236 protein-coding genes, 3 tRNA genes and 1 riboswitch (1 of these 240 cut by a window edge) are annotated in these 224,120 nt (G+C 63.7%); of the genes, 147 read left to right on the top strand and 92 right to left on the bottom strand.

Translation table 11 applies throughout. The annotated features are described in order from the left end of the window. Positions 1–118: 118 nt before the first annotated feature. The 20 genes from CK224_RS20805 to CK224_RS20720 all read left to right on the top strand — a co-directional run bounded on the left by CK224_RS20805 (position 119) and on the right by CK224_RS20720 (position 11,020). Positions 119–370 carry a hypothetical protein gene (locus CK224_RS20805; protein WP_067328661.1) on the top strand — a complete coding sequence of 84 codons (252 nt, stop codon included), beginning with the start codon at positions 119–121 and terminating at the stop codon, positions 368–370. 129 nt (positions 371–499) lie between these two features. Beyond that, positions 500–868, top strand: a complete 369-nt coding sequence (locus tag CK224_RS20800; protein WP_141245840.1) for a hypothetical protein — start codon at positions 500–502, stop codon at positions 866–868. Further along, on the top strand, positions 868–1,122 hold the full coding sequence (locus tag CK224_RS20795; protein ID WP_095783031.1) for a hypothetical protein: 255 nt from the start codon (positions 868–870) through the stop codon (positions 1,120–1,122). Before CK224_RS20800 ends, CK224_RS20795 begins: the two co-directional genes overlap by 1 nt. Then, positions 1,109–1,843 (top strand): DNA N-6-adenine-methyltransferase, encoded by a 735-nt coding sequence (locus CK224_RS20790; protein WP_095783030.1) that lies wholly within the window; start codon positions 1,109–1,111, stop codon positions 1,841–1,843. Before CK224_RS20795 ends, CK224_RS20790 begins: the two co-directional genes overlap by 14 nt. Continuing rightward, positions 1,843–2,343, top strand: coding sequence for a hypothetical protein (locus tag CK224_RS20785; protein ID WP_095783029.1), 501 nt, complete (start codon positions 1,843–1,845; stop codon positions 2,341–2,343). The genes CK224_RS20790 and CK224_RS20785 overlap by 1 nt, the downstream gene beginning before the upstream one ends. A gap of 88 nt (positions 2,344–2,431) precedes the next feature. Next, entirely contained in the window at positions 2,432–3,199 is a 768-nt protein-coding gene (locus CK224_RS20780; protein ID WP_141245839.1) for a hypothetical protein, read from the top strand. 12 nt (positions 3,200–3,211) lie between these two features. Further along, entirely contained in the window at positions 3,212–3,367 is a 156-nt protein-coding gene (locus tag CK224_RS31390) for a hypothetical protein (RefSeq protein ID WP_176477971.1), read from the top strand. Positions 3,368–3,721: 354 nt separating this feature from the next. Continuing rightward, positions 3,722–3,862, top strand: coding sequence for a hypothetical protein (locus CK224_RS31385; protein WP_156751143.1), 141 nt, complete (start codon positions 3,722–3,724; stop codon positions 3,860–3,862). Further along, entirely contained in the window at positions 3,859–5,424 is a 1,566-nt protein-coding gene (locus CK224_RS20775) for a DUF4942 domain-containing protein (RefSeq protein ID WP_095783027.1), read from the top strand. The genes CK224_RS31385 and CK224_RS20775 overlap by 4 nt, the downstream gene beginning before the upstream one ends. 65 nt (positions 5,425–5,489) lie before the next feature. Continuing rightward, entirely contained in the window at positions 5,490–5,846 is a 357-nt protein-coding gene (locus CK224_RS20770) for a hypothetical protein (protein WP_095783026.1), read from the top strand. Continuing rightward, positions 5,831–6,280, top strand: coding sequence for a hypothetical protein (locus CK224_RS20765; RefSeq protein ID WP_095783025.1), 450 nt, complete (start codon positions 5,831–5,833; stop codon positions 6,278–6,280). The genes CK224_RS20770 and CK224_RS20765 overlap by 16 nt, the downstream gene beginning before the upstream one ends. Before the next feature lie 107 nt (positions 6,281–6,387). Continuing rightward, the gene (locus CK224_RS20760; protein WP_095783024.1) at positions 6,388–6,984 is read left to right on the top strand and encodes a hypothetical protein; all 597 of its coding nucleotides are present in this window, start codon (positions 6,388–6,390) and stop codon (positions 6,982–6,984) included. 293 nt (positions 6,985–7,277) lie between these two features. Next, positions 7,278–7,880, top strand: a complete 603-nt coding sequence (locus CK224_RS20755; RefSeq protein ID WP_095783023.1) for a DUF6011 domain-containing protein — start codon at positions 7,278–7,280, stop codon at positions 7,878–7,880. 45 nt (positions 7,881–7,925) lie between these two features. Continuing rightward, positions 7,926–8,426, top strand: coding sequence for a hypothetical protein (locus CK224_RS20750; RefSeq protein WP_095783022.1), 501 nt, complete (start codon positions 7,926–7,928; stop codon positions 8,424–8,426). Further along, complete coding sequence (locus tag CK224_RS20745) at positions 8,426–8,953, top strand: hypothetical protein (RefSeq protein WP_095783021.1); 528 nt, start codon at positions 8,426–8,428, stop codon at positions 8,951–8,953. The genes CK224_RS20750 and CK224_RS20745 overlap by 1 nt, the downstream gene beginning before the upstream one ends. A gap of 11 nt (positions 8,954–8,964) precedes the next feature. After that, a complete protein-coding gene (locus CK224_RS20740) occupies positions 8,965–9,228 on the top strand; it encodes a hypothetical protein (protein ID WP_095783020.1) in 264 nt (87 codons plus the stop codon). Next, on the top strand, positions 9,225–9,467 hold the full coding sequence (locus tag CK224_RS20735; RefSeq protein WP_095783019.1) for a hypothetical protein: 243 nt from the start codon (positions 9,225–9,227) through the stop codon (positions 9,465–9,467). The genes CK224_RS20740 and CK224_RS20735 overlap by 4 nt, the downstream gene beginning before the upstream one ends. Continuing rightward, positions 9,460–9,789, top strand: a complete 330-nt coding sequence (locus CK224_RS20730; RefSeq protein WP_095783018.1) for a hypothetical protein — start codon at positions 9,460–9,462, stop codon at positions 9,787–9,789. Before CK224_RS20735 ends, CK224_RS20730 begins: the two co-directional genes overlap by 8 nt. Positions 9,790–9,867: 78 nt before the next feature. Beyond that, a complete protein-coding gene (locus CK224_RS20725) occupies positions 9,868–10,107 on the top strand; it encodes a hypothetical protein (protein WP_095783017.1) in 240 nt (79 codons plus the stop codon). Positions 10,108–10,168: 61 nt separating this feature from the next. Then, complete coding sequence (locus CK224_RS20720) at positions 10,169–11,020, top strand: ParB/RepB/Spo0J family partition protein (protein ID WP_095783016.1); 852 nt, start codon at positions 10,169–10,171, stop codon at positions 11,018–11,020. Positions 11,021–11,399: 379 nt separating this feature from the next. On the opposite strand, the gene CK224_RS20710 is transcribed toward CK224_RS20720, so the two are convergent. Then, a complete protein-coding gene (locus CK224_RS20710; RefSeq protein WP_067328628.1) occupies positions 11,400–11,675 on the bottom strand; it encodes a hypothetical protein in 276 nt (91 codons plus the stop codon). Further along, positions 11,672–12,028: a hypothetical protein gene (locus tag CK224_RS31975; protein WP_245426046.1), complete on the bottom strand. Its 357-nt coding sequence runs from the start codon at positions 12,026–12,028 to the stop codon at positions 11,672–11,674. The genes CK224_RS20710 and CK224_RS31975 overlap by 4 nt, the downstream gene beginning before the upstream one ends. Positions 12,029–12,096: 68 nt before the next feature. Here CK224_RS31975 and CK224_RS31970 point away from each other — a divergent pair, with 68 nt between their 5' ends. Continuing rightward, positions 12,097–12,420, top strand: coding sequence for a hypothetical protein (locus CK224_RS31970; protein ID WP_245426043.1), 324 nt, complete (start codon positions 12,097–12,099; stop codon positions 12,418–12,420). Here the strand turns inward: CK224_RS31970 and CK224_RS20700 are convergent. From CK224_RS20700 to CK224_RS30850, 9 genes are all read right to left on the bottom strand, one after another. Further along, positions 12,357–12,821 (bottom strand): hypothetical protein, encoded by a 465-nt coding sequence (locus tag CK224_RS20700; RefSeq protein ID WP_141245838.1) that lies wholly within the window; start codon positions 12,819–12,821, stop codon positions 12,357–12,359. The two genes, CK224_RS31970 and CK224_RS20700, sit on opposite strands and share 64 nt — an antisense overlap. A gap of 14 nt (positions 12,822–12,835) precedes the next feature. Continuing rightward, positions 12,836–13,921: an SAM-dependent methyltransferase gene (locus CK224_RS20695; RefSeq protein WP_095783014.1), complete on the bottom strand. Its 1,086-nt coding sequence runs from the start codon at positions 13,919–13,921 to the stop codon at positions 12,836–12,838. Between the two features lie 3 nt (positions 13,922–13,924). After that, positions 13,925–14,275 (bottom strand): hypothetical protein, encoded by a 351-nt coding sequence (locus tag CK224_RS20690; protein WP_095783013.1) that lies wholly within the window; start codon positions 14,273–14,275, stop codon positions 13,925–13,927. Positions 14,276–14,365: 90 nt separating this feature from the next. Beyond that, the gene (locus CK224_RS20685; RefSeq protein WP_095783012.1) at positions 14,366–14,674 is read right to left on the bottom strand and encodes a hypothetical protein; all 309 of its coding nucleotides are present in this window, start codon (positions 14,672–14,674) and stop codon (positions 14,366–14,368) included. Beyond that, entirely contained in the window at positions 14,674–15,099 is a 426-nt protein-coding gene (locus CK224_RS20680) for a hypothetical protein (protein ID WP_095783011.1), read from the bottom strand. The genes CK224_RS20685 and CK224_RS20680 overlap by 1 nt, the downstream gene beginning before the upstream one ends. Beyond that, on the bottom strand, positions 15,089–15,793 hold the full coding sequence (locus tag CK224_RS20675; RefSeq protein WP_095783010.1) for a hypothetical protein: 705 nt from the start codon (positions 15,791–15,793) through the stop codon (positions 15,089–15,091). Before CK224_RS20675 ends, CK224_RS20680 begins: the two co-directional genes overlap by 11 nt. Continuing rightward, on the bottom strand, positions 15,790–16,725 hold the full coding sequence (locus CK224_RS20670; RefSeq protein ID WP_095783009.1) for a helix-turn-helix domain-containing protein: 936 nt from the start codon (positions 16,723–16,725) through the stop codon (positions 15,790–15,792). Before CK224_RS20670 ends, CK224_RS20675 begins: the two co-directional genes overlap by 4 nt. 80 nt (positions 16,726–16,805) lie before the next feature. Further along, positions 16,806–17,015 carry a hypothetical protein gene (locus CK224_RS30855; protein WP_141245837.1) on the bottom strand — a complete coding sequence of 70 codons (210 nt, stop codon included), beginning with the start codon at positions 17,013–17,015 and terminating at the stop codon, positions 16,806–16,808. 95 nt (positions 17,016–17,110) lie between these two features. After that, the gene (locus CK224_RS30850; protein ID WP_141245836.1) at positions 17,111–17,662 is read right to left on the bottom strand and encodes a hypothetical protein; all 552 of its coding nucleotides are present in this window, start codon (positions 17,660–17,662) and stop codon (positions 17,111–17,113) included. Between the two features lie 76 nt (positions 17,663–17,738). Between CK224_RS30850 and CK224_RS20655 the strand changes: the two genes are divergently transcribed. The 23 genes from CK224_RS20655 (at position 17,739) to CK224_RS20550 (ending at position 30,489) form a co-directional block, all read left to right on the top strand. Then, positions 17,739–18,566, top strand: coding sequence for an XRE family transcriptional regulator (locus tag CK224_RS20655; RefSeq protein WP_141245835.1), 828 nt, complete (start codon positions 17,739–17,741; stop codon positions 18,564–18,566). 359 nt (positions 18,567–18,925) lie between these two features. Then, a complete protein-coding gene (locus tag CK224_RS20650; protein ID WP_176477970.1) occupies positions 18,926–20,011 on the top strand; it encodes a hypothetical protein in 1,086 nt (361 codons plus the stop codon). Next, complete coding sequence (locus CK224_RS20645; RefSeq protein WP_095783005.1) at positions 20,008–20,319, top strand: hypothetical protein; 312 nt, start codon at positions 20,008–20,010, stop codon at positions 20,317–20,319. The genes CK224_RS20650 and CK224_RS20645 overlap by 4 nt, the downstream gene beginning before the upstream one ends. Positions 20,320–20,321: 2 nt before the next feature. Next, a complete protein-coding gene (locus tag CK224_RS20640) occupies positions 20,322–20,507 on the top strand; it encodes a hypothetical protein (protein WP_095783004.1) in 186 nt (61 codons plus the stop codon). Next, positions 20,504–21,610, top strand: coding sequence for a hypothetical protein (locus tag CK224_RS20635; RefSeq protein ID WP_095783003.1), 1,107 nt, complete (start codon positions 20,504–20,506; stop codon positions 21,608–21,610). The genes CK224_RS20640 and CK224_RS20635 overlap by 4 nt, the downstream gene beginning before the upstream one ends. A 2-nt stretch (positions 21,611–21,612) precedes the next feature. After that, positions 21,613–22,023 carry a hypothetical protein gene (locus CK224_RS20630; protein ID WP_095783002.1) on the top strand — a complete coding sequence of 137 codons (411 nt, stop codon included), beginning with the start codon at positions 21,613–21,615 and terminating at the stop codon, positions 22,021–22,023. Between the two features lie 80 nt (positions 22,024–22,103). Further along, positions 22,104–22,274, top strand: a complete 171-nt coding sequence (locus CK224_RS31380; RefSeq protein WP_176477969.1) for a hypothetical protein — start codon at positions 22,104–22,106, stop codon at positions 22,272–22,274. Further along, a complete protein-coding gene (locus tag CK224_RS20620) occupies positions 22,274–22,603 on the top strand; it encodes a hypothetical protein (RefSeq protein WP_095783000.1) in 330 nt (109 codons plus the stop codon). The genes CK224_RS31380 and CK224_RS20620 overlap by 1 nt, the downstream gene beginning before the upstream one ends. Before the next feature lies 1 nt (position 22,604). Then, positions 22,605–23,672, top strand: coding sequence for a DUF5131 family protein (locus CK224_RS20615; protein WP_095782999.1), 1,068 nt, complete (start codon positions 22,605–22,607; stop codon positions 23,670–23,672). Further along, positions 23,669–23,872 carry a hypothetical protein gene (locus CK224_RS20610; protein ID WP_095782998.1) on the top strand — a complete coding sequence of 68 codons (204 nt, stop codon included), beginning with the start codon at positions 23,669–23,671 and terminating at the stop codon, positions 23,870–23,872. Before CK224_RS20615 ends, CK224_RS20610 begins: the two co-directional genes overlap by 4 nt. Next, the gene (locus CK224_RS20605) at positions 23,869–24,159 is read left to right on the top strand and encodes a hypothetical protein (protein WP_095782997.1); all 291 of its coding nucleotides are present in this window, start codon (positions 23,869–23,871) and stop codon (positions 24,157–24,159) included. The genes CK224_RS20610 and CK224_RS20605 overlap by 4 nt, the downstream gene beginning before the upstream one ends. Next, on the top strand, positions 24,156–24,395 hold the full coding sequence (locus tag CK224_RS20600; protein WP_067328594.1) for a hypothetical protein: 240 nt from the start codon (positions 24,156–24,158) through the stop codon (positions 24,393–24,395). Before CK224_RS20605 ends, CK224_RS20600 begins: the two co-directional genes overlap by 4 nt. After that, entirely contained in the window at positions 24,395–24,610 is a 216-nt protein-coding gene (locus CK224_RS20595; RefSeq protein ID WP_095782996.1) for a hypothetical protein, read from the top strand. The genes CK224_RS20600 and CK224_RS20595 overlap by 1 nt, the downstream gene beginning before the upstream one ends. Further along, positions 24,610–24,789 carry a hypothetical protein gene (locus CK224_RS20590; protein ID WP_095782995.1) on the top strand — a complete coding sequence of 60 codons (180 nt, stop codon included), beginning with the start codon at positions 24,610–24,612 and terminating at the stop codon, positions 24,787–24,789. The genes CK224_RS20595 and CK224_RS20590 overlap by 1 nt, the downstream gene beginning before the upstream one ends. Next, positions 24,789–25,181 (top strand): hypothetical protein, encoded by a 393-nt coding sequence (locus CK224_RS20585; protein WP_095782994.1) that lies wholly within the window; start codon positions 24,789–24,791, stop codon positions 25,179–25,181. Before CK224_RS20590 ends, CK224_RS20585 begins: the two co-directional genes overlap by 1 nt. Continuing rightward, complete coding sequence (locus CK224_RS20580; RefSeq protein ID WP_176477968.1) at positions 25,181–25,687, top strand: hypothetical protein; 507 nt, start codon at positions 25,181–25,183, stop codon at positions 25,685–25,687. Before CK224_RS20585 ends, CK224_RS20580 begins: the two co-directional genes overlap by 1 nt. A 407-nt stretch (positions 25,688–26,094) precedes the next feature. After that, the gene (locus CK224_RS20575) at positions 26,095–26,910 is read left to right on the top strand and encodes a glycosyltransferase family 25 protein (RefSeq protein WP_095782993.1); all 816 of its coding nucleotides are present in this window, start codon (positions 26,095–26,097) and stop codon (positions 26,908–26,910) included. Between the two features lie 221 nt (positions 26,911–27,131). Then, a complete protein-coding gene (locus tag CK224_RS20570) occupies positions 27,132–27,572 on the top strand; it encodes a MucR family transcriptional regulator (RefSeq protein ID WP_095782992.1) in 441 nt (146 codons plus the stop codon). Between the two features lie 7 nt (positions 27,573–27,579). Next, positions 27,580–27,747 (top strand): hypothetical protein, encoded by a 168-nt coding sequence (locus CK224_RS31375; protein ID WP_176477967.1) that lies wholly within the window; start codon positions 27,580–27,582, stop codon positions 27,745–27,747. Next, positions 27,731–27,991 (top strand): hypothetical protein, encoded by a 261-nt coding sequence (locus CK224_RS20565; protein WP_095782991.1) that lies wholly within the window; start codon positions 27,731–27,733, stop codon positions 27,989–27,991. The genes CK224_RS31375 and CK224_RS20565 overlap by 17 nt, the downstream gene beginning before the upstream one ends. Next, a complete protein-coding gene (locus CK224_RS20560) occupies positions 27,988–28,242 on the top strand; it encodes a hypothetical protein (protein ID WP_141245834.1) in 255 nt (84 codons plus the stop codon). Before CK224_RS20565 ends, CK224_RS20560 begins: the two co-directional genes overlap by 4 nt. Further along, positions 28,239–29,126 carry a DNA adenine methylase gene (locus tag CK224_RS20555; protein ID WP_095782989.1) on the top strand — a complete coding sequence of 296 codons (888 nt, stop codon included), beginning with the start codon at positions 28,239–28,241 and terminating at the stop codon, positions 29,124–29,126. The genes CK224_RS20560 and CK224_RS20555 overlap by 4 nt, the downstream gene beginning before the upstream one ends. A 199-nt stretch (positions 29,127–29,325) precedes the next feature. Beyond that, positions 29,326–30,489: a tyrosine-type recombinase/integrase gene (locus tag CK224_RS20550; protein ID WP_095782988.1), complete on the top strand. Its 1,164-nt coding sequence runs from the start codon at positions 29,326–29,328 to the stop codon at positions 30,487–30,489. Positions 30,490–30,537: 48 nt separating this feature from the next. Here CK224_RS20550 and CK224_RS31370 read toward each other — a convergent pair. After that, positions 30,538–30,635, bottom strand: a tRNA-Thr gene (locus CK224_RS31370). Positions 30,636–30,861: 226 nt separating this feature from the next. Here CK224_RS31370 and CK224_RS31365 point away from each other — a divergent pair. The 10 genes from CK224_RS31365 (at position 30,862) to CK224_RS20495 (ending at position 36,737) form a co-directional block, all read left to right on the top strand. After that, positions 30,862–31,038 (top strand): hypothetical protein, encoded by a 177-nt coding sequence (locus CK224_RS31365; RefSeq protein ID WP_095782987.1) that lies wholly within the window; start codon positions 30,862–30,864, stop codon positions 31,036–31,038. A 142-nt stretch (positions 31,039–31,180) separates the two neighbouring features. Further along, complete coding sequence (murA, locus tag CK224_RS20535) at positions 31,181–32,473, top strand: UDP-N-acetylglucosamine 1-carboxyvinyltransferase (RefSeq protein WP_095782986.1); 1,293 nt, start codon at positions 31,181–31,183, stop codon at positions 32,471–32,473. Between the two features lie 78 nt (positions 32,474–32,551). Next, positions 32,552–32,983 (top strand): DUF2948 family protein, encoded by a 432-nt coding sequence (locus tag CK224_RS20530; protein WP_095782985.1) that lies wholly within the window; start codon positions 32,552–32,554, stop codon positions 32,981–32,983. 9 nt (positions 32,984–32,992) lie between these two features. Beyond that, positions 32,993–34,285, top strand: a complete 1,293-nt coding sequence (gene hisD / locus CK224_RS20525) for a histidinol dehydrogenase (protein ID WP_095782984.1) — start codon at positions 32,993–32,995, stop codon at positions 34,283–34,285. A gap of 2 nt (positions 34,286–34,287) precedes the next feature. Beyond that, positions 34,288–34,773, top strand: coding sequence for a UPF0262 family protein (locus CK224_RS20520; RefSeq protein ID WP_066993793.1), 486 nt, complete (start codon positions 34,288–34,290; stop codon positions 34,771–34,773). Further along, complete coding sequence (locus CK224_RS20515) at positions 34,761–35,225, top strand: low molecular weight phosphatase family protein (protein WP_095782983.1); 465 nt, start codon at positions 34,761–34,763, stop codon at positions 35,223–35,225. Before CK224_RS20520 ends, CK224_RS20515 begins: the two co-directional genes overlap by 13 nt. A 196-nt stretch (positions 35,226–35,421) precedes the next feature. Further along, positions 35,422–35,640, top strand: a complete 219-nt coding sequence (gene infA, locus CK224_RS20510; protein WP_006200926.1) for a translation initiation factor IF-1 — start codon at positions 35,422–35,424, stop codon at positions 35,638–35,640. Between the two features lie 19 nt (positions 35,641–35,659). Then, positions 35,660–36,286: a Maf-like protein gene (locus CK224_RS20505; RefSeq protein ID WP_066993800.1), complete on the top strand. Its 627-nt coding sequence runs from the start codon at positions 35,660–35,662 to the stop codon at positions 36,284–36,286. Next, positions 36,283–36,504 carry a DNA gyrase inhibitor YacG gene (gene yacG / locus CK224_RS20500; protein WP_095782982.1) on the top strand — a complete coding sequence of 74 codons (222 nt, stop codon included), beginning with the start codon at positions 36,283–36,285 and terminating at the stop codon, positions 36,502–36,504. Before CK224_RS20505 ends, yacG begins: the two co-directional genes overlap by 4 nt. Before the next feature lie 157 nt (positions 36,505–36,661). Continuing rightward, a tRNA-Phe gene (locus CK224_RS20495) sits at positions 36,662–36,737 on the top strand. 144 nt (positions 36,738–36,881) lie between these two features. Here CK224_RS20495 and CK224_RS20490 read toward each other — a convergent pair. Together CK224_RS20490 and CK224_RS20485 are read right to left on the bottom strand one after the other, a co-directional pair. Further along, entirely contained in the window at positions 36,882–37,088 is a 207-nt protein-coding gene (locus CK224_RS20490; protein WP_095777391.1) for a hypothetical protein, read from the bottom strand. A gap of 393 nt (positions 37,089–37,481) precedes the next feature. Beyond that, the gene (locus tag CK224_RS20485) at positions 37,482–38,363 is read right to left on the bottom strand and encodes a hypothetical protein (RefSeq protein ID WP_095782981.1); all 882 of its coding nucleotides are present in this window, start codon (positions 38,361–38,363) and stop codon (positions 37,482–37,484) included. A gap of 153 nt (positions 38,364–38,516) precedes the next feature. On the opposite strand from CK224_RS20485, the gene CK224_RS20480 reads away from it, so the two are divergent. Beyond that, positions 38,517–38,726: a hypothetical protein gene (locus CK224_RS20480; RefSeq protein ID WP_066993812.1), complete on the top strand. Its 210-nt coding sequence runs from the start codon at positions 38,517–38,519 to the stop codon at positions 38,724–38,726. 58 nt (positions 38,727–38,784) lie between these two features. After that, positions 38,785–39,573 carry an exodeoxyribonuclease III gene (gene xth / locus CK224_RS20475; RefSeq protein WP_095782980.1) on the top strand — a complete coding sequence of 263 codons (789 nt, stop codon included), beginning with the start codon at positions 38,785–38,787 and terminating at the stop codon, positions 39,571–39,573. A 28-nt stretch (positions 39,574–39,601) separates the two neighbouring features. Here xth and CK224_RS20470 read toward each other — a convergent pair whose 3' ends face one another. Together CK224_RS20470 and CK224_RS20465 are read right to left on the bottom strand one after the other, a co-directional pair. After that, on the bottom strand, positions 39,602–39,889 hold the full coding sequence (locus CK224_RS20470) for a hypothetical protein (RefSeq protein WP_066993818.1): 288 nt from the start codon (positions 39,887–39,889) through the stop codon (positions 39,602–39,604). Next, entirely contained in the window at positions 39,870–40,220 is a 351-nt protein-coding gene (locus tag CK224_RS20465; protein ID WP_095777394.1) for a DUF768 domain-containing protein, read from the bottom strand. The genes CK224_RS20470 and CK224_RS20465 overlap by 20 nt, the downstream gene beginning before the upstream one ends. Positions 40,221–40,587: 367 nt before the next feature. Between CK224_RS20465 and CK224_RS20455 the strand changes: the two genes are divergently transcribed. The 12 genes from CK224_RS20455 to CK224_RS20400 all read left to right on the top strand — a co-directional run bounded on the left by CK224_RS20455 (position 40,588) and on the right by CK224_RS20400 (position 52,182). Then, positions 40,588–41,838, top strand: coding sequence for a phospholipase D-like domain-containing protein (locus tag CK224_RS20455; protein ID WP_245322485.1), 1,251 nt, complete (start codon positions 40,588–40,590; stop codon positions 41,836–41,838). A 241-nt stretch (positions 41,839–42,079) separates the two neighbouring features. After that, positions 42,080–42,484 carry a DUF982 domain-containing protein gene (locus CK224_RS20450; RefSeq protein WP_095782978.1) on the top strand — a complete coding sequence of 135 codons (405 nt, stop codon included), beginning with the start codon at positions 42,080–42,082 and terminating at the stop codon, positions 42,482–42,484. 463 nt (positions 42,485–42,947) lie between these two features. Beyond that, a complete protein-coding gene (locus tag CK224_RS20445; protein ID WP_067329090.1) occupies positions 42,948–43,730 on the top strand; it encodes a heme-binding protein in 783 nt (260 codons plus the stop codon). A gap of 125 nt (positions 43,731–43,855) precedes the next feature. Then, on the top strand, positions 43,856–45,607 hold the full coding sequence (locus CK224_RS20440; RefSeq protein ID WP_348628402.1) for a methanol/ethanol family PQQ-dependent dehydrogenase: 1,752 nt from the start codon (positions 43,856–43,858) through the stop codon (positions 45,605–45,607). 49 nt (positions 45,608–45,656) lie between these two features. Beyond that, positions 45,657–46,457, top strand: a complete 801-nt coding sequence (locus CK224_RS20435; RefSeq protein ID WP_280952269.1) for a substrate-binding domain-containing protein — start codon at positions 45,657–45,659, stop codon at positions 46,455–46,457. Beyond that, positions 46,454–46,987 carry a c-type cytochrome gene (locus CK224_RS20430; RefSeq protein WP_066993828.1) on the top strand — a complete coding sequence of 178 codons (534 nt, stop codon included), beginning with the start codon at positions 46,454–46,456 and terminating at the stop codon, positions 46,985–46,987. The genes CK224_RS20435 and CK224_RS20430 overlap by 4 nt, the downstream gene beginning before the upstream one ends. Continuing rightward, on the top strand, positions 46,984–47,997 hold the full coding sequence (coxB, locus tag CK224_RS20425; RefSeq protein WP_245426035.1) for a cytochrome c oxidase subunit II: 1,014 nt from the start codon (positions 46,984–46,986) through the stop codon (positions 47,995–47,997). Before CK224_RS20430 ends, coxB begins: the two co-directional genes overlap by 4 nt. Then, the gene (gene ctaD, locus CK224_RS20420) at positions 47,994–49,970 is read left to right on the top strand and encodes a cytochrome c oxidase subunit I (RefSeq protein ID WP_095782975.1); all 1,977 of its coding nucleotides are present in this window, start codon (positions 47,994–47,996) and stop codon (positions 49,968–49,970) included. Before coxB ends, ctaD begins: the two co-directional genes overlap by 4 nt. Further along, positions 49,967–50,572, top strand: coding sequence for a cytochrome c oxidase subunit 3 (locus CK224_RS20415; protein WP_095782974.1), 606 nt, complete (start codon positions 49,967–49,969; stop codon positions 50,570–50,572). Before ctaD ends, CK224_RS20415 begins: the two co-directional genes overlap by 4 nt. Next, a complete protein-coding gene (locus tag CK224_RS20410) occupies positions 50,572–50,913 on the top strand; it encodes a hypothetical protein (protein ID WP_095782973.1) in 342 nt (113 codons plus the stop codon). The genes CK224_RS20415 and CK224_RS20410 overlap by 1 nt, the downstream gene beginning before the upstream one ends. Continuing rightward, the gene (locus tag CK224_RS20405; RefSeq protein ID WP_095782972.1) at positions 50,910–51,788 is read left to right on the top strand and encodes a cytochrome c oxidase assembly protein; all 879 of its coding nucleotides are present in this window, start codon (positions 50,910–50,912) and stop codon (positions 51,786–51,788) included. The genes CK224_RS20410 and CK224_RS20405 overlap by 4 nt, the downstream gene beginning before the upstream one ends. Then, positions 51,769–52,182, top strand: coding sequence for a cytochrome c (locus CK224_RS20400; protein ID WP_095782971.1), 414 nt, complete (start codon positions 51,769–51,771; stop codon positions 52,180–52,182). Before CK224_RS20405 ends, CK224_RS20400 begins: the two co-directional genes overlap by 20 nt. Before the next feature lie 30 nt (positions 52,183–52,212). Here CK224_RS20400 and CK224_RS20395 read toward each other — a convergent pair whose 3' ends face one another. Continuing rightward, the gene (locus CK224_RS20395) at positions 52,213–53,130 is read right to left on the bottom strand and encodes a hypothetical protein (RefSeq protein ID WP_095782970.1); all 918 of its coding nucleotides are present in this window, start codon (positions 53,128–53,130) and stop codon (positions 52,213–52,215) included. Positions 53,131–53,455: 325 nt separating this feature from the next. Between CK224_RS20395 and CK224_RS20390 the strand changes: the two genes are divergently transcribed. Together CK224_RS20390 and glf are read left to right on the top strand one after the other, a co-directional pair. Next, the gene (locus CK224_RS20390) at positions 53,456–54,628 is read left to right on the top strand and encodes a glycosyltransferase (protein ID WP_095782969.1); all 1,173 of its coding nucleotides are present in this window, start codon (positions 53,456–53,458) and stop codon (positions 54,626–54,628) included. A gap of 2 nt (positions 54,629–54,630) precedes the next feature. Next, positions 54,631–55,767, top strand: coding sequence for a UDP-galactopyranose mutase (gene glf / locus CK224_RS20385; RefSeq protein WP_066993849.1), 1,137 nt, complete (start codon positions 54,631–54,633; stop codon positions 55,765–55,767). Positions 55,768–55,776: 9 nt separating this feature from the next. On the opposite strand, the gene CK224_RS20380 is transcribed toward glf, so the two are convergent. From CK224_RS20380 to ftsZ, 4 genes are all read right to left on the bottom strand, one after another. After that, positions 55,777–56,955, bottom strand: a complete 1,179-nt coding sequence (locus CK224_RS20380) for a beta-glucosidase (protein ID WP_095782968.1) — start codon at positions 56,953–56,955, stop codon at positions 55,777–55,779. A 97-nt stretch (positions 56,956–57,052) separates the two neighbouring features. Then, on the bottom strand, positions 57,053–57,883 hold the full coding sequence (locus tag CK224_RS20375; protein WP_066993852.1) for an SIR2 family protein: 831 nt from the start codon (positions 57,881–57,883) through the stop codon (positions 57,053–57,055). A gap of 191 nt (positions 57,884–58,074) precedes the next feature. Continuing rightward, positions 58,075–59,535 carry a hypothetical protein gene (locus CK224_RS20370; RefSeq protein WP_210199664.1) on the bottom strand — a complete coding sequence of 487 codons (1,461 nt, stop codon included), beginning with the start codon at positions 59,533–59,535 and terminating at the stop codon, positions 58,075–58,077. 290 nt (positions 59,536–59,825) lie between these two features. Then, complete coding sequence (gene ftsZ, locus CK224_RS20365; protein ID WP_095782967.1) at positions 59,826–60,818, bottom strand: cell division protein FtsZ; 993 nt, start codon at positions 60,816–60,818, stop codon at positions 59,826–59,828. A gap of 435 nt (positions 60,819–61,253) precedes the next feature. On the opposite strand from ftsZ, the gene CK224_RS20360 reads away from it, so the two are divergent. The 9 genes from CK224_RS20360 (at position 61,254) to pqqE (ending at position 68,924) form a co-directional block, all read left to right on the top strand. Further along, positions 61,254–62,501 (top strand): ABC transporter substrate-binding protein, encoded by a 1,248-nt coding sequence (locus tag CK224_RS20360; RefSeq protein ID WP_095782966.1) that lies wholly within the window; start codon positions 61,254–61,256, stop codon positions 62,499–62,501. 19 nt (positions 62,502–62,520) lie between these two features. Then, entirely contained in the window at positions 62,521–63,492 is a 972-nt protein-coding gene (locus tag CK224_RS20355; RefSeq protein WP_095782965.1) for a YVTN family beta-propeller repeat protein, read from the top strand. An 80-nt stretch (positions 63,493–63,572) separates the two neighbouring features. Next, on the top strand, positions 63,573–64,361 hold the full coding sequence (locus CK224_RS20350) for an ATP-binding cassette domain-containing protein (RefSeq protein ID WP_095782964.1): 789 nt from the start codon (positions 63,573–63,575) through the stop codon (positions 64,359–64,361). 11 nt (positions 64,362–64,372) lie between these two features. Beyond that, the gene (locus CK224_RS20345) at positions 64,373–65,233 is read left to right on the top strand and encodes an ABC transporter permease (RefSeq protein WP_176477981.1); all 861 of its coding nucleotides are present in this window, start codon (positions 64,373–64,375) and stop codon (positions 65,231–65,233) included. Then, the gene (locus CK224_RS20340) at positions 65,233–65,457 is read left to right on the top strand and encodes a hypothetical protein (RefSeq protein WP_095782962.1); all 225 of its coding nucleotides are present in this window, start codon (positions 65,233–65,235) and stop codon (positions 65,455–65,457) included. The genes CK224_RS20345 and CK224_RS20340 overlap by 1 nt, the downstream gene beginning before the upstream one ends. Positions 65,458–65,819: 362 nt before the next feature. Then, positions 65,820–66,758 carry a pyrroloquinoline quinone biosynthesis protein PqqB gene (gene pqqB, locus CK224_RS20335; RefSeq protein ID WP_095783129.1) on the top strand — a complete coding sequence of 313 codons (939 nt, stop codon included), beginning with the start codon at positions 65,820–65,822 and terminating at the stop codon, positions 66,756–66,758. After that, complete coding sequence (pqqC, locus tag CK224_RS20330; RefSeq protein ID WP_095782961.1) at positions 66,755–67,513, top strand: pyrroloquinoline-quinone synthase PqqC; 759 nt, start codon at positions 66,755–66,757, stop codon at positions 67,511–67,513. Before pqqB ends, pqqC begins: the two co-directional genes overlap by 4 nt. Beyond that, positions 67,510–67,806: a pyrroloquinoline quinone biosynthesis peptide chaperone PqqD gene (gene pqqD / locus CK224_RS20325; RefSeq protein ID WP_066993870.1), complete on the top strand. Its 297-nt coding sequence runs from the start codon at positions 67,510–67,512 to the stop codon at positions 67,804–67,806. Before pqqC ends, pqqD begins: the two co-directional genes overlap by 4 nt. Continuing rightward, the gene (pqqE, locus tag CK224_RS20320) at positions 67,803–68,924 is read left to right on the top strand and encodes a pyrroloquinoline quinone biosynthesis protein PqqE (protein WP_095782960.1); all 1,122 of its coding nucleotides are present in this window, start codon (positions 67,803–67,805) and stop codon (positions 68,922–68,924) included. The genes pqqD and pqqE overlap by 4 nt, the downstream gene beginning before the upstream one ends. A 101-nt stretch (positions 68,925–69,025) precedes the next feature. Here pqqE and CK224_RS20315 read toward each other — a convergent pair whose 3' ends face one another. Then, a complete protein-coding gene (locus CK224_RS20315) occupies positions 69,026–69,703 on the bottom strand; it encodes a GntR family transcriptional regulator (RefSeq protein ID WP_095777416.1) in 678 nt (225 codons plus the stop codon). 135 nt (positions 69,704–69,838) lie between these two features. Here CK224_RS20315 and CK224_RS20310 point away from each other — a divergent pair, with 135 nt between their 5' ends. The 8 genes from CK224_RS20310 (at position 69,839) to CK224_RS20275 (ending at position 78,609) form a co-directional block, all read left to right on the top strand. After that, positions 69,839–70,426 carry an amino acid synthesis family protein gene (locus CK224_RS20310; protein WP_095777417.1) on the top strand — a complete coding sequence of 196 codons (588 nt, stop codon included), beginning with the start codon at positions 69,839–69,841 and terminating at the stop codon, positions 70,424–70,426. Beyond that, positions 70,419–72,212 (top strand): alpha/beta fold hydrolase, encoded by a 1,794-nt coding sequence (locus tag CK224_RS32370; protein ID WP_095782959.1) that lies wholly within the window; start codon positions 70,419–70,421, stop codon positions 72,210–72,212. Before CK224_RS20310 ends, CK224_RS32370 begins: the two co-directional genes overlap by 8 nt. After that, on the top strand, positions 72,209–73,246 hold the full coding sequence (locus tag CK224_RS20300; RefSeq protein ID WP_095782958.1) for an LLM class flavin-dependent oxidoreductase: 1,038 nt from the start codon (positions 72,209–72,211) through the stop codon (positions 73,244–73,246). The genes CK224_RS32370 and CK224_RS20300 overlap by 4 nt, the downstream gene beginning before the upstream one ends. Before the next feature lie 22 nt (positions 73,247–73,268). Beyond that, complete coding sequence (locus tag CK224_RS20295; protein WP_095782957.1) at positions 73,269–74,741, top strand: aldehyde dehydrogenase; 1,473 nt, start codon at positions 73,269–73,271, stop codon at positions 74,739–74,741. 65 nt (positions 74,742–74,806) lie between these two features. Continuing rightward, a complete protein-coding gene (locus CK224_RS20290) occupies positions 74,807–75,811 on the top strand; it encodes an ABC transporter substrate-binding protein (RefSeq protein WP_066993890.1) in 1,005 nt (334 codons plus the stop codon). Positions 75,812–75,870: 59 nt separating this feature from the next. Beyond that, entirely contained in the window at positions 75,871–76,731 is an 861-nt protein-coding gene (locus tag CK224_RS20285) for an ABC transporter permease (RefSeq protein WP_095777421.1), read from the top strand. A 1-nt stretch (position 76,732) separates the two neighbouring features. Next, positions 76,733–77,533, top strand: a complete 801-nt coding sequence (locus CK224_RS20280; protein ID WP_095777422.1) for an ABC transporter permease — start codon at positions 76,733–76,735, stop codon at positions 77,531–77,533. After that, positions 77,530–78,609 carry an ABC transporter ATP-binding protein gene (locus tag CK224_RS20275; RefSeq protein ID WP_095782956.1) on the top strand — a complete coding sequence of 360 codons (1,080 nt, stop codon included), beginning with the start codon at positions 77,530–77,532 and terminating at the stop codon, positions 78,607–78,609. Before CK224_RS20280 ends, CK224_RS20275 begins: the two co-directional genes overlap by 4 nt. 446 nt (positions 78,610–79,055) lie before the next feature. Here CK224_RS20275 and CK224_RS31360 read toward each other — a convergent pair whose 3' ends face one another. Beyond that, positions 79,056–79,316 (bottom strand): FAD-binding oxidoreductase, encoded by a 261-nt coding sequence (locus tag CK224_RS31360; RefSeq protein WP_095782955.1) that lies wholly within the window; start codon positions 79,314–79,316, stop codon positions 79,056–79,058. A 299-nt stretch (positions 79,317–79,615) separates the two neighbouring features. Between CK224_RS31360 and CK224_RS20265 the strand changes: the two genes are divergently transcribed. Then, positions 79,616–80,515, top strand: a complete 900-nt coding sequence (locus CK224_RS20265; RefSeq protein WP_095782954.1) for a dihydrodipicolinate synthase family protein — start codon at positions 79,616–79,618, stop codon at positions 80,513–80,515. A 46-nt stretch (positions 80,516–80,561) separates the two neighbouring features. On the opposite strand, the gene CK224_RS20260 is transcribed toward CK224_RS20265, so the two are convergent. The 5 genes from CK224_RS20260 to CK224_RS20240 all read right to left on the bottom strand — a co-directional run bounded on the left by CK224_RS20260 (position 80,562) and on the right by CK224_RS20240 (position 86,206). Beyond that, entirely contained in the window at positions 80,562–81,194 is a 633-nt protein-coding gene (locus CK224_RS20260; RefSeq protein WP_348628401.1) for a TetR/AcrR family transcriptional regulator, read from the bottom strand. A gap of 82 nt (positions 81,195–81,276) precedes the next feature. Next, on the bottom strand, positions 81,277–81,801 hold the full coding sequence (locus CK224_RS20255) for a hypothetical protein (RefSeq protein ID WP_095782952.1): 525 nt from the start codon (positions 81,799–81,801) through the stop codon (positions 81,277–81,279). Next, positions 81,794–84,673: a sarcosine oxidase subunit alpha family protein gene (locus tag CK224_RS20250; RefSeq protein ID WP_095782951.1), complete on the bottom strand. Its 2,880-nt coding sequence runs from the start codon at positions 84,671–84,673 to the stop codon at positions 81,794–81,796. The genes CK224_RS20255 and CK224_RS20250 overlap by 8 nt, the downstream gene beginning before the upstream one ends. Then, positions 84,670–84,939 (bottom strand): sarcosine oxidase subunit delta, encoded by a 270-nt coding sequence (locus tag CK224_RS20245; protein ID WP_095782950.1) that lies wholly within the window; start codon positions 84,937–84,939, stop codon positions 84,670–84,672. Before CK224_RS20245 ends, CK224_RS20250 begins: the two co-directional genes overlap by 4 nt. A 13-nt stretch (positions 84,940–84,952) precedes the next feature. Next, a complete protein-coding gene (locus CK224_RS20240; RefSeq protein ID WP_095782949.1) occupies positions 84,953–86,206 on the bottom strand; it encodes a sarcosine oxidase subunit beta family protein in 1,254 nt (417 codons plus the stop codon). Between the two features lie 358 nt (positions 86,207–86,564). Here CK224_RS20240 and CK224_RS20235 point away from each other — a divergent pair, with 358 nt between their 5' ends. The 3 genes from CK224_RS20235 (at position 86,565) to CK224_RS20225 (ending at position 88,564) form a co-directional block, all read left to right on the top strand. After that, on the top strand, positions 86,565–87,005 hold the full coding sequence (locus CK224_RS20235) for a hypothetical protein (RefSeq protein ID WP_066993921.1): 441 nt from the start codon (positions 86,565–86,567) through the stop codon (positions 87,003–87,005). A gap of 108 nt (positions 87,006–87,113) precedes the next feature. Then, positions 87,114–87,599: a hypothetical protein gene (locus CK224_RS20230; RefSeq protein WP_245426033.1), complete on the top strand. Its 486-nt coding sequence runs from the start codon at positions 87,114–87,116 to the stop codon at positions 87,597–87,599. Between the two features lie 200 nt (positions 87,600–87,799). Next, positions 87,800–88,564, top strand: coding sequence for a pseudouridine synthase (locus CK224_RS20225; protein ID WP_095782948.1), 765 nt, complete (start codon positions 87,800–87,802; stop codon positions 88,562–88,564). Between the two features lie 12 nt (positions 88,565–88,576). On the opposite strand, the gene CK224_RS20220 is transcribed toward CK224_RS20225, so the two are convergent. Then, positions 88,577–89,158, bottom strand: a complete 582-nt coding sequence (locus CK224_RS20220; protein ID WP_095782947.1) for a histidine phosphatase family protein — start codon at positions 89,156–89,158, stop codon at positions 88,577–88,579. A gap of 196 nt (positions 89,159–89,354) precedes the next feature. After that, positions 89,355–90,689 (bottom strand): dicarboxylate/amino acid:cation symporter, encoded by a 1,335-nt coding sequence (locus CK224_RS20215; protein WP_067322894.1) that lies wholly within the window; start codon positions 90,687–90,689, stop codon positions 89,355–89,357. Between the two features lie 234 nt (positions 90,690–90,923). Between CK224_RS20215 and CK224_RS20210 the strand changes: the two genes are divergently transcribed. The 3 genes from CK224_RS20210 (at position 90,924) to CK224_RS20200 (ending at position 94,641) form a co-directional block, all read left to right on the top strand. Then, complete coding sequence (locus CK224_RS20210) at positions 90,924–92,789, top strand: ATP-binding protein (protein WP_095783127.1); 1,866 nt, start codon at positions 90,924–90,926, stop codon at positions 92,787–92,789. Further along, complete coding sequence (locus tag CK224_RS20205; RefSeq protein WP_095782946.1) at positions 92,786–94,174, top strand: sigma-54 dependent transcriptional regulator; 1,389 nt, start codon at positions 92,786–92,788, stop codon at positions 94,172–94,174. The genes CK224_RS20210 and CK224_RS20205 overlap by 4 nt, the downstream gene beginning before the upstream one ends. A gap of 119 nt (positions 94,175–94,293) precedes the next feature. Further along, the gene (locus CK224_RS20200; RefSeq protein ID WP_067322821.1) at positions 94,294–94,641 is read left to right on the top strand and encodes a hypothetical protein; all 348 of its coding nucleotides are present in this window, start codon (positions 94,294–94,296) and stop codon (positions 94,639–94,641) included. Here the strand turns inward: CK224_RS20200 and ggt are convergent, their stop codons facing one another. The 3 genes from ggt to CK224_RS20185 all read right to left on the bottom strand — a co-directional run bounded on the left by ggt (position 94,642) and on the right by CK224_RS20185 (position 100,161). Then, positions 94,642–96,381, bottom strand: coding sequence for a gamma-glutamyltransferase (ggt, locus tag CK224_RS20195; RefSeq protein WP_095782945.1), 1,740 nt, complete (start codon positions 96,379–96,381; stop codon positions 94,642–94,644). A 226-nt stretch (positions 96,382–96,607) separates the two neighbouring features. Continuing rightward, positions 96,608–97,900, bottom strand: a complete 1,293-nt coding sequence (rhaI, locus tag CK224_RS20190; RefSeq protein WP_095782944.1) for an L-rhamnose catabolism isomerase — start codon at positions 97,898–97,900, stop codon at positions 96,608–96,610. 158 nt (positions 97,901–98,058) lie between these two features. Next, positions 98,059–100,161, bottom strand: coding sequence for a bifunctional rhamnulose-1-phosphate aldolase/short-chain dehydrogenase (locus tag CK224_RS20185; protein ID WP_095782943.1), 2,103 nt, complete (start codon positions 100,159–100,161; stop codon positions 98,059–98,061). A 186-nt stretch (positions 100,162–100,347) separates the two neighbouring features. On the opposite strand from CK224_RS20185, the gene CK224_RS20180 reads away from it, so the two are divergent. The 7 genes from CK224_RS20180 (at position 100,348) to CK224_RS20150 (ending at position 107,531) form a co-directional block, all read left to right on the top strand. Further along, a complete protein-coding gene (locus CK224_RS20180; RefSeq protein WP_095777439.1) occupies positions 100,348–101,157 on the top strand; it encodes a DeoR/GlpR family DNA-binding transcription regulator in 810 nt (269 codons plus the stop codon). A gap of 55 nt (positions 101,158–101,212) precedes the next feature. Then, positions 101,213–102,208, top strand: a complete 996-nt coding sequence (gene rhaS, locus CK224_RS20175) for a rhamnose ABC transporter substrate-binding protein (protein WP_095782942.1) — start codon at positions 101,213–101,215, stop codon at positions 102,206–102,208. A gap of 119 nt (positions 102,209–102,327) precedes the next feature. After that, on the top strand, positions 102,328–103,884 hold the full coding sequence (locus CK224_RS20170; protein ID WP_245426030.1) for a sugar ABC transporter ATP-binding protein: 1,557 nt from the start codon (positions 102,328–102,330) through the stop codon (positions 103,882–103,884). Then, the gene (locus CK224_RS20165; protein WP_095782940.1) at positions 103,881–104,858 is read left to right on the top strand and encodes an ABC transporter permease; all 978 of its coding nucleotides are present in this window, start codon (positions 103,881–103,883) and stop codon (positions 104,856–104,858) included. The genes CK224_RS20170 and CK224_RS20165 overlap by 4 nt, the downstream gene beginning before the upstream one ends. Beyond that, positions 104,855–105,856: an ABC transporter permease gene (locus CK224_RS20160; RefSeq protein WP_095782939.1), complete on the top strand. Its 1,002-nt coding sequence runs from the start codon at positions 104,855–104,857 to the stop codon at positions 105,854–105,856. Before CK224_RS20165 ends, CK224_RS20160 begins: the two co-directional genes overlap by 4 nt. Then, positions 105,856–106,170, top strand: a complete 315-nt coding sequence (rhaM, locus tag CK224_RS20155; protein WP_206520505.1) for an L-rhamnose mutarotase — start codon at positions 105,856–105,858, stop codon at positions 106,168–106,170. The genes CK224_RS20160 and rhaM overlap by 1 nt, the downstream gene beginning before the upstream one ends. Continuing rightward, entirely contained in the window at positions 106,167–107,531 is a 1,365-nt protein-coding gene (locus CK224_RS20150; RefSeq protein ID WP_095782938.1) for an FGGY-family carbohydrate kinase, read from the top strand. Before rhaM ends, CK224_RS20150 begins: the two co-directional genes overlap by 4 nt. Before the next feature lie 85 nt (positions 107,532–107,616). Here the strand turns inward: CK224_RS20150 and CK224_RS20145 are convergent, their stop codons facing one another. Further along, positions 107,617–108,873 carry a D-amino acid dehydrogenase gene (locus tag CK224_RS20145; RefSeq protein ID WP_095782937.1) on the bottom strand — a complete coding sequence of 419 codons (1,257 nt, stop codon included), beginning with the start codon at positions 108,871–108,873 and terminating at the stop codon, positions 107,617–107,619. A gap of 181 nt (positions 108,874–109,054) precedes the next feature. Next, entirely contained in the window at positions 109,055–110,050 is a 996-nt protein-coding gene (gene galE / locus CK224_RS20140) for a UDP-glucose 4-epimerase GalE (protein ID WP_095777447.1), read from the bottom strand. Positions 110,051–110,331: 281 nt separating this feature from the next. Here galE and hemA point away from each other — a divergent pair, with 281 nt between their 5' ends. Next, complete coding sequence (hemA, locus tag CK224_RS20135) at positions 110,332–111,609, top strand: 5-aminolevulinate synthase (protein WP_095782936.1); 1,278 nt, start codon at positions 110,332–110,334, stop codon at positions 111,607–111,609. A gap of 11 nt (positions 111,610–111,620) precedes the next feature. Here the strand turns inward: hemA and CK224_RS20130 are convergent, their stop codons facing one another. Together CK224_RS20130 and mscL are read right to left on the bottom strand one after the other, a co-directional pair. After that, positions 111,621–112,787, bottom strand: coding sequence for a pyridoxal phosphate-dependent aminotransferase (locus tag CK224_RS20130; protein ID WP_095782935.1), 1,167 nt, complete (start codon positions 112,785–112,787; stop codon positions 111,621–111,623). A 104-nt stretch (positions 112,788–112,891) separates the two neighbouring features. After that, complete coding sequence (gene mscL / locus CK224_RS20125; RefSeq protein ID WP_095777596.1) at positions 112,892–113,314, bottom strand: large conductance mechanosensitive channel protein MscL; 423 nt, start codon at positions 113,312–113,314, stop codon at positions 112,892–112,894. Between the two features lie 250 nt (positions 113,315–113,564). Between mscL and CK224_RS20120 the strand changes: the two genes are divergently transcribed. Next, positions 113,565–117,050 (top strand): PAS domain-containing hybrid sensor histidine kinase/response regulator, encoded by a 3,486-nt coding sequence (locus tag CK224_RS20120; RefSeq protein WP_095782934.1) that lies wholly within the window; start codon positions 113,565–113,567, stop codon positions 117,048–117,050. On the opposite strand, the gene CK224_RS20115 is transcribed toward CK224_RS20120, so the two are convergent. Beyond that, the gene (locus CK224_RS20115) at positions 117,051–117,710 is read right to left on the bottom strand and encodes a response regulator transcription factor (RefSeq protein ID WP_066996819.1); all 660 of its coding nucleotides are present in this window, start codon (positions 117,708–117,710) and stop codon (positions 117,051–117,053) included. It abuts the gene before it with no gap. A 121-nt stretch (positions 117,711–117,831) separates the two neighbouring features. Next, positions 117,832–118,269: a hypothetical protein gene (locus CK224_RS20110; protein ID WP_066996874.1), complete on the bottom strand. Its 438-nt coding sequence runs from the start codon at positions 118,267–118,269 to the stop codon at positions 117,832–117,834. 110 nt (positions 118,270–118,379) lie between these two features. Between CK224_RS20110 and CK224_RS20105 the strand changes: the two genes are divergently transcribed. Both CK224_RS20105 and CK224_RS20100 read left to right on the top strand, forming a co-directional pair. Then, positions 118,380–118,727: a DUF952 domain-containing protein gene (locus CK224_RS20105; protein WP_095783126.1), complete on the top strand. Its 348-nt coding sequence runs from the start codon at positions 118,380–118,382 to the stop codon at positions 118,725–118,727. Beyond that, positions 118,724–119,803, top strand: a complete 1,080-nt coding sequence (locus CK224_RS20100; RefSeq protein ID WP_095782933.1) for a quinone-dependent dihydroorotate dehydrogenase — start codon at positions 118,724–118,726, stop codon at positions 119,801–119,803. The genes CK224_RS20105 and CK224_RS20100 overlap by 4 nt, the downstream gene beginning before the upstream one ends. Here the strand turns inward: CK224_RS20100 and CK224_RS20095 are convergent. After that, positions 119,796–121,136, bottom strand: a complete 1,341-nt coding sequence (locus CK224_RS20095; RefSeq protein ID WP_176477965.1) for an MATE family efflux transporter — start codon at positions 121,134–121,136, stop codon at positions 119,796–119,798. The genes CK224_RS20100 and CK224_RS20095 overlap by 8 nt on opposite strands. 123 nt (positions 121,137–121,259) lie before the next feature. Here CK224_RS20095 and CK224_RS20090 point away from each other — a divergent pair, with 123 nt between their 5' ends. Then, on the top strand, positions 121,260–122,198 hold the full coding sequence (locus CK224_RS20090; RefSeq protein ID WP_095782932.1) for a histone deacetylase: 939 nt from the start codon (positions 121,260–121,262) through the stop codon (positions 122,196–122,198). On the opposite strand, the gene CK224_RS20085 is transcribed toward CK224_RS20090, so the two are convergent. The 3 genes from CK224_RS20085 to CK224_RS20075 all read right to left on the bottom strand — a co-directional run bounded on the left by CK224_RS20085 (position 122,173) and on the right by CK224_RS20075 (position 124,054). Next, positions 122,173–122,436, bottom strand: coding sequence for a DUF6460 domain-containing protein (locus CK224_RS20085; protein ID WP_095782931.1), 264 nt, complete (start codon positions 122,434–122,436; stop codon positions 122,173–122,175). The genes CK224_RS20090 and CK224_RS20085 overlap by 26 nt on opposite strands. Positions 122,437–122,585: 149 nt before the next feature. Beyond that, positions 122,586–123,341 (bottom strand): glycosyltransferase, encoded by a 756-nt coding sequence (locus tag CK224_RS20080; RefSeq protein WP_095782930.1) that lies wholly within the window; start codon positions 123,339–123,341, stop codon positions 122,586–122,588. Further along, positions 123,320–124,054, bottom strand: coding sequence for a hypothetical protein (locus tag CK224_RS20075; RefSeq protein ID WP_141245832.1), 735 nt, complete (start codon positions 124,052–124,054; stop codon positions 123,320–123,322). Before CK224_RS20075 ends, CK224_RS20080 begins: the two co-directional genes overlap by 22 nt. Positions 124,055–124,446: 392 nt before the next feature. Between CK224_RS20075 and CK224_RS20070 the strand changes: the two genes are divergently transcribed. Further along, positions 124,447–124,520, top strand: a tRNA-Gly gene (locus tag CK224_RS20070). Positions 124,521–124,607: 87 nt separating this feature from the next. On the opposite strand, the gene CK224_RS20065 is transcribed toward CK224_RS20070, so the two are convergent. Then, on the bottom strand, positions 124,608–125,063 hold the full coding sequence (locus CK224_RS20065; protein ID WP_141245831.1) for a hypothetical protein: 456 nt from the start codon (positions 125,061–125,063) through the stop codon (positions 124,608–124,610). A 251-nt stretch (positions 125,064–125,314) separates the two neighbouring features. On the opposite strand from CK224_RS20065, the gene CK224_RS31355 reads away from it, so the two are divergent. Further along, a complete protein-coding gene (locus CK224_RS31355; RefSeq protein WP_170950356.1) occupies positions 125,315–125,770 on the top strand; it encodes a hypothetical protein in 456 nt (151 codons plus the stop codon). A 122-nt stretch (positions 125,771–125,892) separates the two neighbouring features. Here the strand turns inward: CK224_RS31355 and CK224_RS20055 are convergent, their stop codons facing one another. After that, on the bottom strand, positions 125,893–126,882 hold the full coding sequence (locus CK224_RS20055) for a LysR substrate-binding domain-containing protein (RefSeq protein ID WP_095782927.1): 990 nt from the start codon (positions 126,880–126,882) through the stop codon (positions 125,893–125,895). A gap of 293 nt (positions 126,883–127,175) precedes the next feature. Here CK224_RS20055 and chvE point away from each other — a divergent pair, with 293 nt between their 5' ends. From chvE to araD1, 4 genes are all read left to right on the top strand, one after another. After that, on the top strand, positions 127,176–128,246 hold the full coding sequence (gene chvE, locus CK224_RS20050; RefSeq protein ID WP_066996783.1) for a multiple monosaccharide ABC transporter substrate-binding protein: 1,071 nt from the start codon (positions 127,176–127,178) through the stop codon (positions 128,244–128,246). Between the two features lie 188 nt (positions 128,247–128,434). Continuing rightward, positions 128,435–129,970, top strand: a complete 1,536-nt coding sequence (gene mmsA, locus CK224_RS20045) for a multiple monosaccharide ABC transporter ATP-binding protein (protein ID WP_067322747.1) — start codon at positions 128,435–128,437, stop codon at positions 129,968–129,970. Beyond that, complete coding sequence (mmsB, locus tag CK224_RS20040) at positions 129,967–131,259, top strand: multiple monosaccharide ABC transporter permease (RefSeq protein WP_066996778.1); 1,293 nt, start codon at positions 129,967–129,969, stop codon at positions 131,257–131,259. Before mmsA ends, mmsB begins: the two co-directional genes overlap by 4 nt. 208 nt (positions 131,260–131,467) lie before the next feature. Then, a complete protein-coding gene (araD1, locus tag CK224_RS20035; protein WP_095782926.1) occupies positions 131,468–132,457 on the top strand; it encodes an AraD1 family protein in 990 nt (329 codons plus the stop codon). Between the two features lie 49 nt (positions 132,458–132,506). On the opposite strand, the gene CK224_RS20030 is transcribed toward araD1, so the two are convergent. Together CK224_RS20030 and CK224_RS20025 are read right to left on the bottom strand one after the other, a co-directional pair. Further along, positions 132,507–133,274: an ABC transporter substrate-binding protein gene (locus tag CK224_RS20030; RefSeq protein WP_095783124.1), complete on the bottom strand. Its 768-nt coding sequence runs from the start codon at positions 133,272–133,274 to the stop codon at positions 132,507–132,509. Between the two features lie 82 nt (positions 133,275–133,356). Next, positions 133,357–134,451, bottom strand: a complete 1,095-nt coding sequence (locus CK224_RS20025) for a 2'-deoxycytidine 5'-triphosphate deaminase (RefSeq protein ID WP_095782925.1) — start codon at positions 134,449–134,451, stop codon at positions 133,357–133,359. A gap of 135 nt (positions 134,452–134,586) precedes the next feature. Further along, positions 134,587–134,664: riboswitch (SAM riboswitch) on the top strand. Between the two features lie 56 nt (positions 134,665–134,720). On the opposite strand from CK224_RS20025, the gene CK224_RS20020 reads away from it, so the two are divergent. Further along, positions 134,721–135,911 (top strand): O-succinylhomoserine sulfhydrylase, encoded by a 1,191-nt coding sequence (locus CK224_RS20020; RefSeq protein ID WP_095782924.1) that lies wholly within the window; start codon positions 134,721–134,723, stop codon positions 135,909–135,911. A gap of 41 nt (positions 135,912–135,952) precedes the next feature. Here CK224_RS20020 and CK224_RS20015 read toward each other — a convergent pair whose 3' ends face one another. Then, positions 135,953–137,098: a ceramide glucosyltransferase gene (locus tag CK224_RS20015; RefSeq protein WP_095782923.1), complete on the bottom strand. Its 1,146-nt coding sequence runs from the start codon at positions 137,096–137,098 to the stop codon at positions 135,953–135,955. A gap of 220 nt (positions 137,099–137,318) precedes the next feature. On the opposite strand from CK224_RS20015, the gene apaG reads away from it, so the two are divergent. After that, positions 137,319–137,711, top strand: coding sequence for a Co2+/Mg2+ efflux protein ApaG (apaG, locus tag CK224_RS20010; protein WP_066996767.1), 393 nt, complete (start codon positions 137,319–137,321; stop codon positions 137,709–137,711). 52 nt (positions 137,712–137,763) lie between these two features. Here the strand turns inward: apaG and CK224_RS20005 are convergent, their stop codons facing one another. From CK224_RS20005 to CK224_RS19995, 3 genes are all read right to left on the bottom strand, one after another. After that, positions 137,764–138,795: an Hsp33 family molecular chaperone gene (locus tag CK224_RS20005; protein WP_082953802.1), complete on the bottom strand. Its 1,032-nt coding sequence runs from the start codon at positions 138,793–138,795 to the stop codon at positions 137,764–137,766. Positions 138,796–138,903: 108 nt separating this feature from the next. Beyond that, a complete protein-coding gene (gene argF / locus CK224_RS20000; RefSeq protein ID WP_066996763.1) occupies positions 138,904–139,815 on the bottom strand; it encodes an ornithine carbamoyltransferase in 912 nt (303 codons plus the stop codon). Positions 139,816–139,830: 15 nt separating this feature from the next. After that, complete coding sequence (locus tag CK224_RS19995; RefSeq protein WP_095782922.1) at positions 139,831–141,030, bottom strand: aspartate aminotransferase family protein; 1,200 nt, start codon at positions 141,028–141,030, stop codon at positions 139,831–139,833. Between the two features lie 357 nt (positions 141,031–141,387). Here CK224_RS19995 and CK224_RS19985 point away from each other — a divergent pair, with 357 nt between their 5' ends. After that, positions 141,388–141,906, top strand: a complete 519-nt coding sequence (locus tag CK224_RS19985; protein ID WP_095782920.1) for a GcrA family cell cycle regulator — start codon at positions 141,388–141,390, stop codon at positions 141,904–141,906. A 130-nt stretch (positions 141,907–142,036) separates the two neighbouring features. On the opposite strand, the gene CK224_RS19980 is transcribed toward CK224_RS19985, so the two are convergent. The 3 genes from CK224_RS19980 to CK224_RS19970 all read right to left on the bottom strand — a co-directional run bounded on the left by CK224_RS19980 (position 142,037) and on the right by CK224_RS19970 (position 145,267). Then, a complete protein-coding gene (locus tag CK224_RS19980; protein ID WP_095782919.1) occupies positions 142,037–143,047 on the bottom strand; it encodes a magnesium and cobalt transport protein CorA in 1,011 nt (336 codons plus the stop codon). A 120-nt stretch (positions 143,048–143,167) separates the two neighbouring features. Further along, positions 143,168–143,893, bottom strand: coding sequence for a phosphate signaling complex protein PhoU (gene phoU, locus CK224_RS19975; protein WP_095782918.1), 726 nt, complete (start codon positions 143,891–143,893; stop codon positions 143,168–143,170). 108 nt (positions 143,894–144,001) lie between these two features. Further along, positions 144,002–145,267 carry an ATP-binding protein gene (locus CK224_RS19970; RefSeq protein ID WP_095782917.1) on the bottom strand — a complete coding sequence of 422 codons (1,266 nt, stop codon included), beginning with the start codon at positions 145,265–145,267 and terminating at the stop codon, positions 144,002–144,004. 185 nt (positions 145,268–145,452) lie between these two features. Between CK224_RS19970 and ppk2 the strand changes: the two genes are divergently transcribed. Continuing rightward, positions 145,453–146,358: a polyphosphate kinase 2 gene (gene ppk2 / locus CK224_RS19965; RefSeq protein ID WP_095782916.1), complete on the top strand. Its 906-nt coding sequence runs from the start codon at positions 145,453–145,455 to the stop codon at positions 146,356–146,358. Between the two features lie 86 nt (positions 146,359–146,444). Here the strand turns inward: ppk2 and CK224_RS19960 are convergent, their stop codons facing one another. The 3 genes from CK224_RS19960 to CK224_RS19950 form a co-directional block, all read right to left on the bottom strand. After that, entirely contained in the window at positions 146,445–147,191 is a 747-nt protein-coding gene (locus CK224_RS19960) for an enoyl-CoA hydratase-related protein (RefSeq protein ID WP_066996742.1), read from the bottom strand. A 10-nt stretch (positions 147,192–147,201) separates the two neighbouring features. Continuing rightward, positions 147,202–147,840: an acyl-homoserine-lactone synthase gene (locus CK224_RS19955; RefSeq protein ID WP_066996739.1), complete on the bottom strand. Its 639-nt coding sequence runs from the start codon at positions 147,838–147,840 to the stop codon at positions 147,202–147,204. 276 nt (positions 147,841–148,116) lie between these two features. After that, positions 148,117–148,848, bottom strand: a complete 732-nt coding sequence (locus CK224_RS19950) for a LuxR family transcriptional regulator (RefSeq protein ID WP_066996863.1) — start codon at positions 148,846–148,848, stop codon at positions 148,117–148,119. A gap of 240 nt (positions 148,849–149,088) precedes the next feature. Between CK224_RS19950 and CK224_RS19945 the strand changes: the two genes are divergently transcribed. Continuing rightward, a complete protein-coding gene (locus tag CK224_RS19945) occupies positions 149,089–149,940 on the top strand; it encodes a transporter substrate-binding domain-containing protein (RefSeq protein ID WP_245426028.1) in 852 nt (283 codons plus the stop codon). Here CK224_RS19945 and CK224_RS19940 read toward each other — a convergent pair. After that, positions 149,937–150,347 carry a tellurite resistance TerB family protein gene (locus tag CK224_RS19940; RefSeq protein WP_067322705.1) on the bottom strand — a complete coding sequence of 137 codons (411 nt, stop codon included), beginning with the start codon at positions 150,345–150,347 and terminating at the stop codon, positions 149,937–149,939. The two genes, CK224_RS19945 and CK224_RS19940, sit on opposite strands and share 4 nt — an antisense overlap. A 167-nt stretch (positions 150,348–150,514) precedes the next feature. Here CK224_RS19940 and CK224_RS19935 point away from each other — a divergent pair, with 167 nt between their 5' ends. Next, entirely contained in the window at positions 150,515–152,164 is a 1,650-nt protein-coding gene (locus tag CK224_RS19935; protein WP_066996734.1) for a lysine--tRNA ligase, read from the top strand. Here the strand turns inward: CK224_RS19935 and CK224_RS19930 are convergent. After that, the gene (locus CK224_RS19930; protein WP_245426024.1) at positions 152,127–153,011 is read right to left on the bottom strand and encodes a thermonuclease family protein; all 885 of its coding nucleotides are present in this window, start codon (positions 153,009–153,011) and stop codon (positions 152,127–152,129) included. The two genes, CK224_RS19935 and CK224_RS19930, sit on opposite strands and share 38 nt — an antisense overlap. A gap of 10 nt (positions 153,012–153,021) precedes the next feature. Beyond that, positions 153,022–153,663 (bottom strand): helix-turn-helix transcriptional regulator, encoded by a 642-nt coding sequence (locus CK224_RS19925; RefSeq protein WP_066996728.1) that lies wholly within the window; start codon positions 153,661–153,663, stop codon positions 153,022–153,024. Between the two features lie 727 nt (positions 153,664–154,390). On the opposite strand from CK224_RS19925, the gene CK224_RS31955 reads away from it, so the two are divergent. Continuing rightward, positions 154,391–154,537 (top strand): hypothetical protein, encoded by a 147-nt coding sequence (locus CK224_RS31955; protein ID WP_245426021.1) that lies wholly within the window; start codon positions 154,391–154,393, stop codon positions 154,535–154,537. Positions 154,538–154,549: 12 nt separating this feature from the next. On the opposite strand, the gene CK224_RS19915 is transcribed toward CK224_RS31955, so the two are convergent. From CK224_RS19915 to CK224_RS19890, 6 genes are all read right to left on the bottom strand, one after another. Next, complete coding sequence (locus tag CK224_RS19915) at positions 154,550–155,092, bottom strand: thioesterase family protein (RefSeq protein WP_066996722.1); 543 nt, start codon at positions 155,090–155,092, stop codon at positions 154,550–154,552. A gap of 9 nt (positions 155,093–155,101) precedes the next feature. Beyond that, positions 155,102–157,321, bottom strand: a complete 2,220-nt coding sequence (locus tag CK224_RS19910; protein WP_095782914.1) for a 3-hydroxyacyl-CoA dehydrogenase NAD-binding domain-containing protein — start codon at positions 157,319–157,321, stop codon at positions 155,102–155,104. A gap of 14 nt (positions 157,322–157,335) precedes the next feature. After that, positions 157,336–158,544, bottom strand: coding sequence for an acetyl-CoA C-acetyltransferase (locus CK224_RS19905; protein WP_095782913.1), 1,209 nt, complete (start codon positions 158,542–158,544; stop codon positions 157,336–157,338). Positions 158,545–158,577: 33 nt separating this feature from the next. Beyond that, entirely contained in the window at positions 158,578–159,750 is a 1,173-nt protein-coding gene (locus CK224_RS19900) for an acyl-CoA dehydrogenase family protein (protein ID WP_095782912.1), read from the bottom strand. A gap of 51 nt (positions 159,751–159,801) precedes the next feature. After that, positions 159,802–161,598 carry an acyl-CoA dehydrogenase gene (locus CK224_RS19895; protein WP_095777599.1) on the bottom strand — a complete coding sequence of 599 codons (1,797 nt, stop codon included), beginning with the start codon at positions 161,596–161,598 and terminating at the stop codon, positions 159,802–159,804. Positions 161,599–161,826: 228 nt separating this feature from the next. Continuing rightward, positions 161,827–162,288 carry a MerR family DNA-binding transcriptional regulator gene (locus CK224_RS19890; RefSeq protein WP_095782911.1) on the bottom strand — a complete coding sequence of 154 codons (462 nt, stop codon included), beginning with the start codon at positions 162,286–162,288 and terminating at the stop codon, positions 161,827–161,829. Between the two features lie 459 nt (positions 162,289–162,747). Between CK224_RS19890 and CK224_RS19885 the strand changes: the two genes are divergently transcribed. The 4 genes from CK224_RS19885 (at position 162,748) to CK224_RS19870 (ending at position 170,227) form a co-directional block, all read left to right on the top strand. Then, complete coding sequence (locus CK224_RS19885; RefSeq protein ID WP_095782910.1) at positions 162,748–166,902, top strand: peptidoglycan-binding protein; 4,155 nt, start codon at positions 162,748–162,750, stop codon at positions 166,900–166,902. A 190-nt stretch (positions 166,903–167,092) separates the two neighbouring features. Then, entirely contained in the window at positions 167,093–168,010 is a 918-nt protein-coding gene (locus CK224_RS19880) for a sulfite exporter TauE/SafE family protein (RefSeq protein ID WP_066996707.1), read from the top strand. After that, on the top strand, positions 168,010–168,798 hold the full coding sequence (locus CK224_RS19875) for a TIGR02186 family protein (protein ID WP_067322676.1): 789 nt from the start codon (positions 168,010–168,012) through the stop codon (positions 168,796–168,798). Before CK224_RS19880 ends, CK224_RS19875 begins: the two co-directional genes overlap by 1 nt. Positions 168,799–168,970: 172 nt before the next feature. After that, entirely contained in the window at positions 168,971–170,227 is a 1,257-nt protein-coding gene (locus tag CK224_RS19870; protein WP_095782909.1) for an Hsp70 family protein, read from the top strand. A 12-nt stretch (positions 170,228–170,239) separates the two neighbouring features. On the opposite strand, the gene CK224_RS19865 is transcribed toward CK224_RS19870, so the two are convergent. Next, positions 170,240–171,148 (bottom strand): LysR substrate-binding domain-containing protein, encoded by a 909-nt coding sequence (locus tag CK224_RS19865; protein WP_095777474.1) that lies wholly within the window; start codon positions 171,146–171,148, stop codon positions 170,240–170,242. Positions 171,149–171,271: 123 nt separating this feature from the next. Between CK224_RS19865 and CK224_RS31350 the strand changes: the two genes are divergently transcribed. From CK224_RS31350 to CK224_RS19850, 4 genes are read left to right on the top strand one after another with little or no spacing between them, the layout of a single operon-like run. After that, the gene (locus tag CK224_RS31350; protein WP_176477964.1) at positions 171,272–171,427 is read left to right on the top strand and encodes a hypothetical protein; all 156 of its coding nucleotides are present in this window, start codon (positions 171,272–171,274) and stop codon (positions 171,425–171,427) included. Continuing rightward, a complete protein-coding gene (locus tag CK224_RS19860; RefSeq protein ID WP_095782908.1) occupies positions 171,427–174,357 on the top strand; it encodes a molybdopterin oxidoreductase family protein in 2,931 nt (976 codons plus the stop codon). The genes CK224_RS31350 and CK224_RS19860 overlap by 1 nt, the downstream gene beginning before the upstream one ends. After that, complete coding sequence (locus CK224_RS19855) at positions 174,354–175,088, top strand: 4Fe-4S dicluster domain-containing protein (RefSeq protein ID WP_095782907.1); 735 nt, start codon at positions 174,354–174,356, stop codon at positions 175,086–175,088. Before CK224_RS19860 ends, CK224_RS19855 begins: the two co-directional genes overlap by 4 nt. A 13-nt stretch (positions 175,089–175,101) precedes the next feature. Further along, positions 175,102–176,037 (top strand): DmsC/YnfH family molybdoenzyme membrane anchor subunit, encoded by a 936-nt coding sequence (locus tag CK224_RS19850; RefSeq protein WP_095782906.1) that lies wholly within the window; start codon positions 175,102–175,104, stop codon positions 176,035–176,037. A 7-nt stretch (positions 176,038–176,044) separates the two neighbouring features. Here the strand turns inward: CK224_RS19850 and pdeM are convergent, their stop codons facing one another. From pdeM to CK224_RS19825, 5 genes are all read right to left on the bottom strand, one after another. Then, positions 176,045–176,761: a ligase-associated DNA damage response endonuclease PdeM gene (gene pdeM, locus CK224_RS19845; protein ID WP_095782905.1), complete on the bottom strand. Its 717-nt coding sequence runs from the start codon at positions 176,759–176,761 to the stop codon at positions 176,045–176,047. Positions 176,762–176,777: 16 nt separating this feature from the next. Continuing rightward, positions 176,778–179,309 carry a ligase-associated DNA damage response DEXH box helicase gene (locus tag CK224_RS19840; RefSeq protein ID WP_095783122.1) on the bottom strand — a complete coding sequence of 844 codons (2,532 nt, stop codon included), beginning with the start codon at positions 179,307–179,309 and terminating at the stop codon, positions 176,778–176,780. 215 nt (positions 179,310–179,524) lie between these two features. Next, positions 179,525–180,385 carry an NlpC/P60 family protein gene (locus CK224_RS19835; protein ID WP_066996454.1) on the bottom strand — a complete coding sequence of 287 codons (861 nt, stop codon included), beginning with the start codon at positions 180,383–180,385 and terminating at the stop codon, positions 179,525–179,527. Positions 180,386–180,435: 50 nt separating this feature from the next. Further along, complete coding sequence (locus CK224_RS19830; protein WP_066996450.1) at positions 180,436–180,786, bottom strand: MarR family winged helix-turn-helix transcriptional regulator; 351 nt, start codon at positions 180,784–180,786, stop codon at positions 180,436–180,438. 74 nt (positions 180,787–180,860) lie between these two features. Beyond that, complete coding sequence (locus CK224_RS19825; protein WP_095782904.1) at positions 180,861–182,225, bottom strand: leucyl aminopeptidase family protein; 1,365 nt, start codon at positions 182,223–182,225, stop codon at positions 180,861–180,863. 122 nt (positions 182,226–182,347) lie between these two features. Between CK224_RS19825 and CK224_RS19820 the strand changes: the two genes are divergently transcribed. Next, complete coding sequence (locus CK224_RS19820; RefSeq protein ID WP_095783121.1) at positions 182,348–183,175, top strand: tetratricopeptide repeat protein; 828 nt, start codon at positions 182,348–182,350, stop codon at positions 183,173–183,175. Positions 183,176–183,355: 180 nt separating this feature from the next. Here the strand turns inward: CK224_RS19820 and CK224_RS19815 are convergent, their stop codons facing one another. The 9 genes from CK224_RS19815 to CK224_RS19775 form a co-directional block, all read right to left on the bottom strand. Further along, entirely contained in the window at positions 183,356–184,372 is a 1,017-nt protein-coding gene (locus CK224_RS19815; RefSeq protein ID WP_066996444.1) for a type II secretion system F family protein, read from the bottom strand. Positions 184,373–184,385: 13 nt separating this feature from the next. Then, on the bottom strand, positions 184,386–185,399 hold the full coding sequence (locus tag CK224_RS19810; protein ID WP_066996441.1) for a type II secretion system F family protein: 1,014 nt from the start codon (positions 185,397–185,399) through the stop codon (positions 184,386–184,388). A 131-nt stretch (positions 185,400–185,530) separates the two neighbouring features. Continuing rightward, positions 185,531–187,030 carry a CpaF family protein gene (locus CK224_RS19805; protein WP_066996438.1) on the bottom strand — a complete coding sequence of 500 codons (1,500 nt, stop codon included), beginning with the start codon at positions 187,028–187,030 and terminating at the stop codon, positions 185,531–185,533. 30 nt (positions 187,031–187,060) lie between these two features. After that, the gene (locus tag CK224_RS19800) at positions 187,061–188,344 is read right to left on the bottom strand and encodes a CpaE family protein (protein ID WP_170950412.1); all 1,284 of its coding nucleotides are present in this window, start codon (positions 188,342–188,344) and stop codon (positions 187,061–187,063) included. Between the two features lie 31 nt (positions 188,345–188,375). After that, positions 188,376–189,113, bottom strand: a complete 738-nt coding sequence (locus tag CK224_RS19795) for a CpaD family pilus assembly protein (protein WP_066996433.1) — start codon at positions 189,111–189,113, stop codon at positions 188,376–188,378. 14 nt (positions 189,114–189,127) lie between these two features. After that, positions 189,128–190,657 carry a type II and III secretion system protein family protein gene (locus CK224_RS19790; RefSeq protein ID WP_095782903.1) on the bottom strand — a complete coding sequence of 510 codons (1,530 nt, stop codon included), beginning with the start codon at positions 190,655–190,657 and terminating at the stop codon, positions 189,128–189,130. Then, positions 190,654–191,466, bottom strand: a complete 813-nt coding sequence (cpaB, locus tag CK224_RS19785) for a Flp pilus assembly protein CpaB (RefSeq protein ID WP_067324575.1) — start codon at positions 191,464–191,466, stop codon at positions 190,654–190,656. The genes CK224_RS19790 and cpaB overlap by 4 nt, the downstream gene beginning before the upstream one ends. Positions 191,467–191,741: 275 nt before the next feature. Further along, entirely contained in the window at positions 191,742–192,260 is a 519-nt protein-coding gene (locus CK224_RS19780) for a prepilin peptidase (RefSeq protein WP_095777483.1), read from the bottom strand. 170 nt (positions 192,261–192,430) lie between these two features. After that, on the bottom strand, positions 192,431–192,604 hold the full coding sequence (locus CK224_RS19775) for a Flp family type IVb pilin (RefSeq protein ID WP_067324571.1): 174 nt from the start codon (positions 192,602–192,604) through the stop codon (positions 192,431–192,433). A gap of 356 nt (positions 192,605–192,960) precedes the next feature. On the opposite strand from CK224_RS19775, the gene CK224_RS19770 reads away from it, so the two are divergent. The 3 genes from CK224_RS19770 to CK224_RS19760 all read left to right on the top strand — a co-directional run bounded on the left by CK224_RS19770 (position 192,961) and on the right by CK224_RS19760 (position 194,867). Next, complete coding sequence (locus tag CK224_RS19770; RefSeq protein WP_095783120.1) at positions 192,961–193,383, top strand: pilus assembly protein N-terminal domain-containing protein; 423 nt, start codon at positions 192,961–192,963, stop codon at positions 193,381–193,383. Positions 193,384–193,518: 135 nt separating this feature from the next. Continuing rightward, positions 193,519–194,118: a TadE/TadG family type IV pilus assembly protein gene (locus CK224_RS19765; RefSeq protein ID WP_095782902.1), complete on the top strand. Its 600-nt coding sequence runs from the start codon at positions 193,519–193,521 to the stop codon at positions 194,116–194,118. Between the two features lie 128 nt (positions 194,119–194,246). Further along, positions 194,247–194,867: a TadE/TadG family type IV pilus assembly protein gene (locus CK224_RS19760; protein ID WP_095782901.1), complete on the top strand. Its 621-nt coding sequence runs from the start codon at positions 194,247–194,249 to the stop codon at positions 194,865–194,867. Between the two features lie 4 nt (positions 194,868–194,871). Here CK224_RS19760 and CK224_RS19755 read toward each other — a convergent pair whose 3' ends face one another. Further along, the gene (locus CK224_RS19755; protein ID WP_095782900.1) at positions 194,872–195,798 is read right to left on the bottom strand and encodes a PhnD/SsuA/transferrin family substrate-binding protein; all 927 of its coding nucleotides are present in this window, start codon (positions 195,796–195,798) and stop codon (positions 194,872–194,874) included. Between the two features lie 128 nt (positions 195,799–195,926). Between CK224_RS19755 and CK224_RS19750 the strand changes: the two genes are divergently transcribed. From CK224_RS19750 to CK224_RS19700, 11 genes are all read left to right on the top strand, one after another. Beyond that, a complete protein-coding gene (locus CK224_RS19750; RefSeq protein ID WP_095782899.1) occupies positions 195,927–197,174 on the top strand; it encodes a phosphopentomutase in 1,248 nt (415 codons plus the stop codon). Next, entirely contained in the window at positions 197,158–198,048 is an 891-nt protein-coding gene (mutM, locus tag CK224_RS19745; RefSeq protein WP_095782898.1) for a bifunctional DNA-formamidopyrimidine glycosylase/DNA-(apurinic or apyrimidinic site) lyase, read from the top strand. The genes CK224_RS19750 and mutM overlap by 17 nt, the downstream gene beginning before the upstream one ends. A gap of 40 nt (positions 198,049–198,088) precedes the next feature. After that, positions 198,089–198,862, top strand: a complete 774-nt coding sequence (locus tag CK224_RS19740) for an enoyl-CoA hydratase (RefSeq protein WP_095782897.1) — start codon at positions 198,089–198,091, stop codon at positions 198,860–198,862. Positions 198,863–199,107: 245 nt separating this feature from the next. After that, complete coding sequence (gene rpsT, locus CK224_RS19735; protein WP_066996401.1) at positions 199,108–199,374, top strand: 30S ribosomal protein S20; 267 nt, start codon at positions 199,108–199,110, stop codon at positions 199,372–199,374. A 909-nt stretch (positions 199,375–200,283) separates the two neighbouring features. After that, positions 200,284–201,756, top strand: a complete 1,473-nt coding sequence (gene dnaA / locus CK224_RS19730; protein WP_245299622.1) for a chromosomal replication initiator protein DnaA — start codon at positions 200,284–200,286, stop codon at positions 201,754–201,756. A 175-nt stretch (positions 201,757–201,931) separates the two neighbouring features. Next, positions 201,932–203,050 carry a DNA polymerase III subunit beta gene (gene dnaN / locus CK224_RS19725; RefSeq protein WP_066996395.1) on the top strand — a complete coding sequence of 373 codons (1,119 nt, stop codon included), beginning with the start codon at positions 201,932–201,934 and terminating at the stop codon, positions 203,048–203,050. An 87-nt stretch (positions 203,051–203,137) separates the two neighbouring features. Continuing rightward, on the top strand, positions 203,138–204,298 hold the full coding sequence (gene recF, locus CK224_RS19720) for a DNA replication/repair protein RecF (protein WP_095782896.1): 1,161 nt from the start codon (positions 203,138–203,140) through the stop codon (positions 204,296–204,298). 213 nt (positions 204,299–204,511) lie between these two features. Beyond that, positions 204,512–205,267, top strand: coding sequence for a molybdopterin-synthase adenylyltransferase MoeB (locus tag CK224_RS19715; protein ID WP_095783119.1), 756 nt, complete (start codon positions 204,512–204,514; stop codon positions 205,265–205,267). A gap of 4 nt (positions 205,268–205,271) precedes the next feature. Then, positions 205,272–205,760 (top strand): GNAT family N-acetyltransferase, encoded by a 489-nt coding sequence (locus CK224_RS19710; protein WP_095782895.1) that lies wholly within the window; start codon positions 205,272–205,274, stop codon positions 205,758–205,760. Next, complete coding sequence (locus CK224_RS19705) at positions 205,757–207,010, top strand: aconitase X catalytic domain-containing protein (RefSeq protein ID WP_095782894.1); 1,254 nt, start codon at positions 205,757–205,759, stop codon at positions 207,008–207,010. The genes CK224_RS19710 and CK224_RS19705 overlap by 4 nt, the downstream gene beginning before the upstream one ends. Then, a complete protein-coding gene (locus tag CK224_RS19700) occupies positions 207,007–207,420 on the top strand; it encodes a DUF126 domain-containing protein (protein WP_066996383.1) in 414 nt (137 codons plus the stop codon). Before CK224_RS19705 ends, CK224_RS19700 begins: the two co-directional genes overlap by 4 nt. Before the next feature lie 14 nt (positions 207,421–207,434). Here the strand turns inward: CK224_RS19700 and CK224_RS19695 are convergent, their stop codons facing one another. Beyond that, entirely contained in the window at positions 207,435–208,436 is a 1,002-nt protein-coding gene (locus CK224_RS19695; protein ID WP_066996380.1) for a D-glycerate dehydrogenase, read from the bottom strand. A gap of 168 nt (positions 208,437–208,604) precedes the next feature. Here CK224_RS19695 and CK224_RS19690 point away from each other — a divergent pair, with 168 nt between their 5' ends. Continuing rightward, positions 208,605–209,162 carry an SH3 domain-containing protein gene (locus tag CK224_RS19690; protein WP_067324770.1) on the top strand — a complete coding sequence of 186 codons (558 nt, stop codon included), beginning with the start codon at positions 208,605–208,607 and terminating at the stop codon, positions 209,160–209,162. A gap of 124 nt (positions 209,163–209,286) precedes the next feature. Here the strand turns inward: CK224_RS19690 and irrA are convergent, their stop codons facing one another. Then, entirely contained in the window at positions 209,287–209,718 is a 432-nt protein-coding gene (gene irrA / locus CK224_RS19685) for an iron response transcriptional regulator IrrA (RefSeq protein WP_066996377.1), read from the bottom strand. A gap of 241 nt (positions 209,719–209,959) precedes the next feature. Between irrA and fabA the strand changes: the two genes are divergently transcribed. The 4 genes from fabA (at position 209,960) to CK224_RS19665 (ending at position 214,304) form a co-directional block, all read left to right on the top strand. Beyond that, entirely contained in the window at positions 209,960–210,475 is a 516-nt protein-coding gene (fabA, locus tag CK224_RS19680; RefSeq protein WP_027165888.1) for a 3-hydroxyacyl-[acyl-carrier-protein] dehydratase FabA, read from the top strand. Between the two features lie 127 nt (positions 210,476–210,602). Beyond that, on the top strand, positions 210,603–211,823 hold the full coding sequence (gene fabB, locus CK224_RS19675; RefSeq protein ID WP_066996374.1) for a beta-ketoacyl-ACP synthase I: 1,221 nt from the start codon (positions 210,603–210,605) through the stop codon (positions 211,821–211,823). Between the two features lie 12 nt (positions 211,824–211,835). After that, the gene (gene fabI / locus CK224_RS19670) at positions 211,836–212,648 is read left to right on the top strand and encodes an enoyl-ACP reductase FabI (RefSeq protein WP_095782893.1); all 813 of its coding nucleotides are present in this window, start codon (positions 211,836–211,838) and stop codon (positions 212,646–212,648) included. A gap of 102 nt (positions 212,649–212,750) precedes the next feature. Then, positions 212,751–214,304, top strand: coding sequence for a bifunctional diguanylate cyclase/phosphodiesterase (locus tag CK224_RS19665; protein ID WP_095777497.1), 1,554 nt, complete (start codon positions 212,751–212,753; stop codon positions 214,302–214,304). Between the two features lie 71 nt (positions 214,305–214,375). On the opposite strand, the gene CK224_RS19660 is transcribed toward CK224_RS19665, so the two are convergent. The 8 genes from CK224_RS19660 to CK224_RS19625 form a co-directional block, all read right to left on the bottom strand. Then, a complete protein-coding gene (locus CK224_RS19660) occupies positions 214,376–215,386 on the bottom strand; it encodes a class I SAM-dependent methyltransferase (RefSeq protein ID WP_095782892.1) in 1,011 nt (336 codons plus the stop codon). An 81-nt stretch (positions 215,387–215,467) separates the two neighbouring features. Continuing rightward, positions 215,468–217,618, bottom strand: a complete 2,151-nt coding sequence (pnp, locus tag CK224_RS19655; RefSeq protein ID WP_095782891.1) for a polyribonucleotide nucleotidyltransferase — start codon at positions 217,616–217,618, stop codon at positions 215,468–215,470. A gap of 383 nt (positions 217,619–218,001) precedes the next feature. Beyond that, entirely contained in the window at positions 218,002–218,313 is a 312-nt protein-coding gene (rpsO, locus tag CK224_RS19650) for a 30S ribosomal protein S15 (RefSeq protein WP_275955123.1), read from the bottom strand. Positions 218,314–218,460: 147 nt separating this feature from the next. Beyond that, positions 218,461–219,555 (bottom strand): magnesium/cobalt transporter CorA, encoded by a 1,095-nt coding sequence (gene corA / locus CK224_RS19645; RefSeq protein ID WP_095783118.1) that lies wholly within the window; start codon positions 219,553–219,555, stop codon positions 218,461–218,463. A gap of 167 nt (positions 219,556–219,722) precedes the next feature. Continuing rightward, entirely contained in the window at positions 219,723–220,685 is a 963-nt protein-coding gene (gene truB, locus CK224_RS19640) for a tRNA pseudouridine(55) synthase TruB (RefSeq protein WP_095777499.1), read from the bottom strand. Next, the gene (gene rbfA, locus CK224_RS19635) at positions 220,686–221,105 is read right to left on the bottom strand and encodes a 30S ribosome-binding factor RbfA (protein WP_066996355.1); all 420 of its coding nucleotides are present in this window, start codon (positions 221,103–221,105) and stop codon (positions 220,686–220,688) included. It abuts the gene before it with no gap. 127 nt (positions 221,106–221,232) lie between these two features. Beyond that, positions 221,233–223,800, bottom strand: coding sequence for a translation initiation factor IF-2 (infB, locus tag CK224_RS19630; protein ID WP_095782890.1), 2,568 nt, complete (start codon positions 223,798–223,800; stop codon positions 221,233–221,235). After that, positions 223,797–224,120: the end of an RNA-binding protein gene (locus CK224_RS19625; RefSeq protein ID WP_082980511.1), read on the bottom strand. 327 nt of this gene lie beyond the right edge of the window; the window shows 324 of its 651 coding nt (coding positions 328–651); its start codon lies beyond the right edge, outside the window; its stop codon occupies positions 223,797–223,799. Before CK224_RS19625 ends, infB begins: the two co-directional genes overlap by 4 nt.

The raw sequence follows: 224,120 nt of genomic DNA, 5'->3' as shown, positions 1-224,120 counted from the left end.
GCACAACGCCTTGAAACATAACGCCGAGGGCCTCACTTTTTCACTTGCATCGGAGGTGTAACCGAATAAGTTACTTGTAACCAGAACGGTTACTTTCCCTACCACGGATCACCGACCAATGACCCTCAACGACCTCGCGGCCAGCCTTCATCAGAAGTCCGGCTTCGGCGGCGCTCGCCTGGAAGCGATCACCTTCGCCGCTGCCATCGGCTTGGCCCGCTACGCCGGTGCCGAGCACCAGACCTATTTCAAGCGGCGCTTCGCCGAAACCATTGAGAAACTAAGCTCTGACGACGTGCTCGACGTCGTGGGCTTTGTGGCGAAAGAGGCTGGCATTCAGCCCTCGCCGGACGGCTTCAACACCAACTGATTTTTCAGGGACCGGCCGAATCGCGAAGCAATATCAGGCTGCGCGATTTCTGCCTCTCCCCCCGGCTTTTTGTCAAGCGGCGTTCGCAACCATTTTGGCAACAATCCCCTACCACGGAGATCAGAGACCATGGCCAACTACCTATCACCTACCGGAAGCCCGATCACCGGAACATTGGAGCGGCTGACCGGCCGCGCTCACATCAGCGACATCGACCCGGAGACGGGCCAGCCGGAATACGCCGGCGGCACCGAAATCTTCTGGAACGATATCCAGACCGCCAAGCGCAACGGCAAGATCGTCTTCCTCGACGAGGAGGGCGACGAGTGGACGTTCGACCAGCTCACCCGCGAGGACGTGGACGAAGAGGAGGAAGACGCCTGCGACGGACCTGACCCGCGCACTGCTGAATTACAAGAGATCGCAGACGGCGCTTTCGGCGACGGACCCATGGCGCGCGGAGCGGCGCGCGACATGCTCAAGCGGGAGCAGCGCTGATGGCCCGCTATCTAGTCACATGGGAGATCGACTACGAGGGCGAAGGCGATCCCGAAGCGGCCGCACGCTGGGCGTGGGATATCCTGCGCAAGCCGGACTCCACCGCAAGCGTCTTCACGATGATCGATGAAGACGGGAACGAAACCAAGATCGATCTGGCCGAGCTCGACGAGGCGCGGCTGGAGAGTTCCATCAGCAGCGTCGGCGACGTGCTGCGCAGGCTGACCGAGGAGGCGCGCCATGCCCATCGGTAGCCATCAGTCCGCGGCGGCCGGCACCGACGTCTGGCTGACCCCTCCCGCCCTCCTGGCCGCGCTCGGTGGCGCCGAGAGTTTTGACCTCGATCCCTGCGCTCCCCTCGATCGGCCGTGGGACATGGCGCGCCAGCACTACACCATCGCCGACAACGGTCTAGCCCGGCCCTGGCACGGTCGCGTGTGGCTCAACCCGCCATACTCGAACAACGTGATCGGCCGCTGGATGGGCCGTATGGCCGAGCACGCCCATGGAATCGCGCTGATCTTCGCCCGCACCGAAACGCAGGTGTTCCACGAGTGCGTCTGGCGCGCGGCCGATGCGCTGCTGTTCATGGAAGGGCGGCTGCATTTCCACGATGCCGCAGGGACTCGAGCAAAGGCCAATGCCGGCGCGCCGTCGGTGTTCTGCGCCTATGGCGCCGACGATGCTGACCGCCTTGCGGCCAGCGGCATTCCCGGCGCTTTCGTGCCGCTGCGCCTGCGCTCGCTGATCTTCGGCTTTGCCTCCGTCGGCTCGTGGGTCGACGAGGTGTTGAAGGTGATGCAGCGCGCCGGCGCGGCCGTGCGGCTCGACGATCTCTACCGCGCCTTGGCCGAGAATCCGAAGTCCGAACGCAATCCGAACTGGAAGGCGAAGGTCCGCCAGACCCTACAGCGCGGTCCGTTCGAACCGCTAGGCGAGGGCGTCTGGCAGGTGGCCGAGGGGAGGTTGCTCTGATGCGCCACTTCCGGACACGCCGATATGGCCCGTTCGAAGACACGAGGCGAAAGCGGCTCGCCTTGGCCCGAAAGCAGCGCCTTGAGCGAGAGAAACTGCCGCTCTTTTCCGAGATGATCGCAGAGGAGCAGCCAGACGCCGACACCGTTATGGCGCAGCGCGCCGAGCAAGCGGTGATCTGGGAGCAGAATACTCGCGACCGCCGCGCCGCGAACTGGCGTCGTGCAAGGAGCCGGCTTTTCGCCTACGGCGACAACATCCGGAAAATCCTGCGGGCACTCTGGAATAGCGCTCCCTACCCGGGCACGCCGGAATATTTCGCCGACATGCTCCACAGCTACGACGTCGGCCGGCTCGACCCGGAGAACCCGCCATGGGTCTACCGAGGTCCGGGCGTCAAGGGTTTCGACCCTCTCCCCATCATCAACCGATCTCGCGAGCGCATGGGGTTGCCGCCCCTCTCGTCGCTCGCAGAACTTCCGAGGTACGGCAATGGCTAAGACCGCCAAGGCGAAAGCACCAGCCAAGAAGCACGCTTGGCAGATCGAGGCCGAGAAACGCGGTCAGGAGATCGCCGAGAATGTCGCCATGCTGCGCGACGGGTCCGATGAATATCTGGTCGGAATCGCTCGGGAAGCCCTCCACCACTACCACGCCGCGATGATGGCCTGCGACAAGCCCGGCCGCCTTCCCTACGAGCTAGTGATCGAGGCATGTGTCGAGACGCTCTACCGGATTGAGGAATACGGCGGCCGGGAGGAGCGCGCGGACGGTTCCGGCCGTTCCTGGCCCCCGCGCTGCCGCTCCCGCTTCAACTGCTGGAACTCGGCGTCGTCTTGGCTCGGCAAACAACTGGCCGCGCCCGATGGCGAAATCCCGATGCACGGCCAGCCCGGGCGGTTCATGCTGACCATTCACGGTTGCCGCACCGACGTGCGCTACCCGGGCGTCTTCGGCGGCGTCGGCCTCGACGGTCGCGTGATCGACCTCGATCAGCCGTTTTTCAGCGAGACCGGCTACCGATCCTTCACCGGCGGCGGGCTCTCCCGCGAACGCTGGTTCGTCGAGGAGGCAATGACCGTCGACGAGATGCTGACGATCGTGATGGAGCAGAACCTGCTTATCGATCATCACGGCAAGACGGCCGCAAAATGCAAGCTCCACAACCCGCCTTTCGGCCTTGCCTATTGGCAGGGCAACAAGCGGCACGACGCTGACGATAGCCGTCTGCGTGAGGAGCGCCGCAATGATCCCGCCTACCAGCCGGGCGGCTTCATCGCTGCCCTACCCGGTCTCCGTCCCCTCGGGGTCGCTTCCAGACAGGAAGCCTCCGGCCAATTCGCATTCGCCTTTTGAAAGGACCAACCCTTGAAAGACATGACACCCGGCGCACTCGCATACGTCTTGATCCTGGTCATTTCGGCGTTCACCGCCAGTCGCACATTGGGCGTGTTGGTCGCCGTCGGCTGTGTCATCTGGGCGGCCATCGACTACAGCCGCGAAAAGCGTGATCGCGACGGCTAGAGCCGCCTCCCGACAACCGCACTTGGGCGAACACGACTTTTTGTCCGTGGTTGCATTGTAACCAAATTGGTAACAGACTAAGTTACTGTGGTTACAAGGTTTTCCCCTACCACGGTTGAAACGATGCCCTACTGCGACGACTGCCTAACCCCTTTTCCCTTCGACAGCAGTGAAAGCTGCCGCTGCCCTTCCTGCCGCGACCGGCTCGCCGACCTCCAGGCGGCCGAAGCGGACGTGGAAGCTGACGCACCAGCAGAAGGAGGCGCGATGCACTGAGAGAGACAAACGATCCCTTCGATAGGGCGGCGGGAGAGGTCCCGTCGCCCACCAATCCCTACCACAGAGACCAGACCAATGACCAAGCCAGTTGAATACGAGTTCACGCTGCCCGACGGCAGCAAGCGCTACGAGATCGTCATCGAGCGCAAGGACGTCTTCACCTTCCAGAAGATGCACGCCGCCGTGAGCGCCAAGCCGGTTGAGGCGAAGCCATGAACGCGCTGATCCCTCGCAACACGATCGAGCAGATCGTCGCCTATCGCGATGCAGCCGTGGCCGCCTATCATGGCGCATTCGCCTCGATCCAGCAGGCTGATCGGGAATTGAAAAAGGCGGCCGCTCTCTGGAAGGCGGCCGCTGGCGAGCATGCCTGCTCCAGGTACGGCGACCGCGACAACCGCGAGGTGAGGGCTTTTTTCGAGGCCGTCGATTTGCCTGACGCCGAGCAGTGGAAGCGTACCGCCATCCGTCTCATCGACATCTCGTGCTGGCACTATCTGGTGAAGATGACGGACCTTGAAGTCCTCATGGACAAGCAGGCCAAGGACGAGCTGCGCGACACGTTGAGGTGGGTGCCGGAGCGCTATGACCGCGGCGACGGCAAGGAGCTGGTCAACCTCGACGAGCTCATGGGGATTCCCCCGGTCACGGTCGACAACGTGTACGCCACTATCGAGAAGTGGGCCGGCGAATCCGAGATGATCTTCCGGCGCGGCATAGCGACGGCCTTCTCCAAGCTGGATCGCCGGTTCCGGTCTCACGACGGCTTCAAGGTCGGCAGTCGCATGATCCTGACTTATGCCTTCGACCGCGACCACGGCCACGTTTCGTGGGGCGGCACTTGGGACACCGTGCGCGATATCGAACGCACCTTCTCTGTCCTCGACGGCAAGAAGCCGTCCTACAACAGCATCGAGAACGTGGTGCGCGCCGAGCGCAGGGGCTTCCAGCCTCAGCAGTCCGAACATCGCGGCGAGTATTTCAGGATCGTCGCCTACAAGAACGGCAACGCGCATCTCTGGTTCACGCGTGACGACCTGGTGGAAAGGGTCAACAAGATGCTCGCCGAATACTATGGCGAGGTGATCGGCGACGGCCAGACGCGCGAGCAGGACGATCTGTTCCGCAACCGGAAGACCACGCCGGCGAAGAACTTCGGTTTCTTCCCGACGCCCGACGCCGCGGCCGAGGAGTTGCTCAAAGGTATCCCCCTCCTCCAGCCGATCGAGAAGCCGCGCCTACGGATCCTGGAGCCCAGCGCCGGCACCGGCAATCTGGCGCGCCGCTGCCTCACCAGCATCAAGGATTTCGCCGATCACTACGGCTACGGGGACGAGGCCCGTATGGACCGCTGGCGCAAGGAATACCGCTTCGACAACCAGGTCGATTGCGTGGAGCTCCAGCCAGCGCTCGCCGCCGCGCTCGAGGCGCAGGGCACATTCCGCAAGGTGTACGCCGCCGACTTCCTGGCGCTGCGGCCCTCCGTGACGGGAAAATACGATCGCATCATCATGAACCCGCCGTTCGACATGGAACGCGATATCGACCATGTGGTGCACGCCCTCGACTTCCTGGAAGACGGCGGGTGCCTCGCCGCCATCATGTCGGCCGGCACCGAGTTTCGCGAAACTCGCAAGGCCATCGCTTTCCGGGCCTTGATCGAGAGGCTGAACGGCCAGTTCCGCGATCTGCCGCACGGATCCTTCGCCGAGGTCGGGACCTACGTGAACACCGTCACGGTCAAGCTATGGAAGGACGGCCGCAGAAATTACTTTTAGCTTGACCATATTGTAACCAAATTGGTTACATCATAGGATCGTTATCCCTACCACGGAGTCCAAAAGTGTTTCGCCCGTTACCAGAAGACGAGGAGGAGCGGCGGCGCCGGCTCCCCACCATCAGCCAGGCCCTCGAGATGTGGTCGTCCTGGCATAGCGACTGGTCGCCCCTCGGCTGCACCGGGGATTACGCGCTGGACATGCGGCTCGCAGATGCATTCCGCAATCTGCTCTACCGGCCGGAGCTTCGCGACCGGCTTGACTGGATCGAGCGACAGCTACGCGAGCCCCGCCATCGTGCGGCCGACGACCGCTACCAGGCCGAGTTGATCAAGTGGTGGCTCGAATTGTTCGCCAGCGAGACGCTCCCCACCATCAACCAACGCCTCGAGGCACGAGAACTGCAATGCGCTTCATCCTGATCGATTCCACACTCCGGCGCGCCATTGACTACCAGACGCCGCGCCCTCTGGGGCACCAGCTCTTCTGCGAACTTCTTGAGAGCGACAGCCTCGACCGCGTGGAGTTGGCGCCGGGCCTGGACCTCTGGCTCTCAACCGGACCATGGCGAAGGACGTTCCAGTTTTTCCGCTCGGGCGCCGAGTTCGCGGGCAATGGGATCCTGGCAGGACGAACGCTGCTCGACGACGTCAAGAGCTTGCCGCGCGCCATCAGTTTCGAGACGGTGACGGCGTGGGTCAATTATCCCGAAGTGCGCTTCGAGGCGCCACAGCCACGCCGAAAATATCAAAGGCCGACCGGGTTGCCCCTGATCGGCCTTCCTCTCCATCCCTACCACAGGACAGCGCCCGAAGGCGCTGGAGAGAACCCATACCTAATGCAGATGTACCGGTGAGGCAACCTTACCAAAATGGTAACACACAGTGTCATTTTGGTTGCTTGAGAAGTTCACCGGATTTACATTTGGACCTGTCCAAAGCCCTACCACCGAAAGAGACGAAGATGCGCATTTTCACCAGCTCCTGGTTCACCAAGCTGCCGCCCGAAATCCAGAAGATCGGGGTGTCCAGGGGAACGCCGCGAGGATACCCGGCAGGCTATCGCAAGATGCCGGAACTCGCCCCAGGCGAATGGTTCAAGACCGCCAGCGAGCGCGAGTATAAGCAGCTCTACTTCGAAGGACTCGACAGGCTTAATCCTGGCCGGATCGTCGCCAAGATGGAAGACCTCTCGGGCGGCAGGGACGTCGCCCTGCTCTGCTACGAGGCCCCGACCGACAACCAGTATTGCCATCGCGCCTACATCTCGGTCTGGCTGAAAGAAAAGCTCCGGCTCGAAGTGTTCGAACATGGCCTGGAGGCCGAGGGCTGTGGTTGGCACCATCCCAAGCTGCCGGCGCAATACCGCCTGCGTCAGCCACCGCAGCCCCTCCAGGTCGCGCCCTACCTCGGCGCCGAAGCGCCCGACCAGCAGGGCCGCGTCTGGAAGGTGATCGGCGTCAATCCGGAACACGTCGACCAGGCACTCGTGCAATGCGGCGACGACCAGCGCTCGATTTCCGGCGCCGTCCTGGAATCCCGGTTCAAGCCGGTGAACTGACCGCCACCGAAGTCATTGAAATTATTGTTCTTTTTTGCCTGCACCCACTTGTAACCGATTTGGTTACAAGCTAAGTTATTGAAGTAACTTAGAAATTCAGATCGGTGCAGCAGAAAGCCGTTTCCTTTCACCGCTGCAGCCTTCGCCGGAACTCCCCTTTCAGCAACGGGCCGGCGATTGGTGACTTCTCGTCAAACTGACCGGCCGAGTGAAATCGAACCGGGGACGGGCCAGGCCTAGCATAACCGCCGGAGCCGCACCGATCTGGGAAATCCCTACCACGGAGACCAGACATGAACCTCGAAATCGAAGCTCTGCGCCAGTCAGCCCCGAAGCTGCACGGCCGCGACGCGGAGTTCGCCGCATCCCTCCTGCACCAGTATGACAGCCGCTCGAGTCTCTCGGAGCGGCAGTGGCCCTGGGTGGCGACTTTGACCCAGCGCGCACAAGCCGGCGAGCCCGCGGCGCCAAAGGCCAAGGTCGGCTCGATGGATGGCCTGATCGCGCTGTTCGACACGGCGATCGCCAACAAGCTCAAGCATCCGAAGATCCGTTTCGACGTCAACGGCGAGACGGTCGTCCTTGCTCTCGCTGGTGCGCGCTCCGCTCACGCCGGCCAGATCAACGTCTCGTCGCCGGGCTCGTTCGAGAGCCGCGACTGGTACGGCCGCATCGACCGCAAGGGCGAGTTCACCCGCTCGCGTCGGTCGCCCGGTCCCGACGGCTTGGTCTCGGCTCTGACCGCTCTGGCCGAGAACCCTTCGAAGGCCGGCGCCGCCCACGGCAAGCGCACCGGCAACTGCTGTTTCTGCGCGATCGAGCTGACCGACCACCGCTCCATCGATGTAGGCTACGGGCCGGTTTGCGCCAAGCGCTGGGGACTGGCGTGGGGTTGATCCCCGCGCCTTCCTCGAGATCCACCCCTACCACGGAGAATGACCATGACCATCAACGTTACGCCGGCTGAGATGCTGGCGATCTGCAATGCTCTCACCGCCTCGGGCAACCAGGCGCTGTCCGCCCGGCTGGCCGAAGATGCCGAGATGGGCGAGCCGAAGACCGGCTTCGACGAAGCGATCGAGCAGGCGTTGGCGCGCCGATCGCGTGAGACCGCTGACCGCATCCGCGCCGAGCGCCGCATCGCCCGCGCGCTGGTGAAGGCCTGCCTCGACCGGGGCTACCTGATTTCCGTCTACGACAGCGAGGATTGGGTGGTGAGGCGGTCCGACGACAAGGCGGCGATCATGCTGGCGCTGTTCTCGACCGACGAGGACGGCATTCATCTGCGGAGCCCGACCGGCGACAAGCTCGGCTGGTTCCAGCTGATCTATGGCAATTCGGGCTACGATGTCGTGTCCGACCACGCCGACAACGAAATCTGCAATGCGATCTGGGACGAGGTTATTTCGCCCTTGGCCGACAAGATCGAAGGGGAAATGTGATGGACACGATTTACATCAGCATCGCCGCCAAGGGCACGATGGAATCGCTGAACAGCGCCGCGCGAGGCAAGGGCGAAGTCGTGCTTTCGTTCTATGGCCCGAAGGGCGGGTCGCGGGCGTGTGAAACACTCACGCTCGAGTCCGCCGCCACGCTCCGCGACGAGCTCGTCGAAAGGCTCCCGTTCGATCACGCCAGCGACACCGTCGACGCTCTGACTCGGGCCGAGTCGTTCATTTCCGGCTTCGAGAGTGATCCGCTGCAGAAGGGCGTCGGTGACATCCTGGCCAGTTTGCGCGCCGCGATCCCGCGCGAACGGGCGCGGCCGGACATCCTGGCGGCGCTCAAACTCTGCGTCATCCGAGACCCAAGCCTGAAAAGCAATGCGATGGTGGCCGAAGCCATCGCCAAAGCCGAGCCGTCGACGACGGCGGCCGCCACCAATCGTCCCGGCGATCAGGCCGCAATCTATGCCGAAGAGACCGGCATCGACTACGCGACCGCGCTCGTTCGCTGCAACATGGACTGAGGAGAGTAGTCATGACGATCGACATCACCACCACCGTCCATCTGTTCGTGGGCCATGTGAAGAACCCGCTCGACCTCGGCGAGCCGGAGTGGACCGGCACGCTGGGGGAGTTCTGGCAGAGCAACCAGGAAGCCTATCCGACCTGGGGCGACATCCGCCCTCTGCTCGACGAGCTGGACGAGTATCATCATGCCCACATCGGCGGCGGCGCCGCCGGCGACTTCACGATCTGCACGGCCGATTTTCTCGCGGCTTCAAAACGGAGGCTAGGATGATCACCGCCGAAGTCTCGATCTATGTGAGGGTCCTCGATACCCTTGCATTGGCAAATGCAGCCGCAAGGCGCGCGGTCGCCGATGGTTCGCACGACAGCGAGGAAGAGTACCTGGCAGAATTTCCCGTCGAGGACGTCGGCAACCATCTTCGCTCTCTCCTCGACCCGGGACAGTCGCCGGCGGGGGTCGAAATCCTCGACAGCGCATGCGAGGTGCAGGAGGGCCAGGAAAATGGCTGACCTTCGCACCTCCGACGAACTGATAGAAGCAATCAAGTCGCTGGCGCCGGGCTATTACACGGAGCGCGACGGCGGCGATTGGTACTCCCTTACAGCCTACCACGACCGAGTTGCGGAGGACTTCGCCCGGCGCGACGACGCGCGTCGGTGCATCCTCTGGCTCGCTGGTGAGCCGATGCCGGATGGATGGCGCATAACAAGAGTCGGCGGTCTCTCTTGCGATCTCGATTGCGGGCAGGGCTATCGAGCGACGATCTGGACACGATCAGTCGCAAAGGCATTTCCGCAACGCGCTGCAGAACTGGTCAGAAACTTTTCTTAGTAACCCACTTGTAACCAGATCGGTTACAAACTAAGTTCCTGATATTCCTAAGAAATTTCCTACCGCGGAGACCAGACCATGCCTAAGCCCATCGAAATCTACACCACCCTCTACGAGCGTTCCCATGGCCGCAAGCCGAAGGGATATGGCGGCTGGGGCTTCATCATCATCGACGAGAGCTGCGACCGTGAGGTCGAGACCTTCTTCTCTCCCGCCATGAGCTTGTCGGACGCGAAGGTGTGGGCCAGCGCACATGCCCGCGCGAACTTCGCCGAACAGGTAGCGACCGGCTACCTCGGCCTCGAAGTTGCCCCCTGATTACAGCGCCGCCCTGCGGGGCGGCGTTTTGCCCTCAATCCCTACCACGGAGACCAAGACCATGAAGAAGCGTATCCCCCTCAGCCAGGTGATCCCGAACCCCGACCAGCCGCGCAAGCATTTCGACCCGGTGAAGCTTCGCGAGCTGGCGGAATCGATCCGCGAGCGCGGCCTTATCCAGGCCATCACGGTTCGCCCGGTCGACGGCAAGTTCATGATCGTCGGCGGCGAGCGCCGCTGGCGCGCTCACCAGCTGATCGAGGCGGCCGACATTCTCTGCGAGGTCGTGAAGATCAACGACAATGAGATGGCGCTGCAGGCGATCGTGGAAAACCTCGCCCGCGCCGACATCAAGCCGCTGGAGGAAGCGCGGGCGTTTCACGCGATGATCGACCGCGGCTGGACGGTCGAGCAGCTGGCGAAGGACATCGGCGTCCAGCCGACGCGCATCAAGGCCCGCACGGCGCTGCTTAATCTGGACGAGACGATCCAGAAGCTGGTCGATAGCGGTGCCTTCCCGCTCGGCCATGCAAACGACCTCGTCGACCTCCCCACGGCCGATCAGGTCAACATCGTGAAGCTGTTCTCCAGCGGCAAGCTAAAAGACTGGTCGAGCATCAAGGCGGCGGCGCAAGCCGTCCGCGACAGGATCGAGCAGGGCGGCATGTTCGACGACGACAGGCCGGAGCCGTCGAAGGACGATATCGCCGCCATGAGCAGGATGGAGAAGACGGTCGAGCGGATCATCGCCGCGATCGCCGGCGGCTTCAAGGACGGCGAGTGCATCGCCTTGAAGTCGGTCGATCCCACCAAGGCCGACAAATGGGCCGACACGCTGGCGGCGGCGTCGCGCTCCATCCGTTCGATGGAGTCGCAGCTGCGCCAGGCACATGCGCGCTCGATGCTGGTGTAGGAATCCGCACCGCCGGCTGCGGCCGGCGGCTGTGGTAGGGAGGGGCAGCGGATTGGTCTCCGCTGCCCCATTTTTTTCGTCGAGTGTAGAGGCCTCGCCAGCGCGCGTCAGTCGCCGGCCTTCCCTTCGCACGCTCGTTGGTCGCCGCGCTCGTCCTCGGCCGCCTCTGGTGGCACAACGTCCAATCTGGCGAGTTCCTTCGCCCGCACCGTGGCGCAACGTTCGCATTGGCCGGCGCCCGAATTTTCCATGAGCCACCCGGCCGGCGCATCCTGGGAGCCGCAGAGAGATACGGCGAGTCCGAGACCGCGCCGGCGAAAGTAGTGTGTGGTAACGGCCGTTGGCGATTTGAGAGCCCAGCCTTCGCGAAATCCTGACATCAGCGGTGCTCCACCGGAATCATCCGGCCCTTTCGAAAGATGCGTTCGGCCGCGTCGCGGGCGCTGGTGATGGTTGCGCCATCACGGCGCATATGCCCATTGAAGTAGCGCAACAGGCTTTCGGTGACGGCCTTCCATGCCTCCACCTCGGTCGGGAATATCCTCGGCTCGCCGCCGGGGCCAAGCACCGGCTCGGCGCGGCCGTCCTCGGCAAAGCGCAGCATGGCGTGATGACCACCCACGACCGGCGTGGTGAAGCCCGCGAAGTGGTTCATGCGGCAGTCCTTTCGATGATCTCGGGATCGGCTTCCTTGCACTGGCGGGCTCGAAGGAGTCGGCAGATGCCGCGCGTCAGCTCCTTGCCGGTGCAGTGCCACCGCAAGGCCGCGACCATGTCAGTCATGACAGACTGGCGCGTGGCGGAGACACGCAACGAAGAGCAGAGCTGTTGCAGCTCGTCACGCCACAAGAGATCGAGAGCGCTTGCCGGAAGAGGGCGCTCGAACACAGGGTGAGGCAGCGCCCATTTTTCGAGATGATCGTGGTTGGCGGTCGGCAAGGCGCGCCTGCGCTCCGGGTACACCCAGATTTCGCATTTGTGGCTGACCCCCTCGGGCACGTTGCGCATGAAGAATTTCCCGTCGCGCTCCTCGTGGGCCGCCCACTGGTTGGTTCCTGCTCGACCAGGAATTTTTCGTGGATGGCGGCGATGACGTGATGCGCCGCGCCGAACATCGATGCGACCTGTGCCGGCAGGCGGTCGAGCTTGTCCTTGGCCGATTTCACTTCGCAGGCGATGATCTCAGCGCGGTCGACGGCGAGAACGTCGATGCGGTTGGGACCATGCGAGCTGACGTTGATCTCATGGATGATCCTGGCATTGGGGCGGCGCTGGCGGATCTTGGCCACAGCGGCATCTCGGATATCGGCCTCAGCCGAGCTGCGGTAGGCAGGCATCAGTTCACCCACTCCGGCCGGCATTCCAAAATGTGCAGCCGTTTTTTCGTGATGCCAGCGTAGCGCCAGCCCGCTTGATAGAAGCAATGGCCCCATGTCGGTCGTCCTGCGCGCCATGTGGGCTCGACCTCGCGGGGATCGACGAAGGTGAATAGCCGCTCGCCCGGCCAGCGCTGCCAAACGATCGCCATTGCGGCGGCAAGCAGATCGCTTGCGACTTCACCGGTCTCTCGACGGAAGATCGCGCAGTTGACGCCTTGCTGATTATCGAAGCGGTGCCGCTCGCGTCGCCAAGCCGAAACCGCGCCGGCGTCAGCCGTGAGCAGGACGAGCTTTTCGCCCGGGCCGACGAACAACGCCGGCTGCCGCCCGTCGGCGTAGCGATAGCGGGAATAGTGGCGGTCGAAGATGTCGCGCGCAGTGTCGTTGCCGTCGAGCACCTCGATCCAGCCGTCGCCGATCAAGAAGGGTTGGACGTTCACGGCTGATAGTCTTTCCAGTCGACGCGATTGATGACCGTCGGCCCGTCGTAGTCGCCGACAAGGTTCTGTTCCCAGACAAACCAGGCCAGGTTCATGCGGCTCGAGGCTTCGTTGCCGTCCCAGCCGTCGCGATGCATCATCGGCAGGCGCCGCGTGAAGACATGGATGCGCGCCGGCTTGCAGTCGTCCATGGCGTAGTTGCGGTCGGGATCGTCGAAGCCGCAGAGGAAATTCAGGTTGAGCAACAGCGCCATCTTCGGCGGCCGGTACACGCGCAGCGCATGCGCGACGAAAGCATTGAGCACGGCGCCGTAGGGCGGGTTGGTGACGATATCGTCGCAATCGTCGCCTGCCTCGCTGGTGAGGAAGTCCCGGACGTCCTGCAAGACGCCATGGCGATCTGCGGTGCCATAGTCGACGAGATCGGAAAGCACGACGTCGTAGCCGGCCGCCTCCAGCATGCGCGAGATCGCGCCGCGACCGCATGCCGGTTCCTTGATGCGAGGGCCGAAGGTCTCCAGCGCCAGCAGCGTGTGCACCGCTTCCGGGCACGTCTCGTAGAGATTGTTGCCGCGCTCGGCCGCGCTGGCGGTGTCGGTGCCGATCGCCACGCGCAGATTCGCCCGGCTCGGCTCGAGTCCTTCCGCGACGCGCCCGGCGATCACCCGCTCGACAATGCCAGGATCCCGCCGCTCGGCATCCGCCAGCTTGCGAGCGTCGTGGATTTCCTTTCGGGTGAGCCCGGCTTCGGCTGCCGTGAAACCGTTTCCGTCTGGAACGGTTTTCGGCCTGCCGCCCTTCGAGGCCTCCCCTTTTTCCTGGGCGGCAGTCCATTCGGTGGCAATCGTGATCTTCGCGCGCGTTTCGATCAGCAGCGCGTCACCCTGGAGCCGGCGTGCCTTCCGGATCAGATGCTCGCCGGCATGGAAGCGGGTGGCGTAGCTGCCTGCCGCCTTCGCCTGGTCATAGGCGCCAGCGGCCAGCATGCGTGCCGATGCGACGTCGCCGTCGTCGAACAGCATCCGAGCTCGCTCGATGACATGAGCGAGTCCGGAATCGTCGAAGGGGACAACCGCCTCCATGGCTTATGCCATTTCAGACAGCTTGGCCCGGGCCGGATCGAGCACCTCGAGTGTCGTCCTGATCTGGTGGAGATCGGCGTCGGTCTCCTGGTAGCAATTGTCCCGCACCAGCTTCGCCTGGGCGATGACGCGCTCGTACTCGACCGTCGCGGCGGCCTTGGTCGCTTCAAGTTCGGTCTCCTTGGTGCGCAGCCGGTCGATGTGCCGTTTCAGCGACATACCGGTGGTGGCGATCATGTTGCGAACCGAGGGTTTCGGCTGGGAGGGATCTCGGGCCAGTTCCTGGGAGACGGCTTCCGAGAAGTCTTCGTCGACATCCAGCGGCTCGGTGCCGGCGGTTTGTAGAGTGTCCATTTCAGTTGATCCTCAGGTAGATGCCGCGACACGACACACGCGGGATTGCGCGGCCGCGAAGACGACGGATGAAACGGGAAAGGAAGGCGGTCATTGCGCTTGCTCGCCGTATTGTTCGGCGACGATGGCGCCGACGATTTCGTCGACATGGTCGTCGCTCCACCACTTGCCTTTCTTGGCGCCGATCACCTGGCCTTGCGCCGAACGCGGAGTGCCGTAGGCCAGACATTTTCCGAGCCCAACTCGGCGGGCATCAGGAAAGCCGATCATCAACGCTTCCATGGCGAGATGACGAGCGCGCATGCCGAGTCCGCCGGCGCACACCGCAAACGGATCCTCTCGGTGCGGCCGGCAGGCCATGACGATGGCGAGGGCGATCTGGTCGGCCGTCGGGAACATCAGACGATCCCCGCCGCAAAGCGATCGGCCGCGCGCATGGCCTGACCTCTGAGCATCTGCATCATCTCGGACTGCGACCAAACGGGGGACCTAAGGGCTGCGGCCTCGGCCAGGATCACACCGTGAAGAAGGTCGAGACTTGCCCGGTACCAGTGCTGGCCGAGATGGCAGTTAGCGAGATTGCGTTCTGCGCCCAGAACCATGGTGCGGGCCACGGCGAGCCCTGGCGTCCAGACGACGTGCGCGAAATGCAGCCTCTCCCACCGGCCGGGCTGGAGCTGGGGGAGATGCGCTTCGATGTTTTCGGCCGTAGCGAGCCGAAAGACGCCCGGGTCAGTCTCGAAGCCGACGGCGCAGATCGCGGCATGGCCGGCGTTCTTGCGCCGATCGACCAGGTTGCGCGGCATCGCGATGTCAACCGGCATTGTTTTCCTGCTCCTCACGCCGGCGACGTTTCTCCTCGCGCTTGCGTTCCCTTCGAAGCTGGTCGATTTCCCGAACGGTCTTGCGCCGGAAACTGCGGCTGGTGCGAACCAGGCCGAACTCCTTCTCGATGCCGACCAGGATCTGGCCGAGGACCCGGCTCTTGACGTCGTGCAGCGCCTGCCTCGACATGACCTCGACGCGATGCCGGTCCCAGACGCGGGTGCAGAACTCGACGCCGTGGCCGCCGGCATGCGCCAGGAACGTCCGCTTGTAGCGCTGCGCGTCTTGCCCTTGCCGCCCTGCCCGCACGAAGCGGAGAAGGTCCATGATGTCGACCATGCGATCGGCGGCCGACTGGTGAACCACGATGCGAACTTCGGTGCTGTCGTACTGTGGCATCCCGTCGGCCATGCGCGACAGCTCGCGCACATAGGCCTGATGCTCGGTCTCTCGCGACGAGGGCATAGCCGATCCGACCTTGGAGACCATGCGGCGTTCGACGTCGGGCACGTTTCGGGCCGTGTCGACGGCGTCGGCAAACAGTATCCAGAGCAGGTCGCGCGGCGTAGGCAGGCCTCGCTTGTTCTTGGTGAAGAAGATGTCCTCGGCATGCCGCATGTGCTCGATGAAGCGGTCGATCCGCTTCTCCAGCTCTGCGGGCGTATCGAGAAAAAGGCGTTTCATCTTCATCATGCCCGAGCCGCCGAAGCAGTATCCGTTCTGGTTCCAGATGTTGCCAAATTGGTTACACCATTGGCAAGCGAAAGATCGGGTGGCCAGCGTGTCTCTCTCACGATTTTTCGATGACGGATCGACGTCTGCACGCCGGCTTCGCCGTACTTGGCGCGGATCGAGCCCAGCCAATCCCGCCACTCCGGCCGATCCGGTGTGATGACGAAATGCCCGTCCTTGTCGATGTCGGGAGCGCCATCGAACTCGGCGAACCGACGCTCGCTGAGGTATGTCGCAAGCTTCGGCACGCGAACACCGCGCAGGATCATGGCGCGGACGAACAGCGCCATGCATGCCGACGCCTGACCCCGCTCGACGTCGGTCAGACCGCGGTAGGCCCTTAACGCAGTGTCGAGATCGCCTACCTTGTCCGCTGGATAGCCAGAAACCAATTTCCCAAAATCATCTCCAAGACCCCCCCTGGAAGGGGGTGAGGGGGGTAGATTTTGTTCAATAGGTTCTTTGTATGTGTCGGCTTCACCGTTAAGCGGATTTCCAGTTACCGGTTTTTCAGGAAGCGGTGAGGCCGTTTCCGTGTTTTCAGGACGCGGTGCGCCCGCTTCCTGATTTTCAGGACGCGGCAGCGGCAGGCTCTCGGGCACAGCATCATCATGGACGATGTAATTGTAGGCCCCGAAGCGGCCGTCTGAGCTCTTGGTCTGTTCGCGCTTGAGATAGCCGACCTCCTCCAGCTTCTGGAGGATCCGATAGACCTTGTCGCGGCCGATGCCCCCCTGGTTCTGGAGGTTCTTGACCGACACGTTCCAGTCGTGCGGCTTCGCCAGCAAGTAGACCAGCACGCCACGCTCCTCGAACGTCAGCCTGTCGTCACTGGCGACAGCGTTCGGGATGATGGCGTACTGGTCCGCACGCTTGCGGGTAATGATAGTCATGCCGTCGCTCTCTCAACTGCGAGGAGCGGCAATCCTACAAGCTACAAATGGTATTGCCGTTCTATCTGGTAGTTCATTGCCTATCCGATCGACGCCATTACCGCCGACAGGATCTGTTTAGTCATGGTGGGGCCGACGGTTTCTCCCAGATATGCCGCTGCTGCTACAAGATGCACAGTTGCACTTCGCTCGGCGGCAGCCGATCCAATGCTTCTTGCTGTTTGACAAAACCCGGCCATAACTGTCTTTACTTCACCGTTTACCGCCTGCCCGCCGTCAGTCTGCTTCATTTTTATTAAACCTCCTCGGAATGTTTCAACTTGAAACATTGCGTGCGGACCTAAGGCCGAAGTAATTGGCGGAGGAAATCACACCTCCGTCAAAATCAGCCTGTGTTCGAAGCTTTCGCGATGACGGCTACAGGATCGTTAACTGGCTCAACATCGGAGCCAGTCTTTTGGCACAAGCGGTTGTAACGGCCGAGGAGGTCGAAGATGGCTTTGCCGTTCCAGTTGGAAGCCGTGCCATACCAGGCCTCCCTCACCCGCCAGTGGCCGCGCGGGTAGCCCAGCGCGTCACAAGCGGCGTTGATCTGAGCTTTGATGCCCATGCCTGGCTTGATGGTTCCGGCGGCTTTGAACACCACCTGTTGTAGCTCTGCAGCGATGTCCTGCATCGATTCCTCACAAAAAACAGGAGAAGGAACGACGACCCATCGGGATTCTCGGATGCCTTGTCGGACACATCCAACAATTTCCCCGCCATCATCGCTACAACCGCAAGGGGAAAGCCGATGGCCCACGACGATGATTGCTGGAAACCGCTTGGAGTTGCGGCCTGGGAAGTTGTTGAACGCGCCGACCAATTTCGGACGGAACGAGGAACCGTGCTGATCGTATCTCGGGTCAAGCCGGAGTCCGGCGCCGTGCAACGACATCTGCCGCCTCCCTGCCCAACCAGTGGTTTGCGTTCACCTCACCGTCGGACATAACGACGATGCGGTCGAGATATGGTTGCCTGGGCATCCGGCCGGCCTCGTACCGATCGACTGTCAGCCGCGTACAATCGATCATCCGGCCCACGTCGGCAGCGCTCAGATTGCGGTCCAAACGCCATTTCGTCAGTTGATGCAGGTTTTCCATGGCCGGGTTTTGTCACCAATTTGGTTACACGTCAAGGTTTGTAACCAAATTGGCACAGTTTCGCACGAATTCGTTTTGAGCTACCGCATTGATATGGCGAATGGAATTAAGCACTTCCGGGAAAAGGCTGGGATCAGCAAGGCCGAGCTGGCGCGTCGCGTTGGCACCACAAGGCCGCAGATGGGCCGTTTGGAAGAAGAAGACGGCCCCAATGGACGCAAGCTCACCTTGAAGTGGGCAGAGCGAATCGCGCCGCACCTCAACGTGAGGCCGGAAGAGCTTATGTTTCCAGAGCTTGCGGAGGTGGACGTAAGCAAATTCAGCCACGTATTCGAGATTTCCGCCGGGAAGAGCCGCCCGGCAGCGCCAGGACTGGTGATCGATCCAGAGTTTTTGACGCGGATGCTGCCGAACTCGGAGGGCCACAACCTTCGGTTCATGATGGTCGACGCGTACCAGGCCAATGGCATTGTTGCCAAAGGGGATGCGCTTGTGATCGATCTGGACGACAACATCCCCAATCGACCGGGCCTCTTCGCCCTGGAGATCGCAGGCGCGGTGCAATGGCGCTACCTTTCGCCCACGACGACAGGCGCCGTTCAGGTCCACAGCGACAACCCCGCGGCGACCAACGAAACCGTGCAGCCGGCGGACTTGAAGGTCATTGGCCGCGCTCGGCTCAGGATTTCCACACTCTGATCTGCTTTTTTTTGCTCGCAGTGTAACCATTTCGGAAACACCCCTTGCAAAAGATACCAAATCGGTTACGATCCTGATCACGCAGAAGGATCGCTAGACCGATGGCCCAGTTGCCCCTGGTTGTATTTTCCCATCACGCCTCGCGGTCATGTGTTGAGTATCTGCGTGCCCCCGGCCGGGCTGGTGTGACCCCCCGCACCATTCGCCCGCACCAGCTCGGCCGGGTTCTCCCGATCTAAGCAGCACTGCACCCCGCGACCGCTTTGTCGCGCCCATTGTGTTGCCAAAATGGTTTCACGTGTAACACAAAAGGAAACAGACGGATGACGGCGGACCAATACGCATGGTGGCGTCAGGCATTGAAGCTGGCGGGCGGATATCGCGAGCTGACCCACGATCAGCTGCTCCTGCTCGCCCCTTCGGCCGACAGCCCGGAGTCGGGTTTTTTCAGGAACCGTCCGTTCAAGGATGCGCCCCTGGTTCCCGTTGCCATCTGGCGCGACGCGGCGGGCAGTGTCATCTGCCTGCAGGGCGGCAAGGAAGCGGAGGCCGACAAGGTCTGGAACTATGCTTGCCGCAACCCGATCACCGAAGCGCTCTATCATTCCGTGCTGGCCGGCGAGCCTTGGCCAGATGACCCGCCGCCGGTTTCGAAGGAGCACAACCTCCCTGCCAAGACAGGCGACCTGCACAACGACCTGACCCTGGAACTGGCGGCCGAGAAGGAAACGGTCGAGGGCTTCCTGAAAAAGCCGATCAGCACCCAAGAGCAGGCCGATCAGGCGGGCGTCTGGGCAAAGCGGCTCGCCGGCATCGCCAACAAGGCCGACGAACAATTCAACGTCGAGAAGCGCCCTTGGCTCGATGGCGGCAACGCCGTCGATGACAAATGGCGCGATCTGCGCACCGATGCCAAGGACCTCGCCAAGAAGCTGAAAAAGCATGGTGAAGCGTGGCTGAAAGAACTCGACCGCCAGGAGCAGGATCGCCAGCGCAAGGCCCGCGAGGACGCCGATCGCATTCGGCGCGAGGCAGAAGCGGCTGAGCAGCGGGCGGCCGACGCAGCGCGCGCGGTCGAGGAGGAGAAGGCCCGGCGTGAAGCCAGCACCTCCCCCGGCATCGCGTCTTCATTCGCGCAGGAGAGCGAGCAGGAGGCCTTGCAGATCGAAGCCGAGGCGGAGGCCAAGCGGCTGAGCGAGCGTGCGCTGCAAGCTGCACGTGAGGCACAAGCCCGTCCGGTCTTCGCCGGCAGGACCGGCGCCAAGATGTCCCTGCACACCTATTGGGTCGCGAACATCACCGATTACGACGCGCTGGTCATGGCCCTGAAAGACGAGCCGGAGGTGCGGGAGGCGGTCGAGAAGATCGCCGGCCGCATCGCGCGCAACAAAGACGCCGCCCTGCCAGCCGGCATGGAACGGGTTCCAGACAAGAGGGCAGCATGACCCACCAGAAGATCGTCGCCGTGAAATTCGGCGAGAGCGACAAGACTTATGACTATTTCGCAGGCGCATTCGATGTGGCTGTCGGCGCCCGGGTGATGGTGCCGATGCGCGGCCGCGAGACATCGGTCACGGTAGCCGAGATCAAGGATCATTCCGACGTCGCCAAGATCTCGATCGTCGGCATCGACAAGCGCACCGACGAGCAGCGCGCGGCCAAGCATCCGAACGGCCGGCACGTATGGGCGCCAGACGGCACGCTGCTCGACGAGAACGGCAACCGGTCGATCTTCGACGACGTGGACAAATAGCCATGAGCTTGGTCCGCGTTGCCATCGTCATTTTCTGGCTCCCCGTGATGATCAGCGCCGCTTTGAGGCGGCTTTTCCGCGAAGTCCCCACCGCCTTCTGGTTCGCATGGAACGACATGCGCATCGAGCAAAACGAGATGCGCCGGACGTGGCGCGCCAACAGCTTCAACCCCGAGGATCGGAAATGAACGAACGGGCACAGTTACCGGCCCTTATGGTCGGCGGCGCGATCAGCGCCATCATCCCTCAGTCGATCGAGGAAACTTGGCGTCTCGCCACCATGATCGTCGAGGCCGGTCTGGCGCCACAGGCGCTTGTCGGTCGCGAGCCGGCTGAGGATGCCGGCGACGACGCCTGGAAGCGTTGGGGCAAGAAGGGCACCAGCGCCGTGGCCATCGTCATCATGTCCGGCGCGGAGCTCGGCCTGCCGCCCATGGTGGCGCTGCGCAGCTTTACCGTCATCGGCGGCAAGCCGGCGCTTTACGGCGACGGACTGATCAACGTCGTTCGAAAGTCGGGCAGAGCGAAATCGGTCGAGCTGGGCTATCTGCGCGATGCGACGAAAGAGGCGCTCCTCAATCTCGGCCTGCACAAGGATGTGGTTGCCCAGATGAACACCGTCGACGAGCGCACCATCGGCTGGTGCAAGGCGGTGCGCTCCGACACAGGGGAAATGAAGGTCGAGGCCTATTCGGTCGCGGATGCCAAGCAAGCCGGCCTTTGGGACGAACGCCCGACCCGTCGCGGCAAGGTCTGGAAAAACAACCAGCATGTGTGGGACGACGTGCCTAACGATTCCTCCTGGTTCCGCCATCCCAAGCGGATGAAGCAATGGCGCGCTGCTGGTTTCTGTCTGCGCGAGCTATTTGGCGACGTGCTTGGCGGCGTCCGCGACGAGTTCGAGGCCCGCGAGATCGCCGGCGATCTGATTGAGCACGACCAGGACGAACCTGCGCCCAAGGCAAGGCTCACCCCGCCATCGCCGCCACCGGTGCCCAGCCTCGACGCCATCGACCCTATCCCCGACAACGGTTTCGAGAAGGATGTCGAGGGCATGCACGACGGCGCAGAAGCCGCCGAGGAGGAGCAACCAGCGACCTTCGACTACGGCAAGTTCTTCGAGGATTTCCAGATCGCCCTGCAAGGTGCGAAGTCGACCGCGGCCGTGGAGGAAATCTGGACCGAGTTCGACGTCGAGGCTCAATTCCACGACGACGAGAGCAGCCGCCAGCTGGCCGACAAGATCAAGGCGCGGCGGCTCGCTGCGCTCACTCCGCCGAGCGCGGGCTGATCATGGCCGGCCGGATCGCAATCCTTCCCGACCACAGTGCCCAGGTGCTCGGTCCGCCCGAGAACTGGCGGCCGCGCGCGCTGAGCGTCCGCGAGAAGCTTGAGATCGTGGTGCGCCAAGGCGGCAAGGAGCCCAGCGGCGCGCGGCTCAACCCGCTCGACGGTGTTCAGTTCGATCACGATCCGGCGCTGCAGCGACGGCGCTGGGATCCAGAAACGCATGACACCATTCCGCCATCGTGCGCCCTCGACTTCATCGTGGCGCTGAACAAGCCCACGCATGGCGTCAAAACACCGGTCGACCAGCGCGAGATCGCGAAGACCAAGCGACTCGAGGGGCGCACCGGAAAGACCAAGCGGAAAAGGAAGATGCCGAGCCGGCCCTTTCCGAAGCTCCAGCGAGGTTTCCGATGAAGCGCGCCAGCTACACCGAACTCGCTATCACGCCCGGTATGGTCTTCATCGTGGACCGCTGCAGGCCAGACCTGCCTAGCGTGACCAATGATACCGAGCGCGTCGTCGAGCGATGCCTGGCCGCCTATGGCGAGCGCCGCATCATCTACCGCGACAGCGAGGGTGAGTGGGGCGAGCTGCTCCACACCGGCATCCAGTTCCGGGGCTTTGCGCCCTACACCGACCGCACGCCCGACGAGGAGGCAGCATAATGGACGACCCGCAACTGATCGATATCACCGACCCCAATCATGTTGCATCGGTATGGCGATACATCGCCACGATCGAGGTTCTGGAGGCACTCAAGAAGGTGCCCGACTTCCAGCGCGTGCCCGGCTTTAGCCTGGCGCTCGCGCTGGTGGAGAAGGAGGTGGCCGAAGACAAGGCGGAATCGGTCCAGCGCAATCTGCGCGCGGTCGCTGCGACAGGTGTCGACGTCTCCAAGGTCCAGCGGGTCGAACTTGAGATCGGCCCCAACGCATCGCTCCGGCTAAAGGTGGTGATGATGGACCTTGCCGATCTCGCCGGCGGAGGATCCTGACATGGGGGAGATCACCGCGATCAGCTGGGCCGATCACACCTTCAATCCCTGGATCGGCTGCATGAAAGTCTCACCGGCGTGCGACGGCTGCTACGCCGAGGCGCTGATGGACACGCGCTATGGCCGCGTCGAATGGGGTGCGCCCGGCGCCGGTCCCGGCACCCGTGCCCGTACATCGGCAGGCAATTGGCAGCAGCCTGTCAGGTGGAACAAGGCGGCGTTGGCCAAAGGTTCACGTCCATTCGTTTTCTGTTCCAGCCTCGCCGACGTCTTCGACAACCAGGTGCCGCACCAGTGGCGACGAGACCTCTTCGACATCATCCGGTCAACGCCAAGCCTGATCTGGCTCATTCTGACCAAGCGGCCGCAGTTGATCGGTCGCCTTTACGCGGAGGCTCAGCGCATCAACGCCGATGGCACCCGCTGGACATCAGAACTTCCTCGAGATCGGGCGATGTGGCCGCGCAATGCCGCGATCGGCACGACGGTCGAGGATCAGACGCGGGCAATCAACCTCTTTCATCTGGCCTGCGCCGCGCGCGACCTTTCACCGGCATTCACCTTCGCCAGTTTCGAGCCGCTGCTCGGTCCGGTAGACCCGACGCGGATTGTTATCCATGAAGGACCGGCCAGGTTCGACGACTGGCCCGAGGTCAGCACGGGCATCGTCACCTTCAACGCGCTGCTCGGCGCGCCCTCAATCAAGCTGCCGCCGCTCGGCTGGGCCATAACGGGAGGCGAGACAGACCAGGGAAAGCACCGGGCCCGGCCGACGCACCCGATGTGGTTCCAAAGCCTGCGCGATCAATGCGCAAGCGCTGGCATCCCCTACCATCACAAGCAGAACGGCGAGTGGACGCGGCACAGGCCGTCAGCAGGCGGTGACCTTGGCGGCGATGTGCGAGCTGGCCGCGTAGAGATTGTGCACGGTGAGCACCACACCGATGAAGAACTCTGCAAGCGCAGCTTCTTTCCGGGCGATGTCTACATGGCTCGAGTCGGCAAGAGCCGCACCGGCCGCCTCCTCGACGGCGTCGAGCACAACGCCCGGCCGCAGGTGGCGGCATGACCAGCATCCGCGACCTCTCCTACGAGCACCAGATGGTGATCGAGGCAATGAAGAGCCAGCTCATCATCGCCCTGGTCCGCCGGCTCGGCAACAAAGTCGAGATGCCGGTGGCCGAGATCGATTCCACCGGCTCCTCAAATCTCACGATGAAGGCGGTGGACGGCGTGTTCACATTCGAAGTGGTGGACAAGAAGCGATGACACCGGTCCAGCGCGATCTTGCCCGGCACGCCCTCGGTCTCGACGGCCGGCGCAAGGAACCCTACCGCAACTATTTCGTGACCGGCGAAGGCAGCACCGACCACCCGCATTGGCTGGCGATGGTCGAGGCCGGGTACGCGACGCGGCGCTCAGGCTCAATCCTCACCGGCGGCGATGATTTCTTCCGCCTTACGAGGGCCGGCGCCGACCTCGCGCTGGATCCTGGCGAAAGCCTGAACACCGTCGAGTTTTCTCCCGTTCAACCCCAGAAGGACACGACCGCATGACCGACCAAGTAACCGCTCCGCTTCGTCTCTCCGACCTCCAGGCCAGCATCGCTCGTGCCCAGATCGAGGCGAAGATGGATGTGCTCGAGAGGACCAACGAGCGCTTGACGCTTCACCTGCAATCAATCTTCGACGGCATCGGCCGCAACGAGCAGGTCGAGCTGATCTACCCGAACGGCGAGGTGGTGCTCATCACCAAGGCCCGGAAGCGCGACCGCGGCGAAGGCGGCGAGTGATGCCGATCATCTCCGTGTATGTCGACGAGCTGACCGCAGCTCGCATGAAGGCGATTTCGGCCGAGAAGGGCCGGACGGTCGAAGACCTGGCAGAGTGCGCGGTCGCCGAAGCCGCGCTCGACTATTACCGTCTTGCACCGGCCGCCTCGGATCCTGGTCGCGCCGACGGCGGCGCGAACATCATCACCACTCACACCAACATCGCGGGCGCGTGATGAGCACGTTCTTTCTGGCCGTCGGTTTCATCCTCATGATCAGCGCGTGCGCACGGCGCGCCTACCTCGATATCACCGGTCGCTGGGTGCCGATCGAGGGTTATGTCTTCGGAGCGGTGGTCTCATTCATCGGCGCGCTGCTGATCCTGATCGGCATTTTGCTGACGGCGGCGCCGTGATGGAAACTGCAGTTGGACGTGTCCAAACCCAACTTTCGCCCGATGAGGCGCTGACGAAGCTCTATGCTTTGCTGACGGCGAAGAACGCGCCAAAGCCGGGAAGCTTCACCAGCCTGAACGAGGATCAAAAGCGGGAATATTTCCGCCTCTCCCGACGGCGTAGCCGGGCCAGGATGCGCGCCGCTTCCTCGGTCGCTGCCACCGCAGCCAACATCAATCAGGCGTTCGCCGACGCGGCGCTGATGATCCTCGCCACCGACGCGCCCGGCGCCGACCAGGTGCGCAAGGTGCTGCAGACGATCTTTGAGCAGAGGCCGGGTGTTCCGATCTCGGTCGAGAACAAGGCCAAGCAAGGCAAACTGAAACCCAAACTGATCGCGAGGAGTGAGTGATGGAGGACCTTCCGAAGCTGGCTCTGTCGGTGCGCCAGCCATGGGCGCACTGCCTCATGATGGGCTGGAAACCGGTAGAGAACCGATCCTGGCGCGCGGGCAACCCGGGCCTGAAATTTCGCGGCGATTTCGCGATCCACGCCTCGACCGGCATGACGCGCGACGAATACGAGAACTGCGCTGATCTCTGCCGGTCTCTCGGTTTCCCATGCCCCCCGCCGGCCGAGCTGGCGCGCGGCGCGATCGTCGGTGTCGGCACCATCGTCGACATCGTGACTGAGTTGGATGGCCCGTGGTTTTTCGGCCCGAAGGGTCTGATCATTGCCAACGCGCGGCCGGTCGAGTTCATCCCGGTCGGCGGCCAGCTAGGGTTTTTCGACTGGAAGCGCCTCGTCCCATTCGCCCGGAACGGCAAGCCCGTCGTGCCGGCGAAATGGATGCTGGGCCAGGCGTCCGAGATTGACGCGTCGACGCCGCCTCTCCACACGCAAGGATCGCTCTTTTGAGAGCCCATCACTCAGAAGTGAAGCCAACTACGCGAAACGTGCGCAGACAACATGGCTGCGCGCCGATACTCCAACCCTTCTTTGAGAGATGCAGCCGCTCCAGCCATGCCATCGGAACCCATCAGTATCGACCAATTTTGGGACAGGAACCCCTTGGTAACACCGTGGCTTGCGGAGCAGCTCCCACAAAATAGTATGTGGCAAGATGGTTTCGCCACCGTGTTGTTTATATTTATTTATACTTGTATAATTTGTTCGATGTTTTATCTTGTTCAGCCGAAGAACCCGGTAGTTGGTATAATTGGCGTAATGCCGGGATCTTATTTCCTGGCAACCTTTAATAATAGAATGAGACGCGCGCAGCGCAGGTTTTACCAAGCCAAGAAGGCTGCGGCTCAGCATTTGCCATGAAATCCTACATCATCAACCTCGACCGCAGCCCCGACAGGTGGCAGCGGATGAAGGATCGCCTCACCTCGATCGGGGCAGCCTTCGAACGCGTCCCGGCGGTGGACGGGCGGCTACTCACCGATGCCGAAATTTCGGACGTCTACAGGCCCGTCCCCGGGGTCGCCCTGATGACGCCGGAAGAGGTGGGCTGCTTCCTGAGCCATCGCAAATGCTGGGAGCGGATCGCGTCGGGCCAGGACGCTTACGGCTGCGTTTTCGAAGACGACATGTTGATCTCCAAGCGGGCAGGTCTGTTCCTGGTTGAGGAGGCCAGCTGGATTCCTGACGATGCAGACCTCGTCAAGGTCGAAACAGTCGTCGGAACGGTGTGGCTGGACCGCACAATACTTGCGCTGCGCGACGGGTTCGGACTGGCGCGCCTGCGAAGCTTCTCTTTTGGGTCCGGCGGATACATCCTCTCGAAAACTGCGGCCGAGCGCCTTTTGGCGATGACCAGGGTGTTCTCGGATGCGGTCGACCATGTGAAGTTCAATCCCGCCTGTGGGATCGCCGGTAGTCTGAAATCCTATCAGATGATCCCGGCCCTCAGCGTTCAAACGCAGAGCTTCTATCCCAAGGGTTCCCCTTTGATCGAATTGCCGGCGCTCGCCGTGCACAGCGCTCCTCGCTTTCCCGGGAACTTGATGGAGAAGCCCTGGCTGCAGCGAAAGGTATTGCAGGCGCTGCGTCGGCTGGGACACAGGCTGCGCCGGCATTGGCGAACCGAGATCCTGTTTGCCGACCAGCCAGGTGCTTTCTGCACCAAGGCCTAGCGAAAATTAAACGCCTTTTTTGCTTGACTTCATTGTAACCAAAATGGTTACACTAAGCACCGATTTGGTAGCACAGAGAAGCAGCATAAGCAGTTTGCCAGCAATGATGGAAATCGATCTCCTCGAGACGCCGGCACCAATCGGGCACGCGCGCCCGTCACCAGGTCGACCCGAGGCGATCTGACCTCGACGACATAAACCCCCTACCACGGAGAGTGAGCATGGAAGACAAAAACTATATCGAGCTGACGGCCTCGATCGTCTCGGCCTATGTCGGAAACAACCCGGTGCCGGCCGCGCAACTGCCCGACCTGATCGCCAGTGTGAACGCCGCTGTGCGCAAGCTCGACGGCCCGGCGGTCGTCAACGCGACCGCGCCGAAGGAGCCGGCGGTCAACCCCAAGAAGTCGATCCATCCTGATTTCATCATCTGCCTGGAAAACGGGTTGAAGTTCAAATCGCTCAAGCGGCATTTGATGACTGACCACGGCCTAACTCCCGAGGCCTACCGCGCGAAGTGGGGCTTGCCGGCGGATTACCCGATGGTGGCGCCGAACTATTCCGCCACGCGGTCCCGGCTGGCGAAAGCCTCTGGCCTCGGCCGCCATCCCAAGGCGCCGCCGATCCGCACCAAAGCGTCCGCGCGCCGCACCTTCCAGTAGGCGCGCCATGAAAGTCGCCGCCGTGCCTTACCAGGCCGTGCCCGAGCACGTGGTTCACGCGGCGGTGCGCGACGGGGCTGTCGCCGTCATCGAGGCCGGCGACAGCCTGTTCGGCTTCAAGGGAAATTCGCAGACCTGGTTGGTCGAGGAGGCCACCGATGGCGTTCACCGCTGATCAAGTCGAGAACCTGGCCCACAATCAAACGTGCGGCCACCTCCACCTCTTCACCTGCCCCAATCGCGGCGACGGCGAGCACCGGGACGCATATGGCGACACGGGCGCACTGGTGGCGACGGTGCGCGGCTGGATTTGCCCGTTCTGCGACTACACCCAGGATTGGGCGCACCACGGCATGCTGGCCGGCAAGGTACCGAACCCCTTCCCGCTGCCCGGCCTTTCCCATCAAAGGTCGAAATGATGTTCGGCGACCCATGGGCCAGCTACGACGCGTGGAAGACAACACCACCCGATTGGGTGATGGACTATGACACCCGTCGCTATGCCAACGAAACCCGCTGGCGCATGCATCGGGACTTTCGCCGTCATCCGTTCTTCGACGGCGACGAGTCCGAATACGAATACCTCTGCGACGAATGGGACGAGCTGGCGCGCATCGATGCGCACGAGCGCGCGCCCGAGGAAGACGATTTCGAACTGGAGACCGCATGAGCGAAGCACCCACCCGGCCGGTGCTCCGCTGGCACGGCGGCAAGTGGCGTCTCGCGCCATGGATCATCAGTCATTTCCCGAAGCACAAGGCCTATGTCGAAGCCTTTGGCGGCGCGGCCAGTGTGTTGATGCAGAAAGCGCCAGGACCGGCCGAATGCTACAACGACCTGGACGACGCATGCGTGAACGTCTTTCGCGTGCTACGAGATCCTGCGGCGGCCGCGCGCCTGCGCGAACTTCTGGAATTGACGCCGTTTGCTCGGCTCGAGCTGCAGGAGGCCTATACCCCGAGCGAGGATCCCGTCGAGCAGGCCCGACGCACGATCGTCTTGTCATTCCAGGGACACGGCAGCGACGCCGTGACGCGCGGATATACGACTGGCTTCCGCTCGAATCTTTCGAACGGGCGCGCATTGCCGGCGCAGTCGTGGGCATCCTGGACGCAGGCCATCCCTGCCTTCACTGCGCGCTTGGCCGGCGTCGTGATCGAACACACCGACGCGCTCGCCCTCATGCGGCGGCTCGATCGACACTCGACCTTGCACTACGTCGACCCGCCTTATTTGCCCGCCACCCGATCGACGAAATACCTCTCCCGGAACAAGAACGGGTATCGCCACGAACTGACGCACGAGCAGCATCTGGAGCTTCTTGAAGGCTTGCGCCAGCTCGCCGGAATGGTGGTGCTCTCGGGCTACCCCTCGAAGGTCTACGATGATCTGTTGTCCGGCTGGAGGCGCTTCGAGACCGACACCTTGGCCGACGGCGCCCGGGAGCGGACTGAGGTGATCTGGCTCAATCCGGCCTGCGCCGACGCGCTCGACGATGCAGCCGGCCGCCATGCCGGCGGTCACGGCACCCCGTTGTTTTCGGTCGCGCCATGAACGACCAGCCGCCCGAAGTGCTGACCGTGTCGAAGACGCCGGAATACTGGTCGTCGCGTTTTCGCGACAAAGGGTTGCGTATGTCCGCCAGGTCGTTGCGCGAGAAGGCAATCAAGACGGGCCTCTGCTACTTTGTCGACAGGCAGGTGCTGATCTCGCCGCGGCAGATCGATGAGTTGTTTATATGGGGTAATGCGTCATGCCGCTCACGATCTATAAGCGCGGCCGGTTCTGGTGGCTCACCGGAACGGTCCCCACCCAAAAAGGCGAGCAGCGCATACACGAGAGCACTGGCGAAACTGACGAAGCCAAAGCGAACAAGGTCCGCCTGAATCGCGAGCTGCGTGCCCAGGAAGAGATCGACCTCGACCCGAAGGACCGCTTCACCTTTGCCCAAGCCGTTGAGCTCTACCTCGACGCCGGCAAAGACGACCGCTTCATCCGGCCATTGCTGGAGCATTTCAAGGAGACCAGGATCTCCGACATGACGGGCTCGGATGTGCGCGCCGCCGCGAAAGCGATCTATCCGGCAGCGGTCTACACGACCTGGAACCGACAGGTGGTGATCCCGGCCCGCGCCGTCATCAACTTCGCCGCCGACGAGGGCAAATGCCGCGAGGTGCTGATCAAGGGCTTCACGAAGAAGGATCGTGACGTCAAGGTTTCGACCGCGCCGCCCAAGCGCGCCGTCGATCGCTCTTACATCGACGATTTCCGTGAGGCGAGCGACGATCCCCGCCTCAGTGCCTTGATGCTGTTCATATTCCAGACCGGCGCCCGCATCTCGGACGCGATCAAGCTCGAAGACGATTCCCCCGACGTCGACCTGGTGAACAGGAAGGTGATCTTCCGCGACATGAAGAACGGCGAGGATGGTGAGGCGGACCTCACCGTTGAAATGGTCTACGAAATCCAGCAGCTCCGGGAATGGAAGCGGGAAAGGTTGGCGTCATGGGAGGCGCGCACTCCCTGGGGGAAAAATAGGCGAGCTGGCCCGCGCCACAGCGGGCGAGGCGCCAAGAAACCCAATAACCGGCTCTTCGGCTTCATGACCCGCTTTCTGCGCAAGGATATAATGCGTATCTGCGAAAAGGCGGGCATCCCATATCTCGGCACCCATCAACCAGGCCGCCACAGCTTCGCGACCGAGATGATCGTGATGAACGGCGTCGATGTTGCCACCACGGCCCTCAAGGGCCGCTGGAAGACGAAGAAGCTTCTCGTCGAGAACTACACCCACGCCAAGAAGGGCAAGGGCGTCATCGACAAGGTATTCGGAAAGAAGAAGGCTCGACGGCCGGCGAATGGCGACAGTGAGACGAAAAGCGGTGTCGCTTCAAAGAAGCGGTCGACGGCATCGTAACCACACCGAACCATATTGGCACCGAGACCTTACACCAGTCGAAAATGATGGGTCGCGCAACAATTTGAATTTGCTTGGGAAAACTGCGCGGTTACAGTTTGGCCCCTCCCTTACCAAGGGAGTGCTCTACCACTGAGCTACCGCAGCCTGCGATGGCGGCGCTTCTGCCATAACGAACCGGCAAGCGCAAGGCCAAGAAAACCTTAAAACGACGCATGTCGTCGTTGCGAAATCGCTGCGCGGTTTTCCCGCGGCAGGTGTCGAATGCCGCGGCTGTGGAAGCCGCTTGCGGGCAGGCTTCGATGACATGGCGGCGCCACAATGTTAACTATGCGTGAACCACAGCCGGCTATCCGCCGGCGAGGACCGGCGATGAACGACAAGGCAAATCCGCCGAAAAAACGCGATGGCGAGCGCAAGGACCGGCTGGCCGAGGCGCTGCGTGCCAACCTGCAGAAGCGCAAGGCGCAGGCCCGTTCGCGGCGGGATGGCAATCCCGACGATCGGCCGGAAGGATTGCCGACTGCTGGAAAAATGCACAAGGACTAACCGAAATCAGCCACACTGGCCGATCACACTCGGTCCACAGATGGGGAAATCCTATTTCTTGAACCGCACCGGCCGATAGTCTAGAGCCGGACATACTCAACCGATTGAAACCGGCCCGTCCGGGCCGAGGGGACGTTCTTTCATGGATCGCATCAGAATTGTCGGCGGCAATGAGCTTGCCGGAAGCATTCCGATTTCGGGCGCCAAGAACGCGGCGCTGCCGCTGATGATCGCCTCGCTGCTCACCGACGACACGCTGACGCTCGAAAACGTGCCGCATCTGGCCGATGTCGAGCAACTGATCCGCATCCTCGGCAATCACGGCGTCGACTATTCCGTCAACGGCCGGCGCGAGAAGCAGCAGGAGGGCTATTCGCGCACCATCAATTTCTCCGCCCGCAACATCGTCGACACCACCGCGCCCTACGAGCTGGTGTCCAAGATGCGCGCCTCCTTCTGGGTTATCGGCCCGCTGCTTGCCCGCATGGGTGAGGCCAAGGTGTCGCTGCCGGGCGGCTGCGCCATCGGCACGCGCCCGGTCGACCTCTTCCTCGAAGGCCTGCAGGCGCTGGACGCCGAGCTCGACGTCGACAACGGCTATGTCGTCGCCAAAACCAAGAACGGTCGTCTCCACGGCAACCGCTACGTGTTCCCGAAAGTGTCGGTCGGCGCCACCCATGTGCTGATGATGGCGGCCTCACTCGCCAAGGGCGAGACGGTACTCGAAAACGCCGCCCGCGAGCCGGAAATCGTCAATCTCGCCGAATGCCTGATCGCCATGGGCGCCAAGATCCACGGCGCCGGCACCTCCACCATCACCATCGAGGGCGTCGAGGCGCTGTCGGGGGCGCGCGTGCGCGTCATTCCCGATCGCATCGAGACCGGAACCTATGCCATGGCGGTGGCGATGACCGGCGGCGACGTGGTGCTGGAAGGCGCGCGCCCCGACCTGTTGCAGAGCGCGCTCGACGTCATTGCCGAGACCGGCGCCGAGATCACGCCGACCAATGCCGGCATCCGCGTCAAGCGCAACGGCGCCGGCATCGCACCGGTGGATGTGACGACCGCGCCCTTCCCCGCCTTCCCGACCGACCTGCAGGCGCAGTTCATGGGCCTGATGACGATGGCGAAGGGCAAGTCGCGCATCACCGAGACGATCTTCGAGAACCGCTTCATGCATGTGCAGGAGCTTGCCCGCCTCGGCGCCCACATTACGCTGTCCGGCCAGACGGCGATCGTCGACGGCGTCGCCAAGCTGAAGGGCGCGCCGGTCATGGCGACCGACCTGCGCGCCTCGGTGTCGCTGGTCATCGCAGGCCTTGCCGCCGAAGGCGAAACCACCGTCAACCGGGTCTACCACCTCGACCGCGGTTTCGAGCGCCTGGAGGAGAAGCTTTCCGGCTGCGGCGCGGTGATCGAGCGGATTTCGGGCTGACAAAGCGCCTCGGTTGCGCAGAGCGGAAAGACCGCATAACAGAAGATTGACTAATCAACCTTCAGGTGCGCATTCCGCATGGCCCTCAAGCTCATAGCGCTCGACGACCAGGATCTGAGCATCATCTCGGCCCACGTCCAGGACGCCGTGATGAAGGTCTCAGACCTCGAATACCTGCCGGCGGCCAAACGTTTCGTGCTGACCATGAACCGCTTCGTCTGGGAGGCGAGGTCCGGCTTCTTGCGCCAGCACAATGAACGGCGGCAGAGCGTGCTGCATTTCGACCGCGTGCTCGGCGCCAAGACCAGCGGTATCGCCCGCGACAAGCCGGCGGAGGTACTGTCGCTCTTGGCGGTCAGCTTCGTCGCATTCAGCAAGCCGGCCGGCATCATCGAGCTGGTTTTTTCCGGAGGCGGCACGATCATGCTCGACGTCGAGTGCATCGAGGCGCGGCTCGCCGATGTCGGCGGCTCCTGGGAAGCCACCTCGCGCCCGGTTCACAGGACCTGAGCACCGACAATGGCCATCACGCTTAGCCAGACCGACGCCGATTTCGAGCTGCGTTTTTCGGCATTCCTCACCACCAAGCGCGAGGTGTCAGCCGACGTCGAAGCGGTGGTGCGCGACATCGTCGCGCGCGTGCGCGCCGAAGGCGACAAGGCACTCATCGACTACACCCTGAAATTCGACAAGGCCGATCTCAACAGGCTCGGCATCGCCGTTTCCAGGGCCGACATCGAAAAGGCATACGCCGCGGCCGACCCAGCCACAGTCGCGGCGCTCGAATTCGCACGCGACCGCATCCGCTCCCATCACGAGCGGCAGAAGCCGAAGGACGACCGCTACACGGACGCCGCCGGCGTCGAGCTCGGCTCGCGCTGGACCGCGATCGAAGCCGCGGGGCTCTATGTGCCCGGCGGCACGGCGAGCTATCCGAGCTCGGTGCTGATGAATGCCGTGCCGGCCAAGGTCGCCGGAGTCGAGCGCATCGTGATCGTGGTGCCGGCCTCCGGCGGCGTCATCAATCCGCTGGTTCTGGTCGCGGCCGACCTTGCCGGCGTTTCCGAGATCTACCGCGTCGGCGGCGCGCAAGCCGTCGCCGCGCTCGCCTATGGCACCGAGACGATCCGGCCGGTCGCCAAGATCGTCGGGCCGGGCAATGCCTATGTCGCGGCAGCCAAGCGCCAAGTGTTCGGCAGCGTCGGCATCGACATGATCGCCGGGCCGTCGGAAGTGCTGGTCGTCGCAGACGCGGACAACGATCCGGACTGGATCGCCGCCGATCTGCTGGCGCAAGCCGAGCATGACGCGTCGGCGCAGTCGATCCTCATCACCGACAATGCCGAATTCGGCACGGCGGTGGAGCAGGCGGTCGAGCGCCAGTTGAAGAGGCTGCCGCGCGCCGCGACGGCCGCGGCGAGCTGGCGCGATTTCGGCGCCGTGATCCTGGTGCCGACGATCGAGGCTTCGCTGCCGCTGGTCGACCGCATCGCGGCCGAACATGTCGAGCTCGCCTTCGACGACGCCGAAAACTTCCTCGCCGGGATGCGCAATGCCGGCGCCGTCTTCCTCGGCCGCCACACGCCGGAAGTCATCGGCGATTATGTCGGCGGCTCCAACCACGTGCTGCCGACCGCGCGCTCGGCGCGCTTCTCGTCTGGTTTGTCCGTGCTCGATTTCGTCAAGCGCACGTCGATCCTGAAGCTCGGCCCGGAGCAGCTCAAGGCGCTGGCGCCGGCGGCCATCGCGCTCGCCAAGGCGGAAGGGCTCGACGCCCACGCACGATCGGTGGCGATCAGGCTGAACATGTAGCGATGTCCGGCCACCACCAAAACCGCGACAGGCTGATCGACGTCGAGCTCGACGAATCGATCGGGCGTTCGACGCCCGATGTCGAGCATGAGCGGGCCGTGGCGATCTTCGACCTGATCGAGGAAAACAGTTTCCGGCCGGTCAACGACGATGGCGCCGGCCCATACAGGCTGAAGCTGTCGCTGGCCGAGTCGCGCCTGGTGTTCGCCGTCAGCCGCCAGAATGGCGCCGATGTGGTTACCCACATCCTGTCGCTGACGCCGCTTAGGCGTATCGTCAAGGATTACTATCTGATCTGCGAAAGCTATTATGAGGCGATCCGCTCCTCCACGCCCAGCCATATCGAGGCAATCGACATGGGCCGCCGCGGCCTGCACAATGAGGGCTCGCAAACACTGATGGACCGGCTCGCCGGCAAGATCGAGATCGACTTCGACACGGCGCGCCGGTTGTTCACGCTCGTCTGCGTGCTGCACTGGCGGGGGTAGTCCTGGCCGCGCTGCCGCATTCGATTCTTTTTGTGTGCGGCATGAATGCCGTGCGCTCGCCGATGGCCGAGCAACTGGCGCGGCGGATGCTGCCCGCCACCACTTTCGTCGCCTCGGCCGGCGTGCGCAGCGGCGAGCGCGACCCCTTCGTCGATGCCGTGCTTGCCGAAGAGGGTCTCACGCTCGGCGAGCGGCAGCCGAGGACGCTTGACGAGCTGGAAGACGATTATTTCGACCTGATCGTGACGCTGGCGCCGGAAGCGCACCACGCCGCGCTCGAGCTTACCCGCTCGCTCGCCGTCGAGGTCGAGTACTGGCCGATGCCGGACCCGACCGACACCGGCGGCACACGCGAGCATATCATGGCCGCCTATCGCGATGTGCGAGAGCGGCTGAAGACGCGCATAAGCCGGCGTTTCTTGCCTCCGGAAGCAAAAAACGCGACGGATTAAGCATGTTCACAAGCGGGCGATTATCATATAGGTTCCGCCGCAAATTCCGGCTGGAGTCGGACGAGTTCAGGTCTGTTCGACCTGAAATCGTCCGGCTCCAGATCAAGAGTAGAGCATGATGTCGTCCGAAAACCGCTTCACACTTTTCGGCATCATGCTCTAAGCCCCGGAACCGCCATCCAAGCAAAGGTATCGAATGCCGAAGGAAGAAGTCCTCGAATTTCCGGGCGTGGTCACGGAACTGCTGCCCAATGCGATGTTCCGGGTGAAGCTCGAAAACGAGCACGAAATCATCGCCCACACGGCCGGCCGCATGCGCAAGAACCGCATCCGCGTGCTGACCGGCGACAAGGTCCTGGTCGAAATGACGCCTTACGACCTGACCAAGGGCCGCATCACCTACCGCTTCAAGTAACAATTCGGCGCGAACCGCGATGAGCATTCTGCAGAAGCTCGTGCTTGCCTCGGGTTCGCCGCGTCGCATCGAGCTGTTGCAGCAGGCCGGCATCGAACCGGACCGCGTGCTGCCCGCCGATGTCGACGAGACGCCGCTGCGCGCCGAGCATCCGCGCTCGCTGGCGAAGCGCCTTTCCAAGGACAAGGCCGAGAAGGCGTTCGCCTCGCTGAAAAGCGAGGAAGACTATGCGCCGGCCTTCATCCTGGCCGCCGACACGGTGGTGGCGGTGGGACGGCGCATCCTGCCCAAGGCCGAGACGATCGACGACGCGGTGAACTGCCTCGGCCTGCTTTCCGGCCGCTCGCACCGGGTCTATTCCGGCATCTGCCTGATCACGCCGGGCGGCAAGCTCAGGCAGCGGCTGGTGGAGACCAGGGTGCGCTTCAAGCGACTGCCGCGCGAGGAGATCGACGCCTATGTCGCGTCGGGCGAATGGCGCGGCAAGGCCGGCGGCTATGCCGTGCAGGGCCTCGCCGGCTCCTTCGTCGTCAAGCTGGTCGGCTCCTACACCAATGTGGTCGGCCTGCCGCTCTACGAAAGTATCGCACTGCTGTCCGGCGAGGGCTTCAAGCCGCACAAGAACTGGCACGTCGCGCGGCCATGAGCCCGGACGAAAAGGTCACGCCGCTGAGGCCGAAGCGCCCCTGCCCCGAATGCGGCAAGCCTTCGGTGCGGGAGCACTATCCGTTCTGCTCGACACGCTGCAAGGACATCGACCTCAATCGCTGGCTGAAAGGCGCCTACGTCATTCCCGGCCGCGACGACGCAGAGGAAGAAGACGGAGGCCCCAAGCAAGGCCCTTCGTCCACAGACGGGCAGTGAAGGCCCGTAGCAATACGCCGTTTCCCGGCGATTTTTCTTTATCAACACCTAAGCGCTGGACAGGGCGAATTCCCGTGCTATAACCCACGCGCTTTCGAGGGGGGCGCCACCCGGCGCTTCCGTGAAACCCGGCGGACGATCCCGTTAGCCGGCGCAGGCCCAGATAGCTCAGTTGGTAGAGCAGCGGACTGAAAATCCGCGTGTCGGTGGTTCGAATCCGCCTCTGGGCACCATCACCCTCTTCTCCCCACATTCGCTTTGACCGAAGCTTCTACGCTGCAGCAAGCAGCTGGGGTTGGCGATCTTTTTGCTGGCGCAATTTGGCGGGATTGGGAGCGCTGCGCTGGCGCCGTTACGGCTGCACGCTTGCCAGCCGGTTAGCCGTGCCCAGGTTCGCCGAGCTTTTCCAGTCTCGCGGACAGCCGGTCAAGGTCAGTTGTGCCCTGGCCGAAAAGGCTCATGGCCCTCATGGCGACCAACTGGCGGTCTTCCTCGCTCTCAAGTCCATGCCTTGAACAATAGCGATGGACAGCTTTTGAGAGGATTTCAAGTTGGGTGGAATCCAAAACACCATGCAGGGACATGCGTGCCTCCTGGCCAGGGGCGAAAGCACGATACCGCTTTCAAGCGTCCGCTTGCCTCACTACTCGGTACGAACGACAAAGGGGTGATACGCCTCTCCGGCAAGTCGCGCGCTAACAAATGAGGCCGTGATGAAAATCGCGCCTGAGCGGTTACGTCTTCTTGAGAAGGCGCGCCTGCCCAAGACGCGAAGCTGCGTCGATGCCGATCAAGTCGATGAGCTCGCGTGCTTGGCTGCGGGGATGCCGGTCCCGCGTGGCTGAAATCGCACCCGAAATTCCTTTTCGGTCTGCGACATTCCAGCAATCAAAGAGTTCTCAAGATGAAAATCGGGTTCGCGAGCCCCGGCGGCCCGGCTCGCTTGTCATGTGACAGCCATCATGGAGCCAAGAATATCAATCGGCACTTCGCGAACTTTTTCTCCGCTCCAGGCTTTTCGCCTTTCGGCGGGCGATTCTGAGTTCGCCAAGCGTCGGCTGCCACCACCCTCTCGATCGTTCCGCTGACCCGGCAGGACGCCGCGCCGGCCATGTCTTGATCAGTTCAGCCAAGGTCGGCGGCCGCCACCTCGCCCAAACGGCGCCGAAGCCGGTCTCCATCGACTGTGGGTAGAACGGCGCCGGCTCAGAGGGGTGAGCGAGCTCGCCTGAAATCCCGGTGAAGACAACAATGTCATACTGCACCGTCGCCACGGCGCGACCGAGCGGAGGCAGGTCTTCGGCTGGAACCGGATAGCGCCGGCGCCTGCGTTCGGCATGGCGCAGCCTGGCGGCCTTGTGCTCATCGGAGTGTTTACCAGCCTCCCGTCGGCGTTTCCTCTCCTCCGGCTCGGCGCGCTGGGCGGCTCTTTCGATGCTTGGCCAACGGCGCCGCAGCTCCTCATAAGCGCGAAAAGGCACCCGCCAGACCCGCAGTTCGTCGTCCCAACTCGCCCATGGAACCGCTCGCAGTTCCTCCACCACGGTCTTCGAATAAGGCGTGCGAATGCGCAGGTCGTCCGCGACTTCCAGATAGTGGCTCGACAGTGGATCGAAGGCGAAGGCATCCCGCCCCTTACTGTCGTCATGGACTGCGCGAGCCGCCGTCTCCTGCGCCAGCCAGCGCTCGATCCGCCGCGCCGCCGTTTTTCCGGGCACGAACCAGCTCCTGCGCTCGTCGCTCCACCTCGCGCGCGGAAACGCAAGCTGGAACCGCTCAACTGCCGCTCGATCGTACGGGAAGCGCGCTTCGGCACCACGAGGCTTCTGCGGTTCAAAATGGGCTTCGGATTTTTCCATCGGATTGCGCTCGCTAGCTCTGCTCGCAAGGAACGCCGCGCAAGTTCTTTGGGTTCAAGCCACACAGCCGAGACAAGCCGAACTGCTCGAGGAACCGCGAGCGGAAACCTTCCCGGCATTCGACGGTTAATCCGGATCAGGAGAGGTCAGCCCATGGCGAGACGACGTGATGCAGATGAAACAGCGGCGAGCCGGCCCAGAAGGCCACGTTCGCGCCCGCTGAAAGGCGAAGAAACGGAAGTGAACCATATCGTGGAAACGCAAAACATCTCGCCGGCCCAGGCGCGGGAGCTGGTGCGGCGCCACGGAAACGATTGGCGCAAGATCGATGAGGCCGCCAAATCCTACAAGAAAGACAGCTAGTATTCCAAACCAAGTATCGGGGTGACTGCCCGGAGAGATCATCGGCCAAGATAACCGGATGACCAGGATCGCTACTTTCAACGTAAATGGCGTCAATGGGCGATTGCCGGTCCTCCTGAAATGGCTTGGCGAAACCGGCTATGACATCGTCTGCCTGCAGGAGCTCAAGACATCCGATGAGAAGTTCCCTGCCGAGGCGATCCGGCAGGCTGGTTACTGCGCCGTCTGGCATGGGCAGAAATCTTACAACGGCGTAGCGATTCTGGGCCGTGGGAAACAGCCGCAGGAGCGCAGGCGCGGACTGCCAGGCGACCCGGACGATACGCACAGCCGCTACATCGAGGCCGAGGTGGATGGGCTGGTGATCGGCTGCATCTATCTGCCGAACGGCAATCCCGCGCCTGGACCTAAATTCGATTACAAGCTGGCGTGGTTCCAGCGTTTGATCAGCTATTCCCAGACCTTGCTTAAAGAGGAAACGGTCCTGTGCGGCGATTACAACGTGGTGCCAACCCCGATTGATGCGGTGGTGCCGGCGCGCTGGTTGGGCGATGCAGTGTTTTTCCCGCAGAGTCGTGACGCTTACGCCGATTTGCTGAAGATGGGCTGGACGGATGCGGTTCGGCAGATCCATCCCGAGAAGGGGGTCTACACCTACTGGAACTTCTCCTACCGGGGCGGTTATGACCGGAGCTCCGGCCTGCGAATGGACCATCTCCTGATCAGTCCGGCACTTTCAAACCGGCTGCGAGGGGCGGGCGTCGATGCTGCGGTAAGAGCTTTGGAAAGGCCAAGCGATCATGCCCCGGCGTGGATCGAGCTGACCTGGCCTGGAAAGCTCGACTGAGGTTCCGATGGCCTGCCCAGGAGCGGCATCAGCCCGAGCGTATCACGCCGGGCTCATCGGTCTGTTCGTGCGCTTGTCCGACAGCTTGGGGCGCGGCCACAAGGTCCTGGAATCCGATCGTGGCGACCAGATACCCCGCTTCGTCGTAGATTCTCGTAACCCACGATGTCGGGTCGACGCCTTCGACAATCCCATCGAGCATCGCCTCCTTAGCCGCGCGTTTCGCCTCGGCCTTGGCGGCATCCAAATTTTCCATGTCGACCTGGATGGCCGGCTGCGCCGTACTTTCGATGAACTCAAAACGGAACTTCGGCATTGGTTTCTCCATTCGGCGCCGCCGGGAGCGGATCGGGCGGGCTCTCAATCTTGCCGTTGCTGGAAGTTTCGTCTCCGAGCACTGTTTCCGCGATGTATTGCTTGAGATCGCCGACTTCGTCGCCGATATCCTCAGCCAGTATTCCCAGGCCTTCGGCATCGGCGATGCATTGTTCGGCGAGCTTCTCGGCGGCGATTTCGGCCGGGATTGCAGCTGCGGCTTCCGCCTTGTGCTCGTCGATCCATTCCCCGACGAAATGTGCGGTCTTGTTCACGATGATATCCGGTTCCTGAGCGGAAACCGTGTCAGCGTCAGTTGGCTTCGTGTCCATGTCTAAACCCGCCCTCTAGGATCCTTCTTCAACGCCGATTGCCTGCGAAGGATGCAGGCGTTGGTCGAAAGTTGTTATAGCTTCAGGCTTGCACTTCAGACTCCCGGCTCAAGGCTGGAACCTGCGTCAGGATCAACAGTTCTTGAGCATGGCAAATCACCCGATAACGAGTTTCCTCACCTCAATCGGCACTTTAGCGTCCCGTCCCGCCGCATTCCTGGTGCTGCTGGCCTACGCAGCACTGTGTGTCGTTTTCGATCGGCAAAGTCTGAATTGGTATGGGGCGGCCACCCTGGCGCCTCCAGCGGGCGCGTGAAAGGTGATATTTGGTCGGAACCGGCGGAGGCTGCTCAGCAGCCTCAAGTATTTGGCCGTCGCGCTTGTCGCCAGTCTGGTCACGCTGCTCGCGATCAACTTGATCCCCGAGACCCGTGTCATCCGCACCATCGTGCCGCACCGTTTCGATGCGGCAGATCCGCAATTCGCAAGGAGCATGAGCAGCTATTCGCAGGGGCAGATGTTCGAGGCGAACGCCGTGCAGACCCTCGTCAACGGCGACGAGATTTTTCCCGCCATGCTGCAAGCGATCCGTTCGGCCCGAAAGACCATCAACATGGAAACCTACATCTATTGGTCGGGCTCGGTCGGCTACGAGTTCGCCACGTCTTTGGCTGCGAAAGCCCGAGAGGGTGTCGAAGTGCGCGTGCTCGTCGATTGGCTTGGCAGTCTTCCCTTCGATGAGAAGCTGATCCAAATCATGACGAGTGCTGGCGTTCGGTTCGAGCGCTATCGGCCGATCCACTGGTACACGCTCGACCGCGTCAATAACCGAACGCATCGCAAGCTGCTCATTGTGGACGGGCGGGTCGCCTTCACAGGCGGGGTCGGCATCGCGGACAACTGGCTGGGAGATGCGCGCAACCCCAATGAGTGGCGCGACACGCACTACCAGATCGAAGGGCCTGCTGTGCCCGGGTTCCAGGCGGCATTCGCCGAGAACTGGCTGGAAACAGTGGGCGAGACGTTGCAGGGCGAGAACTTCTACCTGCCGCCCGAAGCCGCGGGTGCGCTCCGTGCCCAGCTGATCCTTTCTTCGCAGCCGAACGGCTCCGAAAACATGGAGCTGATGATGCTGGCCGCCATAGCCGCGGCCAAAGACCACCTGCGCATCGGCATGGCCTATTTCGTCCCGGACGACATCGCCCTGCAGCAGATATTGGACGCCAGAAAAAGAGGCGTCGCCGTCGATGTGATCGTTCCCAATTCCCTGACGGATGTTCCGATCGTCCGCAAAGCTTCGCGCTATTTCTGGGGCAAATTGCTCGAGGCCGGGGTGCGGATCTACGAGTTTCAGCCCACGATGTATCACCCCAAACTGCTGATCGTGGACGACGTCTGGGCGAGCTTCGGTTCCACCAACCTGGACCAGCGGTCTTTGCGTTTGAACGATGAGGCCACGCTCAACGTCTATGGCAAGGAATTCGCACGAACGCAGATCGACTTATTCAACGAAGATCTGAAGCGCTCGAGGCAGATCAGCCTTGCCGAATGGAGATCGCGTCCCATGCGCGAAAAGTTCACCGATTGGCTGGCCAGCACGCTCCACGCGCAGCTCTAGTCAGCCCCTGGAGCCGAACGCAAAACACCAGCCGCTGCTTGTCTCTTCGGCCGCCCGTCACCCAGATCGGCGGAGTTGCCAACCCACCCCAGGTGAGCCAGGGTCGGCCGCCACGGGGCGGCTCTTGACGCCGAAAATCGCGCTTCCAATATTTCACCTCAGCGCCGCCGGCACATGCCCAACACCTTGCTGAGCATCTGTTTGGCCTGCCGGCGATTGGCGCATCAAGCGGAGGAAGGTCATGGGCCCAAATGTCTTCGGGGAGCCCGTTGGGCGTGCTTTGATTTCTCGGCAAAGCGACAACTATGGTCACGACCACGGCGCGGCAGAACCAGGCGCAATGAGCACTGATGTGTTCGCTGAACCTGTCCTTGTTGATGACGTGCCATTTGGCGTGAGGAAAATCCGTTGCGCGATGGACGCCATCGAATTCCTGGAGGAGTGGCCGTTCGAGAAGCGGTGCCGCCTGCACGGTTTGGCCAGCGACGCTTGCTGCGCGGCATATGATGGCCGCGGGCCGGTCGCCGCGGCCAGGAAAGTGTTCGTCAGCTGGGCGATCCAGACCGGGATTTGCGCGAGCGCGCCTTGCCTCGAGCTCGACGCCGCCGAGGCAGCGGATCAAGTCACAGGCAGTGGCACGTCCTGATGAGGAAGAACACGCCGACCCCATAGGGAAGCAACAAAAGCAGCAGGGCCAGCCAGTAACCGGGCTGTGCGATCGGCGCGAAATCTGAACGAAGCTGCTCCATTGCCCGTCCAACGCAGGGCGGCACAGCTGGTTCCTCTACTGCACATGTCGCAAGACCAAGCAGCCGCGTACCTCCTGCTGTTGACGGCTGCAGCGATCGAGGAACGCTGGCCGCCTCCCAGGAGCGGTGATGGCACCGCCAGGGCCATGGTGCGGTTGGGCCGGACTTCGATATGGATGCACCTGCCACACGCAATTCTTGCAGTCCCTTTCTGGGCAGCAGGAACAAAGGGGCTCGTTGTCCGTTCGGTTTCGCGCAGCAAGAGCAGGATCAGCTTGCAGAACGGCGAGACCGGAGTTTCTGCCGCCCGGCTTCGGTTGTTGCCTTGTTGCCGCGTTGAACAAGGTGTTCCGAAGCGCCATGCATTACCGCCAGTGTCCGTCGGTCGCTCTTGGCCTCCTGCTATTGGCCATCGCGGTGCTGCCGCACAATCCCGTTTGGGCGCAAGCGCCCTGCCCGGCCGATCACGACAAACTGCTGTCGGTCTTGAAGGCCAATGTCAGGGCGAGTGGCGGGCCGGCAAATGGCGGCTTCGAGACCAATGAATGGGCCGCGATCGTTGCCCGTGACGGTACGGTCTGCGCCGTCGCCTTCAGCGGCCCTACCGTGGACGCGCAATGGCCCGGCGGCCGGCTGGTCGCGGCCGAGAAGGCCAACACGGCCAACGGGCTCAGCCTGGCGAATATGGCCCTGTCGACCGCCAATCTTTATGCCGGGGTGCAACCAGGCGGGCCGCTGTTCGGCCTGCAGGCCACCAACCCCGTCAATCAGGCGGCGGCTTACGCCGGCGACGCCAAGACATTCGGCAGCCCCAATGATCCGCTGATCGGCAAACCGATCGGAGGCGTGGTGGTGTTCGGCGGAGGCCTGGCCCTGTACGACGGCAAGGCGATCGTCGGCGGCCTCGGGGTCAGCGGCGATTCCTCCTGCGCCGACCACAACGTCGCTTGGCGCGTCCGCGCAGCGCTCGGCCTCGACAAGGTTCCGGCAGGCGTCAATCCCAATCGCAAGGACGCCATCATCTATGACCTCGACCCAGGCGGCAAAAGCGCATCCGGCTGGGGTCATCCGCTTTGCGCCGGGCGCGAGGCCGACATAGCGGCGGAACTGGGCGCCAGCGTCGGAGGCTCGGTCCCGAAATGAAGGCAGCGCGACAGCTGACGGCGAGGTGTGCGCAGTCCGGACGCGCTCGCCTCACCCGGGCTGCGCGGCAATATGCGGGATTAAGCATTGTTGGGGCGATGATGCTGGCCTGTCTCCCAGTTCTGATGGCCGCCTCGGAGTCGCCCTCGACGCCTGCGATTTCGCCGCCGGCCTCCGCCGCCCCGCCCGACGACGGCCAATGGACGATGCCAGCCAAGAACTACGCCTCGACCCGCTATAGCGAGCTCGCGGAAATCAATGCAGGCAACGTCAAGAACCTGCAGGTCGCCTTCACCTTCTCGACCGGCGTGAACAAGGGCCAGGAAGCGGCACCGCTGGTGGTCGGCAGCACGATGTATATCGTGACGCCGTTTCCCAACATCGTCTACGCGCTCGACCTCTCCAAACCTGGCGCACCGATCAAGTGGAAATACGAACCCAATCCCGAGCCCGCGGCACAAGGGGTGGCGTGCTGCGACGTCGTCAATCGCGGCGCCGCCTTCGCCGACGGGCGCATCTTCTTCAACACGCTGGACGGCCACACGATAGCGCTCGATGCGAACTCCGGCCAGCCGATCTGGAACATCCATATCGGCAACATCAATGTCGGCGAGACCCTCACCATGGCGCCGCTGGTGGTGAAGGGCAAAGTGCTCGTCGGCAATTCGGGCGGCGAGATGGGCGTACGCGGCTGGGTCAAGGCGCTCGACGCCGGCGATGGCCATGTCGTATGGACGGCTTTCAGCACGGGTCCCGACAAGGAGGTGCTGATCGGCCCGGATTTCAAGCCGCATTACGACATGGACAAGGGCAAGGACCTCGGTGTGACGACATGGCCGCCGGAGGCCTGGAAGATCGGGGGCGGCAATATGTGGGGCTGGATCTCCTATGATCCCGATCTCAATCTGATCTTCCACGGCACCGGCAATCCAGGCCCCTGGAACCCTGACCTGCGCCCCGGCGACAACAAATGGACATCGGGCATTTTTGCCCGCGATCCCGATACCGGAGCGGCTAAATGGTTCTATCAGTGGACGCCGCACGATCTGCACGACTATGACGGCATCAATGAGCAGATCCTGCTCGACATGAACTGGCAGGGCAAGCCGCGCAAGGTGCTGGTCCGGCCGGAGCGCAACGGCTATCTCTACGTCCTTGATCGCACCACCGGCGAGGTCCTGTCCGCAAAACCCTATGGCCCCGTCAACTCCAGCAAGGGTGTGGATCTCAAGACGGGCAGGCTGATGGCAAACCCGGACAAGAAGACCGGGACCGGCAAGGTCGTCCGCGACATCTGCCCGACCGCCTCGGGGCTCAAGGACTGGCAGCCTTCCGCCTTCTCGCCGAAGACGGGCCTGCTCTACATCCCGCACAACAATCTGTGCATGGACGAACAAGGCGTCGAGGTGAACTACATCGCCGGCACACCCTATGTCGGAATGAACGTGCGCATGATCCCGGGCCCCGGCGGCAATCGCGGGGCCCTCACCGCGTGGGATATCGCCGCGGAGAAACCGGCCTGGAGCCTCAAGGAAAACTTCCCGGTATGGAGCGGCGCGGTCGTGACCGCCGGCGATATCGTCTTCTACGGAACCATGGAAGGCTGGTTCAAGGCCGTCAGCGCGAAGACCGGCGAACTGCTTTGGCAGTTCAAGACCTCCTCCGGCATCATCGGCCAGCCGGTGACTTATCGCGGCCCCGACGGGCACCAATATGTCGCGATCCTGTCGGGCGTCGGCGGCTGGGCCGGCGCCATCGTCTCGGGCGATCTCGACCCGCGCGATGCCACTGCTGCGCTCGGTTTCGTCAACGCCATGAAGGACTTGAAAAACGCGACAACGGCGGGAGGCACGCTCTATGTGTTCCGACTGCCTTGATGCATTCAAACTGACGGCGCTGGCGAAAAGATCCTCCCTGCGGGCCCTCGTGGCCGGTCTCGTCGCGTTGGTCTGGCTGGTTCTGGCCGGCGCGACGGATGCGCGGGAACTGCGCGCCTGCGCCGATCCCAACAACATGCCGTTCTCCGACGCCAGCGGCGAAGGCTTCGAGAACAAGATCGCCGAGATCGTTGCGGCCGACCTTGGCGCCAAGCTTACCTACACCTGGTGGGCGCAGCGCCGCGGCTTCGTTCGCAACACGCTGAAAGCCGGGCTTTGCGATCTGGTGCTCGGAACGCCCGCAAATGTCGAAATGCTGCGCACCACCTCGCCCTATTACAGATCCTCCTACGTCTTTGTCGCACGACAGGATGGGCCTGACGTAACGTCCTTTAACGATCCACGGCTGCGCGACATGCGCATCGGCGTTCAGCTCATCGGCGATGACGGCGCCAATTCGCCGCCGGTCCAGGCGCTTGGCCGTCGCGGCATTGTCGGACATCTCGTCGGCTACCCGGTCTACGGAGACTATTCCGCTCCTAACCCTGTGGCGCGCATCGTCGAAGCTGTCGCGAGCGGCGAAGTCGACGTCGCCGTGGTCTGGGGCCCGCTCGCCGGTTACTTCGCTACGAAGCAAAAGGTGCCGCTCCGGATCACGCCGGTCACACCTCGCATCGATGGACCGCAACTGCCGCTGATGTACGACATCTCGATGGGCGTTCGGCGCGAGGACGATCGACTGCGCGGCGATGTGAATAGGGCGCTCGCCAGGCACAAGGCCGAGATCGACGCGGTTCTGACGCAATATGGCGTTCCGCTTCTCGACATCGCCGGGAGCCCAGTGCGATGAGGCTGGGTTTCGCGACGCTGCTGTCCGTGACGCTTGCCTTGGCGGCATGCCAGCGCGAGGAGCGGGACACGCGTCCCCAATCTTCGCTCGGCTCCGGCGGGCAGCCGACGCCCGTGACTACGCTGGAACCTGGCGGCCAAAGGCCCTCCCCCAGCAACAACAAGGCGGCGAGCTTCGAGGCGAACGCCTTTCATCTCAGCGAGGGCAAGCGCCTGTTCGGCTGGTTCAACTGTTCGGGATGCCACGCCAATGGCGGCGGCGGCATGGGCCCGGCGCTGATGGACCAGAAGTGGATCTATGGCAGCTCGATGGAAAGCATTCACGCCACCATCCGCGACGGACGTCCGAACGGGATGCCGAGCTTCCGCAACAAGATCCCCGACGATCAGATCTGGGAACTGGCGGCCTTCGTGCGTTCGCTAAGCGGCAACGCGCCCTCTTCCGCTGCGCCACAGCGAAATGACGACATGATGCCCCATCCGTCGGAAAACCGCATGCCGGATGCCGCCACGCTGGGGAAGTCGCCGTGAAAGGCCTCGCCTCGATGGCGTTTGCCGCGGCAAGCGTCCTTTCTCTCCAGGGATGCGCGGGCTGGCAATCGGCCCTCGACCCGAAAGGCCCCGCGGCGAACGAGTTGGCATGGCTGATCTGGTTCTTCATAGGGCTTTGCTCGGTAGTGTGGGTGCTGGTGATGATCGCTCTCGCCGCACCGCTGTTGATGCGGCCACCCAGGCGCACCGAGCCGCTGATGCTCGACGCCAGCGCCGACCATCGCAAATTGCGCGTTGTGGTCATCGCTGTCGGGCTGACCGCAGCGACGCTGGTCGGGCTGACCCTGCTCAGCTTCTTCGCCAACAGGACGCTTGCGGCAATCGGCTCGAACGCTGCGCTCACCATTCGGGTGACGGGGCACCAGTGGTGGTGGGAGGTGCGCTATGAGGATGCCACGCCGAGCCGCATCCTGACGACGGCGAACGAAATCCACATCCCCGCCGGCGAGCCGGTGCGGCTTCTTCTGACCTCGACCGATGTGATCCATTCCTTCTGGATCCCAAGTCTGGCCGGCAAGCTCGACCTCATCCCCGGTCACATGAACGTGCTGGATATCAAGGCGGACAAGCCCGGAACCTATCGCGGCCAGTGCGCCGAGTTCTGCGGCGCGCAGCATGCGAACATGGGCACCTTCATCATCGCCGAGCCGCGGGCAAAGTTCGACGCCTGGTGGAACGACCAGCTGCAGCCGGCCGCGGCCCCGACGGGCGACGAGGCGAAGGCGGGCGCGGACCTGTTTCTCAAGCGTCCCTGCGTGATGTGCCACAAGATCGGCGGCACGCCCGCGGGCGGAACGGTCGCTCCGGATCTCACCCATATTGCCAGCCGGCAAACGCTTGCCGCGGGAACCTTGACGATGAGCCGCGGCAATCTCGCCGCCTGGATAGCCGATCCGCAAGGCATCAAGCCCGGCTCCCACATGCCGGTGGTCGAGCTCAATGGTGACGAGCTCAACGCGATCGTCGCCTATCTCGAGGGCCTGAAATGAGCAGCGCGGATCTGACCAGCGAACGCGACCTGCCGCCGGAACGCGAGGCGACTGCCAAGGGCGACGTCGCCCCCGAACGTGATGGGCCGCGCGACACCGGCATGGACGATGCCAGCCTTCACCGCTGGCTCGCGCGCACATGGCGGACGCCGCCCGGCATCATCGGCGCGCTGTCCAGCGTCGATCACAAGGTCGTCGCAAGGCGCTATCTGATCACGGCATTCGGGTTTCTGTGCCTGGGCGGGCTGAACGCCGTCGCCATGCGCATCCAGCTTTCGGGACCGCAACGGGGCCTGATCGGGCCGGACCTCTACAACCAGCTGTTCACCATGCATGGCGTAACCATGATGTTCCTGTTTGCCGTGCCCATCGTGCAGGCGACCGGCATCTATCTGGTGCCGCTGATGGTCGGCAGCCGCAACATCGCCTTTCCGCGCCTGAACGCGTTCAGTTACTGGATTTATGTCTCGGGGGGCCTCTTCGCCTGGGTGTCCTTCGCCCTTGCAATGGCGCCGGATGTCGGCTGGTTCGCCTATGTGCCGCTGTCAGGTCCCGAATTCAGTCCCGGCAAGCGCGCCGACGTGTGGGCGCAGATGATCACCTATACCGAGGTCTCATCGCTGGCGGTCGCCGTCGCGACCATCGTCACCGTATTGAAGCAGCGTGCGCCAGGCATGTCGCTGGACAAGATCCCGCTCTATGTCTGGGCGTTGCTGGTGACCTCATTCGTCGTCGTCTTCGCCATGCCGGCGGTGATGATCACCTCGACCTTCCTGATCCTCGACCGGCTGGTCGGAACGCATATTTTCAATCCAGCGGAGGGCGGCGATGCCCTGCTGTTCCAGCACCTGTTCTGGTTCTTCGGTCACCCCGAGGTCTACATCATCTTCCTGCCGGCGACAGGCATGGTCTCCGCGATCATCCCCGCTTTCGCTCGACGGCCGGCATTCGGCCATCTGGGGCTGGTCCTGTCGTTGATCGCGGTCGGCTTCCTGTCGTTCGGTCTCTGGGTCCACCACATGTTCGCGACGGGATTGCCGAAGCTCGGTGCAAGCTTCTTCACGGCATCCAGCATGTTGATCGCCATTCCCAACGGCGTGCAGATCTTTTGCTGGCTAGCGACCTTGTGGGACGGCAGACCGGTGATCCGGACGCCGTTGCTCTTCGTCTTCGGTTTCTTCTTCATCTTCGTCATTGGCGGTCTCACCGGTGTCATGCTGGCCTCGGTGCCGCTCGACCTGCAGGTGCACGACACCTATTTCGTCGTCGCGCATTTCCACTATGTGCTGATCGGCGGCTCGGTTTTCCCACTGCTGGGTGCCGCCTATTTCTGGTTCCCCAAGATCACCGGCCGCATGATGAGCGAGCGCCTCGGACGCTGGCATTTCTGGCTGGCCTTCATCGGCTTCAACGCGGCCTTCTTCCCGATGCACCTTGTCGGCCTGTGGGGCATGCCGCGCAGGGTCTATACCTATCCGGCCGAGCTTGGCTGGGGGAACATCAACCTGTTCATCACCGGCGGCGCGGTGCTCTTCTTCCTGAGCTTCGTGCTGTTCGCCTTCAACCTCGTGCATGGCGCCTTGAAAGGCGCGCCGGCCGGCGACAATCCCTGGGATGCCGGCACGCTGGAATGGGCCACGTCTTCGCCGCCTCCAAGCTATAATTTCGCGCGCATTCCAATCGTCACGAATGTCGAGCCGCTCTGGGCCGAACGCGAGGCCCTTCCCGTCGCCACCGGCCTTCGCGTCGATGTGCGCGAGCTCCTCATCTCGACGGTGGCGGAAGCGCATCCCGATATCCGCGAGAAATCGGCGACGCCGTCGATCTGGCCCCTGTTCGCTGCGATCGCTGTCGGCGGCACCTTTCTGTATTCGATCTTCACGCCCTGGGCGATCGTCTGGGGCGCCGCGCCGATCGCAATCACCCTGATCGGCTGGTTCTGGCCGAAAGATACGCCGGAGGACGAGGAATGAAGCAGCGTCCCGCCGCCGATCTGTCAGGACTGCCAAGCTTCGGGCTTGGTCCGCGCAGCCCGACCTGGTGGGGTACGCTCGGTTTCATGGCGTTGGAAGGAATGGGCTTTGCGCTGGCGGCCGGCGCTTATCTGTATCTGGCGACCTTGTGGCCCAACTGGCGGCTGAGCGCCCCGGAGCCCAACCATTGGCCGGGAACGATCGTGACGCTGCTTCTCATCGTCAGCCTGGTGCCGAACCACCTCCTCAACCGCTACGCCAAGCAATGCGCCATCGGGCCGGTGCGGATCGGCATGGCGGTGATGTCGCTGCTCGGCAGCGTGCCGCTCATCGTGCGCTGGTTCGAGTTTCCGGCCCTGAACATCTATTGGGACACCAACGCTTATGGCTCGATGCTGTGGGTGCTGCTCGGGCTGCACACCATCCATCTGATCACCGACGTCGGCGACACGATCGTTCTGACCGTGCTGATGTTCACGCGCCACGCCTATAGCGGCCGGCGTTTTGGCGACGTCGGCGACAACGTCTTCTACTGGGATTTCGTAGTCTTGACCTGGATCCCGATCTATCTGCTCATCTACTGGGTCCCGAGGCTAGGCTGATGCGCGCGCTGCGTTTGGGAACGTCCTGGGGTGGTCTCGTGTCGGGGCCTCTGGCCTGGGCCATCTCTACGCAGCTGAATTACGCGCTGGTGCCCTGGCAATGTAATCGCCAGGTCCCGGTCGTGCTTCCCGTCGCACTGGTGCTCGCGGTGTTTTCGCTCCTCGGCGGCGTCCTGTCGTGGCAGGCAAAGCGGCAAGGCGGCGCCGCCTTCAAACCGGAGCGTACACGCAGCACCGAGCGATTCATCGCCGATCTCGGCATGCTTTCGGCTTTGCTGTTTGCCCTCGTCATCGTCATCCAGGGCAGCGCCGCGCTCATCCTCGACGAGTGCCTGCGATGAGCTTCGAGGCGTTCTTCTCGACCTCGATCTGCTACGGCGCCGGCGCGCCCGAGGCCGGCTGGACGCTTGCGCTTCCCATCACGCTTCCGCTCGCTGCGCTGGCGCTCATCTATGCGACCGGCGCCAACCGGCTGTGGCGCCGCAGCAGCCGAGGCCGACCAGAGCGGATACGACAAACCTTGCTGTTCGCCGCAGGGTGGTGCGTGCTGACGGGAGCGCTGGTCAGCCCGATCCATGCGCTCGGCGAGCGGATCTTTGCCGCCCACATGATCGAACACGAGCTGCTGATGGCGCTGGCGGCTCCGCTGCTGGTTGCAGCCCGCCCCGGCGCGGCCCTGGTATGGGCATTACCGGGCGCGTTTCGGCAAAGGACGGGAAGGCTCACGCATGGCAAGATGCTGCAGGCGGTCTGGGCCTTCGCCAGCCGCCCTCTCAACGCAACAATCATCCACGCGATCGCCATCTGGATCTGGCACATCCCGTTCCTGTTCGAGGCAGCCCTGCAGCGGGGCGTGCTGCACTATACCCAGCATGCGAGCTTCCTCGGCACTGCCTTGCTGTTCTGGTGGGCGCTTCTGCCCCGTTCCGGTCGGCAGCAGGCCTATGGCAGCGCCGTCATGCATCTCTTCTTCACCTCGATGCACACCGGTCTGCTCGGCGTGCTGCTGCTGTTGTCGCCCAAACTCTGGTATCCGGAAAATGCCGGTGGCGCAGCGCTGTGGGGTTTAAGCCCGATCGAGGACCAGCAGCTTGCGGGTCTGGTGATGTGGGTTCCGGCTGGCCTGATCTATGGCGGAGCCGCCTTGCTGCTCGCCGGCCTCTGGATAAGCAAGAGCGGAACCAGGGAGGCGACGCATGCGCTCCGATCTGGCTAGACTGATCGCCGGCGCCCTCGCCATCGTGGTAGTTGCCGTAGCCGTCGCCGCCGTGGCCTTATGGGCCGACCGGCGTGATCGTGTCCGGCACGAGTCGGATGCGGCAGCCGGCGGCGTGGGCGCGCGCGCCATTCCGATCATGACCGCGAACGGCTGCTCCGGCTGCCATACGATCCCTGGCGTGCCGGGCGCGCAAGGTCAGGTCGGCCCGCGCCTCGACGCCAGCCTCGCCGGCCGGGTCATTATCGGCGGCGTGCTGGCGAACAATCCGGAGAACCTGATCCGCTGGATACGTGGCGCCAGAGAGATTAATCCGCACACCGCCATGCCATCGACGAGGGTCACCGAGCAGCAGGCGCGCGATATCGCGGCCTATCTCTATGCTTTGAAATAATTGAACCCCGCCGCGTCGGAACCCGGGCTGTCACGCAACCTTCGACAGGACGCTGATATCGCATCTGGCGAGGCCATATCGCCAGCGATGGTTCGTCGCCGCGACACGGCTCTGGTAAAAAAGCGTGAGCTGTTCGCCCTCGATCATGACGGTGGAGTGACCGTTTTCTCCTGGCCCGCCTGGATCAAGAACCGGACCTATCGAGACGTAGGGTCCGGTAACCTCGGCGGCGATGGCGAAAAACACGCGTTGTCGGCTTCCTCGCGCTCCCCGCGGAAGGAAGCACGTGGCGTTCAGAAGCACGCGGCCATCGGGGAGCTCGACCAGTTGGGCGCCTTCGATCCCCCACTCGTAGTCGGGATCATCGCGCGTATTGTGGTGTGGGATATCACTATGGTCGAGGATCCTGCCCAGCCGCTTCCAAGGTCCGAACCACGAGTCCGACTGGCTGCGCGCCAGGTAGATGTCGGGTTGCGGCACACGACTGAATTTCGGCATGCCGGAATAGACGATGTAGCGCTTGCCGCCGATGATCGCCGGATGCGGATCATAGATCCCATCTTCGTCCGTGCCAGGGATCGACAGGATTGCCGGGTTGAGCACCACCCAGTTGAAGCCATCATTCGACACCGCGTGCTCACAGCGGCCGCCGGACTTCATGAACTCGGTCTGGATGAACATGTGGAAGACGCCGAGCTCGTAGACAACACCGGGCGCGGCAACGCCCGATCCTGTGACAGGAAGCTCGATGGGCTCGTGCTCCGTCCAGGGACCATGCAGCTCCGGCGCGGTTGCGTGAAGTATCTTCCAGCTCTCGGTTGTTACCGTGCCGCTCGAGCCGAAGACGTGCCAAAGCCTGCCGTCAAAGACGGGGCATGGATCCTTGAGATCATCCACCGCCTGCGGATGGAAGAGCGGGAACACATTCGTCTCGAACTCGATCTTCATCACTTGCCCCAGCAATTGCCGGCCGTTTGAGGCTCGTTTGGCTCCGGTCCAGGCGAATCGTTGGAGCCGTCGAACAGCTTAGCTGCCCATGCTACCGAAATACGGCCACCGAGTGACCGTCCCCAGGAACCTGCGTGCGAATCTTGGCTCCACCTCCCAAAGGGGCAGCAGCACCGCGGCGTGATCCTTCGCCGCTTTAACGGTTCGCGGCTGGAACAAGTTATTCGACGGAAAGTTAGACGGAAAGGTGGATCTCGTCTCCGCTGCCTGCGATTAACAAATGTTAATCGCAATATAATCTCGGCTGCCACTAGGGAAAATTTGTATGGACGCGGCAATAAGAATACCAACTCGCAGAAAAACCACGAAGACGCAAGACTTACTGATATGCTTCTCTCATTTACGATGGAATTTTGTCTATCAGCGTCCACAACATATTCTTACCTTGGCCGCGAAGGAACATGAGATTATCTATTTCGAGGAACCTGTTTTCGAGGAGCGCTCGCATCCCTCGATGCGTTTCTCAGAGGTGGCGCCGGCAATTCGGGTCGCGACTCCTCTGCTTCCAACTGGCACAAGCCCGGCCAGAGCTGATGCCGTGCAGCGCAAATATCTCGACCGGATCATCGCTACGACGCCGCACACTAACCTGACCGCCTGGTACTACACGCCCATGGCCCTACGCTTCAGCGCGCACATCAATTGCGATGTCTGCGTCTATGACTGCATGGACGAACTTTCGGCGTTCAAGAATGCGCCAACCGAGCTGGCCATGATGGAGCGAGCGCTCTTCGGGCGCGCCGACGTGGTCTTCACCGGCGGCTTGAGCCTCTTTGAAGCGAAGCGCTGCCAGCACCGTGCCATCTATCCGTTTCCGAGCAGCATCGACGTCAGCCACTTCCACAAGGCAAGGACACCCGGCAAGGACCCTGCCGATCAATTCGGCATTCCTCATCCACGGGTGGGCTTCGTCGGCGTCATCGACGAGCGCCTCGACATCGATCTCGTGGCCCAGGCCTCCAAGGCGATGCCAGACGTGCATTTCGTCATGCTCGGTCCGGTGGTCAAGATCGACCCGAGCAGCCTGCCGACAGCGGACAATCTGCATTGGCTCGGCGGGAAAGGCTATGCCGACCTTCCAGATTATCTGCGCCACTGGGACGCCGGCTGGATGCCGTTCGCGCTCAACGAGGCCACTCGCTTCATCAGCCCGACAAAAACGCCTGAGTTCCTCGCCGCTGGCCTGCCGGTGGTCTCAACAGCAATCGTCGATGTTGTGCGAACCTACGGCGCAGCCGGGCTCGTCGACATAGTGGACGCCGAGGACGTCGACACCAAGCTGCGATCCGTCCTTACCCAATCGCGCGAGGCGCGGCTTCAGCAGGTCGATGCCTATCTCGCGGACATGTCCTGGAAGCGCACATGGAATGGCATGGCCGCTCACATCAGGAACGCCAGTGCTCGGAAAAAGGTCGTCCCGTTCCGCAGGAGCGCCTGACCATGTTCGACTGGCTGATCGTGGGCGCCGGCTTCGCCGGCAGCGTTCTCGCCGAACGGATTGCCTCGCAGCGGGGAGAAAGCGTTCTCCTCATCGATCGCCGCAATCACATCGGTGGCAACGCCTATGACTGCTACGACGAAGCAGGCATCCTCATCCACCGCTACGGGCCGCACATATTCCATACAAATGCGCGGTCCATCGTGGATTATCTGTCACACTTCACGACATGGCGGCCGTATGAACATCGTGTGCTGGCGGCGGTCGACGGAATGCTTCTCCCGATCCCCATCAATCTCGATACGATCAACCGCCTCTATGGTCTCGATTTGGATCCGGTGGAACTGGAAGACTTCTTCGCGTCTCGCCGCGAGACCATCGAGGAAGTCCACACGGCCGAGGACGTCGTGGTCAGCACTGTCGGACGGGAACTCTATGAGAAATTCTTCCGCGGCTACACCAGGAAGCAATGGGGCGTAGACCCCTCCCAGCTCAGCAAATCGGTAACCGCCCGGGTTCCGACCAGGACCAACCGCGACGACCGCTACTTCGGCGACAGCTTCCAGCACATGCCCGCGAACGGGTACACGCGCATGTTCGAGCGCATGCTCAACCATCCCAATATCAAGATCATGCTGCAGACCGATTATCGTGAGGTCCGGGACCGGATTCCGTTCCGCAAGCTGATCTACACCGGCCCTGTCGACGAATTCTTCGACTGGAGACTTGGCCGCCTGCCGTATCGCTCACTGCGTTTCGAGCACGTGACCGTCGAATGCGAACAGTTCCAGCCGGTCGCTGTGGTCAACTATCCGCAAACGGAGGACTTCACCCGGATCACCGAGTACAAGCACCTGACCGGCCAGAAGAACGCCCGGACAAGCCTCACCTATGAATACCCGACCGACATTGGCGATCCGTATTACCCGGTGCCCCGGCCGGAAAACGAAGCGCTCTACAAGCAATATGAAGCCTTGTCCGCCAGTCGCCCGGATGTCTGGTTTGTCGGACGCCTTGCGACGTACCGCTATTACAATATGGACCAGGTCGTGGGTCAGGCTCTGGCTACTTTCGCCCGCATTCAGAAGACGGTCCCAATTGGAGGCGCCTTGCAGCCGGCAATGGCTGTGCCGGGCTAAAGCCGCTTGCTACTCCGGCATGCAAGGCTGCGTGGATCGAGAATGCTTCTCAAACAGCCTCTGCTGCCTCGCCAGTTCATCGGCCATCGGCTGACGGGTGCGACGCGATCCATCCGCATGGATGACGGAGAAAAGGCCAACTTCGGCGTGGCGTGAATTGTCCCATCCCGGGTAAGCCGTGATCGGATAAAGGCAAATACCCCCGACCGGCGCGCCTTGGTTCATAGCCTCCCGCACCTCGCCGCATACATAGTGAAGCCATGCCGGGCCCCCCGATCCCTCCGCACCTGTCTCTGCAATGTACATCGGCTGTCGGTAGCGTCGGGCGACCTCGACGAGCATTTCCGACAGAGCCCGGTATTCGTGATGCCCCATCGGGATTGTTGGCCCGTGCAGGTACCACTGATTGTGCGGGTAAAAATTCAGACCGATGACATCGATGAGATCTTCGCTGCCGCCAAGCTGCGGCTCGACGCGCCCCATCAGCATGTCGTACGCTTCGAACTGTCCTTGACGGACTTTTTCAGCCGCCCGCATTTCCCCGCGGCTTCGATCGCGCGGCGCGATGTGAATAAGCGGCTCGGCCCAGATGAACCGGCATTCTGGATCCGCTTGGCGCATGGCTCGTATGCCTTGCACGGCAGCCTTGACGAGGTGGCGTTTGAACCAACCCCTTCGCCTTGGGCCGGCCGGTGGAAAATAGCCCACTTCGACTGCCCAGGCGAAGAACGATATCTCGTTGATCGGGCAGACGAGCGCAGGCTTCCCGCTGATGGCCCGATGCAACCGGACAGCTTCCGCTGCGAAATCGGCATAGCGCTCGATCAGTTCCTTCCCGCCCTGGTCAAGATAATCGGGGGTTCCGTAGTGAAAGACATCCCAGATGACCTGAACGCTGGCGACATTTGCCGCTTCGATCATCGGCGCCCAACTCGACCAATCGTACACGCCCGGCGCCTTCTCGATCAGGTGCCAGCGTAGCCCGTCACGAACAGTTCTGAGGCCAAGGTTCGCGCAGCCGCGATAGTCGCGTTCTGCGTGAGAATCATGGCCAGTCGCCCGCACGAGATCGAGACGCACGCCATCCTTTCGCCGGTGCGAGGAGCATTCGAAACCGCCCATGAAAAAACTGTCGAATGTGACCGCGCTGGCAGCCGGATTCACGTTTGGGCTAACGGCTTGCGGCACATTCCTACTCCTTGCATTGGCCGGCACGGTCGACCAACGGCCGAAACCCTCTTTGGGTTGGGCAAATTCTTCGTTCTTGCCGCGTGCTGAACGGCGTTCAGCCCAGCGTGATCTCCTGATCGTTCACAACCTCGGCCAGCCGACTGAGGAAACTCACGAGGCCGACTTCCGGATCGTCGTTGTCGCCTGTGAGCACGGAGATACCCCAACGCCCCAGCACGGCTTCTTCGACAGGGTCCCGGCTCGCCATGAAAATGAATGACGGCGGCCGATCCGCCTCGTAGCCCGATCGGTTCCATGTCTGCCAAAGCCGATGCAACAGCAGCCGGATGTTCAGGTCCGACAAGCTATAGCCGACGAACAGAACCGTGCTGCCGAGCGCATCGGAACGAAATCGCACATCGAGCGGCGAATCGAAGGATAGCCGATCGAGATAGTCCGTTTCCGTAAGGACCAGCGAGGAATCGTCATCGAAGTCGCCGTGGAATTTCACGATGCACGCGACGTCCCGGCGAGCCTTCGAGACATCCCGAGCATTGGCCACCTTCACGTATGCGCGGCCGTGTATCTCAAAGGCGACTTCGAGGTTCCGGTCATAGTTGGTGGTGTAGATCACCGGAAAATCCAGCGCGACGATCAGACGATGCAGTTCGGACTCCCGAATCTTCTCCCTCGTCACGGTCCAGTGCCTGTCCATCCAACTGCGCAACGGCCCGATGCTGCCATGCTTGATCCGGTAATACTCGGCCAGGGTTTGGAAGCGATCACGCGGTCTCGCCCCATCCAGGCCGAGTTCGCTCGCCATGCGTTCAATCAGCTTCTCCCAGGAAGGCAGCCCCACGCTCATCGAAACACCAGCTCCGACAAAGAGCACCGCATTGCGCTCTCGGATGGCTTTTGCGAGTGGAATAATCGGGTCCTCGTTCATTGCCGAAGCTGAGCGGGCTGACGCGGGCGGCGCATGACGCATAACTTCCGAACCCGAAGGTGGATGAAGTGTTCCCCGCTCAGCCGCGAAAATCTAGAAGACCGCCGATACTCCCGGTCGGTCTCGGCAAGGTCTCGGAGCTGCCATCGAGCAAGGCAAAGCAGAGACGGACGGGCTGGCTTCGGTCCCTCTCAGCATCGGCGGATCGCGAGCGCGACATCGGTCGCGAACGGTGGCACCTCCAGCTTCAACCTACCGTCCGCTTGCGCCCGCCATTCCGCCGCTTGCGTGCCGGCCGCAGTATCCCAGCCGACTATGTGGTAGCTAGCCGGAGCCAGCCCAGGCAGGTCGATCATGACGGGCTCGGTTTGCACGTCGGCCTGCAGCATGCCGTTGGGCCCGATCGTTTCGCGGTGCACCAACCAGGCCACCGCCTGGGCATCGTCGCCGCAGGCTACCGCCGCGACATCGGGGCGGGAAACCCGCACCCGGCCGCAGAGATGGACACGTCGGAACCGACTCCAGTCGATCAGCGGCAGGAAACCCGCCAGCGAGCGCTGCGCCCGCCGCATGCCGGGTGTGAGCACATGCGGCGTACGGTTCGGCCAGCGCATGCCGCCACCGGCACCGCCGGCAGCCAGGTGCGCCCATTGCATATGGCGGAAATATTCGTCGTCGAACGGCTCCGGCAGCGTGATCTTCTTGTCCTTGAAGGTATGGATCGGGCCATGTTCGCTGTCGAGGAACGGCCGGCCATCGCGAGTTTCGGCCAGGGCCTCGCCGACGATCCGCCCCAGGCCGAGCGCCGGGGCCACTGTGTCGCGGGGATGATCGATCGTGCCCTCCTCGTAGATGTGGAGGGAGGCGAAGTCGAGATCCGGATGCCGGAAGATGGGTTCGCGGAGCGGCATGTGCGCCCGCCAGCGAAGCTCCGGTCCGAAGAGCGAAACCGTTTGCGGGTGGGAGCGGCCGTAGAGCGAAATCTCCAGCCGGCGAACGAAAGCACCGAGATCGTGGATGAAGTCGCCGAAATCGTCGGCGCTGCCTTCGGCCTGCTCGGGATGGATCTCGTTCCAGAGGTCCCAAGCGAAGAGCGCGCCGCTGCCGCCCCATCTGCGCACCGCGAATTCCAGCCTTGCCTTGATGGCGCGGCGCGTGGCCGTGCAGACCAGAAAGCGCGAGGGCTGATCCAGCACGCCGCCGTTCCTCTGATTATAGGGGTGATGACGCCAGTGCCGCCACTGCCAAAATGTATCGAACGGGGTGAGCAATATTCTCAAACCGTGCTTTTCACAGAGACGAAAAAGATCGTCCCACAGCCGCACCATGGCAGGAACGAAGCGACCGAGCGGCCGCTCGAAGTAGCGGTGGCGGACCTGAGCATATTCCAGCATCAGCCTGAGGCAGGTGACGCCGCTTTGCTTAAGCCAGCGGAGGTGAGCCTCCACGCCGGCTATGTCCTTGCGCCGGAACAGCCCATTTAGCTCAGGCCAGCTTATCGCGTCATTCTGCCCGATCGGCATCCACGGCTCGCCGTCCTCAGTGGCGAAATATGAGCCGGCCACCGTGATCCACTGCAGACCCGCGAACCGGACAGCGAGTAAGCGCTCCGCGTCACTGGTCGTGCTGTCCGTTAATCCCGTGTTGTCCAAGTGGCTTTCCGGTATTCCCCAAGGCACTCCAAACTGTCTCAGGGGAAAAATGTTCACCGGCGCCGGCGCAAAAATCGCAGCCCGCCCGGGCCTCATCGCCGAGAGAATGGCCCGTTACAGAAAACGGCCAGCTGATCTGCTCCAGTTCGTTCGACTGAAAACCCTAGCTACGATCGCTCGCCGCGATCCCGGCCGTAGGGGCCTGGGCAGGCCACCGAAAGCCAACCAAGTCAAGTCATAGCGACGAGCAGAGATTCGCCGCGGGATCTCGCCAACCAGGAAGGCCGGCTTCAGGCGATCCTCTGCTGAAGCTGCGGCATGTCTTCGCTCTTCCGCAGACCCGTTGCGACGACCGACACCCGAAACTTTCCGGCCAACGCCTGGTCGAAGATGGCGCCGACGATAATGTCGGCGTCGGCGTCGACCTCTTCCCGTATCCGTGTCGCGGCTTCGTCGACCTCGAAGAGCGTCATGTCCGTGCCGCCGCAGATCGATACCAGCAAGCCTCTGGCGCCCGTCATGGAAGCCTCATCGAGCAGCGGGTTGGCGATTGCTGCCTCGGCCGCCGTCCTTGCGCGGCCCTCCCCCGAGGCTTCACCGGTTCCCATCATCGCCCGGCCCATGTCCCGCATCACCGACTTCACGTCGGCAAAATCGAGATTGATCAGGCCTTCCTTCACGATGAGATCCGTGATGCAGCCGACACCGGCGTAGAGAACACGGTCCGCCATAGCGAAGGCATCGGCAAATGTCGTCCTGGCGTCGGCGACCCTGAAAAGGTTCTGGTTGGGGATCACGATCACGGTATCGGCGCTTTCGCGAAGGCGGTCTATGCCCTCCTCGGCGGCCTGGGACCTGCGCTTGCCCTCGAACGTGAAAGGCTTGGTAACCACCGCCACCGTCAAAATGCCGGCATCGCGCGCCGCACGCGCAATGACGGGCGCGGCGCCAGTCCCGGTGCCGCCTCCCATGCCCGCCGTGATGAAACACATGTGCGTTCCCGCCAGATGATCCATGATCTCGTCGATGGATTCCTCGGCGGCCGCGCTGCCGACGTGGGGGAGAGATCCGGCGCCCAAGCCCTCGGTCACATGCGCACCCAACTGGATCAGCCGCGGCGACTTTGACATTGTGAGCGCCTGGGCGTCGGTATTGGCGACGACGAACTCGACCCCCTGCAGGCCTTCAGCGATCATGTTGTTGACGGCGTTTCCGCCAGCGCCGCCGACCCCGACAACGGTGATCTTAGGTCTCATCTCCAGGATTTCCGGCTTGGCAGTCATTGTGATCTCTCTACGGGACGCAGTGGCTGCGCCAGAGCAACTAGCAAACGAATCAGATGGTCCCGCCAAGATCAGGGAATCAGAGGACAGGCCTCCCCGCAAGGTCAAGCTGAGGGCATCAAATCGCAAGTTTGCTTCAGGAGCGCCGTAGTCCCGAGCGCAAACCTGCGTGAACCGGTGGGGGGCGGGGGCGACGAAAGACAAATGGTTCAGCCGAAGCAGCCCGCGTCCTCTTCCCTGAGATACGTCCGGGCCGCTTCGGACCGTCGCGCGGCCAGCAGCCCTGAGGACCGCGATCCGTCGCAAACAGAGCCGGAGACGTCCTGCTCACGAGGTTGATAAATCCCGCCGGCTCTCTAAGTTCGCCTTGGGGCACCTTGACTTCGCGCTGGTCCGGCAAACGATCGGACTTAGGCGCAAGAACGGTGATTGTCGATGACAAGCGCGGCGTCGGGCACCTTGGCGGGCCTTTTGTGCTTTCTGTCCCTGACCGCTGCTGCTCCACGGGCGTTCGCCCAGCAACCGACCGTGCAGCCGGCCGGAGCGATCAAGCCGGACGAGAAGATCACCGAAATCAAGCTAGGCTATTTACGGGCCTACGCGCCGCGCCTGACGCTTTCCCTGCTAGACGAGCCGCCGCGTGACGAAGGTGTCGCCGGCGCCAATGTCGCCATCGGCGACAACAACACGACGGGCAGGTTCATCAAGCAGAAATTCAGCCTCGACGTCACCGAGATAAAACCGGAAGCCGACGCGCTTCAGGCATTCAACGCGTTGATTGACAAAGGCGACCGCTATGTGATCGCGGACCTCTCGGCCAAGCAGCTGCTGTCGATCGCCGACATCGCCCGCGACAAGGGCGTGCTGATCTTCAACGTGGGCGCCACCGACGACAGACTGCGCGAGGAGGACTGCCGCATAAACGTCTTCCACATCGCGCCGACGCGAAGCATGCTCGCCGACGCTCTGGCGCAGTATCTGATGGTGAAGAAATGGCCGAACTGGGTGCTGCTCTACGGCTCGCATGACGAGGACCGCCTCTATGCCGACGCGTTGCGCCGCTCGGCAGCCCGCTTCGGCGGGCAGATCGTCGCGGAGAAGGAATTCAAGGATACCGGGACGGCGCGCCGCACTGACACCGGAGCCACGCAGATACAGCAACAGATTTCGGTATTCACGCAGGACCTGCCGGAGCATGACGTGCTGCTTGTGGCCGATGAAAGCGAGGTGTTCGGGAGCTACGTGCCCTACCGCAGCTGGACGCCGCGGCTCGTCGCAGGCACGGCCGGTCTTGTGGCGTCGTCATGGCATCCCGCGAGTGAACAGTGGGGCGGCATTCAAATGCAAAATCGCTTCCTGAAGACAGCAGGCCGGCGAATGATGTCCAAGGACATGTCGGCCTGGACGGCCGTGCGGGCCGTCGGCGAAGCCACTACGCGCACCAATGGCGACGATCCGAAAAAGATCAGCGATTACATCCGCTCGGACGACTTCTCGGTCGCCGCCTTCAAGGGACAGAAGCTGACCTTCCGCAAATGGAACCTCCAGCTTCGCCAGCCGATCCTGCTTGGCGATGCCACATCGGTCGTCTCGACATCTCCCCAGGAGGGCTATCTCCACCAGGTCTCCGAGCTCGACACCCTCGGCATCGATCAGCCGGAAACGAAATGCGTTCTCAAGTAGCGCCGATCGGGAGGAATTCGTGCAGAGCCGAGCTTGCATACTCGCCATTCTCGCAACCGGCGTCATGGCCGACCCGGCATCGGCCTACACGGCCTACGTCTCAAATGAGAAGGACAATACGATCACCGTCGTCGACACGGCGACGATGCAGGTGGTCAAGACCGTCGACGTCGGCCAGAGACCGCGCGGCATCACCATCTCGCACGACGGCAAGTTCATCTATTTGTGCGCCAGCGACGACAATACGATCCAAATCATCGATACCAGGACGCTGCAGGTCGTCGGCACGCTGCCCTCCGGCGACGATCCCGAATTGTTCGTGCTTTCGCCCGACGGCAAGACGCTCTACGTCGCCAACGAAAACGACAATCTGGTCACCGCGATCGACCTCGACAGCAAGCAAGTCACGTCCGAGATCCCGGTCGGCGTGGAACCCGAAGGCATGGCCGTCAGCCCCGACGGCAAGACCCTGGTCAACACCTCGGAGACCACCAGCATGGCGCATTTCATCGACACCGAGAGCCATGAGGTAACCGACAACGTGCTGGTCGACACGCGCCCGCGCTTCGCCGCGTTCAAGCCCGACGGCTCGCAGGTCTGGGTCAGTGCCGAGATCGGCGGCACCGTCAGCGTCATCGACAACACCAAGCGCCAGGTCGTGAAGAGGATCAAGTTCGCGATTCCCGGACTGCGAGCCGAAACCATCCAGCCGGTCGGCATCGCCATCAGCGCCGACGGGAAGAAGGCTTATATCGCGCTCGGCCCGGCGAACCATGTCGCAGTGATCAACACCGAAACCTACGAGGTTGAAAAATACATCCTCGTCGGACAGCGCGTCTGGCATCTGGACTTCACCCCCGATCAGAAGACACTGATCACAACGAACGGCAATTCCAACGACATCACTTTCATCGATACGGCGACCGAGGAGCCGGTTCAGTCGGTCACCGTGGGTCAGCAGCCGTGGGGGGTGGTCATATCGCCCAAGTAGAAAAGCAGCCGGAAGATTAGGCCTTGAAGCCGGGGCCAAAGACGTCGAGCGCGCTAGATAAGCATCCTGAAGGAGCATCCATGCAGCATGCGAGGACAGCGAAAACGGGGAACGGAGCGGCGGCACTCGATGTCGCCGGCGTCAGCCATTCCTATGGTCCGAAGCGGGCGCTCAACGACGTTTCGTTCTCGATCGCGCCGGCGACTTTCACCGCCCTTCTCGGTCTCAACGGCGCCGGCAAGACGACCCTGTTCTCGCTGATCAGCCACCTCTACGACACGCGCCAGGGATCGATCCGCATCTTCGGCCATGACGTCAGCCGTGCGTCCGGCGAGGCGCTGAGGCGGGTCGGCATCGTATTCCAGGCACGCACGCTCGACCTCGACCTGAGCGTATACCAGAACCTCTCCTATCACGCCTCGCTGCACGGCATCGGACGGCACGAAGCCCGGCAGCGCATTGCAGCGCTGATCGAGACGGTCGACATGCAAGGCCGTCAGCATGACAAGGCTCGCAGCCTTTCCGGCGGCCAGATGCGGCGCATCGAGATCGTCCGGGCGCTGCTCCATCGCCCGTCTCTGCTGCTGCTCGACGAGGCGACGGTGGGTCTCGACATCCAGTCGCGCGCGGGCATTCTTGCCGCGATCCGCAAGCTGGTCGAAACCGAGGGCATCGGCGTGCTTTGGGCCACCCACCTGATCGACGAGGTTGAAGATGGCGACCAGGTCGTCGTGCTGCGGCAAGGTGACCTGGTCGCCAAAGGCAAAGTGGCCGACGTGGTCAAAGCGAGTGGTGCCGCGTCGATCCGCGACGCCTTTTCCAAACTCAGCCGCGGCGAAGCAGCCGCCCAGGCGGAGATCTCGCCATGAGCACTCCCGCAATGCCGGAAAAGGTCGCCGCCGTCACGCCAGTGAAGTCCGGCGCCTTCGGCTTTCGTCACTACCTCATCTGCCTCAAAGGCGTCGTCGTGCGGGAAGGGCTGCGCTTCCTGCACCAGCGCGAGCGCTTCATCTCGTCGCTGGTACGACCGCTCGTCTGGCTGTTCATTTTTGCCGCTGGATTCCGGCAGGTGCTCGGGGTCTCGATCATCCCGCCCTACAAGACCTACGTGCTCTACGAGGTCTACATCACGCCGGGCTTGTGCGGCATGATCCTGCTGTTCTCGGGCATGCAGTCTTCGCTGTCGATGGTCTATGACCGTGAGATGGGCAATATGCGCATCCTGCTGGTCAGCCCATTTCCCCGCTGGTATCTGCTGGTGTCGAAGATGCTCGCCGGCGTTTCCGTTTCGATCGCGCAGGTTTATGCCTTTCTGATCGTTGCCTGGTTCTGGGGCGTCAAGGCGCCGCCGCTCGGTTACCTATGCGTGCTGCCGGCCCTGTTCCTGTCGGGGATGATGCTTTGCGCGCTCGGCATGCTTTTGTCCTCGATGATCAAGCAGCTCGAGAACTTCGCCGGCATCATGAACTTCGTCATCTTTCCCGGCTATTTCGCGTCGCCGGCGCTCTACCCATTATGGCGCATCCAGGAAGCGAGCCCGCTGCTTTACAAGCTCTGCCTCGCCAACCCCTTTACTTATGCCGTCGAGCTGATCCGCTTCGCCTTCTACGGGCAGATCGATTGGGTGTCGCTGGGTGTCGTCGCCGGCTGCACGCTGCTGTTTCTCGGGGGCGCCATCATCGCTTATGACCCTTCGCGCGGCCTGATAACCCGCAAGCAAGGCACGGGAGGAAACGGTTGATGGAACGGATGAGCCTTGTTCGCAGCCTGGTTGCGGCTGTCATGCTCATGCCCCACGCCGGCGCCACGGCCGCGAACACCGATCCGGACTGGCCCTGCATGCAGCGCAAGGTGCCGCAACTGGTCGCCGGGGTGAGCTTGATCGAACGGGAGAGAGACGGAGCTAAGGAACTGATCCTTGAGCTAGGCAGTTGTGTTCTGTTCCTGTGTTTTTTGGCTGTTTGAGAACCCAGCGTTTCATTTGTCCATTGTGAGGTGATGGATGAGCCATTGCATTGCCCGCAATGGCGCCAATGACGACCGGTCCCTTCGGGCTGGCTAAAGAGGAGAATGCAATGAAGAAGAAGAGCTGGAAGAAACCGACGATGTGCCAGGTTGCCGCGGGCTTCGAGATTTCGCGGTATCTGCCTGCTGAAACGCCTCCCAGGAAGTAGGCCGCAGAGCTGCGTGTCCCTAGCTGTGGGGGCATGCATCCCCTTGCCGCTTGAGGTCGTCGCGACGGGGGTTGCCGCGGGAAACGCGGGCGCGAAGCCGTTTGCCACCGAGAATTTGGCGCCGGTCAAATGGGCCGCAGAGCAGGCATCGCCATGCGCGTGAAGATCATAGGATCGGCGGCGGGAGGCGGCTTTCCGCAATGGAACTGCAACTTTCACCTGAGCCGCTCGGCTCGGAGCGGCATGGCCGGCGTGCATTCGCGGACCCAGTCGTCCATTGCCGTATCGGCTGACGGGACAGGCTGGGTTCTGTTCAACGCGTCGCCCGACATTGGCCGCCAGATTGCGCAAACGCCTGAACTGCAGCCCGCGGCCGATGCGCCGCTGCGCTCGACGCCCATCCGCGCGGTCGTGCTGACGAATGGCGACGTCGACCATATCGCCGGCCTGCTCAGCCTGCGGGAGCGGCAGCCCTTCGCAATCTATGCAACGGCACAGGTGCTGGCGACGCTGGCGGCGAATTCGATCTTCAACGTTCTCGATCCGGCGATCGTGCCGCGCCGCCTTCTGGCGCCAACGGAGGAACTGGCGATCTGCAACGCGGACGGCCAGGAGACCGGCGTGGTCGTCGACGCCTTTCCCGTGCCCGGCAAGATCGCGCTCTATCTCGAGCAAAGAGGCGATCCAAATGCCGATTTCAGCTCCGACACGGGCGACACGATCGGCGTGCGTGTCAACGGGGCTGGAAGTCGCGCCGCTGTCTTCTACATTCCCGGCTGCGCGGGCATCGATGCCGCCCTGCGCACGCGTCTGGCGGACGCCGCCTGCCTTCTGTTCGACGGCACTGTCTATACAGACGACGAGATGATCCTCGCCGGCGTTGGCCAGAAGACCGGTGCGCGCATGGGGCACATCGCAATGTCTGGAGAAGCGGGTTCGATCGCCGCCTTGGCCGATGTGAGGATCGGCCGCCGCGTCTTCATCCACATCAACAATACCAATCCTATTCTCGACGAGAGTTCCGCCGAACACGCGGCGGTCAGAGCGGCTGGCTGGGAGATCGGGAGCGACGGAATGGAGATCGAACTTTGAGCGACTTCCACGACGCGGCGCGACATGGTCTGTCCAAGAGCGAGCTCGAGGCCGTGCTGCGGCAGGTCGGCGCCGAGCGTTATCACAACCGCCATCCCTTTCATCACAGGATGACCAGTGGCGTGCTGACGAAGGCCGAAATGCAGGCCTGGGCACTAAACCGCTACTGCTACCAGGCCGTCATTCCGCGCAAGGACGCCGTGATCCTGGCACATGCCGAGGATCCGGCGTTTCGCGCCGCCTGGCGCAATCGCATCGAGGATCACGACGGCGAGGACGGCTGGAGCGGCGGCATCGCGCGCTGGCTGCATCTGGCGACCTCGCTCGGGCTCGATGCCGAAGCCGTCAAGAGCGAAAGGCTGGCGCTGCCGGCGACCCGCTTCGCCGTCGGCGCCTATCTTTCCTTCTGCACGAACCGCACGCTGCTCGAGGCGGTGGCATCGTCGCTGACCGAGATGTTCTCGCCGATCATCATCGGCGAGCGAGTGCCGGCGATGCTGGCCAAATACGACTACATCACCGAGGACACGCTGGCCTATTTCAGCCGGCGGCCGGAACAGGCAACGCGCGACGCCGACTTCGCCCTCGCCTATGTGCTGGGCCACGCCGAGACGGCCGAGCGCCAGCAGCAGGCGATCGATGCGCTGGTGTTCAAATGCGATATATTGTGGGCCATGCTCGATGCGCTTCAACATGCCTATGGCGCGCCGGGAAACGTCCCTCCGGGCGCCTTCCAGCCGGAGGCAACCCGATGATGGCGCTGCGCGAGAGAGCCATCGTCTCCTTGCAATCGATGCCATCGCTGCCGAGGCACGTGCGTATACAATACGATCCCGTGCGGCAGGCCTTCGCCGTGCTTTCGCCGGAGAGGGTATTCTGGCCGAACGATATCAGTCTCGACATATTGCGCCGCTGCGACGGGCGGTCCACCGTCGGCTACATCATCGCTGGTCTTGCGGCCGATTACGATGCTGAACAGAAGGCCGTAGCGGCCGATGTCATCGCCTTCCTCCAGGAATGGTCGGACAAGCTGCTGGTGAAGCTATGAGCGAGCCGCTTCTGCCTCCGATCGGCATGCTGGCGGAACTGACGCATCGCTGCCCGCTGCAGTGCCCTTATTGCTCCAATCCGCTCGAATTGCTCAAGGCCGATCGTGAGCTCGACACCCAGACCTGGCTCGATCTTTTCTCGCAGGCCGCCGATCTCGGCGTTCTGCAGGTGCATCTGTCCGGCGGCGAGCCGACGCTGCGCCGCGATCTCGGGCAATTGATCGCCGGGCTTTCGGCGCGCGGTGTCTACACCAACCTCATCACCGCCGGCATCAACATTGCCGAGGGCCGGATCGCGGCCTTTGCCGAAGCCGGGCTCGACCACCTGCAGCTGAGCTTCCAGGGCGCCCGCCCGGCGACGACCGACCGTATCGGCAACCACAGCGGCAGCCACGAAAAGAAGCTGGAGACGGCACGCCGCGCCCGCGCGGCCGGGTTGCCGCTCACCATCAATGCGCCGATCCATTGCCACAACATCGAGGAAGTGCCGGAATTCATCGACCTGGCTCTTTCGCTGGACGCCGAGCGGCTCGAGATCGCCAATGTGCAGTATGCCGGCTGGGCGCTGGCCAATCGCAATACGCTGATGCCCGAACGCGCCGCGGTCGAGCGGCAAGCGGAGATCGTCGCGGCGGCGCAAGCACGGCTTGCCGGCGTCATCAACATCGATTTCGTCCCGCCGGATTATTTCGCCGTCTATCCCAAGCCGTGCATGGGCGGCTGGGCGCGCGACGCCTTCATGGTGACGCCCGACGGCACGGTGCTGCCATGCCATGCCGCGCAGACCATTCCTGCGCTCCGCTTCGAGCGTTTCGGAGAGCGCTCGCTGGCCGAGATCTGGACCGATTCACCGGCATTCAATGCCTTTCGCGGTACCGAATGGATGCAGGAGCCGTGCCGAAGCTGCGAGCGGCGCGAGTTCGATTGGGGCGGCTGCAGATGTCAGGCGATGGCGATTGCCGGCGATGCCGCTGCAACGGATCCGGTGTGCATCAAATCGCCGATCCATGCCCGCATGGGCATGCTCACCGACGAAACTCGGCGCGCCGCGGCAGACAATGCGGCGGGCGAACCCTTCATTTACCGTCGGATAAGAGCTGTGGCGGAGCTCGGCTGACCGTTCTTCCCCTGGGTGGTCCCCAATAGGATAGAACCGGAATTCGGCATGGCGGGATTTGTGCGAAAGCGTCGCCTAAATTCGTTCCAGCGCGACGCGCTTTAGAGAGGGTCAAGGCGCAGTTTGTCCCGGGCGATCTTCCAGGCGGATTCGACGTGGCGCCGTGCCGCGGCTTCCGCCTCCTGCGGCTTACGCGCCCGGATCGCATCCATAATCGCGTTCATCTCGGCGATCGCCGGCTCGCGACGGTTTGCCGAGGCGATCGTCATCGAACGCAGCTGGTTGATGCGCACATTCAACCCGCTGACGATCTCCCAGGCGACACGCTTGTCCGCAGCCTCGAAAAGCGCTTCGTAGAACTTCGTCGTCGCGCGCATCACTGCCGGCGGCTTGCCCGAGGCCCAGGCCTCGAAGAGCTCGCCGAGGGCGTGCTCCAGTACGGCCAGTTGGCCATTGGTGGCCGATTGCGCGCAGGCGCGCGCCGCGATGCCCTCGAGCAAAGCCCTGAGCTCATAGATCTCGTCGGTGCGGCCGATATCCGGTTTGGCCACAGCCGGACCATGCCCGGGGATCATCTGCACAAGGCCTTCAGCCTCCAGCTGCCGCAGGACCTCGCGCACAACCGATCGGCTGACGCCGAGCTGGTCGCAAAGCGGCCGCTCGACGAGCCTTTCGCCGGGCTGGAAATGAAAATCCATTATGGCCTCGCGCATGCGCTCAAGGGCCAATGTTCTCAAGGTTTTGGCGCTGCGATCGATGCGAAGCGTGTCGTCCTGCATGTCTCTGCTCCCTTGGCCGCCACGAAAACAGATTCCATGGCCGGTTGACAAGGTGTTTGGTGCTCCATACTATGGTATACCATAAGACGACAGAGAAGTTGGCATTTTCTCGAGCGCCACCTGACAGAGGTTTCCATGCAGCCGGCCATTCGCAAGATCGTCACTTACAGCGAGAACACGCTGATCGAAGGCGGCAAGGCAGCATCCAAGCCGCTGCGCCTGATCGGCATCGCCGCCGTGCTGACGAACCCCTGGGCGGGTCGCGGCTTCATCGAGGATCTTTCGCCCGAAATCCGCGCCTTTGCGCCGGCGCTTGGAGAAACCCTGACCCGCGAGATCGTTGCCGCCGCCGGCTCGGCCGAGGCGATCGAGGGCTACGGCAAGGCCGCGATCTGCGGCACGTCGGGCGAGATCGAGCATGCCTCGGCGCTGATCCACACACTGCATTTCGGCAATCATTATCGCCGCGCCGTCGCCGCCAAGACCTATCTCGCCTTCACCAATCTGCGTGGTGGGCCGAACACACCGATCATGATTCCGCTGATGGACAAGAATGACGAGGGCCGTCGCTCGCACTATCTGACCGTGCATTTCCAGATCGGCGACGCACCGGCGCCGGACGAGTTGGTCGTGGCGCTCGGTGCTTCGATCGGCGGCCGTCCTCACCATCGCATCGGCGACCGCTATCAGGACCTCAAGGAAGTGGGCGACCTGCATGGATGACGCCGTCGCACCTGGATGGACCCGGGCAGCCGCGCCCGACGGAACCGGCTTTATCCGCGCCGGATCGGGCGCGCCGGTGCTGTTCATCCACGGCGTCGGCATGAACGCGACGATCTGGCAGCCGCAGACCCAGCGGATGGCTGACCGCTTCGACCTGATCGCCATCGACATGCTTGGCCACGGCCGCTCGCCGCTGCCGCCGCAGGAGCCGGAACTCGCCGACTATGCCGCGCAGGCGATCCGGCTGCTCGATCATCTCGGCCTCGACAAGGTGTCCGTCGTCGGTCACTCGATGGGGGCTTTGGTCGCGCAGGAACTCGCGCTGCTAGCGCCGAAGCGCATCCGCCGTGTCGTGTCGCTCAACGCCGTGTTCCGTCGTCCGCCTGATCTGGCCCAAGCCGTGCTCGAGCGCGCGGCGGCGCTCACCGGCCACGGCGATGCGGCGGGGGTCGCCGAGACCATCGCCCGCTGGTTCGGCGATCCGGTTCCGGCCGAGCTCACGGCGGCGGCCGGGAAGGCGGCGGCAGCGTTGAGCGAGGTCGATCCCGAAGGCTACGCCCGCACCTATCGCCTGTTCGCCCGTGCCGACGGCGACCACGCCGAGCGCCTGCAGACCCTGGCCATGCCGGCCCTGTTCATCACCGGCTCCGAGGACAAGAACTCCTCGCCGGCAATGTCGGCCGCCATGGCCAGGCTCGCGCCGCATGGCCGCTGCACCGTTCTCGCCGGCCAAAGGCACATGATGGCGGTGGCGGCACCGGATCTCACCTCACGATGCATCGCCGAGTTCCTGAACGAAGGTGAAAGCCTGGAGCAAGGAGCAGCAGCGGACGCCAGCTTCGACAGCGGCGAGTTCCGGCGTGCGCTCGGCTCCTTCCTAACCGGCGTCACCATCGTCACCACGATCGGCGCGGAAGGCGAGCCGCGCGGCTTCACCGCCAACTCGTTCACATCGGTGTCGCTTGATCCGCCGCTGGTGCTGGTCTGCATCGCCCACAAGGCGCTCGGTCATCCGGTGTTTGCGACATCGAAGAGCTTCGCCATCAACATTTTGAACGAGACCCAGAAAGCGGCCTCCGGCATCTTCGCCTCCAAGGCAGCGGATAAATTCGCGTCGGTCGACTGGCGCCCGGGGAAGACCGGCAGTCCGGTTCTCGACGGCTCGGTCGCAACCTTCGACTGCGATCTGGAGCGGTTGGTCGAGGCGGGCGACCATTCGATCCTGATCGGCCGCGTCCGCGACTTCCAGCACAATTCCTCGCAGCCTCTCGGCTATTGCCGCGGCGCCTACATCACGCCCGGGCTCAGTCAGGAGGCGCTGGCCGCCGCCCAGCCCGGCACCGATGTCGGCGCCATCCTCGAAAACGGCGGCCGTATCCTGTTCCTGGAAACGCCAGACGGCTTCCTCGAACTGCCGCGCGGCCGGGGGCTGGGCTCGGCAAGCGACGGCAAGAGCCTCAACGGGCTTCTGGCCGCAAAGGCCATCGAGGCCCAGCTCGGCTTCCTCTTCGCCGTATGGGACGACGCGGGCAATCCCTCGCGCACCCATGTTTACTATCGCGGTACCTTCGGCGTGCCGGCTTCCAGCGATCGAGGCATCCGGCTGATCGACATCGACGCGATCGACGGCTCGAAGATCGCCGATCCGGCCATCCGCTCGATGCTCACCCGCTATGTGCGCGAATGCACTGAAGACGCATTCGGCGTCTATGTCGGCAACGAGGTCGAAGGCGAGGTAAGGCCGCTCGCCAGGACCGCCGCCCTCAATACAGGTGACCAGGGATGAAGTTCTCGCTCTTCGTGCATATGGAACGCTCGGATCTCGCCAAGCCGCATTCGGAGTTGTTGCGCGAGCTGGGTGAGCTGGTCCTACTGGCGGAACAGGCGGGCTTCGAGACCGCCTGGATCGGCGAGCATCACGGGATGGAGTTCACCATCTCGCCCAATCCGTTCATCAACATCGCCTATCTTGCGGCCAAGACCAGCCGCATCCGCCTCGGCACCGGAACCATCATCGCGCCCTTCTGGCACCCGATCAAGCTTGCCGGCGAGGCGGCGATGACCGACGTGATTGCCGGCGGCCGGCTCGACATCGGCATCGCCCGGGGCGCCTACAGCTACGAATATCAGCGCGTCTTCCCCGGGCTCGATGCCTGGGGCGCCGGGCAGCGCATGCGCGAGATCATTCCGGCGATCCGAGGTCTCTGGGACGGCGACTACGAGCACTCCGGCGAATTCTGGCAGTTCCCGCCAACCACCTCCTCTCCCAAGCCCCTGCAAAAACCCTACCCGCCGATCTGGGTGGCGGCGCGCGATCCGAACTCGCACGACTTCGCTGTCGCCAACGGATGCAAGGTCCAAGTGACGCCACTGGCGTCCGGCGACGATGAGGTTGCAAGCCTGATGCAGCGGTTTAACGACGCCTGCGCCGCGCATCCTGAAATCCCGCGTCCGGAAATCATGCTCTTGATGCACACGTTCGTCGCCGAGGACGCCGCCGATGCCGATCGGCTGAGCCAGGATCTGTCGAACTTCTACTGCCAGTTCGGCGCCTGGTTCCAGAACAAGAAGCCGGTGCACCAGGGCATTTTGGAACCGCTGAGCGCCGAAGAGATCGCGGCCATGCCGCAATACGCGCCGGACAAGATGCGCCAGAACCTGGTGATCGGCGAGGCGCACGAGGTGGTCGCGCGGCTGAAAGCCTATGAGACGCTAGGCTTCGACCAGTACTCGATCTGGATCGACAGCGGCCTTTCGCACGCGCGCAAGAAGAAATCGCTGCAATTGTTCATCGACCGGGTGATGCCGGCCTGCATCTGATCGCGAACGAACGGGCAAGGCCATGACCGACGCCGCATTCAGGAACTTCATCGACGGCCGCTTCGACGAGCCGTCGGCCAGCTTCGACAGCATCGATCCGTCGACCGGCGCGCCATGGGCGAAGATGCCGGCGGCGGATGAATCCGATGTCGACCGCGCCGTCGAGGCCGCGCATCGTGCGCTGCGCACCGGCCCCTGGGCGTCGATGACAGCAACCGCGCGGGGCAAGCTGCTGGTCAGGCTCGGCGACCTCGTGGCCGCCAATGCGGGCCGCCTGGCCGAGTTGGAGACGCGCGACACCGGCAAGATCATCCGCGAGACGCGCGCCCAGATCGCCTATGTCGGCGACTATTACCGCTACTATGGCGGGCTCGCCGACAAGCATGAAGGCGCGCATGTGCCGATCGACAAGGCCGATCTCGACGTCACCATCCGCCGCGAGCCGATCGGCGTCGTCGCCGCGGTGGTGCCGTGGAACTCGCAGCTCTTCCTCTCGGCGGTCAAGCTCGGCCCGGCGCTTGCCGCGGGCTGCACGGTGGTGCTCAAGGCCTCAGAAGACGGCCCGGCACCGTTGCTCGCCTTCGCCGAGTTGGTCAGCGAAGCCGGCTTTCCGGCCGGCACCGTCAACATCCTCACGGGCTTCGGCCAGGAGTGCGGACGGCGCCTGACCAGCCACCCGCTGGTCTCGCGCGTCGCTTTCACCGGCGGCCCGGCCACGGCGCGCGCCATCGTCAGGAACACGGCGGAAAACCTCGCGCACACGACGCTCGAGCTCGGCGGCAAGAGCCCGGTCGTCGTCTTTGCCGACGCCGACCTCGACAGCGCCGCCAATGCGGTCGTCGCCGGCATCTTTGCGGCGACCGGACAGAGCTGCGTCGCCGGCTCGCGCCTGCTGATCGAGCGCTCCGCGAGGCAAGAATTCCTCGGCCGGTTGAAGCGCAAGGCCGAAGCGATCCGCATCGGCGATCCTCAGGATCCGGCCACCGAAATGGGGCCGCTCGCGACCCTGCGCCAGCGCGACCGGATCGAGACGATCGTCGCCGAAAGCCTCGCCGCCGGCGGCATGCTGGTCACCGGCGGCAAACGCCCCGACGCCGGCGCTGGCTTCTACTATGCACCGACGATTGTCGATGCCGGTGATAGCAACCTGCCCTGCGTGCGCGAGGAATTGTTCGGGCCGGTGTTGAGCGTGCTCGCCTTCGACACCGAGGCCGAGGCATTGGCTCTAGCCAACGACACGCCCTTCGGTCTCGCCTCCGGCGTCTTCACCTCGAATCTCGGCAAGGCGCACCGCATGGCGCGCGACATCCGTGCCGGCGTCGTCTGGGTCAACACCTATCGCGCCGTTTCGCCGCTCGTTCCCTTCGGCGGCTACGGGTTGTCGGGTCTTGGCCGCGAAGGCGGGCTCGACGCCATCCGCGACTACACGCGCTCGAAATCGGTCTGGATCAAGACCTCGGACGAGCCGATTCCCGATCCCTTCGTCATGCGCTGAGAACGCATGCCGAGGGTGCAGCGACAAGAACAAGAAACGGAACAGAGAAATCAGAGGAGAATGACATGAGACTGATCTTAGCCGGCGTGCTCGCCGGACTGCTGTCGGCAACCGCCGCCAAGGCCGACGAAATGGTATTCACCAGCTGGGGCGGCACCACGCAGGAAGCGCAGACCAAGTCCTGGGCCGAGCCATTCGCGGCGAGCTCCGGCATCAAGGTGCTGCAGGACGGCCCGACCGACTACGGCAAGCTGAAGGCCATGGTGGACGCCAAGAACGTGACCTGGGACGTGGTCGACGTGGAAATGGATTTCGCCATCAAGGCCGCCAAGGACGGGCTGCTCGAGCCGATCGACTTCGCCGCCGTGCCGAAGGCCGATCTCGACCCACGCTTCAGCAACGAGCACGCCGTCGGCAGCTTCTACTATTCCTTCGTGCTGGCCTGGAACAAGGGCGTGGTTTCGGGTGAACCGACAAGCTGGGCCGACATGTTCGACACCAAGAAGTTTCCCGGCAAACGGACCTTCTACAAATGGTCGGCGCCGGGCGTGATCGAGATCGCGCTGCTCGCCGACGGTGTGCCGGCGGACAAGCTCTATCCGCTCGATCTCGAGCGCGCTTTCAAGAAGCTCGACACGATCAAGTCGGATATCGTCTGGTGGGGCGGCGGCGCGGAGTCGCAGCAGCTCATCGCTTCGGGCGAGGCTGCCTTCGGGCAGCTCTGGAACGGCCGTGTCTTTGCGCTCGAGAAGGACGGCGCCGATGTCGGCGTCTCCTGGAACCAGAACCTCACCGCCGCTGACGTTCTCGTCGTGCCGAAGGGCGCCAAGAACAAGGACAGCGCGATGAAGTTCCTCGCCGCCGCGACCAGCCCGACCGGCCAGGCGAAATTCGCCGAGGCAAGCGGCTACGCGCCGATCAACACCAAGGCCAAGGCCGAAATGCCCGCCGACGTGGTGAAAGGGCTGCCCGACGCGCATGTCGAGGGTCAGATCAATCTCGACATGAACTACTGGGCCGAGCACCGCGACGAGATCGCCACGCGTTGGTACGCCTGGCAGACCAAGTAGCGCCACAGGAAGCCGGGGCGCGGCAAGCCGCGCCCCCTTCGGACGACGGGAACCGCTCGATGCAAGCACACTCCCTCAGCCGCGGCTCGATTGCCGGCCTGCCGGCCGGCAGCGGCGGCGCCCTGCCGGCCCTGGTGCTGGTCGGCCTGTTCTTTGTCGTGCCGGTGGTCGCGCTCTTGCTGCGCAGCGTCACCGATCCCGAGCCCGGCCTGCAGAACTATGCCGCGCTGTTCGGCAGCGGCACTTATGTGCGGGTGTTTCTCAACACCTTCCTGGTCGCGGCCGTCGTCACCGTCGTAACCATCGTCGTCGCGTTTCCGGTCGCCTGGATGCTGGCGATCATGCCGCCGGCGCTCGGTTCGGTCGTCTTCGGCATCATCATCCTGTCGATGTGGACCAATCTCCTCACCCGCACCTATGCCTGGATGGTGCTTTTGCAGCGCACCGGTGTGATCAACCGGGCGCTGATGGGGCTCGGCGTCATCCACGAGCCGCTGCCGCTCATCAACAATTTGACCGGCGTCACCATCGGCATGGTCTACATCATGCTGCCCTTCATGATCCTGCCGCTGGTCGGCACGCTGCGTGCCATCGATCCGATGACGCTGCGCGCCGCCGCCCTTTGCGGCGCAAGCCCGTCGCAGGCATTCCGCCGCATCCTGCTACCGCTGTCGCTGCCCGGCATCGCCGCCGGCGGGCTGATGGTCTTCGTCATGTCGCTCGGCTATTTCGTGACGCCCGCGCTGCTCGGCGGCACATCGAACATGATGCTCGCCGAAATGATCGCCCAGACGGTGCAGTCGCTGCTCAACTGGGGGCTCGGAAGTGCTGCGGCCTTCGTGCTGCTCGCCGTCACCATGGTGCTCTACGCGATCCAATTGCGCATGGTCGGCGCCAGGCGCCTCGCCGGAGGGCTCTAAGATGCTGCTCGACTACGACCGGCTCGGATGGCTGCGTGCGGCGCTCGCCGGCTTCACTGCGCTCATCACGGCTTTCCTTCTGTTACCGGTGGTCTTCATCGTCCTGTTGTCGTTCGGCTCGTCGCGCTGGCTGGCCTTTCCGCCACCCGGCTGGACGCTGAAATGGTATCAGGAACTGCTCGCCGACCCGGCCTGGGTCGAAGCCGCTTTGACCAGCGCGAAGATCGCCGCGATGGCCGCCATCCTCGCGGTTCTGATCGGCCTGCTCGCCTCCTTCAGCCTGGTCAGGGGCGAGTTTCGCGGCCGGCAGCTCCTGCGCGGCCTGCTGCTGACGCCGATGGTGCTGCCGGTGGTGGTTTTCGCCATCGCCATCTACGCCTTTTTCCTGCGCATCGGGCTCGCCGGCACGACGATCGGTTTCGTCATCGCCCACACCATCCTGGCGCTGCCCTTCGCCATCATTCCGATCGCCACCGCGCTCGAAGGTTTCGACAAATCCATCGAGGACGCGGCAATCGTGTGCGGGGCCAGTCCGCTGCAGGCGAGGCTCAGGATCACCCTGCCCTCGATCCGCATCGGCATCTTCTCGGCGGCGATCTTTTCCTTCCTCGCCTCATGGGACGAGGTGGTGGTGGCGATCTTCATGGCGAGCCCGACCCTGCAGACCTTGCCGGTGAAGATCTGGGGCAGCCTGCGTGCCGATCTGAGCCCGGTCGTCGCCGCCGCCTCCAGCCTGCTCGTCGGCCTCACCCTGTGCCTGATGATCGTCACCGCACTCCTTCGCAGAAGACTGTCCAGATGACCCGGCCATTCCTGTCCATCCGCGCGGTGAGAAAGGCGTTCGGCGCCTTCGTCGCCGTCCACGACGTCACCATCGATGTGCCGAAGGGCGAATTCCTGACCTTTCTCGGGCCGTCAGGCTCCGGCAAGTCGACGACGCTCTATGCGATCGCCGGTTTCCAGGATCCGACGTCGGGCGACGTGCTTTTGGAAGACAAGTCGCTGCTTTCGGTGCCGTCGCACAAGCGCAACATCGGCATGGTGTTCCAGCGCTACACGCTGTTCCCGCATCTGAGCGTCGCCGAGAACGTAGCCTTTCCGCTGCGGGTGCGCCGCCGGCCGGATGCCGAAGTGAAGCGCAAGGTCGCCGATATGCTGGCGCTGGTGCGCCTGGAAAAATTTGCCGACCGCTATCCGGGCGCGCTGTCCGGCGGCCAGCAGCAGCGCGTGGCGCTTGCCCGCGCGCTCGCCTACGATCCCCCGATCCTGTTGATGGACGAGCCGCTGTCGGCCCTCGACAAGAAACTGCGCCAGGAAATCCAGGCCGAGATCCGCCGCATCCACCGCGAGACCGGCGTCACCGTCCTCTATGTCACGCACGACCAGGAAGAGGCGCTGCACCTTTCCGACCGCATCGCCTTGTTCAAGGAAGGCCGCATCGAGCAGATCGGCACCGGCGAAGACCTTTATCTCAGACCAGCAAGCGAGTTCGTCGCCGGCTTCATCGGCAACTCCAACTTCCTGCCGGCGGAGCACCTCGAAACAGAGAACGGCGTTGCCTTGGTGCGGTTGGCCGATGGCTCGCTCGTCAAGGGCGTGAAAGCCACACAGGCGCTTGGCCGCGGCCAAAAGGCCAGGCTGATGGTGCGGCCGGAAGCGTTCCGCCTGACGCCCATGGAGGGGAATGCGTCGCTTGCCGTCGAGATCGTCGACACCGCCTTCTTCGGCGATCGCCGGCGCGTCGTGGCGCGCACCGGGTCGGGCGACGAGATCGATGTCAGGCCAACTTCGGATACAGCCGAACCGGGCGGCACCGATGCCGCTTCTGGCCGGCAGATTTTCTTCGATCCGACTACGGCCTTCCTGTTTCCGGTCTGAAGGCAGGCTGGGTCATCCCGGCGACTGGCCCGCCGCCATCCAGTGCCGCGTCGTCACAACCGCGATCGTTTCGCGCCACGCCGGAGACCGGAACGCCTCTATGCGGCTCACCCAGGTGAGGTCGAGCTATGATGGGCACTCGCTGGACCCGCGGTCGCGCGTAGAAGGCACGCCGGCCGGCGATCGCGGGCCGCAATGCTGGTCGAAGAAATCTGCAAGGCGATGAAGATCGGTTAGGACCGTGTGCCGCCGGGCCGATCAGCACGATCCTGTCGCCGCAGAGACGTCGGCCATCCTCCTGTTGGATGCTCCGCCTTGATCAGAGGTCCACGCAAACCGGCCCTAGGGGACGGGTGCAGCAGGCGAGTACGTATCCCATGGCCTTCTCCTCTGCGCTGAGCCCGCCGAGATCGAGCATTTCCACATCGCCGCTCAGCGGGGACGCGTTAGACCGTCATCCTCATGTCATCCGGCCGCGTGGGCGATGAAGAGATCGAGTAGTTGCGTGCGACCGGAGCGCCGTCGATCAGCAGATTCTGCATGATGAACTGGCCAGATTTGAACTGGCTCGCCTGCCCGCCCTTTGGCGAGAAGACGAACGTCTTTACGTCGTGTGTCTCCTGAATGGTGCGGCGACAGATCAGCGTAAGACGCTCCCTGAAGCGGTTGGATCGGCAGGACGAGCAAAAAGAACTGAAGGCGTTCATCAGCTGGCTCGCGTTTAACGAGCCGAGCTTGCCAGCGGGCCTTACCCGAACACCATCTTCTTGCACCGGCTCTTGGCATGCTGCTGCTGGCGCCGATCGCATCGGCATCCTCAGCAATAGGCCGCTGACGGGTCGGCGCCGGTTTTTGCGACAAACCGCTGGGCTATGGCGAAGACGCATTTGCGCCTTGGCAGGTCAACGTATGGCTTTAGAAATGGGCAGCTGGTGCCGACCGGCGATACGGCACGCGTCCCTTCTATGACGCCTCCGCCGGCCGCACCCCAACCAAGGAGCATTCCATGACCTGGAGCGGCGTGTTTCCAGCAGTGACGACCAAGATGCAGGCTTCCGGCGCAGTCGACCTGAAAGCCACGCAAGCCAGCATCGAGCGGCTTGTTCAGAACGGCGTGTCGGGCGTGATCGTCCTGCCCATGCTTGGCGAGAATGCCACGCTGACACAGGCCGAGCGCGATGCCGTGGTTGCAGCAGCCAGGGAAGTCGTGGCGGGACGGGTGCCGCTGCTCTCCGGTCTTGCGGAATTGTCCACCGACGACGCGGCCGCGGCGGCTCGCAACTACCAGAAGCTCGGAGCCGAGGGGCTGATGACCTTCCCCAGTCTCGCCTATCGCACCGACCGCCATGAGACCGTGGCATGGTACAAGACCGTGGCCGAGGCCAGCGATCTGCCGGTGATGATCTACAACAATCCGCTCGCCTACAAGGTCGACGTCGACGTCGAGACGCTGAAGGCGCTGGTCGATGTTCCCGGCATCGTCGCCATCAAGGAAGAGACCGGCGATATCCGCAGGGTAACCGACCTGTTCAACGCCTTCGGCGACCGTTTCGACATCTTCTGCGGCGTCGACGATCTTATCCTTGAAAGCCTGACGCTCGGTGTTGTCGGCTGGGTGTCGGGCATGACCAATGCATGGCCGGCCGAGTGCGTATCGCTGTTCAACGCCGCCCGCGGCGGGGATTTCGCGGCAGCGCTTCCGCTCTACCGGCTGATGACGCCGGCATTTCATCTCGATACGGACGTCAAGCTGGTGCAGTACATCAAATTTGCCGAGCATCTGGTGTACGGCGCTCCGGAACACGTTCGAAAGCCGCGCCTGCCGATCGGCGGCGAGGAACGGTCGAAGGTGGAAGCGGTCATCAGGAAGACGATTTCCGATCTCGCAGCGCCGAAACGTGTTTGAGAAACGAAGGTGACGGCGCTGCGGACCGCCGAGCAGTCGGCCATGGTCAACTGCCGGTTCGCACCCGTACCTTTTCGGCGAAGGCCTCCACCTCGCCTTGACGAGGTTGCTTGCCGGTGTGCGTGAGCAGGTAGGCCGGCGTCAGAGACAGACGGTTGCTCACCGGCTCGACGATCTCGAGCGAGTAATAACCGATTTGCGTGAAGTACAGCACGCGCGCCCGCACGAAGGCTTCGGTATCTGCGTAACCGTGCCGCAAAAACATCGCCCGGATGGCATCGACCCGCGCATCGTCTTCCTCGTTCACGATACGATGGACCTTGGCGGACTGGCGCGACCAGGCACGCACCGCGAAATCCAAGCGCGGATTGAACAGCTTCTCATCCAGCCAGCACTCGAAGACATTGAGCACGGCCTCAGTTATCGACGCGGCGGGCCGGCCGGCCTGCTCGAGGATGAAGCGGGTGTTGTTGTTGCGCCAATAGTCGAGAAGCTGATCGAGCAGGTCCTGACGGCTCTTGAAGTACCAGTAGAAACTGGAACGGGAGACGTTCAGCTTCTGCCCGAGCGCGAGGACGCGCACCGCCTCCACGCCCTCTGAGATCAGCGTCTCCAGCGCGAGCTTCATCCAGTCCTCGCGCGTCACCTTGGTGTTGCCGATCAGACCGGACCGTTGCACGACTGCCTCTGCACTGGAATCCGAAAGCATCTCGGGCTGGCCAGGTTTGAATGCCGGCTAGATAGACCTGAAACCGCCCCCGCTACAATACTTGCACCTGTTCGAGCCACTCCCAGAGATACGGGGCAAGGCCCCGGTCGACGTGCACACGCGCCCGATCGGGGTTGCCGAACCGGTAGAAGAGAACGCCGGCGCCGGCAAAAAGGATCGAAGCCGAGGGACTTGCCTGCCTCGGATCGAGCGCCGTGCCCCTGGCGACCAGACCGGCCAATCCCGGCCCTTTCATCTCGAAGACATGCAGCCCGGCATCCATGACCGTGACCGCGAAACCGGCCGCGTGCCAGCCGGCCGCGACGGGTAGTGGCCGTCCGCTCACGGCGAGAATGCGATCGCGCGCGATGCGCACCATGTATTTGTCGCCGTTGGCAACCGCGCCGGCTCCGACTCCTTCCCCCGCGAGACCCGAAGCCTGCGCCCAAGCCGTCAGGTCGCCGCTGACCAGAAGCTGGTTCAGCCCGTCCAATGTGCGCACGCTGATCCTGTCCGTGTTCAGGACCGCGGTGGTCCAGTCGGGCGCTGGGGGCCATTTTTCGGCAAGGTTACGCACGCAGGCGGCTCCCTTCCGGATCGAAGGCGCAGGGCGCGACGATGGTGGCCCGGCGCAGGACGCCGAGATGCTGAACGTCGATCGTTTGGCCATGCCGCGCGGCACCCCGTTCGATGAGCGCCAGGGCGACCGGACGCCCGAGGGTCGGGCTTTGATAGCTGGAGGTGACGAAGCCGATGCTCCGGAGCCGGTCGCCGCTTTTCTCCACACCATGCGCGCCGGTCGCCAGCGGCGCCTCGCCTTCGCCGACAGCCAGGCCGACAAGCTGATTGCGATCGGTTCGGCTCGCCGCTTCGGTGAAAAGCGAGCGCCGGCCGACGAACTCACCTGTACGCTTGGTCCGCGGTCCCGCGACGCCGAGGTCGTGCGGCATGACGTTGCCGTCGGTGTCCTTGCCGATCACGATGAAGCCCTTCTCGGCGCGCAGGATCATCAGGGATTCAAGCCCGAGCAGCACGGCGTCGAACGCGCGGCCCTCCTGCTGCATTCTTGCCCAGAGCGCCTCGGCCCGGTCGGCGCGGATGGAGATCTCGTAGCTCCGGTCGCCGGTGAAGGAGACCCGGGCAATGCGCACCTCGTCGCCGGCAAAGCGGCCGGCGGTAACCGCCATGTGCGGCAGGCTAGCATCGTCCAGCGCGATACCAAGATCGAGCGCCTCTATCAGCCCGCGCGCTTTCGGACCCGAGACGGTCAAGGTGGCGTATTGCGCGGTGGCGTTGTGGATATAGACCGCATCGCGGCCGAAACGATCCTGCCGCCACTCTTCGAGACGCGCGTGGACAGCGGCGACATGCGACGACGAGCAGGAGACGATGAAGCGGTGCTCGTCGAGACGAACCAGCACGCCGTCATCGAAGACGACGCCATTTTCCGACAGCATGAAACCGTAGCGGCAATGGCCCGGTTTCAGGGTCGACATGGTGTTGTAATAGATGAAGTCGACGAATTCGGCCGCGCGTGGACCGATCACCTCGATCTTGCCGAGCGTCGAGCCGTCGAAGAGCGCAACGGACTGCCGGGCGCGCCGCGCATCCTCCTGGATCTTGGCTCCGGCTTCGCCGCTTCCGTAATAGGCCGGCCTCAGCCAGCCGCCATATTCCTGGAACACTCCGCCTGCTGCGCGATGGTTGGCCTCCAGCGGCAGGCGACGGACCGGGGCGTGCATGCTGCCGCGATGCGCTCCCGCCAGGCTGGCGAACGGCACAGGCGTGAAAGGCGGCCGGTAGGTGGTGGTGCCGACATCCGAGATGGCGCGGCCGGTAACCGCGGCCAGCAGCGCCAGACCGTTCAGGTTCGACGTCTTGCCCTGGTCGGTCGCCATGCCAAGCGTCGTATAGCGCTTCAGGTGCTCGACGGAGACGAAATTCTCCCGCGCCGCCAGTTCGACGTCCTTGGCGGTGACGTCGCTCTGGTAGTCGATCCAGACGCGGCCCTTGGCTTTGGGCTTCGGCCATAGGCTGACGACGCCAAGCTTTGCTTCCTCACCCGTGCTGCGAGGTGCCGGCGGCGCCGAGCCGAACCCGCCGAGGGCCGCCAGGCCGCTGGCCAAAGTTTCGGAAAGCGAGACCGTGCCGGCGACTGCGCCGGCTACGCCGATCCCCTCGATCGCTTCTGCGGGGATGAAAGCCGACAGTTGATCGCTCCAGGCGAGCTTGCCTTTCGCCTGTGAGAACAGATGCACGGTGGGTGTCCAGCCGCCCGAGAGGAGCAGGCAATCGGCCGCAAGGGCGGTACCGTCGTCGAGCAGAACACTCTGAACGGCGTTGCGGCCGCGCGCCGCTGCAATGGCGCGACCGGCGAGGACCCGAATACCGGTCTTCGCCTGCGCGCCACCCTCTCGCCGGCAATCAACCACTGTCACCGAAGCGCCGGCCGCAGCCAGCGCCGAGGCCGGCTCGTAGGCGCTGTCATTGTTGGTTGCGACCACGATCTGCCGGCCGACAAGGACGCCATGCCTGCGCAGGTAGCTCAACGCCGCGTCAGCGGAGAGTATGCCCGGAAGGTCGTTGTTGGCGAACGGGAGCGGCCGCTCGATCGCGCCCGTCGCCAGCACGATGCGGCGCGGGCGCACGCGCCACAGCGTGTCGGGTCGGCCGTCGCGGTGAATCTGGTTGAGCGCGACCAGATTGTGATCATAGAGGCCGAAGGCGGTCGTATCGCGGAGCACGAGATGCCCACTGCTCTTCAGCCGGGCCACCGTCGCATCGACCCATTCCGCACCCTTGACACCGTCGACTGCGCCTGCACGGTGGCGCAGCGACCCGCCGGGATGCGTCCGCTCGTCGACCAGCACGACCGAGTGCCCGGCTGCCGCCGCGCCGGTTGCCGCGGCGAGTCCGGCCGGTCCGGCGCCGACCACCAGGACGTCGCAATGGTGATTGATCTGGTCCGAGACGTGACGCGGCTTCCAATTGCGGTCGACGACGCCGAGCCCGGCCATGGCGCGGATGCGCGGCTCGAACAGGTGCCAGTCCGGCCACATGAAGGTCTTGTAGTAGAATGCGGCGGGCAGGAAACGGGCAAGGCGGTCCAGCACCGCGTTGCGGTCGGCCAGCGCCGTCGGCGACGCGTTGACGCTCTTGACCGCGAGGCCGTCCCGCGCCGGCACGGTCGTTGCCCGCGCATTGGGCACGCGGCCGCCGGCGCTCTCGACATCGACCAGCGCGTTGGGCTCCTCCACGCCGGATCCCCAGATGCCACGCGGCCGATGATATTTGAAGCTGCGGCCGACGATCGCCCGGCCGTTCGCCAGCAAGGCAGAAGCGATCGTGTCGCCGGCAAAGCCGTCGACGCGCGTGCCGTCAAAAGTGAAGCTCAGCGGACGGGCCCGATCGATGTCGCTGCCGCCATTGGCAAGACGCGAAGCGCTCATGCGCCATGCTCCGCTTCGCCGAGCACGGAGGAACCCAACACCTTGTGATTGACGCTGTCGCGGCTCATCGCAAAGAACTCGCCGCAGGTCAGGTGCACCCAGATCTCGCGGGTCGGCCCCTTCGGGTTGTCGCGCATGTGGAGATAGCCCGCCCAGCGCTCGGCCGTCACGTCGTCGCCGTCGGGCCGCAAATTGCCGGCCTCTCCGCCATAGTGAAATTCGCTTTCTTCGCGCGGCCCGCAGAACGGACAGGGAAAGAGCTGCATCTTTGCTATACCTTCAATGGGCAATGCCGGAGCCGGCAGCCTCGTCGATCAGCCGGCCGCGGGCGAAGCGGTCGAGATCGAAAGGCCGGCTGATGTCGTGGTGCCTGCCGGTTGCAAGCAAATGGGCAAGCAGCGTGCCGCCGGCGGGAATCGCCTTGAAGCCGCCCGTGCCCCAGCCACAATTGAGGAAAAGCCCGGGCAACGGCGATTCGCCGATGATGGGCGAGGAATCGGGGACGACGTCGACGATGCCTGCCCATTGCCGCATCATCTTCAGCTGGCCGAATATCGGGAACATTTCGAGCATGCCTGCGATCGCGCCTTCCAGCACCGGCAAGTTGCCGCGCTGGCCATAGGACGGGATGCGGTCGAGCGCGCCGCCGATCACCAGTTCGCCCTTGTCCGATTGGCTGACATAAACGCCCGTATCCGGCGAGATCACCACCGTGTCGATGATGGGCTTGACCGGCTCGGACACGCAGGCCTGCAGCGCATAGGAATTGACCGGCAGCCGGAATCCCGCCTTCGCCGCCAGCACCGAGGAGTGGCCGGCCACCGCCATCCCCGTACGCTCTGCCCGGATTGCGCCGCGCGATGTGACGACCCCGCGGCAGCGCCCGTCCTCGATGATAAAGTCGCTGATCTCGCAGTTCTGAATGATGTCGACGCCGAGACGGCTGGCGGCGCGCGCATAGCCCCAGGCGACAGCGTCATGACGGGCAGTGCCGCCGCTCGGCTGCCAGGTGCCGCCATAGACGGGGTAGCGGGCATCCGGGCTGAAATTGTAGATCGGCACCACCCGGCGCACGTCCTCGACCGAGAACAATTCGCAATCGATGCCGTTGACCTGGATGGCGTTGACGGACCGGGCAGCGGTTTCCATTCCCGCTTCGCTATGCGCGAGGGTGAGAATGCCGCGCGCGGAAAACATCACATTGTAGTTCAGATCCTTCGACAGCCTCTTGTAGAGACTATGCGCCAGTCCGTAGATCGCCGCGCTTTCCGGGTAGAAGTAATTTGAGCGGACCACGGTTGTGTTGCGGCCGGTGTTGCCGCCGCCGATCCAGCCTTTCTCGAGCAGCGCCACATTGGTGACCCCGTGGTTCTTTGCGAGATAGTAAGCCGTAGCGAGGCCGTGGCCGCCACCGCCGATGATGATGGCGTCGTAACGCGGTTTGGGCTCCGGCGAGCGCCAGGCCTTCTCCCACCCCGTCTGGCCGGCGACGCCTTCTTTGAACAGCGAAAGCGCTGAATAGTGCCTAGTCATGCGCTCAGGCCCGCATCACTTGAGCGATAGTGCAACGGTGCCATGAAACCCTGAGACGCCATATCGGCGGCGCAGTACCGAAACCGGCGCATCAACTCGCCCCGTCCTCGAAAGCCCATAACCCATCCCGTTCTGCCGCGGTTCGACAAAAGTCGTCGAGCTTCGCGCGGCGCGAACTTAGCTTGAATGGACACCTGTGTCCATTGGGGAATCGAGGCTGCGCCTCGCAGGGAGCGCGGCAACCGGCCAGCTAAGCCAAGTGAAATGCATTTGCGCGCGTCAGGCGCATGGTGGATTTCATTTGCTTGGTGATCCTCCTCCCATGGGGCAAACTCCCGCCGGGCTGTCAGGAGGAGAAATGAGAGCACGCGCAGCGACGGTCGGAGATCTCGAGGATGTTTTCCGCGGCCTGTCCAAGCGAATGTCGGACGAGTACCTGGCGGCCGGCAAGGACAGCAAGGCCGCCTACGACAATCTGATGATGAACCTGAAGGAAGGCCGGGCGCATGCGCTGGTCGAGGGCGCGCAGGCCGTCGCCTTTATCGCCTGGCATGAGCATGGCGACGCGGCCGACACGCTGTTTGCCGCGCAGGAGGACTTCTTCAGAGCGGCAACCGTTCGCTTCTGCAGGCGTCACATCCGCCACATCCAGGCGCTCGCCGGCAACCTGCCCGTGCACTCGCGCAGCTGGCTCGATGGACCGGACGTCGCAAAATGGTTTCGGCTCATCGGCTATGTCGAGCGGGGACAGGAGAATGGCGCCACCCTGTTCGAACTGCCGCCGGCGCCCAATGGGTGACACGGGTTATTCGCGCAGCGGCTTGCACCGCGCAGCAATTGGCGGGATGGTGTGGAAGGCAGCCGGGGGCGCTGGCAGGCCGGAGATGCATGGCTGCTGGAAATCAAAATGGTGCGAGCTTGTTTGGCCCTTGTCGCCCTTGTTGCCCTTGCGAGGCCAACAGAAGCAGGCGAGCGAGCGGCTGCTCTCTTCGACCGCTCCGATCTGGCGTCCGCGTATTCGGGTGAGTCCGACCTCGTAACCGCCTATACGACCGGGATGGCCCGGTACCGTCTTCAGCTCATAGCGCGTACCGGCACCGCCAATCTCGCCGCCCCTCTCGAACCTTTGGCCCTGCGGCCGGAATTTCGCCAGCGGACATGGCGCTCGGCCGATGGCAGCCTGCTGCAGGGCTTCGCCGGCAAAGGTGGCTTCCGGCTGACTGTCGGCAACTGCCTTGCCCGCCTCTGCGCGGCCAGCGAATGCAGCGAGGCCGGCTGGCCGGTCTATGCCTGCAGCGACGGCCATAAGCGCAAGATGTCGGTGAAGAGCTTTGTGACGGCAACCTTCGACGGCCTCCCTTACCGGCGGTTGAGCGCTCCGCCGGAACCGTGATTTGATTGCGGTCGGCGACTGGATCGACACCACAGGAGCCCTTCAGCCAGTTGATGAGAAGCATGGCGCGCGGATCGCCGGTGGCGGTGAGCACCAGGATCAGTGCGTCGAGGAGGGCCGCCAGCGCGACGCCGGCTTCTCTAGTCGACATTCACCGGTCAGGTTGCGCCGGCGTCGCCCGGCATGGCATCTGTCGGCCGATGACACGCAAGCCCCTACGACAGCTTCCCGAATTCCCGCGACGACCGGTCGCTGGAAAAGTCAGCCTCAACCGAGCGCTCTCGAAGCTAGGATTCTGCTCGCGCAAGCAGGCCGAACTGATGATCGCCGAAGGACGCGTGCGCGTTGCCGGCAAGGTGGCGCGCGACCCGTCGCTGCGCGTCGATCCGGATCGCGACCGCATCGCAGTCGATGGCGCACAGGTCGCCGCGGAACGAAAAGTGTATCTGATGCTCAACAAGCCGCGCGGGCTGGTCACCACGCGCGACGACCCCGAAGGACGCGGCACCGTCTATGACTGCCTTGCCGATCTCGACCTGCCCTTCGTGTCGCCGGTCGGGCGTCTCGACAAGGCGAGCGAAGGTCTGCTGTTGATGACCAACGACACGCGCTGGGCGAACCGTTTGCTCGATCCTGCCTCGCATGTCGCCAAAACCTATCATGTGCAGATTGCTTCCGTGCCCGACGAGAAGATGCTCGAGCGGTTCCGCCAAGGCGCTGTCGTCGACGGGGAATTGCTGACGGCGAGCTCGATCGCGCTCTTGCGCAGCGGCGGGCGCACGGCCTGGCTGGAGATAGTCCTCGACGAAGGCCGCAACCGCCAGATCCGCCGCATGCTCGGCGCCTTCGACATCGGCGTGCTCAGGCTGGTACGGGTGGCGATCGGGCGGCTGCAGTTGGGTGATCTCGCGAAGGGCAAGGCGCGGCATTTGACGGCCGAGGAGCTGGCGATACTTGCCGCTTAACAGGGGCCGGAACTACTTTTGGTTCCAGCGGCGGATGACCGGCTCGGTCAGGTCGTGCTCGTAGCCGAGGATGCTGAGGCTCGCGGTATCGAGGACGAAATGTTCGCCGCCTTCCGGCGGCAGGCCGATCCAGCACGCCGCAAGCACGCGCAGGAAATGCGAGCTCGAGAAGATGAGCACATTGCCGGCCACCGTCCGGATTTCGGCCACGATCGCATTGGCCCTGGCGCCTACATCGGCCGCCGTCTCGCCGCCCGGGCAGCCGTCGCGAAACAACTGCCAGCCCGGACGTCCGGCAAGGATTTCCTTCGTTGTCACGCCTTCATAGGCGCCATAATCCCATTCCTGCAGGTCGGCCTTCTTGAGCGCGCGCTCGCCGAAGCCGGCCAGCCGGCAGGTGTCGAAGGCGCGCTGCGACGGGCTCGACCAGACCGCCTGGAAGGTGTGCTCCTTGAGGCGGTCGGCGACGCCGCCTGCGGCCTGTTCGCCTTCCGAGGTCAACGGAATGTCGGTGCGGCCGGTATGCTTTCCCGATGCGCTCCATTCCGTCTCGCCATGGCGGACAAGGTAGATCTCGGGAAACGCGCTGCTCATCCGCCGGCCCTCACGCTTGGATGCACCGGCAAGAATGCCGGCCCGCGCCACCCTATGCGGCGTCCGACAAAAAGAACAGGCCGCGGCGGAGCCACGGCCTGTTTCGGCTTGGGTGGACGCTCTTTGTCTGTGCAACTCCGGATCGAAGGCTACGGTGAAGTCACCGAGGCAATTTTCCGGGAATTGTTTCGATCGCTCAGGCCGGCTGCAGGCCGCCTGAGAGCGCGAGGTCTGCCTCCTCCGGCATCTGGCCGGCCATGGCGGCGGCGAACTGCTTCTGGTCGAGCTCGCCTTCCCAGCGCGCCACGACGATGGTCGCGACGGCATTGCCGACGAAGTTGGTGAGCGCGCGACACTCCGACATGAAGCGGTCCACGCCGAGGATCAGCGCCATGCCGGCAACCGGCACCGAAGGCACGACCGAAAGCGTGGCCGCCAAGGTGATGAAGCCGGCGCCGGTGATGCCGGCGGCACCCTTGGAGCTCAGCATGGCAACGAGCAGCAGCAGGATCTGGTCGCCGAAGGTGAGCGGCGTATCGGTCGCCTGGGCGATGAACAGCGCTGCCAGCGTCATGTAGATGTTGGTGCCGTCGAGGTTGAAAGAATAGCCGGTCGGGATGACAAGACCGACCACCGAGCGATTGCAGCCGGCGCGCTCCATCTTGGCCATCAGGCCGGGAAGTGCTGCCTCCGACGATGAGGTGCCCAGCACCAGGAGCAGCTCTTCCTTGATGTAGCGGATCAGCGCCAGGATGGAGAAGCCGTTGTACCATGCCACCGCGCCCAGCACGATCAGCACGAAGAGCAGCGACGTCAGGTAAAAGGTGCCGATCAGGAAGGCGAGATTGGCGATCGCGCCGATGCCGTATTTGCCGACGGTGAAGGCCATGGCGCCGAAGGCGCCGATGGGCGCAGCCTTCATCAGGATGGCGACGAGGCGGAAGATCGGCGCCGTCAGCGCCTGCAGGAAGTCGACCACCGGACGAGCGCGCTCGCCGACCAAAGCGAGAGCGACGCCGAACAGCACCGAGAAGAACAACACCTGCAGGATGTCGCCCTGGGCGAAGGCGCCGGTTATGGTGTCGGGGATGATGTTCAGCAGGAAGCCGACGATCGTCGTATCATGCGCCTTCTCGGTGAAGGTCGAGACCTTCGAGGCGTCGAGCGTCGCCGGATTGATGTGCATGCCGGCGCCGGGCTGGACGACATTTGACACGATCAGGCCAACGATGAGCGCCAGTGTCGAGAAGACGAGGAAATAGATCATCGCCTTGCCGGCGACCCGGCCGACCTTGTGCAGGTCGGAGACGCCGGCGATGCCGGTCGCGACGGTGAGGAAGATCACTGGCGCGATCACCATCTTGACCAGCTTGATGAAGGCATCGCCGAGCGGCTTCAACGAGGCGCCGATGTCGGGATAGAAATGGCCGAGCAGGATGCCGGCGGCGATCGCCGCCAGGACCTGCACGTAAAGATGCCGATAAAAGGGAACTTTGCCGCGCGGTTCCGCGGCAGCGATTGCCGTCTGCATGATGTCCTCCGTTCGGCCCCGATCGAGAAGCTCGACCTCCCGGGGCAGTTGACCTTCACAGCCTCGCGGCTGCTGCGGATGCATTTGCAACGGCCGTGCCAGATTGCGCTTTAAGGCGTCGAGTATTGATTTTGTTTGGTTTTCTGACGCAACGCGCTTTGCCATTCGACAGCGCAGTGCGGCGATCCGCATAGCTCGAATTGTGCTTTGTGCGAAATCATGCACAAATGGGCGATGCTGCAACGCCCCGCCGCTGCCCTCGCTTCGACGCCCGAACTGCTCGCCGGGCGGGCGCGGCGCGCCTGGCTGCTGTTTGCGGCGGTGGCGCTTCTCATCGTCTTTGCAGCGCTCTATGGCGCCGGCCTCTACGGGCGCTCGACCGAGATCGAGGCGCTGTCGGCGCAAGGGCGGACCGACGCCAATCTCAAGGTGGCACTGCTGCGCGCGGTGCTGGAAAATCCGCGCGCGCTGCCGCTGCTTCTGTCCGAAGACCAGCAGGTGCATGACGCGCTCGCTGAGCGCAGCCCCGCCTCGATCGACGTGCTGAACCGCAAGCTCGAAGGGCTGGTTTCGGGCACCAAGGCCTCGGTGCTTTACGTCACCGGCCCGGACGGGCTGGCCATCGCTTCCAGCAACTGGCGCGAGCCGGTAAGCTTCGTCGGCAATGACTACGGTTTTCGCGCCTATTTCTCGGGCGCCATGCAATCCGGCACGGCTGAGTATTTCGCGCTCGGCAATGTCAGCAAGCGCCCGGGCCTCTACATTTCGCGCCGTGTCGGGAGTGCGGCGGCCCCGCTCGGCGTCGTCGTGGTCAAGATGGAGTTCGACCAGCTCGAAGCCGACTGGCACGAGGCGAACCGCCCGGCCTATGTCAGCGACGAGCATGGGGTGGTGCTGATCACCAGCGTGCCCTCCTGGCGCTTCATGACGACGGCGCCGCTGGCCGCTCCAGTCGCGGCCGACATCCGCGCCAGCCAGCAGTTCGGCGAGGCTCCGCTGGTGCCGTTGCCCATCACGAGGCCACAACCGCTCAGCCCCGATGTCGCGTTGGTGCACGCCATCACGCCCGGCGGCAGCGACGCGGAGTATCTGCGGCTATCCACCGCCGTGCCGTCGACGCCATGGCGCCTCGACTATCTCGTGCTGGCGGAAGCGCCGATCGCGGCGGCGCAGCGCGAAATGCGTTTGTTGGCCCTCGGCGTCCTTGTCCCGCTGCTCGCTTTGGCCGCCTATCTGTTGTGGCGCCGGCAGTCCGCGCAGATGCGGATCGCTGCCGAGCAGGCGGCGCGCGCCGAACTCGAACGGCGCGTCGTCGAGCGCACGCAGGACCTCAGCCTCGCGCGCGACCGGCTGCAGGCCGAGATCGCCGACCACCGCAGCACCGAAGCCAAGCTGCAGGTCATGCAGCAGGAGCTGGTGCAGGCCAACCGCCTGGCGACGCTCGGCCAGGTTGCCGCGGGCGTCGCGCATGAGATAAACCAGCCGGTGGCGACCATCCGCGCCTATGCCGACAATGCGCGCGTTTTCCTGGAACGCAAGCAGACGGCGCCGGCGGAGGAAAATCTCGGCGCCATCGCCGCGCTGACCGAACGCATCGGCTCCATTACCGAGGAGCTGAAAGCTTTCGCCCGCAAGGGTCGCACCGCCGCCGAGCCGGTCGAGTTGCGCAGCGTCATCGAAGGCGCCGTGGTGCTGCTCAGGAGCCGCTTTGCCGGCCGGCTGGACGCGCTGGCGATCACGCTGCCACCGGCGACGATGAAAGTGATGGGCAACCGACTGCGGCTCGAGCAGGTGCTGATCAACCTGTTCCAGAACGCGCTGGAAGCGCTCGACGGGCGTGACGGTGCTCGGGTCGAAGTGTCCGCCGCGGAAACCGCCGAAGGCGTCGCGCTGATCGTGTCCGATAACGGACCGGGGATTCCGCCCGCGATCCTGAAATCGCTGTTCACGCCTTTCAATACCTCGAAGGAAAAGGGCTTGGGGCTCGGGCTCGTCATCTCGAAGGACATCGTCGCCGACTATGACGGGCGCATCGAGGTGACAAGCAGTGGGAGCGGCACCCGCTTCACCATCCATCTCTCGAAGGCTGACCCCACATGACAGACGGCAGTCCGGTCATCCTGATCGATGACGATAGCGACCTGCTCAAGGCGACGAAGCAGACGCTCGAACTCGCCGGTTTTGCCGTGTCTGCCTTTTCCTCGGCAAGCGAGGCACTCGCCGGCCTCGATGCCGGCTTTGCCGGCGTCGTGGTGTCAGACATCCGCATGCCCGAGATGGACGGCCTGCAGCTTTTCGACCTCGTGGTCGACCTTGACCCGGATATCCCCGTCATCCTCGTCACCGGGCACGGCGATATCGCCATGGCGGTGAAGGCGATCAAGGACGGCGCCTATGACTTCATCACCAAGCCCTTCGCCGCCGACCGGCTGGCGCAAAGTGTATGGCGCGCCGCGGAAAAGCGCCGTCTTGTTATGGAGAACCGCGCCTTGCGCGAAGCGGCCGAGCAGGCGCAGGAAGGCCTTCCGCTGATCGGCCAGACACCGGCTATGGAGCGGCTGCGCCGCACGCTGAGACAGATCGCCGACACCGATGTCGATGTGCTGGTTACCGGCGAGACAGGCTCGGGCAAGGAGGTGGTGGCGAGCCTGCTGCATCGCTGGAGCCGCCGCGCCAAGGGCAATTTCGTCGCGCTCAATTGCGGCACGTTGCCGGAGACGGTGATCGAAAGCGAGTTGTTCGGTCATGAGGCCGGCGCCTTCACCGGCGCGCAGAAGAAGCGCGTCGGCCGCATCGAGCATTCGAGCGGCGGCACGCTGTTCCTCGACGAGATCGAAAGCATGCCCCCCTCCACTCAGGTGCAGATGCTGCGCGTGCTCGAAATGCGCGAGGTGACGCCACTCGGCACCAACGAAATCCGGCCCGTCGACCTGCGCGTCGTTGCCGCCGCCAAGGTCGATCTCGGCGATCCCGGCCAGCGCGGCAATTTCCGCGAAGACCTCTATTATCGGCTCAATGTGGTGACGCTTTCGATCCCGCCGCTGCGCGAGCGCCGGGACGACGTGCCGCTGCTGTTCGGGTACTTCGCCGAGCGCGCCGCCGCCCGCTTTCATCGCCAGGTGCCCGCGGCGCCGGCCGCCGTCCAGCGCCATCTGCGCGAACACGACTGGCCGGGCAATGTCCGCGAGCTCGTCCATTTTGCCGAGCGCTTCGTGCTCGGACTGGAAGAGATCGGCAGCAGCCCCGCCGCTCAGCCGACAGATTTGGACGTCTCGATGCCCTTGCCGGAACGGCTGGAGCGCTACGAGGCCGAGATCATCCGCGAGACACTTGGCCGCAATGGCGGCGATGTCCGGCGTACGATCGAGGCGCTCGGCATTCCGCGCAAGACCTTCTACGACAAGCTGCAGCGGCACGGCATCGTGCGCAGCGATTTTTCCAGAGAGATCAAGCTTGTGGAACCCGATCGAAGCCCCCGGCGTTGAGGCTATCCAGGAAACCGTGGCACGTTGGCACCAGCCGGGTGGCGAACGCATGATGGCGGTGGCGTTGCCGGTTGCACTTGGCAAGCGTTGATGGTTTGTTGCCGCTCAGCGGAGAACGAATGATGCGCGAATCCCTCGGTCAAGACGAATACGGCTCGGCCAGCCCCTTTGATCCGGACGATCTGCCGAATCTCAACGCCATGGGACCGGCGATGGGCAGCGGCAATGATTTCGAGAAATATGCCGTTGCCGTCATCATCGTGTTCGGCGCGCTGATCATCGGCGGCCTGATGGCCGCCTCGATGACCTTCGGCCACCGCAACGGCTTCCTGTTTGCGTTGGGCGGCGCTACTTCGGCCTGGATTTCGGGCAACGCGCTGCTGATTGACCGGCCGCGCATGTATGCGCTGTTCGTCGGCATCGCGGCGGTGCTGCTGATTGCCTCGACCATTACCCTCGTCGTGTAGTCAGTAGCCCAGCGCCTCGCCGGAAGCGGCGCGGCTGTCGATGGCTCCGTTGTAGCGGGCGCCGCCACCTTTCTCGATCTCCGCCAGGCTCTTGCCGCCTACAAGGATGCCGGCCGCCTGGCCCCAGGTCTGGTCGCTGAGATCGAGATGATAGCCCATACCGGCAAGCAGCCTTTCGGTGTCGGGAGAAAGCCCGAAAGGCTCGACATAGACGGTGTCGGGCAGCCATTGATGGTGGATGCGCGGGGCGTCGATCGCCTCCTGAATGTTCATGCCGTGGTCGATGACGTTGACGATCGCCTCCAGCGTGATGGTGATGATGCGCGAGCCACCCGGGCTGCCGATGACCATGAACGGCTTGCCGTCCTTCACAACGACGGTCGGGCTCATCGAGGACAGCGGCGTCTTCTTCGGCTGGATCGCGTTGGCCTCGCCTTGGACCAGTCCGTAGAGGTTGGGCACGCCGGGCTTCTGGGTGAAATCGTCCATTTCGTTGTTGAGCAGGATCCCGGTGCCGTCGGCGACGACGCCGGCGCCAAAGGAACCATTGAGCGTATAGGTGACGGCTACCGCGTTGCCGTCCTTGTCGATGATAGAATAATGGGTGGTTTCCTTCGACTCGCCGAAGCCCTTGGGCATCAAGTCCTGCGAGACGCCGGCGCGGAACGGATCGATCTTGTCGCGGATGTCCTTGGCATAGTCCTTGTCGAGCAGTTTCGAGACCGGATTGTCGACGAAATCCGGATCGCCGAGCGCCGAATTGCGGTCGACATAGGCATGACGCATGGCCTCGACCATGACGTGGACGGTCTCGGCCGAGCCGGCTCCGAGATAGGACAGCGGATAGCCTTCGAGCACATTGAGGATTTCGCAGATGATGACGCCGCCCGAACTCGGCGGCGGCGAGGAGATGATCTCGTAGCCGCGATAGGAACAGGTCACCGGCTTCAGCTCGCGCACCGCGTATTGCTCGAAATCGCCTTTGGCGAGGATGCCGCCCTTGGCGCCGCTCGCCTTGACGATCGAGTCGGCAATCGGCCCCTTGTAGAAGGCATCGGGGCCTTTCTCGGAGATCGCCGAGAGCGAGGCCGCAAGGTCCGACTGAACTAGCTTCTCGCCGATGCCATAGGGCTTCCCGTCTTTTTTCAGAAAAATAGCGCCCGCTGCCGGATCCTTGGCCAGCCGGTCGGCGCCGCCGGCGAAGGAGGCCGCGTCGCCCTGGTTGAGGACGAAGCCGTCCTTGGCATAGGCGATCGCCGGGGCCATGAGATCCTGTCTGGACAAGGTCCCGTATCTCTCGCGCGCCATCTCGAAGCCGGCCACCGAACCAGGCACGCCGACGGCGAGATAACCGTCAAGGCTGGCACCTTTGATCGGCTTGCCCTCCTTATCGAGATACATCGTCTTGGTCGCCGCAAGGGGCGCGCGCTCGCGGAAATCGATGAAGGTCGAACGGCCGTCCTTCAAGCGGATGGTCATGAAACCGCCGCCGCCGATATTGCCGGCATTCGGATAGACGACGGCCAGCGCATAGCCGACGGCGACCGCCGCATCGACGGCGTTGCCGCCCTTCTTCAGCACGTCGATGCCGACTTCGGTGGCGAGATGCTGGGCGGTCACCACCATGCCGTGCTCGCCCTTGGCGGGAGCCGGCGAAGCCGCAAAAACGGCGGCCGATGGTGTGAAGGCAACAGTGAGCGCAAAGCTGACGGCGATCAGCGTCCGGCGGGTGAGATGCATGGTGGGTCTCCAAGGCGGGGGGACACCCAGGAAAGACCGTTGGAGCGCGTTAGTCCAATAACAATTGGAGTAGCATTGGGCAGAGCCCCTCACCTGCCCCCCGAATTGCGAAGGGCAATTCGGGGGCAGTCCGACCTCTTCCCGCGGGGGAAGGAGCTCGTCAGCGCCGACGCCAACCGCTTCTGCCTTGGGAGAAAGGCGGCCGCGAAGCGGCCGGATGAGGGTGTCAGACGATCCCGCCGCCACCGCCGGCGACGCCCGGCCGCTCCGCCGCGACCTTCGCCCGGTAGCCGGCCTCGCGATAGGCGGCGACCGGATCAATGGCGCCGCCGGTTCTCAGCCGCGCCATGGCGAGGATCGGCTCGACATCGGTGCGGTAGGCGGTCTTCAGCGTCTGCGTCGCCATCAGCGCGTCGTTCGCTTCCTGAAAACCGTCCAGCGCCTTGCGGTCGACCAGCAGCGCCTGCGCATAGGCGCGCTGCACCTCGACCGCGGACAGCATCAGGCTTTCGATCGGATCGGTGACGTTATGGCTCTGGTCGAGCATATGCGCGGGATGGAAGCCCTTGGCACCCGAAAGCTCTGCATCGACCAGCTCGTTGAAGACCAAAAACAGCCGGTAAGGATCGATCGAACCGGCGTCGAGATCGTCGTCGCCATATTTGGAATCGTTGAAGTGGAAGCCGCCGAGCTTGCCGAATTGAATCAGCCGCGACACGATCATCTCGATGTTGACGTTGGGCGCGTGGTGGCCGAGGTCGACGAGGCAGAAGGCCTTGTCGCCGAGCTCCTTGGCGATGATGTAGTTCGTGCCCCAGTCCTGCACGACGGTCGAATAGAAGGCCGGCTCGTACATCTTGTGCTCGGTAAACAGCCGCCAGTCGTCCGGCAGGCCGGCGTAGATTTGCCGCATGGCGTCGAGATAGCGCTCGAAGGCCTTGGCGAAACTGACCTGGCCGGGGAAGTTCGAGCCGTCGCCGATCCATACCGTCAGCGCCTTCGACCCAAGCGTCCTGCCGATCTCGATGCATTCGAGATTGTGCTCGACCGCCTGGCGGCGCGTGCCGGCATCGGCGTGCGACAGCGAGCCAAATTTGTAGGAGAGCTTCTGGTCCTTCGCGTCGGAAAAGGTGTTGGAGTTCATCGCATCGAACCCGAGCCCGAAACGCGCCGCCGCCTGCTTCAGCCGGTTCGGATCGGCCTTGTCCCACGGGATATGCAGCGAGACGGTAGGCGTCGCTTGCGTCAGCTGGCTGATGACGGCGCAATCCTCGATCTTGTCGAAGATGTCGCGCGGCTCGCCGGGGCCGGGAAAACGGGCAAAGCGCGTGCCGCCGGTGCCGACGCCCCAGGAGGGGATCGCGACGCCGAATTTTTCGACTTGGTCGCGGATCGCATCAATGGCTATGCCGCGCCGGTCGAGGCGCTCGCCGAGCGAGGCGTAGTCGCGCTCGAGGGCGGGTTGGCGAGCCGAGTTGTGGTTGGCGACGAGGTCGGCTGAGATGATCTGTTCGGACATTTTTTCCTCCCAATTCGTCTGCGCTGCCCCTCATCCGCCTACCGGCACCTTCTCCCCGTATAGTCACGGGGAGAAGGAACGCGCTCCAGCGCTGGCGCCCCCTCTCCCCGTTCTTACGGGGAGAGGGTAAGGTGAGGGGCAGCGCTGGCTCTGACAATTTACCGCGTAAAACTCTGCGCGTTGCCGGCGTCGACATTGACGATGTTGCCGGTCGACTTGGCCGACATGTCGGAAGCGAAGAAGTAGATCGCTTCGGCGATATCTTCCGGAAATACCGAGCGTTTCAGCATCGAACGCGACCGGTAATGCTCCTCGAGATCGTCGGTCGACATCTTGTAGGCGGCGGCGCGCTGTTCCTTCCATTCGCCGGTCCAGATCTTGGAGCCGCGCAGCACGGCGTCCGGATTGACGACGTTGACCCGGATCTGCGCCTCCGCACCCTCAAGCGCGAGACAGCGCGCGAGATGGATCTCGGCCGCCTTGGCCGTGCAGTAAGCGGCGGCGTTGGGCGAAGCGGCAAGGCCGTTCTTGGAGGCGACGAAGACGACATTGCCGCCGATCTTCTGCGCGCGGAACAGCCGGAAAGCCTCGCGCGAAACGAGGAAATAGCCGGTCGACAGGATGTCCATATTCTTGTTCCACAACGCCAGCGTCGTCTCCTCGATCGGCGCCGAGGAGGCCAGGCCGGCATTGGAAACGAGAATGTCGATGCCGCCGAACTCGACCGAAGTTTCGGCAAAGCCCGACGTGACCTGATCTTCCGAGGTCACGTCGATCCGCACCGGACGGACGAAGTCTTTGCCGTAGGCCTTCGACAGTTCTTCGTGAGCGCCGGCTAGCGCGGTCTCATCGATATCGGCCAGCACGACGCAGGCGCCTTCGAGCAGCAGCCGGTTGGCGGTGGCGCGGCCGATGCCGCCGGCGCCGCCGGTGACCAGCGCGATCTGTCCCGCCAGCGCCTTCGGCTTCGGCAGCCGCTGGAGCTTGGCTTCTTCCAACTGCCAGTATTCGATGTCGAAGGCCTCCTGAGCCGGCAGGCCGACATAGGACGAGACCGTCGAGGCGCCGCGCATGACGTTGATGGCGTTGACGTAGAACTCGCCGGAGATGCGCGCCGTCGCCTTGTCGCCGGCGAAAGTGAACATGCCGACGCCCGGCATCAGATAGACGACCGCGTTCGGATCGCGGATGGCGGGCGAGTCCGGATGTTTGCAACTGTCGTAGTAGGCCTGGTAGCCGACCCTATAGGCTGCAATGTCGTCGGCGAGGCGCGCGATGACGGCATCGACATCCGGCCTTGCCGGATCGAACTCGATTACCAATGGCCGGATCTTGGTGCGCAGGAAATGGTCCGGACAGGACGTGCCCAGCGCCGCCAGCGGGCGCAGGTCTTTCGAATTGACGAATTCGAGCACTGCCGGCTGGTCGTCGAAATGGCCGAGCTTATGGCTCTTTTCCGAGATCAGGCCGCGGATTCTCGGCATGAGTTTCGCGGCAATGGCACGCCGTGCCGGCGCGTCGAGCGCCTTCACCACCTCGCCGCCGAAGATCGCCTTGCCGTCGGATTTGCGCTCGAACCAGTCGATCGCCTGATTGATCACCGAAATCGTCGTTTCGTAGCATTCCTTCGGCGTGTCGCCCCAAGTGAACAGGCCGTGGCTTTCGAGAACCACGCCCTTGGCGTCGGGGTTCTCGCGGCAGAATTTCTCCAGCCACAGCCCAAGCTCGAAGCCCGGCCGCTTCCAAGGCAGCCAGCCGATGGCCTCGCCAAACACCTCTTTCGTGATCGCTCTGGAGTCCTTCGCCGCGGCAATCGCGATAATGGCATCGGGATGCATGTGGTCGACGCAAGCCTTCGGCACAAAGGCATGCAGCGGCGTGTCGATGGAGGCCGTGCGCGGATTGAGGTTGAAGGTGCAGTGGGGCAGATAGCCCACCATCTCATCCTCGTGGTCGACGCCGCGATAGAGGCTCTTTAGCGCGCGCAGCTTGTCCATGTAGAGGGTCGCAAATCCGTCGAGCTTGATCGAAGCGCTGTCGCCGCCCGAGCCCTTGACCCACAGCACCTCGACGTCCTCACCGGTCAGCGGGTCTTTCTGCCAGACCTTGGACGAGGTGTTGCCGCCGCCATAATTGGTGACGCGCTTGTCTGAACCCAGCGTGTTCGAGCGATAGACCAGAAGCTCGGGACCGCTCATCCCTTCGGCCCTTGCATCGTCCCACAGATTGGCGAGGCGCGAGCCGGAGCGCTTGTCGAGCATAGGTATCCTCCCTTGGGACGCTAAAACCGAGCAGTCCAATTTGGCTGGAATGTCTACGCAACAGGGCCTCTTGTCAATCATAAACGATCAAGATCGATCATATTGCACTGCACAATGAAAATATGTGATCGGAAATGATTGACACTGCGCGTTTTCTGGTGCCTGATAGCCAGGCAGGGAGGAACCATGCACGAAAAAGAGCGCCACAGGATCATTCTGTCCGCCGTCCAGGAAAAGCCTGTGGTGACGGTGCAGGAAATGGTCGACCTGACGGACTCCTCCGAGGCGACGATTCGGCGCGATATCGCGGCGCTGCATGTGCAAAAGCGCCTGCGCCGGGTGCGCGGCGGCGCCGAGGCGATCTCACCGCCGCAAGTCATCGGCCTTGCCGGCCGGCCCTTCTCGGTCAACGAAACGCTGAACGCCGCGCAGAAGCGGGCGATCGCCCGCGAAGCGGTGAACCTTTGCAAGGACGGCGAGCCGATCATCATCAATGGCGGCACCACGACCTTCCAGATGGTGCATTTCCTGACCGGCCGCCGCATGCCGATCTTCACCAACTCGTTCCCGATCGCCGAGCACCTGCTCAAGCACTCGAAGAACACGGTGATGCTGTCGGGCGGCACGATCTATCGCGAGCAGAACATCATCCTGTCGCCCTTCGACAACGATGTGACGCGCAATTTCTATGCGCGGCGCATGTTCATGGGCGCTCAAGGGTTGGGACCGCTCGGCCTGATGGAAGGCGACCCGCTGCTGATCCAGGCGGAGCAAAAACTGATTGACCAGGCCGACGAGCTGGTGGTGCTGGTCGATTCCTCGAAATTCCGCATGCGCTCCAGCCTGATCCTGTGCGGGCTGTCGCGCATCACGACCGTGATCACAGACGACGGTATCGACGACCGCGAAGCCAAGATGCTGGAAACCGCGGGCGTGGCGCTGATCGTCGCCCGCAAACAGTCAAGCGACAAGGAGGAATCTTCACTGCAGGCCTGAGGACAACTCGCGCCCGCAGCGGCGATGGAATGCAACGCTCAAGGGAGGATATTCGATGAGCTTTTTGAAGAAACTGCTGGTCACGGCGGCCTTTTCCGCCGCCATGTTCGTGAATGGCGCCTATGCCGAGAACGTCAAGATCGCGCTGGTCGTGAAGTCGCTCGGCAACGGCTTCTTCGACGCCGCCAACAAGGGCGCCGAGGAAGCGGCCAAGGAACTGGGCGACGTCGACGTGATCTATACCGGTCCGACCAAGGCGACGGCGGAGGCGCAGATCGAGGTGATCAACTCGCTGATCGCGCAGAAGGTCAATGCCATCGCCGTCTCGGCCAATGACGCCGATGCGCTGGTGCCGGTGCTGAAGAAGGCGATGGATCGCGGCATCACCGTGATCTCGTGGGACTCCGGCGTCGCCAAGGAAGGCCGCCAGCTCCACCTCAACCCGTCCGACACCAATTTGATCGGCGAAACCATCATCAAGCTCGCCGCCGACTACCTGCCGGAAGGCGGCGATGTCGCCATCCTCTCGGCATCGTCGACCGCGACCAACCAGAATGCCTGGATCGAAGCGGCCAAGAAGGTGCTGCCGGAGAAGTTCCCGAAGATCAAGCTGGTCGCCACCGTCTATGGCGACGACGACTCCGCCAAGAGCACCGACGAAGCCAAGGGCCTGTTGAAATCCTATCCGAACCTCAAGGCGATCATCGCGCCGACCACCGTCGGCGTCGTTGCCGCCGCGCAGGTCGTCACCGACGAGAACCTGATCGGCAAGGTCAACGTCACCGGCCTCGCGCTGCCGTCGGAGTTCAAGAAGTTCATCGACAACGGCGCCAGCCAGGCGGTCGCGCTGTGGAACCCGATCGACCTCGGCTACTCGGCGATCTATCTCGCGCATGACCTGGCGGTGAAGAAAGAAGAGGCCAAGCCCGGCGCCACGCTGTCGATCGGCCGCGTCGGCAAGGTGACGCTCGACGACACCAACTCGGCTGCGATGGCTCCGCCCTTCCAGTTCGACAAGACCAACATCGAGAAGTTCTCAAAGATCTATTGATCTGAGGAGCTTGCACCCTCCCCCTTGCGGGGAGGGTCGGCGAGGCGGTGTCGCGAAGCAAAACTGGCGAGACGGGGTGGAGGTGACGACGCTTCCATGCACCAGGACCTTAACTTGATATGCTAGACAACCCCCATCCCGCTCACGTTGTTCGCGACCCTCCCCGCGAGGGCGAGGGTAAAGTGGCCCCGCGCCTGACGCTCTCAGGCATCTCCAAGAGTTTTCCGGGCGTTCGGGCGCTGCACAATGTCAGCCTGTCGCTCTATCCCGGACAGGTGACGGCGCTGATCGGCGAGAACGGCGCCGGCAAGTCGACGCTGGTCAAGATCATGACCGGCATCTACCAGCCCGACGCCGGCGAAATCAGCATCGACGGCCAGGCCACGACGCTGCCCAGCGCGCATGCCGCCTTCGGCCACGGCATCACCGCCATCCATCAGGAGACGGTGCTGTTCGACGACCTTTCGGTCGCCGAAAACATCTTCCTCGGCCATGCGCCGCGCACCCGCTTCGGCACCATCGACTGGCGCACCATGCGCAAAAATGCGCGCGAGGTGCTGGAGACGATGCGCGCCGGCCACATCGACGCCGATGCTCGGCTGAAGGACCTCGGCATCGCCAACAAGCATCTGGTGGCGGTGGCACGCGCCATGTCCATCGACGCGCGCATCGTCATCATGGACGAGCCGACCGCCGCACTTTCGATGAAGGAGATCGAGGAACTTTTCCTCTTGATCGAATTCCTGAAGAGCGAAGGCAAGGCGGTGCTCTTCATCAGCCACAAGTTCGACGAGATCTACCGCATCGCCGACCGCTACACCGTCTTCCGCGACGGCGAGATGGTGGGCGAAGGCCTGCTCAAGGACACCGGCCAGAACGAGATCGTGCGTATGATGGTCGGCCGCAACGTCGACCACATCTTTCCGCAGCGCGAGCCGAAGATCGGCGCTCCGGTGCTGTCGGTCTCCGGCCTGTCGCACCCGACCGAGTTCGACGATATCGGCTTCGAATTGCGCAAGGGCGAAATCCTCGGCTTCTATGGCCTCGTCGGTGCCGGCCGCAGCGAGGTGATGCAGGCGATCGCCGGCATTACGCGCACCAGCCGCGGCACGATTTCGCTGGACGGCAACTCAATCGCGCCGAAATCGGCGGCGGATTCGATCGAGGCCGGCATCGTCTATGTGCCGGAAGAGCGCGGCAAGCAGGGTGTCGTCATCGGCCTGCCGATCTTTCAGAACGTATCCCTGCCTTCGCTTGCGCGCACCTCGAAATCCGGTGTGCTCAAGCTGGCGGAAGAATTCTCACTTGCCCGCTCCTACACCGAGCGGCTGGACCTGCGCGCCTCGTCGCTCAGCCAGGATGTCGGCACGCTTTCCGGCGGCAACCAGCAGAAGGTGGTCATCGCCAAATGGCTGGCGACGACGCCGAAGGTGATCATCCTCGACGAGCCGACCAAGGGTATCGACATCGGCTCCAAAGCCGCCGTGCACGGCTTCATGGCCGAGCTGGTGGCGCAGGGGCTATCGGTGATCATGGTCTCCTCGGAATTGCCGGAAATCCTCGGCATGTCCGACCGGGTCGTCGTCATGCGTGAAGGCCGTATCGCGGCCACCTACGACAACAAAGGCCTCGACGCCGAGACGCTGGTCAGGACCGCAGCGGGGATCGCGGCATGAAGAATTTTCTCAAATACCGCGAGATCTGGCTGCTCGCCGGCATCGTCCTGCTGATCGGGCTGATCTCGACCCGCTTCCCCGGTTTTGCCGATCCGGCCAATCTGCGCCAGGTGTTCAATGACACCTCGATCCTGATGATCCTGGCGCTCGGCCAGATGGTGGTGATCCTGACGCGCTCGATCGATCTGTCGATGGCGTCCAACCTCTGCTTCACCGGCATGGTGGTGGCGATGCTCAACGCTGCCCATCCGGCGATCCCGATCCCGGTGCTGATCGTCATCGCACTGCTTGTCGGCCTCCTACTCGGCGCCATCAACGGCTTCCTGGTGTGGCGGCTGAATATCCCGTCCATCGTGGTCACGCTCGGCACGCTCACCATCTATCGCGGCGCCACCTTCGTCGTCTCCGGCGGCGCCTGGGTCAATGCCGACCAGATGAGCCCCGACTTCATCAACTTCCAGCGCGCCGCCTTCCTCGGCCTGCCGGTCCTGTCGTGGATCGCGCTTTTCGTCATTGCGCTGTTCTTTCTGGCGATGACGCGCACGCAGATCGGCCGCTCGATCTATGCCATCGGCGTCAACCCGACCGCCTCGGTCTATGCCGGCATCGATGTCGGCCGCACCAAGTTCATCGTCTTCTGCATTTCCGGCATGATCGGCGGGCTAGCCGGGTACTTATGGATCTCGCGCTACGTGATCGCCTCGGTCGAAGTCGCCAACGGCTACGAGCTCAACATCATCGCCGCCTGCGTCATCGGCGGCATCTCGATCGCCGGCGGCATTGGCTCGGTCGGCGGCGCGGTGCTCGGCGCGCTCTTCCTCGGCATCATCTCCAACGCGCTGCCGGTCATCAACATCTCGCCCTTCTGGCAGATGGCGATCTCCGGCAGCGCCATCATCCTGGCCGTGGTGCTCAACGCGCGCGGCGAGCGCCGGCAGGGTCGCATCATCCTCAGAAAGGCGGAAGCGGCATGACCGACACCCCTGCCCCGCGCCATATCCCCGACCGGCTCGACAAGCCGCTTTCTTCGGCGATCTTTTCCTGGGAGGCACTGCTCGTAGTCATCGCGATCCTCATCTTCGCGGTGAACAGCTTCGCCTCGCCCTATTTCCTCGACCCGTGGTCGCTCTCGGATCTGACCTTCAACTTCACCGAAAAGGGCCTGATTGCGCTTGCAATGGCGCTGCTGATCATCTCGGGCGAGATCGACCTGTCGGTTGCCGCGATTGTCGCGCTCGCTTCGACGATGATGGGCATGGCGGCGCAGGCGGGCGCCGGCACGCCGGTGCTGGTCGCGATCGGCATCGCCGTCGGGCTCGGCTGCGGCGCCTTCAACGGATTGCTCGTCACCAGGCTCGGCCTGCCTTCCATCGTCGTCACCATCGGCACGATGAGCCTGTTTCGCGGCATCGCCTTCATCATCCTCGGCGACAAGGCCTATAAGGGATATCCGGAGACTTTCGCCTTCTTCGGCCAGGGTTATGTCTGGTGGGTCTTCTCGTTCGAGCTGGCGTTGTTCCTTTTCGCGGCGCTGGTCTACTGGTTCGTGCTGCATCGCACGAGCTTCGGCCGGCGCGTCTTTGCCATTGGCAACAATCCGGTCGCCTGCCAGTTCTCCGGTGTGCGCGTCGACCGCATCAAATTCATCCTGTTTTGCCTCACCGGGCTGATGTCGGGCATCGCCTCGGTGCTGATCACGTCGCGGCTCGGCTCGACAAGGCCGTCGATCGCGCAGGGCTATGAGCTGGAGGCCATCACCATGGTGGTGCTGGGAGGTGTGTCGATCCTCGGCGGCGCCGGCAGCATCCTCGGCGTGGTTCTTGCCGCCTTCATCATGGGGCTGGTGACCTTCGGCCTCGGCCTGCTCAACGTGCCCGGCATCGTCATGTCGATCTTCATCGGCCTGCTGCTGATCATCGTCATTGCGCTGCCGATCGTCTGGCGGCGGCTGCGCGAAGGACGTTTCGCCTGATGGAGAAACACGCCTTCAAGATGAAGCTCAATCCCGGCATGAAGGCCGAGTACAAGCGCCGCCATGACGAGATCTGGCCTGAGCTGGCGGAGCTGCTGAGAGATGCCGGCGTCTCCGACTATTCGATCCATCTCGACGAGGAGACCAGCATCCTCTTCGGCGTGCTGTGGCGGCGCGACGATCACGGCATGGCCGACCTGCCGAAACATCCTGTGATGCAGCGCTGGTGGGCGCATATGGCCGACCTCATGGAAACCAAACCCGACAATGAGCCGGTGGCGGTGCCGCTGGAAACCATGTTCCATATGGCATGATCCGCCACGTCGCCGTCATCGATATCGGCAAGACCAACGCCAAGGTGGCGCTGGTCGAGCTCACGACGCCGAGCGAGATAGCGCTGCGCCGCACCGCGAACGCGCCCGTTTGGCAGGCGCCCTACCCGCATCACGATGTCGAGGCGCTGTGGACGTTCATCCTGAACAGCCTCGCCGATATCAACCGCGAGCGGCGGATCGATGCGATCTCGATCACCACGCATGGCGCGACCGGGGCGCTGGTCGACGCCGCCGGCGAACTGGTGCTGCCGGTGCTCGACTATGAATTCGACGGCCCCGACCAGCTTGCGGCCGACTACGACGCCGTACGCGCTCCCTTCGCCGAAACAGGCACGCCGCGGTTGCCCATCGGCCTTAATCTCGGCGCGCAATTCTTCTGGCAGCAAAAGCGCTTTCCAGTGGAATTCGCCAAGTCCGCCGCGATCCTGATGTACCCGCAATATTGGGCGCTGCGGCTGACCGGCGTGGCCGCCAACGAAGTGACATCGCTGGGCTGCCACACCGATCTGTGGAACCCCTGGACGTCCGACTATTCCTCGCTGGTCGACAGGATGGGCTGGCGTCCGCTGATGGCGCCCGTGCGTCGGGCGAAGGACAGGCTCGGATCGATCCTGCCGGCGATTGCCCGACTGACAGGGCTCGACCCCGCGACTCCCGTATTCTGCGGCCTGCACGACTCCAACGCTTCGCTGCTCCCGCATCTGTTCTCCGATCGGCCGCCCTTCTCCGTCGTCTCGACCGGCACATGGGTGGTCTCGATGGCGGTCGGCGGCAAGAAGGTCGAGCTCGATGCGGCGCGCGACACGCTGGTCAATGTCAATGCGCAGGGCCATCCCGTGCCGTCGGCGCGCTTCATGGGTGGACGCGAGTTTTCGCTGCTGACTGAAGGCCAGGCGCAGGACTGGACCGAGGCCGATGTTGCCGCCGTGCTGGCACGAAAAGCATCGCTTCTGCCGTCAACCCAACAAGGCTCCGGGCCATTCCCTCACCGCGCCGCGCAATGGGTCAACGCCGAGGGCTTGCCCCCCGGCCAGCGCTTCGCCGCGATCTCGTTCTATCTCGCGCTGATGACCGCGACCTGCCTGGAGTTGATTGGCGGCGACGGGCGGACGACGGTCGAAGGGCCCTTTGCGCGGAACCCGCTTTTCATCCGCATGCTGGCGGCGGCAACGGGACGGGCTGTCATTGCGTCGGAGACGTCGACAGGAACGAGCATCGGCGCGGCACTGCTGGCGTCAGACGGCGCTACCGCAATGAGCAAAGGCGAGCGGACCGAGCCACCCGCAGATCCGGCTTGGCACGATTGCGCGCGAGCGTGGCAGCGGGTTGTCGGGACATGATCCGCGCCATGGTATTTGACACAATTTGACAGGTCGCGCCGACCAGCGCCGACATAGGCCAGTGGCAACTTGCGCACCGATCGTCTCAGCCCGATGTCGCGTAAAGCAACCCTTGCGGATCGATCTCCGGCTTGCGGCCGGCGACGAGGTCGGACAGGAATTTTCCCGAGCCGCAAGCCATGGTCCAGCCGAGATGGCCGTGGCCGGTGTCGAGATAGAGGTTGCGGTATTTCGCCTGACCGAAGATGGGCACGGAACTCGGCATCATCGGCCTCAGGCCTGCCCAAAGCAGCGCCTTCTTCTCGTCGAAGGCGCCCGGGAACAGGTCCTTGCCGGTTTCCAGGATGGTTCTGAAATCACGCGGCTTGAAGCTGCGATCGAAGCCTATGAATTCCGCCGTCGAGGACATCCGCAGCCGGTTGCCCAGCCTCGAATAGCCGATCAGCCGGTCCTCGTCGGCGCCGCCCATGGTCGGGCCCTTGCTCTCGTCATCGAGCGGGACGGTCACGGTGTAGCCCTTCACCGGGTAGACGGGCAGGTCGATGCCGTAGCGGCGGCCGAACAGGCCGCTTTCGGGTCCCATCGAGATGACGACGGCGTCGCCCGCAACCGGTCCGGCCGAGGTCATCACGGCTCGCACCCGGTCGCCCTCGATGTCGAGACCCTCGATTGTCGTGCCGAACAGGAACCTGACGCCAAGCTTCTCGGCCGCATAGGCGGCGAGCTTGTCGACGAATTGCTTGGAATCGCCGGTCTGGTCGATCGGCGAATAGATGCCGCCGGCGATCTTGTCCTTCACGCCGGCAAGGCCCGGCTCTAGCTCGGCTAGGCGGTCGCGGCCGACGATCTCGATCGGTAGGCCGTGCTCGCCGAGATAGCGGTAATTGTCGGTGCCGGTGTCGAAGCTTTTCTGCGAGCGGAAGAAGTAGAGGATGCCTTTCTTGCGTTCGTCGTAGTGGATGCCGGTCGCCTCCGAGAGCGCATTGATGCAGTCGCGCGAATAGAGCGCGAGCCTCAGCTTGACGTCGGTGTTGGCGCGCAGGCGCGCTACGGTGCATTCGCGCAGGAAGCGCAGGCTCCAGGCATAGAAATACGGATCGAGGCGCAGCCGGACCTTGATGCCGAGGTCATGGTTCCAGAGCGCGCGCAAAAAGGTCTTCAGCGCCGCCGGCGAGGCCCAGGCGGTGGCGTCGCCCGGCGAGACCAGGCCGGCGTTCGACTGGCTGGTGCCGCGCGCCGCTGCCTCATGGCGCTCGATCACCGTCACTTCATGACCGTCTTTAGCCAGATAGTAGGCGGCCGCCGTGCCAACCACGCCGGCGCCGAGCACCAAGACCTTCATGCCGTCCCTCAAGGCTCATTCAAAAAGTGCGCCTTCGGCGTACCGCCGCATGAGCCTCAATACCGCGTCTAAAAGCGCCGGACGAGCCCTTGGCCCAACAGGTCAGTGTCATTTACGCAATTCCGGATGAAGGCTACGGCGAAGTCGCCGAACCCAACCGCCACACACTTTCCTGAACTGCTTAGTTTCGAACGGAGTTCTTGGTCGTCAGGATGCGTTCCCAGGCCAGCGCGTCCTTGACGATCTGGTCGAGATCGTCGCGCTGCGGCGTCCAGCCGAACTCCTTGCGGGCAAGATCGGAATTGGCGACCACGGCGGCGGCGTCGCCCGGCCGTCGCGCACCCATGCGAACGTCGAAATCATGCCCGAAGGCGCGGCGCACGCTGTCGATCACTTCCAGCACCGAATAGCCGTGGCTGTAGCCGCAATTGGCGACGAGGCTCTCCCCGCCATCGCGCAGCCGCTGCAGTGCCAACCGGTGCGCCGCCGCCAGATCGCTCACATGGATGTAGTCGCGGATGCAGGTGCCGTCCGGTGTCGGATAGTCCTTGCCGAAGACCTGCATGAATGGCCGCTTGCCGAGCGCCGTCTCGCAGGCGACCTTGATCAGATGCGTGGCGCCGGGCGTCGACTGTCCGGTGCGGCCCTTGGGATCGGCGCCGGCGACATTGAAATAGCGCAGCGCCGTATAGCGGATGTCGTGCGCAATCGCGGCATCCCGCAGCATCCACTCGCTCATCAGCTTGGAGAGGCCGTAAGGGGATTCCGGCGCCAGCCGCGCGTCCTCACGCACCGGCTCCAGCCCTGCGCCGCCATAGACTGCCGCGGTGGACGAGAAGATGAAATGTGGCACGCCCTCGCGCACGGCGGTTTCGATCAGCGCGCGTGTCTTGCAGGTGTTGTTCTCGTAATAGCCGAGCGGATCGGCGACCGATTCCGGCACCACGATCGAGCCGGCGAAATGGATGATGGCGTCGACCTTGTTTTCCCGGATGATCCGGCCGACCAGATCGCGATCGGCGACGTCGCCGACGACGAGCTTCGCCTCCGGCGCCACCGCCCATTCGAAGCCGGTGGAAAGCCTGTCGAGCACGACGACGCTTTCGCCAGCGTCCAAAAGCTCCCAGACCATGTGGCTGCCGATATAGCCGGCACCGCCCGTCACCAAAACCGTCATCGCTTACCTCGCTGATCAAGATTTATCGGAAACTGTCTCAACAGCCGCCATGCTGGAAACCCCGCCGTAAGCCCATTAGCCTCCCATTTTAGTGTTAAGTCTGTAACAGTTCCGCCTGCCCGAGGCATCGTACCGAAACAAAGCTGGTTCACATCCCCGGGAATAGGCCATGATCCGGCATCGTTAGGAACAGGCGCGGGGCGTGGCATTTTGACCGGTGCGGCGCGGTGGACGTAACATAGGCCCGTGACTATGATCCGGCGCAAAATTGGGAAGCCGACATGAACTACCAGCGGTTCTTCGAAGACGCGATCGACCAGCTCCATGCCGAGCGGCGCTACCGCGTTTTCGCCGACCTCGAGCGCATCGTGGGCAAGTTTCCACGCGCCATCTGGCGCTCCAACGGTCGCGCCCAGGAAATCACCGTCTGGTGCTCCAACGACTATCTCGGCATGGGCCAGAATCCGGACGTCATCGCCGCCTTCCAGAACGCGGCGGGCCGGATGGGCTCGGGCGCCGGCGGCACCCGCAACATTTCCGGCACGTCCAACCCGCTGGTCGAGCTGGAGCATGAGCTCGCCGACCTGCACGACAAGGAGGCGGCGCTGGTCTTCACCTCCGGTTTCGTTTCCAACGAAGCCTCGATCTCGACCATCGCCAGGCTCTTGCCCAACTGCCTGCTCATCTCGGACGAGTTGAACCATGCCTCGATGATCGAAGGCGTGCGGCGTTCCGGGGCCGAGAAGAAGATCTTCCGCCACAACGACGTTGCGCATCTGGAAAGCCTGCTGCAGGCGGCAGGACGCGAGCGCGCCAAGCTGATCGTCTTCGAAAGCGTCTATTCGATGGACGGCGACATCGCGCCGATCAAGCAGATCGTCGAGCTCGCCGAGCGCTACAACGCCATGACCTATATCGACGAGGTGCATGCCGTCGGCATGTATGGTGCGCGCGGCGGCGGCATCACGGAGCGCGAAGGCCTTGCCGACCGCATCGACATCATAGAGGGGACGCTGGCCAAGGCCTTCGGCACTCTGGGCGGCTACATCACCGGTACGAGCGCTGTGATTGACGCGGTGCGCTCCTATGCGCCGGGCTTCATTTTCACCACCGCGCTGCCGCCCGCGATCGCGGCGGCCGCCACCACCTCGATCAGGCATTTGAAGCGCTCGCAGGCCGAGCGCGACGCCCAGCAGCGCCAGGCAGCGCGGGCCAAGCAGGTGCTTGCCGCGGCCGGGCTGCCGGTGATGGAATCGGCCACCCATATCGTGCCGGTGCTGGTCGGCGATCCCGAGCTTTGCAAGATGGCGAGCGACCGCCTGCTTGGCGTCCACGGCATCTACATCCAGCCGATCAACTATCCGACGGTGCCGCGCGGCACCGAACGGCTGCGCATCACGCCGACACCCTTCCATTCCGACGCGCTGATCGCCGAACTGCAGGACGCGCTGGTCGAGACCTGGGACGCGCTCGGCATCCCCTATGCCGCCTCCGGCCGCCCGGCCGTCGCCAAGAGCGACCGGATTATTCCACTCCTGGTGCCGAAATCAGGCGGCTGAAGCCACCCGTCTCAGACCGTCTTCATCCATTTCGCCAGGCGATTTGCCGCTTCCTCGAGCTGATCGAGGCGGCGGTGGAAGCATAGTCTGAGGAAAGCCTCTCCGCCGGGGCCGAAGGCCGTGCCGGGCGCCAGACCGACATTGGCGTTGTCGACGATGTCGAAGGCGGCGGCGCGGGAATCGGTGATGCCGTCGACGGTGAAGAACAGGTAGAACGCACCTTGCGGCACGGTGAAGCGCGCCTTGCCGGTGGCACCCAGGATGTCGCAGACCAGATCGCGCGCCGCACGTGCCCGCTCCACCTGCTCGACGATAAAGCCGTCACCCTTGTCGAGGGCCGCAACCGCGCCGCGCTGCATGAACTGGGCGACGCCCGAGGTCGAATACTGGATCAGGTTCTCGAACACCTGCTGCAGCGCCGGATGCGTCTTGATCCAGCCGACTCGCCAGCCGGTCATCGCCCAGTTCTTGGAGAAGCTGTTGACGAACAGGATGCGGTCTTCCGCCGTTGCGATATCGAGGAAAGACGGCGCGCGGCCGTGGCCATAGTGGAACAGCGCATAGATCTCGTCGGCGATGATCCAAAGCTTCTTCGTGCGGGCCAGATCGAGGATCGCTTGAAGCGTTTCCTTGTCGGCTGTCCAGCCGGTCGGGTTCGAGGGGGTATTGATGAACAGCGCCTTGGTACGCGGCGTGATGGCGGCTGCGATCTTGTCGACATCGCAGGACCAGCCATTGCCGGACTGGTCGAGCGTGACCGGCACGGGAACAGCGCCGGCAACACCGGCGGCGGCAGCGAAATTCGGCCACGCCGGCGAGAGATAGACGACCTCGTCGCCGCTGCCGGCGATCGCGTCGATGGCCAGCTGAATGGCATGCATGCCCGAGCCGGTGACGATGAATTCTTCCTCGGCGAAGCGCTGGCCGAAATGCCTGGTATAGTAGCGGGCGAGCGCCTGCCTAAGCTCGGGAATGCCCTTCTGCCAGGTGTAGAAGGTCTCGCCATTGGCGAGGCCGCCTGCGGCGGCATCGCTGATGAAGGAAGGCGTCGGCAGGTCGCCCTCTCCGGCCCAGAGCGGAATCAGGCCTTCGCGCAAGCGGCCGTGATTGACGACGGCGACAATGCCGCTTTCGGGGGCAGCACGGGCTTGGGCGCGCAAGGTCTCAATCAGGGTCATGGACAAATCCGTGCTCGTTTTGCTGCGCTCTTACCAGATCACTGAACAGAAAACCCCAGCCGCAAGCGGCCGGGGTTTTGGTCCAGCAAAGAACGTTGGATGCGTTATTTCCTGGCGAGCAGGTCTCGGATTTCGGTCAGAAGCTGGACATCCGCCGGCGGCGGCGCCGCTGCAGGCGCGGGCTTCTCTCGCTCCAGCCGCCTGCGCAGATTGTTCACTGCCTTGACCATCAAGAAAATGATGAAGGCGAGGATCAGAAAATTCAGCACGACGGTGATGAAGCTGCCATAGGCGAAAACGGCTCCCTCTTTCTTGGCTTCGGCCAGCGTGGCCGAGTGCACATTGGAGGACAGCCCAAAGAAGTAATTGTTGAAGTCAAGCCCGCCGAAAATCGCGCCGATGATCGGCATGATGATGTCATTGACCAGCGAATCGACGATCTTGCCGAAGGCGGCGCCGATGATGACGGCGACGGCCAAGTCCATCACATTGCCCTTGGAGATGAATTCCTGGAATTCTTTCAGCATCCGACCCTCCTTGCCATGACGGGCCGCGCTGCCGCCCCGGCTCTCCGGCGCCGGCCCCGAAGCCACAATAACAAAAACCCCCAGTTGCAAAACCGGAAAAAGGGCGGAGCCGCCGGTTTGTGCCTAACCGGTTCGCGCTTCTGGGCGTCACCAAGCACCTATGCGTCGAAAGCCGCGGTGGACTTGGCGTCAAAGCTGTGGTTGCGTTTGATAACCGGACGAGCAGCCGGTCAGGAAGGAAGTTCGAACCGTGCAAGGCTGGTTCGTCGTCATCATCGCGATCGCCTATGTGACGCTGCTTTTTGCCATCGCCAGCGTCGGCGACCGGCGCTCCGTGGCAGCCGGGCTCGGCCGCGCACGGCCCTCCATCTATGCGCTCAGCCTCGCCATCTACTGCACCTCCTGGACCTTCTTCGGCTCGGTCGGGCTCTCCTCCGAGCGGGGTCTCGAATTCCTCGGCATCTACACCGGCCCGGTGCTGGTCTTCGTGTTCGGCTTCCCGCTGCTCAACCGCATCGTCCGGCTGGCAAAGAGCGAAAAGATCACCTCGATTGCGGACTTTCTCGGCGCCCGCTACGGCAAGAGTTTTGCCGTCGCGGCTATCGCGACCCTGATCGCCACGGTCGGCGCCGTGCCCTATATCGCGCTGCAGCTCAAGGCGATCTCCGGCTCGGTCAGCCTGATGATCGAGCACTATACGGGATCGCCGCCTTCCTTTGATCCTTTCGTAAGCGACATCTCGCTGGTGGTGGCGATGCTGCTGGCGCTGTTTGCGGTCCTGTTCGGCACCCGCCACGCCGACGCCACCGAGCACCAGGACGGGCTGGTGCTGGCGGTCGCGGTCGAGACGGTGGTCAAGCTCGCGGCCTTCCTCGCCATCGGCCTTATGGTCACCTTTCTCATCTTCGGCGGCCCCGGCGACATGCTGGCGACGCTCGGGGCGAATGCCGAGGTGCGCCAGGCGATGGGCTACAACACGTCCTTGGTCACCTGGCTTGTGCTGACGACCTTGAGCGGCTTCGCCATCCTGATGCTGCCGCGCCAATTCTACGTCACCATCGTCGAGAATCGCAGCGAGGCCGAGCTGCGCACCGCGACCTGGGTGTTTCCGCTCTATCTCGTGGCGATCAACCTGTTCGTCCTGCCGATCGCCTTTGCCGGGCTGTCGCTGGTCGGCGCAAGGACCAGCAGCGACCTCTACGTCCTGTCGCTGCCGCTATTCAGCGGCCACGACGTGTTGGCGATGATCGCTTTCATCGGCGGCCTTTCGGCGGCCACCGCCATGGTCATCGTCGAGAGCGTGGCGCTGTCGATCATGATCTCCAACGACCTCGTCATCCCGCTGTTCGTGCGTCGATTGCTCAAGACCACTTCTTCGGAGAACGAAGACTGGTCGACGCTGATCCTGAACGTTCGGCGAGCGTCGATTTTCATCATGCTGTTCATCGCCTTCCTCTACTATCGCGAGAGCACCAACAGCGCGCGGCTGTCCTCGATAGGGCTGATGTCCTTCGCAGCGATTGCGCAATTCGCGCCCGCCCTGATCGGCGGGCTGATCTGGCGCCGCGCCAATGGCCGAGGCGCCGCCCTCGGCATGGTCGCCGGCATCGCGGTCTGGGGTTACACTCTGCTGCTCCCTTCCCTCGTCGGTCCCGGCTCCGACTTTGTCGTCCATGGACTGTTCGGCTTCGAGGCGCTGAGACCCCAGGCGCTGTTCGGCACCGTCGGCGAGCCGCTGAACCACGGCGTGCTGTGGAGCCTGTCAGTCAACACGCTGTTCTTCGTGATGGGTTCGCTGTCCCGCGCATCGGTGCCACTGGAGCGTATCCAGGCGGCGATCTTCGTGCCGCGCGAGGCGGGGCCGATGCCAAGCCTGCGCCGCTTCCGCACCGCCGTCACGGTCAACGACCTCAAGGACACGATTTCCCGCTATCTCGGCGTCGAGCGCACCGAGCGCTCCTTCCAGTCCTTCGAGAAGAACGCGAACGTCTCCCTGCACGGCAAGGAACAGGCCAGCATGGACGTCATCCGTTTCTCGGAGCAGTTGCTGGCGAGCGCCGTGGGCTCGTCGTCGGCGCGGCTTATCCTGTCGCTGCTGTTCCGCCGCAACGACCGCGACTCCAAGGACGCCTTCCGGCTGCTCGACGACGCCACCGAGGCGCTGCAGCACAACCGCGACCTGCTGCAGATCGCGCTCGACCAGATGGAGCAGGGCATCACCGTCTTCGACCGGGATTTGCGGCTGATCTGCTGGAACCGGCAATACAGGGCGCTGTTCGATCTGCCTGACGAGATGGGCCAAGTGGGCGTGTCGCTCGACCAGATCCTGCGGCATCTGGCCGAGCGCGGCGATATCGCCGCCGACCAGCGGGTTACGATGCTCAACCGGCTGACCAGCTTCGTCGGTCCTTGGCAGATGGAGCTCAGGACCAGCGGCCGCATCCTGGAGCTGCGTTCCAACCCGATGCCCGACGGCGGCATCGTCGCCACCTATGCCGACATTTCCGGCCGCGTCGAGCAGGACCTGGCGCTGAAGCGGGCCAATGAATCGCTGGAGCAGCGGGTCAGGAGCCGCACCGCCGAGCTCACCCGCGTCAACGAGGAGCTGGCGCAGGCGCAGATGCTTGCCGAGGAAGCCAATCTCAGCAAGACGCGCTTCCTCGCCTCCGCGGGCCACGACATCCTGCAGCCGCTCAACGCCGCCAGGCTCTATTGCTCCTCGCTGATCGAGAAGGCCGGCAAGGGGCCGGCCGGCAGGGCCGCGACCAACATCGAATCCTCACTGGAATCGGTCGAGACCATCCTCGGCGCGGTGCTCGACATATCGCGGCTCGACGCCGGCGCGTTGAAGCCCGAGGACACCGCCTTCAGCCTCGGCGGGCTGCTTGGCCAGATCGGCAACGATTTTCGCCCGCTCGCCGCCGAAAAGAAGCTCGGCCTGAAAATCATGCCGTCGTCGCTCGGCGTGATGACCGACCGCAATTTGCTTCGCCGGCTTATCCAGAACCTCGTTTCCAATGCGATCAAATACACGCGCGAAGGCCGCATATTGGTCGGGGTGAGAAGGCGCGGCGAGCTGGCCGAGATCCAGGTGATCGACACCGGCATCGGCATTGCCGCCGACAAGCTGAACACCGTCTTCCACGAATTCACCCGGTTGGACGAGGGCGCTCGCGAGGCCGAAGGCCTTGGCCTTGGCCTTTCCATCGTCGACCGCATCGCCAGGGTTCTCAGGCTCGAAATCCGCATCTTCTCCAATCCCGGCAAGGGCACGCGTTTTTCCGTCATCCTGCCGGTCGCCGCGATCGCGGCGCCGCCGCGCGAGACGGGAAAGGCGCCCGCGCGCGCGCCATCCTCACTTGCCGGACTCAATGTGCTGTGCATCGACAATGACGCGCGAATCCTCGACGGCATGCGACTGCTGCTCGAAGGCTGGGGCTGCAGCGTCGAGACCGCTTCGGGATCGCAGGATCTGATGCACCCGGGTGCGGCAAGGCCGGATGTGGTGCTCGCCGACTATCATCTCGACGGCGGCACCGGGCTCGACGCCATCGCCAAGCTGCGCGCCGCCTACGGCAAGGACCTGCCCTGCGTGCTGGTCACCGCAGACCGCTCCAGCGAGGTGCGCACTGCTGCTGGTCTGCTCGATGTGCCGGTGATCAACAAGCCGCTGAAGCCTGCCGTGCTGCGCTCGATGATGGCGCGCGTCAGGGCGCTGGCGCCCGCGGCGGAATGATCAGCTCACCGGCTGCAGCGGGTCGCCGCCGATCTTGGAAAGCTGGATGACCGCCTGGGTGCGGCTGTCGACGCCGAGCTTCTGCAATATAGCCGAGACATGCGCCTTGATGGTGGCTTCGGAGACGCCGAGCTCATAGGCGATCTGCTTGTTGAGCAGGCCTTCGGCCAACATGCCGAGCACCCTCGTCTGCTGCGGCGTCAGCGCCTGCAGGCGCTTGATCAGATCGGAAATCTCCGGGTCGCGCTCGACGCCGAGCTCGATGCCGGCGGGTGCTGCGATATCGCCGGCAAGCACAGTCAGGACGGCGCTGCGTATCTCCTCCATGCTTGCCGATTTGGAGATGAAGCCGGACGCGCCGAGATCGAGCGCGCGGCGGATGGTGGCTGGATCGTCATGAGCCGACACCACCACCAGCGGCACCGAGGCATGGATGCCGCGCAGCGAGATCAGTCCGGACAGGCCGCTGGCGCCCGGCATCGACAGATCGAGCAGCACCATGTCGATGTCTTCATTGGCGACGACCAGCGCCTTGGCGCTTTCGAAATCGCCGGCCTCATGGATGGCGGCAACGTCGCCTATGCCGGCCAGCGCTTCCTTTAGCGCGCCGCGAAACAGCGGATGGTCGTCGGCAATGACGAAAGTGTGGCCCGACGGCAAATATTCCTCCCCGGATCCCATCGCCGATTGTGTGCTTTCTTACGGGATCGGAACGATTATGCGGCGGCGCGGCGCGTTTTCAAGCAGCAAAGGCCGCGCGCGCAGGCTTTTTCCCGGGAGCTCAGGTCTTTTGCGGGCTGGGCTTCGTGCCACCGTCGCCTTCCTGCCTGTCGATGTCCTTGACGATATCCATGAAGCTGCGGAAGAAGCGCTCCATGTAGCTCATCGTCTTGTTGAAATCCTCCTCGCTCGGCAGTTGGGACTCCAGCCGGGCCGAGAGCGAGTTCTCGAGCTTCGCGACGCGCTCGTCGAGTGCCTTCACCGTGCTCTGCAGCCGGTCGATCTCGTCCTGGAAGGCGGAGCGCTCGTCGGCGGCCAACTTGCAGACGAGCTGGCCGGAGCGCTCCTCGCAGATCGACATGGCGCCGGTCTGGGTGTCCATGCGGACATAGCCGTTGGCGGACTTTTCGAGCCGATAGCGGTCCGTCTCCTCGGAATAGGCCGATGCGGCGACCAGCGAGCAAAGCGCCGCCGGGATTAGAATGTGCTGCAGACGCATGTTATCCTCCATGAGCCGTTGTGCGAACAATATCACAGGTTTGCGCCTGAAATGGGGAAGAGTTCGCAAGCACCCTTCCCCCCATGGATCGTTCGGACTATAGCGCGCCAATGTCTCAGTTTATCTACAAGATCGCGCCTGAAGCCATGTGGCGCGAAGCGGAACGGAACGGCCGCTTCACCGGGGCGCCGATCGACATCGCCGACGGCTTCATCCACTTTTCCACCTCAACTCAGGTGCGCGAGACGGCGGCCAAGCATTTCGCCGGCCAGGCGGACCTGCTTCTCATCGCTGTCGACGCGGCAAAGCTGGGCAACGCGCTGAAATACGAGGTGTCGCGCGGCGGCGCCCTGTTCCCGCATCTCTACGCCGCGCTCGCCCTCGACGCCGTTCTCTGGGTGAGGCCGTTGCCGCTCGGCGCCCACGGCCACGAATTCCCGCCGCTGGAGGACGAATGAGCGTGCTCGACCGGATCGGCCAAAAGCTGCTTTTCTCGTTCGACCCGGAAACGGCGCATGGCCTGTCGATCGCGGCTTTGCGCTGCGGCCTGCCGGCCGCCTCGCCTCCCCCGCGCGACGCGCGGGTCGAGGTCAGCGTCTGCGGGCTCGATTTTCCGAACCCGCTCGGCATGGCGGCCGGCTACGACAAGAACGCCGAAGTGCCGGACGCGCTGCTTGGGCTTGGCTTCGGCTTCGCCGAGGTCGGCACCATCACGCCGCTGCCGCAATCGGGCAATCCAAAGCCGCGCATCTTCCGGCTGACCGCGGACGAAGCGGTGATTAACCGGCTCGGCTTCAACAATGAAGGGCATGGGGCCGCCGAAAGACGGCTTGCCGCGCGCAAAGGGCGGCCGGGTATTGTCGGCGTCAACATCGGCGCCAACAAGGACAGCGCCGACCGCATTGCCGACTATGAGCGCGGCGTCGCCCGCTTCGCGGCTCATGCCAGTTATCTGACGGTCAACATCTCCTCGCCCAACACGCCGGGCCTGCGCAACATGCAGGCGCGCGAGCAACTGGGCGAACTCCTGTCCCGCGTGGTGGCGGCGCGCGCGGCTGCGTCGGTTCAGCCGCCCATCTTCCTCAAGATCGCGCCGGACCTCGTCGAAGCGGAACTGGAAGACATCGCCGCCGAAGTCATCGAGAAAAGGATCGACGGGGTCATCGTCTCCAACACGACGCTTGCCCGGGTCGGGTTGCGCAGCGCAAGTCTGGCCGGCGAAGCCGGCGGGCTGTCAGGCAAGCCGCTTTTCGAGCGCTCGACTGCGGTACTCGCCCGGATGCGCAAGCTGCTCGGCCCACAAGTGACGATCGTCGGGGTCGGCGGCGTCGACTCGGCGGAAACCGCGCTGGAGAAGATCCGCGCCGGCGCTGATCTCGTCCAGCTTTATACCGGCATGATCTATGCCGGCCCGGCGCTGCCTGGCCGCATCGTTGCCGGCATGGCGCGGTTTGTGGAGCGCGAGCGGCTTGGCTCGATCCAGGATTTGCGCGACTCGGCTTGCGAGCGCTGGGCTGCGAAGCCGATCACCTGAACGCCGTGCGCATCCTGAGCCTCAGCACCGCAAGCAGGCTGAAACCCCGCACCAGCAAAAAGACGTGCAGTGCGGCCCATAGGCCGTTGTTGCCGAAGGCGGGCGCCAGCGTGATCAGCGCCGCGGCGAAGGCCAGGAAGGACAGGAGCATCATGTTGCGCATGTCGCGCGACCAGGTGGCGCCGATGAAGACGCCGTCCATCTGGAAGGCAAGCACGCCGCTCAGCGCGGTGAAGGCGGCCCAGGGCAGATAAATGTCGGCGACCGCGCGGACCTCCGGAGCGGTCGTCACCATCGCCACCAGCTGTGCGCCCGCCGTCAGCAGGGTAAGACTGGCGACCGCCGCCAGGCCAAAGCCCCAGATCAGCGTCAGCCGTACGGCTTGCCGGAAAGGGGCGGCCGCATGCGCGCCGATGGCGCGGCCGGCCAATTGCTCGGCCGCGGTGGCGAAGCCGTCCAGGAAATAGCCGGCAACGAGGAAGAAGTTCATCAGCACGGCATTGGCGGCGAGCGTCACCGTGCCGAACTGGGCGCCCTGCCTAGTGAACAGCGCGAAGGCGGCAAGCAGCGAGAAGGAGCGGATCATGATATCGCGGTTGAGCGACAGCATGCGCCGGTAGGCCGGCAGGTCGAGGATGCGCCGGCGCGACGGCCGCTCCAGCTTGCGGAACCGCCTCAGCACGATGGCAAGGCCGAGCAGCATGGCCAGGAACTCGCCGGTGACGGTCGCCCAGGCAACGCCCGCCACGCCCCAGCCGAGCTCGAGGCCGAGCAGGAAGCAGAGCAGGATGTTGATGCCGTTGAGCACGGCCTGCAGCATCAGCCCTATCCCGCCCTCGCCACGCCCCAGCACGTAGCCCAAGATGGCGTAGTTGATGAGCGAGAAGGGCGCGGCAATGAGCCTGATGCGGATATAGACCGACATCGCCGCGCTGACACGCGGCTCGGCGCCCATGAACCACTGGCCGCCTACCGCAAACAGCGGCGCAAGTGCTGCAAGCACCACGCCGGCGACGACCGCGATCAGCACGGCCCGCCAGAGCACCGCCTGCTCCTCCAGCGGATCGCCGCGTCCGAAAGCCTGGGCGACGAGGCCGGTGGTGCCGGAGCGCAGGAAGTTGAAGGTGGTGAAGACGACGTCGAAGACCAGCGCGCCTGCCGCCAGTCCGCCGAGAAGAGCCGCATCGCCGAACTGCCCGATCACCGCGGTGTCGACGATGCCGAGCAGCGGCGTCGTCAGATAGGCAAGCGTCATCGGCACCGCGATCGCCAGCACCGACCGGTTGGTGACGATGAAGGTCCCGGCGTTGATGTGGGTCGCACCCTTGTCCAAGGATTGCTGCCTTGCTCATTGCGGCTTGCTAGAATGGCCGATGTGCCCCAGTTTGCCGCTGCCGCGCAATCGCCATCGGGTGACGGCTAACCGAATTCCAGCTCTGGCGCAGGCCGCCCCATCATGCCTTTGCAGATCGTCCACCATCCCGACTATGACGCCGGCTTTGCCGTCAATCACCGCTTTCCGATGAGCAAATATCCGTTGCTAATGGAGGCTTTGCACAGCCGCGGGCTGGCAGCAGCGGGAGCGCTTTCGATGCCGGAACGGGCGCCGGCGGCGTGGCTCAAGCTCGCGCACGAGGCCGGCTATGTCGACCAGGTGCTCACTTGCGAGGTGCCTGAAAAGATCGAGCGCGAGATCGGCTTCGCGGTCAGCCAGCGCGTGTCATTGAGAGCGCAGCTAGCAACGGCAGGCACGGTGCTGGCGGCGCGGCTGGCGCTGAAACACGGCATAGCCTGCAACGCCGCCGGCGGTAGCCACCATGCCAGGCGTGCCCAAGGCGCGGGCTTCTGCACCTTCAACGACGTGGCCGTGGCTTCCCTGGTCCTGCTTGCGGAGGGCGCCGTCGAAAACATCCTGGTCGTCGATCTCGACGTGCATCAGGGCGACGGCACGGCGGACATTTTGAAGGATGAGCCGCGCGCCTTCACCTTTTCCATGCATGGCGAACGCAATTATCCGGCGCGCAAGATCGCCTCCGATGTCGATATCGCGCTGCCGGACGGCACCGGCGACGCTGCCTATCTCGACCGGCTCGGCGCCATTCTTCCAGAGCTTTGCGCAAGGCGGCGCTGGGACATCGTGTTCTACAATGCCGGCGTGGATGTCCATGCCGAGGACCGGCTTGGCCGGCTGACATTGACCGACAACGGCCTGCGCAGCCGCGAGGAGCTGGTCATCAGCTATTTCCGCAAGGCCGGCATCCCGCTATGCGGCGTCATCGGCGGCGGCTATTCGAGCGACGTGCCGGCGCTTGCCGCGCGCCACGCCATTCTGTTCGAGGTCGCGGCCGCGTATGCTGACGCTCGCCAGGCTACTTCCTGTAGCTCGCGATCCTGAGCAGGATAAAGGCGGGCACGACGATCGCGGCGCCGAGCAGGATATAGCCCAGGAAGCGGTCGATAGTATGGAAGCCGAGATTCCACAGATCGGTGAAGAACTGGCGGATGCCGTAGAGCACGTCCATCGGCGACCAGCCGAAAGCGTGCATGACGAGGCCGACGAGGAAGGAAACCACCAGCAGCTTCACAAGCACCCTGAGTGGCGTATCGCCGAGAAAGCGTGTCAGTGCGGACAAGGCCGTTCTCCGGTTCGAGCTGCCCGATTCGGGACGCGACCTCAGAAATACGCACTCGGATACCCGGCATCAAGCCGAAGGCCGCGCGCGAAGCTATTGTGCCGGCGGCCTTGATAGCCCGATCCGGCCGGCACACGTGGCTCGCTCAGTCAGATTCTCCACCGGAAGATGCGGGCCCAAAGCGGCCGGTCGCGGTAGACTTCCCTGGAGCGCCACAGCCTGTTGTAGCGGTTGCCGCCGCCGATACCGAGGTGCGATATCGGCTTGCCGCCCCGCTTGCGCTTGATCGCGACCGGCTCGCCATCATGGCTGAGGCAATGGCCGAAATCCGCGGACGGCTGAAGAGGCGCGGCAGACGGCACCGACCTGAGGGCTTCGCCGACGATGAGGTCTTCCGGCTCGCAGGTCAGCGCGACGGCCTTGCCGAACAAGGTCGGGCCCGTGGGGCAGAGCGCAGTCGGCCCGTAATATTCCCGTTTCACATTGGCGCAGACAAGCTCGATCGCCTTGGCGAGCGCCTTGTGGCGAGGCGGCGCGGCAACAACGCCGATGCTGGTGTCCCAAGGGGTCGAGCTGAGGAAATCGCGAAAGATCGACAATTTTCCATCGCCGCGAGGCACTCCGCGCAGGAAGAAATAGGAGAGATCGGCATAAAGGCCGCCTTGCTCATGGAGCAGGCAATATTTGGCGAGGTCCGCCTTGTAGGAATAAGGTCGCAGCGTCCTGAAAGCCGAAAGCACCTCTGCTCCGAAATGCGTCGAAATGAACTCCGCCAACGCCGCTTCCCGGAACAGGCGGTGCTCTTCGCCCGGATGAGCAGCCGTGAGCGACTGGATGTTTTCGGCAACGAGCCCGGAAAGGTGCTCGCTGCCGTCGTCGGTGATCAGAATGCTGAAGAGAGGCATCCGGCTTCCGTCTCGATCAGGGTGCCTTGGTGAGCCTTCAACTTGCCCCAGTCGCGCCACTGGTGGGGACTGGCCTTCAGATAGGCCAGGTGCCGATCGGCGAAGTCTTGCGCGGCGCTCTGGATCAGTTCGGCCTTGTCCTGGCTGCGATCAAGATCGATCGGATTTTCCACAGTCACCCGTATCTTGCCTGTCCTGTCGTCACGAACGACGAAGACCGACAGCAGGGGAGCGCCGGCGATCCTGGCCAAGCGGGGCGCGCCGCCGGCAAATTCAATGGCCGACTGGCCGATCCGCGCGCGCACCAGCAGCTCACCCTCCCAGGCGCCAGCGGTGATGGACGCAAACTTGCCCTGGCGAAGCAACCGCCTCGCCTCGTTCATGCTGGCGGCGGGATTGGCTCGGTCGATCACGATACGGCCCGCCGCATGTCTGAGCTCGACGCAGGTTCTGATCGGGTTGAGGAACCGGATGCCGAAGCGCGATTTCGAGAAGCCATGCTCCGGCCTGCTGACGTGATAGACGTCGAAGCCGGCTTTGGCGAAAACCATCTTCGCCGCAAGCGCGTTGAAGGTGAAATGCGCAATCCACAGGACGGCGCCACGGCCCTGTTCGCGCGCCGCATCGAGATGCTCGGCGCCGAGCAGTTCGATCTCGGGTCGCCAGCCGACGAGCCACTCGCGGACGATCTGGATGTTGTGTTCGCTGCGCATCGCGTCGACCCGGAGCCGGTCCTCGCGGCCGGCTATGCCAAAGGCGGCAAGATCCGGTTGGTCACCAACGTCGCGCCGAGACTCAGGCGCCCGTTTCAGCCGCTCCAGCCAAAGGCAGACACTGCGCCATCTCTTCTCAGGCACGAAAAGAGAGACGAATACAAAAAGAGGAAGCCTCAGCAGGAATCCGAGATCTTCCACAGCAAAGGCTTTTCCGGAGCGAGAGGCTCGCTTCCTCTTCCGAACATTGATTTCCAAGCTGGGTCCCCACCCTTAACCCCTGAGCCATTACCATGTTGTGGCGCGGCGTCAAAGCGCCGGTGGATGGCTCTCGGCTTTCAATGTATCGCCGATTGCTAGATGCGGGGCCATCATGGTAACGAGGCTGTTGCGCGGGTATGATGTAATGGTAGCCTGTCAGCTTCCCAAGCTGAACGCGCGGGTTCGATTCCCGCTACCCGCTCCATCCCTCGCTACAGTGCCGCGCGGTCGCAGCGATCTGGCAGAGCGTCCTCAAGCGGCCGAAGGCGAATGCGATCGTTGCCGTTAGCGGTCATGCCAGCACGCCGCAGAGGGGAAGATGCTTTGCGGCCTCGGCGGCTTCCATCCGCACGATGGTGTGCGACAGGCCGCCGTGTTCCTCGACCCACAGGCGAACCCAGTCGGGATATTGCGAGATCAGGTACCCGGCGGCGATTGCGTTCTCATGGGCGCCGACGCCGTAAGGCAGATGGAAGCCGAAGGATGCACGCGGCGTGATGCAAAGCTGCTCGGCGGGCAAAGACAGATAGAGCGTGCAGGCGCTGTCGCAGGCACCGTCAAATTCCACAGGCTCGTTCGCGGCGCGCAGCTCGGCGACGTGCAAAGCGAAGATCACGATCTGACCGCCGGGATTTTCCTGCACCGTTTCGGCATCTGCGGGCAGCGTTGTCAGGGCGGCGGCGAGGAACGCTAGCGCCTTGGCTATCAGCCTCCGCTTAACCCGCGCGCGCGGCAGATCGGCGTGCATGTTGGTGACCTCGCTCATCCGGCGAGACCAAGGCTAACATTGCGATGGTTAACAACAGGCAGCTTTGAAAACATCGAACATCCAGATCGCCCAACTGCCCGCATCCTCTCAACAGCAGGGGGACTGGAAAATCAACGTGCTTTTTGACCGCACTCCGAAGGGAGCCACCTCGTTCGGCGAAAGCGCGCAAACGAAAGAGCCGCTCGAAAGGCGAGGGGCTTGGGCCCTAGAAGAGGATCGCCGCGCGATCTATGGCGAAAAAGAAGCCAGCCACCTTGCGGCGGCCGGCTCTGGACCGGTTGAGCAATCCAGGACCACGTCTCGGTCCGGAATTCCGTAAAAACAGTTCTTTACTGCGGGTGAGCGGCTCTTATCCAAAGCTGAACCGCTATGGACCCCTAAAGCCAAAAGCCAATCCAAACACGTTCGCGCCAGCAGCGGCGACGCCAGCGGCCACGACGCCAGTAGCGGCGGCAAACACGTCTCCAAACGCGGCGCCGTCTGCGGCGGCGACGGCCGTGATGCCAATGACGATGGTAAACCTGCTCCACTTCAGCCCGTTCGTCTCCATCCTCGAAGACGGCGGTATCGGGCTTATCGAGTTCATCGAGAATTCCGTTGCCGCTTGGAATTCCGGCAACCGCCCTACTGGGGCCAGCCAGGGTTGCAATTGCCGCTGCCCCCGCAACGCCAAGCATTCCAGTTAGAAACAAGCGACGTTCCATCAAAGACCTCCCGATAGTTCAGCATCGGCAGGTGGTTCCCTCACCCAAACGGGCTCCAGCGAACTGCCGATCTGTTTGAACGCACAGGTAGCATTCTCGTTCCATTACCCCACTTCGCGCAGGATGAAGTCGTGCAGCATCTTGGCGGCGGGCGAGAGCGCCCGGTTCCTGACCGTGATCAGGCTGTAGGGCCGGACCTCGATGTCGAACTCGGTCTGAACGACATCGATCGCTCCGGACAGCCCGTCGCCGCTCTGGATGAACTTGGCCACCTGCACCGAAACGGGGGCGATGGCGTCAGATTGCGCCACCATTACCAGCGTCAAGAGCAGCGACGAGGTGTTGAGGATGCGGTCGGGAAGCGGGATGTTGCGGTTCAAGAAATTGCTTTCCATCGCCTGGCGCAGGGGCGAGCCGCCGGACTGGAAGACCCAATCATAGGCAGCCGTCTCCTCCAGGCCGACCATCCCGCCGCCGGCAAGCGGATGGCCGCGGCGCACGATCAGGCAGGCCTTCTCGATGCCGATGACGCGCGATTCGAACAGCCGCGGATTGAGGTCGTCGGGGATGCGGGCGATGATAAAGTCGTGGCGGGAGGCGATCAGCTCGCGGGCGAGCACGTTCGAGGTCTCGACCTGCATGGTGATCTCGATGCGCGGATAGATGCGGCGGATCTCGCGAATCGCCGGCACCGCCAGCTCGATCGCCGGCGCGGTCACGGCGCCGAGAAACACCGAGCCGCCTTTGCCTGCCTTGAGCTCCGAAATCTCCCGGTCGGCTTCGCGCATTTCGAGCAGGATGGAGCGGGCGCGCCTGGCGAGCGCCTGACCGTAAGGGGTCAGCGTCACGCCGCGCGGCAGCCGCTCGCATAATTTCACGTCGAGCACCGCCTCCATCTCGGCAATCATGCGCGAGGCCGCCGGCTGGGAAATATTCATAACCTGGGCGGCGGCGCTCACCCGTCCGTGATCGTCGAGCGCGGCGATCATCCGCATATGGCGCAGGCTCAGGCCGCTGCGCAGCAGCGTTTCACCGTCCCCCGGAAGCTTCTCGTAATTTCCTGAAATCGTATCAGGATCGCGCAGCGCCGCCATGATTTCCCAGCCTCTCCGGCAGTTCTCTGCGCTACGCTAAATCATACCAGTTTCGGTATAGCAACCAGCAAAGATCGCATTTGACAGTTATGTCAAAGGGACACACCCTTCGCGCGTTCCGAGACGCAGCGATCGGCAACGAGCAAAATCGTATCGATTGAAACTGCGTCGCGGGGCCGATTGGGAGGATACCGGAGATCGATAAAGCCGACAGAGGCGCGATTGCGCTCCTGTTCGACTGCGCGGCCCGCGAAGCCCCGAGGTGTCGCGTCCATCAACCAGGGAGAGTAAATGTGAAGATCATCAAGACGCTGGCCGCCGTCGCGGCCCTTGGCATTGCCGCCACGACCTATTCGGCGCACGCCGCCGACAAGGGTCTCGTCGGCGTGCTGATGCCGACCAAAACCTCGCAGCGCTGGATCAACGACGGCGACGCCGTCAAGTCCCAGCTCGAAGCGCTGGGCTACACGGTCGACCTGCAATACGCGCAGGACGATATCCCGAACCAGCTCAGCCAGTTGGAAAACGAGATCACGAAAGGCCCGAAGGCGCTGATCATCGCTTCGATCGACGGCACCACCATGGCCGATGCGCTGCAGAAGGCCAATGACGCAGGCGTCGTCACCATCGCCTATGATCGCCTGATCAAGAAGACCCCGAATGTCGACTACTACACCACCTTCGACAATTTCGGCGTCGGCGTGATCCAGGCAAATTCCCTGGTCAAAGGCCTCAAGGAGCGCTTCCCGAACACCAAGCCGTGGAACGTCGAGCTGTTCGGCGGCTCGCCCGACGACAACAACGCCTTCTTCTTCTACAACGGCGCGATGTCGGTTCTGCAGCCGCTGATCGACGACGGCTCGATCAAGATCAAGTCCGGCCAGATGGGCATGGACAAGGTCGGCACGCTGCGCTGGCTCGCCGCCACCGCACAGGCCCGCATGGACAACCTGCTCTCGGCCAACTACTCGGACGGCAGCCGCGTCGATGGCGTTCTTTCGCCCTATGACGGCCTGTCGCGCGGCATCACCGCCTCGCTGCGCGCTGTCGGCTACGGCACGGATGCTCAGCCCTGGCCGATCGTGACCGGTCAGGACGCCGAGACCGCCTCGGTCAAGCTGATCATTTCGGGCGAGCAGTATTCGACCGTGTTCAAGGACACCCGCGAGCTGGCCAAGGCCACCGTGCAGCTGGTCGACAAGGTGCTCTCCGGCGGCAAGCCCGACGGCCTCGACACCAAGACCTACAACAACGACGTCAAGGTCGTTCCCTCGATTCTCTTGACGCCGCACGAGGTCGACAAGTCGAACTACAAGGCGCTGGTCGTCGACTCCGGCTACATCAAGGCCGAAGAGCTGAAGTAATCCAGCCTTTAAGGGAGGGGTCCTGCGCGACGCAGGGCCCCTTTTCGTTCAGAAGCGACCCCGGTATTGTTTTTGCCGGCTTCTGCAGCGCCATGCGCCATCGCGGCGCGAGCCAGACTGCAGTACGTTGATTTCGCGCATAACGTTTTCCGGAAACGGAAGGCCTGCGCCAGGGAGCGGAATTCCTGATGAGCTCGACGATTTTGGAGATGCGCGACATCACCAAGACGTTCCCCGGCGTGAAGGCGCTGTCGAACGTGAACCTCAGCGTCGAGGAAGGAGAAATCCACGCCATCGTCGGCGAGAACGGCGCCGGCAAATCGACGCTGATGAAGGTGCTGTCGGGCGTCTACCCGACCGGTACCTATGAAGGCGAGATCGTCTTTCGCGGCCAGGAATGCCACTTCAAGGGTATCCATGATAGCGAGCATATCGGCATCGTCATCATCCACCAGGAACTTGCCCTGGTGCCGATGCTGTCGATCGCGGAAAACATCTTCCTGGGCAACGAGCACGCCAGCTACGGCGTCATCGACTGGAACGCCAACGAGAAGCGCACCAAGGCCCTGCTCGACAAAGTCGGCTTGAAGGAAGATCCCAAGACGCTGATCACCAATATCGGCGTCGGCAAGCAGCAGCTGGTCGAGATCGCCAAGGCGCTCAGCAAGGAAGTGAAGCTGCTGATCCTTGACGAGCCGACCGCCTCGCTCAGCGAAAAGGACAGCCAGGCGCTGCTCGATCTCCTGCTCGAGTTCAAGCGCCAGGGCATGACCTCGATCCTGATCTCGCACAAGCTCAACGAGGTGAACCGCGTCGCCGACAAGGTGACGGTGATCCGCGACGGGCGCACCATCGAGACCCTGCCCAGGAAGGACATCAGCGAGGACCGGATCATCACTTCGATGGTCGGCCGCTCGCTCGACGACCGCTACCCGCCGCGCGAGCCCCAGATCGGCGAGGTTATTTTCGAAGTGAAAAACTGGTCGGTGTACCATCCGATCCACGCCGAGCGGCAGGTGATCAAGAACGTCAACCTCAATGTGCGCAAGGGCGAGGTGGTCGGCATTGCCGGGCTGATGGGCGCCGGCCGCACCGAATTCGCGATGAGCCTGTTTGGCCGTTCCTATGGCCGGCATATCAGCGGCGAGGTCCTGCTCAGGGGTAAGCCTCTCGATCTTTCGACGGTGAGCAAGGCGGTGGAGAACCGGATCGCCTATGTCACCGAGGACCGCAAGACCTTTGGCCTCAACCTTATCGACCACATCAAGCACAATGTGACGCTGGCCAATTTGGGAGGCGTCTCCAGCCGCGGCGTCATCGACGACATGCGCGAGATGAGCGTCGCCAACGACTATCGCAAGAAGACCAACATCCGCGCATCCAGCGTCTATCAGCTGACCGGCAATCTTTCCGGCGGCAACCAGCAGAAGGTGGTGCTGTCGAAATGGCTGTTCGCCGACCCGGAAGTGCTGATCCTCGACGAACCGACGCGCGGCATTGACGTCGGCGCCAAGTACGAAATCTACACGATCATCGCCCGCCTCGCCGCCGAGGGAAAGGCAATCGTCGTCATCTCGTCGGAAATGCCGGAATTGCTCGGCATCACCGACCGCATCTATGTCATGAACGAAGGGCGTATCGTCGGCGAAATGGCGGCAAGCGACGCTAGCCAGGAAAAGATCATGCGCGCCATCGTTCGGGGAGAAGGAAAAAAAGCCTCATGAGCACAGAAAGCGCTCCCGCGCCGCAGAGCGGCGTCGCCGAAGACGTCAAGCATGGTCCGCGTGTCGCCGTTTCGGCGCTGACGACGAACCTGCGCGAATACGGACTGATCATCGCGCTGATCGTCATCATGCTGTTCTTCCAGTACACGACGTCCGGCACGCTGTTCAAACCGGTCAACCTCAGCAACCTGGTGCAGCAGAACTCGTTCATCATCGTGATGGCGCTTGGCATGCTGCTGGTGATCGTCGCCGGCTATATCGACCTCAGCGTGGGATCGGTCGCCGGCTTCATCGGCGCGCTTGCCGCAATGATGATGGTCATCTGGCCGCTCGGTATATTCAGCAATCCGCTGGTGGTCTCGATCGTTTGCCTGATCGTCGGTGCGCTTATCGGCGCGGCGCAAGGCTACTGGATCGCCTATCACCGAATACCGAGCTTCATCGTGACGCTGGCGGGCATGCTGATCTTCCGCGGCATCTGCCAGGCACTGCTTGGCGGCGGCTCCTCGGTCGGCCCGCTTCCCGACAGCTTCAAGGCGTTGAGCTCCGGCTTCATCCCCGACGTCATCGGCCCGCTGACGCTCATTCCGCCGACGGTGAATGCGGCCGGCAAGACCATCGTCGGCAGCGGTCTTACGCTGCACATGACGACGATCGTGCTCGGTCTGGTCGCGGTGCTCGCCTATGCCTATTTCGGCTTCAGAACACGGCGTAAGCGCGAACGGCATGGCTATGAGGCCGAGCCCTTCCCGCTGTTCGTCGTCAAGACGCTGGTCGGCAGCGCGCTGGCGCTGTTCCTGGTCTTCCAGTTCGCCAGCTACAGGGGCCTGCCGGTGGTGCTTCTGGTGATGGGCGTGCTGATCTCGCTGTTCGTCTTCGTCACCAAGCGCATGACCATCGGCCGCCGCATCTATGCGATGGGCGGCAACGCCAAGGCGGCGCAGCTGTCGGGCATCAACACCGAACGGCTGACGCTGCTCGTCTTCATCAACATGGGCGTGCTGTCGGCGCTCGGCGGCCTGATCATCGCCGCTCGCCTCGGCCAGGCCGTCCCGGCCGCAGGTCTGGGCAGCGAACTCGACGTGATCGCCGCCGTCTTCATCGGCGGCGCCTCGGCGATGGGCGGCGTCGGACAGGTCATCGGCGCCGTGGTCGGCGGCTTCATCATGGGCGTGATGAACAACGGCATGTCGATCATGGGCGTCAATGTCGACTGGCAGCAGGTGGTCAAAGGCCTGGTGCTGCTCGGTGCCGTCATCTTCGACGTCTACAACAAGAACAAGGCGTAGAGGCCGGAGGCAAGGACTAAGGAGGCATACGGGTTCTAGATCGCGAAGCTGCCGGCAACCCGTCGGCGCGAAGAAGTCCTGGAAGGACCAGGCTCGCGAGTGCAATCCGGACGAATAGTTTCAACCGTGGCGCGGATCGGTTCCGGGCCGCGCCGGTCAGGGTTTGCCAATCGGCAGCCGGGCCAAGGCAAAAGAGAGAGGGTTCATCATGCTGATTTCCCAGATCCTCGATGACGCCGAGACGATCCGCGTTGTTGCCCGCAGCGGCGGCAAGACCCGGATCATCAACGGCGCGCGCAGCGTCTATTCGCTGGCGATGGAGGCAGCCCGCACCGGCACTGGGCTCGAGGCGCTGATCGAGCGCAAGGGCTATGGCGAGACGGTCGACCTCGACGCCGTCTACAAGAAGGGACGCCTGGTATCGCCAATCAACCATCCCGACCCCGCGCATCTTCACCTTACCGGCACCGGGCTTACACATCTCGGCTCCGCCGCGACACGCGATTCCATGCACAAGAAGCTCAGCGACGGCGAGGAGCAACTCACCGATTCCATGAAGATGTTCCGCATGGGGCTGGAGGGCGGCAAGCCGGCAAAGGGCGAGATCGGCGTGCAGCCGGAATGGTTCTACAAGGGCAACGGCACCATGGCGGTGGCGCCCGGTGCCGCGCTGATGTCACCAGCCTTCGCGCAGGACGCCGGCGAGGAGCCGGAGATCGCCGGCATCTATGTCATCGGCGACGACGGCGCGCCGTTCCGCGTCGGCTTCACGCTGTCCAACGAGTTTTCCGACCATGTGACCGAGCGCGTGAACTACCTGTTCCTCGCCCATTCCAAGCTGCGCAACGCCTCGTTCGGACCGGAAATCCTGATAGGCGAGCTGCCCGCCGACATCAGGGGCTCTTCACGAATCTGGCGCGACGGCAAAGTGCTTTGGGAAAAGCCGTTCCTGTCCGGCGAGGCGAACATGTCGCACACGATCGCCAATCTCGAGCATCACCACTTCAAATATTCGGCCTTCCGCCAGCCTGGCGACGTGCATGTGCACATGTTCGGCACCGCCACGCTCTCCTTCGCCGACGGCATCAGGACTGAGGAAGGCGACACGTTCGAGATCGAGGCCAAGGATTTCGGCCTGCCGCTGCGCAACCCGCTCGAGATCGAGAAGCCGGTGAAGGTGGCGGTGAAGGCGCTGTAAGGTGAGAGCGTGATCTCCCCCACGAGGGGGGAGATTGGCAGCTTCAAGCTCAATAAATATCGAAATCGAAATACTTCGACTGGATCTTCTTGTAGGTGCCGTCGGCAACAATGGCGTCGATTGCCGCGTTGAGGCGGTCGCGCAGGGCGGTGTCCTCCAGGCGCACGGCGATGCCGGCCTCGGTCTCGGTGCCCTTGACGTCGCCGACCAGCTTGCAGCAGCCGTCGCTCGCCTTCTTCATCCAGTCGACCAGCACGAACTTGTCCGAGATGACGGCGTCGAGACGGCCGTTGAGCAGATCGGTGACCGCCTCTTCCTGGGTCGGATAGAGCTTCGCCTCGGCGCCGGCCTTGGCGTAGACGTCCTGGGCGTAGTTGGCCTGGGTGGTCGAGGCCTGGGCACCGACCGTCTTGCCGGCAAGCGAGGCCGGCTCGGTCGAGGCGATGTCGGCGTCCTTCAGGGCGACCAGCGCAAGCGGCGTGGTGTAGTATTTGTGGGTGAAGGCGACCTGCTTCTTGCGTTCCTCGGTGATGCTCATCGAGGCGATGATGGCGTCGAATTTCTTGGCCTGCAGGGCCGGAATGATGCCATCCCAATCCTGAGTGACGATCTCGCATTCGACCTTCATCTGCGCGCAGAGCGCATTGGCGATGTCGATGTCGAAGCCTTCGACCTTGCCGTCCGGCGTGATGGTGTTGAAGGGCGGATAGGCGCCCTCGGTACCGATCTTGATCCTTTCGGCCGCGTCTACCGAACCGACGCCGAGCGCCAGCATGGCGGCGGCCGCGGCCGACAGGATCCATCTGGATATCTGCATTTTCATCCCCTTGCGTTCAGTTGCTACATTGTCGGACGCAGCCAAGCACGGCACGCGAGGCCGGGCAAGCACAGCCTGGCGATCAGCGCGCGGCGCGAAAATGCTTGGAGAGCTTCAGTCCCTGCGCCTGATAGTTGGAACCCAGTTCGCTGCCATAGAGCGCCTGCGGCCGCTTCAGCATATGCTCGTAGACGAGGCGGCCTACGATCTGGCCGTGATCGAGGATGAACGGCACCTCGTGGCTGCGCACTTCAAGCACCGCGCGGCTGCCGCTGCCGCCGGCGGCGGAATGGCCGAAGCCCGGGTCGAAAAAGCCGGCATAGTGGACGCGGAACTCGCCGACCAGCGGATCGAATGGCGTCATCTCGGCGGCATAGAGCGGCGGCACGTGCACGGCTTCGCGAGAGACCAGGATGTAGAACTCGTCCGGGTCGAGCACGAGCTCGCCGGCCCCGCTCTTGTAGAGCGGTTCCCAGAAGTCGACCACATCCTGAGCGGCGCGCTTGTCTACGTCGACGAGGCCGGTGTGGTGCTTGCCGCGATAGCCGACCAGGCCGTCCTTGTCGCCGTCGAGATCGATAGAGAGCGCAATGCCGCCGCCGGAGATGTTGGGCGGCTCGGTCGCAACCAGCATCTCGGCGTCATGGAGGTCACGCAACTCATTCTCCGACAGCACCGCGTTGCCGGTGCGGAAGCGGATCTGCGACAGGCGCGAGCCGGCGCGCACGACGATCGGGAAGGTGCGCGGGCTGACCTCGAGATAGAGCGGGCCATGATAGCCGGCGGCGATCTTATCGAACTCATGGCCGCGGTCGGTCATGACACGCGTGAAAATGTCGAGTCGTCCGGTCGAGCTCTTCGGGTTGGCCGAAGCCGAGACTTCCGCTGGCAGCGCAAGGCTTTCCTGCAGCGGCACGATGTAGACGCAGCCCGTCTCCAGCACCGCGCCCTCGGCGAGATTGACCTCATGCAGCTTCAGCCGGTCCAGCTTGTCGGCCACCAGATGATCGGGACCGGGCAGAAAGGAAGCGCGCACGCGAAAGGCCTTGTCGCCCAGTCTCAGATCGAGGCTGGCCGGCTGGATCTGGTTGGTGTCGAGCGCGCGCGGCGACTTCAGCGCGCCCGACTGGAAGAGCGCCGCGATGTCCTGATCGGGAAGAATGCCTGTCTGCCGCAATGTCTGGCTCCGGGCGAAGTCATTGTCGTCGCAGTTTCCTGTCGCAAAACCGCGGGACACTTTTGCGGAAGCTGCCTGGTACAAACCTCTTAATCAAGCCGGCAATTGACGCAAGCGCGGTGCGGGTCTAAAGGGTCGTTATCCCGTGGTGATTTGGCCGGTCGGCTTGCAGCCACGTTAAACAAGTCGCTAAAGGACCGTCGGGCCGCAAGGCCGTATGGACCGGTTGCGACGTCGCGGCCGGTTTTTTTGTGTTTGGAAGCAGGGCGATGACCAAGACGCGTAACTGGAAACCTCAGACGGCACTCGTGCATGGCGGGACGCTGCGTTCCGGCTTCGGCGAGACCGCCGAGGCGATGTATCTCACCCAGGGCTATGTCTACGAGACGGCCCAGGCAGCGGAAGCCCGCTTCAAGGGCGAGGAACCCGGCTTCATCTATTCGCGCTACGCCAACCCGACCGTCGATATGTTCGAGAAGCGCATGTGCGCGCTGGAAGGCGCGGAAGACGCACGCGCCACCGCTTCCGGCATGGCCGCCGTGTCCGCCGCCCTGCTCTGCAGCGTCAAGGCCGGCGATCACATCGTTGCGGCGCGAGCCCTGTTCGGCTCTTGCCGCTGGGTGGTCGAGACGCTGGCGCCGCGCTATGGCATCGAGGCAGCGCTGATCGACGGCACCGACATTGCCAATTGGGAAAAAGCGGTCAGGCCGAACACCAAGCTGTTCTTCCTGGAAAGTCCGACCAACCCGACGCTGGAAGTGGTCGATCTCGCCGCTGTCGCCGCTTTGGCAAATTCGATCGGCGCACGCGTGATCGTCGACAACGTCTTTGCCACGCCGCTGCAGCAGAAGCCGCTGCAGCTCGGCGCCCATATCGTGGTCTACTCGGCGACCAAGCATATCGACGGCCAAGGCCGCTGCCTCGGCGGTGTCATCCTGTCGGACAAAAAGTGGATCGACGAGAACCTGCACGACTATTTCCGGCACACCGGCCCGAGCCTGTCGCCATTCAACGCATGGACGCTGCTGAAAGGCCTCGAAACGCTGCCGCTGCGCGTGCGCCAGCAGACCGAAAGCGCCGGCAAGATCGCGGACTTCCTGGCCGGCCGGCCGGAGATCGCCCGCGTCATCTATCCGGGCCGGGCCGACCATCCCCAGGCGGATATCGTCAGGAAGCAGATGTCGGGCGGCTCGACGCTGATCTGCCTTGACGTCAAGGGCGGCAAGCAGGCGGCCTTCGCCTTGCAGAACGCGCTCGACATCGTGCTGATCTCGAACAACCTCGGCGACGCAAAGAGCCTGATCACGCATCCGGCGACGACGACGCACAAAAACCTCAGCGACGAGGCGCGCGCCGAGCTCGGCATCGGACCAGGCACGCTCAGGCTCTCCGTCGGGCTGGAGGATACCGACGACCTGCTCGCCGACATCGAACAGGCGCTCAAGGCGGCGAAGGAATGAACCGCCACGGCTGCAAAGAGCGCGCTTGAGCCGCAGCCGGCTCAAGCAATCTCTTCGAGTTCAGTCATCCCGCTGTTGCGGATTGTCATTGCGTTGCCACGCCATTCGACGGCTCCGCCAAGCCAGCCGCGCGTCCAGATGGCGGGAAGCATCGCGTCGCGCACGATCATCGCGGTGACGCTGCGCGGCGACAGATACCAGTCCTTTGACCAGGCGAGCATGCATTCGGGCACATAGGCGATCGCCAGCACGCAGAGCGCGGTCGTGGGCAGACTGACACCGGCGCTTGCCGCCGCGATCAGCGCCAGAAGCAGCGGAACGACCACACCGGTCAGGATTTCAGGCGCGAAGAACAATGGGAAGGTGACGCGGCGCAGCCGAGCCCAGCGCGCCTGGCGCGACCAGATTTCGGCGAGCGTGCGCTGGCCGAGCGGTTGCTCAAACGGCGCGGCGACGAGATTGACCCGAAGGCCAAGGCTGTTGACCAGCTTGGTCGCCGCCGCGTCCTCGGCGATCTCGGCGGCCAAAGCCTGGATGCCGCCATTTGCATCCAGCATCGGCTTGTTCCACAGCATGCTCTTGCCCTGGGCGAAGCCAAGGCCGAGCGCTTCGCCGGCATATTGCCAGCGCGCCTGCAGCGTGTTGAGGAAGACGCATTCGACTTCGGCCCAGAAACCGTCCGGCCGCGAGCCGATCGGCGTCGAGCAGACGAGGCCGGTGTCCGGTCCCCAGGCCGCCATCAGATGCTGGACATAGTCCTTGGGCATCAGCACGTTGGAATCGGCGAGGATCACCCAGTCGTGCCGCGCCGCCTGCCAGCCCTTGATGCAGTTGTTGAGCTTGGGATTGGCGCTGATCCTGTCATCGCCGACTAGCAGCCGCGCCGGAACATTCGGAAATCGCGCGATGGCGGCGTTGATCAGCTTGACCACGGGATCTTCGGCGTGCGCGACGCAGAAGATCAGTTCGTAGCGCGGCCAATCGAGCGAGAAGGCGCGGTCGAGCGTCTCCTGCGTGAACGGCTCCACACCGCGCGACGGCACGACGATCGAGACAGGCGACAGGCCGCCGGAGGGCGCGGGAATGGCGCAACGAGCCTTCAGCCGCGACGACGCGAGCAGGATGCTGGCAAGGTTGGAAAAAAGAAGGGCCGAGGAGGCAAAGGCGGCTGCGAGGGTCAGTTCCATCGAGATCTGGTCACTCCGGAAAGGCCGCCCGCGGCCGTTTCATCACTCGACAAAGCGCCCGAGTCGCCCGCACGGTTTGTGCACACCAACATTGTCATGTGTCACTTAAATGACATTGTTTGTCGGCACGTGCGGTGGAAAAGCCGGCAGGCTGGCGACGCTGCGGAGGTAGAACCGCGAAGCGCGACAAAATGTTCCCTGCGCGGCACCGGAGTGGCTCATGTATCGCGCCGTGACGCGCAACATCGAAGTGCAGGTCAGGCCGTTCTATCTGGAGGACCGTTCCGATCCGTCCGAAAACCGCTATGTCTGGGGCTACCAGGTGACGATCGACAACCGGTCGGACGAGTTCGTGCAGCTTCTGTCGCGCTACTGGCACATCACCGACGGGCGTGGCCGAGTCGAAGAGGTGCGCGGCGAGGGCGTGGTCGGCGACCAGCCGGAGCTCAACCCCGGCGACAGCTACCAGTATACGTCGGGATGCCCGCTCTCGACGCCATCCGGCATCATGGTCGGCCACTACACGATGCGCAACGGCCGCGGCGAAACGTTCGACGTCGCCATTCCGGCTTTCTCGCTCGATATGCCGGGGACGAAGAGGACGGTGAACTAAAGAACTCGAGTTCCCCGCCTCCGCAAAGCGGGGGCGAGGAACCGGAGCTTTCTCACTCCGCCGCAAACTCCGCCGGATCGAAGTCGTACTGCGTCGAGCAGAACTCGCAGGCGACATGGATGCCGCCGTCCTCGGTCGAGTCCTTGATCTCCTCGGCCGAGAAGCCTTCGAGAATGCCTCGGATTTTGTCGCGCGAGCAGGAGCACTGGTCGGCGACCGGCACACCGCGGAAGACGCGCACGCCGTGCTCGTGGAACAGGCGATAGAGCAGCCGCTCGGCGCCCACCGTCGGATCGATGAGCTCGGTCGGCTCGATGGTGCCGAGCAGCGCCAAGAGTTCCCGCCAGGAATTGTCGGCCGGTTCGTGCGTCACGTCTCGTGGATCGCCATCCCCGCCTGAAATATCGGGCACGCGCATGCGTTCGGGCGCCTGCGGCAGGAACTGCGCCAGGATACCGCCGGCGCGCCATTGCTCGCGGGCCCCGCCCGGGCCCGGGGTCACCAGCTTCGCCACCGACATCCTCAGATCGGTCGGGATCTGCTCCGACTGGCGGAAATAGGTGCGCGCGGCTTCTTCCAGCGACGTCCCGTCGAGTTGGACGATGCCCTGATAGCGCTGCGTGTGCGCGCCCTGATCGATGGTCAGGGCCAGGACCCCGGTGCCGAGCAGCTTCTCCTGCGAGATCTCGCCCGAGGCAATCAGCGCCTGCAGCCGATCGGCGTCGAAGCGCGCATAGGCGCGCAACGAATGCGGCGTGGTGAAGTCCGCCACCAGCATGTCGACCGGTCCGTCGGTGCGGGTCTGCAGGATGAACTTGCCCTCGAATTTCAGCGACGTGCCGAGCAGCACGGTGAGCACGCACGCCTCCGCCAGCAGGCGCGCGACCGGCTCGGGATAATCGTGGCGGCTGAGAATGGCGTCGAGCATCGGCCCGAGCTGCACCGTGCGGCCGCGCACATCCAGGGGCGCTACTTCGTAAGGCACGACATGGTCGTCGCCGGCGAAGCCGAATTCGCCGAGTTTGGGTTGATGCTCAGCCAAGGAAAGCGTTTCCAGCATGACAAAACTCCGGGGCGCATCCATCCCGCTTTCCAGGCGGCATGGGTCGAAGCGCGTTCGATTTCAGTGATGGCCCGCAAATAGGCATCACACATCCCCGGATCAAGTTGGCGCGGATCAAGTCGACCCCGGTCAAGCGCCCAGGCACCAGGCCAGCACCGCCTTCTGGGCGTGCAGCCGGTTCTCGGCCTCGTCGAAAACCACCGAATGCGGTCCGTCGATCACCTCGTCGGTGACCTCCTCGCCCCGATGCGCAGGCAGGCAGTGCATGAAAAGCGCGTCGGACTTCGCCCTCGCCATCAGCGCGGCGTTGACCTGGTAGGGCAGGAAGACGTTATGGCCGCGGGCGCGATGCTCCTGGCCCATCGACACCCAGCTGTCGGTGACGACGCAATCGGCCTGGTCGACGGCCTCTTCGGCCGAGCCGGCAAACCTCACCTTGCCGCCATTGGCCTTCGCCCAGTCGACATATTTCTCGAACGGCTCGCTGCCCTCCGGCACGGCGACATTGAGATTGAAGCGGAACCGCGCCGAGGCTTCCAGAAGCGAGTGCAACACATTGTTGCCGTCACCTGTCCAGGCAAAAGTCTTGCCGGCCACCGGACCGCGATGCTCCTCGTAGGTCATGATGTCGGCCATCAGCTGGCAGGGATGGGTATCGTCGGTCAGCCCATTGATCACGGGCACGGTCGCGTTTTCGGTGAGTTCCAGCAACCGGTCATGCGAGGTGGTGCGGATCATAATGGCATCGACATAGCGCGACAGCACCTTGGCGGTGTCGGCGATGGTTTCTGAACGGCCGAGCTGCATCTCGGTGCCGGTCAGCATGATGGTCTCGCCGCCGAGCTGGCGCATGCCGACGTCGAAGGAAACGCGCGTGCGCGTCGAAGGCTTGTCGAAGATCATCGCCAGCACCTTGCCGTCGAGCGGCTTCGAACGCTCGCCGGCCTTGAGCCTGGTCTTTCGCGCCATCGCGTCGTCCAGCATGATGCGCAGATCGCCTGCGGATACGGCGGACAGATCGGTGAAGTGACGAACGCTCATCGGCAGATTCCAAAACTACTTCGCGGCTTCGGCCGCGATCGCGTCGGTCAGGCCCTTGGCGCCCGACCGAATGCGCTTCAGCGCCTCGCCGATCTCCTCGTCGGTGACGGTGAGCGGCGGCAAAAGCCGAATGACGTTGTCGCCCGCCGGCACCGCAAGCAAGTGCTGGTCGCGCAGCGCCATGTTAACCTTAGCGTTGGGCATGGCGCATTTCAGCCCAAGCATCAGGCCGGTGCCCCGGGTGCCTTCGATGACCTCGGGAAATTCGTCGGCGACCGCCGCCAGTCCCTGCTTCAGCAGCAATGCCTTGCGCTGAACGTCTTCGAGGAAGCCGTCGGCCAGCACGACGTCGAGCACGGCATTGCCCACCGCCATCGCCAGCGGATTGCCGCCAAAAGTGGTGCCGTGCACGCCGGCCGTCATGCCGGCCGCCGCTTCGTCGGTTGCGAGGCAGGCACCCATCGGAAACCCGCCGCCGATGCCCTTGGCGATCGCCATCAGGTCAGGCGTGACGCCCGCCCACTCATGCGCGAACAGCTTGCCGGTGCGCCCGATGCCGCACTGGACCTCGTCGAAGATCAGAAGCAGGCCGTGCCGGTCACAGAGCTGCCGAAGCCGTTTCAACGACTGCGTCGGCACCGGGCGGATGCCGCCCTCGCCCTGCACCGGTTCGATCAGGATAGCCGCGGCTTCGGGTGTGATCGCCTTCTCGGCGGCGTCGATATCGTCGAACGCGACCTGGTCGAAACCCTCGACCTTCGGACCGAAACCCTCGAGATATTTGTACTGACCGCCGGCTGCGATCGTCGCCAGCGTGCGGCCGTGGAAGGCACCCTCGAAAGTGATGATGCGGAAACGCTCCGGATGGCCTTTGACGAACTGATAGCGCCTAGCCGACTTGATGGCGCATTCCAGAGCCTCGGCGCCCGAATTGGTGAAGAACACCTTGTCGGCGAAGGTTGCATCGACCAGCCTTTCGCCCAGCCGGCGCTGCTCCGGGATCTCGTAGAGATTGGAGACGTGCCACAGCTTGGCCGCCTGCCCGGTGAGCGCCGCGACCAGATGCGGATGGCTGTGGCCCAGCGAGTTCACGGCGATGCCGCCGGCAAAGTCGAGATATCGCTCGCCCTTGTCGGTGACCAGCCAGGTCCCCTCCCCGCGGTCGAAGGCCAGGGGTGCGCGAGCAAAAGTCTCGTAAAGCGCCGAACCGCTCATTATATGCGTCTCCGGAACCGGAAATCAAAAAAGCCGCCAATGCGGCGGCCTTTGCGGCTTATCATGTTTTTCGGCCATGAAGTCAACGAAAAGGTCGCGCAGAAGCGCGCGGCAAGGCTCCAGCGCCACGCCGGCCCATCAGCGGTTGGGCAAGTTGGGGAAAACCGTAAAAACCGAATCGGTGTTGCCCTGGGGACTCTTGTCACCGAGTCAGCGCATAAGGTAATTGTAGTCGAGAAATAACTAGATTTCGTGCGGCGGATCTAATCACCCGGTACATGTGGTGTCGTTTGCCCGGCGAGAGCCGGCTCGGGAAAGGATTCTGACCGCCGCACGCCTCAGCAGGAGCGCGGTCTCATGAACTGGACTGACGAGCGAGTCGAACTTCTCAGGAAATTGTGGTCGGAGGGTCTCAGCGCCAGCCAGATCGCCGCGCAGCTCGGCGGTGTGAGCCGCAATGCCGTCATCGGCAAGGTGCATCGCCTGAAACTGTCGGGCCGCGGCCGCGCGACCGCGGCGCCGGCACGGCAGAAGAAGGCCACGCAGGGCGTCTCGATGCAGAAGTCCGTGGCTCGTGCCGCCAGCGCAGCCCGTCATGTGACGGCCTCCATCGGCGCGACCGCTCTGCAGGTGCAGTTCGAGGCGGAGCCGGTGGCGCGCCACTATATCCGCCCGGTCGAGAACGTTGTCGTGCCAATCTCGCGCAACCTGCAGCTCGTCGAGCTGACCGAGCGCACCTGCAAATGGCCCAACGGCGATCCGCTGTCGAAAGACTTCAGCTTCTGCGGCAACGACGCTGGCGAAACCGGGCCGTACTGCAAATACCATGCAAGGGTGGCGTTCCAGCCGGCGGCGGAAAGGCGCAGAAGCCGCTAAGCGAATAGCGAATAGCGAATAGCGAATAGCGAATAGCGAATAGCGAACGAAATAGGAATAACATCGGTATTCGAGTCCGGCACAAGCTTCTTTATCGCTATTGGCTACTCCCTATTCGCTATTCGCTATTTCACAGCCATCCATTCTTCCTGAACCGCCAATACAGAAACGCGCAGATCAGCGCGATGGCGGCCAGCACGGTCGGGTAGCCGTATTCCATCTTCAGTTCAGGCATGTCGTCGAAATTCATGCCGTAAATGCCGGCGAAGGCCGTCGGCACCGCCAGGATGGCCGCCCATGAGGCCAGCTTCTTGGAGATCGCCGTTTCCTGGCTCTGTCCGACCAGAAGGCTTGCCTCGAAGGCGAAGGCGAGCACCTCGCGCAGGCTGTCGATCTTTTCCTGCACGGTGCGGATGTGGTCGGTGACGTCGCGGAACAGCGGATGCATGGCCGCATGGATCTGCGGCAGCTCGGCGCTGGTCAGCCGCCGGCAGACCTCGACCAGCGGCAGCGCCGCGTTGCGCAGCCTGAGCAGATCGCGGCGCAGCATGTAGAGCCGCTCGATGTCGCCACCGCTCATCGGCTTCAGCAGTACCTTGTCCTCGATCTGCTCGACCTCGTCCTCGATCTGCTCGAGCACAGGCATGTAGTTGTCGACAATGAAGTCGAGAATGGCATAGAGGACGAAATCCTCGCCCTTGGCGAGCGAGGACGGGCAGCTTTCCCAGTGCTGGCGCACCGCGGCGTAGGAGGTCGACGGGCCATGCCTGACGCTGACGATATAGCCGGTGCCGACGAAGAGATGCGTCTCGCCGAAGGTGACGCGGCCATCGATCAGTTGCGCTGTGCGGGCGACGATAAACAAGGCATCGCCATACTGTTCGATTTTCGGCCGCTGATGCGGATGTTCGGCGTCTTCGATCGCCAGATCGTGCAGGTGGAACTGCGCCTGCACCCTAAGCAGCAGGTTGCGGTCCGGCTCGAGCAGGCCGATCCAGACGACGTGCCCGGGCTTTGCCGCCCATAGGCCGGCCTCTTCGATCGTAATGTCAGCGACGCGCTTGCCGGCGGAATAGACGCTGGACGCAACAATGCCGGAGGTCGGCTGCGGGGCCGGGATCAGGTTTCGAACTTGCTCCATCGCAAACCTCCCGAGACGGCGACTGACAAAATTGCTGCACCTGGAGGAGCTTAGCCTAAATTAGAAAGCCGTTCGAGTGGCCGCCCTTCACTTGGCCGATCTTGGGTCGCCGATACCGCGTCACCCGGCCGATAGTGGGCCAGGCAACACCACCTGGTCGGTCTTGTCGCCCTTCGGCCGCTCGGCCGGCATCTGGTCGCCGGTGACGATGTAATAGATGGTTTCGGCGATGTTGGTGGCGTGGTCGCCGATCCGCTCGATGTTCTTGGCGCAGAACAGCAAGTGGGTGCAGGGCGTGATGTTGCGCGGATCTTCCATCATATAGGTCAGAAGTTCGCGGAACAGCGAAGTGTACATGGCGTCGATCTGGTCGTCGCGGTCGCGCACGAAGCCGATCTTCTCGACCGAGCGCGAGGCATAGACGTCGAGCACTTCCTTAAGCTGCGTCAGCGCCAGATCGGCTAGCGCCTTCAAGCCGCGGAAGAGGCTGCTCGGCTGGCGGCCGTCAATGACCGCCGCGACGCGCTTGGCGACGTTCTTGCCGAGATCGCCGACGCGCTCGATGTCGGCCGAGATGCGGATGGCGCCGACGATCTCGCGCAGGTCCGTCGCCATCGGCTGACGCCTGGCGATGATGACGATCGCCTTGTCGTCGATCTCGCGCTGCCCCTCGTCGAGGACGAGATCGTCCTGGATGACTTTCTGTGCCAAGCCCGGATCGGCGTTCACGAGGGCGGCGACAGCCTGCTCGACCATGCGCTCGGCATGCCCGCCCATGGCGGCGATACGCTTCGACAGGAATTTCAGTTCTTCGTCATAGGCACTGACAATGTGGACGGACTGCATCGATATGCCTTCCCGGTTTCTGCCGGCTGGTGCGTTCCCTCAATCTGCCGCTGATACGCGAGCCGGATGACAGAAAAAAGAAAATGCCGGTTGCCAACCAATATAGGATCATTGAGCCGGCAAATGAACCGTGAACGCCGCGCCCTTGCCGACTTCCGACTTGATCGACAGCCTTGCGTTATGACGTGTCAATATATGCTTGACGATCGAAAGGCCAAGGCCGGTGCCTTTCTGGGTCCGGCTGTTTTCCACGTCGACGCGATAGAAGCGCTCCGTGATGCGGGGAATGTGTTCCTCGGCAATGCCTGGACCATAGTCCCTTATAGTCACGTCGACGCCTGGGTCCTGGCCGTCCTCGGCGTGTGCGATCGATACGGTGACGCGTCCGCCCGACTGGCCGTATTTGCAGGCATTCTCCAGCAGGTTCTCGAAAACCTGGAAGAGCTCGTCGCGGTCGCCTGGCACGGAAATCGGCCCATCGATGAAGTCGCGCTCGATGGCGATGCCGTTCTCGTTGGCCAGCGGCGCGAGCGAGTCGATAACGCTGTCGATGGTCTGTCGAAGGTCGACTTCGGTTCCCGGCTGCAGATAGGGCTTCATCTCCAGCCGCGACAGCGACAACAGGTCGTCGATCAGGCGCGCCATGCGGCCCGTCTGGTTCTGCATGATCTGCAGGAACTGGTCGCGCGCCGCCGCGTCGTTGCGGGCAGGCCCGCGCAACGTCTCGATGAAGCCGGCGATCGAGGCGAGCGGGGTGCGCAGCTCATGGCTGGCATTGGCGATGAAGTCGGCGCGCATGCGGTCGATGCGGCGCGCCTCGCTCTGATCCTTGAACACCAGCACGTAAAGATCGGTGCCATGGCCGACCGAGGACGCGCTCACCCGGTATGTGCGCTCGACCGGCAGCTTTTCCGTGTAGTCGACGACATCGGACGCCATAGTTCCCGAGACGATCCCGTCAAGCAAAGCCTGCATTTCCGGCGCGCGGAATTTGAGCAATAGCGACATGCCGGGGGCCAGCCCACCGAAGGCGGCAAAGGCGGCCGCGTTGGCGTGGACGATAGTGGCGGTCCGGTCGAAGATGATCAGCGGATCGGCAACGGCGGCGGCCAGATATTCGCCGGACAGCCGCTGCAGCCCGCCGACTTCGATGGCGGCAGTCCCGCCGGCTGACTGGCGCTCGGCGGCGGTCGGCAGCATTGCGGCCGCGACCAGCAACGCCACGGCCAGCAGAGGCACAAAGATGGAAAGGCCGCCGAAACCATAGACGCCGAGGACCGCGACCAGGGCCGCGGCCAGCAACCAGCGGCTGCGCCGCAGCCGGGCTATGGCTGCCTGCGTTGCGCCTTTCTGGTCTGCGCCCTTATCGACCATGCGCTGCCTCGTATCTCCCGTCGGTGAAAGGTCAGCCGACTGGACCTGCGCATGACCCCCGAAAATCGGAATCGATTTTCTCGAACGTTCATGCGCAAAATCAAAGTGCTACCGCGCGTCCAGACGGACGCAACGCCTCAGAGGCTCCCATAGCACGAGTCCGCAAGCTGAAAAGGTTCGTCCCGATGAAAAAAGCCGAGGGAAATGCCGACGCGGCGCCTGCCGCAGGACCGATCAAGATGAGGATAGGCGGTAAGGAACGCGAGTTCGACATCGACAACCCGGTGCTGCCGGACTGGATCGAGGACAACAAGCTGACCGCCGGCGGCTATCCCTACGACAAGGAGATGAAGGGTGAAGAGTACGACGAGGAACTCGAGCGGCTGCAGATCGAGCTGGTCAAGGCGCAGGCGTGGCTGCAGGCGACCGGCAAACGGGTGTTGGCGCTGTTCGAGGGGCGCGACGCGGCCGGCAAGGGCGGCACGATCTTCGTCCTGCGGCAGTACATGAACCCGCGCACGGCGCGCAACGTGGCGCTGACCAAGCCGACGCCGACGGAGCATGGCCAATGGTACTATCAGCGTTATGTCGACCATTTCCCGACCTCCGGCGAGTTCGTCACCTTCGACCGCTCCTGGTATAACCGCGCCGGCGTCGAGCCGGTCATGGGATTCTGCACCCCGGACCAGCACGCGACATTCCTCGACGAGACGCCGCATTTCGAGCGCATGATCTGCAACGAGGGTATCCACTTCTTCAAATTCTGGCTGAACATCGGTCGCGAGACGCAGCTCGAACGGTTCCATGACCGCCGCTGGTCGCCATTGAAGAACTGGAAATTCTCGCCGATCGACATCGCCGGCATCAGCAAATGGGACGACTACACCAAGGCGCGCGACCTGATGTTCGAGCGCACTCACAAGGAGTTCGCGCCCTGGATCATCGTGCGCGCCAACGACAAGCGCCGTGCGCGGCTTGCGGTGATCCAGCGTATCCTTCTGTCCTTACCCTATGATGGCCGCGACCTCGACGCCGTCGGCAAGCCCGACAAGAAGATCATCGGCGAAGGCCCGTCGTTCCTGGAGAAATAGCTTGCACCGTGCCCGCGGCCGGCGGCCAACATTACAGCGCCGCGCACCTTCTCGGGTACGCGGCGCTGAGACTTTCCACCAAGGTGTCACGCCGCGAGGCGGGCGATCCGCTGCAAACGCTTCAGCGTGGCGTCGTCCTGCAGCGCTTGCTGGAACAGCGATATCTCATGATCGATGCGGTCGCACAGAACGTCCGTATCCCCCTTGAGCAGGCCGCGGGTCTGCAACAGCGCGGCAACCGGCTTCTTGGCGAGCTGCCTTGCCCGCGCCAAGGCCATTTCCTCGGCGCTGCCTTCCACGATCTCGCCGACAAGGCCGAGCGCCTTGGCGTCGTCGACGCCCAGCGTGTCGCCCAGGCAGAAGAAGCGGAAGGCGCCGGCATAGCCGAGCTTCTGGGGCGCCAGGATGCTGGTCGCCGCGTCCGGCACCAGGCCGAAATCGACGAACGGCACCCTGAACGTGCTGCCCCTGGAAGCAATCACCATGTCGCAGTGGAACAGGATGGTGCAGCCGACGCCGACGGCGTCCCCGTCCACGCAGGCAAGGACCGGCTTGGGAAAGGTCGCAAGCCTGCGAAACATATCGGTGACGGCGGCAATCAGCTGCTGGTGCTTGGCGGCGTCGAGGAACTCCGAGAAGTCGCCGCCGAGGCAGAAGCAGCCGGCAAGGCCGCGCAGCACGACCACGCGAACCTCGTCATTGACGGCGGCCTCGTGGAAGGTCCTGGCGAGGCTCGCATAGGCGTGCCTGTCCAGCACCGGCCGGCCGTCATGCGAGGACACGGTGACGACCAGCGTGTGGCCGCGCAGCTCAGGTTCGGGGTGGAAGCTCATGACAACCTCCTCACGAAGCCTGTCTGAGGCCGAGCTGGCCGGGATAGCCTCTCATCAGCACCGGCGGGAAGTGGTTGCGGCGCTGGCGCACCACCTCCAGCGTATGCTCGGAAAAGGTGAGCAGCGTCGCCACCACCTGCTGGTTGCCATAGGTGCGCTGGTAACCGAGCGGCGTCGCCAGGAAGTGCAGCTGCAGCGCGCGCAGCACCCACATCGGTTCGAACTCGATGATGACCTGGTTGACGTTGCGCTTGAGGCCCCATTCGACGAAACCTGCGATCAGCTCGGTGCCGACCGTCGAGACGCCGCGCTTGCCATCACGGAAGCCCGGCGCCACCGCATAGCGGGTCAGCTCCCAGACTCGCGGCCCCGAGGGGGGCGTCCCCTCATAGAGGTCCGTCAGCACATCGGTCAGTAGATGCGGCCGCGTCGTCGGCAGCATGCGCTGATAGCCGGCTAGCTCGCCGTTGCGGATGACGAGGTGATGCTCGGCCTCGTCATGATCGAATTGGTCGATCTCGAGGCCGTCCGGGCGGTCGAGATCGGTCCAGCCCATCTCCTCGACGAAGATCTTGTAGCGCAGGCGGTGAACCGCTTCCCACAGATCGGGGCGCTCCATCAATTCCTGAGTTGTGAGGGAAAAAAGCATTAGCCGTCTCCTGGGCTTGAGAGGAAGATACGGCCGGGCTCTCCGGAAAATATTACGCGATCGCGTAGGCAAGAATTTTTAGGTCGGCACCGACCGACCCCGCCAATATAGCCGCGCCTAACCGCCTCCGCGACCGCCTGCACGCGGTTGGCGACGCCCAGTTTGCTTTGGCGTTAAGAAAGTATTAGCCCTCTCTTAAGACAAGGATACCGCTCGCCCTTGCTTAAAATATTACGCGAATGCGCATGGGACTGTTCTGGGCCAGCACCGGCCGATTTAGCTAATATAGCCACGCCTGATCGCCTCGGCGACTGCCTGCACACGGTTGGCGGCGCCCAGTTTGCTCTTCGCGTTGAGAAGGTGTTTCTCGGAGGTATGCTCCGAAATGCCGAGAATCTGCGAAATTTCCCACTCGGACTTTCCGACAGCTGCCCATTGCAGGCATTCGCGCTCACGCGGTGTGAGTTCGATGTGGTCGACGACCTTGCCGGCCATCGTGTGAAGCTGCATGGCGCGGCCGATGGCGTAGGTGGACACCAGCGAGACCATTCCGAATTCGACGTCCGACAGTTCAACGGACTCGCCACCCAGCGAGACCATGACGATCTGGCCGTCGAGCGTGACCAGCGGGAAGGCGAGGCCGTCGCGCAGCTTGAACTCGCGGGCGTCGCCCATGACCTCGTCGCTGCTCTTGTCGATGACGATGGCCTGGGAAGCCTCCCGCCACTGGAACGGGGCCTGCAATTGCTTCATGTGGCTGACGACCGGATCATGGTCGACATAGTTGCGCGCCACATAGCGCTCCAGCCACTCGCCCGGCCAGTCGCAGAGCAGCACATGGTCCTTCTGCTGGCCGCGCGGCGTGCCGGGTTGCGGGACCGTTCCGGCCATCAGCGCCGTCAGCCCGAAACTCGAGGTGACGCCGAGCAGCCGCTCGCACACTGCCGCAGCAGTGTTGGCGTGCTGTAATTGGTCGATGTATTCCAGAGTTCTATCGAACATGCTCATCGCAACATCTACCCCATGTTGCTTCTGCTTTTCGTACCGATGGTAGATGCCCGAACCACCCTTCGCCATCAACCCCGGACCACAAGTTTCTTCGCGACACCTGCCCCTGTTGCGGGCGCGCGCTGAAACTTGCAAACGCACTAAACCATACGCCGAATTCGCCCGTTTGAAATCAAAAACAATTGTGCCTGCACTGTTTTCGTACGAAAAGCCAAGGACATGATTGGGCGGAGCGTTATCGTGCCATTCCGATGGATATTTCTGGCCCTGCTGTCGGCGCTGATCGGAGCGTTGCCATTTGCCGGCGCGACTCGCGCGGCGGAGCCGCAGGTTCCGGTGCTGTGGGATGCCAAGGAGCGGCTGCCGAAGCCTGATCTTTCGGCGTTGCCGAGGCTGAGGTTCCTCACCACCACCGATTTTCCGCCTTTCAACTTCCTCGACGGCTCCGGCCGGCTGTCGGGTTTCCACATCGACCTGGCGCGGGCGATCTGCGCCGAACTCGGCATCGTCGAGAAATGCCAGATCCAGGCGCTGCCCTGGAACGATCTCGACGACGCGCTGCGGAAAGGCGAAGGCGAGGCGATCATCGCCGGCATCGCGGCGACGCCGGAAAGCCGCGAGAAATACGCCTTCTCGCGTTCCTATCTGCAGTTTCCGGCGCGCTTCATCATGCCGAAGGCCAAGGCGTTTACCGAGCCGATCCTCGACAAGCTGCGCAGCAAGCGGGTGGGCGTCATCGCCGGCTCGGCGCATGAGAAGATGCTGCGCGACTATTTCAGCACGGTGCAGGTCGTGCCCTTCGACAAGCCCGAGGACCTCTACGCGGACCTCAAGGCCGGCAGGATCGACGCCGCCTTCGGCGACGGCATGCGCTTCGCCTTCTGGCTCGGCGGCTCGGAAGCCGCCGGGTGCTGCCGCTTCGGCGGCGGCCCTTATCTGGCGCCCGAATATCTGGGCTCGGGCATGGCGATCGCCACCAGGGCGGGCGACCCGGCGCTGGCCTCCGCCTTCGACTATGCGCTGCAGGAAATCTCGATCAAGGGAACCTTCGCCGAGTTCTATCTGCGCTATTTTCCGGTGAGCTTTTTCTAAGTCAGTGTGCGCAGGCGGGCCTTCGCCGCACGGGCGATCGCCGCCACGGTGAGCGTGTCGAGATCGAGTTCCCGTCGGATGAGCTGCAGCACCCTCAACTCCTCCATGCGCATTTCGAGATCGACCGCCGCGACCTCGAAAGCGGCGGCATAGGCGGTATCACGCAATCGCTCCGGCAGCGCATCGGCGACGCGCGCAAGGACGCCTTCCAGCCCGTCCTTGTCGTGCAGAGCCTGCTGGCAGGCTTGAGCCACTCCGACCAGGCTGTCGCTGTTGAAATCGACAAACACAGGCCAAGAACGGACGACGTCTCCGATCCGCGCCAGTTCGACATCGGTCATGTCGCGGTCGGACGCCGAAGTGATGACCATGAGATAGATCAGGGCTTCGTGCGGCGTCAAAGGCATTCAAAACTCCTTGATGGTGAGGCTTCAACGTAGGATTGCCATTGAGGCGCCGCAAGGAAAAGCGCCGCAAATCGTTGACGCTCCGGCCCGTCGCGCCTAGAGACCGGGTGAAAATCTTTGCGCGCCAAGCCGACACATCTGGCCGGCCCATGACCCTGGAAAGTGACATGACGGGATCAAACATCATCGATCTCAATGCCGAGATGCTTGCGGCCGCCGCCGAAAGCAAGGCATGGCCGTTCGAAGAAGCCAAGAAGATCATTGCCCGCTACAAGAACAAGGACTTTCCCGATACCGTCCTGTTCGAGACCGGCTACGGCCCGTCCGGCCTGCCGCATATCGGCACCTTCGGCGAGGTGGCGCGCACCACGATGGTGCGGCACGCCTTCCGCGTGCTGACGCAGGACAAGGTCAAGACCAAGCTTTTGTGCTTCTCCGACGATATGGACGGCATGCGCAAGATTCCCGACAACGTGCCGGATCGCGCAGCGCTCGAGCCCTACCTGCACAAGCCGCTCACATCGGTGCCCAATCCGTTCGGCGGCGGCTATGCGAGCTTCGCCGACCACAACAACGCGATGCTCTGCCGCTTCCTCGACACGTTCGGCTTCGACTATGAGTTCGCCAGCGCGACCCAATACTACAAGTCCGGGCGCTTCGACGAAGTGCTGTTGCGCGCCGCCGAGCGCTATGACGAGATCATGGCGGTGATGCTGCCGACGCTCGGCGAAGAACGCCAGGCGACCTACAGCCCATTCCTGCCGATCTCGCCGAAAAGCGGCCGCGTGCTCTACGTGCCGATGAAGCATGTCGACGCCAAGGCCGGCACCATCACCTTCGACGACGAAGGCAGCGAGACCACGCTGCCGGTCACCGGCGGCCATGTGAAGCTGCAGTGGAAGCCGGATTTCGGCATGCGCTGGGCAGCGCTCGGCGTCGATTTCGAAATGTTCGGCAAGGACCACCAGACCAACGCGGCGATCTACGACCGCATCTGCAACATCCTCGGCGGCCGCGCGCCGGAACATTTCGTCTACGAGCTGTTCCTCGACGAGAACGGCCAGAAGATCTCGAAGTCGAAGGGTAATGGGCTCACCATCGACGAATGGCTGACCTATGCGCCCACCGAGAGCCTCGGCCTCTACATGTACCAGCGGCCGCGGCAGGCCAAGAAGCTCTATTTCGACGTTATCCCGAAGGCGGTCGACGAATATTACGCCTTCCTGTCCGCCTATCCGCGCCAGGAATGGAAGGAGCGGCTCGGCAACCCGGTCTGGCACATGCATGACGGCAATCCGCCGGCCATCGACCTGCCGGTCCCCTTCGCGCTGCTGCTCAATCTGGTCAGCGCCTCCAACGCGCATGACAAGGCGGTGCTGTGGGGTTTCATCTCGCGCCATGCGTCCGGGGTGACGCCGCAGACGCACCCCGAGCTCGACCGGCTGACAGGCTATGCCATCCGCTATTTCGACGACTTCGTGAAGCCGACCAAGGTCTATCGCGCCGCCGACGAGGTTGAGCGCGAGGCGCTGGCGAAGCTTTCGGAAGCGCTCGGCGCGCTGCCGCAGGGCGCGGACGGCGAGGCGATCCAGAACGCGGCGCTCAACGTCGCGCGGCGGATCGAGCGCTATCAGGACCATTCCAAGCAGAGCCCGGAAGGCGGACCCGGCGTGTCGGTCGCCTTCTTCCAGATGATCTATCAGGTGCTGATCGGACAGGAACGGGGGCCGCGTTTCGGTTCTTTCGCGGCGCTTTACGGCATTACGGAGACGCGCGCGCTCATTGAGCGGGCCCTGGCTGGTCAGTTGGCGGCGTAACGTCGCCATCTTCCGCCGGCAGGATGGAGCTCGGCGCGGCGGGCGCCGGGCCGGTGGCGGCCGGCAATGCCGGCAGGCCGCCGAGGTTCGGAGCGGCGCCGAAAATGCCTTTCCTCGCCGCGCGCGCCTTGTCGCCCGCCTCGACATAGGGACCGCCTCGCGCCGCGCGGGCCCAGCCGTTTTCCACCAGCCACAGACCGACATCCTTGTTGCCGACCCAGCACTTGACCGCTATGGCCTTCTGCCCGCCTTGCGGCGGCACGGAGCAGACCAGGGTCCGGCCACGCAGGAAAGCGCGGAATGCCGTCCTGGCGCGAACCCCGCAGTCCCATGACTTGCCTTCGTCGCTGCAGGTCTCGTCCTCTTTGACGATGTCGATGCCCGACACGGCGATGGAGTAATCCTTGGCCTTGATCAGGCCGGCGGCGGTGGCGACGGGCTGGAGCAACTTGGTGCCCTCCTCGCCATCCGGCAGTTTCGTTTTCCGCGGCCTGGGCGGACCGGCCAGCGCCAGATCGCTGAGCGGCGCGCGCGGCTCGACCCGTTCCAGTTCCTCGGCAGGCACTTCGGGTGGCGCCACCACGTCGGGATCGATTGCCCGCGAATGCGCCACCGGCTTCGGCGGCTGCGGCGCGGCAGGCGCCAGAATGGCGGACGTCGCCGGTTCCGCAGTTATCGGTTCCCGAGGCACCACATCGGCGTCTTGCCCCGGAAGTGCACTGGCCGGATCGATCTGATCGACCGCGACGACGCTTTCGCTGCCCTTCAGCGAGTGGCCTCCGGCGACGACCAGCGCCGCCATTGCCGGAACCGCCGCAAGCGCCAGGGCAAGATGGAGGACCCGCACCAGCCCGGACCTACTGGCTTGCCCAGACGATCCGCGCCACCCACTCGACCTCGCTCATCGGGATGTCGCGGTCCGGGTGAGCGGGGTTAAGCGAGACCAGCACGACCGACTTCGCGGTCTGCCGGTCGAGCACCTTGGCCATCACCTCGCCGGCGGTGGTCTTGACGACGACGCGGTCGCCCTTGCGCGTCGGCGCGCCCGGCTCGACGATCAGCACGTCGCCATTGCGGTAGAGCGGCAGCATGGAATCGCCCTGGACCTTCAGCGCATAGGAGGTTTCCGCCGCCCGCGCCGGAAGCTCGACCAGATCCCAGCCCTGCCCCGAGGGATAGCCGGCATCGTCGAAGAAACCGCCGGCACCGGCCTGGGCGAAGCCAAGCAGCGGCACGGCCATACGCGGCGGCGGCACGGCGGAGGGACCGTGACCCTCAACCAGCACGGTGAATTCTTCCAGCGAGGCGCCGGTGGCCTCGATGATCTTGGCCAGCGATTCGGTCGAAGGCCAGCGCGGCCGGCCGTCGGAGGACAGGCGCTTGGATTTGTTGAAGGCGGTCGAATCGAGGCCCGCGCGGCGGGCGAGACCGGAAGCCGAGAGCGAATAGCGCTCGGCAAGAGCATCGATTGCGGCCCAGACGCGATCGTGTGAGAGCAAGTCCGCTCTCCTTCGAAAAACAGGAAAAAATGCCTCACTGCTGTCTAGCGCGCGACCATTCAATTGTCCACCGGCGCGAACAGCGGATTCGAGAGAAAGTCGCCCGCTTCCGCAGGATTGATGGGACTCGATCCTGTGCCGGGCGCCGGCACCGACATGTCGCCGCGTGCGCAATGCATCGTTCGACCCCGGCCGAAACGTCTCGGTGCGCAAGCTTGGTAGGGTACGGTTCTCGAATTGCGAAGGACTGCTCATGTTGCCGAACCACCAATGCATCGCCCCATCCGTTCTTTATTTTGGGACGCCTGTCGTCCTGATGGTTACCCGAAACCATGACGGCGCCGCAACATTACACCCATTTCGTCCGCGTGGGCCTTGGGTTCATGCGTGGTCCTCGGCTTGAGTTCGGCGACCCAGGGCGCCAGCAATCTTCTGCGGGATGGCGAATGCACCCTCAATTTTCCCGCGGCCAGCCTCTGGGCGAATGTCGAACGGATCGCGCGCACCACGGGTGCGAATCCAGTTCCACCCCACAAGGCCGAATTGGGGTTCATTCATGAGGCCGACAAGTTCGCTCTAGGCGGCTTTGCGATCCAGCCCAGCGAATTGATCCGGACGCCGCGCATCGCAGAATGCCCCCTGCAGTTCGAAACACGCCTGTTGACCTGCCATCGCAGCGCGAAGCAGCAAGGCGCATCCTCGACGCACCTCATCATGGAGGTAGGACGTGCAGCGGGTTCATGCGCACCGCAGCATCGTCTTGCCGGGAACGAACCACATCGACACTGCGCGATGGAATCCGCTGTTCTATGTGTTCCGGCACTATTTTGGCGACGCGGTCGATCTGGGCAAAACCTTCCGGGCCGAACATTGAACGCTTGCTCGATCAGGCCCGCTTGGCCTGCTCGCGGAGGTTCCGGTGCGAGATCATGAATGCTTGCTCGGGCTCGGTCGGCGGGCGCGGTTGCGCCGAATGGCCGAGCGCCGCGACGACTGCCTCAATCTCGAGAAAGCGGCGGCCGCGCCGGTCATAGACGCCGCCGGTGGTCAGGATCAGCGCCGCTGTCTCGCCATTGTCGAGGACGAAGCGGTGCTTGCCGATCACCGAAGTGCCTTCCCAGGTCTCGATCGACGACACCACCTCGAAGCGGCGCCACAGCCTGATCTCGCGCACATAGGCCGATTGCAGCCCGCCGATCATCGGCGCCCAGCCGTTCCGCCGCGCGAGCGCGACAAGACCGGCGCGAAGAAAAACGTCGATACGGCCAAGATCGGCCAGCATCATGTAACGGGCATTGTTGAGATGGCTGTTGAAATCGATGTCGGTCGGCAGGCAGCGAAAGGCCAGCCGGCTCTGATCGCCGATTTGATAAGGGCCACGGCTACGCGCCGTGGCCATCATGCGCGCGAGGCGCCCCCAGACATACATCGGAGTTCGTCAGGCGGCCTTCTTGACCTCGCCCTTCTGGTAAGGGTCGAAGCGCTGGTAGAAAGTCTCGCCCTTCTCGGCCATGTCGAGCAAAAGCTTGGGCGCCTTGAACTCGGCCCCGTATTTCTTCTGCAGGCCCTTGGCGATCTTGACGAAACGCTTGGCGCCGATGCCGTCGATGTAGGAGAGCGCGCCGCCGGTGAACGGCGCGAAGCCGAAGGCGAGGATCGAGCCGACGTCCGCCTCGCGCGGATCGGTGACGATGCCCTCCTCCATGACGCGCACCGCCTCCAGAGCGATGGTGACCAGCAGGCGCTCTTTGAGCTCCTCGTAGTCGACCTTCTCGGGCTTCAGTTGCGGATAGAGATCCTTGAGACCCGGCCACAGCTTCTTCTTCGCCGGCTTGGCAGGATAGTCGTAGAAGCCCTTGCCGTTCTTGCGGCCGAAGCGGCCATGCGTGTCGACCATAGTGTTGATCAGCGCCATCTGCTTCGGGTCGACGGCTTTCTCGCCTAGATCCTTGATGGTCTGCTTCATGATCTTCTGGGCAAGGTCGATCGCCGTCTCGTCGGTCAGCGCCAGCGGGCCGACCGGCATGCCGGCGGCCTTGGCGGCGTTCTCGATCATCGCCGCAGGAACGCCTTCGATCAGCATCTTGTAGGCTTCCGACATATAGCGCAGCACGCAGCGATTGACGTAGAAGCCGCGCGTGTCGTTGACGACGATCGGCGTCTTCTTGATGGCGCGTACGAAGTCGATCGCGACGGCGAGCGCCTTGTCGCCAGTCTTCTTGCCGAGGATGATCTCGACGAGCATCATCTTGTCGACGGGCGAGAAGAAGTGGATGCCGATGAAGTTTTTTGGCCGCGCCGAGTTCTTCGCCAGCGAGGTGATCGGGATGGTCGAAGTGTTCGAGGCAAAGATCGCCGAGGACTTCAGCGCCGCTTCCGCTTTCTCGGTGGCGAGCTTCTTCACGCCTGAATCCTCGAACACCGCCTCGACGACAAGGTCGCAGCCGGCAAGATCGGCATAGTCGGCCGTCGGCGTGATCAGCGACAGCAACCTGTCTTTCTCTTGGGGCTTGGCGCGGCCCTTCTTCACCTGGTCCGAAATCAGGCCGTCGGAATGCGCCTTGCCCTTCTCGGCCGACTCCATGTCGCGGTCGAGCAGCACGACCGGAATGCCGGCCTTGGCCGTGACATAGGCAATGCCGGCGCCCATGAAGCCGGCGCCGAGTATGCCGATCTTCTTGAACTTGGTGTCCGGCACGCCGGCCGGGCGGCGCGCGCCCTTGTTCAGTTCCTGCAGCGACACGAAAAGCGAGCGGATCATCGCCGCCGCTTCCTTGGTCTGCATGATCTCGGTGAAGTAGCGCTGCTCGATCCGGAGCCCGGTGTCGAAGGGCACCAGCAGGCCCTCATAGACGCATTTCAGGATCGCGGCGGCCGCCGGATAATTGCCAAAGGTCTCGCGGCGCAGGATGGCGATGGCCGGCGGCCAAAGATTGGCGCCGGCCGTCGAATAGATCGGACCGCCGGGCAGCTTGAAACCCTTTTCGTCCCACGGCGCCACCGGCTTCAGGCCGTTTTTGATCATCGCCTTGGCGGTCTCGACAAGCTTCTTCGGCTCGGCGATCTCGTGGATCAGGCCCATCGACTTCGCCTTTTGCGGCGTCAGATTCTGGCCGCTGGTCAGCATCTGCAGCGCCTGCTGCTGATCCGTCAGCCGCGGCACGCGCTGGGTGCCGCCGGCGCCCGGGAAGATGCCGATCTTCACCTCGGGGAGTGCCATCTTCACCTTGTCGGAATCGGCCGCGACGCGGCCGTGGCAGGCGAGCGACATCTCGAAGGCGCCGCCCATGCAGGTGCCGTTGATCGCCGACACCCAAGGCTTGCCGCAGGTCTCGATCTTGCGGAACAGGCCGGTCATATAGCCGGCATTGTCGAACAGGGCCTTGGTCGCCTTTTCGAGGTCCTTTTCCTTTTCGACGGCGAAGGTGGCGAGCATCTTCTGCAGCATGGTGATGTCGGCACCGCCGGAGAAGGTGTCCTTGCCGGAGGTGATGACTGCGCCTTTGATGGCGGCGTCGCCCGCCACACGATCGACGATGGCGTTGAGCTCGCGCATCGCCTCTTCGGTGAAGACGTTCATCGAGCGGCCCGGCATGTCCCAGGTGACCAGCGCGATCCCGTCGGCGTCCACGTCGAGGGTGAAATTGGTGTAGCTCATCTTTTCTCTCCCCGTCAGACGCGTTCGATGATGGTGGCGGTGCCCATGCCGGCGCCGATGCAGAGCGTGACCAGCGCGGTGTTCAGGTCGCGGCGCTCCAGCTCGTCCAGCACCGTGCCGAAGATCATCGCGCCGGTGGCGCCGAGCGGATGGCCCATGGCGATCGCGCCGCCATTGACGTTGATCTGGTCATGCGGGATGTCGAAGGCCTGCATATAGCGCAGCACAACGGAAGCGAAGGCCTCGTTGAGCTCGAACAGGTCGATGTCCGACAGCTTCATCTTGGCACGCTTCAAGAGCTTTTCGGTGACGTCGACCGGGCCGGTCAGCATCAGCACCGGCTCGGAACCGATATTGGCGAACGAGCGGATGCGCGCGCGGGGCTTCAGGCCCATGGCCTTGCCGGCCTTCTTGGAGCCGAGCAGTACAGCAGCGGCGCCGTCGACGATGCCGGACGAGTTGCCGGCATGGTGGACGTGGTTCACTTCCTCGACCTCCGGATGCTTCTGCACGGCCACCGCATCGAAGCCGCCCATTTCGCCCGGCATGACGAAGGACGGATTGAGCGAGGCCAGCGACTGCATGTCGGTCGACGGCCGCATGTGCTCGTCACGGTCGAGGATGGAGAGGCCGTTCTGGTCCTTGATCGGGACCACCGAATTCTTGAAGCGGCCGTCGTCCCACGCCTTGGCGGCGCGCTTCTGGCTCTCGACGGCGTAAGCGTCGACGTCGTCGCGGCTGAACCCGTATTTCGTCGCGATCAGGTCGGCCGAGATGCCCTGCGGCACGAACCAGCCGGGAAGCCCGACGGAGGGGTCCATGAACCAGGCGCCGCCGGACATGCCCATGCCGACACGCGACATGGATTCTACGCCCCCGGCGATGACGATCTCGTCCGCGCCTTGCGCGATCTTGGCGGCGCCGAAATTGATGGCATCGAGTCCGGAAGCGCAGAAGCGCGATATCTGCATGCCGGGCGCCTTGGTGTCGTAGCCGGCCTCGAAGGCGGCGGCGCGCGGAATGACCGACCCCGCTTCGCCGACCGGATCGACGCAGCCGAAGATGATGTCGTCGACAGTGCCGGTGTCGAGCGCGTTGCGGTCACGCAGCGCCTCAAGCGTCTTTGCCGCGAGCCGCACCGCCGGCACCTCGTGCAGCGAGCCATCCTTCTTGCCTCTGCCGCGCGGTGTGCGCACGGCGTCATAGACGTAAGCTTCGGCCATTTTCGTGCTCCTTGGGTTTGCCGGTCGCTGCGCTCACAGAGAGCGCCCGATCAGCAATTTCATGATCTCGTTGGTGCCGCCGTAGATGCGCTGGACGCGGGCGTCGCGGAACATGCGGGCGATCGGATATTCGTTCATGTAGCCATAGCCGCCATGCAGTTGAAGGCATTCGTCGACGACTTTGCCCTGCAGGTCGGACAGCCAGTATTTGGCCATAGAGGCGGTGACCGGGTCGAGGCCGCCGTCGATGTGGCGGGCGACGCAGTCGTTGTAGAAGACGCGGCCGATCGTGGCCTCGGTCTTCAGCTCGGCCAGCTTGAACTGGGTGTTCTGGAAATCGATGATCGCCTTGCCGAAGGCCTTGCGCTCCTTGACGTAGTCGATGGTCAGCGCCAGCGCCCGCTCGATCATGGCGATCGCGCCGGTGCCGATCTGCAGCCGCTCCTGCGGCAATTGCTGCATCAGTTGGACGAAGCCCTTGCCTTCCTCATGGCCGAGCAGGTTGGAGGTCGGCACGCGCACGTCGTTGAAGAACAGCTCGGAGGTGTCGTTGGCCTTGAGCCCTATTTTGTCGAGGTTGCGACCGCGTTCGAAGCCCTCGACCTCGTCGGTCTCGACGACGATCAGCGAGGTACCCTTGGCGCCCTTGTCCGGATCGGTCTTGGTGACGACGATGATCAGGTTGGCGAGCTGGCCGTTGGTGATGAAGGTCTTGGAGCCGTTGATCTTGTAGTGATTGCCGTCCTTCTCGGCACGGGTCTTGATGCCCTGAAGGTCGGAGCCGGCGCCGGGCTCGGTCATGGCGATGGCGCCGATCAGCTCGCCGGTCGCCAGTTTCGGCAGCCATTTTTCTTTCTGCTCCTCGGAGCCGTAATGCAGGATGTATGGCGCGACGATCGAGTTGTGCAGGCCGATGCCGAAGCCGTCGACCCCGACATGGCCGATGGCCTCGATGATGGCGCTCTCATGCGCGAAGGTGCCGCCGGAGCCGCCATATTTCTCCGGCATAGAGGCGCAGAGCAGGCCGGCGGCGCCCGCCTTCAGCCAGCTCTCGCGGTCGAAAACCTCGTTCTTCTCGAACTCTTCGTACCGCGGCGCGATCTCCTCCGACATGAAGCGGCTCGCCATCTCGTAGAGCATGCCGACTTCGTCCGCCGCCCAGGCGGGCTTCGGCAGGCCAAGAACTTCGGCTGGATTTGTCGCCACGATGTCCTCCGCGTTCCGACATTTTCGGCCGGCTGTGCCGGCCCGCCAAACCTAGAACGCTTCCGCCGGCAGCGCCATTAGCGTATCCGCGCCACTGGAAATGCGGGCGAGGCGCGTCGCGGTTTCCGGCATGATCCGCTCCATGAAGAAGCGCGCCGTCACCAGCTTGTTGTCGTAGAACGACGAGGCCCCATTGGCACCTTCGGCGAGCTTCGTTTGGGCGGCCTTGGCCATCTGGCCCCACATGTAGCCCAATGCCACTAGGCCGAAGAGATGCATGTAGTCGGTCGAGGCGGCGCCCGCATTGTCGGGCCTGGCCATGGCATTCTGCACCAGCCACATGGTCGCGGCCTGCAGGTCGTTGAGGCCCTTCTTCAGCGCCTTGGTGAAGGGCGCCATCTTGTCGTCGGCGCGGTTTTCCTCGCAGAATTCGCCGACCTCCTTGAAGAAGGCCTGCACGGCGCGGCCGCCATTCTGCGCCAGCTTGCGGCCGACCAGATCAAGCGCCTGAATGCCGTTGGCGCCTTCATAGATCATGGCGATGCGGGCGTCGCGCACGAACTGGCTCATGCCGTGTTCTTCGATGTAGCCGTGGCCGCCGAACACCTGCTGCGCCATCACGGCGTGATCGAAGCCCCTGTCAGTCAGCACGCCCTTGACCACCGGCGTCATCAGACCGGTGTAGTCGTCGGCCGACTGGCGGTCCCTGTCGTCACCGGAGCGGTGCGCGACGTCCGACTTGATCGCCGTCCACAGCGCCAGCGCTCGGCCGCCCTCGTTGAACGCCTTCATGGTCATCAGCGAGCGGCGGATATCGGGATGGACGATGATCGGGTCGGCCTTCTTGTCCGGTGCCTTGATGCCCGACAGCGAGCGCCCCTGGAGGCGGTCCTTGGCGTAGGACACCGCGTTCTGGTAGGCGATCTCCGAGACCGAGAGCCCTTGCAGGCCAACGCCCAGGCGGGCCTCGTTCATCATAGTGAACATGGCCTTCAGGCCACCGTTCAACTCGCCGAGCAAAGTGCCTTCGGCCTCGTCATAGTTCATGACGCAGGTCGAGTTGCCGTGGATGCCCATCTTCTCCTCGATCGAGCCGCAGGAGAGCGCGTTGCGCGCGCTGACATTGCCCGAGTCGTCGAGCTTGAACTTCGGCACGATGAACAGCGAAATGCCTTTGACGCCTTCCGGCGCCCCCTCGACGCGGGCCAGCACCAGATGCACGATGTTGTCGGCCATGTCGTGCTCGCCGGCGGAGATGAAGATCTTCTGGCCGGAAATCCTGTAGGTGCCGTCGCCATTGGGCACCGCCTTGGTGCGCAGCAGGCCGAGATCGGTGCCGCAATGCGGCTCGGTGAGATTCATGGTACCGGTCCAGGCGCCCTCGATCAGCCTGGGCAACCAGGTGGCCTTCTGCTCGTCCGTGCCATGGGTGACGATGGCCGCGATCGCGCCCTGCGTGAGGCCGGGATACATCATCAGCGCCATATTGGCGGACACCATGTATTCGGAGACCGCGGTGTGGACTGTATAGGGCAGACCCTGGCCGCCGAACTCGGCGGGTGCCGCTAGGCCCATCCAGCCACCCTCGCGATACTGGCTGAAAGCGTCCTTGAAGCCCTTGGGCGTGGTCACGCTACCGTCTTCATGGCGCACGCAGCCTTCCATGTCGCCGACCCGGTTCAGCGGATGCATGACGTTTTCGGCGAGCTTGGCGCCTTCGGCAAGGATCGCCTCGACGACGTCCGGCGTGGCGTCCGAGAAGCCCGGAAGATTAGAATAGCGCTGGTAGCCGAGCACGTCGTTGAGCACGAACAGCGTGTCCTGGACGGGCGCCCTGTAGATCGTCATGCCTTCCTCCACCCTTGCGGTCCGGCCGGCCAGCAAGCTCCCGATCCGGATGGGGATGGGAGGCCGAGCCAATGTCGATGCCCCCGATAGCAAATATTGACGTTTGCGTAAACGTCAACTTCGTCGCAGCCCGAAATTTTTGATGAGCGCTGGCTCAGGGCAACAAAAAAGCCGCGCGGCTGCAGCCACGCGGCTTTCTCTATCCTGGGCTATGCCGTTAGCGTGAGATCAGCCGGCGGCGCTTGCCTGCGGCGCAGCCCGCTCGGCCAGCATCTGGCGAACGATCGCCATCGAATTGCTCAAGTCGCTGATAGCCTCATCGATCAGCGCGCGCTGCTTCTGCAACCGGGCAAGCTGCTTCTCGGACTTGTCGAGCGCCAGCCGCAACTGCTTGGTGTTGGATCCGGTCGGATCGTAAAGATCCATCATCTGCTTGACGTCCCGCAGCGAGAACCCGACCTTGCGGCCGAGCAGGATCAGCTTCAGCCGGGCCTTGTCGCGGCGCGTGTAGAGACGGGTCGAGCCGTCGCGCTTCGGATTGAGCAGGCCCTTGTCCTCGTAGAATCGCAGCGTGCGCAAGGTCACGCCGTACTTCTTGGCCATCTCGCCGATGCGGACGAATTCTTCGTCGGTCTCGACCGATATGTGAGTGCTATTGGCCGCGGCTTCGCCGGGCGAAACAAGTTTCATGGTCACTGGCTTTCCCCTGATGGCGTCGCGGTCACGGACCAAACGTCGCCTGAGTGGAAGCGGGGGCGTGCTTCCAATCGTGGTTTCGACACTTCAATCGCAAGAGGCACGGCTTCGCACCTTTTACGTTTACGTCAATTCTATACCGACAGCCGGCACCTGACGCAAGCGTTGTCGGAAACACAGCTTTATGCCGCACTCGGAAGCCATCGGGCCGGCGGGTCAGGATTATGCGCCATTTCTTAAGGTTGGTTAACGCCTTGTTTACCACGTTGGGCGAAATGTGCGCATGTCGGTCACCCGTGTTTATCCTGTAGCGAATTTTTCACGGTTTTCGAAGCGTGGGTGAGAAACCCGGGAAGCCCGTCTTCCTCCGCAGCAAAACCGCGCGGACGCCTTCGTTCCCGGCAGACTCTGGGAAACCGGTCTCAGCCGGTCATTCTGAACACGGGCGCATCGATGAACAGCAAGCGGTCCTATCTCGATACACTCAACGCCGGTAGGCAGCGCCGGTCGCAGACCTCGCTGGAGGATCTGAGCCGCTCGCTCGAAACGCTGGAGCAGCGGCTGGAGCGGACGGGCAGCGACACGCCTGAGCGCCCCGATCCGCGGCGGCCGGCCCCCGAGCCGCGCTATGCGGCCGCGCAACCTTATGGTTCGCCCCGCTGGTACGAGGAACCCTACACGACGCAGAGGGACCAAAATCGGGGACCGCAAAACCGCGGGCCGCAGAACCCGGCGGCCGCAGCTTCCGACTTCGGCCCCAATTATCAGGCCATTGCCCGCGACATCGACCGGGTGCGCGGACAGGAAGACGGCGTCGCGATGGTTGGCAAGATCGCGGTCGAATTGCGCGGACTGCGCGAGGAGTTGCGCCATCAGATGACCGCCGGCCTGCAGCGCGAATTCGACGCGCTGCGTCAGGATATCGATCGCGCCATGCAGGCGGCGAGCCAGCATGGTGCCCCCGCCGACAAGAACAGCGCCGAGCTCAGCCTCGAGTTCGAACGGCTTTCCGGCGCCATCCACACGCTTGCCGAAAAAAGCGACGATCGCAGCGTCAACCTGCTGCGGCTGGAGTTGGAGCAGGTCAAGGCGGCGCTCGACACGCTGGCGCGCGAGGAAAGCGTGCGGGCCGTCGACCAAAGCGTGCAGGCCGTCGACCGCCGCTGGGACGATTTCGATCGCCGCTGGAGCGCCTTCGAGGATCGCGTCGACGCCGACCAGCGCCAGCGCGCCGAGGGTCCCAATCTTTCGGCGCTGACCGACCGCCTCGAACAGATCAGCAGCGCGGTCAACAACCTGCCGCAATCGCTGTCGCTCGCCTCGCTGGAGGAAAAGGTGCGCACCCTCGCCGGCGCGGTCGACCGTTTCGCCAGCCAGCAGACGATGCGCGGCGGCGAGACGCTTGCCATGATCGACGAGCGGCTGGACGAGATCTCGCGCGCCATCGTCGCCTCGACCGTGGCCGCGCAGGCCAATGCCTTCGATCCGGAAACCTTCGGGCGAATCGAGAAACGGATCGCCTCGCTGGCGGAGCAGATCGAGGAGGTCGCGCAGTCACGTCCCGGCGCCGAGGTCATCGACCGCCTCAACCTTCTGTCCAGCCGTGTGGACGAGCTCGCCGGGCGCGCCAACCTGCCGGAGCAGGCGATGGAGCGTCTCGGCAAGCAAATTGCTTTGATCACCGACAAGATAGACCGCGCGCCGGCGATGCCCGACGCCGACCACATCTTCCAGGGCCTGGAGCAGCGCTTCGACGCGCTGTCCACGCTGCTCGAGCGCCGCCAGGGCGATGCCATCGAGCAGAGCAACCTGCTGTTCCGCGACCTCGAGCGGCGGCTGGACGAAGTCGCCGACAGGCTCGACCAGCGCATGCGACAGGACGACGCCACCGGTATCATGGAGGCGATCGACGCCCGCTTCACCGCGCTTGCCAAGCGCATCGAGACGCGCGCGCCCGATCCCGCCAACGAGATGGCGATCCGTGGCCTGGAAAGCCGGCTCGAGGACATTTCCAGCCGGCTGGAATCCTCCGCCGCGCAGGTCGCCGGCATTGATCCGGCACTGATCCGCAGCCTTGAGTCGCAGGTGACCGCCCTTTCGGCGCATCTTTCGAAGCCGAGCGCACCGCTGCCCGACTTCGAGGACATCAGCCCGCGCCTCGACGAGATCGAGAAGTCGCTGGCCGGCACGCGCGATTCCATCCTCACCGTCGCGCGCGAGGCTGCGGAGAACGCTGTGCGGTCGCTGGGCGAATCGAGTTCCGGCACGGCTGCTTCCAACGCAGCCGCCGTGAGCGGGCTCGCGCAGGACCTGAAGACGCTCGAAGCGCTCACCCGCCGTTCCGACGAGCGCAATTCGCGCACGTTCGAGGCGATCCACGACACGCTGCTCAAGATCGTCGACCGGCTCGGCTCGCTGGAGGCCGAAGGTCCCAGTGAAGCGGTCAGCGAACTGATCGACCCGCAGCCGGGCGGCAAGCGGGCCGCCCGCACCGGCAAGATCGCCGTCCAGGACGCGCCGTCGATGGATATCGACCAGCCGCTGCCACTGACCGGAGACATCGCCGATCTCGATGCGCGCGCCGCCTCCATCCTGCGCCACGATCCGGTTTCGCGAAACGAGCCGGCTGCACCGGGCGAACCTGTTACGCGTGGCGAATCTGTTACGCGTGGCGAACCTGTAATGCGCGGCGAAGCTGCCGCTCGCACGCCCGCCGAGGCCGCGGCCGCCGCCGCAATGGCTGCGCTCGGATCGGACGAAATCGGCGAGAGGGCCGAGACGACCGGCCGCAAGAAGTCGATGTTCAGCGGACTGGCGCGCGCCTTCAGGGGCAAGAAGAACGAGGACACGCCGCCGCTTGCCGGCTCGGCACCGGCCGGCGACGTTCCGACCGTCGACATCGACGAACCGCTCGATCCCAGAGCCGCCAACCGGCCGCTCGAACCTGGATCCGGCGCGCCGGACCTCAACGCCATCATGAAGCGCGTGCGCGACGAGCGCGGCGGTCAGCCGGCCAAGCGCAGCGAGACAGATGCCGCCAAATCCGATTTCATCGCGGCCGCCCGCCGCGCGGCGCAGGCCGCCGCCGCGGAAGCCGACGCGCTGAAGCGGCAGTCGACGATGACCGGCCCGGTGAAGGCGCTCAGAATCGGCGATCTGCTCAAGGCGCGGCGCAAGCCGATCCTGATGGCGGCGGCCGCGATCATGATGGCACTGGCCGGCCTGCAGCTCGGCAAGGCGTTCTTCTCCGACCCCGCGCCGGTCGCCAGCAACGACGTCGCGCCGATGGTCTCCACCCAATCGGTCGAAACCGCCTCGCTCGATGTCAGCACACCCAAGCCCGAAACGGACACTGCGAAGCCCGAGAGCGCGCCCGCGCGTGCCGTCAGGCAGGCCGAGCCGTCGAAGGACGATCCAACGCCACAGGCCGCCTTTCAACCATCCGCACCCGAAATGCCCGCGGCCGCGGCGCCAGCCGAACCGGCGCCTGCTCCGGCGACTCCGTCCGCGCCAGGCCGGCCCGCGCCGATGGCTTCGGCGACACCGTCGGAGTCAGTCTCTCCGGCTGCGAGCGGGCCTGCCATGGACACGGACGGCGACTCGCAGCCGACCATCGGCGCGCCGGCGAGCACAGCAATGCCCGGTGCCGCCGCAGCCGGTGCTTCCTCGGCCGGCACGCCGGCAACCACGTCCGCCGACACCACGGGCACCGTCCCGCGGGGCGGCGGCCAGACGGCAGTATCGGCCGCCAAGATCGATGTCCCGGCCGATATCGGTCCGGTGGCGCTGCACGACGCGGCCGCAGGCGGTGACGCCAAGGCGCTGTTCGAGATCGGCTCGCGCTACGCGGAATCGCGCGGCGTCAAGGAAGACATGGCGGCGGCCGCCAAATGGTATGAGAAATCCGCCGAACTGGGCTTCGCACCGGCCGAATACCGCATCGGCAATTTTTACGAGAAGGGCATCGGCGTCGCGCGGGACATCAAGAAAGCCAAGACCTATTACCAACTCGCGGCGGAACAGGGCAACGCCAGCGCCATGCACAATCTGGCGGTTCTGTTCGCCATGGCGGCGGATGGCGTGACCGACAATGAGTCGGCGGCGCACTGGTTCCAGGAGGCGGCCGACCTCGGCGTCAAGGACAGCCAGTTCAATCTCGGCATCCTTTCGGCCAAGGGCGTCGGCATGAAGCAGAACCTGGAGGAATCCTACAAATGGTTCGCTCTCGTCGCCAAGACCGGCGACAAGGACGCCGCGGCCAAACGCGACGAGATCGCCAATGCGCTGAGGCCCGAGCAGATCGAGCGGGCGCGCGCCGCCACGGACCTGTGGAAGGCAAAGCCGCTCAACGCGGCCAGCAACTCGGCCGACATTCCGGAATCCTGGCAGGACAGCACGCCGCAGACGACCGCCGGCATCGACATGAAGAAGGCGGTGAAGAACATCCAGCTGATCCTCAATAAGAATGGCTATGATGCCGGCGGCGCCGACGGCGTGATGGGCGACAAGACCAAGAACGCGATCATGGCCTTTCAGACCGACAACAAGATGAAGCCCACCGGCGAGATCGATGCGCCGCTCGTCAAGGCGCTGCTTGCGCACAAATAACGGCAGGCGCGTCGCTTCCGCGACGGCTTGCCACAGATTTGCCTGTTAACTGATTGAGACGGTTTTCGTTTCGGCGCGGCGCCGGGGTTTGACCCCGGCGCCGCGCCGCGCAAGAAAAAATTGGCTTTTTGGTGCGAAACTGCCGGGGACGGCGGCATTCGCCGACAGGCAAACTGATCGAGACAGACGGGTGGGCATCTATCTCCCGATCGCGGAAATTTCCGTCAACGTCTTCGTGCTGCTGGCGATGGGCGCGGCGGTGGGTTTCCTGTCGGGCATGTTCGGGGTCGGCGGCGGCTTCCTGATCACGCCGCTCCTGATCTTCTACAACATCCCGCCGGCGATCGCGGTGGCCACGGGGGCCAACCAGGTCATAGCCTCCTCCTTCTCCGGCGCGCTGTCGCACTTCAAGCGCGGCACGCTCGACTTCAAGCTCGGCGGAGTGCTTCTCGCCGGCGGCATTGTCGGCTCGACCGCCGGCATCTATGTCTTTGCGCTGCTGCGCCGGCTCGGCCAGTTGGACCTCTTCATCTCGCTGCTCTACGTCGCGCTGCTCGGCACCGTTGGCGGGCTGATGCTGGTCGAGAGCGTCAACGCGCTGCGCGCCTCGCGCAGCGGCGCGGCGCCGGTGCTGAAGAAATCCGGCCAGCACAACTGGATTCACCGGCTGCCGTTCAAGATGCGCTTCCGCGCCTCGAAGCTGTTCGTCAGCATCATCCCGGTGCTCGGCCTCGGCGCGGCAATCGGCTTCCTGTCGTCGATCATGGGCGTCGGCGGCGGCTTCATCATGGTGCCGGCGCTGATCTACCTGCTCAAGGTGCCGACCAACGTCGTTATCGGCACCTCGCTGTTCCAGATCATCTTCACCTCGGCCTACACCACGCTGGTGCATGCCACGACCAACCAGACGGTCGACGTGATCCTGGCCTTCCTGCTGATGGCGGGCGGCGTTGCCGGCGCGCAATATGGCGCCAAGGCGGGCCAGCGGCTGCGCGGCGAGCAGTTGCGGGCGCTTCTGGCGCTGTTGGTTCTGGCCGTCGCCATCCGCCTGGCCATCGACCTTTTCGTGACGCCTCCCAATCGCTATTCGCTCGCGGGCCTGACCTGATGGGGCCGTTGAGAGCGTTCGCAGCCGCCATCCTGTCGCTCGCTGCCGCAGCACTGCCGGCGGCGGCACAGACGCCGGCGACGGAAAGCATCCAGATCGGCCTGTCGACCGACGCCATTTCGATCACTGCCGGGTTTTCCGGCGCTGACCTCACCATTTTCGGCTCGCTTGAAAATCCCGATCCGCTGATCGCGCGCCAAGGACGCTACGATGTCATCGTCGTGCTGGAGGGTCCCGCCCGCCCCGTCGTCGTGCGCCGCAAGGACAGGGTGCTCGGCGTCTGGATCAATCTGGAATCGGAGACTTTCGAGAACGTGCCGGTATCCTACTCGGTGGCGACGACCCGCCCGCTGCAGGACATCACCGAGCCGAACAGCTACAAGCAGCTGTCTCTCGGCGCTTCGAACCTCTACATGCAACCGGCCGAGCCCAGCGACAGCCCGATCACGATCGAGGAATTCACCTCGGCACTTCGTGAGCGCAAGACGGCGACCGGCCTTTACAGCGAGAATGTCGGGGGCGTCCAGTTCCTGTCGCAGAACCTGTTCCGCGCCACCGTCCGGCTCGCGCCCAACATCCCGGTCGGCACCCATAAGGCACGCGCCTTCCTGTTCAAGAGCGGCATGTTCGTGAAGGAGAGCTCGGCCCAGCTCGAAATCCGCAAGTCCGGTTTCGAACAGTCGATCTTCCGCGTCGCGCACGACTATTCCTTCCTCTACGGCGTGTTCGCCGTGTCGCTTGCCATGCTCACCGGCTGGCTCGGACGCATCGTTTTCCGCAAGGATTGACGTTTTTCGCGCGAATGAGGGTTCCCCTGTTCCCGGATTTGGGATAAGTCGCCGCCTCCCAACTCGGGGACAAGCACACATTCAATTCGGCAGAGCGGTCCGGCGACCGGGTTACGGCGCGTTTTTCGACGCCGGCGATGCGCTGCGACGAAACCAATGACAGGAGGCTGCTATGCATCCAGCATTCGGCGGCATCGATTTCGGCACGTCCAATTCCACAGTGGGCGTGATCCGCCACGGCCGGGCGCAACTGGTAGCACTGGAGGGCGAACAGCCCACCTTGCCGAGCGCCGTCTTCTTCAACTTCGAGGACGGCCACACCTATTTCGGCCGCCGCGCGATCGCCGACTACACCGACAGCGTCGAGGGCCGGCTGATGCGCTCGCTGAAAAGCGTTCTCGGCAGCTCGCTCGCCAACGAGAAGACGCGCATCAAGGCGCGCCTGATCGGCTTCATCGACATCATCGGCTTTTTCATCAGCCATTTGAAGAAGCGGCTGGAAGAGGATGCCGGCGGCCCGGTCGAACGCGTCGTGCTCGGCCGCCCCGTGCAGTTCGTCGATGACGATGCCGACGCCGACGCCAAGGCGCAAAGCGAGCTCGAAAAGGCGGCGCGCGCACAAGGGTTCAAGCACATCGCCTTCCAGTTCGAGCCGATCGCGGCGGCGCTCGACTACGAACAGAACGTCGCCCGCGAAGAGCTGGCGCTGATCGTCGACATGGGCGGCGGCACCTCCGACTTCTCGATCGTGCGCGTCTCGCCGGAGCGCGCCCGCTCGGACGACCGCAAGGGCGACATATTGGCCAATCGCGGCATCCATATCGGCGGCACGGATTTCGACCGGCTGCTCAGCATCGCCCATATCATGCCCGAGCTCGGCTATCTGACGCCGACCAAGGACGGCAAGCGCAATCTGCCGGCAAGTTATTTCATCGACCTCGCCACCTGGCAGCGCATCAATCTCATTTACACCGCGAAGGCGATGTCGGATTTGAAGCAGATCCGCTTCGAAGCCGAGCGCGCCGATCTCGTCGACCGCTTCATCCACATTGTCGAGCATCGTTACGGGCATGCGATGGCCGGCCTGGTCGAACGGGCCAAGATCACGCTGACAGAATATTCCTGGGCCGAGGTGAAGGTGTCGCTGCCCGGCGTACGCTTCGCGGCCGGGATCACGCGCGCCGGCCTGGAAGAGACGATCGGCGGCGACATCGAACGGGTGGCCGCGACGGTCAGGCAAACGATTGCCGACGCAGGCGTTCCCGCTTCGGCCATCACCGCCGTGTTCCTCACCGGCGGTTCGACGGCGATCCCGCTGGCAAAGCGGCGGATCCTTTCGCTGGTGCCGCAGGCCTCGGTCATCGAAGGCGATATGTTCGGCTCGGTCGGGCTTGGGCTCGCGCTTGATGCGCGGCGCAAATTCGCCTGACGCTTCCTTGCTCTAGCCCCTCCCCGTTGACGACGCGTCCTGCTTGCCGGTGAGATGCGCCTTGAGCGCCATTTGCGCGAGGCTCGCCTGCCGGTCGCGATGGGTAATCATGGCGAAATCGCGTTTCGGCAGAACGACCGGCACGGATCGCAAGCTGCCTTCCGCCAGCGAGCGCGCAATGACGAGCTCGGAAATTATGGTCGCGCCGGCACCAGCCTCCACCGCCTGACGCACAGCCTCGTTGCTGGGCAGGACAAGAAAGATCTGCAACTCCGCCGGCGGAACCCCTTCACTGCGCGCAAAATCCTCCAGCGCCTCGCGCGTGCCCGACCCGCCCTCCCTGATGATCCAGCGCAACGACCTGATGTCGAGGTTTCCCGCCGGCGTCATCGGAAGCTCGGGATGTGAGCCCGCAACGACCAGCATGGGGCGATCCTCATCGACCGTGGCGCGCCGCAATATGTCGGACTCGGTTCGGCCTTCGACCAGCCCGAAATCGGCCCGGCCGTCCAGCACATTGGTTTCCACTTGCCGCGTGTTGCCGATGGTGACGCTCAGGCGCACCGCCGGATAGGCCTCGTGGAAGGACGCCAGGCGCCTCGGCAGCCAGTAGCTGGCGATGGTCTGACTGGCCGATATCGACAGGCTGCCGGTGATGGTCTGGGAAACATGCTCCAGCACGTTGTGGGCAGCCGCTGCCCGTTCCAGAACAGCCTTGGCTTCGGGCAGGAAGCGGTGGCCGGTCTGCGCGAGCTCGATGTTGCGGCCGACCCGGTTGAACAGCCGCACGCCATGATGGCTTTCAAGCGCGCGGATGGCGGCAGAGGCGGCCGATTGCGAGATGCCGAGCAGGTCGGCCGCCTTGGTCATGTGGCCATGCTCGGCGACGGCGACGAAGATGCGAAGCTGATCGAGGGTCATGGCCAACTAAGAAGCAAAATCGATCGGAATTACAAGAGCGGCTTGTTAGACAGATCAATCGCTTTGTTCTAACTTTTTAGCCGAGCTTGGAAAAAATTGGCCGTTCTGCCGCCAAGGTTGGAAATGATCGGGCGCTTCAAATCCCTTTTCGCGCATTGGAGCCGCCAGCTGAAGCGGCAGCTCGCCGGCGACCGCTACCATCCTGAGCTGCACTATATGCGCGGGCCCGGCCCGAAGACCAAGACCAAGATGGCAAGCGACAAGAGCGTTCGCGGATAATGAGCCTAGCTGAACCACGCGGCGCAAACTCCGCGCCCTCCCAGCGGCCGTTGGCCGACAGCCAGGCGCCTGACGAAGGCGACGGCGTCGAGACCTCGCCGAGCGTGTCCGACCGCATCGCCAAAACCACCTGCTACATGTGCGCCTGCCGCTGCGGCATCGACGTCCACATCAAGGACGGCAAGCTGCGCTACATCAACGGCAACAAGGACCACCCGGTGAACCGCGGCGTGATCTGCGGCAAGGGCAGCGCCGGCATCATGCAGCATTACAGCCCGGCGCGGCTGAGGAAGCCGCTGCTGCGCACAGGGCCTCGCGGCTCCGGCGAGTTTCGCGAGATCGAATGGGACGAAGCGCTCACGATCGCCACCGAGCGGCTGTCGGCGATCCGCCGCACCGATCCGAGAAAGCTTGCCTTTTTCACCGGGCGCGACCAGTCGCAGTCGCTGACCGGCTGGTGGGCGAGCCAGTTCGGTACGCCCAACTTCGCCGCCCATGGCGGCTTCTGCTCGGTCAACATGGCGGCCGGTGGGCTCTACACGATCGGCGGCTCGTTCTGGGAGTTCGGCGAGCCCGACTGGGACAACACGAAATACTTCATGCTGTTCGGCGTCGCCGAGGATCACGATTCCAACCCGATCAAGATCGGCCTCGGCAAGCTCAAGGCGCGCGGCGCCAAGGTGGTGTCGATCAACCCTTGCCGCACCGGCTACAACGCGATTGCCGATGACTGGATCGGCATACGACCCGGCACGGACGGACTGTTCGTGCTGGCGCTCGTCCATGAGTTGCTCAAGGCCGGCCGCATAGATCTCGACTATCTGCTGCGCTACACCAACGCGCCGGTGCTTGTCGTGCAGCATCCCGGTTCCGCCGATGACGGATTGTTCATGCTCGATGGCGACAGCAGCCTGTTGGCTTGGGACAGGGTGGCGAAGGCGCCCGTCAATGCCGCCGATCCGGATGCCAAACCAGCATTGACCGGCAACTACACCGTCAATGGCCGCCGCTGCGCACCGGTATTTCAGCTGATCGCCGACCGATACCTGCACGAAAGCCATTCGCCGGAGGCGGTGGCGGAGCGCTGCGGGGTCGGCGCCGACACCATCCGACGGATCGCGGCGGAGCTGGCGCATGTCGCCTTCGAGCAGGCGATCGAGCTGCCGGTCGCCTGGACCGATCGGGCGGGCCGCCGGCACGAGACGATGAAGGGCCGGCCGGTGTCGATGCATGCCATGCGCGGCATCTCGGCCCATTCCAACGGCTTTCATACTTGCCGCGCCATCCACCTGCTGCAGGTTCTGCTCGGCACGGTGGACGTGCCCGGCGGCTTCCGCTTCAAGCCGCCCTATCCGCGTTGCGCGCCGCCGGGGCCAAAGCCCGCAGGCAAGAACGTCCGCCCGATGACGCCGCTGGAGGGCATGCCGCTCGGCTTCGTCTCAGGGCCCGACGATCTGCTCGTCGACGAGGTCGGCACACCGATCCGCATCGACAAGGCCTATTCCTGGGAAGCGCCCTTGGCCGCCCACGGCCTGATGCACAGCGTCATCCGCAATGCCTGGGCCGGCGACCCTTATCCGATCGACACGCTGATGATGTACATGTCGAACATGGCCTGGAACTCCTCGATGAATACCGTCGAGACGGTTCGTATGCTCACCGACAGGGACGAGGCGGGCGACTACAAGATCCCCTTCATCATTTATTCCGACGCCTATTATTCCGAGACGGTGCCGTTCGCCGACCTGGTGCTGCCCGACACGACCTATCTCGAGCGGCACGACTGCATCAGCCTGCTCGACCGGCCGATCAGCCATGCCGACGGGCCGGGCGATGCCATCCGTCACCCGGTGGTGCAGCCGGACCGGGATGTCCGGCCGTTCCAGTCGGTGCTCATCGAGCTCGGCGCGCGGCTCGGCCTGCCTGGTTTCGCCAACGAAGACGGTTCGGCGAAATACCGCGACTATGCCGACTACATCGTCAACCACGAGCGCACGCCCGGCATCGGCCCGCTTGCCGGCTGGCGCGGTAAGAACGGCGACGCGATCGGCAAAGGCGAGGTGAACCCGGACCAGTTGCAGCGCTACATCGACAATGGCGGTTTCTGGCACCACGGGTTCGCCGACGACCAGCGCTATTACAAGATGGGCAACCGCGCATATCTCGACTTTGCCGTGCAGATGGGATTCATCTCCAAGGCCGATCCGATCATCTTTCAGCTCTATTCGGAGCCGATGCAGCGCTTTCGCCTCGCCGCGCGCGGTCATGGCAAGGTGCAGCCGCCGGAGGCCGAGCGCGACCGGATCGAAGCCTATATGGACCCGCTGCCGTTCTGGTACGCGCCCTTCGAAGACGACACCGTCGATCTTCAAAAATATCCGCTGCATGCGCTGACGCAGCGGCCGATGCACATGTACCATTCCTGGGGCTCGCAGAATGCGTGGCTGAGACAAATCACCAGCCAGAACCGGCTGTTCGTGCACCGGGAGACCGCAGCGAGGCTTGGGCTGGCCGACGACGACTGGGTGTGGATCGAAAGCATCAACGGCCGCGTGAAGGGTCAGATCAAGCTGATCGACGGCGTCAACCCGGACACGGTCTGGACCTGGAACGCGATCGGCAAGCGGCGCGGCAGCTGGGGCCTGAAGGACGACGCCGCAGAGAGCAATCGCGGCTTCCTGCTCAATCACATCATCGGCGACCAGACCGCAGCCACCGTCAACGGCAAGCGCTATTCGAACTCCGACCCCGTCACCGGACAGGCGGCATGGTTCGACGTGCGCGTGCGTATCGCCAAATGCGCCGCGGAAGAGGCCGGCTTCACCGAGCCGCAATTCGAGCGCTTGCGGCAGCCGCCAAATTTCGAGCCGTCACCGGATGTGCTTCGCTTCGGCGATGGATTCCGCATAAAAAGGGAAGCCGCCGAATGACCTGCCTTCCCGCCCAAACCGAGAAGAAGCTCGGCCTCGTCATCGACCTCGACACCTGCGTCGGCTGCCAGGCCTGCGTTACCGCTTGCAAGGAATGGAACACCGGCGGACACATGGCGCCGCTGACCGACATCGATCCGTATGGCGGGCGTGTCGACGGCGTCTGGTTCAACCGCGTGCACAGCTATGAGCACACGACCGAACAAGGCGGCCGCACGGTGAACTTCCCGCGCTCCTGCCTGCATTGCGAGCGGCCAGCCTGCGTCACCGTCTGTCCGACCGGCGCCTCCTACAAGCGCGCCTCCGACGGCATCGTGCTGGTGGACGAGAACAAGTGCATCGGCTGCAAGCTGTGCAGCTGGGCCTGTCCCTATGGCGCGCGCGAATTCGATATGGATGTCGGCGTGATGAAGAAATGCACGCTCTGTGTGGACCGCATCTACAACGACAATCTGGCGACAGAGGACCGCGTGCCGGCCTGCGTCGCCGCCTGCCCGACCAGCGCCCGGCATTTCGGCGATCTGGGCGATCCCGCCTCGGCAATCTCGCACCTGGTAGAAGAGCGTGGCGGCGTCGAGTTGATGCCCGAGCTTGGCTACCAGCCGACCAACAAATACCTTCCCCCGCGCGCCCGTACCGAGCGCGCGGCGAAGGTGGACGCACCGGCGCTGGAACCGATCCGGGCCGACGGAGGCTTCCTCGGCTGGATCGACCGCATGCTTTCGAACTGAAATTCGCGCAGCCATGCATCCCGCCTATTCCGTCGTCTTCTTCACCACCGCCACCGGGGCCGGCTACGGCCTGCTGGCGCTGCTCGGCGTCCTTGGCGGGCTGGGATTGATCGCGCCCGAGTTCTGGCTCGGACTCGTCGGCATGGCGCTTTCGCTTGGCTTGATCGCGGCCGGCCTGCTCTCCTCGACCGGCCATCTCGGCCGCCCTGAACGCGCCTGGCGCGCCTTCTCGCAATGGCGAAGCTCCTGGCTGTCGCGCGAAGGGGTCGCCGCGGTCGCGACCTTCATCCCGGCCGGGCTGTTCGGCATTGGCTGGGTGCTGATGGGCAAAAGCGGCGGTTGGGTGGCCATCGTTGGCCTGATGGCTGCCGCCGGCGGCGTCGTGACAGTCTGTGCGACCGGAATGATCTATGCCTCGCTGAAGCCGATCGCGCAGTGGCACAGCCGATATACTTTGCCGGCTTATCTTATCTTCTCGGCAATGACGGGTGGCTTGCTGCTCAACGGCCTGCTGCGAAGCTTCGGGGCCGGATCAACCGCGGTTCTGGCCGGCGCGCTGCTTGCCACGCTCGCCGGGTGGGGCTGGAAGCTTGCGACCTGGCACTACAACGACAGGCTGGAAATCCCGACCACGGCCAACACGGCGACCGGCCTCGCCGGCGGCACTGTGCGGTCCATCGAATGGCCGCACACCGAAGAAAACTACCTGCTCAAGGAGATGGGTTTTCGCATTGCGCGCAAGCATAGCGCGAAGCTGAGGCGAATGACGCAGGTGCTGGCCTTCGCCGTGCCGGCCATCTTGCTCGTGATCGCCTTCGCCTTGCCATGGCCTTTCGCAGCAGCCGCATCACTGCTTGCAGCGCTTATGCAATTCGCGGGCATGCTGGTCGAACGCTGGCTGTTCTTCGCCGAGGCAAAGCACACCGTCACGCTCTATTACGGCAGATGAAGCCGCTTCAGCCCGGCCGCAGCATCGAGCCGGAAATGGCAAAGATGCGCTCCGCACCCAGCATGTAGGCAACAAGCGTTTCCAGGCGGAACAGTCCGGCATAGGCGCGGTCGAGCACGTTGAGCGAGCCGGTATAGGCGCCAAAGGCCGGCATGATCATGCGGCCGCCGTCACCGGCGAAGCAGCGCCGCCTGACCGAGCGGCCGCGCTGGACGATGCGGGCGCAGGGGTGCAGATGGCCGGCGATCTCGCCCTCCACCCGCAGCTTGGATGGTTCATGGCGGAAGACAAGCGAACCGATCGCGAGTTCCCTCACCGTCTCGCCAGGCAGGTCGGCGGGAGCATCCGGATCATGGTTGCCGGCAACCCAGAACCAGTCGCGGCCGGCCATCATCGCCTCCAGCCGCTCGCGGAAGCTTAGATGCATGCGCTCGGCGCCGCCGCCGTCGTGGAAGGAGTCGCCAAGGCTGACGACGATCCGCGGACCGTAGTCGGCGATCACAGCCTGCAGCCGCAGCAAGGTCGCACCTGTATCATAAGGCGGGATCAGCGCGCCGCGCCTGGCGAAGGACGAGCCCTTTTCGAGATGCAGGTCGGAGACCGCAAGCAGCCGCAGATCGGGGAAATAGAGCACGCCGCGCCGGTCGCAAACCGCTCGTTCGCCAGCGATGCCGACGAAGTCGGCCTCGGCGACCAGCGTTGCGCGCGACAGCGAAAAATTCATCCCCTCTTGCCTTCTCTCAGTCGGCCATCTCCGGCCCCATGGCCTCTTCAACGAGGGTGGCGGCATCCATCAACAGCGTTTCATCCGCCTCGCCATGCACCGGCATCTTGCCGATTTCGAGCATGATCGGCACGGCTAGCGGCGATATCTGTTCCAGGTCCTTATGCACGATTCGACCGCGGATGCGCGAGAGCATCTCGGCAAGTCTGCTGACATCGAGCAACCCGGTCGCTGCATCGACACGGGTCGCCTGGAGCAGGATGTGGTCGGGCTCGTGGCTGCGCAGCACGTCATAAATCAGGTCTGTCGAGACAGTGACCTGGCGGCCGCTTTTCTCCTTGCCGGGATGACGTTTCTCGATCAGTCCGGAGATCAGCGCGCAGTTGCGGAAGGTGCGCTTGAGCAGCCAGCTGTCGGCAAACCACGCCTCGAGATCGTCGCCGAGCATGTCCTGATCGAAGAGCGCAGCCAGCGATGGTTTTTTGTTTTTAAACATCCAGCCCATGTCGGCCAGCGACCAAATCGCCAACGCATAGTCGGTGGCAACGAAGCCGACCGGTTTGGCGCCCGCTCGATCCAGGCGGCGCGTCAGCAGCATGCCCAGCGTCTGATGCGCGAGCCTGCCTTCGAACGGATAGGCTACGAGATAGTGCCGGTTTCCGCGTGGAAAGGTCTCGATCAGCAGATCGTCCCGTTTCGGCAGGACGGATTTATCCGCCTGAAACCGCAGCCAATCGGCCACCTGCTCGGGCAGCTTCTTCCAGCGCTGCGGATCGTCGAGCATGGCGCGCACCTGCTCGGCGAGATAAGTCGAAAGCGGGAATTTGCCGCCGCCGTAGTAGGGCACCTTTGCTTCACTTCCGGGAGCATTCGACACGAAGCACTCATTGTCGCGGATACCCTCGAAGCGCAGAACCCTTCCGGCGAACATGAAAGTGTCGCCATAGGTCAAGGTCTCGAGAAACGCTTCCTCGATCTTTCCCAAGACTCTGCCGCCGCGCGAGGCCGCGCCCTTGCTTCCAGCCTGGACGTAACGAACGTTGAGGGCCGGCACTTCGATGATGGTCCCGACATTGAGCCGGTACTGTTGCGCCACGCGGGGATTGGATACTCGCCACAAGCCTTCCTTGGTTTGGCGAATGCGGGCGTAGCGCTCGTAGTTTCTCAGCGCGTATCCGCCGGTGGCGACGAAGTCGATGACCCGGTCGAATGTCGGGCGGTCTAGGCTGACATAGGGCGCAGCCGACCTCACCTCGTCAAACAGCGCGTCGGCGTGGAACGGGGCACCGCAGGCGCAGCCGAGCACATGCTGCGCCAGCACGTCGAGCCCGCCATTGACCAAAGGCGGCGTGTCCTGCGCGCCGAGATAGTTGGCGTCGAGCGCGGCACGGCATTCGAGCACCTCAAACCGGTTGGCCGGGATCAGGATGGCCTTCGATGGCTCATCCATGCGGTGGTTGGCGCGGCCGATGCGCTGCGCCAGGCGGCTTGCCCCCTTCGGCGCGCCGACATGCACGACCAGATCGACATCGCCCCAATCGATGCCCAGGTCCAATGTCGAGGTAGCGACGATAGCGCGCAAGGCGTTTTCGCCCATCGCCTTCTCGACCCGCCGCCGCTGGGCGACGTCGAGCGAGCCGTGATGCAAGGCGATCGGCAACGTGTCTTCGTTGACGCGCCACAGCTCCTGAAACAGCAGCTCGGCCTGGCTGCGCGTGTTGACAAAGAGCAGCGTCGTCTTGTGCCGCTTGACCTCGCGATAGATCTCCGGAGTGGCGTAGCGGGCGGAATGGCCAGCCCATGGCACCCGCTCTTCGGAATCGAGAATGGAGATGTCGGGCTTGGCGCCGCCTGTCACGACGATTAACTCGGACATGGCCTCAGGGGAAGCCTGGCTGACCAGCCAGCGCCGCAACTCATCCGGCTCGGCGACCGTAGCCGACAGGCCGATGGTCTGCAGCTCAGGGACAAACGCGCGCAGCCGCGCCAGGCCTAGCGCCAAAAGATGCCCGCGCTTCGAGGTGACGAGCGAATGCAATTCGTCGAGGACGACATAACGCAAATCCTCGAAGAAGCGCCTGGCGTCGGCGGAGGCAATCAGAAGAGCGAGCTGTTCGGGCGTGGTGAGCAGGATGTCGGGCGGTGCGAGCTTTTGCCGCTGGCGCTTGTGCGAGGGAGTGTCGCCGGTACGGGTCTCGATGGTCACCGGCAGTCCGATCTCCTCGACCGGCTTGCCGAGATTGCGCTCGATGTCGACGGCCAGCGCCTTGAGCGGCGAGATGTAGAGCGTGTGGATGCCACGATGCGCCCCACCAGGCTTGCGCCGCGGACGTTTGGCGAGCTCGGTCAGCGAGGGCAGGAATCCGGCCAGCGTCTTGCCGGCGCCGGTCGGCGCGATCAGTAGCGCCGATTGACCGGCTTGAGCCTTCGCCAGCAGTTCGAGCTGGTGGGCGCGCGGCGACCAGCCTTTTGCAGCGAACCATTTTACGAACGGCTCGGCGAGAAGGACGGCGACATTCTGTTCGGCAAGGCGCGGCTGCTCTGTCACCCGCAAAGAGGTAGCGCGCTGGCAAGCGATCGCCAAGGAAAATCGGAACAAAAGGGGATCATTCTTCCCCTCTCCCCGTGTGGGAGAAAGGTGGCCCGGCGCGCAGCGCCGAGACTAATGAGGGTGATCCAGCTTGGCGCTACTTGCCAACCGACTTGCGAAGAGCAAATCGGGGCAATCCGACTTCTCTCCCATGGGGAGAGGTTAGGGCGGCGCTAAGGCCTGCGGAACCCGGTCGGGCCGCCATAGAGATAGCCGATCCGCTCGACGGCATCCTTCAGCCCTTCGCGCGAGACCAGCATCGTGTGGCCATTGGCGTGGATCATGTCCTTCGCGTCGGTCATGATCGCGACGTGGCCCTTCCAGAAGACGAGGTCGCCGCGCTGCAGCCCGGAATACTCAGTGCCCGGCTCGAGCGGCGTCCCGATCGATGCCGCCTGCATGTCGGAATCGCGGAGCACATCCTTGCCGGCCATGCGCATCGACAGTTGCACGAGGCCGGAGCAGTCGATGCCGAAGCCGGAGACGCCGCCCCAGAGGTATGGCGTGCCGAGGAAGCTTTCGGCGACCGTCACAAAGTCGTCTGCAACCTCGGCGAGCGGCCGCAGATGGCGGGCAATGACGGTCTGGCCGGATGGCAGCAGCGCGTAGTGCGTGCCGCGCGTTTCGGCGGAACCCGTCACCGTCACCGCGGAGCCCATCGACAGTTGCCCGCCGATCGGGAAGCGCAGGTCCGGTCCGGGATAGAGGAAGGTGCGCGGCACGGAGACGATGTGGGTGGGCGCATGCTCACGTGCGCCGAGTACATTGTCGGCGGCATAGCCGACATAGCCGTCGCGCTCGGCCTGCACCCAGGCCCAGCCTTCCGCAACCTCGAAGACCAGCACGTCGTCGCCGAACAGCGCCTGCGTGTTGATGCCGGCATCGGGGCGCGGCGCCTTGCGCAGGTCGGCGACGGCGGTGGTGATCCGCGCCGGGCGGCCGGCGACAAAGCGATCGGCGGCTACTTCCCCCTTCAGCCTGGCATCGGCGAGATCGGAACGAAAGGCGTGAAGGCGGGCATCCCTGGCGGTCAAATCGGTAGTCCAGTCAAATGAGTTTATCGGTCAGACAGACGAGTTGTCGGTCAGATGGGCAGCTCATGCGCCTTTGCGACGATACCATCGCCGAAGCGCTCGACAAAGAGCGCGCCCTCCACCGTGCGCCGGATCAGCACATTGCGCTTGTCGAGCTCGTCGCGGTGGCGCGAAACCAGCTTCAGCGCGCCCATCGTGTCGAGCGCGCGGGTAATGACCGGCTTGGTGACGTTGAGCCTCGCGGCCAGCCCGCGCACCGTATGCGGCGGCGGATCGAGGTAGATGGTGAGCAGGATGGCGGTCTGGCGCATGGTGAGGTCGGGCGCGTCGTCGCGCACCTGCGACAGCAATACCTGCTGCCACAGTCGCAAGGCCTGGCTCGGGCGCATCGAGATCGACATTTGCCAAGCATGACGGCAAATTGTTTCGCTTCCGTTTCAGTCCACGGCGGCTTTTGCCAGTTTTCTCGTCACACTCACCCGAAGCGCTTCGAGATCACTCGCTCCAGCGCGCGAATGCCTTGCGCCTCGCCCCCCGTCAGGCCGTGCGGGCGGTCATTCGGGTTCCAGGCAAAAATGTCGAAATGCGCCCATCCGGGCGTCTTCTCGACAAAGCGCTTGAGGAAGAGCGCCGCCGTGATCGATCCGGCGAAGCCGTCCGTCGTGACATTGTTGACGTCGGCGATCTTCGAGGAAAGCTTCGCGTCATAGGGACGCCACAGCGGCATGCGCCACAGCGGATCCTCGACAGCAAGCGCAGCCGCAGCCAGGTCGGACGCCAGTGCCTCGTCGCCGGTATAGAAGGGCGGCAGATCGGGGCCGAGCGCAACACGGGCCGCTCCGGTCAAGGTCGCCATGTCGAACAGCAGGGCCGGCCTTTCCTCGTCGGCAAGCGCCAGAGCGTCGGCCAGCACCAGCCGGCCTTCAGCATCGGTGTTGCCGATCTCCACCGTTATGCCCTTGCGGCTCCTCAGCACGTCGCCAGGCCGGAAGGCATTGCCGGCGATCGAATTCTCGACCGCAGGGATCAGGACGCGCAGCCGCACATTCCGTTTCGCCGCCATGATCATCGAGGCGAGACCCAGCACGTTGGCGGCGCCCCCCATGTCTTTCTTCATCAGCAGCATGCCCGACGACGGCTTGATGTCGAGGCCGCCGGTGTCGAAGCAGACGCCCTTGCCGACCAGCGTCACCTTCGGCGCGTCGCTCGGGCCCCAGGTCATGTCAATCAGCCGCGGCGCGCCGGCCGAGGCGCGGCCGACGGCATGGATCATCGGGAAATTCCGCGCCAGGAGATCGTCACCCTTGACGACGGAAACGTCGGCGCCGTGCCCGGCTGCCAACGCCTGGACGGCCTCCTCCAGCTCATCCGGCCCCATGTCGCTGGTCGGCGTGTTGACGAGGTCCCGCGTCAGGAACATAGCCTCAGCGGTGCGGCGCACATGCGCGCCGTCGGCGCCCGACGGCAGCGCGAAGCGCAACGCCCTGCCGGGTTTCTTACCGTAGCGGGTGAATGCGTAGCCGCCGAGGACGACGGCCAGCGCCGCAAGATCGGGCGCTGGCAGATCCTGGGCGAAATGCCATTCGCCCTCGGGCAGCGACCGCGCCAGGGCGCCCACGGCAAGCTGGCTCTCGCCGTCGCCGGTGCCGAACAGCGCGCCGGCGAGACCGCCACCTTCGGCCGGCAGAACGAGCGTGCGGCCCGCCTCGCCGGAAAAGCCATTGGCCCGTGCCCAGGCGATGACGGAAGGGGGAAGGCCAGTGCCGTCGAGGCCATCCTTTCCCACAAGGTAGACTGGCAAGGCTGCTTCCGGTTTCTGGTCAACGAGTTCGACAGGCATTCGATGGTCTCCGGCCGGCACGGCGAGTCGGCTTCTTAACGATCCGTTAGGGTTAACAGAATATTTCTGTGGGAGGGAAGACGGCCAGCTTAATGGCCGCGCAGGAATGGAGACAGGCGCCGATGCCGATCAAAGCGTTGACCTTCACAAGCAAGCGTCTGGTCACCACGGCATTGCTGGCGGTGCTGGCGGCCAGCGTGGCCGGCTGCGGCAGCACCAGCAAGTTCACGACCGGCTCCATTTCCCGCTCCGACAACCGGCCCCTGGAAACGATGTCGGCCAGCGAACTGCACAGCGCCACGACCAGGCTCGGCGAATCCTACGCCCGGAACCCGAATGACAAACGCATCGCCACCAACTATGCCGCGGCGCTGCAGATGGATGGCGACGCCGACCAGTCGCTGGCGGTGATGCGCAAGCTCGCGATAGCCTACCCCAAGGACCGCGACGTGCTCGCCGCCTACGGCAAGGCGCTTGCCGCCAACGGGCAGTTCGAGCAGGCGCTCGATGCGGTGCGCCGCGCGCAGACGCCGGAATATCCGGACTGGCGCCTGGTTTCGGCAGAAGCCGCCATCCTCGACCAGATGGGGCAGCGGGACGAGGCACGTCAGGACTACCGGAAGGCGCTCGAGCTCAAGCCGAACGAACCCTCGATCCTTTCCAATCTCGGCATGTCCTATGTGCTGGAGGGGGATCTGCGCACCGCCGAGACCTATATGCGCTCGGCCGCGCAGCAACCCAACGCCGACAGCCGGGTGCGGCAGAACCTGGCGCTGGTCGTCGGCCTGCAGGGTCGTTTCGACGAGGCCGAAAAGATCGCCTCGCAGGAGCTTTCGCCGGAGCAGGCGCAGGCCAATATCGCCTATCTGCGCCAGATGCTTGCGCAGCAGAATGCCTGGAGCCAACTCAAGGATCAGGACAAGGGCAAGGCGAAGGTCGCGACCAACTGACCACCCGGCACCTACGGAGGTCACCGTTCTACGGAAACCGCGAACTGCTCTAGCTGTTTGTTTTTCGCAATTCCGGACGGAAAACCGTTACTTTTCCTGGAATTGCTTCAAGGCTAGGCCAGACAGCAAAGCCGCGCGGCGCCTGCCACGCGGCTTCTGTCATGACTTCGATGGCTTCGCCTATTGGCTGCTGGAATTGTGCTGGTCGCCGAAGATGCCGCGCTGGCTGACCTGGATGCCGGCCGGCCCTAGGATGATGGCGAACAGAACCGGCAGGAAGAACAGGATCATCGGCACGGTGAGCTTCGGCGGCAGTGCTGCGGCCTTCTTTTCGGCCGCATTCATACGCATGTCGCGGCTTTCTGAGGCGAGCACGCGCAGCGCATGCGCCACCGGCGTGCCGTAGCGCTCCGCCTGGACCAGGGCCTGAGTCACCGCCTTCACCGAATCCAGACCGGTGCGGCTTGCCAGGTTCTCGTAAGCGACCCTGCGGTCCTGCAGATAGGAGAGCTCGGCATTGGTGAGCACGAATTCCTCGGCGAGGGCGACGGACTGAGTACCGATCTCGTCGGCGACCTTGCGAAGCGCTGCTTCCACCGACATGCCGGATTCGACGCAGATCAGCATCAGGTCGAGCGCGTCCGGCCACGCCAGTTGGATCGACTGCTTGCGCTTGGTGGCGCGGTTGTTGACGTAGAGGATCGGCGCATAGAAGCCGCCATAGGCGACAAGAATGCAGACGAACAGCTTGATGAAGGCAGGCTGCTGCGCCAGACCGCCGAGAAGGAACAGATAGATCGCCGCGAGCGCGAATCCGACGAAGGGCAGGATCAGACGAAAGAACAGGAAGCGCGTCAGCGGATTCTGGCCGCGGAAGCCCGCGACTTTCAACTTCTGCAGCGTGCCTTCGTCGGCAAGCGCGCGCTTGAGATCCAGCCGTTCGACGATGTTGCGCATGCCGATCGACTGTTCCTCGCGCAAACCCTTGCGGCGGCGATCGGCTTCATTGGCGAGCCGCTGACGCTGCTTGGCGCGCAGTTCATCACGCTCGAGCGCCACGGTTTTCATGCGCGCCTTGAGCTGATTGCCGCCAAGCGCAGGCATGAGCGTGAAGACGGTCGCAAAAACCGCGATGCCGACCAGGAGCGCGATAAGAAAGGAAGGATCGGTTAGCGTCTTGACGACCTGGTCTGTCATTGGATCCGCGTCCCTAGACTTCGAAGTTCATCATCTTGCGCATCACCAGGATGCCAATCGACATCCAGACGCCGGAGCAGCCGAGGATCAGATTGCCGACGCTGGTGGTGAATAGCGGCATGATGTAGTTCGGACTGGTCAGATAGACGAGAAAGGCGACGACGAACGGCAGGGCGCCGATGATGACGGCGGATGCCTTTGCTTCCATCGACAGCGCCTGTACCTTGGCCTTCATCTTCTTGCGGTCGCGCAGCACGCGCGAAAGGTTGCCCAGCGCTTCGGAGAGATTGCCGCCGGCCTGCGACTGGATCTGGATGACGATGCCGAAGAAGCCGGCCTCGGTGCATGGCATGGTCTCGGACATGCGCATGGTGGCGTCGGGGATCGACATACCCATCTGCTGGGAATCGACGATACGGCGGAACTCGGAGCGGACCGGCTCCGGGGATTCATTGGCGATCAGGCGGATCGCGTCGTTGAGCGGCAGACCGGACTTCACCGCGCGCACGATGATGTCGAGCGCATTCGGGAATTCCTCCAGGAAGGCCTTCACCCGGCGCGCGCGACGAAACGAGACGAACCAGCGCGGCAGGCCGAGGGCTCCGGCCAAGAGAGCGCCGGGCAGGACCAGCAACGGCGCGCCGGCAAGAAAGGCGAGGATCGTAAGCACGATGCCGCAGATCACCGAGTAGATGTAGAAGCGCTCGAGGGAGACGGTCATGCCGGCCTGGCGGATCTGGGCCCTCAGCGGCGGTTTCTTGACGTTGCGGTCATTGGTTTTTTGCTTTTCATCGAGCTGCTTGAGCGAATCCTGAAGCGTCTTACGCCGTCTGACCGCTTCCGCGGCGCGGTCGCGCGTAGCCTTCACCACCGATCGGTCGGTCTCGGCCGTCTTGATCGTTTCAAGGCGCTTGCCGGCCTGCTTCTCGTTATCGATGCGCTTGAACAGGAAGGCATAGGCTATCGCGCCGGCGCTGAGGCCCGCGAGCACGACGAAAGCCAGAACCGTGGTGTCAATTCCGAACATCGACCGGGGCCCCTACACCTCCAGATGCACTAGAGCGGTTCAGCTTTTTATAAAAGCGCTGACCCGGTCTAAGTATTTGTTTTTACGCAATTCCGGACGGAAAACCGCTACGCACTTTTCCTGGAATTGCTCTAGTCAGCGCGTTTCTCCATGGCCTCGAGCGCGTTGGCGAGGCGCTGCTCCTCGCCATAGTAGCGGGCACGATCCCAGAAATGCGGGCGGCCGATGCCGGTGGAGACATGCTCGCCAATCAAACGGCCGCTCGCGTCCTCGCCCTTGATGTTGTAGAGGACGAGGTCCTGGGTGATGACGACGTCGCCTTCCATGCCGATCACCTCGGTGATGTGGGTGATGCGGCGCGAGCCATCGCGCAGACGAGCCGCCTGGATGATCACGTCGACCGAGCCGACGACGATCTCGCGCACCGTCCTCTGCGGCAGCGAATAGCCGCCCATGGCGATCATCGATTCAATACGGTTCAGACATTCGCGCGGGCTGTTGGAGTGGATCGTTCCCATCGAGCCGTCATGGCCGGTGTTCATCGCCTGCAGAAGGTCGAACACTTCCGGTCCGCGCACCTCGCCGACGATGATCCGCTCGGGCCGCATGCGCAGGCAGTTCTTGACGAGGTCGCGCATGGTCACCTCGCCCTCGCCTTCGAGATTGGGCGGCCTGGTTTCGAGACGGACCACATGCGGCTGCTGCAGCTGCAGCTCGGCCGAGTCCTCGCAGGTGATGACCCGCTCCTCGCGATCGATGTAGTTGGTCAGGCAGTTGAGCAGCGTCGTCTTGCCCGAGCCGGTACCGCCCGAGATGACGACGTTGCAGCGGACGCGGCCGATGATCTTCAGGATCTCAGCGCCTTGCGGCGAGATCGCGCCGAACTTGACCAGCTGGTCGAGCGTCAGCTTGTCCTTCTTGAACTTGCGGATGGTGAGCGCGGTGCCGTCAAGCGACAGCGGCGGCGCGATCACGTTGACGCGCGAGCCGTCGGGAAGGCGCGCGTCGCAGATCGGGCTCGATTCGTCGACGCGGCGGCCGACCTGGCTGACGATACGCTGGCAGATGTTGAGCAGCTGCTGGTTGTCGCGGAAGCGAATGCTGGTCGGTTCGACCTTGCCGTTGACCTCGATGTAGACGTTCTTTGAACCGTTGACCATGATGTCGGCGATGTCGTCGCGCGCGAGCAGCGGCTCCAGCGGCCCATAGCCGAGCACGTCGTTGCAGATATCCTCGAGCAGCTCTTCCTGCTCGGAGATCGACATCGCGAAATTCTTGATCGCGATGATGTCGTTGACGATGTCGCGGATTTCCTCGCGCGCGCTTTCCGGATCGAGCTTGGCGAGCTGCGAAAGATCGATCGTGTCGATGAGCGCGGAAAACACCTGGCTCTTGGTGTCATAATAGGTTTCGCCGCGCTCGCGCTGGACCCTTTTCGGCGGCTCGGGCGCCATCGGCGGCGCCTCCACCGGACGGCGAACGGGGGACGCGGCGGGCGTGCTCGGCGCGGGCGCGGCCGGCCGATCGACAGCGATCGTCCCAGCCGGAGCGGGAGCGGCCGGAGGAGGTGCTGGCGGACGGAATTCGGGAGCTGCCCGGCTGCCGTCGTCTGTGCCTCTTTTACCAAACATGATCGACTACCCGATGCCGCTCAGCGAGCGTCATTTCTTGCTGCGTGAAAGCTTGCCGAGGATGGCGCCAAGGCTTGCCTTCTTCTTCGCCTTGATCTCGCTGCGCCCTGTCAGCACATGCGCTATTTCGTTGATCGTGCCGACGACCGGACTCTTGGCATCCATCTCGCCGAGCATGCGGCCATTGTTGGCGGCGTTGCCGAACAGCAGCGGCTCGAAATTGATCACCGCCATCGGCGTGATGCCGAGCGGTTCGGAAAAATCCGATGCCGCGATCTCCGGTCGTTTGGGAACGCCCGCCTGATTGATGATCAGCTTCGGCGGCGGATCGTTCGGACGCAGCCGCTTCAGCATGTCGACCATATTCTTGGTGTTGCGCAGATTGGCGAGTTCCGGCGTGGCCGTGATGACGATCTCGTCGGCCTTGATCAGCGTGCTCTTGGTCCAACCGCTCCAGACGTGAGGGACGTCGAGCACGAGCAAGGGCGCGCTGCGCTGCGCCGTTTCGATGACCTGGGAGAAGGCGTCCGGATCGAAATCATAGACGCGCTCGAGCGTGGACGGTGCCGCCAGCAGCGACAAATGCTCGGCGCATTGCGCGAGCAGCCGGTCGAGATAGACCTCATCGACGCGCTCGGGCGAAAACACCGCCTCGGCGATGCCCTGCGCGGGGTCCCGGTCGAAGTTGATGTTGGCGGTGCCGAAGGCGAGATCGAGATCGGCGACGACGACTTCGGACTTGAACAAGGACGACATCGCCCAGGCGACGTTGTGGGCGATCGTCGAGGATCCGACACCGCCCTTGGCGCCGATGAAGGCGATGGAGCGGCCGATCGGATCGGACTCGGGATCGACGAAGATCGACGAGACGACGCTGACGATATCGGTCATCGAGACCGGCGCGATGACATATTCGGAAATGCCCGAACGGATAAGCTCCCGGTAGAGTCCGACATCGTTGTAATGGCCGATGACCACGACCTTCGAGGTCGGATCGCAATATTCGGCGAGCTGAGCGAGCTGCTCCAGCAGCTGTTTCGGCTCGCTGCGCGATTCCAGCAGGATCAGGTTTGGCGTCGGCGCCGACTGGTAGAATTCGATCGCGGTGGCGATGCCGCCCATATGGACCTTGAGATGGGCCTTGGCCATGCGACGATCCTCGCCGGCGCGCCCGATCGGATTTGCGACGCCTTCGGTCTCGCAAAAAGCCTGGATCGAGATGCGCGGCACCGGGCGCAGCGCCTGCATGGCGGCGATGTCCTGTTGCGAAAGATCGCCGGTATCCGCAGGCGTGTCGTAGGCAAGATTGCTCATCGTCATGCTCTTTCCGTGATCCGCCGCGGGCTCAGTAAGTCACTTCCGAATTGCCGAGGAACTCATCCGAAATGCCTCTCGCCCGATAGACGTCGATCACCGCGCCGCGATTTTCGGCATCGATGTCGGACTGCTTGCGTGGCCCGAGCAGATCGTTGGGATTGGCCATCTGGGCGGCGAGGTTGTTCTGATAGGAGCACCCGAAATCGGCGTAGTGCTTGTTCTCGGAAGTCTCGGTCAGATCCTCGGGCCAACGCCCGCATTTGTCGGTCTGTGCCCTCACCGCCACGAAGGCCACGCGGACCGGCGCCGAAGCCTCGGGCACGGCCGACTGATAGGAGGTCATGATGATATTGTTGCGCTTGACGCCTGCGGCCATCGCAAGTCTGGCGAAATCGCGGCTCGCGGCCTGGGCGGCGGCCTGGTTCGCGGAACCCACCGGGGCCGCGATCGTCAGCGCCGGCGCGGCGCTCCTGTCGTAGCCGTCGAGGAAGCCGAGCAGAGTGTCGCGCTGCGAAGCCGTCATGCCGCGATCACCGGCGCCGACCGGGAGGTCGATCTTCTGGTTCTTCTCGGCGATAACGATCGGATGATTGGTGCGGTAGTCGTCCGGAATGGAGCCCACTGTCACGCTGTCGCGATGGAAGTTGGCGCATCCGGTGAGCGACGCCGCAAGGGCGATCGCCAGGACCGGAGCCGACCCGCGGAATCGTCCGCGGCCCGATTGTGCCGCTGCGATCGTCATGGCCTTCGATGTTGAGTTGGACATGTCCGCTTTCCCGCTCACTTGTAGATGAAGCCGACAACGCCGTGGTAACGGCCAGGTGGCCTATCGGTCTGCATGGTGCCGTAGACGCGATTGACGCGACCGAGGAACATGCCGGCGCCGTCGCTCGGCGCATTGAAATTATCGTCGGGCTTGGCCAATTCGTTGCGCGCCACGGGCCGCGCCAGATAGGGCGTGATGATGATGACGAGCTCGCTTTCGTTGCGCACGAAGTCGCGGCTGCGGAAGAGCGCGCCGAGCACCGGAATCTTGGTCAGTCCGGGCAATCCAACGACGGCCTGCCTGACGTCGTCGCGCACAAGGCCTGCGATCATCATCGAGCCGCCGGAAGGCAGTTCCACCGTCGTATCGGCCAGGCGTTTGCGGAGCGACAAAGCGTTCATGCCGATGCTGCTGTTATCCGTGGATGCCGACACGGAGCCCTCGGTTGTCGGTTCGGAAACCGACGTTCTCACCTTCAGGCTGATGCGGCCGGGTGACAGCACCACCGGCTGAAACTCCAATCCGATGCCGTATTCGATCTTCTCGACCTGATAGTTCTTCAGGCCGGTCTGGTTGTCGTTGGAGACGTTGGCGGTAACATTGGTCACCATATTGTATTCGCCGCCGACCTTGAAGGTCGCCTTCTCCCCGGACACGGCGGTCAAGGTCGGCTCGGCCAAGGTCTTCATGACCCCCGACTGCTCCATTGCGTTGATATAGGACTGCAGCCCGGACGCACTGATCCCTAGGCCCGCGTTCGACAGCGGCTTACCGAGACCAGCGTAAGGGTCGCTGAGCGCGCCCCAGGAGATGCCGTTGCTGCCGCCGCTGGCCATCATGTTGACGCCGAGCTGCTTCATCACCGAGCGGCTGACTTCGGCCACCGTCACCTTCAGCGTCACCTGATCGTCGCCGATGATCTGCAGCAGATTGACGATCTTGGAAACCCGGCGCTCCTGGTCGGGATTGTTGATGTCGACGCCGCCGTTGGCGGACCCGCCGGCGGCCGTCTGTGAATATTGGCCGGTCGTCGCTTCACCGCCCGAGACGAAGATGGTGGCCAGGTCGACGGCGCGCTTGGCGTCGAGCGGTGTATCGACATTGCCGGTGAGAATCACGTTGTCGTTCAGCAGCTCGACCTTGATCTGCGACGTCGGGAGGAAGCGCTTGAGATAGTCTTCCAGCCCGGCCACGTCGCGTTCGACCGCCAGGTCAAGACTGGCGATCTGCTCGCCGTTGGGGCCGAAGACGAAGATGTTGGTTTCGCCGACCGCCTTGCCGAACAGATAGATCCGGCGCGCCGTGCGCGTCACTGCGTCGGCGACCGCGGGATTGGCGACGAGTATGTCGTAGGCGTCGCTCGGCAGGTCGATGACCACTGACTTGTTGAGGCCGAGCTTGACGCGCTGCGAGGCAACCGAGGCCGTCACACCCGCTGCCCTGTTCGCGGCCTTTGCCTCGACGAGCCTAGGTGCATTGGTGCCGATCAGGAACAGGCCGATTGCGGCCGCCGCGATGACGGGCAGTTTGCCGATTAGCCTCATTTCCTTGCTCCCACTTCGGAAACCTGGCCCGACTTGATCAATCGCACCGTGCCGCGCCGGCCATTGCCGTTCACCAGATAGTCGGCCTCGCCCAGGTTCTTCTCATTCGTGTCGGTGATCGAACGCAGCGCCAGGGTCAGGCGGTCCGCCATCTGCTGCGCCACCGTGATGATCTCCGCCTGCTGCGGCGTCAGCTCCAGCGTCGCGGTCTGGCCGACCCTGGTCTTCTTGCCTTCCTCGTCCTCCTGGATGGTCTGGTCGATGGCCAGGACACGGATGTTCTTCAGGATGGTCTCGGTATTGAAGCCGCTGCCGCCATTGCTGGCGTCGGCGCGCCGGGTCATGATGACGTCGACGAAGTCATTGGGCAGGATGAAGCCGCCGGCGGACGTATCGGCCGATATAGCGGTCGCGACAGCGCGCATGCCGGACGGCAGGATCGAGGACATGAAGCTCTGCCCCTCGCCGACCAGCTTGGAGCGCCGCAACGGCTCACCGGCATACATGGCTACACGCGCCACCGAACCCTTCAGCTTTTCGACTGCGTCCGGTTCGGCCGCACGGGTGATGAAATTGGCGTTGATGCCGCTCGCCGGCCACTGCTCCCACCTGATGTTGTCACCGAGCTGGCTGCCCATTGCGACATCGCCGGAAAGCGCCAGCACGTCTTGCAGCGCGATCGCCGGCTGCTTGGGAGCGTTGACGACGACTTGAGCCGGCGGCGCCACTACCATGTTCTTCGCGACATAACCCGCGCCACCCGCCGCGGCCACGGCCACGCTCAGAATAATCAGTCGGGATGCTGGCATTCGTCCGGACCCTTCGCCTCAAGGCAAACCACCTCGCCAAGCCGGACTTTGCAGCCGCAATCGTCAAAACAAGGTTAATGCAATGCTTACGATCGTGATTAATTTAACGTTTACTCAAATTGGACCGAACCGCCTTGCCGTTAACAAAAAAAGGCGGCCAAGCGCCGCGAGAACCCTTGTCACAGAAACGGATTTTCCGAAGGCAACAAGCTGTTTGGTAGGCGTAAAGCCAGACTCCGTAGCGCACCGAGCGCATCTGAAGATGGCGATATGCTTTAGGTCGTGAGCCTATCCAGCGCCCAGACCATCAACGAAGAATCCGGAAAGGTGAGGAGCCCGCCAAGACCAAGCGCGACGCCATAAGGAATGCCTGCGGTCTCGTCGGCGAAATGGCGCAGAAAACGGTTGTGGCCGGTGTAGATCGCAAATGGCGATTTCCGGTAGGCCAGAATGGCAACCGTCAGCAGGCCGCCGATCAATGTCGAGGTGACTAGGTAGCCGATGAGATTGATGTTGAGCCCCATCCATACGGCGGTCGCGGCCAGCAGCTTGGCATCGCCGCCGCCCATGCCGCCGAGCGCGAATAGTCCGAACGTCGCGGCCAGCACCAGGGCACCTGCCGCGAAATGCCCGCCATAGATGGCCCAGTCCATCCCGGTCAAAGGAGCGACCAGAGCGAACGTCGCCACGAGCAGCACCGGCACGCGGTTGGCGATCGTCATCGAAAGCATGTCGGAGATCGCCGCAAACAGCATGCAGAAAGGAAAGACGACGAAGATTACAGCTTCAAGCATGAGACAACACAATGCCGTGAGAAAAGTAACACGCCCAGTCTAGCCACACGCCATTAACGGTCGGTGAGTGCCGACGATCAAATTCGCGCGCAACCAGATGCTGCAACGAACAAGGGCCGCCTCGAGGCGGCCCTTCTCGTCGAGAGCGACTTCGTCGTCCTCGGTTGATCTTAGTTGGAGTTTTGGACCGCGCTGGCAATTGCCTTGAACTTGGTGTTCAGGGCAGTGCCGAGCTGGCCGGCGCCGACCATGATGGCGAGCGCGATGAGGGCGGCGATCAGACCGTATTCGATGGCGGTCGCGCCGGATTCGTCCTTTACGAAACGTGCGATGAGGTTAGACATTCGAGAGCTCCTACTCCACGTGTTACAGCACTTCCGTCAACTTCTCTTGCCGGTTGATCGGATGTGCCAAATCTAGGGGGAAGCCCTTTCGATCGGCTTAATAAATACCCTTACCGATTCCTTTCCGGAGGCGATCCCGTTGCTTGGTTAACCGTGGCCTAAACCTCCAGAGGCGGAGCGGCGGGCAGGAAAAGCGCGGAGATCCGGCCCATCCGCGATTTCGCTAAAGCAGCGTAGGTTGTCGGCTTATGACCGCGGAGCCGACCAATCCTTATCGCGGCCATGCGGCGCTTAACCGTCGGTTCACCAATTTCGTTCATGTTCCGTTGAACAGTCTGCCGCTCCGGAGCGCTTCAATGACCTCGTCGAGATCGCCATTTTCAGTCGTCGCACTGTTGGCTCTCGCCGCATCCGTCATGCCGGCCAGCGCCGGCGCCGGCATCGAGGTCACCATGAATCAAGCAAAGATCGTCAAGTTGTCGCGCGCGGCCGATACGATCGTCGTCGGCAATCCGGCCATCGCCGATGCCGCCGTGCAGGACGCCTCGACGGTCGTTCTCACCGGCAAGGGTTTCGGCGTGACCAATCTGGTCGTGCTCGATTCCGATGGCAGCCCGATCATAGATGAGCAGGTGACGGTCGTCCGACAAGCCGCGTCCTCGGTGCGCATCTATCGACGCGCCGAAGTCCAGACCATGTCCTGCACGCCCTATTGCGAAAGCTCGTACAAGAGCGAGGCTGAGAAAACGTCCGAAACGGAAATGAACGCAGCCCGCTGAGCTTAAGGACGCAAGCGCCCGCAGGTTAACAGCGGGTTAAGGGCAGCCCACCGAGTTTAACGCTGATCCAAACCGGACCTCAATGGGTGGTCGATAGGTTGCAGCCGACATTGCAAGGATCGGCAGGAACGGAACATGAGCAGGGCGCCCAAGGGTGGCATGGACGGCAAGGCCGAGGCAAAGCCACGCCCCGGTTTCTTCAGCGACAGGCGCGGCAGCACGGCATTGGAATTCGCAATGCTGGCCATGCCGTTCGCCTTGCTCGTTTTCGCCATCCTGGAGAGCTGCATCTCGTTCGCCGGCCAAGAAGTGATGGCCAACGCCACCGACGATATCGCGCGCCAGCTGCGAACCGGCCAGCTCAAGAAGGCCAACGTCACCGACGCCTCGATCAAGACGCTGATCTGCGACAGGCTGGAGATCATGATCGCCGCGAACTGCCCCGGGTCGGGGTCAGATGCTTCACTTCTGGTGGACCTGCGCGAATATCCGACCTTCGCCGACGCCGCGGCGGCGGGCTTCAAAATCCAGAACGGCGAAATCGTGCTGACAGGCACGAGCTCGACGAGTTTCACGGTGTCGCCGGGGCTGGCGGAATCGAAGAACATGCTGCGGGTTTTCTACAAATGGCCGGTGATCACCGATTTCCTGGCCAAACAAATGGCCAATCTGAATGGCGGCAAGACGCTGCACTTCGCATCGGTAACCTGGCAGAACGAACCATTCGACGACTAAAGGAGGTCGCGTGACGCGACCTGCTTCAGCTTTTTGATTTTCAGCATGTCTCCCGAAACCGGGTTCACTTCGGGAGACATGCTTCAAGATTGCGGCCGGCCGAGACTTGAGGCGGTGTGGGGGGCAGTATGTACCGTGTGGGGGCACAGCGACGAATTTCGGCTTTCGTGGCGAAGGCGACACGGTTTTGCCGCGATCGCCGCGGCGTCGCGGCAATCGAGTTCGCCTTCATCGTGCCGGTGCTGCTCATCATGTACTTCATCACGATGGAAGCCTCGCAGGCCATCGAGACCAGCAAGAAGGTCAGCCGCATCGGCAGCATGGTGGCGGATCTCGTCACGCAGCAGACCAGCGTCACGAAGGCCGATCTCGACGCGATCATGAAGATCGGTACCTCGACGCTGCAGCCCTACAATCGCTCCACGCCGACGATCATCATCACCGGGATCCAGATCTCCGACGAGGCATCGCCCAAGGCGACGGTGGCCTGGTCGCGCAAGCTTGTGGGCACCACCTATAGCGCCGACGCGGCGAAGACCAGTCCCACCACCGTTCCGCCAACGCTGAATATCCGCAACACCTTCCTTGTCCGGGTGGAAAGCGACCTCGGCTATAAGCCGATCATCACCTGGTCCGCCGACAGTTCGTCGACGCTTGGATTGACCTCGGCCTTCAACAACATATCGATGGGCGAAACATACTATCTGAGGCCGCGCCGCGGTCCTACGGTTCCTTGCACCGACTGCTGACGGACTAATCCCCGCGAGTTTCCCGCCGCACGATGGCCAGGGCCGTTGCGTAGTCCTTTGATACGGCCAGTTCGAAGCCGCCGGAGTGCGTCGGCTCCAGAAGATCGTAGACGTCCGGAGTCAGCGACTTGAGATTGGTCAGAAACACGGCCAGCCGGCGCTTGGCTTCGGCGTCGAGATCGCTGCGCACCGCATGAGGCCCATATCGCAGCGGAGCCGAGCTCCACAGCACCCGAAGCGACGTCTTCGGGACGCCGGCGGCCGCAAGCCGCATGATGGTGCCGCCCGTGTCGGTAGGCTGGCCGTCGGCGCCGACAGGCTCCCAGCCGAACAGGCCGTCGGCTTCTCCGTCGCCGAGCATCGCCTCGGCCGCGGTGGCCGACGAGGCGCGCGCCAGGAAAGGTGAATCCTGCGCGATCGGCACGCCTTCGCCGGCCAGTTCGGTCAGCGGCAGGAGGGAACCGGCGACATTGTCGGCGGGCGCGATGGCGATCCGATGCGAGGCGATCGCTGTGAGGCCCGGCACTTTGCCGTCGCGCGTCACCAGCAGGGAACGGACGCCGGCGGCTCCATCGGCATCGACCGGCGCCACCAGCGGCTCGACACAGCCGCAGCGCTCCGAAGCCGTAGCATAGGCGAGCGCCGAATAGACCGCATACTGTATGCGGCCGCTCGCCTGAGCCTCGATCAATGCCGCATAGTCGCGAGCAACCACGAACTCGACCTTCATGCCGAGAGCGTTCGTATAGGCATCCGTCAAGCGGGCCAGACCAGGTACCGTGTTGCCTCCTCCAGGCTCGGCGACGATTCCTATGCGAAACGTGCCGATGTCGTCGCGCCAGTCGGCATGCGCCGGCGGGGCCGCGGAGAGCGCCGCGAGAGCCACCGCGCAGGTCCTCAATGCCTGGCTTGCCGCCGATCTTACGCCCATGCCCATCCTTGCCGCACTCCCTCGATCCGCACCACTTTGCACCAAGCCGTTGCGGTCTGGTATCCGATTTGCCAACGCCGCTGCGGAACTCTATGTCTGGCTGGTTAGATTGGCACGATGGCACCCCTATGGCGCGGGCTTTCCTATTCGTTCTCGATTCTTTCGGCATCGGCGGAGCGGCCGATGCCGAACGCTACGGCGATGCCGGCGCCGACACATTCGGACACATCGCACAGGCTTGCGCCGAGGGCCGTGCGGATCGTGGAGGCCTGCGCAGCGGACCGCTTGCCGTGCCCAACATGATCTCGCTCGGGCTCGCCCGCGCCGCCAAGACGGCAACCGGGCTGACGATCGACCTCGACGCGCCGCTGCTTGCCGCGTCGTTCCATGGCGCTGCCCAGGAGGTCTCGAGCGGCAAGGACACGCCGTCGGGCCATTGGGAGATTGCCGGCCTGCCCGTGCGTTTCGACTGGGGTTATTTTCCCGACACCGTGCCCGCCTTCCCGGCCGAGCTGACCGGCGCGATCATCCGCGAAGGCAAGGTGCCGGGCATCCTCGGCGATTGCCATGCGCCAGGGACCGAGATCATCGAGCGCTTCGGCGAGGAACACATCCGGACCGGCAAGCCCATCTGTTACACATCGGTCGACTCGGTATTGCAAATCGCCGCGCACGAGACGCATTTCGGCCTGGAGCGGCTCTACGAGCTTTGCCTGACGGTGCGCCGGCTGGTCGATCCGCTCAACATCGGGCGGGTGATCGCGCGGCCCTTCGTCGGCGAGACAAGCGCCACCTTCCAGCGCACCCACAACCGCCGCGACTATGCCGTGCCGCCGCCGGAGCCGACCTTGCTCGACCGGCTGACCGAGCGCGGCAGCAAGGTCATCGCCGTCGGCAAGATCGGCGACATCTTCGCCCATCGCGGCATCGCGGAGGTGCGCAAGGCGGGCGGCAACATGGCGATGTTCGACAAGGCGCTCTCCGCCATGGACGACGCCGGCGAAGGCGATCTGGTCTTTGCGAATTTCGTCGATTTCGATACCGAGTTCGGCCATCGGCGCGATGTCGCCGGCTACGCCGGAGCGCTTGAGGCCTTCGATCGCCGGCTGCCGGAAGCGCTGTCGCGCATCAAGCCGGGCGACCTTCTCATCCTCACCGCCGACCACGGCAACGATCCGACCTGGCGCGGCACCGATCATACCCGCGAACGCGTTCCGGTGATCGGGATAGGGCCGGGACTGAAGGGCGGCGACATCGGGCTCAGGCCGACCTTCGCCGATATCGGCGAAACCATCGCGGATCATCTCGGGCTTGCGCCTGGCCGCCACGGCACCTCTTTCCTCGCGACGATAGGCGGCCATGCCGGAACTGCCTGAAGTCGAAACGGTGCGGCGGGGGCTGCAGCCGGTCCTGGAAGGGGCGCGGCTCGTCAATGTCGAGGCGCGACGGCCAGACCTTCGCTTTCCCTTTCCCGAACGGTTCTCGGAGCGGCTTGCCGGCAAGACCGTGACGGCGCTTGGCAGGCGCGCCAAATATCTGACGATGCACATCGAAAACGGTCCGGTGCTGATCTGCCATCTCGGCATGTCGGGATCGTTCCGCGTCGAAACCGCTGGCAACGGCCGCATTCCCGGCAGCTTCCATCACGAGCGCTCGAAGAGCGAGGCGCATGACCACGTCGTATTCGATGTCGACTCCCCGAAGGGCGAGCGGTCCCGCGTCATCTTCAACGATCCGCGCCGTTTTGGCTTCATGCTGTTTGCCGAAGGCGCGCCGGACACGCATCCAATGCTGGCGGGGCTGGGCATCGAGCCGACCGGCAATGCGCTCGACGGTCCCCTGCTCGCCTCGCTGCTCGAAGGCCGCAGATCGCCGCTCAAGGCCGCGTTGCTCGACCAGCGGCTGATCGCCGGGCTCGGCAACATATATGTGTCGGAAGCGCTGTGGCGCGCCGGCCTGTCGCCGCTGCGCGAAGCCGGCACCATAGCCGGCTCCGGCAAGAGAGCGAAAGAGCAATGCGAACGCCTGGCCGCCGCCATCCGCTCGGTCATCGCCGACGCGATCGCCGCCGGCGGATCCTCGCTGCGCGACTATGTCCAGGCAGACGGGTCGCTTGGCTATTTCCAGCATTCCTTCGCGGTCTATGACCGCGAAGACGAGCCATGTCCGAAACCGGGCTGCAGCGGCCATATCGAGCGCATCGTGCAGAGCGGCCGATCGACCTTCTATTGCCGGACCTGTCAGCGGTGAGCTAGACCGGTCTCCTCAATCGAAGCGAGGAGACGATGCCATGGCCTATGAAACCATTCTCGTGGAGACACGCGGCAAGGTCGGGCTGATCACGCTGAACCGGCCGAAGGCGCTCAATGCCCTGAATTCGCAGGTGCTGGCCGAGATCGTGGCGGCGGTGAACACGTTCGGCGCCGATGCCGGCATCGGCGCGATCGTGCTCACAGGTTCGGAAAAAGCCTTCGCGGCCGGCGCCGACATCAAGGAAATGCAGGCGATCTCCTTTGTCGACGCCTATACTCAGGACTTCTTTGTCGGGTGGGAGGAGCTCACCCGTGCGCGCAAGCCGATCATCGCCGCGGTCGCCGGCTACGCGCTTGGCGGCGGCTGCGAGCTGGCCATGATGTGCGATTTCATCATCGCAGCCGACAACGCAAAATTCGGCCAGCCCGAGATCACGCTCGGCGTCATGCCGGGCATGGGCGGATCGCAGCGATTGACCCGCTTCGTCGGCAAGTCGAAGGCGATGGACATGTGCCTGACCGGGCGGATGATGGACGCTGCCGAGGCCGAGCGCTGCGGACTGGTGTCGCGAGTGGTGCCGGCGGCCGAGCTGGTCGAGGAGGCGCTGAAAGCGGCAGCGAAGATCGCCGAGTTTTCCCTGCCGTCGGTGATGATGACGAAGGAAGCCGTCAACCGCGCTTTCGAGACGACGCTTGCCGAGGGGCTGCGCTTCGAGCGCCGCCTTTTCCACTCGCTGTTTGCGCTCGATGACCAGAAGGAGGGTATGGCCGCCTTCGTCGAGAAGCGGAAGCCGAATTTCAGCAACCACTAGGGAATGTCGGCCCAATGCGTGCCGCGATTTGGCAAGAAGCCGGGCATGCACCAAGACAACGGCTTTAGGCGTGCGGACCCGTTTCAGCGCGGTGCGGCTTCAAGCCCCAAAAAGACCGCGAAGCGGCGTTGACGCGCCGGAAAAGCTGAACTATAAGCCGCACCAACCGAGGCGGCCCGTGGCTGCCCGTTTGTTTTTTGCGCCCTGCGACCCGCTGGCGCCCACCAGATCAGAAGAGAGGCATCATGGCCAATACGTCCTCGGCCAAAAAGGCAACGCGCAAGATCGCCCGCCGGGCGGCGATCAACAAGAACCGTCGGTCCCGCGTCCGCACCTATGTTCGCCAGGTCGAAGAGGCGCTCGCCGCCGGCGACAAGGCTGCTGCGCTGGAAGCCTTCAAGGCCGCGGAGCCGGAATTGATGCGCGCCGCAACCAAGGGTGTCCTCCACAAGAACACGGCTTCCCGCAAGGTTTCGCGGCTGGCCCAGCGGGTCAAGGTGCTGTCGGCCTGACCGACTTCCCTTTAGAACCGTTATCCTTGAACCCGGCCGCACAGGCCGGGTTTTTTCGTTTGCCGGCAAGTACTTAAAAAGAACGGTCCGACAACGACGCTTGGGCCGAATTTCAAAGTAGCCAATGTTTTGCCGGCATATACATAATCGCTCATGTCGACGACCGCTGGATGCGGGCACGGCCACAGATGAGCCTGCCACAAAATCCATATATTTTTCAAAAGCTTACAGACGGTCATCCACAGCTTGTTCAACTCGCGGAGGAGCGGCGGGGGACAAGTAGCTGTCAAGAGAATTATTTCAGAAAATTTCCGAAGGTGTGGCCTTTTTCACATTCCACGGAAAAGGGTTTGAATCACAATGGCTTTATGAAAATGGGCCGCGGTGGCGCCTGCTTTGAACACGTCTCCGGTAACCAGATTCGTTAAAAATCCGTTAGACGTGGCCTTGCCCTATCCACAGCGATTTCGGTAATGTCCATCCATCGAAGGGACGGGCACCTGCCCTTAACCCAGCCTGAATCGGCCAGCAAAAAATGGCGGAATTCATGACGCGGAGCAATTCCGCGTGCGGCTTGGTTTGTCTCTTCGGTGCGGGTAGGGGACTGGCGTAATTGTACATGGCAGTCGACGTTGGGCCGGCATTTTCGCCGGGCGGTGTTGTATTGTCTTGGCATGATCAAGCCGGCTTGCGAGAGCCGGCAGAGGTCCCTTGCGCAACGTTGCAACGATATCGCCGGCGGCGGCGATAGAGGCGCAGCGAAAAACGTCGCCGGACCCAGGGTGCAGGAGGCGCACTCCCGGCGGAAAAAGGGTACGAGAGACAAGGAACTTGATCATGCAGAGCGGCATCGAAGGGGAGATTGCGGGCGAACTCCCATTCCCAGCAACTATCGTCGGAGGGGACGACATGGCGGCATCCAGCGACGCTGAACAGAAGTTCGAGCGGGTCAAGGCCCAATTGAAGGCGCGTCTGGGAGCCGAGGTCTATTCGAGCTGGTTCGGCCGCATGAAGGTTGCCGAGGCGTCGCGCGGCATGGTCCGCATCTCGGTACCGACGGCCTTCCTGCGGTCGTGGATCAACGGCCATTACCTTGATCTTATCGCCGAACTGTGGAGGCACGAGGATCCCGACCTTCTCAAGATCGAGATCGTCGTGCGGACCGCCACGCGGCAGGGCCGCAACAATGTCGAGCCGGAGATCGCGCCGGCGCGCAAGATGACCAAGCAGGCCCAGACCGCGCTTGCCGCCGGCACCGCGAGCGCCGGTCGGGTGGAGCGGACGCCGGCGCCCCGCCAGGGCGTGCCGGCGGAGACCGAGTTCCGCCACAATGTGCTGGGGTCGCCGCTCGATCCGCGCTACACTTTCACTTCCTTCATCGAAGGGCCTTCGAACCGTGTTGCTTTCGCGGCGGCCAAGGCGGTGGCGGAATCGCAGTCGAGCGCGGTGCGCTTCAACCCGCTCTTTCTCCATGCGACCGTCGGCCTGGGCAAGACGCATCTGCTGCAGGCGATCGCGGCGGAATCGCTGCGGCACAATCCGAAATCGCGCGTGGTCTACCTGACGGCGGAATATTTCATGTGGCGCTTCGCCACCGCGATCCGCGACAACAATGCGCTGACGCTGAAGGAGCAGCTGCGCGACATCGATCTGCTGATCATCGACGACATGCAGTTCCTGCAGGGCAAGTCGATCCAGCACGAGTTCTGCCATCTCATCAACATGCTGCTCGACAGCGCCAAGCAGGTGGTGGTCGCCGCCGACCGGCCGCCGTCTGAACTGGAGTCGCTGGAGCCGCGGGTGCGCTCGCGCCTCAACGGCGGCGTGGCGCTCGAAATGTCGGCACCGGATTTCGGCATGCGCCTCGGCATGCTGAAGCTGCGCCTTGCCACCGCCAAGATCGACGATACCTCGCTCGACATTTCGGATGAGATCCTCGATCACGTCGCCAGAACGGTGACGGGCAGCGGGCGCGAGCTCGAAGGGGCCTTCAACCAGCTGCTGTTTCGCCAGTCCTTCGAGCCGCAGATCACTATCGACCGCATCGACGAGATCCTCGGCCATATCTACCGCTCGGGCGAGCCGAAGCGGGTGCGTATCGAGGACATCCAGCGCATCGTGGCGCGCCACTATAACGTTTCGAAGACGGAACTGCTCTCAAACCGCCGCACGCGCACCATCGTCAAACCGCGGCAGGTAGCGATGTATCTCTCCAAGGTGATGACGCCGCGCTCGCTGCCGGAGATCGGACGCCGTTTCGGCGGCCGCGATCACACGACGGTCCTGCACGCCGTGCGCAAGATCGAGGATCTTTCCGGCGCCGACAACACGCTGGCACAGGAACTCGAACTGCTCAGAAGGCTGATCAACGAGCAGGCCTGAGCGCTTAGCCCGCTTTATCCCCAGAAAGCCCGCGCAACCGGCTGGAACCGGTGCCGCGGGCTTGCGTTTGCAGGGTTTTTACTGTCAGCTTACATAGATTCTGAGCTTTTCGGAGCTTTTGCGGGGCGCCGCCGCCCGGTGACCCGTTCATTCATTGAAGCGAGCCTGTTTCGTCATGCGTGTTATCCTGGAACGATCCAATCTCCTGAAGTCCCTCAACCACGTCCATCGCGTGGTGGAGCGGCGCAACACCATCCCGATCCTGTCGAATGTGCTGCTCAGCGCCGAGGGCGCCAGCCTGGAAATGAAGGCCACCGACCTCGACCTTGAAGTGACCGAAGCCACGCCGGCCAAGGTCGAGCGCGGCGGCGCGACGACGGTTCCGGCGCATCTGCTCTACGACATCGTGCGCAAGCTGGCCGACGGCGCCGAGGTGATGCTGAAGACCGACGAGGACGGCAACGCGATGACCGTCACGTCCGGGCGCTCCAGCTTCCGCCTGCAGTGCTTGCCGCAGTCCGATTTCCCGGAGCTTTCAGCCGGCTCCTTCTCGCACATCTTCCGGCTCGATTCGGTGGCGCTCAAGGGCCTGATCGAGAAGACGCAGTTCGCGATCTCGACCGAAGAGACGCGCTACTATCTCAACGGCATCTTCCTGCACACGCATGAGGCGGGCGGCAAGCTGAAGCTGCGCTCGGTCGCGACCGACGGGCACCGACTGGCGCGCGCCGAGATCGACGCGCCGGCAGGCTCCGAAGGCATGCCCGGCATCATCATCCCGCGCAAGACGGTGAGCGAGCTGCAGAAACTGGTCGACGACCCGGATATCGCGGTGACGACGGAGCTATCGGATACCAAGATCCGTTTCACCATCGGCAGCGTCATCCTGACCTCCAAGCTGATCGACGGCACCTTCCCCGATTATCAGCGCGTCATCCCGACCGGCAATGACAAGAAGCTGGTTATCGACCGCCAGAGCTTTGCCGCCGCCGTCGACCGCGTCTCGACCATTTCGTCCGAGCGCGGCCGAGCCGTGAAACTGTCGATCAATGACGGCCAGCTCACGCTCGCCGTCAACAATCCGGATTCCGGCAGCGCAACCGAGGAGCTGGCGGCCGAATACTCGTCCGACCCGATCGAGATCGGCTTCAACGCCAAATATCTGCTCGATGTCGCCGCCCAGCTCACCGGTTCGGAAGCCAAGTTCATGCTGGCGGATGCCGGGTCTCCGACGCTGATCCACGACATGGCCGACGAGACCGCGCTCTACGTGCTGATGCCGATGCGGGTCTAGGCTTTGTCTCTTTTGTTGACGCAATTCCGGACGGAAAACCGCTATGCACTTTTCCTGGAATTGCTCTAGCAGGCCTCACATGTCGCCGTGACCTCGGACGCCAAACAGCTTCGGCAGCAGAGCTATATAAGTAAGCTTACACTTACAAATTTTCGCAACTATGCGGGACTTTCGCTTGATCTCGGCCCCGGCGCTGTCGTGCTGTCCGGCGACAATGGCGCCGGCAAGACCAATCTGCTCGAAGCAGTCTCGCTGCTGACGCCGGGGCGCGGGCTGCGCCGCGCGCCTTACGCCGACGTCGCCCGCGAGGGCGGCGATGGCGGCTTTGCCTTGCATGCGCGCATCGAAGGACCGGAAGGTCAGGTCGAAATCGGCACCGGCATTGCCGGCGGCGATGGTGCCGCGGAAGGCGGCAGGCGCGTGCGCATCAACGGCGCGACGGCAAAATCGGCCGAGGATATGCTCGAATGGCTGCGGGTCGTCTGGCTGACGCCGGCGATGGACGGGCTGTTTCCAGGGCCGGCCGCCGACCGCCGCCGCTTCCTCGACCGGCTGGTGCTGGCGATCGACCCCGGCCACGGGCAGCGCGCGCTCGATTACGAGAAGGCGATGCGTGGCCGTAACCGTTTGCTTACGGAAGGCTCGCGCGACAGCGGCTGGCTCGACGCGATCGAGATGCAGATGGCCGAAACCGGGGTGGCGATCGCGGCGGCCAGGGCCGAGCTGGTGCGACTGCTTGCGGCCATGATCGACAAGCTGCCGGGCAGCGGCCCGTTTCCGCAGGCCGACATCAGCCTCGCCGGCGAATTGGAAAGCGAAATCGCGGTCACACCGGCAGTCGACGTCGAGGAGCGATTCCGCGCCATACTCGCCAATGGCCGCGAGCGCGATCGCGCCGCTGGTCGCACGCTCGACGGTCCGCACCGCTCCGACCTCGCAGTCCGTCACCGGCCGAAGTCGATGCCGGCCGAATTGTGCTCGACCGGCGAGCAGAAGGCGCTGCTTGTCGGCATCGTGCTGTCGCATGCGCGGCTGACCGGCGAGATGTCGGGCCTGACGCCGATCCTGTTGCTCGACGAGATCGCCGCGCATCTCGACAGCGGCCGGCGCGCTGCGCTGTTTTCCATCCTCGAAGAGCTCAACTGCCAGGCCTTCATGACCGGCACCGACGCGGCGCTGTTTTCCAGCCTTGCCGGGCGGGCGCAATTCCTGACGGTCGATCACGGCAGCGTCGGCCCGACCGGCTGAACTGTCGAAGAGTTCAAAGCGCCTTGCACGAGCAAGGCTTTGTGCTGCGGGACAAGGCTTCGCTTTGCATGTGAGTGACAAAGCTTCGCTTTGCATATGCATGACAAGGCTTCGCCTTGCATGTCAGTGACAAGGCTTCGCCTTGCATGTCAGTGACAAGGCTTCGCTTTGCATGTGCATGACAAGGTTTCCTGCCCGCTATATGGTCCGGCCATGACGAATGCTGCCCTCACCGACGAAGAGCTCGAGCGCTATGCCCGCCACATCGTGCTGCCCGAAATCGGCGGCTCCGGCCAGCAGAAGCTGAAGCGGGCGCGGGTGCTGGTGATCGGCGCCGGCGGGCTTGGGGCGCCTGTGCTCGAATATCTCGCCGCGGCCGGCGTCGGCACGCTCGGCATCGTCGACGACGATGATGTCTCCTTGTCCAACCTGCAGCGGCAGGTGATCCATGGCAGCGATACTATTGGCATGGCGAAGACCGACAGCGCTTCGGCGGCGATCATGCGCATCAACCCCAATGTCAGGGTGGAACTGCATCGCCTCAGGCTGACCGAGCAAAATGCCCCTGCCCTCGTCGCCCAATACGATATCGTGGTCGACGGCTCCGACAATTTCGAGACACGCTATGCTCTGGCCGATGCCTGCGCCCAGGAAAAGAAGCCCCTGGTCACTGCCGCCGTCGGCCGCTTCGACGGCTCGGTGACGGTGCTGAAGCCATTTGAAACGGGCGCCGATGGCCAGCGCAATCCAGGCTACCGCGACCTTTTTCCGGAAGCGCCGCCCGAAGGGCTGGTGCCATCCTGCGCCGTTGCCGGCATCGTCGGCGCGCTGACGGGCGTCGTCGGCACGCTGGAGGCGATGGAGGCGATCAAGCTGATCGCCGGCATCGGCGAGCCGCTGGTCGGCCGGCTGCTGCTTTACGACGGGCTGACCGCCCGTTTCGACACCGTCCGCTACAAGGCACTCTGAACGCATGGATCAGACGGCCACTCTCCTCGTCAGCGAGCTTCCGCCGGACTTCGCGCAGTGGGACGAATTGCTGGCGCTGATCCGGCGCGCCTTCGCCTATATGGACGGCGTCATCGACCCGCCATCCTCGGCGCATCAGCTCACACCCGAAAACCTCAAGAGCAAGGCCGGGCAAGAAACGCCGTTCCTGGCCATGGAGAACGGCCGGATCGTCGGCTGCGTCTTTGCGATGGAGAGGGCAGACGATTTCTATGTCGGCAAGCTTGCCGTCGAGCCTGGCCTTCAGGGGCGAGGCATAGGCGGACGGCTGATGCAGGCCGTCGACGATCTTGCCCACCGACGCGGCAAGCAGGCCCTTGAGCTGCAGACGCGTATCGAGCTTACGGCGAACCACGCGGCCTTCCTCCGGCTCGGCTTTCGCGAGACCGGGCGCACCGCGCATGCGGGCTACGACAGGCCGACCTCGATCACCATGCGCAAGGTGCTGTCTTGAGCCTCGCGCTCAGCCCGGAGGAACAGGCAACCGCCGCCGGTAAGGACGGCGCGGGAATGGCGATGCGCATCGTCGCCGAGAGCGCGCGCCTGCTCGGCGCGCCACGGCTGATCCCGATCTGTTCGGCGCATATCGACGGCGCGCTCTATCATGGCGATTCCGGCACGCTGTTCGCCGAGCGGCTGGTCGAAGGCGGCGCCAGGATCGCAGTGCGCTCGACGCTCAATGTCGGGGCGCTCGACCTGACGGGCTGCTCGCGCATTCGCCTGGAAGAGCCGCAGCGCGGCATGGCGCGGCGGATGATGGATGCCTATCGCAAGCTCGGCTGCGAGCAAAGCTGGACCTGCGCGCCCTATCAGGCCGGGCACAGGCCGGCACAGGGCAGCGATGTCGCCTGGGGCGAGTCCAATGCGGTGGTGTTCTGCAACTCGGTGCTGGGCGCCCGCACCAACCGCTACGGCGATTTCCTCGACATCGCCTGCGCCATCACCGGCCGCGCACCCGATTATGGCCTGCACCGGGCCGAGAACCGCCGGGCGCGACTGGTGTTCGACGTCTCGGGCCTATCGCCTTCCTTCCTCGCTTCCGAGATCGCCTGGCCGGTGCTGGGCAGCCTCTATGGCCGCGAGGTCGGGGATACGATCGGCGTCGTCGCCGGCATCGCCAACCATCCCGGCGACGACGCGCTAAAGGCCTTCGGCGCCGCTGCCGCTTCCTCCGGCGCGGTCGGGCTGTTCCACATTGCTGGCGTCACGCCAGAGGCGCCGAACGTCGAAACCATTCTGGCCGAGCCTGAACCGGAGGCGGTGATCCACGTCACGCCGCAGATGGCGGCGAAGGCTCGCGCCGGCCTGTCGACGGCGGCGGTGCCGAAAACCATCGATGCGGTCGCCATTGGCAGCCCGCATCTGTCCTTTGCCGAGTTCGAGATGCTGGAGCGGCTGATTGCCGGAAGACGGCTCGCCGTGCCGATCTATGCCTGCACCGGCCGTCATGTGCTTGCCTTCCTGGAGCAGGACGGCCGGCGGAAGAGGCTCGAAGGAAGCGGCGTCGTCATCGTTGCCGACACATGCGTGGTGGTGACGCCGATCATGCCGGAACTTTCCGGCGGCGTGCTGATGACCAATTCGGGCAAGTTCGCGCATTACGCTCCAGGCAACACCGGCTATGCGGTGCTCTATGCCTCGCTCGCCGATTGCGTCGAAAGCGCGGTCGCCGGCAAGCCGCGCTTCACGGACCTCGCCGCATGAGCGCCGCCGCGGAGATATTGGTACGGGGCAAGGCCGGTAAAGGCGAAGCGCTGGTGCTGACGGCGCCGATCAGCTTCTGGGGCGGCGTCGACCCGAAGACAGGGCGCATCGCCGATGTCCGCCACCCGCAGCATGGCGAGGTGATTTCCGGCCGGGTGCTGTTCCTGCCGGGCACCATCGGCTCCTCGTCGGCTTCGGCAGTGCTGATGGAACTGGTCCACAACGGCCGCGGGCCGGCAGCCCTTATCCTGCACGAGCCGGACGCCATTCTTCTGCTCGGCCTGATCGTCGCGCGCGAAATGGGCTGGGAAACGCCTATGGCGGTGCGGCTCGGACGCGGTGTGTTCGACGCCTATCGCGGAAGCACCGTCAAAGTCGACGACGACGGCGCCGTGAGCGTCGCCGCCTGAACAAATCGTGGTTTTCAGGTCCTGAGCGGCAACACACGGTCCGGCGGGCGATGGCCGTCGAAGAAGGCGCGAATGTTGATGATCACCTTCTCGCCCATGTCGATGCGGCCTTCGAGCGTCGCCGAGCCCATATGCGGCAACAGAACGACCTTGCCCTTGTGGGCGAGCTTCAACAGCTTGCTGTTCAGCGCCGGCTCGTGCTCGTAGACGTCGAGGCCGGCGCCGGCGATCTTGCCGTCCTGGATGAGTTTGATCATCGACTCTTCGTCGATGATGTCGCCCCGCGCTGTGTTGACGATGTAGGCCGCCGGCTGCATCAGCGCCAGCCGCCGGGCCGACAGCAGATGAAAGGTCGCCGGCGTCGACGGGCAGTTGACCGAGATGATATCCATCCGGGCGAGCATCTGGTCGAGGCTTTCCCAATAGGTCGCTTCCAATTCGTCCTCGACCGCCGGCAGCACGCGGTGGCGGTTGTGGTAGTGGATGGACAGACCGAACGCCTTGGCGCGCCTGGCGACCGCCGTGCCGATACGGCCCATGCCGACAATGCCCAGGCGCTTGCCCCAGATGCGGCGGCCGAGCATCCAGGTCGGGGACCAGCCGGCCCATTTCTTCTCGCCGGTGAGCACGTTGGCGCCTTCGGCCAGCCTGCGCGGCACGGCGAGCATCAGCGCCATAGTCATGTCGGCGGTGTCTTCGGTAAGCACGTTCGGCGTGTTGGTGACGGTGATGCCTTTCTTGGCAGCCGCCGAGACGTCAATCTTGTCGACGCCGTTGCCGAAATTGGCGATCAGCTTGAGGTTCTCGCCGGCCTGGGCGATCAGCGCGGCATCGATGTGGTCGGTGATGGTCGGGACCAGCACGTCGGCTTCCTTGACCGCCGCAACCAGCTCCGGCTGGGTCATCGGCCGGTCCTCGACATTGAGGCGCGCGTCGAACAGTTCGCGCATGCGGGTCTCCACCGGATCGGGCAGCTTGCGCGTGATGACGACGAGGGGCCGTTTTTTGCCTGCCATTGTTTCCCCGAAGCTTCCTCGAAACCGATCTCGTTGAGACCTCTTTAACCAAGACAAGCGAAACTTGAAGCCAGTCGCGGTATCAGCCCACTCCTGTAACAAGCGGTGCCGCCGAAGACAAAGAAAAAGGGGCGCTCCTCCCACGGACCGGCGCCGAAAGGAATGAACGTGTCTGGTTTCGCCTCGCTCCGCCTGGCTTTCAGCGCAGCCGTTCTCGGCACTCTGCTTTGGGCGCCGCAGACATCCGCGCAAGGCGCGGCCACGTCGGCGCAGACCGTGACGCTGGGGCCGAGCGGCCTGCCGCTGCCGCGCTTCGTCAGCCTGAAATCCGGACGCGTCAACTCGCGCGTCGGTCCGGGCGCCAACTATTCCGTCGACTGGATGTACATGAAGGCCGGACTGCCGATGGAAATCATCCAGGAATTCGACACCTGGCGCCGCGTGCGTGACGCCGACGGCTCCGAAGGCTGGATCAACCAGTCGCTGCTTTCGGGCCGCCGCACCGCGATCGTCGCCCCCTGGCAGCGCGGCAAGGGCGGCCGAATCAATCTGCTCGACGATCCCGACAAGGACGCCGGCGTTGTCGCCATCCTCGAGCCAGGCGTGATGGGCTCGATCAAGAAGTGCGACGGTCAGTGGTGCGAGATGACCTTCGACGGCCATACCGGCTGGGTCGCCCAGTCGCAGGTCTGGGGCGCCTACCCGGGAGAAAAGGTCAAGAACTGATCTATTTTGTCTGGACCATGATCTGATCCAAACCGTAGGTCAGCGTAGCAAAACCGGTTCCGACTTTTCGCGATCATGGTCTTCGAGCCGTATCGCCAGGTCGACGGGCCTCATCGCGGGCAGATCAGTCGCGGCGCTTGGGGCGCAGCCTCACCACGATATCGACGTTGGCGATCTCCATGCCTTCCGGAGGCTCCGGCAGGTTGGAGACGCTCACCGGGCCGCTGGCGATATCGAAGATCCGGTTCTCGCCCTCGACATAGAAGTGGTGGTGATCGGAAGTGTTGGTGTCGAAATAGGTCTTCGACCCTTCGACGGCGAGGATGCGCAGCATGCCGGCCTGGGTGAATTGATGAAGGGCATTGTAGACGGTGGCCAGCGAAACCGGCACACCGGCGGCGATCGCCTCTTCATGCAATTCTTCGGCCGAGAGGTGACGGTCGCCCTTGGCGAAAAGCAGGTCGGCCAGCGCAATGCGCTGGCGCGTCGGCCTCAGGCCGGCTTCGCGAACCCGCTTGTCCACAGCGACATTTTCCTTCCGGCAGCCCGAATCCATCTATCCCGTCTAAGCTTGCAAGCCCCATAGACCGGTCCAGAATGGCAAAAAGAGGTCAATGCCAAAAACTGGACACCACCCGACATATATTCGGTCGCCCAAATGCGATCAATAGCGCGCATTGACCCAGACAGGCGCACGGGTTAAGCGCAAACGCCGGTTTCCGGCCACAAACAGAGTGTGTTAGGAAACCAACGACATGGGCGCCCTGCCGCCCGGAACGAGAACGGGGACGGAATTAATGGCGGGTCAAAAGTCCAGCTACGACTACGAGGAACTGCTTGCCTGCGCCCGCGGCGAGCTGTTCGGACCGGGAAACGCCCAGCTGCCCTACCCGCCGATGCTGATGTTCGACCGCATCACCGAGATCAGCGAGACCGGCGGCGCCTTCGACAAGGGCTTCATCCGTGCCGAGTTCGACATCAAGCCGGATCTTTGGTTCTTCGCCTGCCATTTCATCGGCAATCCGATCATGCCGGGTTGCCTCGGCCTCGACGCCATGTGGCAATTGACCGGCTTCTATCTCGGCTGGCTCGGTGAACCCGGCAAGGGCATGGCGCTGTCGACCGGCGAGGTGAAGTTCAAGGGCATGGTGACGCCATCGGTCAAGAAGGTCGAATATGGCGTCGACTTCAAGCGCGTGATGCGCGGCCGCCTCGTGCTCGGCATCGCCGATGGCTGGCTCAAGGCGGATGGCGAACCCATATACGCGGCAACGGATCTGAAGGTGGGCCTGTCCAAGCAGTCCGCCGCCTGATCGCCATCGCCACGGGGCCTGGCGTGTCCGACGGATGCGCAAGGACGCCGCGGCAGTTTATTTTGCGTATGATCGAAGGCGGAAACCAATTAGGTTTTTCGCCAAACTACGCCGGAAGGAGTTGCGAATGAGACGCGTCGTAGTGACAGGCCTCGGCATTGTGTCGTCGATCGGCAACAACGCCAATGAGGTGCAGGCCTCACTTTACGATGCCAAGTCCGGCATCAGCTTTTCCAATTCCTTCGCCGAGCACGGTTTTCGCTGCCAGGTGTGGGGCGCGCCGACGCTCGACCCGTCGGCGATGATCGACCGCCGCGCAATGCGTTTCCTGAGCCAAGGCGCGGCCTGGAACCATGTCGCCATGGATCAGGCGATCGCGGACGCCGGCCTCGGCGAGAGCGACATCACCAATGAGCGGACCGGCATCGTCATGGGCTCCGGCGGACCGTCGACCAGGACCATCGTGGAAGCCGCCGAAACGACGCTCAAGAACAGCAGCCCGAAGCGGATCGGTCCGTTCGCGGTGCCGAAGGCGATGTCGTCGACCGCTTCGGCCACCTTGGCAACCTGGTTCAAGATCCACGGCGTGAATTACTCGATCTCGTCCGCCTGCTCGACCTCCGCGCACTGCATCGGCAATGCCTGCGAGCTGATCCAGTGGGGCAAGCAGGATATGATGTTCGCCGGCGGCCACGAGGATCTCGACTGGACGATGTCGGACCTGTTCGACGCCATGGGCGCCATGTCGTCGAAATTCAACGACAAGGCATCGGCCGCTTCGCGCGCCTATGATGTCAACCGCGACGGCTTCGTCATCGCCGGCGGCGCGGGCGTTCTGGTGCTGGAAGAGCTGGAGCACGCCAAGGCACGCGGCGCCAAGATCTACGCCGAGATCGTCGGCTACGGCGCGACCTCCGACGGCTACGACATGGTGGCGCCGTCCGGCGAAGGCGCCGTGCGCTGCATGCGGCAGGCGCTTGCAACCGTCTCGACGCCGGTCGACTACATCAACACGCACGGCACATCGACGCCGGTCGGCGATTCCAAGGAAATGGGCGCCATTCGCGAGGTGTTCGGCGACCAGATGCCGTATATCACCTCGACCAAGTCGCTGACCGGCCATTCGCTCGGCGCCGCCGGCGTCCAGGAATCGATCTACTCGATCCTGATGATGCAGGGCGGCTTCATCGGCGAGAGCGCCCATATCGAGGAGCTCGATCCCGAATTCGAGGGCATGCCGATCGTGCGCAAGCGCATCGACAATGCCAAGATCGACACCGTCCTGTCCAATTCCTTCGGTTTCGGTGGCACCAACGCAACGCTGATTTTCCAGCGCTATTCCGCATAAGGATTGCCTTTTATGGAAGGGTTGATGAAGGGCAAGCGCGGGCTTGTCATGGGGGTCGCCAACGATCATTCGATCGCCTGGGGCATCGCCAAGAAACTGTCCGAGCACGGGGCGGAGCTTGCCTTCACCTATCAGGGTGACGCCTTCGGGCGGCGGGTCAAGCCGCTGGCCGAGAAGCTCGGGGCCTCGCTGGTCGTGCCTTGCGACGTCGAGGACAGCGCCTCGGTCACCGCAACCTTCCAGACGCTTCGCGAAGCCTGGGGCGGCCTGGATTTCGTCGTTCACGCCATCGGCTTCTCCGACAAGAACGAGCTCAAGGGCCTCTACGCCGACACCAGCCGCGACAACTTCGTCCGCACCATGGTGATCTCCTGCTATTCCTTTACAGAGATCGCCCGCAATGCCGCCGCGCTGATGACCAATGGCGGCTCGATGATCACGCTGACCTATGCCGGGTCGGTGCGGGTCATGCCGAACTACAATGTCATGGGCGTCGCCAAGGCCGGACTGGAGGCGAGCGTGCGCTATCTCGCCAACGATTACGGCCCGCGCGGCATTCGGGTGAACGGCATCTCGGCAGGACCGGTGCGGACGCTCGCCGGCTCAGGCGTATCCGACGCACGCCACATGTTCTCCTATCAGCAGCGCAATTCGCCGCTACGGCGCACCGTCACCATCGACGAGGTTGGCGGCTCGGCGCTCTACCTGCTGTCCGATCTGTCTTCGGGGGTCACAGGCGAGATCCACTATGTCGATTCCGGCTATCACATCGTCTCCATGCCGACGCTAGAGGAACTGAAGCAGAACGACGGCCCCCGCGAATAATTCGCTAACGAAAAAAGCACCTTCCAGTAAAATTGGAGGCATTGGCGGAAACCCATTTTAAGGAGGTATCCGCTAAACGGCCCTGTAGTTCAGGGACCTTGCATGTCTGCAGTCAGCAACCCGAAGCGAACACCGCTGTTCCGGCTGATCACCATCGCCAGCTCGGCCATGGGCAGTTTTATCCTCGGACTCTGGGGGTTGCGCTTCGGCTTCGGCGACGGCCTAGCCGGCATGTCTGCCGGGACGATGGCGGGTATCATCGCCGCGCTCTGTGCCCTTTCCGCCGGCGGCGCCGCGATGTCATTCTTCGCAGGCATCGATGAATCGGCCGAATACGTCTTCAAGGAAACCCATTTCGACAAGATGACCGGCCTGCTGACGCGCCAGGCGATCGTCGGAAAGGTCGCAGCGGCGGCAGCGGAAACGCTGGAGACCGGCGAACCGATCTATCTGATCGATATCGACATCGACCGCTTCAAGCAGATCAACGACGCCATCGGCTACAGTCATGGCGACGAGCTGATCCGCGCCTTCACCAAAAGGCTGAAGGAGAGCATGCCGGAGGATGCCGTGATCGGGCGGCTCGGCGCCGGCGAATTCGCCGTGCTCTTGCCGGACCGTGAGATCCGGGGATATCTCGAACGGTTCCTCGAAACATTCATCAACCGCATGATGGAGCCCTACCAGCTCCAGACGCATCTGCAGTCGGTCAGCATGTCCGTCGGTATCGTGGCGATGCCGAAGGACGGCGTCGATCCGGTGCTCATCCTTCGCCGCTCAAACCTGGCGCTGCAGAATGCGCGCGCAAGCGGCATCGGCAACTGGTCGGTCTTCCACGCCGACATGGGCCGCGTTGCGGACCACCGGCAATGGATTGAATCGGAGCTGAAAACCGCCTTCGACCGCGGCGACTTCAGCCTCCACTACCAGCCGCAATTCGACCTCCAGGGCGGCCGCGTCGTCGGCTATGAAGCGCTGATCCGGTGGAAGCATCCGGAACGCGGCATGATCCCGCCGATGGAATTCATTCCGATCGCCGAGGAAACCGGCATGATCAACCCGATCGGCGAATGGGTGCTGCGCAAGGCTTGCAGCGACGCCCAGTACCTGCCGGAGGATTGCTTCGTCGCCGTCAACATCTCGCCGGTCCAGTTCATGACCAGGGACTTCGTCGGCATCGTGCGCCAGACCATGGCATCGACCGGCATCAAGCCGTCGCGGCTGGAACTCGAAGTCACCGAAACGGCGATGATGCAGGACCGCGACCGCGCGGCCGTCATCCTGCGGCAACTCGCCGAGATGGGCATCTCGGTCGCCGTCGACGATTTCGGCACCGGCTATTCCAACCTGAGCTATCTGATCGACTTCTCGTTCGGCAAGCTGAAGATCGACCGCTCCTTCGTCAGCCGCATCGATACCGATTCCAGCTCGGGCGCTGTCGTCTCGACCATCGTCGGGCTATCGCGGGCGCTCGGCGTCGGCATCATCGCCGAAGGCGTCGAGACCGAGAACCAGGCGACGCTGCTGAGAGCCGCCGGTTGCGAGGTGGTGCAGGGTTATCTGTTCGGCCGCCCCGCGCCACTCGAGATCGAGCTCGGCGCGTTGCGCCCTGTCCATGCCAGGCGCGAGCCGGCACGCCTCGTCAGCCTGCAGTAGGGCGCTGCGTTCTTTTCCTCAAGCAATCACGGGACGGAAAACCGTCTCACGCGCTTTTCCTGGAATTGCTTTTAACGCCGCGCCGAAAACACCTTGAACATGCCATCGCGCGCAACCTCGGCGTGGCTGGAGAAGGCTCCCGCCAGCACCTGTTCGTAAGGCAACTGCCGGTTCGCCACCATGAACAGGCGTCCACCTGGTTTCAGCGCCTTCGACGCCGCGCGGATCATGCCAGCGCCGATGCCCGGGTCGGCAGCCCTGCCGCTGTGGAAGGGCGGGTTCATGACGATCGCGTCGTAACCTCGCTCGACCGTTTCGGTCAGCAGATCGGTCCAGAAGAAGCGCGGCTCGACTGCGGTTGCGCGGATATTGGCCTTTGCCGCCTGCAGGGCCTCGAAATCCGCTTCGTAGAGGTCGAGACCGGACAGCCCTGTCGAGCGTTCCATCACTTCGGCCGCCAGATAGCCCCAGCCGGCACAGAAATCGGCGACATTGCCCGCAAGCCCCTGCGGCAGGCTGTCCAGCAGAAGCTTCGATCCTGCGTCGACCCGATCGAAGGAGAACATGCCGGGCGCGGTGCGGAAGCGGCCTTCGACGATCAGATTAGGGTTGGCGGCGCGAAGCGCCCGGGCCGCATCCATGCCGGCCTGGCGGAACCAGAAGGCGACGCCGTGATGCTTCGGCAGGTGGGCTTCGAGCGGCGCCAGCGCGCCCACGCGCTTGCGCAGGCTATCGATGCCGTCTTCCTTGCCGCCGGCGACGACGATCAATCCGCCGGGCGCGACGCGCTCGATGGCTTCGGCGATGCGCAGCTCGTTCTGGCCGCGATGCCGGCCGGCCAGCACAAGGGCAGCATCGAAGGCCGAGCGTTCCGCCCTCGGCGTGACCGAATAGCCGGCTGCCTGCAGAGCACGAAAATGCGGCCGAAAGCCTTGCACGAGATGCAGCGCCGCAGCGACGCCGCCGGGCAAACGGAAACCAGGCTCAGCGCCAAGAAAGAGGAGCCGGGCATCGCTTCGCGGCCAAGGCAGCGCTTCGGCCTCAAATGGATAGAACAGCGTCTTCAGCGGCTCAGCGGCCATTCACCTACCCTTGAAGGGCGCTTGAAATAGAAACGGGCGCGACCTTGCAGCGCGCCCGTCTCAATCATGCGGTCAGGCCGATCAGGCGGCGTCTTCCTCGCCTTCCGGCTTCTTCTTTTCCTGAACGATTTCCTTGCCGGTCGCCTGGTCGACGACCTTCATCGACAGGCGCACCTTGCCGCGCTCGTCGAAGCCCATCAGCTTGACCCAAACCTTATCGCCTTCCTTGACGACGTCGGAGGTCTTGGCGACGCGCTCATTGGCGAGCTGCGAGATGTGGACGAGGCCGTCGCGCGGGCCGAAGAAGTTGACGAAGGCGCCGAAGTCGGCCGTCTTGACGACGGTACCTTCATAGATCTCGCCGACTTCCGGCTCGGCCACGATGGTGTGGATCCACTTCTTCGCCGCCTCGATCTCCTTGGCGTTGGCCGACGCGATCTTGACCGTGCCGTCATCCTCGATGTTGATCTTGGCGCCGGTCTTCTCGACGATCTCGCGGATCACCTTGCCGCCGGAGCCGATGACGTCGCGGATCTTGTCGGTCGGGATGTGCATGACCTCGATGCGCGGCGCGAATTCGCCGAGCTCGGCGCGCGAGGAAGATATGGCATGCGCCATCTCGCCCAGGATGTGCAGCCGGCCTTCCTTGGCCTGGCCGAGCGCGATGCCCATGATCTCCTCGGTGATGCCATCGATCTTGATGTCCATCTGCAGCGAGGTGACGCCGTTGGCGGTGCCGGCGACCTTGAAGTCCATGTCGCCGAGATGATCCTCGTCGCCAAGGATGTCGGAGAGCACCGCGAAGCGCTCGCCTTCCTTGATCAGGCCCATGGCGATGCCGGCCACAGGCTTGGCGATCGGCACGCCGGCATCCATCAGCGCCAGCGAGGTGCCGCAGACCGTCGCCATCGAGGACGAGCCGTTCGACTCGGTGATCTCCGAGACGACGCGCAGCGTGTACGGGAACTGGTCCGCCGAAGGCAGCATCGGGTGGATCGCGCGCCAGGCAAGCTTGCCGTGGCCGATCTCGCGGCGGCCCGGCGAGCCCATGCGGCCGGTTTCGCCAACCGAATAGGGCGGGAAGTTGTAGTGGAGGAGGAACTTCTCCTTGTACATGCCGATCAGCGAATCGACGAACTGCTCATCCTCGCCGGTGCCGAGCGTGGCAACGACCAGCGCCTGAGTCTCGCCGCGGGTGAACAGCGCCGAACCATGGGTACGCGGCAGGACGCCAACTTCGGCGACGATCTTGCGCACGGTCTTCAGGTCGCGGCCGTCGATGCGCGAGCCGGTGTCCAGGATGTTCCAGCGTACGACCTTGGCCTGGAGCTCCTTGAAGACGCTTGCGATCTGCTCCGAGGAGTATTTCGGATCCTCGCCTTCGGCCGGCGTGAACGCGGCCTTGACCTTCGCCTTGACGGCGTCGACGGCCGCGTAGCGGGACTGCTTCTCGATGATCTTGTAGGCGTCGCGAAGTTCGTCGCCGACAACCTTCAGCATCTCGCCTTCGAGCTGCGAATGGTCCGGCGCGGTGAAGTCGCGCGGATCCTTGGCGGCGACCTCGGCCAGCTTGATGATGGCGTCGATCACCGGCTGGAAGCTCTTGTGACCGAACACGACGGCGCCGAGCATGAGCTCCTCGCTGAGCTCCTTGGCCTCGGATTCGACCATCAGCACGGCGTCGGCGGTGCCGGCGACGACGAGGTCGAGCCTCGATTCCTCCATCTCGTCGATATGCGGATTGAGCACATACTCGCCGTTGATGTAGCCGACGCGGGCGCCCCCGATCGGGCCCATGAAGGGCACGCCGGACAGCGTGAGCGCGGCCGAGGTAGCGACGATCGACAGGATGTCCGGATCGTTCTCGAGATCGTGCTGGACGACGGTGACGACGATCTGGGTGTCGTTCTTGTAGCCGTCAGCAAACAGCGGACGGATCGGTCGGTCGATCAGGCGGGAAACCAGCGTTTCCTTCTCGCTCGGACGGCCCTCGCGCTTGAAGTAGCCGCCCGGAATCTTGCCGGCGGCATAGGTCTTTTCCTGGTAGTTGACGGTGAGCGGGAAGAAATCGAGGCCGGGCTTCGGCTCCTTCATCGAAACGACGGTGGCGAGAACCACGGTCTCGCCGTAGGTGGCGAGCACCGCGCCGTCAGCCTGGCGAGCGATCTTCCCGGTTTCCAGGATGAGCGGACGGCCGCCCCATTCGATTTCCACTTTGTGTTGATTGAACATATCTTGTCCTTCATGTGCGGAAAGGGCCGCGCCGTCTCAACGGTCGCGGAGCATCCCTTCCCTGGCTTCCTTCGGGCAGCCACGGGCAAGACAACGGGAAGCTCGACAGGTGGCGATTGCCGAGCGAGCATCCTGCAATCCTGCCCCATGACCGTCCATGGGCGGTTCCGAACGGCCCTTTGCGCTTCCGGAACCGGGTCTGGCCGACCGGTCGGCCGGCCTTTTGCGCACGACGCCGGAAACCCCTGTTTCCGAGACGCGCCATGCGCGATGCGAATTTCGAGAGCGCGCGGCGCGCTCCACTCCAGCATCGGGCAGCGGAGCGACCGGTCCGCCAATGCGCGACCGGCGGGCTCTCCGCAGAGAGCCCGCCGGTCAATTCGTCAGCGACGGAGACCGAGCTTGTCGATCAGCGTCTGATAGCGCGTGTCATCCTTGCGCTTGAGGTAATCAAGCAGGCTGCGGCGCTGGGAAACGAGAGCAAGCAAACCACGGCGGGAATGGTTATCCTTCTTGTGGTCCTTGAAGTGCTCCGTCAGGTTCTTGATGCGCTCGGAAAGGATGGCAACCTGGACTTCCGGGGACCCGGTATCGCCCTTCGCGGTCGCGAATTCGGCCATCAGTTCTTTTTTGCGATCGGCAGTAATCGACATCGTGTTTTTCCTTATCTGTTCGAGGAAACGGGACGCCCTCAGCCGGGATGTCGTCCAGCAGGGGCCGGTGCAAGCAGCGCGTCAGGGCGCGAAGCTGCCGCGCATATAGTGCAATTTCCCGCAAAACACCAGCCTAATTGTCAAGCCGGCTTGTCGCATGTCCTGCCGCAAAAACAGAGGGTTCTGCTGCTACAGCCACTTCTTCCATTTGAAGAAGGCGACGAGCCCAGCAGCAACGACCAGCATGAACAAAAGTGCCGCCGGGTAGCCGTAGTAGGCCTTGAGCTCCGGCATGTTCCAGGGCGAGCTATCCGGGTCGAAGTTCATGCCCCAGACACCGACGAGGAAGGTGAGCGGCATGAAGATCACCGAGACGATGGTCAGATAGGAGATGACGTCGTTGGTGCGTGCCTGGGTCAGCGACAGATGCATTTCGATCAAGCCGGTCAGCATGTCGCGCTGAGTCTCGACCAGCTCGATCAGCCGCAGCGCATGGTCGAGCGTGTCGTTGAAGAATATCTTGGTCTCGGCCTTCACGAAGAGCACGTCGTTGCGGATCAGCGTCGCCAGCGCGTCGCGCATCGGCCACAGCACGCCCTTCAGCACGTTGGCGTCGCGCCGCAATTCGTGCAACTGCCGCATCTGCTGCTTGTGGGGCGTGCTGAGCATCTGGTCTTCGATGCCGTCGACCAATTCGCTCACCGTCTCGATCGGCGGGAAATAGCTGTCGACGATGGCGTCGATCAGCGCATAGGCGAGATAGTCGGCGCCGCGCGAGCGCAGCCGGTTGGGCATGGGAGCCGCGATGCGCTTGCGCACTGGATCGAACGGGTCGCCCTCGCGCTCCTGAAAGGTGACGACGAAATTCTCGCCGAAGAACACCGCGATCTGCTCGTAGCGATGCGCGGCGACATCGTCGATCATGCGCATGACGACGAAGGCGTGGTCCTCGAAGAAATCCACCTTCGGCCGCTGGCCGGTGTTGACGACATCCTCGAGCGCCAGCGGATGAAGGTCGAAAATCCGGCCGATCTCTTCGATCAGCGGGATGTTCGCGAGCCCCGTGCAATCAAGCCAGACGACCGGCCAGCGGTCGCAATGGGTGTTGAGCTCGTCGATGCTGGCATTGTCGATGGTTTTGTATTTCTCCGGCGAGATCAACGTCAGCCGAAGCTCGCTGCGCCGCGCCGCCGGATCGGCGATCAAGGTGCCGGGCGAAGCGCCGACCGGCGGCCGGCGGATTTTCAGCGGCGCCCGCTTTCCGACGGTCTCAGCCATTGCCACAATCCTCTGGGCCATAATCCTCTGGGCCATGATTCCTCTGGGCCATGAGCTCCCCTGGGGCGCGACGTCATAGCAGATCGCTGCTCTAACCGTCGGCTTTCATGCAATTCCGACGAGAACCGTTACACGTTTTCCTGGAACTGCGAGCCGAAACTAGCCGAGTGCCGTCAACCGGCAAAGACCCGCTTGGGCTTGAACATGCCCTGTTCGATGGCGCCGATGGCGACGAGCTTGCCGCGCGCCGTGGCACAGGCCTCCTCGGCCTCGACCGGCGCGTCGCGCCCTCGAATGATGACGGGATTGCCGAGGCGGATCTTGGTCGCGGCGTCGTCGCTGACGGCGACCTGCGGCAAGCAGTCAAGTGCTGCGGCGGTCTCGACCAGCAGCGCATCGATGGCGCCGAAATCGACCGACACCTCGGCTTCTTCGTCCGAATTCTCATCCGTCTTGCCGCCGAAGCGCGCCGCTTCGAGCTCGGCGACGGTGACGAAATCGTCCGCCGTGAACGGCTCGACCTCGACGCGGCGCAACTCGGAGATGTGGCCGAAGCAGCCCAGATCGCGACCCATGTCGCGCGCCAGCGAGCGCACATAGGTGCCCTTGCCGCACTCGACCTCGAAGACGGTTCTATCGACACCATGCTCGACGATGTCCAAACGGCCGATTTCGATCTCGCGGGCGGGAATGTCGACCGTCTCGCCGTCGCGGGCAAGATCGTAGGCGCGCTCGCCGGCAATCTTGACGGCAGAAAATTGCGGCGGCGTCTGCATGATGACGCCGGTGTATTTCGGCAGCAGCGCCCGCACCTCGGCCTCGGCCGGGCGGCGGTCCGAGCTGTTCGTCACCGGCCCTTCGAGGTCGTCGGTCGACCGCTCCTCGCCCCAGGCGACGGTGAAGCGGTAGACCTTGGCGCCATCCTGCACGTAAGGCACGGTCTTGGTCGCCTCGCCGAGCGCGATCGGCAGCATGCCGGAAGCCAACGGGTCGAGCGTGCCGGCATGGCCGGCCTTCTCCGCTTGGAACAGCCATTTGATCTTGGAGACGGCTTCGGTCGAGCCCATGCCGACCGGCTTGTCCAGCACCACCCAGCCGGAGACCGGCCGGCCCTTTTTCTTGCCGCGGCGCGCCACCTATTCCTCGTCCTTGTCGTTGTTTTTATTCTGGTGGTCGAGATCGCGCGCGACCTCGGGCGATTTCAGCAATTCGTTGATCCTGGCGAAATTGTCGAAAGACGTATCGAGCCGGAAGCGAAACTCGGGCATGTACTTCATCTGCCTGAGCGCGCCCGAGACGCGGCCGCGAATGAATTTCGCATGCCTGTTGAGCGCCCCGACCACGGCATCGGTGTCGCCGACACCAAGCGGTGAAACGAAGGCGGTGGCGATCTTGAGGTCGGGCGACATGCGTACTTCCGAGACCGAGACGACGCTGTTCTCGATCAACGGGTCGATGATTTCGCCGCGCTGCAGGGTCTCGGATAGGGCGTGACGCACCTGCTCGCCGACGCGCAGCATGCGCTGGGAGGGGCCTGATGTTGTCGAACGGGACATTTTTCTTCAGTCCTGAAATCGTGAAGCGCGGGATGGGACCGCGCCACATGTCTCAACTACGAAACAAGGATCTCGGGCGGCAGCCTTGCGGCCGCCGCCCGGTGAACTCCGGCAAGTATATCCGAAATTAGAGCGTCCGGCTCACCATCTCGACGCGGAAGCACTCGATGACATCGCCGACGCGCATGTCCTCGTAGTTCTGGAAGGCCATGCCGCATTCCTGACCGCCCGGCACTTCCGAAACCTCGTCCTTGAAGCGCTTCAGCGTTTTCAGCGTGCCTTCGTGGACGACGACGTTGTCGCGGATCAGGCGCACGCCCGCGCCACGCTCGACCTTGCCTTCGGTGACGCGGCAGCCGGCGATCTTGCCGACCTTCGAGATGTCGAAGATCTCGAGGATCTCGGCATTGCCGATGAAGGTCTCGCGCCGCTCGGGCGAGAGCATGCCGGAAAGAGCTGCCTTCACGTCATCGACGAGGTTGTAGATGATCGAATAGTAGCGGATCTCGATGCCGGCAGCGGCAGCAGCCGTGCGCGCCTGCGCATTGGCGCGGACGTTGAAGCCGATGATCGCAGCGCCCGAGGTCTCGGCAAGCGAGACGTCGGTTTCTGTGATGCCGCCGGCACCCGAATGGACGATCCGTACCCTGACCTCGTCGTTGCCGAGCTTTTCGAGCGCAGCGTTGATCGCTTCGATCGAGCCCTGCACGTCGCCCTTGATGACCAGCGGAAACTCCTTCAGCCCGCTCGCTTGCAACTGCGACATCATCTGCTCGAGCGAGCCGCGCTGGCCGGCATGCTTGGCCACCGCCTTCTCGCGCGCCAGGCGCTGGCGATACTCGGTGATCTCACGCGCACGCGCCTCGTTGTTGACGACCGCGAAGCGGTCGCCTGCCTGCGGCGTGCCCTGGAGGCCGAGCACCTCGACCGGCATTGCCGGCGGCGCTTCCGGCACATGCTCGCCGCGATCGTTGACCAGCGCGCGGACACGGCCCCATTCGTTGCCGGCGACGATGATGTCGCCGGGCATCAGCGTGCCGGTCTGCACCAGCACGGTGGCGACCGGACCGCGGCCCTTGTCCAGCTGCGCCTCGATGACCGCGCCTTCGGCGGTGCGGTCGGGATTGGCCTTGAGGTCGAGGACTTCGGCTTGCAGCAGAATCGCTTCCAGCAGCTTGTCGAGATTGGTGCCCTTGGTCGCCGAAACCTCGACGTCCAGCACCTCACCGCCCATCGATTCCACGAACACTTCGTGGCGCAGCAGTTCAGTGCGCACCTTCTGCGGGTCGGCGTCACGCTTGTCGATCTTGGTGATCGCCACGATGATCGGCACGCCGGCCGCCTTGGCGTGATTGATCGATTCGATCGTCTGCGGCATGACGCTGTCGTCGGCCGCCACCACCAGCACGGCGATGTCGGTCACCTGGGCGCCGCGAGCGCGCATCGCCGTGAAGGCGGCGTGGCCGGGCGTGTCGATGAAGGTGATCTTCTGACCGTTCTTCTCGATCTGGTAGGCGCCGATATGCTGGGTGATGCCGCCGGCCTCGCCTGAGACGACATTGGCGTTGCGGATGGCGTCGAGCAGCGAGGTCTTGCCGTGGTCGACGTGGCCCATGATGGTCACCACGGGCGGACGCGACACCAGGTCTTCCGGGCGGTCGGCGATGTTGAACAGGCCTTCCTCGATGTCGGACTCGGCGACGCGGCGGACCGTATGGCCGAATTCGGAAGCGACCAGCTCGGCCGTATCGGCGTCGATGACGTCGCCCGGCTTCAAGATCTGGCCCTGCTTCATGAAGAACTTGACCACGTCCACGGCGCGCTCGGACATGCGCTGCGCCAGTTCCTGGATGGTGATGGTTTCGGGCAGGATCACTTCGCGCATGACTTTCTCGCGCGGCTCGTTGTGCATCGCGCGCTTGAATTTTTCCTGGCGGCGGCGCATCGACGACAGCGAGCGGCCGCGCGCATCTTCATCCGACAGCGCGGTGTTCAGCGTCAGCTTGCCGCGGCGACGGTCTTCCTCGCCCTTGGTCGGCTTGGCCGGCCGCGCGACTTCCGGCGTGACCAGACGGCGCACAGGCGCTCCGGCGCCGGCACCACCAGGGCGCCGCGGCTTGACCTCCTCTTCCTCGTCGGCCGTGGCCAGCTCGGCGGCTTGCGGGGCGCGGCGGCGCGCTTCTTCCTCGGCGCGGCGGCGGGACTCGGCCTCGGTTTGCAGACGTGCCTCTTCTTCGGCCTGACGGCGGGCGGACTCCTCACGCTCGCGCTTGCGGCGCTCTTCCTCCTCGGCGCGGCGCTTGGCCTCTTCCTGGGCGCGCTGACGATCCTCGATCTCACGCGCCTTCGAGCCTTCGAGCGCCCTGCGGCGCGCTTCCATCTCACCGCGCGACAATTCGTTCAGCACCATGCCGGAGCGTTCCGGCTGCGGCGGCGCCTTCGGCGCTTCCGGCACGGCAGGCGCGGGTGCCACGGCTGCGGGCTTCGGGGTGAAGACGGACGGCGCCACCGGCTCCGGCTTGTCGCCGGGCAGCGAGAACTTGCGCTTCTTGGTCTCGACCACGACCGACTTGGTGCGTCCGTGCGAGAAATTCTGGCGCACGGTGCCCTGCTCGAGGCCAGGGCGCTTCAGCGTCAAGGTCTTCTTCGGCGTAACGCTCAACGTCTTGTCGTCGCCCGATTTCGTATCGCTCATTCCATATCCTCTGCGGCATCATCATCGTCAGCAACGGCCGCAAGCATTGCCAAATCGTCCGGGGTTCCGCCCCGATAACGGTCGAGCGCAACCATGCGCTTCTCAACCGCCTTACCCGCATCCTGCGCGAGGACGGCAGCATGTATCACATTTGTACCCCCCAATGCCAAGCTCAACTCGGCTTCGGGGAAAAGTTTGTAGGCCGGTGTAGCGGGGCCGCCGAGATGAACGGTTGCCCGCCGCGCCTGACTGATCTTGCGCACGCCGTCGTCCGAGGCTTCCTTCGCGTGCAGCACGAAGAGCGCCTGCCCGTCGCGCAC

The organism is Mesorhizobium sp. WSM3862, assembly GCF_002294985.1.
Lineage (GTDB): Bacteria > Pseudomonadota > Alphaproteobacteria > Rhizobiales > Rhizobiaceae > Mesorhizobium.
The sequence above is the reverse complement of the archived record's forward strand: the minus strand, read 5'-3'. Positions and strand labels throughout refer to the sequence as shown.

Coding starts and splice junctions, on each gene's coding strand:
- CK224_RS20805 (WP_067328661.1), top strand. CDS start 119: ATGACCCTCAACGACCTCGCGGCCAGCCTTCATCAGAAGTCCGGCTTC.
- CK224_RS20800 (WP_141245840.1), top strand. CDS start 500: ATGGCCAACTACCTATCACCTACCGGAAGCCCGATCACCGGAACATTG.
- CK224_RS20795 (WP_095783031.1), top strand. CDS start 868: ATGGCCCGCTATCTAGTCACATGGGAGATCGACTACGAGGGCGAAGGC.
- CK224_RS20790 (WP_095783030.1), top strand. CDS start 1,109: ATGCCCATCGGTAGCCATCAGTCCGCGGCGGCCGGCACCGACGTCTGG.
- CK224_RS20785 (WP_095783029.1), top strand. CDS start 1,843: ATGCGCCACTTCCGGACACGCCGATATGGCCCGTTCGAAGACACGAGG.
- CK224_RS20780 (WP_141245839.1), top strand. CDS start 2,432: ATGCTGCGCGACGGGTCCGATGAATATCTGGTCGGAATCGCTCGGGAA.
- CK224_RS31385 (WP_156751143.1), top strand. CDS start 3,722: ATGACCAAGCCAGTTGAATACGAGTTCACGCTGCCCGACGGCAGCAAG.
- CK224_RS20775 (WP_095783027.1), top strand. CDS start 3,859: ATGAACGCGCTGATCCCTCGCAACACGATCGAGCAGATCGTCGCCTAT.
- CK224_RS20765 (WP_095783025.1), top strand. CDS start 5,831: ATGCGCTTCATCCTGATCGATTCCACACTCCGGCGCGCCATTGACTAC.
- CK224_RS20760 (WP_095783024.1), top strand. CDS start 6,388: ATGCGCATTTTCACCAGCTCCTGGTTCACCAAGCTGCCGCCCGAAATC.
- CK224_RS20755 (WP_095783023.1), top strand. CDS start 7,278: ATGAACCTCGAAATCGAAGCTCTGCGCCAGTCAGCCCCGAAGCTGCAC.
- CK224_RS20750 (WP_095783022.1), top strand. CDS start 7,926: ATGACCATCAACGTTACGCCGGCTGAGATGCTGGCGATCTGCAATGCT.
- CK224_RS20745 (WP_095783021.1), top strand. CDS start 8,426: ATGGACACGATTTACATCAGCATCGCCGCCAAGGGCACGATGGAATCG.
- CK224_RS20740 (WP_095783020.1), top strand. CDS start 8,965: ATGACGATCGACATCACCACCACCGTCCATCTGTTCGTGGGCCATGTG.
- CK224_RS20735 (WP_095783019.1), top strand. CDS start 9,225: ATGATCACCGCCGAAGTCTCGATCTATGTGAGGGTCCTCGATACCCTT.
- CK224_RS20730 (WP_095783018.1), top strand. CDS start 9,460: ATGGCTGACCTTCGCACCTCCGACGAACTGATAGAAGCAATCAAGTCG.
- CK224_RS20725 (WP_095783017.1), top strand. CDS start 9,868: ATGCCTAAGCCCATCGAAATCTACACCACCCTCTACGAGCGTTCCCAT.
- CK224_RS20720 (WP_095783016.1), top strand. CDS start 10,169: ATGAAGAAGCGTATCCCCCTCAGCCAGGTGATCCCGAACCCCGACCAG.
- CK224_RS20710 (WP_067328628.1), bottom strand. CDS start 11,675: ATGAACCACTTCGCGGGCTTCACCACGCCGGTCGTGGGTGGTCATCAC.
- CK224_RS31975 (WP_245426046.1), bottom strand. CDS start 12,028: ATGCGCAACGTGCCCGAGGGGGTCAGCCACAAATGCGAAATCTGGGTG.
- CK224_RS20695 (WP_095783014.1), bottom strand. CDS start 13,921: ATGGAGGCGGTTGTCCCCTTCGACGATTCCGGACTCGCTCATGTCATC.
- CK224_RS20690 (WP_095783013.1), bottom strand. CDS start 14,275: ATGGACACTCTACAAACCGCCGGCACCGAGCCGCTGGATGTCGACGAA.
- CK224_RS20685 (WP_095783012.1), bottom strand. CDS start 14,674: ATGTTCCCGACGGCCGACCAGATCGCCCTCGCCATCGTCATGGCCTGC.
- CK224_RS20680 (WP_095783011.1), bottom strand. CDS start 15,099: ATGCCGGTTGACATCGCGATGCCGCGCAACCTGGTCGATCGGCGCAAG.
- CK224_RS20675 (WP_095783010.1), bottom strand. CDS start 15,793: ATGATGAAGATGAAACGCCTTTTTCTCGATACGCCCGCAGAGCTGGAG.
- CK224_RS20670 (WP_095783009.1), bottom strand. CDS start 16,725: ATGACTATCATTACCCGCAAGCGTGCGGACCAGTACGCCATCATCCCG.
- CK224_RS30855 (WP_141245837.1), bottom strand. CDS start 17,015: ATGAAGCAGACTGACGGCGGGCAGGCGGTAAACGGTGAAGTAAAGACA.
- CK224_RS30850 (WP_141245836.1), bottom strand. CDS start 17,662: ATGTCGTTGCACGGCGCCGGACTCCGGCTTGACCCGAGATACGATCAG.
- CK224_RS20645 (WP_095783005.1), top strand. CDS start 20,008: ATGACCCACCAGAAGATCGTCGCCGTGAAATTCGGCGAGAGCGACAAG.
- CK224_RS20640 (WP_095783004.1), top strand. CDS start 20,322: ATGAGCTTGGTCCGCGTTGCCATCGTCATTTTCTGGCTCCCCGTGATG.
- CK224_RS20635 (WP_095783003.1), top strand. CDS start 20,504: ATGAACGAACGGGCACAGTTACCGGCCCTTATGGTCGGCGGCGCGATC.
- CK224_RS20630 (WP_095783002.1), top strand. CDS start 21,613: ATGGCCGGCCGGATCGCAATCCTTCCCGACCACAGTGCCCAGGTGCTC.
- CK224_RS20620 (WP_095783000.1), top strand. CDS start 22,274: ATGGACGACCCGCAACTGATCGATATCACCGACCCCAATCATGTTGCA.
- CK224_RS20615 (WP_095782999.1), top strand. CDS start 22,605: ATGGGGGAGATCACCGCGATCAGCTGGGCCGATCACACCTTCAATCCC.
- CK224_RS20610 (WP_095782998.1), top strand. CDS start 23,669: ATGACCAGCATCCGCGACCTCTCCTACGAGCACCAGATGGTGATCGAG.
- CK224_RS20605 (WP_095782997.1), top strand. CDS start 23,869: ATGACACCGGTCCAGCGCGATCTTGCCCGGCACGCCCTCGGTCTCGAC.
- CK224_RS20600 (WP_067328594.1), top strand. CDS start 24,156: ATGACCGACCAAGTAACCGCTCCGCTTCGTCTCTCCGACCTCCAGGCC.
- CK224_RS20595 (WP_095782996.1), top strand. CDS start 24,395: ATGCCGATCATCTCCGTGTATGTCGACGAGCTGACCGCAGCTCGCATG.
- CK224_RS20590 (WP_095782995.1), top strand. CDS start 24,610: ATGAGCACGTTCTTTCTGGCCGTCGGTTTCATCCTCATGATCAGCGCG.
- CK224_RS20585 (WP_095782994.1), top strand. CDS start 24,789: ATGGAAACTGCAGTTGGACGTGTCCAAACCCAACTTTCGCCCGATGAG.
- CK224_RS20580 (WP_176477968.1), top strand. CDS start 25,181: ATGGAGGACCTTCCGAAGCTGGCTCTGTCGGTGCGCCAGCCATGGGCG.
- CK224_RS20575 (WP_095782993.1), top strand. CDS start 26,095: ATGAAATCCTACATCATCAACCTCGACCGCAGCCCCGACAGGTGGCAG.
- CK224_RS20570 (WP_095782992.1), top strand. CDS start 27,132: ATGGAAGACAAAAACTATATCGAGCTGACGGCCTCGATCGTCTCGGCC.
- CK224_RS31375 (WP_176477967.1), top strand. CDS start 27,580: ATGAAAGTCGCCGCCGTGCCTTACCAGGCCGTGCCCGAGCACGTGGTT.
- CK224_RS20565 (WP_095782991.1), top strand. CDS start 27,731: ATGGCGTTCACCGCTGATCAAGTCGAGAACCTGGCCCACAATCAAACG.
- CK224_RS20560 (WP_141245834.1), top strand. CDS start 27,988: ATGATGTTCGGCGACCCATGGGCCAGCTACGACGCGTGGAAGACAACA.
- CK224_RS20555 (WP_095782989.1), top strand. CDS start 28,239: ATGAGCGAAGCACCCACCCGGCCGGTGCTCCGCTGGCACGGCGGCAAG.
- CK224_RS20550 (WP_095782988.1), top strand. CDS start 29,326: ATGCCGCTCACGATCTATAAGCGCGGCCGGTTCTGGTGGCTCACCGGA.
- CK224_RS31365 (WP_095782987.1), top strand. CDS start 30,862: ATGAACGACAAGGCAAATCCGCCGAAAAAACGCGATGGCGAGCGCAAG.
- murA (WP_095782986.1), top strand. CDS start 31,181: ATGGATCGCATCAGAATTGTCGGCGGCAATGAGCTTGCCGGAAGCATT.
- CK224_RS20530 (WP_095782985.1), top strand. CDS start 32,552: ATGGCCCTCAAGCTCATAGCGCTCGACGACCAGGATCTGAGCATCATC.
- hisD (WP_095782984.1), top strand. CDS start 32,993: ATGGCCATCACGCTTAGCCAGACCGACGCCGATTTCGAGCTGCGTTTT.
- CK224_RS20520 (WP_066993793.1), top strand. CDS start 34,288: ATGTCCGGCCACCACCAAAACCGCGACAGGCTGATCGACGTCGAGCTC.
- infA (WP_006200926.1), top strand. CDS start 35,422: ATGCCGAAGGAAGAAGTCCTCGAATTTCCGGGCGTGGTCACGGAACTG.
- CK224_RS20505 (WP_066993800.1), top strand. CDS start 35,660: ATGAGCATTCTGCAGAAGCTCGTGCTTGCCTCGGGTTCGCCGCGTCGC.
- yacG (WP_095782982.1), top strand. CDS start 36,283: ATGAGCCCGGACGAAAAGGTCACGCCGCTGAGGCCGAAGCGCCCCTGC.
- CK224_RS20490 (WP_095777391.1), bottom strand. CDS start 37,088: ATGTCCCTGCATGGTGTTTTGGATTCCACCCAACTTGAAATCCTCTCA.
- CK224_RS20485 (WP_095782981.1), bottom strand. CDS start 38,363: ATGGAAAAATCCGAAGCCCATTTTGAACCGCAGAAGCCTCGTGGTGCC.
- CK224_RS20480 (WP_066993812.1), top strand. CDS start 38,517: ATGGCGAGACGACGTGATGCAGATGAAACAGCGGCGAGCCGGCCCAGA.
- xth (WP_095782980.1), top strand. CDS start 38,785: ATGACCAGGATCGCTACTTTCAACGTAAATGGCGTCAATGGGCGATTG.
- CK224_RS20470 (WP_066993818.1), bottom strand. CDS start 39,889: ATGCCGAAGTTCCGTTTTGAGTTCATCGAAAGTACGGCGCAGCCGGCC.
- CK224_RS20465 (WP_095777394.1), bottom strand. CDS start 40,220: ATGGACACGAAGCCAACTGACGCTGACACGGTTTCCGCTCAGGAACCG.
- CK224_RS20450 (WP_095782978.1), top strand. CDS start 42,080: ATGGGCCCAAATGTCTTCGGGGAGCCCGTTGGGCGTGCTTTGATTTCT.
- CK224_RS20445 (WP_067329090.1), top strand. CDS start 42,948: ATGCATTACCGCCAGTGTCCGTCGGTCGCTCTTGGCCTCCTGCTATTG.
- CK224_RS20440 (WP_348628402.1), top strand. CDS start 43,856: ATGGCCGCCTCGGAGTCGCCCTCGACGCCTGCGATTTCGCCGCCGGCC.
- CK224_RS20430 (WP_066993828.1), top strand. CDS start 46,454: ATGAGGCTGGGTTTCGCGACGCTGCTGTCCGTGACGCTTGCCTTGGCG.
- ctaD (WP_095782975.1), top strand. CDS start 47,994: ATGAGCAGCGCGGATCTGACCAGCGAACGCGACCTGCCGCCGGAACGC.
- CK224_RS20415 (WP_095782974.1), top strand. CDS start 49,967: ATGAAGCAGCGTCCCGCCGCCGATCTGTCAGGACTGCCAAGCTTCGGG.
- CK224_RS20410 (WP_095782973.1), top strand. CDS start 50,572: ATGCGCGCGCTGCGTTTGGGAACGTCCTGGGGTGGTCTCGTGTCGGGG.
- CK224_RS20405 (WP_095782972.1), top strand. CDS start 50,910: ATGAGCTTCGAGGCGTTCTTCTCGACCTCGATCTGCTACGGCGCCGGC.
- CK224_RS20400 (WP_095782971.1), top strand. CDS start 51,769: ATGCGCTCCGATCTGGCTAGACTGATCGCCGGCGCCCTCGCCATCGTG.
- CK224_RS20395 (WP_095782970.1), bottom strand. CDS start 53,130: ATGAAGATCGAGTTCGAGACGAATGTGTTCCCGCTCTTCCATCCGCAG.
- CK224_RS20390 (WP_095782969.1), top strand. CDS start 53,456: ATGGACGCGGCAATAAGAATACCAACTCGCAGAAAAACCACGAAGACG.
- glf (WP_066993849.1), top strand. CDS start 54,631: ATGTTCGACTGGCTGATCGTGGGCGCCGGCTTCGCCGGCAGCGTTCTC.
- CK224_RS20375 (WP_066993852.1), bottom strand. CDS start 57,883: ATGAACGAGGACCCGATTATTCCACTCGCAAAAGCCATCCGAGAGCGC.
- ftsZ (WP_095782967.1), bottom strand. CDS start 60,818: ATGACTGCCAAGCCGGAAATCCTGGAGATGAGACCTAAGATCACCGTT.
- CK224_RS20360 (WP_095782966.1), top strand. CDS start 61,254: ATGACAAGCGCGGCGTCGGGCACCTTGGCGGGCCTTTTGTGCTTTCTG.
- CK224_RS20350 (WP_095782964.1), top strand. CDS start 63,573: ATGCAGCATGCGAGGACAGCGAAAACGGGGAACGGAGCGGCGGCACTC.
- CK224_RS20345 (WP_176477981.1), top strand. CDS start 64,373: ATGCCGGAAAAGGTCGCCGCCGTCACGCCAGTGAAGTCCGGCGCCTTC.
- CK224_RS20340 (WP_095782962.1), top strand. CDS start 65,233: ATGGAACGGATGAGCCTTGTTCGCAGCCTGGTTGCGGCTGTCATGCTC.
- pqqB (WP_095783129.1), top strand. CDS start 65,820: ATGCGCGTGAAGATCATAGGATCGGCGGCGGGAGGCGGCTTTCCGCAA.
- pqqD (WP_066993870.1), top strand. CDS start 67,510: ATGATGGCGCTGCGCGAGAGAGCCATCGTCTCCTTGCAATCGATGCCA.
- pqqE (WP_095782960.1), top strand. CDS start 67,803: ATGAGCGAGCCGCTTCTGCCTCCGATCGGCATGCTGGCGGAACTGACG.
- CK224_RS20315 (WP_095777416.1), bottom strand. CDS start 69,703: ATGCAGGACGACACGCTTCGCATCGATCGCAGCGCCAAAACCTTGAGA.
- CK224_RS20310 (WP_095777417.1), top strand. CDS start 69,839: ATGCAGCCGGCCATTCGCAAGATCGTCACTTACAGCGAGAACACGCTG.
- CK224_RS32370 (WP_095782959.1), top strand. CDS start 70,419: ATGGATGACGCCGTCGCACCTGGATGGACCCGGGCAGCCGCGCCCGAC.
- CK224_RS20300 (WP_095782958.1), top strand. CDS start 72,209: ATGAAGTTCTCGCTCTTCGTGCATATGGAACGCTCGGATCTCGCCAAG.
- CK224_RS20295 (WP_095782957.1), top strand. CDS start 73,269: ATGACCGACGCCGCATTCAGGAACTTCATCGACGGCCGCTTCGACGAG.
- CK224_RS20290 (WP_066993890.1), top strand. CDS start 74,807: ATGAGACTGATCTTAGCCGGCGTGCTCGCCGGACTGCTGTCGGCAACC.
- CK224_RS20285 (WP_095777421.1), top strand. CDS start 75,871: ATGCAAGCACACTCCCTCAGCCGCGGCTCGATTGCCGGCCTGCCGGCC.
- CK224_RS20280 (WP_095777422.1), top strand. CDS start 76,733: ATGCTGCTCGACTACGACCGGCTCGGATGGCTGCGTGCGGCGCTCGCC.
- CK224_RS20275 (WP_095782956.1), top strand. CDS start 77,530: ATGACCCGGCCATTCCTGTCCATCCGCGCGGTGAGAAAGGCGTTCGGC.
- CK224_RS31360 (WP_095782955.1), bottom strand. CDS start 79,316: ATGAACGCCTTCAGTTCTTTTTGCTCGTCCTGCCGATCCAACCGCTTC.
- CK224_RS20265 (WP_095782954.1), top strand. CDS start 79,616: ATGACCTGGAGCGGCGTGTTTCCAGCAGTGACGACCAAGATGCAGGCT.
- CK224_RS20250 (WP_095782951.1), bottom strand. CDS start 84,673: ATGAGCGCTTCGCGTCTTGCCAATGGCGGCAGCGACATCGATCGGGCC.
- CK224_RS20245 (WP_095782950.1), bottom strand. CDS start 84,939: ATGCAGCTCTTTCCCTGTCCGTTCTGCGGGCCGCGCGAAGAAAGCGAA.
- CK224_RS20240 (WP_095782949.1), bottom strand. CDS start 86,206: ATGACTAGGCACTATTCAGCGCTTTCGCTGTTCAAAGAAGGCGTCGCC.
- CK224_RS20235 (WP_066993921.1), top strand. CDS start 86,565: ATGAGAGCACGCGCAGCGACGGTCGGAGATCTCGAGGATGTTTTCCGC.
- CK224_RS20230 (WP_245426033.1), top strand. CDS start 87,114: ATGGTGCGAGCTTGTTTGGCCCTTGTCGCCCTTGTTGCCCTTGCGAGG.
- CK224_RS20225 (WP_095782948.1), top strand. CDS start 87,800: ATGACACGCAAGCCCCTACGACAGCTTCCCGAATTCCCGCGACGACCG.
- CK224_RS20220 (WP_095782947.1), bottom strand. CDS start 89,158: ATGAGCAGCGCGTTTCCCGAGATCTACCTTGTCCGCCATGGCGAGACG.
- CK224_RS20215 (WP_067322894.1), bottom strand. CDS start 90,689: ATGCAGACGGCAATCGCTGCCGCGGAACCGCGCGGCAAAGTTCCCTTT.
- CK224_RS20210 (WP_095783127.1), top strand. CDS start 90,924: ATGCTGCAACGCCCCGCCGCTGCCCTCGCTTCGACGCCCGAACTGCTC.
- CK224_RS20205 (WP_095782946.1), top strand. CDS start 92,786: ATGACAGACGGCAGTCCGGTCATCCTGATCGATGACGATAGCGACCTG.
- CK224_RS20200 (WP_067322821.1), top strand. CDS start 94,294: ATGATGCGCGAATCCCTCGGTCAAGACGAATACGGCTCGGCCAGCCCC.
- ggt (WP_095782945.1), bottom strand. CDS start 96,381: ATGCATCTCACCCGCCGGACGCTGATCGCCGTCAGCTTTGCGCTCACT.
- rhaI (WP_095782944.1), bottom strand. CDS start 97,900: ATGTCCGAACAGATCATCTCAGCCGACCTCGTCGCCAACCACAACTCG.
- CK224_RS20185 (WP_095782943.1), bottom strand. CDS start 100,161: ATGCTCGACAAGCGCTCCGGCTCGCGCCTCGCCAATCTGTGGGACGAT.
- CK224_RS20180 (WP_095777439.1), top strand. CDS start 100,348: ATGCACGAAAAAGAGCGCCACAGGATCATTCTGTCCGCCGTCCAGGAA.
- rhaS (WP_095782942.1), top strand. CDS start 101,213: ATGAGCTTTTTGAAGAAACTGCTGGTCACGGCGGCCTTTTCCGCCGCC.
- CK224_RS20170 (WP_245426030.1), top strand. CDS start 102,328: ATGCTAGACAACCCCCATCCCGCTCACGTTGTTCGCGACCCTCCCCGC.
- CK224_RS20165 (WP_095782940.1), top strand. CDS start 103,881: ATGAAGAATTTTCTCAAATACCGCGAGATCTGGCTGCTCGCCGGCATC.
- CK224_RS20160 (WP_095782939.1), top strand. CDS start 104,855: ATGACCGACACCCCTGCCCCGCGCCATATCCCCGACCGGCTCGACAAG.
- rhaM (WP_206520505.1), top strand. CDS start 105,856: ATGGAGAAACACGCCTTCAAGATGAAGCTCAATCCCGGCATGAAGGCC.
- CK224_RS20150 (WP_095782938.1), top strand. CDS start 106,167: ATGATCCGCCACGTCGCCGTCATCGATATCGGCAAGACCAACGCCAAG.
- CK224_RS20145 (WP_095782937.1), bottom strand. CDS start 108,873: ATGAAGGTCTTGGTGCTCGGCGCCGGCGTGGTTGGCACGGCGGCCGCC.
- galE (WP_095777447.1), bottom strand. CDS start 110,050: ATGACGGTTTTGGTGACGGGCGGTGCCGGCTATATCGGCAGCCACATG.
- hemA (WP_095782936.1), top strand. CDS start 110,332: ATGAACTACCAGCGGTTCTTCGAAGACGCGATCGACCAGCTCCATGCC.
- CK224_RS20130 (WP_095782935.1), bottom strand. CDS start 112,787: ATGACCCTGATTGAGACCTTGCGCGCCCAAGCCCGTGCTGCCCCCGAA.
- mscL (WP_095777596.1), bottom strand. CDS start 113,314: ATGCTGAAAGAATTCCAGGAATTCATCTCCAAGGGCAATGTGATGGAC.
- CK224_RS20110 (WP_066996874.1), bottom strand. CDS start 118,269: ATGCGTCTGCAGCACATTCTAATCCCGGCGGCGCTTTGCTCGCTGGTC.
- CK224_RS20105 (WP_095783126.1), top strand. CDS start 118,380: ATGTCTCAGTTTATCTACAAGATCGCGCCTGAAGCCATGTGGCGCGAA.
- CK224_RS20100 (WP_095782933.1), top strand. CDS start 118,724: ATGAGCGTGCTCGACCGGATCGGCCAAAAGCTGCTTTTCTCGTTCGAC.
- CK224_RS20090 (WP_095782932.1), top strand. CDS start 121,260: ATGCCTTTGCAGATCGTCCACCATCCCGACTATGACGCCGGCTTTGCC.
- CK224_RS20080 (WP_095782930.1), bottom strand. CDS start 123,341: ATGCCTCTCTTCAGCATTCTGATCACCGACGACGGCAGCGAGCACCTT.
- CK224_RS20075 (WP_141245832.1), bottom strand. CDS start 124,054: ATGCGCAGCGAACACAACATCCAGATCGTCCGCGAGTGGCTCGTCGGC.
- CK224_RS20065 (WP_141245831.1), bottom strand. CDS start 125,063: ATGCACGCCGATCTGCCGCGCGCGCGGGTTAAGCGGAGGCTGATAGCC.
- CK224_RS31355 (WP_170950356.1), top strand. CDS start 125,315: ATGGCGAAAAAGAAGCCAGCCACCTTGCGGCGGCCGGCTCTGGACCGG.
- CK224_RS20055 (WP_095782927.1), bottom strand. CDS start 126,882: ATGGCGGCGCTGCGCGATCCTGATACGATTTCAGGAAATTACGAGAAG.
- mmsA (WP_067322747.1), top strand. CDS start 128,435: ATGAGCTCGACGATTTTGGAGATGCGCGACATCACCAAGACGTTCCCC.
- mmsB (WP_066996778.1), top strand. CDS start 129,967: ATGAGCACAGAAAGCGCTCCCGCGCCGCAGAGCGGCGTCGCCGAAGAC.
- araD1 (WP_095782926.1), top strand. CDS start 131,468: ATGCTGATTTCCCAGATCCTCGATGACGCCGAGACGATCCGCGTTGTT.
- CK224_RS20030 (WP_095783124.1), bottom strand. CDS start 133,274: ATGCAGATATCCAGATGGATCCTGTCGGCCGCGGCCGCCGCCATGCTG.
- CK224_RS20020 (WP_095782924.1), top strand. CDS start 134,721: ATGACCAAGACGCGTAACTGGAAACCTCAGACGGCACTCGTGCATGGC.
- CK224_RS20015 (WP_095782923.1), bottom strand. CDS start 137,098: ATGGAACTGACCCTCGCAGCCGCCTTTGCCTCCTCGGCCCTTCTTTTT.
- apaG (WP_066996767.1), top strand. CDS start 137,319: ATGTATCGCGCCGTGACGCGCAACATCGAAGTGCAGGTCAGGCCGTTC.
- CK224_RS20005 (WP_082953802.1), bottom strand. CDS start 138,795: ATGGATGCGCCCCGGAGTTTTGTCATGCTGGAAACGCTTTCCTTGGCT.
- argF (WP_066996763.1), bottom strand. CDS start 139,815: ATGAGCGTTCGTCACTTCACCGATCTGTCCGCCGTATCCGCAGGCGAT.
- CK224_RS19995 (WP_095782922.1), bottom strand. CDS start 141,030: ATGAGCGGTTCGGCGCTTTACGAGACTTTTGCTCGCGCACCCCTGGCC.
- CK224_RS19985 (WP_095782920.1), top strand. CDS start 141,388: ATGAACTGGACTGACGAGCGAGTCGAACTTCTCAGGAAATTGTGGTCG.
- CK224_RS19980 (WP_095782919.1), bottom strand. CDS start 143,047: ATGGAGCAAGTTCGAAACCTGATCCCGGCCCCGCAGCCGACCTCCGGC.
- phoU (WP_095782918.1), bottom strand. CDS start 143,893: ATGCAGTCCGTCCACATTGTCAGTGCCTATGACGAAGAACTGAAATTC.
- CK224_RS19970 (WP_095782917.1), bottom strand. CDS start 145,267: ATGGTCGATAAGGGCGCAGACCAGAAAGGCGCAACGCAGGCAGCCATA.
- ppk2 (WP_095782916.1), top strand. CDS start 145,453: ATGAAAAAAGCCGAGGGAAATGCCGACGCGGCGCCTGCCGCAGGACCG.
- CK224_RS19960 (WP_066996742.1), bottom strand. CDS start 147,191: ATGAGCTTCCACCCCGAACCTGAGCTGCGCGGCCACACGCTGGTCGTC.
- CK224_RS19955 (WP_066996739.1), bottom strand. CDS start 147,840: ATGCTTTTTTCCCTCACAACTCAGGAATTGATGGAGCGCCCCGATCTG.
- CK224_RS19950 (WP_066996863.1), bottom strand. CDS start 148,848: ATGAGCATGTTCGATAGAACTCTGGAATACATCGACCAATTACAGCAC.
- CK224_RS19940 (WP_067322705.1), bottom strand. CDS start 150,347: ATGCCTTTGACGCCGCACGAAGCCCTGATCTATCTCATGGTCATCACT.
- CK224_RS19935 (WP_066996734.1), top strand. CDS start 150,515: ATGACGGGATCAAACATCATCGATCTCAATGCCGAGATGCTTGCGGCC.
- CK224_RS19915 (WP_066996722.1), bottom strand. CDS start 155,092: ATGTATGTCTGGGGGCGCCTCGCGCGCATGATGGCCACGGCGCGTAGC.
- CK224_RS19910 (WP_095782914.1), bottom strand. CDS start 157,321: ATGAGCTACACCAATTTCACCCTCGACGTGGACGCCGACGGGATCGCG.
- CK224_RS19905 (WP_095782913.1), bottom strand. CDS start 158,544: ATGGCCGAAGCTTACGTCTATGACGCCGTGCGCACACCGCGCGGCAGA.
- CK224_RS19895 (WP_095777599.1), bottom strand. CDS start 161,598: ATGACGATCTACAGGGCGCCCGTCCAGGACACGCTGTTCGTGCTCAAC.
- CK224_RS19890 (WP_095782911.1), bottom strand. CDS start 162,288: ATGAAACTTGTTTCGCCCGGCGAAGCCGCGGCCAATAGCACTCACATA.
- CK224_RS19885 (WP_095782910.1), top strand. CDS start 162,748: ATGAACAGCAAGCGGTCCTATCTCGATACACTCAACGCCGGTAGGCAG.
- CK224_RS19875 (WP_067322676.1), top strand. CDS start 168,010: ATGGGGCCGTTGAGAGCGTTCGCAGCCGCCATCCTGTCGCTCGCTGCC.
- CK224_RS19870 (WP_095782909.1), top strand. CDS start 168,971: ATGCATCCAGCATTCGGCGGCATCGATTTCGGCACGTCCAATTCCACA.
- CK224_RS19865 (WP_095777474.1), bottom strand. CDS start 171,148: ATGACCCTCGATCAGCTTCGCATCTTCGTCGCCGTCGCCGAGCATGGC.
- CK224_RS31350 (WP_176477964.1), top strand. CDS start 171,272: ATGATCGGGCGCTTCAAATCCCTTTTCGCGCATTGGAGCCGCCAGCTG.
- CK224_RS19860 (WP_095782908.1), top strand. CDS start 171,427: ATGAGCCTAGCTGAACCACGCGGCGCAAACTCCGCGCCCTCCCAGCGG.
- CK224_RS19855 (WP_095782907.1), top strand. CDS start 174,354: ATGACCTGCCTTCCCGCCCAAACCGAGAAGAAGCTCGGCCTCGTCATC.
- CK224_RS19850 (WP_095782906.1), top strand. CDS start 175,102: ATGCATCCCGCCTATTCCGTCGTCTTCTTCACCACCGCCACCGGGGCC.
- pdeM (WP_095782905.1), bottom strand. CDS start 176,761: ATGAATTTTTCGCTGTCGCGCGCAACGCTGGTCGCCGAGGCCGACTTC.
- CK224_RS19830 (WP_066996450.1), bottom strand. CDS start 180,786: ATGTCGATCTCGATGCGCCCGAGCCAGGCCTTGCGACTGTGGCAGCAG.
- CK224_RS19825 (WP_095782904.1), bottom strand. CDS start 182,225: ATGCCTGTCGAACTCGTTGACCAGAAACCGGAAGCAGCCTTGCCAGTC.
- CK224_RS19820 (WP_095783121.1), top strand. CDS start 182,348: ATGCCGATCAAAGCGTTGACCTTCACAAGCAAGCGTCTGGTCACCACG.
- CK224_RS19815 (WP_066996444.1), bottom strand. CDS start 184,372: ATGACAGACCAGGTCGTCAAGACGCTAACCGATCCTTCCTTTCTTATC.
- CK224_RS19810 (WP_066996441.1), bottom strand. CDS start 185,399: ATGTTCGGAATTGACACCACGGTTCTGGCTTTCGTCGTGCTCGCGGGC.
- CK224_RS19805 (WP_066996438.1), bottom strand. CDS start 187,030: ATGTTTGGTAAAAGAGGCACAGACGACGGCAGCCGGGCAGCTCCCGAA.
- CK224_RS19800 (WP_170950412.1), bottom strand. CDS start 188,344: ATGAGCAATCTTGCCTACGACACGCCTGCGGATACCGGCGATCTTTCG.
- CK224_RS19795 (WP_066996433.1), bottom strand. CDS start 189,113: ATGTCCAACTCAACATCGAAGGCCATGACGATCGCAGCGGCACAATCG.
- CK224_RS19790 (WP_095782903.1), bottom strand. CDS start 190,657: ATGAGGCTAATCGGCAAACTGCCCGTCATCGCGGCGGCCGCAATCGGC.
- cpaB (WP_067324575.1), bottom strand. CDS start 191,466: ATGCCAGCATCCCGACTGATTATTCTGAGCGTGGCCGTGGCCGCGGCG.
- CK224_RS19780 (WP_095777483.1), bottom strand. CDS start 192,260: ATGCTTGAAGCTGTAATCTTCGTCGTCTTTCCTTTCTGCATGCTGTTT.
- CK224_RS19775 (WP_067324571.1), bottom strand. CDS start 192,604: ATGTCTAACCTCATCGCACGTTTCGTAAAGGACGAATCCGGCGCGACC.
- CK224_RS19770 (WP_095783120.1), top strand. CDS start 192,961: ATGACCTCGTCGAGATCGCCATTTTCAGTCGTCGCACTGTTGGCTCTC.
- CK224_RS19765 (WP_095782902.1), top strand. CDS start 193,519: ATGAGCAGGGCGCCCAAGGGTGGCATGGACGGCAAGGCCGAGGCAAAG.
- CK224_RS19760 (WP_095782901.1), top strand. CDS start 194,247: ATGTACCGTGTGGGGGCACAGCGACGAATTTCGGCTTTCGTGGCGAAG.
- CK224_RS19755 (WP_095782900.1), bottom strand. CDS start 195,798: ATGGGCGTAAGATCGGCGGCAAGCCAGGCATTGAGGACCTGCGCGGTG.
- CK224_RS19750 (WP_095782899.1), top strand. CDS start 195,927: ATGGCGCGGGCTTTCCTATTCGTTCTCGATTCTTTCGGCATCGGCGGA.
- mutM (WP_095782898.1), top strand. CDS start 197,158: ATGCCGGAACTGCCTGAAGTCGAAACGGTGCGGCGGGGGCTGCAGCCG.
- CK224_RS19740 (WP_095782897.1), top strand. CDS start 198,089: ATGGCCTATGAAACCATTCTCGTGGAGACACGCGGCAAGGTCGGGCTG.
- rpsT (WP_066996401.1), top strand. CDS start 199,108: ATGGCCAATACGTCCTCGGCCAAAAAGGCAACGCGCAAGATCGCCCGC.
- dnaA (WP_245299622.1), top strand. CDS start 200,284: ATGGCGGCATCCAGCGACGCTGAACAGAAGTTCGAGCGGGTCAAGGCC.
- dnaN (WP_066996395.1), top strand. CDS start 201,932: ATGCGTGTTATCCTGGAACGATCCAATCTCCTGAAGTCCCTCAACCAC.
- CK224_RS19715 (WP_095783119.1), top strand. CDS start 204,512: ATGACGAATGCTGCCCTCACCGACGAAGAGCTCGAGCGCTATGCCCGC.
- CK224_RS19710 (WP_095782895.1), top strand. CDS start 205,272: ATGGATCAGACGGCCACTCTCCTCGTCAGCGAGCTTCCGCCGGACTTC.
- CK224_RS19700 (WP_066996383.1), top strand. CDS start 207,007: ATGAGCGCCGCCGCGGAGATATTGGTACGGGGCAAGGCCGGTAAAGGC.
- CK224_RS19695 (WP_066996380.1), bottom strand. CDS start 208,436: ATGGCAGGCAAAAAACGGCCCCTCGTCGTCATCACGCGCAAGCTGCCC.
- irrA (WP_066996377.1), bottom strand. CDS start 209,718: ATGGATTCGGGCTGCCGGAAGGAAAATGTCGCTGTGGACAAGCGGGTT.
- fabA (WP_027165888.1), top strand. CDS start 209,960: ATGGCGGGTCAAAAGTCCAGCTACGACTACGAGGAACTGCTTGCCTGC.
- fabB (WP_066996374.1), top strand. CDS start 210,603: ATGAGACGCGTCGTAGTGACAGGCCTCGGCATTGTGTCGTCGATCGGC.
- fabI (WP_095782893.1), top strand. CDS start 211,836: ATGGAAGGGTTGATGAAGGGCAAGCGCGGGCTTGTCATGGGGGTCGCC.
- CK224_RS19665 (WP_095777497.1), top strand. CDS start 212,751: ATGTCTGCAGTCAGCAACCCGAAGCGAACACCGCTGTTCCGGCTGATC.
- CK224_RS19660 (WP_095782892.1), bottom strand. CDS start 215,386: ATGGCCGCTGAGCCGCTGAAGACGCTGTTCTATCCATTTGAGGCCGAA.
- pnp (WP_095782891.1), bottom strand. CDS start 217,618: ATGTTCAATCAACACAAAGTGGAAATCGAATGGGGCGGCCGTCCGCTC.
- rbfA (WP_066996355.1), bottom strand. CDS start 221,105: ATGTCCCGTTCGACAACATCAGGCCCCTCCCAGCGCATGCTGCGCGTC.
- infB (WP_095782890.1), bottom strand. CDS start 223,800: ATGAGCGATACGAAATCGGGCGACGACAAGACGTTGAGCGTTACGCCG.